The 224843-nt window shown below is 66.7% G+C and carries 211 protein-coding genes, 17 tRNA genes and 1 riboswitch (2 of these 229 running past the window's edge); of the genes, 91 read left to right on the top strand and 137 right to left on the bottom strand.

The features are described 5' to 3' along the window. The 5 genes from panD to pcnB all read right to left on the bottom strand — a co-directional run. A protein-coding gene (panD, locus tag ACM0O9_RS10085) for an aspartate 1-decarboxylase (RefSeq protein ID WP_006432456.1) crosses the window boundary here: on the bottom strand, nucleotides 1–200 show its 5' portion. The gene continues 181 nt to the left of window position 1, outside the view; 200 of the gene's 381 nt are visible here — the first part of the coding sequence; the start codon lies at nucleotides 198–200; its stop codon lies beyond the left edge, outside the window. Between the two features lie 161 nt (nucleotides 201–361). Beyond that, nucleotides 362–1201 (bottom strand): pantoate--beta-alanine ligase, encoded by an 840-nt coding sequence (panC, locus tag ACM0O9_RS10080; protein WP_111201950.1) that lies wholly within the window; start codon nucleotides 1199–1201, stop codon nucleotides 362–364. Next, nucleotides 1198–2013, bottom strand: a complete 816-nt coding sequence (panB, locus tag ACM0O9_RS10075) for a 3-methyl-2-oxobutanoate hydroxymethyltransferase (protein ID WP_005416119.1) — start codon at nucleotides 2011–2013, stop codon at nucleotides 1198–1200. The genes panC and panB overlap by 4 nt, the downstream gene beginning before the upstream one ends. 34 nt (nucleotides 2014–2047) lie before the next feature. Then, nucleotides 2048–2533, bottom strand: a complete 486-nt coding sequence (gene folK, locus ACM0O9_RS10070) for a 2-amino-4-hydroxy-6-hydroxymethyldihydropteridine diphosphokinase (protein WP_005416118.1) — start codon at nucleotides 2531–2533, stop codon at nucleotides 2048–2050. Nucleotides 2534–2536: 3 nt separating this feature from the next. Continuing rightward, nucleotides 2537–3910, bottom strand: coding sequence for a polynucleotide adenylyltransferase PcnB (pcnB, locus tag ACM0O9_RS10065; protein WP_095377484.1), 1374 nt, complete (start codon nucleotides 3908–3910; stop codon nucleotides 2537–2539). A gap of 52 nt (nucleotides 3911–3962) precedes the next feature. Here pcnB and ACM0O9_RS10060 point away from each other — a divergent pair. Continuing rightward, a tRNA-Glu gene (locus tag ACM0O9_RS10060) sits at nucleotides 3963–4037 on the top strand. A 334-nt stretch (nucleotides 4038–4371) separates the two neighbouring features. On the opposite strand, the gene ACM0O9_RS10055 is transcribed toward ACM0O9_RS10060, so the two are convergent. Beyond that, nucleotides 4372–5796, bottom strand: coding sequence for a sugar porter family MFS transporter (locus ACM0O9_RS10055; RefSeq protein ID WP_065179408.1), 1425 nt, complete (start codon nucleotides 5794–5796; stop codon nucleotides 4372–4374). A 194-nt stretch (nucleotides 5797–5990) separates the two neighbouring features. Between ACM0O9_RS10055 and fdxA the strand changes: the two genes are divergently transcribed. After that, nucleotides 5991–6314, top strand: coding sequence for a ferredoxin FdxA (gene fdxA, locus ACM0O9_RS10050; RefSeq protein WP_005409054.1), 324 nt, complete (start codon nucleotides 5991–5993; stop codon nucleotides 6312–6314). 198 nt (nucleotides 6315–6512) lie between these two features. Here the strand turns inward: fdxA and ACM0O9_RS10045 are convergent, their stop codons facing one another. Both ACM0O9_RS10045 and dapA read right to left on the bottom strand, forming a co-directional pair. Next, nucleotides 6513–7028 carry a hypothetical protein gene (locus ACM0O9_RS10045; RefSeq protein ID WP_005416115.1) on the bottom strand — a complete coding sequence of 172 codons (516 nt, stop codon included), beginning with the start codon at nucleotides 7026–7028 and terminating at the stop codon, nucleotides 6513–6515. A 32-nt stretch (nucleotides 7029–7060) separates the two neighbouring features. Continuing rightward, the gene (gene dapA / locus ACM0O9_RS10040; RefSeq protein ID WP_005416114.1) at nucleotides 7061–7954 is read right to left on the bottom strand and encodes a 4-hydroxy-tetrahydrodipicolinate synthase; all 894 of its coding nucleotides are present in this window, start codon (nucleotides 7952–7954) and stop codon (nucleotides 7061–7063) included. A gap of 164 nt (nucleotides 7955–8118) precedes the next feature. On the opposite strand from dapA, the gene ACM0O9_RS10035 reads away from it, so the two are divergent. From ACM0O9_RS10035 to ACM0O9_RS09990, 10 genes are all read left to right on the top strand, one after another. Further along, the gene (locus tag ACM0O9_RS10035; RefSeq protein ID WP_005409051.1) at nucleotides 8119–8679 is read left to right on the top strand and encodes a glycine cleavage system transcriptional repressor; all 561 of its coding nucleotides are present in this window, start codon (nucleotides 8119–8121) and stop codon (nucleotides 8677–8679) included. A 79-nt stretch (nucleotides 8680–8758) separates the two neighbouring features. Next, nucleotides 8759–9238 carry a peroxiredoxin gene (locus ACM0O9_RS10030; protein ID WP_005416113.1) on the top strand — a complete coding sequence of 160 codons (480 nt, stop codon included), beginning with the start codon at nucleotides 8759–8761 and terminating at the stop codon, nucleotides 9236–9238. A gap of 84 nt (nucleotides 9239–9322) precedes the next feature. Next, on the top strand, nucleotides 9323–10723 hold the full coding sequence (locus tag ACM0O9_RS10025; RefSeq protein WP_005416112.1) for a PhoH family protein: 1401 nt from the start codon (nucleotides 9323–9325) through the stop codon (nucleotides 10721–10723). Then, nucleotides 10720–11226: a hypothetical protein gene (locus tag ACM0O9_RS10020; RefSeq protein WP_005416111.1), complete on the top strand. Its 507-nt coding sequence runs from the start codon at nucleotides 10720–10722 to the stop codon at nucleotides 11224–11226. The genes ACM0O9_RS10025 and ACM0O9_RS10020 overlap by 4 nt, the downstream gene beginning before the upstream one ends. 12 nt (nucleotides 11227–11238) lie before the next feature. Further along, the gene (locus ACM0O9_RS10015) at nucleotides 11239–11907 is read left to right on the top strand and encodes a YoaK family protein (RefSeq protein WP_053500054.1); all 669 of its coding nucleotides are present in this window, start codon (nucleotides 11239–11241) and stop codon (nucleotides 11905–11907) included. A gap of 127 nt (nucleotides 11908–12034) precedes the next feature. Beyond that, on the top strand, nucleotides 12035–12844 hold the full coding sequence (gene thiD / locus ACM0O9_RS10010; RefSeq protein WP_065179406.1) for a bifunctional hydroxymethylpyrimidine kinase/phosphomethylpyrimidine kinase: 810 nt from the start codon (nucleotides 12035–12037) through the stop codon (nucleotides 12842–12844). Continuing rightward, nucleotides 12841–13767, top strand: coding sequence for an alpha/beta hydrolase family protein (locus ACM0O9_RS10005; protein WP_139726962.1), 927 nt, complete (start codon nucleotides 12841–12843; stop codon nucleotides 13765–13767). Before thiD ends, ACM0O9_RS10005 begins: the two co-directional genes overlap by 4 nt. Continuing rightward, nucleotides 13758–13834, top strand: a tRNA-Arg gene (locus tag ACM0O9_RS10000). The genes ACM0O9_RS10005 and ACM0O9_RS10000 overlap by 10 nt, the downstream gene beginning before the upstream one ends. A 69-nt stretch (nucleotides 13835–13903) precedes the next feature. Beyond that, nucleotides 13904–13980, top strand: a tRNA-Arg gene (locus ACM0O9_RS09995). A 32-nt stretch (nucleotides 13981–14012) separates the two neighbouring features. Beyond that, nucleotides 14013–14089, top strand: a tRNA-Arg gene (locus ACM0O9_RS09990). Nucleotides 14090–14680: 591 nt separating this feature from the next. Here the strand turns inward: ACM0O9_RS09990 and ACM0O9_RS09985 are convergent. Continuing rightward, on the bottom strand, nucleotides 14681–15601 hold the full coding sequence (locus ACM0O9_RS09985; RefSeq protein ID WP_005416107.1) for a LysR family transcriptional regulator: 921 nt from the start codon (nucleotides 15599–15601) through the stop codon (nucleotides 14681–14683). 140 nt (nucleotides 15602–15741) lie between these two features. On the opposite strand from ACM0O9_RS09985, the gene ACM0O9_RS09980 reads away from it, so the two are divergent. Together ACM0O9_RS09980 and ACM0O9_RS09975 are read left to right on the top strand one after the other, a co-directional pair. Further along, a complete protein-coding gene (locus ACM0O9_RS09980) occupies nucleotides 15742–16443 on the top strand; it encodes a pirin family protein (RefSeq protein WP_065195819.1) in 702 nt (233 codons plus the stop codon). Between the two features lie 169 nt (nucleotides 16444–16612). Beyond that, the gene (locus ACM0O9_RS09975; RefSeq protein ID WP_065195818.1) at nucleotides 16613–17752 is read left to right on the top strand and encodes an MFS transporter; all 1140 of its coding nucleotides are present in this window, start codon (nucleotides 16613–16615) and stop codon (nucleotides 17750–17752) included. Between the two features lie 81 nt (nucleotides 17753–17833). On the opposite strand, the gene ACM0O9_RS09970 is transcribed toward ACM0O9_RS09975, so the two are convergent. Next, a complete protein-coding gene (locus ACM0O9_RS09970; protein ID WP_414604187.1) occupies nucleotides 17834–18952 on the bottom strand; it encodes an alpha/beta hydrolase in 1119 nt (372 codons plus the stop codon). Nucleotides 18953–19134: 182 nt separating this feature from the next. On the opposite strand from ACM0O9_RS09970, the gene ACM0O9_RS09965 reads away from it, so the two are divergent. Then, a complete protein-coding gene (locus ACM0O9_RS09965; RefSeq protein WP_262219744.1) occupies nucleotides 19135–20481 on the top strand; it encodes a c-type cytochrome in 1347 nt (448 codons plus the stop codon). Continuing rightward, complete coding sequence (locus ACM0O9_RS09960; RefSeq protein WP_065179458.1) at nucleotides 20478–21404, top strand: c-type cytochrome; 927 nt, start codon at nucleotides 20478–20480, stop codon at nucleotides 21402–21404. Before ACM0O9_RS09965 ends, ACM0O9_RS09960 begins: the two co-directional genes overlap by 4 nt. 12 nt (nucleotides 21405–21416) lie before the next feature. Here the strand turns inward: ACM0O9_RS09960 and ACM0O9_RS09955 are convergent, their stop codons facing one another. Then, the gene (locus tag ACM0O9_RS09955) at nucleotides 21417–22862 is read right to left on the bottom strand and encodes an OmpA family protein (RefSeq protein WP_262219668.1); all 1446 of its coding nucleotides are present in this window, start codon (nucleotides 22860–22862) and stop codon (nucleotides 21417–21419) included. Between the two features lie 234 nt (nucleotides 22863–23096). On the opposite strand from ACM0O9_RS09955, the gene ACM0O9_RS09950 reads away from it, so the two are divergent. Both ACM0O9_RS09950 and ACM0O9_RS09945 read left to right on the top strand, forming a co-directional pair. After that, nucleotides 23097–25475, top strand: coding sequence for a TonB-dependent receptor domain-containing protein (locus ACM0O9_RS09950; protein WP_414604188.1), 2379 nt, complete (start codon nucleotides 23097–23099; stop codon nucleotides 25473–25475). Between the two features lie 8 nt (nucleotides 25476–25483). Then, on the top strand, nucleotides 25484–27592 hold the full coding sequence (locus ACM0O9_RS09945; protein WP_414604194.1) for a phosphocholine-specific phospholipase C: 2109 nt from the start codon (nucleotides 25484–25486) through the stop codon (nucleotides 27590–27592). A gap of 109 nt (nucleotides 27593–27701) precedes the next feature. On the opposite strand, the gene ACM0O9_RS09940 is transcribed toward ACM0O9_RS09945, so the two are convergent. The 4 genes from ACM0O9_RS09940 to ACM0O9_RS09925 form a co-directional block, all read right to left on the bottom strand. Beyond that, a complete protein-coding gene (locus ACM0O9_RS09940) occupies nucleotides 27702–29297 on the bottom strand; it encodes an alkaline phosphatase D family protein (protein WP_065185221.1) in 1596 nt (531 codons plus the stop codon). Nucleotides 29298–29307: 10 nt separating this feature from the next. Next, nucleotides 29308–32241, bottom strand: a complete 2934-nt coding sequence (locus ACM0O9_RS09935; RefSeq protein ID WP_164230027.1) for a TonB-dependent receptor — start codon at nucleotides 32239–32241, stop codon at nucleotides 29308–29310. Between the two features lie 141 nt (nucleotides 32242–32382). Continuing rightward, on the bottom strand, nucleotides 32383–33405 hold the full coding sequence (locus ACM0O9_RS09930) for a FecR family protein (protein ID WP_065179453.1): 1023 nt from the start codon (nucleotides 33403–33405) through the stop codon (nucleotides 32383–32385). Then, nucleotides 33402–33917 (bottom strand): RNA polymerase sigma factor, encoded by a 516-nt coding sequence (locus ACM0O9_RS09925; protein ID WP_065179452.1) that lies wholly within the window; start codon nucleotides 33915–33917, stop codon nucleotides 33402–33404. Before ACM0O9_RS09925 ends, ACM0O9_RS09930 begins: the two co-directional genes overlap by 4 nt. A 139-nt stretch (nucleotides 33918–34056) precedes the next feature. On the opposite strand from ACM0O9_RS09925, the gene ACM0O9_RS09920 reads away from it, so the two are divergent. Beyond that, nucleotides 34057–34356: a hypothetical protein gene (locus ACM0O9_RS09920; protein ID WP_065179451.1), complete on the top strand. Its 300-nt coding sequence runs from the start codon at nucleotides 34057–34059 to the stop codon at nucleotides 34354–34356. Nucleotides 34357–34600: 244 nt separating this feature from the next. Further along, on the top strand, nucleotides 34601–37273 hold the full coding sequence (gene aceE / locus ACM0O9_RS09915; protein ID WP_414604189.1) for a pyruvate dehydrogenase (acetyl-transferring), homodimeric type: 2673 nt from the start codon (nucleotides 34601–34603) through the stop codon (nucleotides 37271–37273). Between the two features lie 51 nt (nucleotides 37274–37324). Here aceE and ACM0O9_RS09910 read toward each other — a convergent pair whose 3' ends face one another. Continuing rightward, a complete protein-coding gene (locus tag ACM0O9_RS09910; RefSeq protein ID WP_065179449.1) occupies nucleotides 37325–37807 on the bottom strand; it encodes a LuxR family transcriptional regulator in 483 nt (160 codons plus the stop codon). A gap of 223 nt (nucleotides 37808–38030) precedes the next feature. Between ACM0O9_RS09910 and ACM0O9_RS09905 the strand changes: the two genes are divergently transcribed. Beyond that, nucleotides 38031–40361, top strand: coding sequence for a TonB-dependent receptor (locus ACM0O9_RS09905; protein ID WP_414604190.1), 2331 nt, complete (start codon nucleotides 38031–38033; stop codon nucleotides 40359–40361). A gap of 120 nt (nucleotides 40362–40481) precedes the next feature. Here the strand turns inward: ACM0O9_RS09905 and ACM0O9_RS09900 are convergent. The 15 genes from ACM0O9_RS09900 to rlmE all read right to left on the bottom strand — a co-directional run bounded on the left by ACM0O9_RS09900 (nucleotide 40482) and on the right by rlmE (nucleotide 55851). After that, nucleotides 40482–40574: transfer RNA gene (locus ACM0O9_RS09900), tRNA-Ser, on the bottom strand. A 78-nt stretch (nucleotides 40575–40652) separates the two neighbouring features. Beyond that, entirely contained in the window at nucleotides 40653–40856 is a 204-nt protein-coding gene (csrA, locus tag ACM0O9_RS09895; RefSeq protein ID WP_004152909.1) for a carbon storage regulator CsrA, read from the bottom strand. A gap of 147 nt (nucleotides 40857–41003) precedes the next feature. Beyond that, the gene (gene alaS / locus ACM0O9_RS09890) at nucleotides 41004–43652 is read right to left on the bottom strand and encodes an alanine--tRNA ligase (RefSeq protein WP_235645961.1); all 2649 of its coding nucleotides are present in this window, start codon (nucleotides 43650–43652) and stop codon (nucleotides 41004–41006) included. Nucleotides 43653–43761: 109 nt separating this feature from the next. Continuing rightward, the gene (gene recX / locus ACM0O9_RS09885; protein WP_005416047.1) at nucleotides 43762–44253 is read right to left on the bottom strand and encodes a recombination regulator RecX; all 492 of its coding nucleotides are present in this window, start codon (nucleotides 44251–44253) and stop codon (nucleotides 43762–43764) included. Nucleotides 44254–44363: 110 nt separating this feature from the next. After that, nucleotides 44364–45401, bottom strand: coding sequence for a recombinase RecA (recA, locus tag ACM0O9_RS09880; protein WP_005416046.1), 1038 nt, complete (start codon nucleotides 45399–45401; stop codon nucleotides 44364–44366). A gap of 204 nt (nucleotides 45402–45605) precedes the next feature. After that, a complete protein-coding gene (lexA, locus tag ACM0O9_RS09875) occupies nucleotides 45606–46241 on the bottom strand; it encodes a transcriptional repressor LexA (protein ID WP_005416045.1) in 636 nt (211 codons plus the stop codon). A gap of 209 nt (nucleotides 46242–46450) precedes the next feature. Further along, complete coding sequence (ubiB, locus tag ACM0O9_RS09870) at nucleotides 46451–48133, bottom strand: 2-polyprenylphenol 6-hydroxylase (RefSeq protein ID WP_414604195.1); 1683 nt, start codon at nucleotides 48131–48133, stop codon at nucleotides 46451–46453. 34 nt (nucleotides 48134–48167) lie between these two features. Then, the gene (locus tag ACM0O9_RS09865; protein WP_005416043.1) at nucleotides 48168–48662 is read right to left on the bottom strand and encodes a CinA family protein; all 495 of its coding nucleotides are present in this window, start codon (nucleotides 48660–48662) and stop codon (nucleotides 48168–48170) included. A 125-nt stretch (nucleotides 48663–48787) separates the two neighbouring features. Further along, nucleotides 48788–50098, bottom strand: a complete 1311-nt coding sequence (gene hflX / locus ACM0O9_RS09860; RefSeq protein WP_414604191.1) for a ribosome rescue GTPase HflX — start codon at nucleotides 50096–50098, stop codon at nucleotides 48788–48790. A gap of 14 nt (nucleotides 50099–50112) precedes the next feature. Next, nucleotides 50113–50388, bottom strand: a complete 276-nt coding sequence (hfq, locus tag ACM0O9_RS09855; protein WP_004152891.1) for an RNA chaperone Hfq — start codon at nucleotides 50386–50388, stop codon at nucleotides 50113–50115. Nucleotides 50389–50484: 96 nt separating this feature from the next. Beyond that, the gene (gene miaA / locus ACM0O9_RS09850; RefSeq protein ID WP_414604192.1) at nucleotides 50485–51438 is read right to left on the bottom strand and encodes a tRNA (adenosine(37)-N6)-dimethylallyltransferase MiaA; all 954 of its coding nucleotides are present in this window, start codon (nucleotides 51436–51438) and stop codon (nucleotides 50485–50487) included. Beyond that, nucleotides 51438–52334: a dihydropteroate synthase gene (gene folP, locus ACM0O9_RS09845; RefSeq protein ID WP_414604193.1), complete on the bottom strand. Its 897-nt coding sequence runs from the start codon at nucleotides 52332–52334 to the stop codon at nucleotides 51438–51440. Before folP ends, miaA begins: the two co-directional genes overlap by 1 nt. Nucleotides 52335–52926: 592 nt before the next feature. Next, the gene (locus ACM0O9_RS09840; protein ID WP_065179301.1) at nucleotides 52927–53112 is read right to left on the bottom strand and encodes a hypothetical protein; all 186 of its coding nucleotides are present in this window, start codon (nucleotides 53110–53112) and stop codon (nucleotides 52927–52929) included. 102 nt (nucleotides 53113–53214) lie between these two features. Next, a complete protein-coding gene (ftsH, locus tag ACM0O9_RS09835) occupies nucleotides 53215–55149 on the bottom strand; it encodes an ATP-dependent zinc metalloprotease FtsH (protein WP_005416038.1) in 1935 nt (644 codons plus the stop codon). A 69-nt stretch (nucleotides 55150–55218) separates the two neighbouring features. Beyond that, nucleotides 55219–55851, bottom strand: coding sequence for a 23S rRNA (uridine(2552)-2'-O)-methyltransferase RlmE (gene rlmE / locus ACM0O9_RS09830; RefSeq protein WP_005409014.1), 633 nt, complete (start codon nucleotides 55849–55851; stop codon nucleotides 55219–55221). A 65-nt stretch (nucleotides 55852–55916) separates the two neighbouring features. On the opposite strand from rlmE, the gene yhbY reads away from it, so the two are divergent. Beyond that, a complete protein-coding gene (gene yhbY, locus ACM0O9_RS09825; RefSeq protein ID WP_005416037.1) occupies nucleotides 55917–56222 on the top strand; it encodes a ribosome assembly RNA-binding protein YhbY in 306 nt (101 codons plus the stop codon). Nucleotides 56223–56235: 13 nt separating this feature from the next. Continuing rightward, nucleotides 56236–56610, top strand: coding sequence for an Mth938-like domain-containing protein (locus tag ACM0O9_RS09820; protein WP_005416036.1), 375 nt, complete (start codon nucleotides 56236–56238; stop codon nucleotides 56608–56610). A gap of 28 nt (nucleotides 56611–56638) precedes the next feature. On the opposite strand, the gene ACM0O9_RS09815 is transcribed toward ACM0O9_RS09820, so the two are convergent. The 5 genes from ACM0O9_RS09815 to surE form a co-directional block, all read right to left on the bottom strand. Then, on the bottom strand, nucleotides 56639–57052 hold the full coding sequence (locus ACM0O9_RS09815) for a hypothetical protein (RefSeq protein ID WP_414604149.1): 414 nt from the start codon (nucleotides 57050–57052) through the stop codon (nucleotides 56639–56641). 218 nt (nucleotides 57053–57270) lie between these two features. Continuing rightward, a complete protein-coding gene (locus ACM0O9_RS09810) occupies nucleotides 57271–58053 on the bottom strand; it encodes a peptidoglycan DD-metalloendopeptidase family protein (RefSeq protein WP_005416034.1) in 783 nt (260 codons plus the stop codon). Next, nucleotides 58050–58664 carry a YqaA family protein gene (locus ACM0O9_RS09805; RefSeq protein WP_005416033.1) on the bottom strand — a complete coding sequence of 205 codons (615 nt, stop codon included), beginning with the start codon at nucleotides 58662–58664 and terminating at the stop codon, nucleotides 58050–58052. Before ACM0O9_RS09805 ends, ACM0O9_RS09810 begins: the two co-directional genes overlap by 4 nt. 18 nt (nucleotides 58665–58682) lie before the next feature. Continuing rightward, nucleotides 58683–59360: a protein-L-isoaspartate(D-aspartate) O-methyltransferase gene (locus ACM0O9_RS09800; RefSeq protein ID WP_005416032.1), complete on the bottom strand. Its 678-nt coding sequence runs from the start codon at nucleotides 59358–59360 to the stop codon at nucleotides 58683–58685. Beyond that, entirely contained in the window at nucleotides 59357–60136 is a 780-nt protein-coding gene (surE, locus tag ACM0O9_RS09795) for a 5'/3'-nucleotidase SurE (RefSeq protein ID WP_005416031.1), read from the bottom strand. Before surE ends, ACM0O9_RS09800 begins: the two co-directional genes overlap by 4 nt. A gap of 209 nt (nucleotides 60137–60345) precedes the next feature. Between surE and ACM0O9_RS09790 the strand changes: the two genes are divergently transcribed. Continuing rightward, the gene (locus ACM0O9_RS09790) at nucleotides 60346–60885 is read left to right on the top strand and encodes a Smr/MutS family protein (protein ID WP_005409007.1); all 540 of its coding nucleotides are present in this window, start codon (nucleotides 60346–60348) and stop codon (nucleotides 60883–60885) included. A gap of 71 nt (nucleotides 60886–60956) precedes the next feature. Here the strand turns inward: ACM0O9_RS09790 and truD are convergent, their stop codons facing one another. The 10 genes from truD to ACM0O9_RS09740 all read right to left on the bottom strand — a co-directional run bounded on the left by truD (nucleotide 60957) and on the right by ACM0O9_RS09740 (nucleotide 68850). Next, nucleotides 60957–61988 carry a tRNA pseudouridine(13) synthase TruD gene (truD, locus tag ACM0O9_RS09785; RefSeq protein ID WP_065179303.1) on the bottom strand — a complete coding sequence of 344 codons (1032 nt, stop codon included), beginning with the start codon at nucleotides 61986–61988 and terminating at the stop codon, nucleotides 60957–60959. Continuing rightward, nucleotides 61985–62482 (bottom strand): 2-C-methyl-D-erythritol 2,4-cyclodiphosphate synthase, encoded by a 498-nt coding sequence (gene ispF / locus ACM0O9_RS09780; RefSeq protein WP_126927822.1) that lies wholly within the window; start codon nucleotides 62480–62482, stop codon nucleotides 61985–61987. Before ispF ends, truD begins: the two co-directional genes overlap by 4 nt. Nucleotides 62483–62516: 34 nt before the next feature. After that, complete coding sequence (gene ispD / locus ACM0O9_RS09775; RefSeq protein WP_005416029.1) at nucleotides 62517–63215, bottom strand: 2-C-methyl-D-erythritol 4-phosphate cytidylyltransferase; 699 nt, start codon at nucleotides 63213–63215, stop codon at nucleotides 62517–62519. Then, a complete protein-coding gene (ftsB, locus tag ACM0O9_RS09770; protein WP_005416028.1) occupies nucleotides 63212–63565 on the bottom strand; it encodes a cell division protein FtsB in 354 nt (117 codons plus the stop codon). Before ftsB ends, ispD begins: the two co-directional genes overlap by 4 nt. Before the next feature lie 4 nt (nucleotides 63566–63569). Then, a complete protein-coding gene (gene eno, locus ACM0O9_RS09765) occupies nucleotides 63570–64862 on the bottom strand; it encodes a phosphopyruvate hydratase (RefSeq protein WP_353074985.1) in 1293 nt (430 codons plus the stop codon). Between the two features lie 96 nt (nucleotides 64863–64958). After that, nucleotides 64959–65288, bottom strand: coding sequence for a hypothetical protein (locus ACM0O9_RS09760; RefSeq protein ID WP_414604148.1), 330 nt, complete (start codon nucleotides 65286–65288; stop codon nucleotides 64959–64961). Beyond that, nucleotides 65288–65635, bottom strand: coding sequence for a hypothetical protein (locus tag ACM0O9_RS09755; RefSeq protein WP_005416025.1), 348 nt, complete (start codon nucleotides 65633–65635; stop codon nucleotides 65288–65290). Before ACM0O9_RS09755 ends, ACM0O9_RS09760 begins: the two co-directional genes overlap by 1 nt. Next, complete coding sequence (kdsA, locus tag ACM0O9_RS09750; protein WP_010485995.1) at nucleotides 65632–66462, bottom strand: 3-deoxy-8-phosphooctulonate synthase; 831 nt, start codon at nucleotides 66460–66462, stop codon at nucleotides 65632–65634. Before kdsA ends, ACM0O9_RS09755 begins: the two co-directional genes overlap by 4 nt. 89 nt (nucleotides 66463–66551) lie before the next feature. Beyond that, nucleotides 66552–68216, bottom strand: coding sequence for a CTP synthase (gene pyrG, locus ACM0O9_RS09745; RefSeq protein ID WP_005416023.1), 1665 nt, complete (start codon nucleotides 68214–68216; stop codon nucleotides 66552–66554). A 400-nt stretch (nucleotides 68217–68616) separates the two neighbouring features. Beyond that, nucleotides 68617–68850 carry a hypothetical protein gene (locus tag ACM0O9_RS09740; protein ID WP_005416022.1) on the bottom strand — a complete coding sequence of 78 codons (234 nt, stop codon included), beginning with the start codon at nucleotides 68848–68850 and terminating at the stop codon, nucleotides 68617–68619. A 171-nt stretch (nucleotides 68851–69021) separates the two neighbouring features. Here ACM0O9_RS09740 and parE point away from each other — a divergent pair, with 171 nt between their 5' ends. From parE to ACM0O9_RS09725, 3 genes are all read left to right on the top strand, one after another. Next, on the top strand, nucleotides 69022–70911 hold the full coding sequence (gene parE, locus ACM0O9_RS09735; RefSeq protein ID WP_005416021.1) for a DNA topoisomerase IV subunit B: 1890 nt from the start codon (nucleotides 69022–69024) through the stop codon (nucleotides 70909–70911). Nucleotides 70912–71036: 125 nt separating this feature from the next. Next, nucleotides 71037–71645 carry a GNAT family N-acetyltransferase gene (locus ACM0O9_RS09730; protein WP_495495886.1) on the top strand — a complete coding sequence of 203 codons (609 nt, stop codon included), beginning with the start codon at nucleotides 71037–71039 and terminating at the stop codon, nucleotides 71643–71645. A 110-nt stretch (nucleotides 71646–71755) separates the two neighbouring features. Continuing rightward, the gene (locus tag ACM0O9_RS09725; RefSeq protein WP_032954081.1) at nucleotides 71756–73252 is read left to right on the top strand and encodes a S10 family peptidase; all 1497 of its coding nucleotides are present in this window, start codon (nucleotides 71756–71758) and stop codon (nucleotides 73250–73252) included. Nucleotides 73253–73626: 374 nt separating this feature from the next. Here ACM0O9_RS09725 and ACM0O9_RS09720 read toward each other — a convergent pair whose 3' ends face one another. Next, a complete protein-coding gene (locus ACM0O9_RS09720; RefSeq protein WP_005416018.1) occupies nucleotides 73627–74748 on the bottom strand; it encodes an inorganic phosphate transporter in 1122 nt (373 codons plus the stop codon). Nucleotides 74749–74761: 13 nt separating this feature from the next. Beyond that, entirely contained in the window at nucleotides 74762–75388 is a 627-nt protein-coding gene (locus ACM0O9_RS09715; protein ID WP_004152833.1) for a DUF47 domain-containing protein, read from the bottom strand. 292 nt (nucleotides 75389–75680) lie between these two features. Between ACM0O9_RS09715 and ACM0O9_RS09710 the strand changes: the two genes are divergently transcribed. Then, nucleotides 75681–76985, top strand: a complete 1305-nt coding sequence (locus tag ACM0O9_RS09710; protein WP_005416017.1) for a hemolysin family protein — start codon at nucleotides 75681–75683, stop codon at nucleotides 76983–76985. Further along, nucleotides 76969–77628 carry an exopolysaccharide biosynthesis protein gene (locus ACM0O9_RS09705; RefSeq protein ID WP_065185230.1) on the top strand — a complete coding sequence of 220 codons (660 nt, stop codon included), beginning with the start codon at nucleotides 76969–76971 and terminating at the stop codon, nucleotides 77626–77628. Before ACM0O9_RS09710 ends, ACM0O9_RS09705 begins: the two co-directional genes overlap by 17 nt. 112 nt (nucleotides 77629–77740) lie before the next feature. Here the strand turns inward: ACM0O9_RS09705 and ACM0O9_RS09700 are convergent, their stop codons facing one another. The 4 genes from ACM0O9_RS09700 to ACM0O9_RS09685 all read right to left on the bottom strand — a co-directional run bounded on the left by ACM0O9_RS09700 (nucleotide 77741) and on the right by ACM0O9_RS09685 (nucleotide 81065). Beyond that, nucleotides 77741–78238 carry a pyridoxamine 5'-phosphate oxidase family protein gene (locus tag ACM0O9_RS09700; protein ID WP_005416015.1) on the bottom strand — a complete coding sequence of 166 codons (498 nt, stop codon included), beginning with the start codon at nucleotides 78236–78238 and terminating at the stop codon, nucleotides 77741–77743. A 70-nt stretch (nucleotides 78239–78308) separates the two neighbouring features. After that, nucleotides 78309–79304 carry an LLM class flavin-dependent oxidoreductase gene (locus ACM0O9_RS09695; protein ID WP_005416014.1) on the bottom strand — a complete coding sequence of 332 codons (996 nt, stop codon included), beginning with the start codon at nucleotides 79302–79304 and terminating at the stop codon, nucleotides 78309–78311. Nucleotides 79305–79495: 191 nt separating this feature from the next. Beyond that, nucleotides 79496–80263, bottom strand: a complete 768-nt coding sequence (locus tag ACM0O9_RS09690; RefSeq protein ID WP_065179308.1) for a sulfurtransferase — start codon at nucleotides 80261–80263, stop codon at nucleotides 79496–79498. Between the two features lie 436 nt (nucleotides 80264–80699). Continuing rightward, nucleotides 80700–81065 carry a DUF6164 family protein gene (locus ACM0O9_RS09685; RefSeq protein WP_065179309.1) on the bottom strand — a complete coding sequence of 122 codons (366 nt, stop codon included), beginning with the start codon at nucleotides 81063–81065 and terminating at the stop codon, nucleotides 80700–80702. 70 nt (nucleotides 81066–81135) lie between these two features. On the opposite strand from ACM0O9_RS09685, the gene ACM0O9_RS09680 reads away from it, so the two are divergent. Together ACM0O9_RS09680 and ACM0O9_RS09675 are read left to right on the top strand one after the other, a co-directional pair. Then, nucleotides 81136–81570 (top strand): FKBP-type peptidyl-prolyl cis-trans isomerase, encoded by a 435-nt coding sequence (locus ACM0O9_RS09680; protein WP_065179310.1) that lies wholly within the window; start codon nucleotides 81136–81138, stop codon nucleotides 81568–81570. Further along, nucleotides 81557–82804, top strand: a complete 1248-nt coding sequence (locus ACM0O9_RS09675; protein ID WP_111127135.1) for a TIGR03862 family flavoprotein — start codon at nucleotides 81557–81559, stop codon at nucleotides 82802–82804. The genes ACM0O9_RS09680 and ACM0O9_RS09675 overlap by 14 nt, the downstream gene beginning before the upstream one ends. Nucleotides 82805–82843: 39 nt before the next feature. Here the strand turns inward: ACM0O9_RS09675 and ACM0O9_RS09670 are convergent, their stop codons facing one another. From ACM0O9_RS09670 to ACM0O9_RS09655, 4 genes are all read right to left on the bottom strand, one after another. Further along, a complete protein-coding gene (locus ACM0O9_RS09670) occupies nucleotides 82844–83305 on the bottom strand; it encodes a GNAT family N-acetyltransferase (protein WP_414604147.1) in 462 nt (153 codons plus the stop codon). Nucleotides 83306–83442: 137 nt separating this feature from the next. Beyond that, nucleotides 83443–85065, bottom strand: coding sequence for an FMN-binding glutamate synthase family protein (locus tag ACM0O9_RS09665; protein ID WP_005416008.1), 1623 nt, complete (start codon nucleotides 85063–85065; stop codon nucleotides 83443–83445). Between the two features lie 55 nt (nucleotides 85066–85120). Then, on the bottom strand, nucleotides 85121–86407 hold the full coding sequence (locus tag ACM0O9_RS09660) for a nucleotide sugar dehydrogenase (RefSeq protein WP_005416007.1): 1287 nt from the start codon (nucleotides 86405–86407) through the stop codon (nucleotides 85121–85123). Nucleotides 86408–86550: 143 nt separating this feature from the next. Further along, nucleotides 86551–86985: a BLUF domain-containing protein gene (locus tag ACM0O9_RS09655; RefSeq protein WP_005416006.1), complete on the bottom strand. Its 435-nt coding sequence runs from the start codon at nucleotides 86983–86985 to the stop codon at nucleotides 86551–86553. Nucleotides 86986–87115: 130 nt separating this feature from the next. Between ACM0O9_RS09655 and ACM0O9_RS09650 the strand changes: the two genes are divergently transcribed. After that, a tRNA-Leu gene (locus ACM0O9_RS09650) sits at nucleotides 87116–87202 on the top strand. A 21-nt stretch (nucleotides 87203–87223) separates the two neighbouring features. Here the strand turns inward: ACM0O9_RS09650 and hemN are convergent. Both hemN and ACM0O9_RS09640 read right to left on the bottom strand, forming a co-directional pair. Next, the gene (hemN, locus tag ACM0O9_RS09645) at nucleotides 87224–88633 is read right to left on the bottom strand and encodes an oxygen-independent coproporphyrinogen III oxidase (protein WP_053500383.1); all 1410 of its coding nucleotides are present in this window, start codon (nucleotides 88631–88633) and stop codon (nucleotides 87224–87226) included. Nucleotides 88634–88677: 44 nt separating this feature from the next. Continuing rightward, a complete protein-coding gene (locus ACM0O9_RS09640; RefSeq protein ID WP_032954077.1) occupies nucleotides 88678–89118 on the bottom strand; it encodes a group III truncated hemoglobin in 441 nt (146 codons plus the stop codon). A 179-nt stretch (nucleotides 89119–89297) separates the two neighbouring features. Here ACM0O9_RS09640 and ACM0O9_RS09635 point away from each other — a divergent pair, with 179 nt between their 5' ends. Next, a complete protein-coding gene (locus ACM0O9_RS09635; protein WP_014036651.1) occupies nucleotides 89298–89585 on the top strand; it encodes a hypothetical protein in 288 nt (95 codons plus the stop codon). Then, nucleotides 89582–90631, top strand: coding sequence for a 4Fe-4S dicluster domain-containing protein (locus ACM0O9_RS09630; RefSeq protein WP_065179313.1), 1050 nt, complete (start codon nucleotides 89582–89584; stop codon nucleotides 90629–90631). The genes ACM0O9_RS09635 and ACM0O9_RS09630 overlap by 4 nt, the downstream gene beginning before the upstream one ends. A gap of 9 nt (nucleotides 90632–90640) precedes the next feature. On the opposite strand, the gene ACM0O9_RS09625 is transcribed toward ACM0O9_RS09630, so the two are convergent. Both ACM0O9_RS09625 and ACM0O9_RS09620 read right to left on the bottom strand, forming a co-directional pair. Continuing rightward, entirely contained in the window at nucleotides 90641–90877 is a 237-nt protein-coding gene (locus ACM0O9_RS09625) for a hypothetical protein (protein WP_005416001.1), read from the bottom strand. A gap of 359 nt (nucleotides 90878–91236) precedes the next feature. Then, nucleotides 91237–91440 (bottom strand): helix-turn-helix domain-containing protein, encoded by a 204-nt coding sequence (locus ACM0O9_RS09620; RefSeq protein ID WP_005416000.1) that lies wholly within the window; start codon nucleotides 91438–91440, stop codon nucleotides 91237–91239. 111 nt (nucleotides 91441–91551) lie between these two features. Here ACM0O9_RS09620 and ACM0O9_RS09615 point away from each other — a divergent pair, with 111 nt between their 5' ends. Both ACM0O9_RS09615 and crcB read left to right on the top strand, forming a co-directional pair. Then, nucleotides 91552–91953, top strand: coding sequence for a helix-turn-helix domain-containing protein (locus ACM0O9_RS09615; protein WP_061478466.1), 402 nt, complete (start codon nucleotides 91552–91554; stop codon nucleotides 91951–91953). 22 nt (nucleotides 91954–91975) lie between these two features. Next, a riboswitch (Fluoride riboswitch) is annotated at nucleotides 91976–92039 on the top strand. A gap of 81 nt (nucleotides 92040–92120) precedes the next feature. Continuing rightward, nucleotides 92121–92513 carry a fluoride efflux transporter CrcB gene (gene crcB / locus ACM0O9_RS09610; RefSeq protein WP_053500374.1) on the top strand — a complete coding sequence of 131 codons (393 nt, stop codon included), beginning with the start codon at nucleotides 92121–92123 and terminating at the stop codon, nucleotides 92511–92513. A 3-nt stretch (nucleotides 92514–92516) separates the two neighbouring features. Here the strand turns inward: crcB and ACM0O9_RS09605 are convergent, their stop codons facing one another. Continuing rightward, entirely contained in the window at nucleotides 92517–93350 is an 834-nt protein-coding gene (locus tag ACM0O9_RS09605) for an AraC family transcriptional regulator (RefSeq protein WP_414604146.1), read from the bottom strand. Between the two features lie 181 nt (nucleotides 93351–93531). Between ACM0O9_RS09605 and ACM0O9_RS09600 the strand changes: the two genes are divergently transcribed. Next, entirely contained in the window at nucleotides 93532–94614 is a 1083-nt protein-coding gene (locus tag ACM0O9_RS09600) for an alpha/beta hydrolase family protein (RefSeq protein ID WP_414604145.1), read from the top strand. A gap of 22 nt (nucleotides 94615–94636) precedes the next feature. Here the strand turns inward: ACM0O9_RS09600 and ACM0O9_RS09595 are convergent, their stop codons facing one another. The 5 genes from ACM0O9_RS09595 to ACM0O9_RS09575 all read right to left on the bottom strand — a co-directional run bounded on the left by ACM0O9_RS09595 (nucleotide 94637) and on the right by ACM0O9_RS09575 (nucleotide 96591). Beyond that, complete coding sequence (locus ACM0O9_RS09595) at nucleotides 94637–94906, bottom strand: hypothetical protein (RefSeq protein WP_005415995.1); 270 nt, start codon at nucleotides 94904–94906, stop codon at nucleotides 94637–94639. A 219-nt stretch (nucleotides 94907–95125) separates the two neighbouring features. Further along, the gene (locus ACM0O9_RS09590; RefSeq protein ID WP_414604150.1) at nucleotides 95126–96040 is read right to left on the bottom strand and encodes an ADP-ribosylglycohydrolase family protein; all 915 of its coding nucleotides are present in this window, start codon (nucleotides 96038–96040) and stop codon (nucleotides 95126–95128) included. 117 nt (nucleotides 96041–96157) lie between these two features. Next, nucleotides 96158–96231 (bottom strand) — tRNA-Cys (locus ACM0O9_RS09585). A gap of 66 nt (nucleotides 96232–96297) precedes the next feature. Then, a tRNA-Gly gene (locus tag ACM0O9_RS09580) sits at nucleotides 96298–96373 on the bottom strand. Between the two features lie 142 nt (nucleotides 96374–96515). Then, nucleotides 96516–96591: transfer RNA gene (locus ACM0O9_RS09575), tRNA-Gly, on the bottom strand. A gap of 133 nt (nucleotides 96592–96724) precedes the next feature. On the opposite strand from ACM0O9_RS09575, the gene ACM0O9_RS09570 reads away from it, so the two are divergent. Further along, on the top strand, nucleotides 96725–97174 hold the full coding sequence (locus ACM0O9_RS09570; RefSeq protein WP_414604255.1) for a hypothetical protein: 450 nt from the start codon (nucleotides 96725–96727) through the stop codon (nucleotides 97172–97174). Nucleotides 97175–97178: 4 nt separating this feature from the next. Here the strand turns inward: ACM0O9_RS09570 and ACM0O9_RS09565 are convergent, their stop codons facing one another. The 19 genes from ACM0O9_RS09565 to ACM0O9_RS09475 all read right to left on the bottom strand — a co-directional run bounded on the left by ACM0O9_RS09565 (nucleotide 97179) and on the right by ACM0O9_RS09475 (nucleotide 117114). After that, nucleotides 97179–98099 carry an HlyD family secretion protein gene (locus ACM0O9_RS09565; RefSeq protein WP_414604256.1) on the bottom strand — a complete coding sequence of 307 codons (921 nt, stop codon included), beginning with the start codon at nucleotides 98097–98099 and terminating at the stop codon, nucleotides 97179–97181. Next, a complete protein-coding gene (locus tag ACM0O9_RS09560; RefSeq protein WP_414604257.1) occupies nucleotides 98096–98824 on the bottom strand; it encodes an ABC transporter ATP-binding protein in 729 nt (242 codons plus the stop codon). Before ACM0O9_RS09560 ends, ACM0O9_RS09565 begins: the two co-directional genes overlap by 4 nt. Nucleotides 98825–98834: 10 nt before the next feature. Further along, nucleotides 98835–99974, bottom strand: coding sequence for an ABC transporter permease (locus tag ACM0O9_RS09555; RefSeq protein WP_188239114.1), 1140 nt, complete (start codon nucleotides 99972–99974; stop codon nucleotides 98835–98837). Continuing rightward, complete coding sequence (locus ACM0O9_RS09550; protein WP_138952802.1) at nucleotides 99971–101434, bottom strand: TolC family protein; 1464 nt, start codon at nucleotides 101432–101434, stop codon at nucleotides 99971–99973. Before ACM0O9_RS09550 ends, ACM0O9_RS09555 begins: the two co-directional genes overlap by 4 nt. Nucleotides 101435–101803: 369 nt before the next feature. Continuing rightward, nucleotides 101804–101879, bottom strand: a tRNA-Gly gene (locus ACM0O9_RS09545). A gap of 116 nt (nucleotides 101880–101995) precedes the next feature. Further along, nucleotides 101996–103102 (bottom strand): NAD(P)/FAD-dependent oxidoreductase, encoded by a 1107-nt coding sequence (locus tag ACM0O9_RS09540; RefSeq protein WP_414604258.1) that lies wholly within the window; start codon nucleotides 103100–103102, stop codon nucleotides 101996–101998. A 138-nt stretch (nucleotides 103103–103240) separates the two neighbouring features. Next, a tRNA-Gly gene (locus tag ACM0O9_RS09535) sits at nucleotides 103241–103316 on the bottom strand. 237 nt (nucleotides 103317–103553) lie between these two features. Continuing rightward, complete coding sequence (gene pgsA / locus ACM0O9_RS09530; protein WP_005412825.1) at nucleotides 103554–104180, bottom strand: CDP-diacylglycerol--glycerol-3-phosphate 3-phosphatidyltransferase; 627 nt, start codon at nucleotides 104178–104180, stop codon at nucleotides 103554–103556. 18 nt (nucleotides 104181–104198) lie between these two features. After that, nucleotides 104199–106043, bottom strand: a complete 1845-nt coding sequence (gene uvrC / locus ACM0O9_RS09525; protein ID WP_005415984.1) for an excinuclease ABC subunit UvrC — start codon at nucleotides 106041–106043, stop codon at nucleotides 104199–104201. Beyond that, nucleotides 106040–107452, bottom strand: coding sequence for an NHL repeat containing protein (locus ACM0O9_RS09520; RefSeq protein ID WP_005415983.1), 1413 nt, complete (start codon nucleotides 107450–107452; stop codon nucleotides 106040–106042). Before ACM0O9_RS09520 ends, uvrC begins: the two co-directional genes overlap by 4 nt. Continuing rightward, entirely contained in the window at nucleotides 107449–107937 is a 489-nt protein-coding gene (locus tag ACM0O9_RS09515; protein ID WP_065177369.1) for a low molecular weight protein-tyrosine-phosphatase, read from the bottom strand. The genes ACM0O9_RS09520 and ACM0O9_RS09515 overlap by 4 nt, the downstream gene beginning before the upstream one ends. Continuing rightward, nucleotides 107934–108707, bottom strand: a complete 774-nt coding sequence (kdsB, locus tag ACM0O9_RS09510; protein ID WP_053500516.1) for a 3-deoxy-manno-octulosonate cytidylyltransferase — start codon at nucleotides 108705–108707, stop codon at nucleotides 107934–107936. The genes ACM0O9_RS09515 and kdsB overlap by 4 nt, the downstream gene beginning before the upstream one ends. Before the next feature lie 75 nt (nucleotides 108708–108782). Continuing rightward, on the bottom strand, nucleotides 108783–109802 hold the full coding sequence (gene lpxK / locus ACM0O9_RS09505; RefSeq protein ID WP_111127115.1) for a tetraacyldisaccharide 4'-kinase: 1020 nt from the start codon (nucleotides 109800–109802) through the stop codon (nucleotides 108783–108785). Continuing rightward, a complete protein-coding gene (msbA, locus tag ACM0O9_RS09500; RefSeq protein WP_049438204.1) occupies nucleotides 109802–111550 on the bottom strand; it encodes a lipid A export permease/ATP-binding protein MsbA in 1749 nt (582 codons plus the stop codon). The genes lpxK and msbA overlap by 1 nt, the downstream gene beginning before the upstream one ends. Beyond that, on the bottom strand, nucleotides 111547–111969 hold the full coding sequence (locus tag ACM0O9_RS09495; RefSeq protein ID WP_005415977.1) for an ExbD/TolR family protein: 423 nt from the start codon (nucleotides 111967–111969) through the stop codon (nucleotides 111547–111549). The genes msbA and ACM0O9_RS09495 overlap by 4 nt, the downstream gene beginning before the upstream one ends. A 3-nt stretch (nucleotides 111970–111972) precedes the next feature. Continuing rightward, on the bottom strand, nucleotides 111973–112635 hold the full coding sequence (locus ACM0O9_RS09490; RefSeq protein ID WP_005415976.1) for a MotA/TolQ/ExbB proton channel family protein: 663 nt from the start codon (nucleotides 112633–112635) through the stop codon (nucleotides 111973–111975). 3 nt (nucleotides 112636–112638) lie between these two features. Continuing rightward, nucleotides 112639–115038, bottom strand: a complete 2400-nt coding sequence (locus tag ACM0O9_RS09485) for a DNA internalization-related competence protein ComEC/Rec2 (RefSeq protein WP_414604259.1) — start codon at nucleotides 115036–115038, stop codon at nucleotides 112639–112641. Between the two features lie 59 nt (nucleotides 115039–115097). Next, nucleotides 115098–116441, bottom strand: coding sequence for a sensor histidine kinase (locus ACM0O9_RS09480; RefSeq protein WP_262221443.1), 1344 nt, complete (start codon nucleotides 116439–116441; stop codon nucleotides 115098–115100). Nucleotide 116442: 1 nt separating this feature from the next. Next, nucleotides 116443–117114 carry a response regulator transcription factor gene (locus tag ACM0O9_RS09475; protein WP_005415973.1) on the bottom strand — a complete coding sequence of 224 codons (672 nt, stop codon included), beginning with the start codon at nucleotides 117112–117114 and terminating at the stop codon, nucleotides 116443–116445. Nucleotides 117115–117289: 175 nt separating this feature from the next. Between ACM0O9_RS09475 and ACM0O9_RS09470 the strand changes: the two genes are divergently transcribed. Beyond that, nucleotides 117290–117574: a hypothetical protein gene (locus ACM0O9_RS09470; RefSeq protein ID WP_099542556.1), complete on the top strand. Its 285-nt coding sequence runs from the start codon at nucleotides 117290–117292 to the stop codon at nucleotides 117572–117574. A 96-nt stretch (nucleotides 117575–117670) separates the two neighbouring features. On the opposite strand, the gene ACM0O9_RS09465 is transcribed toward ACM0O9_RS09470, so the two are convergent. Beyond that, complete coding sequence (locus tag ACM0O9_RS09465; protein ID WP_005415970.1) at nucleotides 117671–117811, bottom strand: hypothetical protein; 141 nt, start codon at nucleotides 117809–117811, stop codon at nucleotides 117671–117673. Between the two features lie 174 nt (nucleotides 117812–117985). On the opposite strand from ACM0O9_RS09465, the gene ACM0O9_RS09460 reads away from it, so the two are divergent. After that, the gene (locus ACM0O9_RS09460; RefSeq protein WP_164261021.1) at nucleotides 117986–118288 is read left to right on the top strand and encodes a hypothetical protein; all 303 of its coding nucleotides are present in this window, start codon (nucleotides 117986–117988) and stop codon (nucleotides 118286–118288) included. A gap of 126 nt (nucleotides 118289–118414) precedes the next feature. On the opposite strand, the gene ACM0O9_RS09455 is transcribed toward ACM0O9_RS09460, so the two are convergent. From ACM0O9_RS09455 to uvrB, 3 genes are all read right to left on the bottom strand, one after another. Continuing rightward, nucleotides 118415–118489: transfer RNA gene (locus ACM0O9_RS09455), tRNA-Val, on the bottom strand. A 98-nt stretch (nucleotides 118490–118587) separates the two neighbouring features. Further along, a tRNA-Val gene (locus ACM0O9_RS09450) sits at nucleotides 118588–118662 on the bottom strand. A 106-nt stretch (nucleotides 118663–118768) separates the two neighbouring features. Next, entirely contained in the window at nucleotides 118769–120793 is a 2025-nt protein-coding gene (gene uvrB / locus ACM0O9_RS09445; RefSeq protein WP_065177377.1) for an excinuclease ABC subunit UvrB, read from the bottom strand. A gap of 128 nt (nucleotides 120794–120921) precedes the next feature. On the opposite strand from uvrB, the gene ACM0O9_RS09440 reads away from it, so the two are divergent. Next, the gene (locus ACM0O9_RS09440) at nucleotides 120922–121467 is read left to right on the top strand and encodes a GspH/FimT family pseudopilin (RefSeq protein ID WP_005415967.1); all 546 of its coding nucleotides are present in this window, start codon (nucleotides 120922–120924) and stop codon (nucleotides 121465–121467) included. Nucleotides 121468–121519: 52 nt separating this feature from the next. Here the strand turns inward: ACM0O9_RS09440 and ACM0O9_RS09435 are convergent. From ACM0O9_RS09435 to grxD, 11 genes are all read right to left on the bottom strand, one after another. Then, nucleotides 121520–121596, bottom strand: a tRNA-Asn gene (locus tag ACM0O9_RS09435). 47 nt (nucleotides 121597–121643) lie between these two features. Continuing rightward, nucleotides 121644–122051, bottom strand: a complete 408-nt coding sequence (locus ACM0O9_RS09430) for a type IV pilin protein (RefSeq protein WP_005415966.1) — start codon at nucleotides 122049–122051, stop codon at nucleotides 121644–121646. A 23-nt stretch (nucleotides 122052–122074) separates the two neighbouring features. After that, a complete protein-coding gene (locus tag ACM0O9_RS09425; protein WP_164229655.1) occupies nucleotides 122075–125842 on the bottom strand; it encodes a pilus assembly protein in 3768 nt (1255 codons plus the stop codon). A gap of 13 nt (nucleotides 125843–125855) precedes the next feature. Continuing rightward, on the bottom strand, nucleotides 125856–126377 hold the full coding sequence (locus tag ACM0O9_RS09420) for a pilus assembly PilX family protein (RefSeq protein ID WP_032954069.1): 522 nt from the start codon (nucleotides 126375–126377) through the stop codon (nucleotides 125856–125858). 5 nt (nucleotides 126378–126382) lie between these two features. Further along, the gene (locus ACM0O9_RS09415; protein ID WP_005415963.1) at nucleotides 126383–127540 is read right to left on the bottom strand and encodes a PilW family protein; all 1158 of its coding nucleotides are present in this window, start codon (nucleotides 127538–127540) and stop codon (nucleotides 126383–126385) included. A gap of 8 nt (nucleotides 127541–127548) precedes the next feature. After that, nucleotides 127549–128046: a type IV pilus modification protein PilV gene (gene pilV / locus ACM0O9_RS09410; RefSeq protein ID WP_111202162.1), complete on the bottom strand. Its 498-nt coding sequence runs from the start codon at nucleotides 128044–128046 to the stop codon at nucleotides 127549–127551. After that, on the bottom strand, nucleotides 128043–128558 hold the full coding sequence (locus tag ACM0O9_RS09405; RefSeq protein ID WP_005415961.1) for a pilus assembly FimT family protein: 516 nt from the start codon (nucleotides 128556–128558) through the stop codon (nucleotides 128043–128045). Before ACM0O9_RS09405 ends, pilV begins: the two co-directional genes overlap by 4 nt. 161 nt (nucleotides 128559–128719) lie before the next feature. Beyond that, entirely contained in the window at nucleotides 128720–130108 is a 1389-nt protein-coding gene (gene ppnN / locus ACM0O9_RS09400) for a nucleotide 5'-monophosphate nucleosidase PpnN (RefSeq protein WP_019659018.1), read from the bottom strand. A gap of 252 nt (nucleotides 130109–130360) precedes the next feature. Further along, nucleotides 130361–133582 (bottom strand): TonB-dependent receptor, encoded by a 3222-nt coding sequence (locus ACM0O9_RS09395; protein WP_072166746.1) that lies wholly within the window; start codon nucleotides 133580–133582, stop codon nucleotides 130361–130363. 232 nt (nucleotides 133583–133814) lie between these two features. Continuing rightward, nucleotides 133815–134591 (bottom strand): SDR family NAD(P)-dependent oxidoreductase, encoded by a 777-nt coding sequence (locus tag ACM0O9_RS09390; protein ID WP_053500310.1) that lies wholly within the window; start codon nucleotides 134589–134591, stop codon nucleotides 133815–133817. Further along, nucleotides 134588–134908 carry a Grx4 family monothiol glutaredoxin gene (gene grxD, locus ACM0O9_RS09385; protein ID WP_005415957.1) on the bottom strand — a complete coding sequence of 107 codons (321 nt, stop codon included), beginning with the start codon at nucleotides 134906–134908 and terminating at the stop codon, nucleotides 134588–134590. The genes ACM0O9_RS09390 and grxD overlap by 4 nt, the downstream gene beginning before the upstream one ends. A gap of 120 nt (nucleotides 134909–135028) precedes the next feature. Between grxD and ACM0O9_RS09380 the strand changes: the two genes are divergently transcribed. Further along, nucleotides 135029–135607, top strand: a complete 579-nt coding sequence (locus ACM0O9_RS09380) for a superoxide dismutase (RefSeq protein ID WP_032954072.1) — start codon at nucleotides 135029–135031, stop codon at nucleotides 135605–135607. 114 nt (nucleotides 135608–135721) lie between these two features. Here the strand turns inward: ACM0O9_RS09380 and ACM0O9_RS09375 are convergent, their stop codons facing one another. From ACM0O9_RS09375 to purE, 3 genes are all read right to left on the bottom strand, one after another. After that, nucleotides 135722–136063, bottom strand: a complete 342-nt coding sequence (locus ACM0O9_RS09375) for a carboxymuconolactone decarboxylase family protein (protein WP_019659022.1) — start codon at nucleotides 136061–136063, stop codon at nucleotides 135722–135724. Nucleotides 136064–136188: 125 nt separating this feature from the next. Next, a complete protein-coding gene (locus ACM0O9_RS09370) occupies nucleotides 136189–137337 on the bottom strand; it encodes a 5-(carboxyamino)imidazole ribonucleotide synthase (protein WP_069137945.1) in 1149 nt (382 codons plus the stop codon). Further along, nucleotides 137334–137837, bottom strand: a complete 504-nt coding sequence (gene purE / locus ACM0O9_RS09365; protein WP_005412808.1) for a 5-(carboxyamino)imidazole ribonucleotide mutase — start codon at nucleotides 137835–137837, stop codon at nucleotides 137334–137336. The genes ACM0O9_RS09370 and purE overlap by 4 nt, the downstream gene beginning before the upstream one ends. Nucleotides 137838–137895: 58 nt before the next feature. Between purE and ACM0O9_RS09360 the strand changes: the two genes are divergently transcribed. From ACM0O9_RS09360 to ACM0O9_RS09345, 4 genes are all read left to right on the top strand, one after another. After that, entirely contained in the window at nucleotides 137896–138165 is a 270-nt protein-coding gene (locus tag ACM0O9_RS09360; RefSeq protein WP_005415953.1) for a Trm112 family protein, read from the top strand. Further along, entirely contained in the window at nucleotides 138162–139013 is an 852-nt protein-coding gene (nadC, locus tag ACM0O9_RS09355) for a carboxylating nicotinate-nucleotide diphosphorylase (RefSeq protein WP_005415952.1), read from the top strand. Before ACM0O9_RS09360 ends, nadC begins: the two co-directional genes overlap by 4 nt. A 180-nt stretch (nucleotides 139014–139193) precedes the next feature. Next, nucleotides 139194–140183, top strand: coding sequence for a DUF2272 domain-containing protein (locus ACM0O9_RS09350; protein WP_032954068.1), 990 nt, complete (start codon nucleotides 139194–139196; stop codon nucleotides 140181–140183). A gap of 67 nt (nucleotides 140184–140250) precedes the next feature. Further along, nucleotides 140251–140601 carry a DUF3301 domain-containing protein gene (locus tag ACM0O9_RS09345; protein WP_005415950.1) on the top strand — a complete coding sequence of 117 codons (351 nt, stop codon included), beginning with the start codon at nucleotides 140251–140253 and terminating at the stop codon, nucleotides 140599–140601. Between the two features lie 104 nt (nucleotides 140602–140705). On the opposite strand, the gene ACM0O9_RS09340 is transcribed toward ACM0O9_RS09345, so the two are convergent. The 7 genes from ACM0O9_RS09340 to ACM0O9_RS09310 all read right to left on the bottom strand — a co-directional run bounded on the left by ACM0O9_RS09340 (nucleotide 140706) and on the right by ACM0O9_RS09310 (nucleotide 146727). Continuing rightward, nucleotides 140706–141158, bottom strand: a complete 453-nt coding sequence (locus ACM0O9_RS09340) for a ClpXP protease specificity-enhancing factor (protein ID WP_005415949.1) — start codon at nucleotides 141156–141158, stop codon at nucleotides 140706–140708. Nucleotides 141159–141242: 84 nt separating this feature from the next. Then, nucleotides 141243–141878 carry a glutathione S-transferase N-terminal domain-containing protein gene (locus ACM0O9_RS09335; protein ID WP_005415948.1) on the bottom strand — a complete coding sequence of 212 codons (636 nt, stop codon included), beginning with the start codon at nucleotides 141876–141878 and terminating at the stop codon, nucleotides 141243–141245. Between the two features lie 134 nt (nucleotides 141879–142012). Beyond that, the gene (locus tag ACM0O9_RS09330) at nucleotides 142013–142762 is read right to left on the bottom strand and encodes a cytochrome c1 (RefSeq protein WP_049414892.1); all 750 of its coding nucleotides are present in this window, start codon (nucleotides 142760–142762) and stop codon (nucleotides 142013–142015) included. Beyond that, on the bottom strand, nucleotides 142755–144014 hold the full coding sequence (locus ACM0O9_RS09325) for a cytochrome b (RefSeq protein ID WP_049451337.1): 1260 nt from the start codon (nucleotides 144012–144014) through the stop codon (nucleotides 142755–142757). Before ACM0O9_RS09325 ends, ACM0O9_RS09330 begins: the two co-directional genes overlap by 8 nt. Next, entirely contained in the window at nucleotides 144014–144634 is a 621-nt protein-coding gene (petA, locus tag ACM0O9_RS09320; protein WP_004151998.1) for a ubiquinol-cytochrome c reductase iron-sulfur subunit, read from the bottom strand. Before petA ends, ACM0O9_RS09325 begins: the two co-directional genes overlap by 1 nt. Before the next feature lie 158 nt (nucleotides 144635–144792). Continuing rightward, nucleotides 144793–145713: a lytic transglycosylase domain-containing protein gene (locus tag ACM0O9_RS09315; protein ID WP_065177385.1), complete on the bottom strand. Its 921-nt coding sequence runs from the start codon at nucleotides 145711–145713 to the stop codon at nucleotides 144793–144795. Nucleotides 145714–145758: 45 nt separating this feature from the next. After that, complete coding sequence (locus ACM0O9_RS09310; RefSeq protein ID WP_005415943.1) at nucleotides 145759–146727, bottom strand: helix-turn-helix transcriptional regulator; 969 nt, start codon at nucleotides 146725–146727, stop codon at nucleotides 145759–145761. 81 nt (nucleotides 146728–146808) lie between these two features. On the opposite strand from ACM0O9_RS09310, the gene ACM0O9_RS09305 reads away from it, so the two are divergent. Both ACM0O9_RS09305 and miaB read left to right on the top strand, forming a co-directional pair. Beyond that, nucleotides 146809–147429 (top strand): glutathione S-transferase family protein, encoded by a 621-nt coding sequence (locus ACM0O9_RS09305; RefSeq protein ID WP_005415942.1) that lies wholly within the window; start codon nucleotides 146809–146811, stop codon nucleotides 147427–147429. 190 nt (nucleotides 147430–147619) lie between these two features. After that, complete coding sequence (gene miaB / locus ACM0O9_RS09300) at nucleotides 147620–149038, top strand: tRNA (N6-isopentenyl adenosine(37)-C2)-methylthiotransferase MiaB (RefSeq protein WP_049435924.1); 1419 nt, start codon at nucleotides 147620–147622, stop codon at nucleotides 149036–149038. A gap of 79 nt (nucleotides 149039–149117) precedes the next feature. On the opposite strand, the gene ACM0O9_RS09295 is transcribed toward miaB, so the two are convergent. The 3 genes from ACM0O9_RS09295 to ACM0O9_RS09285 are packed head-to-tail and all read right to left on the bottom strand — an operon-like array spanning nucleotide 149118 to nucleotide 152130. Beyond that, entirely contained in the window at nucleotides 149118–150230 is a 1113-nt protein-coding gene (locus tag ACM0O9_RS09295) for an ABC transporter permease (RefSeq protein ID WP_065186104.1), read from the bottom strand. After that, entirely contained in the window at nucleotides 150227–151150 is a 924-nt protein-coding gene (locus ACM0O9_RS09290; RefSeq protein ID WP_414603964.1) for an ABC transporter ATP-binding protein, read from the bottom strand. The genes ACM0O9_RS09295 and ACM0O9_RS09290 overlap by 4 nt, the downstream gene beginning before the upstream one ends. 20 nt (nucleotides 151151–151170) lie before the next feature. Then, nucleotides 151171–152130, bottom strand: coding sequence for an HlyD family secretion protein (locus ACM0O9_RS09285; RefSeq protein ID WP_053498639.1), 960 nt, complete (start codon nucleotides 152128–152130; stop codon nucleotides 151171–151173). Nucleotides 152131–152570: 440 nt separating this feature from the next. Between ACM0O9_RS09285 and ACM0O9_RS09280 the strand changes: the two genes are divergently transcribed. The 7 genes from ACM0O9_RS09280 (at nucleotide 152571) to ACM0O9_RS09250 (ending at nucleotide 158558) form a co-directional block, all read left to right on the top strand. Then, nucleotides 152571–153557 (top strand): PhoH family protein, encoded by a 987-nt coding sequence (locus ACM0O9_RS09280; protein ID WP_005415936.1) that lies wholly within the window; start codon nucleotides 152571–152573, stop codon nucleotides 153555–153557. Then, nucleotides 153554–154039: an rRNA maturation RNase YbeY gene (ybeY, locus tag ACM0O9_RS09275; protein WP_065177391.1), complete on the top strand. Its 486-nt coding sequence runs from the start codon at nucleotides 153554–153556 to the stop codon at nucleotides 154037–154039. The genes ACM0O9_RS09280 and ybeY overlap by 4 nt, the downstream gene beginning before the upstream one ends. 47 nt (nucleotides 154040–154086) lie before the next feature. Then, nucleotides 154087–154692: a hypothetical protein gene (locus ACM0O9_RS09270; RefSeq protein ID WP_065177392.1), complete on the top strand. Its 606-nt coding sequence runs from the start codon at nucleotides 154087–154089 to the stop codon at nucleotides 154690–154692. A gap of 77 nt (nucleotides 154693–154769) precedes the next feature. Beyond that, complete coding sequence (locus ACM0O9_RS09265; RefSeq protein WP_005415933.1) at nucleotides 154770–155336, top strand: hypothetical protein; 567 nt, start codon at nucleotides 154770–154772, stop codon at nucleotides 155334–155336. A 64-nt stretch (nucleotides 155337–155400) separates the two neighbouring features. Then, nucleotides 155401–156282: a CorC family transporter gene (locus ACM0O9_RS09260; RefSeq protein ID WP_005408827.1), complete on the top strand. Its 882-nt coding sequence runs from the start codon at nucleotides 155401–155403 to the stop codon at nucleotides 156280–156282. Then, nucleotides 156279–157529 carry a lipoprotein N-acyltransferase Lnb domain-containing protein gene (locus ACM0O9_RS09255; RefSeq protein ID WP_414603965.1) on the top strand — a complete coding sequence of 417 codons (1251 nt, stop codon included), beginning with the start codon at nucleotides 156279–156281 and terminating at the stop codon, nucleotides 157527–157529. The genes ACM0O9_RS09260 and ACM0O9_RS09255 overlap by 4 nt, the downstream gene beginning before the upstream one ends. Before the next feature lie 6 nt (nucleotides 157530–157535). Further along, entirely contained in the window at nucleotides 157536–158558 is a 1023-nt protein-coding gene (locus ACM0O9_RS09250) for a magnesium and cobalt transport protein CorA (protein ID WP_414603966.1), read from the top strand. A 112-nt stretch (nucleotides 158559–158670) separates the two neighbouring features. Here ACM0O9_RS09250 and ACM0O9_RS09245 read toward each other — a convergent pair whose 3' ends face one another. The 4 genes from ACM0O9_RS09245 to ACM0O9_RS09230 form a co-directional block, all read right to left on the bottom strand. Then, complete coding sequence (locus ACM0O9_RS09245; RefSeq protein WP_414603967.1) at nucleotides 158671–160035, bottom strand: NAD-dependent succinate-semialdehyde dehydrogenase; 1365 nt, start codon at nucleotides 160033–160035, stop codon at nucleotides 158671–158673. A gap of 83 nt (nucleotides 160036–160118) precedes the next feature. Further along, the gene (locus tag ACM0O9_RS09240; RefSeq protein WP_021203562.1) at nucleotides 160119–160961 is read right to left on the bottom strand and encodes an ABC transporter permease subunit; all 843 of its coding nucleotides are present in this window, start codon (nucleotides 160959–160961) and stop codon (nucleotides 160119–160121) included. Next, nucleotides 160958–161890, bottom strand: a complete 933-nt coding sequence (locus tag ACM0O9_RS09235; protein WP_414603968.1) for an ABC transporter permease subunit — start codon at nucleotides 161888–161890, stop codon at nucleotides 160958–160960. The genes ACM0O9_RS09240 and ACM0O9_RS09235 overlap by 4 nt, the downstream gene beginning before the upstream one ends. After that, entirely contained in the window at nucleotides 161887–163023 is a 1137-nt protein-coding gene (locus tag ACM0O9_RS09230) for an ABC transporter ATP-binding protein (RefSeq protein ID WP_005415926.1), read from the bottom strand. The genes ACM0O9_RS09235 and ACM0O9_RS09230 overlap by 4 nt, the downstream gene beginning before the upstream one ends. 291 nt (nucleotides 163024–163314) lie before the next feature. Here ACM0O9_RS09230 and ACM0O9_RS09225 point away from each other — a divergent pair, with 291 nt between their 5' ends. Continuing rightward, a complete protein-coding gene (locus ACM0O9_RS09225; protein ID WP_414603969.1) occupies nucleotides 163315–164742 on the top strand; it encodes a flavin-containing monooxygenase in 1428 nt (475 codons plus the stop codon). On the opposite strand, the gene ACM0O9_RS09220 is transcribed toward ACM0O9_RS09225, so the two are convergent. The 3 genes from ACM0O9_RS09220 to ACM0O9_RS09210 all read right to left on the bottom strand — a co-directional run bounded on the left by ACM0O9_RS09220 (nucleotide 164739) and on the right by ACM0O9_RS09210 (nucleotide 168095). Further along, nucleotides 164739–165848, bottom strand: a complete 1110-nt coding sequence (locus tag ACM0O9_RS09220; protein ID WP_065186097.1) for a polyamine ABC transporter substrate-binding protein — start codon at nucleotides 165846–165848, stop codon at nucleotides 164739–164741. The genes ACM0O9_RS09225 and ACM0O9_RS09220 overlap by 4 nt on opposite strands. Before the next feature lie 91 nt (nucleotides 165849–165939). Further along, nucleotides 165940–167337, bottom strand: a complete 1398-nt coding sequence (locus ACM0O9_RS09215) for a glutamine synthetase family protein (RefSeq protein WP_005415923.1) — start codon at nucleotides 167335–167337, stop codon at nucleotides 165940–165942. After that, nucleotides 167334–168095: a gamma-glutamyl-gamma-aminobutyrate hydrolase family protein gene (locus tag ACM0O9_RS09210; protein ID WP_235649772.1), complete on the bottom strand. Its 762-nt coding sequence runs from the start codon at nucleotides 168093–168095 to the stop codon at nucleotides 167334–167336. Before ACM0O9_RS09210 ends, ACM0O9_RS09215 begins: the two co-directional genes overlap by 4 nt. Nucleotides 168096–168295: 200 nt before the next feature. On the opposite strand from ACM0O9_RS09210, the gene ACM0O9_RS09205 reads away from it, so the two are divergent. Both ACM0O9_RS09205 and ACM0O9_RS09200 read left to right on the top strand, forming a co-directional pair. After that, nucleotides 168296–169534: an NAD(P)/FAD-dependent oxidoreductase gene (locus tag ACM0O9_RS09205; RefSeq protein ID WP_194442127.1), complete on the top strand. Its 1239-nt coding sequence runs from the start codon at nucleotides 168296–168298 to the stop codon at nucleotides 169532–169534. Between the two features lie 225 nt (nucleotides 169535–169759). After that, on the top strand, nucleotides 169760–171352 hold the full coding sequence (locus tag ACM0O9_RS09200) for an MASE1 domain-containing protein (protein WP_065186143.1): 1593 nt from the start codon (nucleotides 169760–169762) through the stop codon (nucleotides 171350–171352). 159 nt (nucleotides 171353–171511) lie between these two features. Here the strand turns inward: ACM0O9_RS09200 and ACM0O9_RS09195 are convergent, their stop codons facing one another. Further along, nucleotides 171512–172000: a hypothetical protein gene (locus ACM0O9_RS09195; protein ID WP_235649771.1), complete on the bottom strand. Its 489-nt coding sequence runs from the start codon at nucleotides 171998–172000 to the stop codon at nucleotides 171512–171514. A 458-nt stretch (nucleotides 172001–172458) separates the two neighbouring features. On the opposite strand from ACM0O9_RS09195, the gene ACM0O9_RS09190 reads away from it, so the two are divergent. From ACM0O9_RS09190 to ACM0O9_RS09180, 3 genes are all read left to right on the top strand, one after another. Beyond that, nucleotides 172459–174021 (top strand): MASE1 domain-containing protein, encoded by a 1563-nt coding sequence (locus ACM0O9_RS09190; protein WP_005415918.1) that lies wholly within the window; start codon nucleotides 172459–172461, stop codon nucleotides 174019–174021. A gap of 94 nt (nucleotides 174022–174115) precedes the next feature. Then, a complete protein-coding gene (locus ACM0O9_RS09185; RefSeq protein WP_049416322.1) occupies nucleotides 174116–175459 on the top strand; it encodes a diguanylate cyclase in 1344 nt (447 codons plus the stop codon). 85 nt (nucleotides 175460–175544) lie between these two features. After that, the gene (locus ACM0O9_RS09180) at nucleotides 175545–176006 is read left to right on the top strand and encodes a bacteriohemerythrin (RefSeq protein ID WP_005415916.1); all 462 of its coding nucleotides are present in this window, start codon (nucleotides 175545–175547) and stop codon (nucleotides 176004–176006) included. Here ACM0O9_RS09180 and ACM0O9_RS09175 read toward each other — a convergent pair. Then, nucleotides 175987–177288 (bottom strand): MFS transporter, encoded by a 1302-nt coding sequence (locus tag ACM0O9_RS09175; protein WP_032954064.1) that lies wholly within the window; start codon nucleotides 177286–177288, stop codon nucleotides 175987–175989. The two genes, ACM0O9_RS09180 and ACM0O9_RS09175, sit on opposite strands and share 20 nt — an antisense overlap. A gap of 239 nt (nucleotides 177289–177527) precedes the next feature. Then, nucleotides 177528–179024: an aldehyde dehydrogenase gene (locus tag ACM0O9_RS09170; RefSeq protein WP_065177402.1), complete on the bottom strand. Its 1497-nt coding sequence runs from the start codon at nucleotides 179022–179024 to the stop codon at nucleotides 177528–177530. 104 nt (nucleotides 179025–179128) lie between these two features. Between ACM0O9_RS09170 and aptA the strand changes: the two genes are divergently transcribed. The 7 genes from aptA (at nucleotide 179129) to ACM0O9_RS09135 (ending at nucleotide 185828) form a co-directional block, all read left to right on the top strand. Continuing rightward, the gene (aptA, locus tag ACM0O9_RS09165; protein WP_065177403.1) at nucleotides 179129–180481 is read left to right on the top strand and encodes an omega-aminotransferase AptA; all 1353 of its coding nucleotides are present in this window, start codon (nucleotides 179129–179131) and stop codon (nucleotides 180479–180481) included. A gap of 63 nt (nucleotides 180482–180544) precedes the next feature. Next, entirely contained in the window at nucleotides 180545–181453 is a 909-nt protein-coding gene (locus tag ACM0O9_RS09160; RefSeq protein ID WP_005415912.1) for a hypothetical protein, read from the top strand. 65 nt (nucleotides 181454–181518) lie between these two features. Then, a complete protein-coding gene (locus ACM0O9_RS09155) occupies nucleotides 181519–182805 on the top strand; it encodes a DUF445 domain-containing protein (protein WP_065177404.1) in 1287 nt (428 codons plus the stop codon). 245 nt (nucleotides 182806–183050) lie between these two features. Further along, complete coding sequence (locus tag ACM0O9_RS09150; RefSeq protein WP_414603970.1) at nucleotides 183051–183365, top strand: DUF3649 domain-containing protein; 315 nt, start codon at nucleotides 183051–183053, stop codon at nucleotides 183363–183365. After that, a complete protein-coding gene (locus tag ACM0O9_RS09145; RefSeq protein WP_139726941.1) occupies nucleotides 183362–184999 on the top strand; it encodes a PepSY-associated TM helix domain-containing protein in 1638 nt (545 codons plus the stop codon). Before ACM0O9_RS09150 ends, ACM0O9_RS09145 begins: the two co-directional genes overlap by 4 nt. Next, nucleotides 184996–185325 carry a DUF3325 domain-containing protein gene (locus ACM0O9_RS09140; RefSeq protein WP_005415908.1) on the top strand — a complete coding sequence of 110 codons (330 nt, stop codon included), beginning with the start codon at nucleotides 184996–184998 and terminating at the stop codon, nucleotides 185323–185325. The genes ACM0O9_RS09145 and ACM0O9_RS09140 overlap by 4 nt, the downstream gene beginning before the upstream one ends. Beyond that, nucleotides 185265–185828, top strand: coding sequence for a hypothetical protein (locus ACM0O9_RS09135; RefSeq protein WP_414603971.1), 564 nt, complete (start codon nucleotides 185265–185267; stop codon nucleotides 185826–185828). The genes ACM0O9_RS09140 and ACM0O9_RS09135 overlap by 61 nt, the downstream gene beginning before the upstream one ends. Before the next feature lie 121 nt (nucleotides 185829–185949). Here the strand turns inward: ACM0O9_RS09135 and rlmKL are convergent, their stop codons facing one another. Then, nucleotides 185950–188088, bottom strand: a complete 2139-nt coding sequence (gene rlmKL / locus ACM0O9_RS09130) for a bifunctional 23S rRNA (guanine(2069)-N(7))-methyltransferase RlmK/23S rRNA (guanine(2445)-N(2))-methyltransferase RlmL (protein WP_061478530.1) — start codon at nucleotides 188086–188088, stop codon at nucleotides 185950–185952. 145 nt (nucleotides 188089–188233) lie between these two features. Beyond that, the gene (locus ACM0O9_RS09125; RefSeq protein ID WP_065195768.1) at nucleotides 188234–188761 is read right to left on the bottom strand and encodes an alpha/beta hydrolase; all 528 of its coding nucleotides are present in this window, start codon (nucleotides 188759–188761) and stop codon (nucleotides 188234–188236) included. A 72-nt stretch (nucleotides 188762–188833) separates the two neighbouring features. Here ACM0O9_RS09125 and ACM0O9_RS09120 point away from each other — a divergent pair, with 72 nt between their 5' ends. Further along, nucleotides 188834–189400: an N-acetylmuramoyl-L-alanine amidase gene (locus ACM0O9_RS09120; protein ID WP_053498686.1), complete on the top strand. Its 567-nt coding sequence runs from the start codon at nucleotides 188834–188836 to the stop codon at nucleotides 189398–189400. A gap of 377 nt (nucleotides 189401–189777) precedes the next feature. Here ACM0O9_RS09120 and ACM0O9_RS09115 read toward each other — a convergent pair whose 3' ends face one another. The 3 genes from ACM0O9_RS09115 to ACM0O9_RS09105 all read right to left on the bottom strand — a co-directional run bounded on the left by ACM0O9_RS09115 (nucleotide 189778) and on the right by ACM0O9_RS09105 (nucleotide 192399). Next, nucleotides 189778–190680, bottom strand: coding sequence for a sulfurtransferase (locus tag ACM0O9_RS09115; protein WP_065195767.1), 903 nt, complete (start codon nucleotides 190678–190680; stop codon nucleotides 189778–189780). Further along, on the bottom strand, nucleotides 190677–191480 hold the full coding sequence (locus ACM0O9_RS09110; protein ID WP_111202184.1) for a CoA pyrophosphatase: 804 nt from the start codon (nucleotides 191478–191480) through the stop codon (nucleotides 190677–190679). The genes ACM0O9_RS09115 and ACM0O9_RS09110 overlap by 4 nt, the downstream gene beginning before the upstream one ends. A 217-nt stretch (nucleotides 191481–191697) precedes the next feature. Further along, on the bottom strand, nucleotides 191698–192399 hold the full coding sequence (locus ACM0O9_RS09105) for an FKBP-type peptidyl-prolyl cis-trans isomerase (RefSeq protein ID WP_005408797.1): 702 nt from the start codon (nucleotides 192397–192399) through the stop codon (nucleotides 191698–191700). Between the two features lie 167 nt (nucleotides 192400–192566). Between ACM0O9_RS09105 and ACM0O9_RS09100 the strand changes: the two genes are divergently transcribed. From ACM0O9_RS09100 to rnt, 15 genes are all read left to right on the top strand, one after another. After that, nucleotides 192567–193349, top strand: a complete 783-nt coding sequence (locus ACM0O9_RS09100) for an enoyl-CoA hydratase-related protein (RefSeq protein ID WP_414603972.1) — start codon at nucleotides 192567–192569, stop codon at nucleotides 193347–193349. Between the two features lie 4 nt (nucleotides 193350–193353). Then, entirely contained in the window at nucleotides 193354–193707 is a 354-nt protein-coding gene (locus ACM0O9_RS09095) for a hypothetical protein (RefSeq protein WP_005415900.1), read from the top strand. Beyond that, on the top strand, nucleotides 193707–194396 hold the full coding sequence (nth, locus tag ACM0O9_RS09090; protein WP_139726940.1) for an endonuclease III: 690 nt from the start codon (nucleotides 193707–193709) through the stop codon (nucleotides 194394–194396). The genes ACM0O9_RS09095 and nth overlap by 1 nt, the downstream gene beginning before the upstream one ends. Before the next feature lie 196 nt (nucleotides 194397–194592). Next, nucleotides 194593–195804, top strand: a complete 1212-nt coding sequence (locus ACM0O9_RS09085; protein ID WP_049411264.1) for an OprO/OprP family phosphate-selective porin — start codon at nucleotides 194593–194595, stop codon at nucleotides 195802–195804. Nucleotides 195805–196026: 222 nt separating this feature from the next. Beyond that, a complete protein-coding gene (gene pstS, locus ACM0O9_RS09080) occupies nucleotides 196027–197043 on the top strand; it encodes a phosphate ABC transporter substrate-binding protein PstS (RefSeq protein ID WP_065177412.1) in 1017 nt (338 codons plus the stop codon). A gap of 408 nt (nucleotides 197044–197451) precedes the next feature. Then, a complete protein-coding gene (gene pstS / locus ACM0O9_RS09075) occupies nucleotides 197452–198546 on the top strand; it encodes a phosphate ABC transporter substrate-binding protein PstS (protein WP_279946526.1) in 1095 nt (364 codons plus the stop codon). Between the two features lie 82 nt (nucleotides 198547–198628). Continuing rightward, nucleotides 198629–199597, top strand: a complete 969-nt coding sequence (pstC, locus tag ACM0O9_RS09070; protein ID WP_012479635.1) for a phosphate ABC transporter permease subunit PstC — start codon at nucleotides 198629–198631, stop codon at nucleotides 199595–199597. Next, nucleotides 199597–200460 (top strand): phosphate ABC transporter permease PstA, encoded by an 864-nt coding sequence (gene pstA, locus ACM0O9_RS09065; RefSeq protein ID WP_069137969.1) that lies wholly within the window; start codon nucleotides 199597–199599, stop codon nucleotides 200458–200460. Before pstC ends, pstA begins: the two co-directional genes overlap by 1 nt. Nucleotides 200461–200479: 19 nt before the next feature. Beyond that, nucleotides 200480–201310, top strand: coding sequence for a phosphate ABC transporter ATP-binding protein PstB (pstB, locus tag ACM0O9_RS09060; protein ID WP_005408788.1), 831 nt, complete (start codon nucleotides 200480–200482; stop codon nucleotides 201308–201310). Nucleotides 201311–201386: 76 nt separating this feature from the next. Continuing rightward, a complete protein-coding gene (gene phoU / locus ACM0O9_RS09055; RefSeq protein WP_005415893.1) occupies nucleotides 201387–202094 on the top strand; it encodes a phosphate signaling complex protein PhoU in 708 nt (235 codons plus the stop codon). A gap of 238 nt (nucleotides 202095–202332) precedes the next feature. Continuing rightward, a complete protein-coding gene (locus ACM0O9_RS09050) occupies nucleotides 202333–202686 on the top strand; it encodes a hypothetical protein (RefSeq protein WP_164260970.1) in 354 nt (117 codons plus the stop codon). After that, nucleotides 202673–203548: an HvfB family MNIO-type RiPP peptide maturase gene (locus ACM0O9_RS09045; RefSeq protein ID WP_012479633.1), complete on the top strand. Its 876-nt coding sequence runs from the start codon at nucleotides 202673–202675 to the stop codon at nucleotides 203546–203548. The genes ACM0O9_RS09050 and ACM0O9_RS09045 overlap by 14 nt, the downstream gene beginning before the upstream one ends. Further along, on the top strand, nucleotides 203541–204296 hold the full coding sequence (locus tag ACM0O9_RS09040; protein ID WP_069137972.1) for an HvfC family RiPP maturation protein: 756 nt from the start codon (nucleotides 203541–203543) through the stop codon (nucleotides 204294–204296). Before ACM0O9_RS09045 ends, ACM0O9_RS09040 begins: the two co-directional genes overlap by 8 nt. A gap of 25 nt (nucleotides 204297–204321) precedes the next feature. Next, nucleotides 204322–204843, top strand: a complete 522-nt coding sequence (locus tag ACM0O9_RS09035; RefSeq protein ID WP_414603973.1) for an HvfX family Cu-binding RiPP maturation protein — start codon at nucleotides 204322–204324, stop codon at nucleotides 204841–204843. A 229-nt stretch (nucleotides 204844–205072) separates the two neighbouring features. Further along, nucleotides 205073–205657: a ribonuclease T gene (rnt, locus tag ACM0O9_RS09030; protein WP_005408782.1), complete on the top strand. Its 585-nt coding sequence runs from the start codon at nucleotides 205073–205075 to the stop codon at nucleotides 205655–205657. A 332-nt stretch (nucleotides 205658–205989) separates the two neighbouring features. Here the strand turns inward: rnt and ACM0O9_RS09025 are convergent, their stop codons facing one another. From ACM0O9_RS09025 to ACM0O9_RS09015, 3 genes are all read right to left on the bottom strand, one after another. After that, nucleotides 205990–209016: a two-component regulator propeller domain-containing protein gene (locus ACM0O9_RS09025; RefSeq protein WP_414603888.1), complete on the bottom strand. Its 3027-nt coding sequence runs from the start codon at nucleotides 209014–209016 to the stop codon at nucleotides 205990–205992. Nucleotides 209017–209192: 176 nt separating this feature from the next. After that, a complete protein-coding gene (locus ACM0O9_RS09020; RefSeq protein WP_005415887.1) occupies nucleotides 209193–210602 on the bottom strand; it encodes an ATP-binding protein in 1410 nt (469 codons plus the stop codon). Nucleotides 210603–210608: 6 nt separating this feature from the next. Continuing rightward, a complete protein-coding gene (locus ACM0O9_RS09015; RefSeq protein WP_005415886.1) occupies nucleotides 210609–211337 on the bottom strand; it encodes a response regulator in 729 nt (242 codons plus the stop codon). A 204-nt stretch (nucleotides 211338–211541) separates the two neighbouring features. Between ACM0O9_RS09015 and ACM0O9_RS09010 the strand changes: the two genes are divergently transcribed. Genes ACM0O9_RS09010 through ACM0O9_RS09000 form a run of 3 tightly spaced genes read left to right on the top strand, consistent with a single transcriptional unit; the run spans nucleotide 211542 to nucleotide 216174 of the window. After that, on the top strand, nucleotides 211542–212783 hold the full coding sequence (locus ACM0O9_RS09010; protein ID WP_414603889.1) for an efflux RND transporter periplasmic adaptor subunit: 1242 nt from the start codon (nucleotides 211542–211544) through the stop codon (nucleotides 212781–212783). Continuing rightward, on the top strand, nucleotides 212780–214738 hold the full coding sequence (locus ACM0O9_RS09005) for a MacB family efflux pump subunit (protein WP_053499927.1): 1959 nt from the start codon (nucleotides 212780–212782) through the stop codon (nucleotides 214736–214738). Before ACM0O9_RS09010 ends, ACM0O9_RS09005 begins: the two co-directional genes overlap by 4 nt. After that, nucleotides 214735–216174, top strand: coding sequence for an efflux transporter outer membrane subunit (locus ACM0O9_RS09000; protein ID WP_414603890.1), 1440 nt, complete (start codon nucleotides 214735–214737; stop codon nucleotides 216172–216174). Before ACM0O9_RS09005 ends, ACM0O9_RS09000 begins: the two co-directional genes overlap by 4 nt. A 132-nt stretch (nucleotides 216175–216306) precedes the next feature. On the opposite strand, the gene rlmB is transcribed toward ACM0O9_RS09000, so the two are convergent. The 3 genes from rlmB to rnr all read right to left on the bottom strand — a co-directional run bounded on the left by rlmB (nucleotide 216307) and on the right by rnr (nucleotide 220248). Further along, complete coding sequence (rlmB, locus tag ACM0O9_RS08995) at nucleotides 216307–217050, bottom strand: 23S rRNA (guanosine(2251)-2'-O)-methyltransferase RlmB (RefSeq protein ID WP_005408775.1); 744 nt, start codon at nucleotides 217048–217050, stop codon at nucleotides 216307–216309. Between the two features lie 155 nt (nucleotides 217051–217205). After that, complete coding sequence (locus ACM0O9_RS08990) at nucleotides 217206–217688, bottom strand: GFA family protein (protein WP_414603891.1); 483 nt, start codon at nucleotides 217686–217688, stop codon at nucleotides 217206–217208. A 94-nt stretch (nucleotides 217689–217782) separates the two neighbouring features. Continuing rightward, the gene (gene rnr, locus ACM0O9_RS08985; RefSeq protein ID WP_414603893.1) at nucleotides 217783–220248 is read right to left on the bottom strand and encodes a ribonuclease R; all 2466 of its coding nucleotides are present in this window, start codon (nucleotides 220246–220248) and stop codon (nucleotides 217783–217785) included. Between the two features lie 128 nt (nucleotides 220249–220376). On the opposite strand from rnr, the gene ACM0O9_RS08980 reads away from it, so the two are divergent. Together ACM0O9_RS08980 and ACM0O9_RS08975 are read left to right on the top strand one after the other, a co-directional pair. Next, a tRNA-Leu gene (locus ACM0O9_RS08980) sits at nucleotides 220377–220461 on the top strand. Between the two features lie 161 nt (nucleotides 220462–220622). Then, nucleotides 220623–220707: transfer RNA gene (locus tag ACM0O9_RS08975), tRNA-Leu, on the top strand. 56 nt (nucleotides 220708–220763) lie between these two features. Here ACM0O9_RS08975 and ACM0O9_RS08970 read toward each other — a convergent pair. Beyond that, complete coding sequence (locus ACM0O9_RS08970; protein ID WP_053501281.1) at nucleotides 220764–221510, bottom strand: sulfite exporter TauE/SafE family protein; 747 nt, start codon at nucleotides 221508–221510, stop codon at nucleotides 220764–220766. A gap of 100 nt (nucleotides 221511–221610) precedes the next feature. On the opposite strand from ACM0O9_RS08970, the gene ACM0O9_RS08965 reads away from it, so the two are divergent. Both ACM0O9_RS08965 and ACM0O9_RS08960 read left to right on the top strand, forming a co-directional pair. Continuing rightward, nucleotides 221611–222510: a LysR family transcriptional regulator gene (locus ACM0O9_RS08965; protein WP_414603894.1), complete on the top strand. Its 900-nt coding sequence runs from the start codon at nucleotides 221611–221613 to the stop codon at nucleotides 222508–222510. Nucleotides 222511–222560: 50 nt separating this feature from the next. Continuing rightward, nucleotides 222561–222645, top strand: a tRNA-Leu gene (locus ACM0O9_RS08960). A gap of 157 nt (nucleotides 222646–222802) precedes the next feature. Here ACM0O9_RS08960 and emrB read toward each other — a convergent pair. Continuing rightward, the gene (gene emrB / locus ACM0O9_RS08955) at nucleotides 222803–224392 is read right to left on the bottom strand and encodes a multidrug efflux MFS transporter permease subunit EmrB (RefSeq protein ID WP_065186080.1); all 1590 of its coding nucleotides are present in this window, start codon (nucleotides 224390–224392) and stop codon (nucleotides 222803–222805) included. A 7-nt stretch (nucleotides 224393–224399) separates the two neighbouring features. Further along, nucleotides 224400–224843, bottom strand: the 3' portion of a protein-coding gene (gene emrA / locus ACM0O9_RS08950) for a multidrug efflux MFS transporter periplasmic adaptor subunit EmrA (RefSeq protein ID WP_021204129.1). It continues 738 nt past the right edge of the window; 444 of the gene's 1182 nt are visible here — the last part of the coding sequence; its start codon lies off the right edge, out of view; its stop codon occupies nucleotides 224400–224402.

Below are 224843 nucleotides of genomic sequence, written 5' to 3'. Positions count from 1 at the left end.
CCGCTGCCGGCTTCGGCGCGGATGGCATAGGTCGAGAAGCGCGCACCGTTGGTCACGTCCCAGATGTGCACCTGTTCGAACTCGCGGATGCCAGTGGCAGCCAGCAGGTTGTCATCGATGGCAATCGAGCCTTCGTAGTTCAGCTCGGAATGGGTGACGGTGGCGCGGTGGATCTTGGTCTTGAGCAGGGACAGGTGCATGGGGGCGCTGCAACGGCAAAGGAAAGAGCGGATTCTAGCACCCGCACAGCGCCGGGCATTACGGCCGGCAACCTGTTCAGGTAGGCGGTGAAACCGGAGGCGGATCCCTTTTCCCCTGGGAAAGGGATCTGACCCCATGCATCGCGCGGCGCCGCCGGAGTTCAGAACTCCAGGTTGTCGATCAGCCGGGTGGTACCCAGCCGTGCGGCGATCAGCGCCACCCGGCCGCCGCCGTCGAAGGTCGGCTCGGCCAGCTCCGGAGTGCGCAGCACCGCGTAGTCAACCTGGAAACCGGCCGCCTGCAATGCGGCAGTGGCCTCGGCCTCGATGCGATCACGTGCCTGCCCGGCCACGTAGCCTTCGCGCATGCCCAGCAGGGTCCGGTGGATGGTGGTCGCGACCGGACGCTGTTCGGCGCTCAGGTACTGGTTGCGCGAGCTCTTGGCCAGGCCATCCTCGTCGCGCACGATCTCCGCACCAACAATCTGGATCGGGAACGACAGCTCGGCCACCATCTGCCTGATCACGGCAAGCTGCTGGTAGTCCTTGCGGCCGAACACGGCCACGTCCGGCTGCACCTGCAGGAACAGGCGCGCCACCACCGTGCACACGCCATCGAAGTGGCCCGGGCGGCTGGCGCCTTCCAGCACTTCACTGACGCCCGGCGCGTGCACGCGCGTGGTCCTGTCCACGCCCAGCGGGTACATCGCCTCGACGCTGGGCAGCCACACCGCATCGCAGCCAGCCTGCTCCAGCCCGGCAACGTCGGCCTCGGGCGTGCGCGGGTAGCGGCTGAAGTCCTCGTTCGGCCCGAACTGGGTCGGGTTGACGAAGATGCTCGCCACCACCTTGTCGGCGTACTGGCGGGCCAGGGTCACCAGCGAATGGTGGCCCCCATGCAGGTTGCCCATGGTCGGCACCAGCGCCACGCGCAGCCCCTCGCGCTTCCACTGGGCGATCTGCTCGCGCAGTGCGCCGAGCTCGTTGAAGGTCTGGATCATTGGGCGTAGGCGTGCTGTTCGTCAGGGAAGCTGCCGTCGCGCACGGCGTCGGCATAGGCGCGGGTGGCACCGGCCACCGAGCCGCCTTCGGCAAGGAAATCCTTGACGAACTTGGGACGGCGATGGCCACTGTCCAGGCCGAGGAAATCGTGCAGCACCAGCACCTGGCCATCGCACTGCGGGCCCGCACCAATGCCGATGGTCGGCACATCCACCGCAGCGGTCACTTCGGCGGCGACGGGGGTCGGCACGCATTCAAGCACCATGATGCTGGCGCCTGCGGCGGCCACGGCCTTGGCATCCTCCACCAGCTGGCGCGCAGCATCGCCGCGGCCCTGGATCTTGAAGCCGCCCAGGCGCAGCACCGATTGCGGGGTCAGGCCCAGGTGCGCGCAGACCGGAATCTCGCGCTCGACCAGGTAGCGGATGATGTCGACCTTGAAGCCGGCACCTTCGATCTTGACCATCTCGGCACCGGCCTGCAGCAGCTGCAGCGAGGCATCCAGCGCGCGTTCCGGGGTGGCATCGGCACCGAACGGCAGGTCGGCCACCAGCAGCGCACGCTGCAGCACGCGGGCCACGGCGCGGGTGTGGTAGACCATGTCGGCCACGGTCACCGGCAGGGTCGAATCATGACCCTGCACGACCATGCCCAGCGAATCGCCGATCAGGATCAGATCGACGCCGTTGGCATCGAAGGTGCGGGCGAAGCCGGCGTCGTAGGCGGTCAACATGACCAGCTTCTGGCCATTGCGCTTGGCCTCGGCCAGGGCGGGAACGGTCCAGGGCTTGCTGTCTGCGTGGGTGCTCATGTGCTGATAACCGGGGGAGATAACCCGGTCATTATCACCCTATCGGCGCAATCCCGCAGGCATCCACCCGCACCACTGCATCCCGCACGCTGCCATGACCGGGAATGGCCAGATCAGGCGCGATTTCGGCCAGTGGCACCAACACGAAGGCACGCTCGTGCAGGTAGGGATGAGGTACCTGCAGGCCGGGCAGGTCGATCACCTGCGTGCCATACAGCAGCAGGTCCAGGTCCAGCGCGCGCGGCCCCCAGTGCACCGCCGGATCGCGCACGCGTCCAAAGCCCCGCTCCAGTGCCAGCATGGCCTGCAGCAACTCATCGGCCGCCAAGGTGGTTTCGACCGCAGCCACGGCATTGACGAACGGCGGCTGGTCTTCATTGCCCCAGGCCGGGGTTGCATAGAGCCGCGAGGCCTGTCGCAGGCGCGTTCCCGGCAGGCCGTCCAGCGCGGCAATCGCCGCGCCCACGGTCGCGGCCGCGTCGCCAAGGTTGGCGCCGAGGCCGATCCAGGCGAGGGTCATCGCTTACTCGCCCGCCGCAGCAGCACCGGGACGTCGACGGCGACGGCGGCGCTTGCGCGGTGCCCCGCTCTCGTCATCGCCGTCTTCACTGTGCATCGCATCCAGCGACGACTCCAGCTCGCGACCGGACTGCGCCTGTGCTTCGCGCCAGAACTCGACATCCACTGCATGCTCGGACGAAGCGACCTGGCGCAGGCTGAGGAAATCGAACGCGGCGCGGAAGCGCGGGTGGGTCAGGGTACGGAATACGCGCTTGCGCTGGCGCGAGCTGAAGCGCGACTGCAGCAGCCAGATCTCCTGCATCGGCAGCGAGAAGCGGCGCGGCAGCGCGATGGTGCTGAGCTGCTGCACGGTGACCCGGTCGGCGGCGCGGCGCTGCGCCTCTTCCGGTGCCACTCCCTGCTTGAGCAGGGTCGCCTGTGCGCGGCAGAACGCCGGCCACAGCAGCAATGCGAACAGGAACGCCGGCGAGACCGGCTCGTCGTTGGCCACGCGAGCATCGGTGTTGGCCAGGCCCTCGACCAGCATGCGGCGCAGCGCGCCGGTGCGGTTGGACTTCAGCGCCCTGGCGCTCTCCGGGAACAGCACGTCGAGCAGGCCGTAACGCTCAAGGCCTTCGAAGCTGGCCACGCCGTGCCCGGACAGGAACAGCTTGAGCACTTCCTCGAACAGGCGCGCCGGCGCGGCTTCGTTGAGCAGGCCGGCCAGGTGCGGGATGGGCGCGGCGGTACCCTCTTCGATCTGGAAGCCGAGCTTGGCCGCCAGGCGCACCGCACGCAGCATGCGCACCGGGTCTTCCCGATAACGCTGCTCGGGATCGCCGATCAGTTTCATCAGGCGCGCCTGGACGTCTTCGAAGCCGCCGGTGTAGTCGCGCACCGAGAAGTCCTCGATGGCGTAGTACAGGGCGTTGCAGGTGAAGTCTCGGCGGACCGCGTCGTCTTCGATGGTGCCGTACACGTTGTCGCGCACGAGCATGCCGTTTTCCATCTCGCGGTCGCCGCTGCCGTCATCGCTGTTGGCACGGAAGGTGGCGACTTCGATGATTTCGCGGCCGAACACAACGTGGGCGAGGCGGAACCGACGACCGATCAGGCGGCAGTTGCGGAACAGCTGCTTGACCTGTTCGGGCGTGGCATCGGTGGCCACGTCGAAATCCTTGGGTTGGCCATTGACCAGCAGGTCGCGCACCGCGCCGCCGACAAGGTAGGCGCCGAAGCCGGCATCGCGCAGGCGATAAAGCACGCGCAGGGCGTTCGGGCTGATGTCCTTGCGGGAGATCGTGTGCTGGTCGCGCGGGATGACGCGCAGGCTGAACGGTGATGTAGCAGGGGAAATGATGTTGGCGCTTCCGGTTGAAGTTTCGGGATTGCCCAATGGCATCGAGGTGCATATACTAGCGCTCCTGCCTCGGCAGCGACACAGTTATGCTCCCTTCGTCTAGTGGTTAGGACGTGGCCCTCTCAAGGCTAAAACAGGGGTTCGAGTCCCCTAGGGAGCGCCAGTCGCCGCAGCAGGAACCGGAAAAAGCCCGCCTTGTGCGGGCTTTTCTGTTTTCCGGGATTTGCATTGGCATTGATCGGTTTGGTCGCAGTAGCGCCTCCCTTTTCCTGCGTTGAGGGGGCGGGCCACCCTGGCCTGGACACGCAAAAGCCCATCCATGGTGCTCGATGGCGCCATCCATGGCGCCAACGGTCCAGGCCAGGGTGGCCCGCCCCCTCCTGACAGTTTCCCGCGAAGGCGGCACGAACAGCTTCGCCCCTCCGCAGCCAATTCAATCCCGACGCGCAGACCTGCGTCCGCCACCCGCAATGTGTCGAGAGGCGGCAGGCCAGCCGTCAGCCTTCCATCTGCTCCAGCTCCTTGCCCTTGGTCTCGCGCACGTGGCGGACCACGAAGACGATCGAGAGGATCGCCGCGACGGCGTAGATGCCATAGGCGCCGGCCAGGCCGATGCCGGCCAGCAGCATCGGGAACGTCACGGTGATCGCGAAGTTCGAGGTCCATTGCGCCGCACCCGCCACCGCCAGCGCCGGGCCGCGGATCTGGTTGGGGAACATCTCGCCCAGCATCACCCACATCACCGGGCCCCAGGACATGTTGAAGAACACCACGTAGACGTTGGCTGCCACCAGCGCCAGCCGCCCCATGCCGTCGGACAGCTGCAGGCGACCGTCGGCCAGGCTGCCACTGGCAAACGCCACCACCATCAGCACCAGCGCCACCGACATGCCGACCGAACCGATCCACAGCAGCGGCCTGCGCCCGATGCGGTCGATCAGCAGTACCGTCAGCAGGCAGGCACCGATGCTCAGCGCGCCGGACAACACGTTGATCAGCAGCGCGTCGCTTTCCGAGAAACCCACCGCCTGCCACAGCACCGCGCCGTAGTAGAACACCACGTTGATGCCGACCAGCTGCTGGAACATGGCCAGGCCGATACCCACCCAGAGGATCGGGCGCAGCTTGCCGGTGGCCTTGTTGCGCAGGTCGCCGAAGCGCGGCTTGTGCTGGTCCTGGGCCAGGCTCGCCTCGATCTCGGCCTGCTTGGCCGTGGCCGCGGCCTCGCCGTACAGCCGCGCCAGCACCGCCCTCGCCTGCCCCTGGCGCCCCTTCAACACCAGGAAACGGGGGCTTTCCGGGATCACCAGCAACAACAGGAGGAACAGCCCCGAGGGCAGCACCTGCATCCAGAACATCCAGCGCCAGGCCTCATGGCCCAGCCACAGGGGCTCGGTCGAGGCGCCGGCGGCACGCGCCAGCAGGTAATTGCTGAGGAAGGCCGCAAACAAGCCGCAGATGATCGCCATCTGCTGCACCGTGGCCAGCCGGCCGCGGTAACGCGCCGAGGCGACTTCGGCGATGTAGGCCGGTGACATCACGCTGGCCGCGCCCACCGCGAAACCGCCCAGCACGCGGGCGGCGATGAACAGCCAGGACGCGTGGGCCGCGCCGGCACCGAGCGCCGAGACAAGGAACATCAGCGCTGACACGATCAGGACACCGCGGCGTCCCAGGCGATCACCCAGCCACCCCGCCAGGAAGGCGCCGATCGCGCAGCCCAGCAGCATCGAGGCGACTTCGAAACCGAGCGCCGCCTCACTGGAGTTGAAGGCCTGGCGGAGGCCATCGACCGTGCCATTGATGACACCACTGTCGAAACCGAACAGGAATCCACCAAGGGTGGCCACGCAGCTGATCAGGACGATGAATGCAGTGTTCTCACCGCCATGGGGCGCGGTGCTGGGCTGGGTTTGGGACATGGACGATCCTGCTGGGAAGGGAGTCCGGCCACGGTGGGCGACCGAGTGCCCCGCAGCGTCGCACAGCCCCCGCCGTGCCGCCAATGACTCCCACGGTCGCGCCTGCCAGACGCCCGTTCTGCGCCCCGCGCCGACACCGGGGGCCAACCTGTTCTAGAATTGGCAGGTTCAGGAATCGATCCACCCCCAAGCCCATGCCCTTTGTCGTCACCGAAAACTGCATCAAGTGCAAACACACCGATTGCGTGGAAGTGTGCCCCGTGGATTGCTTCCACGAAGGCCCGAACTTCCTGGTGATCGACCCGGATGAGTGCATCGACTGCACCCTTTGCGAGCCGGAGTGCCCGGTCAATGCGATCTTCCCGGAGGACGATGTTCCTGCCGGACAGGAAGGCTTCGTTGCCCTCAACGCCGAGCTGGCGAAGGAATGGCCGGTGCTGACCGTGCGCAAGGACCCGCCCGCCGACGCCGGCGAATGGGATGGCAAGCCGGACAAGCTGAAGCTGCTGGAGCGCTGAGAAGCGCCCACGGCGGTAACGAAAAGGGCGCCCATGGGCGCCCTTTTCTGTTCTTCGGCAGACCCCAACCGTGCGCTCCGGCAGGTGCCAACCGCGCAACCTGGTAGGTGCCAACCCTGGTTGGCACAAAAGCGCCGACCAAGGTCGGCCGCTACCAGAGCGGGGGCGGACCAAGGCCCGCAGCCATCCGACCAGCCCTTACTGGGCGAGCTTCGCCTTCAGCGCGGCGATCAGCTTCACCGGCGCTTCGGCGGTGGCCGGCAGGCCACGCGGGTCAACCGCGGAGATGTAGGCGCCGGCATCGACGGCCACTACGCGGACCAGGAAGTTGCTGCCCTCGTAGGCCACGTCGTACGAACCCAGCAACTGCGCGCGGCTGGCGATGGTCACGCCCTCCACGCCTTCCAGTGCGGTACCGACCTTGGCGAAGGCTTCATCCTTGCCACCGGCAATGGTGAAACCGGTGCTGCCGGCTGCCGGAGCCGCAGCAACCGGCGCCGCCGGCTTGGTGGCCGAGGCCAACGTCGGCACCTTGTTGTCGGTGGTGGCATTGGGCAGGTTCAGGTCCGGCGGCACTTCCAGCGGACGCATTTCCGGGGCCAGGGCGTAGTCGCCCTTGGCGCCGCGCTTGAAGCAGCCGGTGGTGCCGGCAGCGACCGCCACGGCAAGCAGGGCATAGGACAGCACGCGGACGGTGGAAACGGATTGACGCATGTGAATCTCCTGGGTCAGACCAAGACGGAAGGTCAGTGGCTGGAAAGGGCTTCGAGGGCGGCGATGTCGCCGGCAAGATGGTCGGCAGCCGGATGATGCGCTGCCGACAACGGCAGCAGTGGCAGGCGCAGGTCGTGACCGATGCCGATGCGGCGCAGCAGCGCCTTGACCGGGATCGGGTTCGGTTCGACGCCGCAGAAATCATGGAAGGGATGCAGGCGCGCATCCCACGACGCGGTGGCTTCGTGGTCGTGTGCGGCGGCCAGCTCGCACATCCGGCGGTAGGCACCGGGAAGCACGTTGGAACCCACTGAGATCAGGCCGTCGATACCGGCCTGGATCGAACGCGCGGCCGTACCGTCGTCACCGCTGAGCACGGCGAACTGTGGGCTGCGCAGGGCGAGCAGCGCCTGCACCCGGCCGGTGTCACCCACCGCCTCCTTGATGCCGACGATGTTGGGGTGGCTGGCCAGCTCGGCCACGGTCTCAGGCTGCATGTCGCAACCGGTACGGCCGGGCACGTTGTACAGCACGACCGGCAGCCCGCCCTGGTCGGCCACCGCACGGTAGTGCGCGATCAGACCGGCCTGGGTGGGGCGCACGTACGGCGGCGTGACCACCAGCGCGTGGCTGGCGCCGAGGGCGGCGGCACGACGGGTCTGTTCGATGGTCTTGGCAGTGCCCGAAAGGCCGGTACCGGCCAGGACCGGAATGCGGCCGCCGATGCGCTCGACCGCGCTGGCCAGCAGCAGGTCGTACTCGGCGTCGGTGAGCGTTGCCGCTTCGCCGGTAGAGCCGGCTACGACAACGCCATGGACGCCACCTTCCAGTTGCAGGTGCAGCAGGCGCTGCCAACCGTCGGGATCGAGGGCGCCGTCGGCCCGGAACGGGGTCGCCAGCGCGGTGATGAGGCCGGAAAGGGACAAGGACGTGCTGCTCTTGGCTGGGAAGGGAAAACGCCCGCCACGAAAGGCCGGGGGCGACTTGAATGTTACTTGCGGCGCGAAAGCACGGGCAAGTATGCTGGACACCGGTGGATCCCCGCCTCTGGCGGGCATTCAGACTAACGCATGCATTACCCGGAATCGCCTTGACCGACACCACCCCGCGCCCCGCGCCGAGCGAAAACCACCTCCTGATCAACGCCTATACGACGCATCCGGAGTCCCCCCTGCTGTCCGTCACCCGCCGCATCGCCGACAGCGGCTGCAATCTGGTGGATGCACGCCTGGCCACGGTCGGCCGCGATGTCTCGGTCACCGCCCTGGCCACCGGCTCCTGGGACTCGGTGGCCAAGCTTGAGGCGATGCTGACCCGGCTGGAGCGCGAGGAAGGCCTAAAGCTGGTCTGGTACCGCACCGCCGCCAAGCAGGCGCAGTCCAACCTGCTGCCGTACATCGTCGAAGTGATCGCCGCCGACAAGCCGGGCATCCTGTTCCAGCTGGCCGACTTCTTCGACCGCCAGGGCATCACCATCGAGAACCTGCAGAGCACGCGCTACCGCGCCATGCAGACCGGCGCGGAAATGTTCAGCGCACAGGTCACCATCGGCGTGCCGGCCAACATGCACATCGCCGCGCTGCGCGACGATTTCCTCGAGTTCTGCGACCACCTGAACCTGGACGCGATCATGGATCCGATGAAGTTCTGATTCTTCGCGCGTCTCTCACGGGCGCGTGGCGTTTCATGTAGCTGTAATGGCAAGAACCCAGGCTCGACAGAAGGACCTCATGAACAACGGCGACACCCTGGACAGCACCACCCTCTCCCTGCCGCTGGCCCTGTCCGGCGGCGACCAGGCCACCCTCGGCGACTATGCCGGCCAATGGCTGGTGCTGTACTTCTATCCCAAGGACAGCACCCCGGGCTGCACCACCGAAGGCATCGACTTCAATGCCCTGCTGCCGAAGTTCAGGAAAGCCGGCGCCGTCGTGCTGGGCGTCTCGCGCGACTCGGTGAAGTCGCACGACAACTTCTGTGCCAAGCAGGGCTTCAACTTCCCGCTGGTCAGCGATGGCGACGAAGCGCTGTGCACCGCCTTCGACGTGATCAGGATGAAGAACATGTACGGCAAGCAGGTACGTGGCATCGAACGCAGTACCTTCCTGATTTCCCCCGACAGCCGCATCGTGCAGTCCTGGCGCAAGGTCAAGGTTGCCGGCCATGCCGATGCCGTTCTCGCCGAACTGAAGGCCTCCCAGTCCAAGTGAGTCCCACTGCCTACTGTGTCTGCCATCACCCTGCCCCGCAGCAGGCCGTGGTGGTTTTTCCCTGTCCGTAACCAGGAATCGACGATGACCCGAGGCAAGCGCATCTACGTGCTGGATACCAACGTGCTGATGCACGATCCCACCGCGCTGTTCAAATTCGAGGAGCACGACGTCTACCTGCCCATGCAGGTGATCGAAGAGCTGGACAACGGCAAGAAGGGCACCTCCGAGGCGAGCCGCAACGCCCGCCAGGTGAGCCGCTTCCTCAACGAGCTGGTGCAGGCCTCCGGGCTGGACAACCTGGCCGACGGCATTCCGCTGCAGCGGCCCAATGGCCTGCAGCTGCGCGGCAAGCAGAGCGCCGGCAAGCTGCGCTTCCAGACCAGTCATTTCGATGCTGGCAAGAGCTTCGGCAAGGTGATCCCGGACAACGCCATCCTCGGCGCGATCCTGGCCCTAAAGGAAGAAACCCCCGACCTGCCGGTGGTGTTCGTCTCCAAGGACATCAACCTGCGGATCAAGGCCGCCATCGCCGGTATCGTGTCCGAGGACTACGAGAACGACCGCGCGCTGGACGATTTCAGCCTGCTCTACACCGGCGCCACCGAGCTGCCGGAAGACTTCTGGAAACGCCACGGCGACGACCTGCGCAGCTGGAGCGACAAGGGCCGCTCGCATTACGAAATCCAGGCACAGGACGGCGAGGAGTGGTATCCGAACCAGTACGTCTACCTGCCAGGCGAGGATGAAGTCGAGCTGCGCGTCAGCCGCGTCGTCGGCGATGGCAAGGTGGTGCTGTCGCTGGTCGATGATTTCCGCCACGGCAGCCACGCCGTGTGGGGCATCAGCGCACGCAACCGCGAGCAGAACTTCGCCCTCAACGCACTGATGGACCCGGAGATCGACTTTGTCACGCTGCTGGGCACCGCCGGCACCGGCAAGACCCTGCTGGCACTGGCCGCCGGCCTGGCGCAGACGATGGACCAGCAGCGCTACCGCGAGATCATCATGACCCGCGCCACGGTCAGCGTGGGCGAGGACATCGGCTTCCTGCCCGGTACCGAGGAAGAGAAGATGACGCCGTGGATGGGCGCGTTGACCGACAACCTGGAAGTGCTCACGCACAACCAGGAAGGCGGCACCTGGGGCCGCCAGGCCACCAACGACCTGCTGGCCAGCCGCATCAAGATCCGCTCGATGAACTTCATGCGCGGCCGCACCTTCCTGTCACGCTACCTGATCCTGGACGAGGCGCAGAACCTCACCCCCAAGCAGATGAAGACGCTGATCACCCGCGCTGGCCCCGGCACCAAGATCGTCTGCCTGGGCAACGTCGAGCAGATCGACACCCCGTACCTGACCGAGACCACTTCGGGCCTGACCTACGCGGTGGACCGCTTCAAGAACTGGCCGCATAGTGCGCACATCACCCTGCGCCGTGGCGAGCGTTCGCGCCTGGCCGATTACGCTTCGGAGGTGTTGTGAACCGCTGCACGCGCCTGTTGCTGCCCACGGCTGCGATCACCCTCGCCGCCGTGCTCGGTGCCTGTACGACCACGCGCGGCCCGGCCAGCGTGCCCACCGCCGAGCGCACCGGCCAGTCCTGGGTGGTCACCCGCCCGATCATCGCCGCGCAGGTGCTCGACACCTGCTCGCGCCCCAGCCCCGGCCGCGAGGCCGGGCGGGTGTCGGGTTACTGGGCGCCCAGCCGGCAGCAGGTCGACCAGCTGGAGGCGAAGCTGTCGTCGCTGGAAGCGCAGGTCCCGAAGGTGCTGGACTTCGACCGCCAGTACGTCGGCATCGAAAGCGCCGGCAAGCGGCTGATTTACATCAACGCCTTCCACCTGCCTGACGACAGCGGCGTCAATCCGGCCCGTGAAGCGATCCGCGTCTGCGATGGCGGCGCACAGTTCTGGGGCGCCGTGTTCGACCCGGCCAGCAACACCTTCAGCGAGCTGCAGTTCAACGGCGGCTTCGGCGGGCCCTGAGGGGCCTCGCCGATGGGAATACGCCTGCCCACCTGGGTCTGGATCGGCGCGGTCGCACTCTCGTGCGTGGCCGGCATGGTCAACGTGGTCGGCTTCCTCGGGTTCGAGCATCAGGCGGTCAGCCACATGACCGGCAGCACCAGCCAGCTCGGCATGGCATTGGCCCAGGGCGACTGGCGCGCGGTCGGCCACCTGTGGGGCCTGCTGATCGCGTTCTCGCTGGGCGCGATGCTCAGCGGCCTGCTGATCCAGGACAGCACCCTGCAGCTGGGCCGGCGCTACGGCGTGGCACTGGCGCTGGAATCGGCTCTTTTGCTGGTGGCCATTCCGCTGTTTGAAGAGCACCAGATCTGGGGCGCACTGGCCGCCGCCATGGCCTGCGGCCTGCAGAATGCAATGGCTACGACCTTCAGCGGCGCGGTGGTACGCACCACCCATCTCAGCGGCATGTTCACCGATCTCGGCATCGGCCTGGGCCACCTGCTGCGCGGGCTGCCGTTGCAGGTACGACGACTGACCCTCAGCGGCCTGATCATCAGTGGTTTCCTTGCCGGCGGCGTGATCGGCGCCTGGCTGTTCGCGCGCTGGCAGTACGACGCCCTGCTTGCTCCCGCCCTGCTTACCGGCCTGACCGGCCTGGGTTATGTGGTGTACCAGCAGTGGGCGCGCTGGCGGCATTGAGGGCCGCACTCTGGGGGTCAGATCCCTTTTCCTGCGGAAAAGGGACCTGACCCCGCCTGACGGATCAAAGGCATCCACGCATGGCGTGGATCTACCTTCCCCTGCCGGACCACGGCACAATCGCTGGATGAGCCCGACCACTCCCGTATCTGCCCTCACCATCGCCGGCTCCGACTCCGGCGGTGGCGCAGGCATCCAGGCCGACCTGAAGGCCTTTGCAGCACATCGCGTGCACGGACTCTCCGCGATCGCCGCACTGACCGCACAGAACACCCGTGGCGTCATCGCCGTGCACGTGCCGCCGATCGATTTCCTGCGTGCACAACTGGATGCCTGCTTCGATGACTTCGACATCCATGCGGTGAAGCTGGGCATGCTGGCCAACACCGAGGTGATCAATGCCGTCGCCGATGCGTTGGAGCGCCATCGCCCGCCGCACGTAGTGCTGGACCCCGTGATGGTCGCCACCAGCGGCGCGCGCCTGCTGGAAGACAGCGCTCTGCAGGCAATGCGTGAGCGGCTGATCCCGCTGGCCACGCTGATCACCCCGAACACGCCGGAAGCGGAGCTGCTGGCCGGATGGAAGATCGGCAACGGCGATGACGCCGAACAGGTAGCCTCCGCCCTGCTCGACCTGGGCGCCGGTGCGGTGCTACTGAAAGGTGGCCACCTGCAGGAAGGCAACCGCGTGATCGACCGCTACTTCGACGGCGTGAGCAGCGAAGAATTCATCCACGCCCGCCTGCCGCTGGATGCGCACGGCACTGGCTGCACGCTGGCCTCGGCCATCGCCGCGCAGCTGTGCAACGGCCTGAGCCTGGCCAACGCCTGCGAAGCCGGCATCGACTACGTTGCGCGCGGCCTGCAGCAGGGCTATGCCCCCGGCCGCAGCGAGGTGCTGGTGCTCGACCACTTCGGCGCTGCACCGCACGCATGAACCTGACGCCGGCCCTCCTTCCAGTGCAGTGCAACGACGGGCATCGCTACGAAGTGATGGCCTGCATGCCCGCACAGGCCATCGCCCGCTTGTTGTGGCTGCCAGCGCTGGGTGTGGCCGCGCGCCACTACCTGCCGCTGGCACAGGCGCTGGCAGCGAAGGGCGTGGCGGTCTACCTGCATGAGTGGCGCGGCAACGGCAGCAGCTCACTACGCCCGTCGCGCGCGCACGACTGGGGCTATCGCGAGGTACTCGAGCAGGATCTGCCGGCCAGCCAAGCGGTCATGGCGGCCGCCGACGAGGAAGCAGGCCCCCTGCCCTGGATCATCGGTGGCCACAGCCTGGGCGGGCAGCTGGCCTGCGTGCATGCCGGCCGCAACCCTCTGCATTTCCACCACTTGTGGTTGGCGGCCAGCGGCTCACCGTTCTGGCGTGGATTCCCGCCACCGCGCGGCTGGCTGCTGCCACTGGTTTACCGTTTCCTGCCGTGGATCGCGCAGCGCCAGGGCGTGCTGCATGGCCGTCGTCTCGGATTCGGTGGCACCGAAGCACGCGGACTGATCGCCGACTGGGCGCGCATCGGCCTGAACAACCACTACGCCGCCGCGGGCATGGGTGAAGACCTCGACGCACAGATGGCGCGCGTGCACGGCAGCGCCCAGGCCGTGCTGATGGAACACGACTGGTTGGCCCCGACCGGGTCGATGCAGGCGTTGCTGGCAAAGCTGCCGAATGTGGACGCGAAGCTGCGCGTGCTGTCCGCGCAGGAACTGGGCACGCGCGCCGATCACTTCGCCTGGCTCAAGGCACCGGATGCCGTGGCGGACAGCTTTTTCATTCAGTTGGATGAAAATTTTCACAAAACTGTTGACGGTGTGCGCCGACATCCGCATAATTCCGCTCCTGTCGCAGGGCGCCCGTAGCTCAGTTGGATAGAGTACCTGGCTACGAACCAGGCGGTCGGGAGTTCGAATCTCTCCGGGCGCACCACTCGACAGGTTTTCAGCATCCGCCGCTGAAAATGCAGTAAAATTAGGCAGTAAGTTGATTGTGTACCGCGCGCCCGTAGCTCAGTTGGATAGAGTACCTGGCTACGAACCAGGCGGTCGGGAGTTCGAATCTCTCCGGGCGCACCATACACAGTCGGCACAACAAGTTTATGTAATTGGCGCCCGTAGCTCAGTTGGATAGAGTACCTGGCTACGAACCAGGCGGTCGGGAGTTCGAATCTCTCCGGGCGCACCATTACACCGAAACAGCAGGCCTCGGCCTGCTGTTTTTTTATGCGTGTTTTTCGGCAGGGCTGCGCCCTGCACCTGCAGAGGCCACAGCCAGAGCCGGAGCACCAGCAACAGCGCGCATTCCGTGGGATGGCGGGGCGGTGTCGGAGTGCGGGGACGCCGCAAGTACGTCCATGTAGGCTTGGCAGCCGCATCCATGCGGCTGACACCCCGCACTCCGACACCGTCCCACCTCTGACAGATTTCCGCGATCTGATGGATCCACGCCATGCGTGGATGAATCTCCATCGAGTTCGAACATTTCGACAATTGATCGAAGAGCATCCACGCATGGCGTGGATCTACCGTGTCGACCAAGGTCGACAGCCACCGACCGCACCAGCACCGACAGATCGCCGGAAACTGTCGAAGGCGGGGTGGGTCCGGTTGCGGGGGCGTGAGCCGCATGGATGCGGCGACCGAGCCTCCATGGACGGATTCACGGCGTCCCCCGCAACCGGACCCACCCCGCCATCCCTCAGGAAACCAGCTTCTGCTGTTGCTGTTGCTGTTGCTCTGGATCGTAGCGGGTGCAGGGCGCAGCCCTGCCAGACCCCTACCCCCTGGCCATTGCCTGCCACCACTGCGACAGCAGCTCCGGCCTGCGCAGGCGCTCGCGCCACCAGCGCAATGCCGCGCCATCCTCACCGGTGCGCCAGGCCAGCCAGAAGGTCTCTTCCGGCTTGTGCTCCTCCACCTCACGGATCACCAGCTGGCCGCGCGCCACTGCAGCGCGCGCGCACGGCTCGGGCAGGAAGCCGAAGCCCACGCCTTCGCACTGCAGCTTCAATTTACTGGCCATGTCCGGCACCGTCAGCATCTCCTGCCCCATCAACAGGCCCACCGTGCGCGGCAGCAGCCTGCGCGCCGAATCGGAAACGGCGATCGCGCAATGCTCGACCAGCTGCTCGCGACCCAGGACGCCCGACACGTTGGCCAACGGATGTTCGGGTGCGACCGCGAACACGAACTCCACCGTGCCCAGCGGCTCGACCACATAGCCGCCACCACTGGGCCCTTCGCCCGGCGCGCCGACCAACAGGTCCGCACGGCGGTCGAGCAGGGCCTCCCAGGTGCCGGACAGGGCCTCGCCGATCAACCGCAACCGGGTCGGTGCCTCGGCCTCACGGAATGCGGCGATATCCGGCCCAAGCAGCCAGGTCGGGAACACCGAATCCACCGCCAGGGTCAGTTCGGTCTCCCAACCCGACGCCACCCGGCGCACCCGCAGCTCCAGCTCGCGGGCCGCGCGCAGCAGATGCCGGCCTTCGTCCAGCAGCGCGCGCCCGGCCTCGGTCAGCTCTGCACGTGGGCCGACCCGGTCGAACAACTGAACGCCCAGGTCCTCCTCCAGCTTGGCCACGGTATAGGAAATCGTCGAGGGCACCTTGTGCAGGGCCTTGCCGGCGCCGGCAAAGGAGCCGCGGCGGTCGATGGCATCCAGGATCTGCAGGGCATCGAGGCTGAGCTTGAGCATTCGAATTTTTCGATGATGGCTTTCAAAACTATCCGTTTTTCAAACCCCGGACGCAAGCGGATACTTCTCTCCAACGGGGAAACACGGCGGATACCTGCCCACCCCGCCCCATCGAAACCATCGAACAAGGAGATTCCATCATGCTGCAGATCCGCAAGAGCGCTACCCGTGGCCTGGCCGAGCATGGCTGGCTGTCCTCGCGCCACACCTTCTCCTTCGCCAACTACTACGACCCCCGTTACGTCAGCTTCGGCCCGTTGCGGGTGATCAACGAAGACAAGGTGATCGGCGGCCAGGGCTTCGGCACCCATGGCCACAGCAACATGGAGATCATCTCCTACGTGCTGGGCGGTGCACTGGAACACAAGGACTCGATGGGCACCGGTTCGGTACTGCGCTACGGCGACGTGCAGCGCATGAGCGCCGGCAGCGGCGTCACCCACAGCGAGTTCAACCACTCCGCCGACGAGACCGTGCATTTCCTGCAGATCTGGATCTTCCCGGACACCGAGAACATCGCGCCGTCCTACGAAGAGACCCACTTCGCGCCGGACAGCAAGCGCGGCCAGCTGCGCCTGATCGCTTCGCCGGACGGTGCCGAGGGTTCGCTGCGCATCCACCAGGATGCCCGCATCTTCGCCACCATTCTCGATGGCGGCCAGAAGCTGCATCACGCCCTCGGCAACGGTCGTGGCGCCTATGTGCAGGTGGCGCGTGGCCAGCTGCAGGTCAACGGCATCACCCTAGAAGCCGGTGATGCGCTGCAGGTCAGTGACGAAGCCCAGCTGACCCTGGAAAACGGCAACGACGCCGAAGTGCTGGTGTTCGACCTGCCGCTGTAAACACGCCCTGTCCTGAAGACGTGGCCCAGCGATGCGGAAAGGCATCGCCGGGCCCGCTGCGCCTGATGGACGGCCCGCAATCGTATTCGGCGTTCGGTGACCCGAATGCCCCTTGCCCGATGCGACTGGAAACGCTTTCATGACAGTGTTTATCCGGACCCGCTCTCGCATGACGCCTTCATCCCCACGTGCCCAACAGCACGCTACCCGTGCCGCCTTCTTCATTCCCGGATTCGCCACCGCCGCGTGGGCGCCGATGGTGCCCTATGCCAAGGCCAAGGCCGGGCTGTCCGACGCCAGCCTCGGCGCCGTGCTGCTGTGTCTTGGGCTGGGTTCGTTGCTGGCGATGCCACTGGCAGGTGCGCTGACCGGGCGGTTGGGTTGCCGCCGGGTGATGGTGATCACCTGCGCGATGATGCTGTGCGCCCTGCCCTTGCTGGTGCTGGCACCCTCGCCGGTGTCGCTGGGCGCGGCACTGTTCGTGTTCGGTGCCGGCGTCGGTGCACTGGATTGTGCGATGAACATGCAGGCGGTGGCGGTCGAGCGCGATGCCGGGCGCGCGATGATGTCCGGCTTCCACGCCTTCTACAGCATCGGTGGATTCGTCGGTGCTGGCTGCATGACCGGGCTGCTGATCCTCGGCACGCCGCTGTGGCTGGCCGCGCTGGTTTCGGTGGTGGCGCTGCTGCTGGTTGCGATGCTGTCGGCGCCGCATTGGCGTCCGCAACGGATCCTGCACGAAGGCCCCTTGCTGGCACTGCCGCATGGCGTGGTGCTGTTCATCGGCGTACTGGCCTTCGTGGTGTTCCTCGCCGAGGGCTCGATGCTGGACTGGAGCGCCGTGTTCCTGGCCGAAGTGCGGCAGGTGCCGCGTGACCAGGCCGGGGCCGGCTTCGCGTTGTTCACCCTGGCGATGACGGCAATGCGCCTGTTCGGTGACGGCATCGTCGAGCACCTCGGCCGCACCCGCACCCTGGTCTTCGGCGGTATCACGGCCGCGGCAGGCTTCACCCTGGCCACGCTTGTGCCCTCGTTTCCGGTGGCGCTGGCCGGCTACGTGCTGGTTGGGCTGGGCTGCGCCAACATCGTGCCGGCGCTGTTCTCGATGGCAGGCCAGCAGCGGGTGATGCCGGAAAGCATCGCCATCACTGCCGTGACCACACTGGGTTACGCCGGCATCCTCGCTGGTCCGGCGGCGATCGGCGCAGTGGCACATGCCACCAGCCTCCGCTTTGCCTTCCTGTGCGTCGCCCTACTGCTGCTGGGCGTAGCCGCCTCCGCCCGCTCACTGGCCCGACGCGTGGCCTGACAGAAAAAGGGGACGGAGGGGATTAAGTCGCATCTGCCCCGAGTGTGCTGCAAACGACTTAATCCCCTCCGTCCCCTTTTTTCAGCCGTGTGCCAGCCATTCGGCCTGGGCCGGCAGCTGTGGGGCTGGGCACGCGCTCTGCGGGTGGTGCTCGTCGCGCGCCATCCAGTCATCCACTACGCCGGCCAGCAGGTCCAGCCGCAGCGGCAGGGTGATGTGGTCCTCTCCACGCATTTCGATGTAGTGCGCGCGCGGGTTGGCCTGCGCAAGCTGCCGGCCCTGGCTGACCGGAATATGCTGGTCACCCTGCCCGTGCAGCAGCAGCACGCAGGCGCGGGTATCGGCCAGCGCACGCGTGACGTCGACACGGTCGAGATCGACATCGATACGGCGGCTGGCGGCGGCGATCACCTGGTTGATGTCCTGGCCCCCATAGCGCCAGCGTGCGTACGACGCCACCGCCTGCGCCTTCAGGCCCTCCGGCTGCAGTCCCATCAGGTGCGGGATCATCGTGCGGATCGCCGCACCGGCATTGGCGAACGATTCCATCGCCACCACGCCGGCCACCTGGTCACCCAGCTTGTCGGCGGTGAACACCGCCGTGGCCGCACCATAGGACACACCGAACAGGTACAGCGGGCCGGTCACTTCGCCGCGCGCGCGCAGCTCGCCGATGACATCGACGACGTCATCCGATTCATAGGTGCCATAGCCGGACGGACCTGCACCGGACTGGCCATGGTTGCGCAGATCGAGCGTGACCACGCGGTAGCCGGACTCGGCCAGCTGCAGCGACCATGGCAGCATCGAATCACCATTCATCATCCACCCATGCAGCAGCACCACGGTGCCGCGTGGCGCCTGCGCGCGGAACGGCTGTGGCACGGCCAGACTCAGGCCGGTATCAAGAGGCAGGCCGTTCTCATGACGCTGCGGAAGGTAGTGGTACCGCGCGCCGTAGTCGCCGGGGTCGAACACGCGCCAGAAGATCGGCACGCCATCGCGACCCGCTGCGAAGCCATGGCGGTTGGGCAGCCCGGCAATGGCCGCGGCGATGCGCGGGCGATCGAGCAGGGTCGACACGCCGCCTGGCGCGATCAGCCGGTCGGCAAGCGAGGTGGACGAGGCGTTGATCGAGGATGAGCATGCAGCCAGCCACAGGCCGGCGCACGCCAGCAGCAACAGCAGCAGGCGCTTCATGGGCAATCGGGAAAGGATGCGACAGCGTGGCAGGTTAACGACGCGGGCGTGGGCCATCTATCGCGCGTGGATGACGGCTTGATGACAATGCGGGATCGATTCAGGTTGTCACAATGGCGCGATCGACCTCGGCATTGATCCGGATCAATGAATACGCCGGCATGCTTGCCCACAGTGCCCCCATGCGCACCTCGTTCAAGCTCGCCATTGCCCTGGCCGCCACGCTGGCCGCCGCCTATGGCATCGCCCGCAGCACGCCCTACTGGTTCGCACCTCGGCAGGCCGCGCAGGTCGACATCCACGACCCGGCGCTGATCGCACAGGGGCAGTACCTGTCGCGCGCCGCCGACTGTGCGGCCTGCCACACCGCGCCGGGCGGCAAGCCGTTCGCCGGTGGCCTCGGCATGCAGACGCCGATGGGGACGATCTACTCGACCAACATCACCCCCGATCCGGAAACCGGCATCGGCGCCTACGACTACGCCGACTTTGAACGCGCGGTGCGCCGTGGCATCCGTCACGATGGCCAGCCGTTGTATCCGGCAATGCCGTACGCCTCGTACGTGATTGCCCGCGACGCCGAGATCAAGGCGCTGTACGCCTATTTCATGGGCTCGGTGCAGCCGGTGAAGCAGGACAACGCCGACAGCACGATTCCATGGCCCGCCAACATGCGCTGGCCTCTGGCATGGTGGCAACTGCTGTTCGCACGCCCACGCAGCTTCAGCCCGGATCCGTCGCTGGACGCCGGCCAGCAGCGTGGTGCCGAACTGGTGGAAGGCCTGGCGCATTGCGGTGCCTGCCACACGCCACGCGGGCTGGCGTTCCAGGAAAAGGCGATGGCCGATGATGGCAGCCGCCAGTTCCTGTCCGGTTCGGTGCTGGAAGGCTGGTACGCGAAGAACCTGCGCAGCGAATCGACCGGTCTGGCCAGCTGGCGCGAGGGTGAGATCGTGGACTTCCTGCGCACCGGGCGCACCGATCGATCGGCGGCCTTCGGTGGCATGGCCGACGTGGTCGAGCACAGCACGCAGTACCTGTCCGACGCGGACCTGCTGGCGATGGCCCGCTACCTGAAGCAGCTGCCCGCCCGCGAAGGACGCAGCGCACAGTGGTCGCCCGGTACTGACACCACCACCGCCGCACTGCGCAGCGGCGACTATCGTGTGGCCGGTTCGCTGGCCTATGCCGAGCACTGCCAGGCCTGCCACCGCGCCGACGGCCGCGGCATGGCCCGCGTCTATCCGGCGCTGGCGGGCAACTCGATCGTGTTCGCCGATGACCCCAGCTCGCTGGTGCAGGTGACCCTGATCGGCGGCCGCACACCACATACCCGGCACGACCGCATGGCCTTCAGCATGCCAGGCTTCGAGCAGCTGCCGAACGCGCAGCTGGCACAGATCCTGACCTTCATCCGCAGCAGCTGGGGCAATCAGGCCAGCGCAGTGAGCGAGGTCGACGTGGCGCGCATGCGTCGGGTGGTGCGCGACAAGCCGGTGCACTACGTTCCGCAGGAGGCCGCACAATGAAGCGTTCGCGCACGCGTCCCCGCCTGCTGATCGGCAGTGCGATCACCCTCATGGTGCTGACCGGCGCCGGTACCCTGGCCTACCGTCATCTGTACCCGGACCTGGATGCCGCCGTCGCCAGCACGATCGATATCCTCGATGCGCAGGGCAAAGTGGTCGGCCACTACCATGCGCCGAGTGCCGAGGAGATCGCCGGTCTCGGCAATGCCGAATCGGTGATGCTCGGCCGCCGCCTCCTCAACGAGACTGCACGGCTGCTGCCGGACAATGTCGGCAACGATCTGAACTGCAATTCGTGCCACATGGCCGAAGGCAAGCGGCCTTTCGGCAATCACTACTTCAACACCGGCGGCGGCGCCTATCCGCGTTACATGCCGCGCCCGGGCAAGGTGATCGGGCTGACCGAGCGCATCAACGGATGCCTGCAGCGTTCGATGAACGGCAAGCCTCTGCCGAAGGACTCGCCGCAGATGCGCGCGATGCTCGATTACATGGCGTGGTTGAGCAGTCCTGTGCCAGAGGGTGCAAAGGTGTCCGCCCCCAGTGAGGGGCCCATCGACAGCACGCTGGCCCCGGACCCGATCCGCGGCCAGGCACTGTACGCCGTGCAGTGCGCCGCGTGCCATGGCGACAACGGCGGAGGACGGCGCGACGCCAGCGGTGACATCGCCTTCCCGCCGCTGTGGGGCGACCACAGTTTCAACATCGGCGCCGGCATGGCGCGCCTGTACAAGGCCGCCGGCTTCGTCAAGCACAACATGCCGCCGGCGGTGACCCGCGAGCCCCCACTGGGGCAGCAGGTGATGCCCGACCAGGATGCGGTGGACATCGCCAGCTACTTCATCAACCAGCCGCGGCCGGACTTCGCCAACAAGAGCAAGGACTGGCCGCGCGACCCGAAACCCAAGGACGCGCGGTACTGAGCACCCCGTGGGTCAGCGCTTGACCAGCTCGACCCGCCGGTTGCGTGCCTTGCCTTCTTCGCTGCCGTTGTCAGTCACCGGCCTGTCGGCGCCGAATCCGGCCGCCTGCAGGCGGTCGGCGGCGATGCCCTTTGCGGTAAGCGCGGCCACCACCGAGGCCGCGCGATCCTCCGACAGGCTGCGGTTACGTGCTGCGGCACCACTGTTGTCGGTGTGGCCTTCGATCGACAGCTTCAACGCCGGATCAGCCCGCAGCAGCTCGAGCACCTGCGCCAGCTGCGGTTCGGAGGCCGGCAGGATCTGCGCCTTGTCCGTGGCGAAGTTGACCTGGATCGCCACGCGGCCGTCGCTGTCCAGCTTCTTCTTCAGCGCATCGGCCGGCAACAGCGCCGCGGTCTGGGTGAAGCCCGTGCGTTCGGCCACCACCCAGCCGGCACTGAGGTATTCCAGGCGGGCGTGTACCCAGACCTGGCGGCCGTCTGCCAGATCGACGCGGTAGACCACGGTGTCATGGTTGTCCCAGCTGTAGCTGGCCGCGTTGCCGTAGGACGACTGCACCTGCTTCGGCACGCTCTCGGCCGCCTCATGCGGGATGCGTCCCTCGAATACCCTGGTGCCGTTGGCCTGGGCCATCATCGCCTCAAGGTTGCGGCGCACTTCGTGCATCGAGTACTCGCGCTCACCCTTGTCGAAATCAGCCGCGAAGGTGCGGCCCTCGACCTGTTCGAACCGATCACCGGTCCAGAACGGGAAGGCATCGAAATCACGCTGCTCGGCCTTGTTGCGGTCACGATAACCGGCGGGCAAGGACAGATGCGGGAAGCTGTCCGACCACTGCGCGGTGGCCTTGAACGGCACTTCATCCACGACCACCAGGCCGGCGCCATTGCTGTCCACCGCCAGTTGCACCCACACGGTGCGGTCGGCCTGGCGCAGCACATAGACCGTGGTGGGCGCGTCCTGTTCACCGTTCACTGCGTCGATGAAGCCACCACCAATCTCGCCTTCCAGCTGCGGGCCGTAGTAGATGTCGCGCAGCAGCTCGCCTTCGAACACCTTGCGGCCACCGGCAGCGGTGATCACGCCATCGAAGTTGCGCTGCACTTCCATTGCGGAGAATGTCTTGTCCGGAGCGTTGTTGCTGTCGGCCACGATGCGCGCCGACCAGCTCGGGCCTTCCACCCAATGCACCCCCTCGCCCATGCGGAACGGGAAGCGGGCCCATGCCCGCGGGTGTGGTGCGTTCTGCGGCGCATAGCCTTGCGGCAGGCTGAAGAACGGTAGTTCGCCCAGCGCGGCGTCGCTCAGCGGCACGCTGGCTGGGTCGAAGGGCACCAGCGGCACAGCCTTGCCCTCACGGTCGGTGAGCGCGACGCCATCGGCGGCGGCTGTTGAACCGGCCGGGGCGGCGGCCGCTGCTGCGGTCTCATCCGCCGTGGCTGGCGCGGGCGGTGCCACCTCTCCATTCGAGGGCGCCCGGTTGCATCCTGCCAGCAACACCAGGGCTGCCCCGCCCAGCCAGATCTTCGATCGCTTCTGCATCGCCACCACCTCAGGTCCATTGAAGCGCCGAGCATACCCGAAGGCCGTGACCGCCCCCACAGTGCCATCGTTCCTGCGCTGACACGTCATGCCGATGTCATTGGCGCTGCCGACACTCCGGGGTTTCCTCCCTCTGAAGGTCCGGTTTCGATGCGAACGATTGCGCGTTTTCCCCGTGTCTCGCTGCTGGCCCTGCTGATCGCCCCCGCACTGGACGCCCTGGCCGAAGCACCGCAGGGCGAGGCGGCCGAAGCGCGCAGCAGCGATGCCCGCACCCTCGATCAGGTGCAGGTGATCGGGCAGGCCACCAGCTACGCCAAGACATCGGTGCGCGCGGAAACGCTGAACCGGCAGACCGTGATGAGCAGCGTCAACGATGCACTCAACGAGGTGCCCGGCGTGGTGGTCAGCGAAGCCGATGCCACCGGCTCATCGGTGTGGGGCACGCAGATCAGCATGCGTGGCTTTGTCACCAACCGCGACACACAGCAGATCGGCACTACCATCGACGGCCTCCCCAACGGCGGTTCGGGTTACGGCGGCGGCTCGCTGGCCAACCGCTACATCGACACCCTCGACCTGGAAACGGTGGAAGTCAGCCAGGGCACTGCCGATATCTCCTCGCGCTCGAACGAGGCCCTGGGCGGCACGCTCAACTTCCTTACCAGCGACCCGCTGCAGGACAGCCGTCTGCGCTTCGTGGTCGGCGCCGGTGACAACGATGCGCGCAAGTACTACGTGCGCTACGACACCGGCCTGCTCGGCGGCCACACCCGCGCCTGGGTCAGTGCCTCGTCGGCGCGCGTGCATGACTGGATCGATGGCAGCGGCAAGACCAGCAACGACCACATCGCCGGCAAGTTCATCACCGAACTGGATCGCTGGACCCTGACCGGCTACCTGTCCTACAACGATGCCGACGAGCCGGAATACACCAGCGTCTCACCGAAGGGCTTCGCGACCAATCCGGATCGCGACAACCTGGTCGGTACCCTCACCGGCATTCCCTACCTGGACCAGAACTACCGTTCCGGCTCGCGTGCGTTGCGCGAGAACACCTTCGGCTACCTGCGCGCGGCCTTCGACGGTGGCAACGGCTTCAAGGCCTCGGTGGCCGCCTACGGGCACCGCATGCAAGGTCGTGGCGACTGGCTGCCTCCCTATCTGGCGCAGGTCAGCGATGACGGTGCGGGCCGCCCCGAGTCGGAGTACATCGGTGGAAAAACCGTGTTCGGCGGCAGCAACCGTGGCCAGATCTTCTTCGTCAATCCCGACGGCAGCGCCGCGCAGCGCCTGGCCAACTGCACGCCGCGGCTGGGCTTCACCGCCGAATACGATCCGAACTGCTACGCCGGCAACGTGCTTGGCGCGCAGTCGTATCGCCACACGCACTACGACAACGACCGCATGGGCGTGACCGCCGACGTCGAGTGGCGGCAGACCTTCGGCACGGTCGACAACACGATCCGTGGCGGTCTGTGGGTGGAGAAGCTGGACCGTTCGGCGCGCCGCGACTGGCATCGCCTGCTCAACGTCGGCCAGGACATCGCCTTCGACCACCAGCCGTACTGGGTACAGTTCGAGGACAAGTACAAGGTTGACGAGCAGATGTACTACATCGAGGACGTGGCGCGCTTCGGGCCGTTCAGCGCACGCCTGGGCGTGAAGCAGTTCTTCGTCGACCAGTCGCGCCGCCGCGTGATCGGTGCCAGCGAACACGTCAAATCCGATTCCAGGTCCGACCCGCTGCTGTCCACCGGCTTGACCTGGGCACCGGGCGTGGAAGGCATGGAGCTGTTCGCCGGCTTCTCGCAGAACTTCGCCGCGATTCCTTCCGGCGTGCTCGGCGAGACCGACCCGCAGCGCTTCCGCAACGTCGAGCCGGAGACCGCCGACAACATTGAAGTGGGCATGCGCATCAGCCGCTGGCCGCTGACCGCCTCGGTGACCCTGTACAACATCAAGTTCGACAATCGCATCGTCTACCTGCCGGCAGGTTTCGTCAGCGGCATCGACTATCTCGGCGAGACCGACGGCGTCTACGAGAACTTCGGCGGCGTGGAGAGCAACGGGCTGGAAGCCGCGTTCGGCTACGGCTGGGACAACGGCTGGCGCCTCAACGCCGCCTATACCTACAACCGCTCCAGGTACCTCGGCAGCGGCGATGCCGCGCGCGATACCCAGCTGGGCATCGTCGATGGCGCCAAGGTGATCGGCCAGCCCGAACAGACCCTCGTCCTGTCGGCGGACTGGCAGGGTGAGAACTGGAACTTCGGCCTGTCCGGCCGTTACCTGGGCACGCGCTATCTCGACGCCGCCAACGTCAACAAGCTGCCGTCGGCGACCGTGCTCAACGCCAACATCGGCTTCGACCTGCAGGGCCTGTCGCCGCGCCTGAAGGGCATGGGCGCCAACCTGGTGGTGAGCAACCTCACCAATAAACGGTATCTTGCAGGGGTGGACGGGCGCGACAACGCCTTCATCGGCGCTCCGCGCACCGTCGGCATCTCTTTCCGCGTGGACCTGTGAGTGAGCCTGTGACCGATATCGGCCGACGCCGGTTGTTGCAGGCCGGCGTTGCCGCCGGCCTCTCTCCACTGCTGCCCAGCATCGCCCGGGCCGCCGCGATCGCCCCCGCCGCGCAGACGCGCAGCCTGGAAGACCTGCAGCACATCGTGGTGTTCATGCAGGAGAACCGTTCGTTCGACCACTACTTCGGCACGCTGCCGGGCGTACGTGGCTTCGGTGATCGGTTCGTCGCCCCGGCCGCCGCGCTGCAAGCAGGTGGCCGCGTCCGCAGCCTGTGGCTGCAGCCCGATGCCAGCGGCGAGCGCGCGATCGCGCCGTTCCCGCTGGATACCGCCGCGCACTTCGGCTACATGCGGGTGGAAGGCACGCCGCATACCTGGCCCGATGCCCATCGGGCGTGGGACCACGGGCGCATGGGGCAATGGCCGAAGGCCAAGCAGAACCACTCGATGGGCTACTTCCAGCGCAGCGACCTGCCGTTCCAGTTCGCCCTGGCCGATGCCTTCACGATCTGCGATGCCTACCACTGCGCAATGCAGGCCGGCACCAACCCGAACCGGGTGTTCCTGTGGACCGGCCACAACGATGGGCATGCGCGTGCCGGCGGCCCGGTGATCGCCAATTCGCACGACAACTTTCCCGAACAGGGCGGGTACCCGGCGTCGTACCGCTGGACCAGCTATGTCGAGCGCCTGCAGAGGGCCGGCGTGTCCTGGCAGATCTACCAGGACATGGCCGACAACTTCACCGACAACCCGCTGGCGGGCTTCGAGGCCTTCCGCCAGGCCCACCGCGCGGCGCCGGTGCATGACCCGCAGCTTCGCGCGCGCGGGGTCAGCACGCGCGGCCTGGCGCAGCTGCGCCAGGACGTCATTGACGGGCGCCTGCCGCAGGTCAGCTTCATCATCGCCGACGCGGCCGGTAGCGAGCATCCTGGTCCTTCCAGTCCCGCCCAGGGCGCGGGCTATACCGCGCGCGTACTGGATGCGCTGACCGCCGATCCGCAGGTGTGGAGCCGCACTGCCCTGCTGCTGATGTTCGACGAGAACGATGGCTTCTTCGACCACATGCCGCCACCTGCCCCGCCTTCGCCGGTGGACGGTGGCTGGGCGGGTGTGTCCTCGGTCAGCACCGAAGGCGAGTACCACCGCCACCCGGCACCGGGTGACGAGAAGTACGATCTCGCCGAACTGCGCGGGCGCCCGTACGGTCTGGGACCGCGCGTGCCGCTGTACGTGATCTCACCGTGGAGTCGCGGTGGTTGGGTCGATTCGCAGGTGTACGACCACACCTCGGTCATACGGCTGATCGAGCGCCGCTTTGGCGTGGCCGCACCGGACATCTCGCTGTGGCGCCGCACGGTCTGCGGCGACCTCAGCAATGCGTTCGACTTTGCCCAGCGCGATACCCGCCCGTTCGTCCGCGGCCTGCCCGACGTGAGCACGGTTGCCGCACGCGCAGCTGCCTTGCCGGGGCGCACCGTGCCCACGCTGCCGGAGGGGCTGAAGCCAGCGAAACAGGAAAGCGGTGTACGTCCCGCGCGCGCCCTACCCTATCGACCGCAGGCATCGATTGCCGCAGTCGATGCCTTGGGTGTGGATCTGACGCTGTCCTGCGAAGGCGCGGCGGCCGTGCTGCATGTCTACGATCGGCTGCGGCTGGATGCGGTACCACGCCGCTACACGCTGCTTCCAGGTACGCCGCTGCGCGAGCGCTGGCCGTTGGACGCCCAGGGCCGCTATGACCTTTGGCTGCTTGGTCCGAACGGTTTCCACCGCCACTTCCAGGGTGCGGCCAAGGCGCCTGCCGTGCAGGCTTCGATCGAGCGCGCGGACGGCCAGCTGCGGCTGCACCTGCGCAATCTGCACAACAGCGCGCAGAATGTGCGGGTGCAGGCCGGTGCCTATGCCGGGCACATGCCTGAGCAGGCGCTGGCGCTGCCGGCGCATGCTGAGGCCACGGTGGCATGGGACGCGGCGCCCACCGCAGGGTGGTACGACCTGCGCATCGGTGCGGGCGACAGTGCACTGCGACTGGCCGGCCGCGCCGAGGATGGGCACCCCGGCACCAGTGACCCGGCAATGGGCAGCGAGCCCTTGCGGTTCGAGCACGATTGAGGAGCCCTCTGTAGAGCCGAGCCCACGCTCGGCTGCTTCTCGCCCTGGTCGCATTGCCCCGACAAAGCAGCCGAGAATGGGCTCGGCTCTACGGGGCAGATCGGCAGATTCAAACCTCCTGCAGCCCCGGCCGGCCGTGCTCCACCGCATAGCGTTTCCAGCTCTGCAGCGCGCCATTCGGCTGCATTACGGTATCCAGCGTCTTCATGTCGCCGATCCACGCATCGCGGGTGACATCGCACAGCACGTAGCCACGCTTGTCGGTGGTCGCCTTCAGGTAGGGACTGTGCGCAAGCTGGTTCCTGGCATACGCGTCCACGCCCTGGCCGTCGGCGCCAGAGGTGATCGACGTGGCGAGGAACTCGCTGGAGATCACGCCCGAGTCACGGTGGTCCTGCACCAGATCGCTGGCATAGTGGCGATGCGCGTCGCCGCAGGCGGTCACCACGTTGCCGAAGCCCACCTTCTGGATGTGCTCAAGCAGGCGCCGGCGGCTGTCCAGGTAGCCCGACCACTGGTCATCGGACGACTGCACTACCCCGTCCTTCTCGCGCATGTAATTGCCCAGCGCCACCTGGTGGGCGATGGTATGCCAGCGCGGTGCAGCATCGGACAGGCCGTCGAACAGCCAGCGTTCCTGCTTCGCCCCCACAATGCTGCGCTCCGGCGATTCCACCTCCTCGCGCAGCGTCATGTTCACCTGCTTGCTGCGGTACTGGCGGGTGTCGAGCAGGTGCAGGTCCATCAGCGTGCCGTAGCGTGCGCGCCGGTACATCTGCATGTGGCCGTCGCGCGGGAACGCCGAACGGCGCAGCGGCATGTTCTCGTAGTAGGCCTGGAACGCCTGCGCGCGCCGCAGCAGGAACACTTCGCTGGGCGTATCGTCCTGGTCTTCGGCGCCGGCCCAGTTGTTGTCCACTTCATGGTCGTCAAAGGTGACAAACCAGGGAGCCGATGCATGAGCGGCCTGCAGGTCGGCATCGCTCTTGTACTGGGCGTAGCGGCGGCGGTAATCATCCAGCGTATAGATCTGCGGGCCGACGTGGTTGCGCAGGTTGGTGAACGGCTGGCCGTTCATCTTCCGCAGGCCCGGCTGGCTTTCGCCTTCGTAGATGTAATCGCCGTAGTGGAAGACGAAGTCGAGCGGTTCCTCGGCGATGCGCCGCCACGCGGTGTAGTGGCCTTCTTCGTAGTGCTGGCAACCTGCCACCGCAAAGCGCACGCGATCCACCGCTGCCGTGGCTGCCGGCAGCGTGCGGGTGCAACCGACCGCACTGGCATGGCCACCCACGGTGAAGCGGTACCAGTAGGGCCTTCCGGGCGCCAACCCGTCCAGCTCCACATGCACGGCGTGACCGAGTTCGGGATGCGCCATCGCCGAACCCTGGCGCACTACCTTGCGCATGCCTTCGTCCGCTGCCAGCTGCCAATCGACCAGCATCGGCCGGGCCGGCATGCCACTGCCGAACACCAGCGGCTCGGTCGCCAGGCGCGTCCACAGCACCATGCCATCGGCCGAGGGATCCCCCGAGGCCACGCCCAGGGTGAAAGGTGTGCTGGCAAAGCGCGGCTTGGCCAGCAGGTTGCGCGGGTTCAGCGCGGTGGCATCGGCCCGCGCGGCCAGCGCATGTGCCGTGCCCATCCAGGCACCGGCAGCGGACAGGCCGGCCAGCGCCAGGAATCGCCTGCGATTGATCGTATCCACGGCTGTGCCCTCAGTTGTAGATGATGTGGAAGTAGAAGAAGCGGCCGTAGTCGTCGATCTCGGTTCGGAAACGCCCGTTCGGACCGGTGCTGTAGGTTGGCTGGGTGTTGAACAGGTTCTTGGCCTCGTACTTCAGCGTCACGTGCTTGCCGACCTTGTGGCTGAAAGCCATGTTGAACGTCAGGTATGGGTCGTAGTACGAATCCAGCCATTCGGTGTCACCGAAGTCGACCAGCATCCGGCTGCGGTAGGTTCCGGACAGGCGCAGCTGGGCGCTCCTCCATGGCATGCGCCAGATCACCGAACCATTGAGCGACCAGTCCGGCTGGTACAGCAGGCGATCCAGGCGACGCTCGGTGCCGTCGCTGATGCGGTAGTTGGTCTGGCCTTCCAGCCGGGTTGCATTGAAGTACATGTCGAAGCGCTGGCGGCCCCACTGCAGATTGCGATTGGCCACCGCGAACTCGACGCCACGCAGCTTCGACTCGTCGGTGTTCATCGGCTGGGTGACCCGGTAGCGGGTGTCCCCCACGTTCTCGAACGTGGTCAGGGTGTAGATATCGTCCTTGATCACCTTGTCGAACAGCGCCACCGAGACCAGGCCGTTGTTGCCGTTGAAATACAGGTCCCACGCCAGGTCGATGTTGGTGGAACGACGCGGCTGCAGGTTGGCGTTGCCCTGCTTGATGCTGCAGAAGCCCCTGCCCTCCTCGTCATCGCCACAGCTGGTGCTGGTGGCCTGGGCGATGTTGCTCGGCGTCGGCCGGCCCAGCGTGCGACTGGCGGAAAAGCGCAGGCGCTGCTCCTCGCTCAGCTTGAACGTCGCATTCAAAGACGGCAGCAGGTTGTTGTAGCCACCGCTCGTGTTGCGGAAGGCGGAGGTGTAAGTGGTGCCACCATCATCGCTGAACGGGCTGTAGGCATCGAAGCGGGTGTGGTCGTAACGCAGGCCGCCGATCAGCAGCAGCCGGTCCCAGGCATAGTGAGCGGACACATAGGCATTGGTGATGTCCTCCACGTACTTGTAGTCGCTGGTGAAGTTGGCATTCGGATACGCCGCATTGTTGTTGCCCAGTTTCGGCAGCAGTTCCTCGTTCCACTCGCGGTTGTCGATCAGAGGGAAGCCCGGCACGCTGCCCAGCAGCGTCGACCCCGGATACAGGTAGTCGTTGAGCGTGGCGCTGCTCCTGAAGTAGTCGAAGTCGATGTCCTGCCAGATCTTCAGGTGGCGGTACTCGGCACCGGTGGCCAGGCCGAAGCCACGCGCATCGGCGTCGATGTTGTAGCTGAAGTCCGCGCGCAGGTTGTCGATGCTCTCCTTGGCATCGCGCGGAGAGACATAGGCCTGCGCCGGATTGAGCTTGAACGCGGAGCTGGTCAGCAGGCTGGAATCGGAAACCGCCACCGCATTGGGGAAACCGTGGCTGTCGTTTTCGTAGTCGACGAACAGATTGCTCGGGTAGGCGCGCACTCCCCAGTAGACCTGGCTGTTATGGAAGGTCTCTTCGGTGTGGCCACCGCGCAGGGTCAGGCGCGAACGGTCGCCGATGTCCCAGTTGAAGCTGGCGATGGCGCCACGGTTGCTGCGGTCCCAGCGGTCGTGGCGGTTCTTGATGTAGATGCTGTTGATCTGCGTGGTGCCGCTGTCCTCGGTCTGGTTGCGGATCGGAAACTTGGCGTTTCCATACAGATCCGTCTTGTTCATCGTCGAGTTCTCGTAGAACCGGTACGAGTACAGCAACAGCGATGCGTAGAACGGATCATCCGAGGGCTTCCACTCAAGCTTGGCGGAGCCACCGAAGTTGGTGATGAAGTTGGTATAGGTGCCGGTGCTGAAGTTGCCAGGCGCACGCAGGCCGTTCCAGCCCTTGGCCTCGTCCGGACCCGTGGTGCCGTCGGTGAGGTATTTTCCAGCGTCGTTGTAGTAGTAGTTCGACTCCACCCAGCGCTTGACGCTGTTGCGTGAACGCTGCTCATAGCGTGCCACCGCAACGATGCCGAACTCCTGGTCGGCGCCGAACTGGTTGGAGAACACCATCTTGGCGCTCTTGCCGAAATGGCCCAGGGTCTCGTGGTTGCCGCCAGCGCTGCGCTCGACGTTGGTCTCGGCTGTGGAATAGATGCCTGCCACGTCGGCAAACACGTACCTGCCCGACCGGTCGAAGGCACTGCGGCTGATGATGTCGATCACACCGCCGATCGCATCCGGTGCCTGCTCCGCGCTGAAGCTCTTGTAGATGTCGGTACGGGTGCCGATGTCGCTGGGAATCAGCTGCAGGTTGTTCATGCGCTCCCCGGAGCCACTGCCACCCACGCTGGCAATCGCGATGCCATCGATGGTGGTGTAGTTGAGGTTGGCCTGCACGCCGCGTACCGTCACGTAACGTGGCTCACCAGCATCCTCCACCGCACTCAGGCCTGGAGCGGCCATCAGGCTCTCGGCCAGGGTCTCGTCGCCGTAGCTGTCCATCTCGTCGTAGACCACCGAATCCTTGATCACCGGCGACGACTTCTTCTGGTCGATCACCTCGTGCGCGGCAATCACCTTCACCGTGTCCAGGGTCGGCGCCACCACCGCTCCGGCCTCGCGCGGCATCGGCGCGGCTGGCTTCGGCGCGTTGCGTGCGGGTGCCGGATCGATGGCGATGACATTGCCATCCACCACGGTGTAGCCCAGGCCGGTACCCGCCAGCAGTGCGTCCAACGCCTGCTTGACGGTGGCGCCACGTGGCACAGCCCCGGCCATGTGCGCTTCACCGCTACCCGAGTACAGGAACTGCACGCCGGAACTGCGCGACAACTGCTCAAGTGCACGGGCCAGCGGTTGCGCCGCGATCGGCGCCGACACGCGGGCTTCAAGGCCATCGGCAGTGGCCGCGGCCGCCATTGGCACGCTGCAGGGAGACAGGGCGAGGATGATCGACAGGTAGAGCGTGTTGCGCATCACGGGTCCTTGGCAGAGAGAAGGCAGCAGGCGCCGCTGCGTGGCTCGGCAGCGGCTTCTTCCAAGTAAGAGCCCGCATCCACCGAAGTGGAGAACGCGGATTCGATGAATTTTTTCTGACAGCCCACCACCGCGCGGGCCTCAGCGACTGCCGACCCGCACTGTGTCGCCTTCGCGCCTCACCACGAAGCGTGGGTCGCGTTCGAGGAAGGCCTGCAGCGCACCGATGCGATGCGCATCGAGGCTGCCGGACAACCGTGCCGATGCCGCGCCTTCGTCCAGCACGCGCACCTGCACCAGGTTGTGCCGGTTGAAGGCAGCTGCTACCTCGTCCAGCCGCTCATCGAGGAAGGACACTTTGCGCTGCTGCCAATCCAGCAGCATCGACAGCGGCATGTCCACTGACTCGACGGCATGGCTTCGCGCATCGACCTGCACCACCCGGCCCTGCTCCAGCTGGGCCAGGCGGCGTGCACCCGCGCCCTGGCTCCAGACCTCGACCTCGCCGGAGACCACGCCGATGCGGGTGCTCTGCAGCCGTCGCGATACATCGAACACCGTGCCGATATCCCGGATCTCCAGGCCGTTCACTTCCACCTCGAACGGACGACGGTCGCGGGCGATGTCGAACGTGGCCTCCCCCTGCAGCAGCTCCACCTTTCGGCTGAACCAGCCCATGCGTACCCGCAGTCGGCTGTCCGCGTTGAGCCGCACCTGGGTCTGGTCGGGCAGCACCAGGTCGCGGAGTTCACCATGCCCGGCACTGTAGAGATGCTGGGTGGGCATCACCTGCGAAACCAGGCCCACGCCGATCAGGGCAACACAGGCCGCGGCAGAGACCATCCACCAGCGCACGCGACCGCGACGCAGCACGGCGCGGGGCGGCGCGTCCGAACGACCGAACAGCGGCACCACCTTGGCGGCGACCTGCCGCGGTGGCACCAGCGCCTCATCAGCCAACGGCGATTGCAGCGCCTCGCCCACCTGCCGGTGCAACGCGAGCGCGCGCATGTAGGCCCGAACATGCTCGGGCGAGCGCTTCATCCAGTCCAGGAACGCGACACGCCCGGCCTTGTCCAGCACCCCCTCGCGATTGCACAGGAACCAGTGCGCCGCCTCACGTGCGACCTCGTCGTCAGGCCTGCGTGATGGATACCGATTCATGTGAGCTCCCTGGCGCCCAGCGCCTTCCTGCAGGCGTCAAGCCCCTTGCCGATATGCTTGCGCACCATGTGCACCGACACCTGCAGCTGCTGGCTGATTCCCGGGCAGTCCAGCCCGTCGCGGTAGTGCAGCACCATCACCCGGCGCGTGGTCGCCGGCAACCGCGCGATGGTGCTGCGGATATCGTTCCAGCGCTGCGCACGCTCGAATTCGCGCTCGATGTCTTCTTCGCTTTTCAGCACTTCGGCCAGCAGATCGATGTCTTCCAGCGGCGGCAGCGACGACCGCACGCGGGCGTGCTCGCGCGCCAGGTTGGCCGCCACGGTGAACAGGTAGGCTTCCGGGTTCTCGACCGCGTCGGCATCCTCGCCGGTGCTGCGCAGCAGCCGCAGATAGACCTCCTGCGCCAGGTCTTCGGCATCTTCGCTGGCCGAACCGCGACGCAGGAAGAAGCCACGCAGCAGCCGGCGCCGCAGTTCGTAGCTCTTCTCCCAGATCCTCACGCTGTTCACGGCCGGCCAACCACCCCGAGGCTGGAAAGCCCAGCAGGGTGACCGCCATCGATGACAGTGGCGTTTCAACGACCGGCAGGCAGCCGCTAGAATGCCGCCCCTGCAATGTCCCGGCAGCCGGCACAAGGAGTGCCCAGCAATGAACGCACGCACCGCCATCCACACCTTCAGCAGCCTGCTGTTCCTGCTGCTGGTCGCCCACACCACCGCCTACCAGCAGCAGATGTGGCCGCCCAGCCGGGTCATCCATGTGCATCCGGTGATCGTCGCCCTCGCCTATGCACTGGGCGTGCTCACGCTGCTGCTGTGGATCGGCGGCGGTCGCGTACCAGAACCGGCCCAGCGTCTGGCGCGCTGGCTGCCCATCGTCGCCTGGTGCCTGCTGTGCGTCGGCGTGGCGGTCATCCCGATGTTCCTGCCTGGACTGTACCCGGCCTGATCAGCGGCGGTACGCAGTGCATCCGCGCATGATGCGGCGCCCGGCACCAACCCTTGCTTGCCTGAGACCCAAGCCGGGCCCGCCTATCGAAGCCGCGGGGCCAGGCCTACGCTTGTCTTCTCGGTGGCCGCCACGGTCGCCCTTCGCGTCACGGCATTGCCGTTGCGACCCCGCTCCAGTGCTGTGCGCCCTGATGGTGTTGTCGCTCAGGCAGACGTCCAAACGGCGCCCTCTGGAGACAGTCATGAACCAAGCCCTGATCCCCTTCGATACCGACCCGCTGGAAACGCGGGAGTGGTGTGAATCGCTGGAGGCGGTGATGCAGGCCGGTGGCCGGCCACGCGCGCACTACCTGATCGACCGGCTGAGCGATCTGGACGCGCAACAGCACGGCGACCTGCATACCCGCGCATGGACGGCCTACGTCAATACTATCCCGCCCGAACGCCAGCCGCCCTATCCCGGTGACCTGGCCATCGAGCGCCGCCTGAACGCGATGATCCGCTGGAACGCGATGGTGATGGTGCTGCGTGCAGGCAAGCACTCCAACGTAGGTGGCCACATCGCCACCTACCAGTCGGCAGCAGTGCTGTACGACGTGGGCTTCGATCATTTCTTCCGTGGCCGCACCGACACCTTCGACGGCGACATGATCTACATCCAGGGCCATTCCGCGCCCGGCATCTATGGTCGCGCCTACGTGGAAGACCGCATTGATGCGGCTCAGATGGACAACTTCCGCCGCGAAGCCGGTCGCGAGGGCCTGTCCTCGTATCCACATCCGCGCCTGATGCCGGAGTTCTGGCAGTTTCCCACTGTGTCGATGGGCCTGGGCCCGCTCACTGCCGCCTATCAGGCGCGCTACATGCGTTACCTCGAGTACCGCGGTCTGAAGCAGCACCAGGGACGGAAGGTCTGGGCCTTCCTCGGCGACGGCGAGATGGACCAGCCCGAATCGCTGGCGGCAATTTCCCTGGCCGGCCGCGAGCGGCTGGACAACATCGTGTTCGTGGTCAACTGCAACCTGCAGCGCCTGGACGGGCCGGTGCGCGGCAACGCCAAGGTTATCCAGGAACTGGAAGGCGCCTTCCGCGTGGCCGGCTGGAACGTGATCAAGCTGATCTGGGGCGGTGGCTGGGACGACCTGCTGGCCCGCGACCACAGCGGCCTGCTGCGCCAGCGCATGATGGAATGCGTGGATGGCGACTACCAGACCTTCAAGTCGCAGAGCGGCGCCTACGTGCGCGAGCATTTCTTCGGCCGCTACCCCGAGCTGCTGGAGCTGGTGGCGCACATGAGCGACGACGACATCTGGGCGCTGGCACGTGGTGGCCACGATCCGCAGAAGGTGTACGCCGCCTACCAGCAGGCGGTGGGCACCCACGGCCGGCCGACGGTGATCCTGGCCAAGACGGTCAAGGGTTTCGGCATGGGCGAAGCCGGTGAAGGCCAGAACATCAACCATCAGCTGAAAAAGATGAGCGCCGACGCGGTGCGCGCCTTCCGCGACCGCTTCAACCTGCCGGTCAGCGACGCCCAGCTGGAGGACATGCCCTACCTGCGTCCGGAACCGGGCAGCGCCGAAGCCATCTACTTCGCCGAGCGCCGCCGCATCCAGGGCGGCCAACTGCCGGCGCGGCTGGCGAAGGTCGATCCGCTGCCGATACCGCCGCTGTCGATCTTCAACGCCCAGCTGCAGGGCAGCGGCGATCGCGGCCAGTCCACCACCATGGGTTTCGTGCGCATCCTCACCCGCTTGCTGAAGGACCCGGAGCTGGGCAAGCTGGTGATTCCGATCGTGCCCGATGAATCGCGCACCTTCGGCATGGAAGGCCTGTTCCGCCAGATCGGCATCCATTCGTACCTGGGTCAGTTGTACACGCCGCAGGATGCGGGCCAGCTGAGCTACTACAAGGAAGCCAAGGACGGCCAGATCCTGCAGGAAGGCATCAACGAATCCGGTGCGATCTGCTCGTGGATCGCCGCCGGCACCGCCTACAGCAACCACGGCCTGGCCACGATTCCGTTCTACATCTTCTACTCGATGTTCGGCCTGCAGCGCGTCGGCGACCTCGCCTGGGCTGCAGCCGATGCGCGTACCCGGGGCTTCCTGCTCGGTGCCACGTCGGGCCGTACCACGCTGATGGGCGAAGGCCTGCAACACGATGATGGCCACAGCCACGTGCTCTCGTCGGTGATCCCGAGCTGCGTGTCCTACGACCCGACCTACAACTACGAGCTGGCGGTGATCATCCACGACGGCCTGCGCCGCATGTATGTCGAGCAGGAAGACATCTACTACTACATCACCGTACTCAACGAGAACTACCCGCAGCCGGCACTGCCCGAGGGCGCCGAGGCCGGCATCCTGAAGGGCATGTACCTGCTGCATCCAGCAGCCGCCGGCAACGCTCGGCAGCCACGCGTGCAGCTGATGGGCAGCGGCGCGATCCTGCGCGAAGTGGAAGCCGCGGCAGACCTGCTGCAGCAGGACTTCGGCATCGCCAGCGATGTGTGGAGCGCGACCAGCCTGACCGAACTGCGCCGCGACGGGCTGGCCGCCGAGCGCTGGAACCTGCTGCATCCGGCCGAGGCCCCGCGCGTGCCCTACGTGCAGCAATGCCTGCAGGGTCATGAAGGCCCGGTAGTGGTGGCCACCGACTACATGAAGATCGTCGGTGACCAGATCCGTCCCTTCATCAACGATCGCCGCTTCATCGCACTCGGCACCGATGGCTTCGGCCGCTCCGACACGCGTGAATCACTGCGCACGTTCTTTGAAGTGGATCGCCACTTCATCGTGCTGGCGGCCCTGAAGTCGCTGGCCGACGAAGGTCGCATCGAACGCTCGCGGATGCAGGAGGCGATCGACAAGTACGGCATCGACGCCGGCAAGCACGATCCGGCCGCGGTGTAAGGCGGCTGCGTTCACCAGGCCCGTTGTGCGAGCCTGGTGAACGCAGCATCGCTACGGCATCCGCTTGAACAGATTGGTCTGCAGGATCGGCGTGCCGTCGTGGCCGTAGAACGCCTTGGTCTCGGTCATCGTCGCCTGGTCATCGGCCACGGTGTAGATACGGGTGGAGGCCGGCGTACCGTGGTCCACCAACTGCATCACCAGCGTATTCGGGGCCGGCAGTTTCAGGTTTGCCTTGTCCGCGCCGTAGGTGCCGGACAAGGCACCCGGCGTGCCATCCAGCGCCAACGTGCCGTCGGACTTCATGGTCTTGCCGTCGTGCAGGACGATATCCACGTGTGAGCTCCAGCGGCCACCGCCGGCGTCCTTGAACTCCAGCACCACCTGCTTCGGACGCTGCGCCTCGGGTAGTGCCGAGGTCGCGGTGTCCAGCGACCAGCGCCCCAGCAGCGGCGACGGGGACGCTTCCACGGCCAGCGCCGACCCGGCCGGCAGCGAACACGCACACAACAACACAGCGGACAACAGCTTCATACGTTGCTCCGTTCCAGTGAAGAAGGTGCTGCGTGACGCGTTGTGGGGCGCAGCGCTTCGGATCGTGCACAGCATCGGGGCCCCGCACAAGGCAGGGCGCTGAACGCGCGGCAACCTCGTTCGCGCCTCCCGCGATTCAGGTCTGGCGGCAAGGCCTCATCACGTCCTTGTCGATACAGATCGTTACGTTATAACGTTGCACGCCTATTTCACGAGTCCTGCTATGCGTCGCCACCTGCTTGCTGCCGCCATCCTGCTCGCTGTCCACACCGCCCACGCTGCGGACGCGCCTACCCTTCCCACCCTCCAGGTCCAGGCCTCCCCGCCCTCGCGCGTCGACAGCCGGGTCACCGTCGACAATCCACAGGCGCAGAACCGTACCCTCGGAAGCCTGCTCGAACATGTCTCCGGCGTGCAGAGCAGCGCCTTCGGGCCGAACGCGGGCGCCCCGGTCATCCGCAGCCTCAGCGGCAACCGCGTGCAGATCCTGCAGGATGGCCAGTCCATTCTCGGCATGAACGCGATCAGCGGCGACATCAACATTCCGTTCGATCCACTGTTCGTGCGCAGCGTCACCGTCAACAAGTCCTCGGACGCCGTGCGCTATGGCGGCAATGCGATCGGCGGCAGCGTGGAGATCGATTCGGGCCTGGTCCCGCGCCGCATGGGAGACAAGGAGCAGTCGATGGAACTGATCCTGCGCAAGGGCTTCAATGCCGCCGACGCTCAGGGCTTCCGCATGAACTTCAACAACCAGCGCAACCTCTCGACCAACCTGCAGGTCTCGCGCCAGCGCATCTCGCACTACGACATCCCGGGCAACAGCAAGGCCGACGTCTGCAACACCCGCCTGTTCCCGCCGACCGGCGGCGTCAACTCGGCGCTGGCCGACAGCTGCCAGAAAGAGGCGCGCGTCCAGCAGATCTACAACAAGGCCTCGCAGCCGTACATCGACCAGTTCATGACCGAGAACCCGGACTGGGCCGATGGTGACTTTTCGTTCTACACCAACAACCCGACCTCGGTCTGGCAGCGCCGCACCTACATCAATCCGGCCAACCCCGCCTACGTGCCCGGCACACCGTCGTACGTGCAGAAGCAGATCAACAACGATGTCACGCCCGACTACCATCACCGGCTGGGCAACAGCTACGCACGCAACTCGCAGGTGGCCTTCGGGTCGACGCTGTTTTTCGACCGTGGCTACGTGGGTGTCAGCATCGATGCCAAGGACAGCGAGTACGGCGTGCCGGGCTTCTCGATGCAGAATCTGTCGTTCGGTTCGAACTATGCTGATGGCCTGCCGGTGGGCGTGGTGATCAAGCAGGAACGCTACGCGCTGGACGCCCTGCTGCGCGATCCGCTGCCGTGGTTCGAGCGCGCGGAGCTGCGAGTTTCCAGGCTGGACAACACGTCGGGCGAGCGCCTCGGTGCATCCAAGGCCAATGACTACGACTTCGAAAGCTCCCAGGCCGAGCTGCTTCTGAGCCATCAGCGCGTCGGTCCGCTCAGCGGCCTGCTCGGCTTCAGCCACCAGTCGCGCCAGGTCACCGGCAGCGGTTCACTGCGCTACCTGCCCGACGTCGACACCCGCAGCAACGCGGTGTTCCTGAAAGAGGCACTGGACGTCGGCTGGGCCACCTTCGATGCAGGTGTGCGCCACGAGCGCGTCGACCACGAGCTGCAGCCCAGCCGCTTCAGGACCGCACGCAACGCCGCCAATACCAAGCTGCAGGACCGTTCCTACCGGCTCAACAGCTACAGCGTGGGCTCCCGTGTCGAGCTCGGTCCTCTGTTCGCCGCCAAGGTGCGCTACGCATCCTCGCAGCGCGCACCGGAGATCAACGAGCTGTATGCCAGCAACGCACACTATTCGGTGATGACCCAGGAAGAAGGCAACCAGAACCTCAAGCCGGAGCGCGCGAAGAACCTGGAGCTGACCGGCCTGTTCCACATCGGCGGCTTCGAACTGTCGGCCACTGCTTACCGGATGAAGTACGAGAACTATCTCTACCTCGGCCATTCCGGCCTGCAGACCGCCAACCGTCTGCCGCTCAAGTACTGGAAGCAGACCGACACCACGGTGAAGGGTTTCGAGATCGACGCATCGCAGGCAATTGACCTGGGCCGCTATGGCACGTTGAACATCTCTGCCTTCGCCGATCTGGTGAAGAACAAGGCCGACCACCCCGATCCGCTGCGCGCCCACAACGATGGCGAGTACCTGCCGAACATGCCGACCAACCGCTACGGCGCCAACCTGCAATGGCAGCGCGAAGGCTGGAAGGCGCAGCTGTCGAGCACCTACTACGACACGCAGGAGTACCTCGGCCGCAACGTCAGCGAGGAGATCCCGCTGGATGCGTTCAACCTGGTTGACCTGCAGGTCAGCCGCGAACTGCCGGTGCGCAGCAGCTACATCGCCGGCATGGAAGTGTTCGTCAACGGCAGCAACCTGCTCAATGAGGAAGCGCGTCCACACAACTCGCCACTGAAATACATCGCGCCACTGCCGGGGCGGGGCTTCCAGGTGGGTGTGACGCTAAAGCTCTGAGGAGAGCCTGATTCGGCCACCATCCAGCGCTCAATGATCACTGGATGGCACGCCGGGACCCTGCATCCGTGCAAAGAAAAACGCCTGCAGATCGATGATCTGCAGGCGCTTCTTTGTATCTGGCGGAGTGAGAGGGATTCGAACCCTCGATAGAGCTTTTGACCCTATACTCCCTTAGCAGGGGAGCCCCTTCGGCCACTCGGGCATCACTCCGGGGTTTTCTCCGCGTCTGGTGCGTTGCACCTCAGCGGGGCGTGAATCATAACGTTAATCGAGTGCGAAGGTAAAGCGTTATTCGGCAGAATTTTCGCTACCGGTGCCACCGGCTTCATCACCACGCTGGATGCGCTGATAGATCTCTTCGCGATGCACAGCGACGTCCTTCGGCGCGGTGATGCCGATACGCACCTGGTTACCCTTGACGCCAAGCACGGTGACGCTCACCGAGTCTCCGATCATCAGGGTTTCGCCGACGCGGCGAGTCAGGATCAACATTTTTGTAAGTCTCCATGGAACCGTGTGGAAGGGTATCCCCCACCGGCTTGACGCTCCGTCAAGAAGCGCTACCACGACAAAGGGAAAAGATTCGCAATGGTACCGTCAGCCGTCCCGCTCCTACAAGGAGGGGGACGGCCAGGTTCATCACAGGCGGGGGCTGACCCATTCGACGACTGCAGCCAGCGCAGTGGCAAGGGCGGGCCCGTCCTCGCCACCACCCTGGGCGAGGTCCGGGCGTCCGCCGCCCTTGCCCCCGATCTGACCGGCGATATGGGACAACAGTTCCCCGGCCTTGACCTTGCCCATTGCGCTGCCGTTCACGCCTGCGACCAGGGCGGCCTTGCCGTCCTGGGCGCCGGCCAGCACGATCACCGCGTCGCCCAGCTGCTGCTTGAGGCGGTCCATGGCGTCACGCAAGGCCTTGGCGTCGAAGCCCTCCAGGCGGGCGGCCAGCACCTTCACGCCAGCAACCTCGACGGCCTGGCCGGACAGGTCGGCCGTGGCACCCGCAGCAACCTTGGCCTTCACGCCTTCCAGTTCGCGCTCCAGCTGCTTCTGGCGCTGGCCGAGGGCACGGATCTTCTCGACCACGTCGGCAGCGCTGCCACCGAGCAGCTCAGCGGCCTCGGCCAGGCGGGCCTCTTCGGCGTCCACGTAGTCCAGCGCGCCCTGGCCGGTGACGGCCTCGATGCGGCGCACGCCCGCGGAGACGCCACCCTCGGAGGTGATCTTGAACAGGCCGATGTCGCCGGTACGGTTGACGTGGGTGCCACCGCACAGCTCGGTGGAGTAGTCACCCATCTTCAGCACGCGCACCTGCTCACCGTACTTCTCACCGAACAGGGCCATCGCGCCGAAGTCCAGCGCTTCCTGCATGGCCATGGTGTGCACTTCGGCGGCGTTGTTGGCACGCACCTGCTGGTTGACCTTGCGCTCGATCACCGCCAGCTCTTCCGCGCTGATCGGCTGGAAGTGCGAGAAGTCGAAACGCAGGCGGTCCGGCGCGACCAGCGAGCCCTTCTGCTGCACGTGGGTGCCCAGCACTTCGCGCAGCGCGGCGTGCAGCAGGTGGGTGGCCGAGTGGTTGAGGATGGTGGCACCACGGCGCTCGCCATCGACCTGGCCGGACAGCACATCGCCGACCTTCAGGCCGCCTTCGGACAGGGTGCCGACATGGCCATGGAACTGGCCGGCGAACTTCTGGGTGTCTTCCACCACCAGGCGCACGCCGTTGCCGGTCAGCACGCCGGTGTCGCCGACCTGGCCGCCGGACTCGGCGTAGAACGGGGTCTGGTTGGTGATGACGATGACTGCGTCACCCGCATCGGCCGACTGCACCGGACGACCGTCCTTGAGCAGGGCCAGCACGCTCAGGCCGTCAGCCTGCAGGCGGTCGTAGCCCAGGAATAGGGTCGGGCTCAGGGTCGCCACCAGCTCGGCCGGCAGGGTCACGCCCCCCCCGAACTTGCCGGCGGCGCGCGCGGTCTCGCGCTGCTGCTCCATCGCGGCATCGAAGCCGGCAATGTCGACGGTCAGGTCGCGCTCGCGGGCGATGTCCTGGGTCAGGTCGAGCGGGAAGCCATAGGTGTCATACAGGCGGAAGGCGTCAACGCCCGGGATCACGCCATTGCTGGCCTTGCCGGCCACGTCCTCGAAGATCTTCATGCCGGCATCGAGGGTTTCGGCGAAACGCTCTTCCTCGGCCTGCAGCGCACGGGTGACAGTGTCCACCGCAGCCGGCAGTTCCGGATAGGCCTCGCCCATCTGCTCGACCAGCGTCGGCACGAGCTTGCTGAAGAACGGCTGGCGCACGCCCAGCATCCAGCCGTGGCGCAGGGCGCGGCGGATGATACGGCGCAGCACGTAACCCCGGCCTTCGTTGGACGGCAGCACGCCGTCGACGATCAGGAACGAGCAGGCGCGGATGTGGTCGGCAATCACGCGCAGCGACTTGTTCTCCAGGTCGGCGGTGCCGGTCAGCTCGGAGGCCTTGCGGATCAGCGCCTGGAACAGGTCGATCTCATAGTTGGTGTGCACGTGCTGCAGGATCGCCGCCAGGCGCTCCAGGCCCATGCCGGTATCCACGCATGGCGCCGGCAGTGGCACCAGGGTGCCGTCGGGCTGGCGGTCGAACTGCATGAACACCAGGTTCCAGATTTCGATGAAGCGGTCGCCGTCTTCATCCGGGGAACCCGGGGGGCCACCGGCGATATGGTCACCGTGGTCGTAGAAGATCTCGGTGCACGGGCCGCACGGGCCGGTGTCGGCCATCTGCCAGAAGTTGTCCGAGGCAAACGGTGCGCCCTTGTTGTCGCCGATGCGCACGATGCGCTCTTCCGGTACGCCGACCATGTCGCGCCACAGCTCGTAGGCTTCGTCATCGGTCTGGTAGACGGTGACCAACAGGCGTTCAGCCGGCAGCTTCCAGACCTGGGTCAGCAGCTCCCAGGCCCAGGCGATCGCGTCCTTCTTGAAGTAGTCGCCGAACGACCAGTTGCCCAGCATTTCGAAGAAGGTGTGGTGGCGTGCGGTGTAGCCGACCTGGTCGAGATCGTTGTGCTTGCCGCCCGCGCGCAGGCAGCGCTGCACGTCGGCCGCGCGCACGTAGCTACGCTTCTCCGCGCCAAGGAACACGTCCTTGAACTGCACCATGCCGGAGTTGGTGAACAGCAGGGTCGGATCATTGCCCGGCACCAGCGGCGCCGAGGGCACGATGGTGTGGCCTTTGCCCTTGAAGAATTCAAGGAAGTCGCTGCGGATCTGGGATGTCGTGAATTTGGCGGATGCGTTCATTGGGGGCTGGCAGTCTGCGGGCCGGCGGACCCGGACCACCGGCCGTGTTGGCCAGGGTCGCGAGGGAGCGCCGAAAACCTAAAGGGTATCAGGCCCGGCGCCGCCAGTCTCAGTCATCCGGGTCGTAGCGGGTCGCACGGCGGATGCTGTCGCCGTCGAAGCCCCGTCGGGCCAGCAGATCGGCGGCCTTGCGCCGCTGCGTCAGGTCCTGCGGACCGGCCTCGCCAAAGCGCCGGCGGACCAGATCACGGGCATTTTCCTGCCAGTCGCCATCGTAACTGTCCATCGCCGCGGCAATCGCGGCACTGTCCAGGCCATGGGTGCCCAGCTCGGCGCGGACATGGATCGGGCCATAACCCGTATTGGCGCGCATCCGCACCAGGTTCTCAGCAAAACGGGTGTCGTCCTGCCAGCCCGCTTCGGTCAGCTTGGCGACAGCGGCCTGCGCGGCTTCGTCTTCGATGCCACGGGCGGTCAGCTTGCGGGTGAGTTCCTTGCGCGAGTGCTCGCGGCGGACCAGCAGGCCCAGCGCCCGTTGTACGGGAGTCTGCTCACGCTGCCGGCGCTTGCGGCCGGTAGGAATGTCTTCGGCGTCGGACATCGATGCTCCAAGGGTGGCGCCGTCCTTGGCGCCCTGCCCATCCCTGGGCGATTCGAACCTGCGGGACAGGGCGACGTCACTGACGGCGCCGCCCTGCCCCACAGCAAGCCTTACTCGTCGTCGCCTTCGTCGTCGCCTTCCTCGCGGGCCGCTTCGGCCGGCTGGAATTTCTCACGCAGCTCGGCCTCGAGCTTGGCGGCGACGGTCGGGTTGTCGCGCAGGTAGCCGCGGGCATTGTCCTTGCCCTGGCCAATGCGCTCTTCACCGTAGCTGTACCAGGCGCCGGCCTTCTCGACCAGCTTGGCATCCACGCCCATGTCGATCAGTTCGCCCTCGCGGCTGATGCCTTCGCCGTACAGGATCTCGGTGATGACCTGCTTGAACGGAGGCGCCAGCTTGTTCTTGACGACCTTGATCTTGGTCTGGTTGCCGATGATCTCATCGCCCTTCTTGATCGCACCGATACGGCGGATGTCCAGGCGGACCGAGGCGTAGAACTTCAGCGCGTTGCCGCCGGTGGTGGTTTCCGGGCTCTGGCCCGGCATCATCACGCCGATCTTCATGCGCAGCTGGTTGATGAAGATCACCAGGGTGTTCGAACGCTTGATGTTGCCGGTCAGCTTGCGCAGCGCCTGGCTCATCAGGCGGGCCTGCAGACCCGGCAGCTGGTCACCCATTTCGCCTTCGATTTCGGCCTTCGGGGTCAGCGCGGCGACCGAGTCGACCACCAGGATGTCGACCGAGCCCGAACGGACCAGCATGTCGGCGATTTCCAGCGCCTGCTCACCGGTGTCCGGCTGCGACAACAGCAGGTCGTCCACGTTCACGCCCAGCTTCGCGGCGTAGATCGGGTCAAGCGCGTGCTCGGCATCGATGAAGGCCGCGGTACCGCCCATCTTCTGGCATTCGGCGATGGCCTGCAGAGTCAGGGTGGTCTTGCCCGAGGATTCCGGCCCGTAGATCTCAACGACACGGCCCTTCGGCAGACCGCCAATGCCCAGTGCGATGTCGAGCATCAGCGAACCGGTCGGGATGGCTTCGACGGGCTCGACCACGCGGTCGCCCATGCGCATCACCGAGCCCTTGCCGAACTGCTTCTCGATCTGGCCCAGAGCAGCAGCCAAGGCGCGCTTCTTGTTCTCGTCCATCGTATTGGTCCTTGCAGAGGTCATGTCGTTGGGGGTGCTGTCTTTGGGGGTCTTCTTTGCCATGGGTTCACTTTAAGTCGGACGTATCGCACAGGCTGAGATTCTGCCCGGCGCTCTGAAAAGAATTATCGGACATCCGTACCAACCTCAGTGGAACCAGAGAATCGCCACAAAAGACCGCGGGGTAATGCACCATGGAGCGGGTCAACGATTGGGCCGAAGCAGGCCGCAATAGAGGCCTTCGATCGCAAAATCCTGGTCCGGCAGCACCTCGATCGGCTTGTAATCGGGATTGCGCGGCAGCAGGCGGATGCGGTCCTTGGCGATCTTCAGCAGCTTGACGGTGATCTCGTCATCGATGCGGGCCACCACGATCTGCCCGGAACGGGCGTCGCGGGTGCGGTGCACGCCGATCAGGTCACCGTCGAAGATGCCCTCATCGATCATCGAGTCGCCCTGCACTTTCAGCAGGTAGTCCGGCGCCGGCGAGAAGAACACCCGGTCCAGCACCACGAAATCGTCGGAGCCGATGTCGGCACCGATCGGCAGGCCGGCAGCGACCCGGCCCAGCACCGGCAAGCGCAGCACGCTGTCCGGAAGGCCCGGCTCGGCCAGCTTTTCGACCGGCGGTGCCTGCACCAGGCGGATGCCGCGAGCCTGGCCCGGGATGCGACGGATCGCACCGGCCTGCTCCAGGGCTTCCAGGTGGTACTGGGCCGCACGCACGCCCTTGAAGCCGAACGCGCGTGCGATTTCAGTCTGCGACGGCGGTGCGCCTTCGCTCTCGATACGCTCGGCGATCAACTGCAGGATCGCCTGCTGGGTGTCGGTCAGGTCCATGGTTAGTAGTATTACTACTAACGCACACAACTGCAAGTGCCGGGTACGACAAACAGGTGATGGGGATCTGTAGTGCCGAGCCATGCTCGGCAGTTGGGCCAATGGCCGGGCGGCAAAGGCAAAAGCGAGAGCAGCCGACCAGCGGTCGGCCCTACAGGAATCGCGCAGCGATTCCACGGTTTCGATGGGGAACCGCTGCGGCAAGCACACTATGTGTGCTTGCCGCTCCTCCATATGGAGAACAGGATCCACACGCCGCAGAAGCCGGCGCCGATGAAACCGCACACGCCCAGTGCCAGCAGCCAGCGACTGGAGACCCCGCCAACGCTGTGCATCACGATCGAGGACCCGATGATCAGCGCGGCGGTGACGATACCCATCACCAGCCGGTTCGCTGCCCGATTCACCTGTTCGCCAAAGCCCTGCAGCGCAGTGGTTTCCACCTTCAGCTGGAGGCGGCCGCGGCGTGCGGCCTGGACCAGCTTGCGCAGGTCGCGCGGCAGTTCCCCGGCGAAGTCGACCAGGCCCAGCAGGCTGCGTCGGCCACGCTTGAGCAGCGCCTTGGGCGCATAGCGCTGCAGCACCACCCGTTCCAGGAACGGGCGCGCGGCACTGGCCATGTCGAAATCCGGGTCCAGCTGGCGACCCATGCCTTCCAGGGTCAGGAAGGCCTTGATCATCAGCGCCAGATCGGCCGGCAGGGTCAGGCTGTAGCTGCGCAGCAGCTGGGTGATATCGCCCAGCATCAGGCCGATGCGCAGATCCTTCAGCGGCACGCCGCGATACTGGTCGACGAACTGGCTGATGTCGTGCTGCAGGCGGTTCTCGTCCACTTCCACGCCGCCGGCCCAGTCCAGCAGCACATCGGCCACGCTCTGCGGGTCCTGCTCGACCAGCCCGTGCAGCAGCTGCGCGACCTGGAAGCGGCGCACTTCGGACAACGCGCCGACCATGCCGAAGTCAATCACGCCGATGCGGCCGTCACGCAGGTAGAAGATGTTGCCGGGGTGCGGGTCGGCGTGGAAGCAGCCGTCCTCCAGCACCATCTTGAGCACGATGCCGGCACCGCGCCGAGCCAGTTCGCGCCGGTCCAGGCCCGCCGCATCGACGCCGGCCAGGTCACGCCCGGGAATGCCGTCGACGAAGTCCTGCACATTCAGGCTTTCACAGGTCCACTGCCAGTGCACGCTGGGGATCAGGATGTCGTCACGACCGTTGAAGTTGCGTGCGATGCGTTCGGCGTTGCGGCATTCGGCGGCGAAATCCAGCTCGCGTCGTAGCGATACGGTGAACTGCTGCACGACCTCGGCCGGACGATAGCGGCGCAGGTCCGGCAGCCGCGCCTCGACGATTTCGGCCAGGCGCGCCAGCAACCGCAGGTCGGCCTCGACCACGTCGCGGATACCCGGGCGCCGTACCTTCAGCACCACCTCGCGGCCGTCATGCAGGCGCGCGCGATGGGCCTGCGCCAGCGAGGCGGCGGCCATCGGGATTTCATCGAGGAAGGCGAACACGTCTGCAGGCGAGGCGCCCAGGTCGGCCTCCAGCTGCTCGCGGATATCGGCGTACGGCAGCGCGGGCACCGCGTTCTGCAGCTCGGACAGTTCAGCGATCCATTCCGGCGGCAGCAGGTCGACGCGCGTCGCCAGCACCTGACCGAGCTTGACGAAGGTCGGGCCGAGATCCTGCATCGCGCTGCGTACGCGCACCGGCGCGGTCATCCGCAGCAGTTCCTGGCGATCGTCGTTCCAGTGCAGCAGGCGCCCAGCGCGCTCCAGCGTGGTGGCCAGGCCGATGCGCCGCACCACGTCACCGAAACCATAACGGATCAGGACAACCGCAATTTCCTGCAGTCGGCCCAGGTCACGGACCGTGCCCAGCGTTTCCCACATCATGCGTGCTCCGGACGATTACCGGAGCAGCATGTCACAGCTGGGCGTCGATGCCGCGCAATGCCGCCGCCACGGTTTGCCGGCGGATGGCTTCGCGGTCGCCCTCGAACTGGAACAGCTCGGCGCGGGCGTAGCCGCCGCGCCGCTTCCAGCCGATCCAGACGCTGCCGACCGGCTTGCCAGGGCTGCCACCGCCGGGACCGGCGATGCCGGTCACTGCCACCGCGATGCCGGCCCCCGAGTTGACCAGCGCACCGGAAACCATTTCCAGCACGGTTTCGCGGCTGACTGCGCCAAACTGCTCCAGCGTCTGTGCGCGCACGCCGAGCAGGCGCTGCTTGGCTTCGTAGCTGTAGACCACCATGCCGCAGTCGAAGAATGCCGACGAACCTGCGATGTCGGTCATGCACTTTGCAATCCAGCCACCACTGCAGCTTTCAGCGGTCACCAGCTGCAGCGAGGCCTGCTCGAGGCGCTGCCCAAGCGCGGCGGACTGGATATTGAGTTCAGCGTCGGTGGGGATGGACATCGGCATGACGGTGGGGTGAAGAACCTGCACGTTGTACCGCAGATGACAGGCAGATGTCGCGCCCATCCGGGACGGTTGCGCTGCCGGCCGGCGGCCGGCACTCGCCGGCCCTGCCAGGTGCTACCTCACCACTCCGGCAGTTTCTCCGGCAGCAGCGCCCGGATCGGTGCGCCGTCGGCACTGGCGGCCAGCTTCTCGGCTTCGGCAATCGGCAAGTCGACATGCAGCAGCCAGCCTTCCTCATCTGCCTGCTCGCTGCGGATCACTTCCAGCTGGTGCAGGCGCGCGCGCAGGCGGCCGGCATCCGGCGGCAGGCGCAGTTCGCCGGTGACATGCTGCAGGCCCAGGCGCTTGCCCAGCACCGCCTGCAGCAGCTCCAGCCCCCGCCCGTCACGCGCGGAAATCCACACCCGCTCACGACGCGACTCATCCGGGATACCGTCCTGGCCATCGTGGCGCACGTCGGCACCGTCGATGCGGTCGATCTTGTTGAACACCAGCAATTGCGGCAGGTCACCGGCACCGACTGCGGTCAGCACCTCGTCGACCTGGGCGATGCGCTCCTCGCGGTGCGGATCGGCAGCGTCGACCACATGCAGCAGGAAGTCGGCCTCGCGCGCCTCGGACAGGGTCGAGCGGAACGCCGCGACCAGATCATGCGGCAGATCGCGGACGAAACCGACGGTATCGGCCAGCACCACGTTGCCCCCCGGCACCGCGATGCGGCGCACGGTCGGATCCAGCGTTGCGAACAGCTGGTCGGCGGCATAGGCCTCAGCGCCGGTCATGGCGTTGAACAGGGTCGACTTGCCGGCGTTGGTGTAGCCCACCAGGGCCACGCGCGGCAGCTCGCTGCGCACACGCGCACGGCGCATCTGGGTGCGCTGCACTTCGACCTTTTCCAGGCGCTTCTGCAGCTGCTCCACCCGCTTCTGCAGCAGACGGCGGTCAGTTTCCAGCTGGGTTTCACCCGGTCCGCGCAGGCCGATCGAACCGCCGCGCTGGCGCTCCAGATGGGTCCAGCCGCGCACCAGCCGCGTAGCCAGGTGGCGCAGCTGTGCCAGTTCGACCTGCAGCTTGCCTTCGTGGCTGTGCGCACGCTGGGCGAAGATGTCCAGGATCAGGCCGGTGCGGTCGATCACCCGGCGCTCGAGGAAACGTTCCAGGTTGCGTTCCTGGCCCGGGCTCAATGCATGATTGACCAGGATCAGGTCGGCCCCGCTGGCGTCGGCCGCAGCCTTGATCTCGTCCAGCTTGCCGCTGCCGATCAGGGTCGACGGATTCGGACGGTCCAGGCGCGCAGTGATCGTCGCGGCGATGCTGGCCCCGGCCGAGCGGGCCAGATCACCGAATTCTCCGAGCACATCGTCTTCCAGCTTGCCGAAATGGGGCTGGATCAACAGGGCGTGTTCACCCTTTTTCGAGCGGTCAAACATTCACCGCTCCGGTGTTACTCGTCTGCTTCATCACCTGCCTGACCGCCTTCACCCGACTGCACGTAACCACCGCCCGGACCGACCTTCACGTTGCGTGCCGGAACGACGGTGGAAATGGCGTGCTTGTAGACCATCTGACTGACCGTGTTGCGCAGCAGGACCACGAACTGGTCGAACGACTCGATCGTGCCCTGCAGCTTGATGCCGTTCACCAGGTACACCGAAACCGGCACGCGTTCGCGCCGCAGTGCGTTCAAGAAAGGATCCTGCAGCGATTGCCCCTTGGACATTGCACACTCCTGATTATTGTTCTTATTGGGTTGCCGACGGTTGCCGCGGCCCCCGAGCCGCCCGCCGACCGATGATGTTACACGGCTGGCGGGGATTCAGCGTGCGACGAAGGTCGACACCGCGCTGGCCAGGCGCTCCCCATCAACATGGGGGTCGAACCAGCGCGCATCAAGCTCGCCGCGCAGCCAGGTCAGCTGGCGCTTGGCCAGTTGCCGGGTGGCGAAGATCGCCTTGTCACGGAAACGGGCGGCATCACCCTCCCCGTCCAGGTACTCCCAGGCCTGCCGATAGCCGACCGCGCGCACTGCCGGCAGGTCCAACGGCGCCTCCACGGCTGCCATTTCCGGCATCGCGCGCAATGCCCGCACCTCGTCGAGGAACCCCTGCCCCAGCATGGCGTCGAAGCGCGCCTCGATGCGCTGGTGCAGAACCGCACGGTCGCGTGGGGCGAGGATCAGCTTGAGGGTGCGCACCGGCAATGGCGCTACGCCCGGCCGGCGCTGCCATTCAGTAATGGGGATACCGGTCAGGCGATAGACCTCCAGCGCCCGCTGGATGCGTTGCGGATCGGTCGCATGGATGCGTGCGGCGGCGGCCGGGTCGACCTTGGCCAGCTCGGCGTGCAGTGCCGCCCAGCCACGCTCGGCCGCCTCGGCGCTGAGCGCTTCGCGCATTGCCGGGTCGGCCTCCGGCATCGGCGACAGGCCCTGCAGCAGCGCCCGGAAGTACAGGCCAGTGCCACCGGCCAGGATCGGCGTCCTGCCACGCGCCACGATGTCGGCCACGACCCGTCCGGCATCGGCGGCGAACTCGGCCGCCGAGTAGGTCTGCCAGGGGGCACGCAGGTCCAGCAGATGGTGCGGCGCCTGCGCGCGCTCCGTCGCATCGGGCTTGGCCGAACCGATGTCCAGGTGGCGGTACACCAGTGCCGAGTCGACGCTGACGATTTCGCCATCCAGCTGCCGTGCCAGGGCGATCGCAGTGGCGGTCTTGCCACTGGCGGTCGGCCCCATCACGGCGATCGCCAGTGGCCGCCGATCGATACCCATCAGTCTTCGTCCGGCCAGCGGATCGTCGGCGCAGCGTCGGCGCGCGGCGTCGGTACGGCTTGCACCGCCTGCCAGATCTTCAGCGCATCAACTGTGGCCGCCACGTCATGCACGCGTACGATGCGCGCGCCACGCTGGACCGCGATCAGGTGCGCGGCCACCGAGGCCGCTACCCGCTCGGACGGCGTATCGCGACCTGTCAGTTCACCGAGACTGCGCTTGCGCGACAGGCCGGCCAGCATCGGCACGCCCAGTTCCAGAAAGCGCTCCGAACGCGCCAGCAGGGTCATGTTGTGGCCGGTGGTCTTGCCGAAGCCGAAACCGAGGTCGATCAGCAGGTTCTTCCTCGCGATGCCTGCCATCTCGGCAGCGAACAGGCGCTGCACCAGGAAGCCGTGCACCTCGCCGACCACATCGTCGTAGTGCGGATCGGCCTGCATGTGGCCCGGTTCGCCTTGCATGTGCATCAGCACCACCGGCACGCCGGTTTCCGCAGCGGCCTCGAGCGCACCCTCCTGGCGCAGGCCGAAGATGTCGTTGATCATGCCGGCGCCAGCGGCCACGGCCGCGCGCATCACTTCCGGCTTGAAGGTGTCGATGCTGATCGGCACGTGGGTCCGGGCCTCCAGCTGCTCGATCACCGGAATCACCCGGCCCAGCTCCTCCTCGACCGATACCGGCGTGGCGCCCGGGCGGGTCGATTCGCCGCCGATATCGAGAAGGTCCGCGCCCTCCTCGACCAGCTTCAGGCCATGAGCGATTGCGGCCTCGGTGGTGTCGTGCGCGCCGCCATCGGAAAACGAGTCCGGGGTGACGTTGACGATGCCCATGACCTGGGCGCGGTCGAGGCGCAGGATGCGGCCGGCGCAATCGAGCTGGGGCGAGGTATCGAACATCGGTAATCCTGCTGGAACAACGGCGGGTAGTTTAGTTCGGCAGGGCGGCGCCCTGCACCCGCCGAGGCAACGGCCACAGCAAAAGCCCAAGCAACAGCAGAAGCTGGTTTCCTGAGGGTAGGCGGGGTGGGTCCGGCTGCGGGAGACGCCGTGAACCCGTCCATGGGGGCTTGGCCGCGGCATCCATGCCGCGGACACTCCCGCAACCGGACCCACCCCGCCTTCGACAGTCTTCCGCGATCTTCAGTAGATCCACGCCATGCGTGGATGCTCTTCGTTCAATTCTCGAGAAATTCGAATTCGATGGAGATTGATCAACGCATGGCGTGGATCTACCGTGTCGACCAAGGTCGACACCCACCAACAGCAGCAGAAATCTGTCAGAGGTGGGGCGGTGTCGGAGGGCGGGGTGTCAGCCGCATGGATGCGGCTGCCAAGCCCCCATGGACGGGTTCACGGCGTCCCCGCCCTCCGACACCGCCCCGCCAAACCACGGAATGTTGCTGTTGCTGTTGCTGTTGCTGTTGCTGCTGAGGTTGCCGGCCAGCGGCCGGCACTACCACGGGTGCAGGGCGCAGCCCTGCCGACACCCTCAACGGCGGCGGCGCTTGCGGTCCACGTACAGGGTCCTGGCGATGCTCAGCACGATGCCGACCGCGATACCCACCACGCAGCCCAACAGCAGATTGTCGGCTCCGAGGCCTACACCCACGCCGACCACGGTGGCGATGACCATTTCGACGGTGTGGGAAATCGGTTCGGGCTTCGGGGCAGACATGCGGGCTCCAGCGTCAGTTCGGTTCTTCGGAATGGGCCGGTAGCCCGGAAACGACGAAGCCGGGTTGCCCCGGCCTCGTCTGGTGTCACGCGCAGCGGGCCGTCAGTGCGATTCGGCCGGGCCCGCGATCGGCGGCAGCGGGCGGGCGTCGCCGCCCTTGTCGTTGCCACCATCCTTGTTCGACTTGCTCCAGCCAGCCGGCGGCGGCGGATCGCGGCCTTCCATGATGGCGTCGATCTGCGGCGCGTCGATCGTCTCGTACTGCAGCAGCAGCTGGGACATCGCGTGCAACTTGTCCAGGTTGGCCGTCATCAGCTCGGTAGTGCGCGCGTAGGCTTCGTCGAGGATCTTGCGCACCTCCTCATCGATGCGACGCGCGGTGTCGTTGGACACGCTCTTGTGCTGGGTGACCGAACGGCCCAGGAACACCTCGTCATCCTCTTCGCCATAGGCGATCGGGCCGAGCTGGTCGGACAGGCCCCACTTGGTGACCATGTTGCGGGCCATCTTGGTGGCGCGTTCGATGTCGTTGGAAGCGCCCGTGGTGACCTTGTCGGCACCGAAGATCAGCTCCTCGGCCACACGACCACCGTACAGCGAGCACAGCTGCGACTTGATCGCCACGCGGTTCATCGAATACTTGTCGCCCTCCGGCAGGTACATGGTCACGCCCAGCGCACGGCCGCGCGGGATGATCGTGACCTTGTAGACCGGGTCGTGCTCGGGCACCAGGCGGCCGACAATGGCGTGGCCGGCTTCGTGGTAGGCGGTCAGGGTCTTCTCTTCTTCGCTCATGGCCATCGAGCGGCGCTCGGCACCCATCAGGATCTTGTCGCGGGCACGGTCGAAGTGGTCCATGCGGACTTCCTTCTCGTTGCCACGCGCGGCGAACAGGGCCGCCTCGTTGCACAGATTGGCCAGATCAGCACCGGAGAAGCCCGGGGTACCCCGCGCGATCACCATCGGCTCGACATCGTCGGCGAGCGGCAGCTTGCGCATGTGGACCTTCAGGATGTGCTCGCGACCCTTCACGTCCGGCAGGCCAACCACGACCTGGCGGTCGAAGCGACCCGGGCGCAGCAGCGCCGGGTCCAGCACGTCCGGACGGTTGGTGGCGGCGATCACGATCACGCCTTCACCGCCCTCGAAACCGTCCATTTCGACCAGCAGCTGGTTCAGGGTCTGCTCGCGCTCGTCATGGCCACCGCCCAGGCCAGCGCCACGGTGGCGACCGACGGCGTCGATTTCGTCGATGAAGATGATGCACGGGGCATGCTTCTTGGCCTGCTCGAACATGTCGCGCACGCGGCTGGCGCCGACGCCGACGAACATTTCCACGAAGTCCGAACCGGAGATCGAGAAGAACGGCACCTTGGCTTCGCCGGCGATGGCCTTGGCCAGCAGCGTCTTGCCGGTACCCGGCGGGCCCACCATCAGCACGCCGCGCGGAATCTTGCCACCCAGCTTGGTGAACTTGGACGGGTCGCGCAGGAAGTCGACCAGCTCGCCCACTTCTTCCTTGGCCTCGTCGCAGCCGGCGACGTCGGCGAAGGTGACCTTGATCTGGTCCTCGCCCTGCAGCTTGGCGCGCGACTTGCCGAAGGACATCGCGCCCTTGGCACCGCCGCCACCGCCCTGCATCTGGCGCATGATGAACAACCAGAAGCCGATGATCAGGATGACCGGCAGGAAATTCATCAGGATCGCGCCGAGGGAGATGCCGCTGGACGGCTCCTCCTGCACGATCTCCACGTTCTTGGTGCGCAGCACGTTGATCAGGTCGCGATCGAACGGTGCGGTGATGGTGGATGTCTGCCCGCCGCGGGTGGTGTAGGTCAGCTGGCTGGTGCCGCCGCGCATGTCGCCGCCAAAGGCGACCTTCTGCACGTTGCCGCTGTCCACCTGGTCCAGGAACTGCGAGTACGACGCACCCTGCGCGCCGGCTCCGGAGGACTTCGGCGAGAAGCTCTGGAAGACCACCATCAGCACGACGGCGACGACCACCCATAGCAGGAGGTTCTTGGTCAAGTCGTTCATCCTCATTGGCTCCGGTGTTCCTCTCAGTGCTGGCGTTGCGTGGGGGTCGAACTTGCGTACATTGCGAGCTTACTTCATGTGGGCGCGTTTTCCCTGACCCAAGGCGTACACCTCGGGAGAGCGCTTGCGCGAGGCTTCCGGCTTGCGGATGGAGACCTTGTCGTACCGGCGGCGCATGTCGCGCACGTAGTCGTCAAAGCCCTCGCCCTGGAACAGCTTGATCAGGAATGCCCCACCGGTCTTCAGGTGGTTGTCGGCAAAATCCAGGGCCAGCTCCGCCAGGTGCATCATCCGCGGCTGGTCGACCGCGCCCACACCACTCTTATTGGGGGCCATGTCCGACAGCACAAGGTCTACCGGCTGATCCCCGAGCATGGCTTCAAACTGCGATAGGACGGCTTCTTCCCTGAAGTCACCATGAAGGAACTCCACGCCGGCCAGCGGCGGCATGTCCAGGATGTCCAGGGCCAGCACGCGGCCGGTGTCGCCGATCTGTCTCCTAACCTGCTGAGACCAGCCACCCGGCGCCGCGCCGAGGTCGACCACCACCATGTGCGGCTTCAGCAGCCGGTCACGTTCAAGCAGCTCTTCGAGCTTGTAGGCGGCGCGCGAGCGCATGCCTTCGGCCTGCGCCTTCTTCACGAAGGGGTCGGAGAAGTGTTCCTTGAGCCAGCGCTGGCTGCTTTTGCTGCGGGTAGCCATTGAAAATAGGGGCTGATGGGGTCCTCATGATACCCTGATCGCCCCATTCAACCGTGTTTTCCTGCATGTCCATCGCCCTGACCGCTTCCCAGACCCGTTTCCTGCGCGGCCAAGCCCACGACCTGAAGGCCCTCCTGCAGACCGGCGGCAAGGGTGTGACCCCGGCCTTCATCGCTGAGCTGAACGAAGTGCTGGAGCGCCACGAGCTGGTCAAGGTGAAGGTCGCTGCCGAGGATCGCGACGCCCGTGACGTGATGATCGGCGAGATCGTCGAAGCCACCGAGAGCGCTCTGGTGCAGCGCATCGGCCACGTCGCCGTGCTGTACCGCCCGAGCAGGGAACAGCGCCAGATCGTGCTGCCGCGCGGCTGATCGCCCTACCGTCATGCAGCTGAACCACGAACCGCCCGACTACGCCTACAGCCTGCGCGCCGCCGATGGCCGCTCGGCCAAGGTCAATGACCAGGTGCTGGACGGGAGCTTCTTCCTGACCCCGGACCAGCTGGTCGCGCATTGGCCGGTGGCGAGCGCCGCTGCGTTGCAGCTGGCGGACCTGGAGCCGATCCTGGCGCTGAACCCGGCGCTGATCGTGCTGGGTACCGGTGACCGCCAGGTGTTCCCATCGGCGGTGGTGATGGCCGCCTGCCTGTCACGCGGCATCGGCCTGGAAGTGATGAACAATCCAGCCGCCGCACGCACCTTCAACATCCTGGCAGGCGAAGGCCGCAAGGTCGCGGCTGCTTTCATTCTGGAAGGCTGAGTTCTCGAGTGACCGGTGCCTCCGGCCCCTAGCGGCCTGAAGGCGCGCAGCGGAATGCCGAGAACTCCTGGAGCCGGCCGATCAGGTGGCCGCCCTGCCCCCAGCGGATATCCATGACCTTCCAGTCCCGGTCCTGTCGCTGCAGCAGGACCCGGTCGGTCCATCGATAGTCGCCCACTGCCATGTCGACGCGGATCCAGGTCGCGTCACCCCTCGATTCGGGCATTCCCACCGCGACCGTGTCCGGTCGGTCCGGCGCCAGCAGATACAGGCTCTGGTCGAGCATGTGCGGCTTCTCGTCGTGCGCGGCCAGCGCGGTGCAGGCCCGCTCGTAAGCATGCTGCGCATCGACCGCCGAGCGCAGGGCATCGCCCAGCGACGGCGGGATGGCCGCTTCATCTGAAGCCGGCGCCTGGACTACGGCGTAAAGACGGGTGACCACGTCGCGCGGACGATCAGCAAGGCGAGAACGGAAGCAGGACGCAGCATGGGGTACCGGGTCGACTGGGACCGCTCAAGAATGCCGGGTATCCGGTCCGCCGTGAAGGTGAGCCTGCGGCACACAGGATCGCAAACGACCGCTCCGCAGTCGCTGAGTCGAGCACGGCTCTACAGGTCAGGAACGCCAGGCATGGCCCGGCACTCCCTGTTCCAACCGCGTCAACGTGCCGGCAGGTACTGCTGCGGATCGACCGGCTTGCCGTTGTAGCGAATCTCGAAGTGGACCATGTCGCGGTTCGCACCGGTGCGGCCCATTTCGGCGATCTGCTCGCCAGCCTTCACGCTCTGCCCTTCATTGACCAGGCGCTTGCGGTTGTGACCATAGGCGGACAGCCACTGGTCGCTGTGCTTGATGATGATCAGTTCGCCGTAGCCGACCAGGCCGGCACCGGAGTACACCACCACACCGTTGGCGGTTGCCTTGACCGGCTGGCCGCTGGTGCCGGCGATGTCGACGCCCTGCTTGGTCGCGTCACCGGCCACGTAGCGGCCGACGATCGCGCCATCGGCTGGCCAGCGCCAGGCGATGTTGCTCTTCACCGGCCCGACCGGCGCCGGGGCCGGCGCGGTGCTGCCGCCACTGCTGCCAGCCGAACGTGGCGGGGTGACCACCGTGGTCGGCGCACGGCCGCTGGTGGCCCCCTGCGGATACAGGCGGATCACCTGGCCGGGGTAGATGGTCGACGGGTTGTCCAGACGATTCCAGGCAATCAGGTCGGCCGGGGTGATGTCATGGATGCGGGCCAGCGCATAGATGGTGTCGCCCTTGCGCACCACCACGGTCTGCCCGGGCTTGGGTACCGAGGTCTTCGGCGTGGTCACGCCGCCAGCGTTGCCGCCGCCCGGGCGGACCACGGTGGCGGTACCGCAGGCGGCCAGTGTGGAAACCAGCAACGCCAGCGCGCCGATGCGCACTCCCTTGCTCAGACGATCAGGATTCATGCGAACTTCGACCTCCATACAAGCCAGGCGATCAGCACCACCACCAGCACGGTGGCGATCCAGCCCAGCGGTTCAATCCAGCGACGCAGCGCCGCTTCGGCACGCGCACCACCGATACGGATGACCGCGGCCAGCACGAACACGCGCTTGCCACGACCGATCAACATGCTCAACAGGTACTGCGGCATCGGTACGCCGACGATACCCGATGCCCACGTGAAGACCTTCATCGGGATCGGCATGAAGCCGCCCAGCACCAGGAAGGTGAACACCGCCCACGGCGATTCGGCCATCTTCGCCTGCACGGTGGTGATGCCCTGCTCGATCGCCGGAAGCATGCCCAGCGCCTCGAACACCGGCTTGATCGCCTCGAAAGCGTAATGACCCAGCGCGTAACCAACCAGCGCGCCGACCATCGAGCCCGCCAGGCTGAGGGTGGCGAACCACCAGCCACGCTTGGGCTGGGCCACGCACATCGGTGCCAGCATCACTTCCGGCATCACCGGGAAGATGATCGCTTCAAAGAAACTCAGTACCGTCAGGTAGGTCGGCGCGCGTTCGTGCGCCGCCCACTTCATCGCCCGCTCGTACAGCGGCCCGAAAATCTTCATGCAACCCTGCTCCGTGGATTAGTCGAGCATGCCAGACAGCAGCGGCACGAACGTGACCGGCGCCAGCACGCGTTGTTCGATGCTGCCATCGGGCTTGCGGTCCAGCTGCACCAGCGACTGTCCGCCCGGGCCACCCACCGGCGCCACCAGGCGCCCCCCTTCAGCCAGCTGCCCGACCAGTTCATCGACCAGTGCAGGCGCGGCGGCGGTGACCACGATGGCATCGAACGGACCGTGCTCGGCCCATCCGGCGCGACCGTCGTCATGCTTGGTGCGGATGTTCATGCCCAGTGCGCGGAAGCGCTTGCGTGCCTGCCGCAACAGGTCACCGATACGCTCCACGGTGTAGACCTCCAGGCCCAGCGCGCCCAGGATGGCGGCCTGGTAGCCCGAGCCGGTGCCGACTTCCAGTACGCGCTTCGGCGCGACCTGGAGCACCGCCTCGGTCATCCGGGCGACCACCCAGGGCTGCGAGATGGTCTGGCCATGGCCGATCGGCAGCGCGGTGTCCTCATAGGCACGCGAGGCCAGTGCTTCATCGATGAACAGATGGCGCGGCACAACCCGGATTGCGTTCAAGGTGGACTCGTCGACGATGCCAGCTTCGCGCAGGCGATCGACCAGACGGTCACGCACGCGCTGCGAGGTCATGCCGATGCCGACAGCTTCCGGCTGCAGTCGCAGGCGTGGACTCATGCCGGCCGGTCCAGCGCGGCGCTGAGGCCACCCACCCAGCTGGCCACTTTCTCCAGCGCCTGGTAGCGGGTCAGGTCCACCTGGATCGGGGTGATCGAGATGTGGCCGGTGCGCACCGCGTGGAAGTCGGTGCCCGGGCCGGAGTCCTGCTCGCGCCCGGCCGGGCCGATCCAGTACACCTCGTTGCCGCGCGGATCCTTCTGCGCGATGCAGCCTTCGGCACGATGGCGGTTGCCAAGGCGGGTGACCTCGAAGCCCTTGACCTCGCTCCAGGGCAGATCCGGCACGTTGACGTTGAGGATGGTGTCGGCCGGCAGCGGATCGGCCTTGAGCCGGGCCACGATCTCCACTGCGGCGCGCGCGGCGGTGTCGAAGTGCTTCGGATCGTGGTTGCGGGTAACCAGCGAGACCGCCACCGCCGGCAGGCCGAGGAAGCGGCCTTCCATCGCCGCCGAGACGGTGCCGGAATAGATCACGTCGTCGCCGAGGTTGGCGGCGTTGTTGATGCCTGACACGACGATGTCCGGCTCGAATTCAAGCAGGCCGGTCAGCGCCAGGTGCACGCAGTCGGTCGGCGTGCCAGCCACCGAGACGGTGTAATGGTCGATGCGCTTGAGCCGGATCGGCAGGTCCAGGGTCAGCGAGTTGCTGGCACCGGAGCGATCGCGGTCGGGCGCGACCACCGTGACTTCGTGTCCGGCCTCGCGCAGGACCGAAGCAAGCATCCGGATGCCTGCGGCGTCGACACCATCGTCATTACTGACCAGGATTCGCATCTTCGATTTAACCGCTTGATTTTCCAAGAATTCGATTCCGTCACCGTGCAGTGTGGGCGGGACCGTCGTACTCCCCTGCGGAAGCCGTCGACCCTGCAAGGGCATCGTCTATTGTGCCGCATGCGAGCCGCCGGTCCTACCCTGCCGGCGGTCACGGCAGACATCGAACCGTCATAGGCAGACCCGTGCCGGCGGTTTACCCTGTGCGCATGTCGCACCCTGAAGACGAAGATCCGGCCGCGCTGTTCCGTGCGGCCATCGGTGAAGTGACGCCGCTGCGCAAGGATGCCGAACCGGCGCCTGCTGCGCCCCGGCCGAAGCCGCGCGCACGCATGGCCGAACGCGACGAGGCCGAAGCCGCGGGCGAGTTTGCGCGGCTGCTGCGCGACAGTACGCCGCTGGAAGCGGGCGACGTGGCCAGCTACCGCCGCGACAACCTGCCACCGCGCCTGTTCCAGCGTCTCAAGCGCGGCCAGTATTCGGTACAGGATGAGCTCGACCTGCACGGCGCCACCGCCGCGCAGGCGGAAACCCTGCTGCGCCAGTTCCTGCTGGAAGCGCATGCACACGAGTATGGCTGCGTGCGCATCATCCACGGCAAGGGCCTGCAGTCCGATGGCGGTGCACCGGTGCTGAAGAACCTGGTCGATCGCCTGCTGCGGCTGCGCAACGACGTGCTGGCGTTTCATTCGGCGCCGACCGGGCAAGGCGGCACCGGCGCGGTGCTGGTGTTGCTGGCGCGGCGTTGACAAAAAGGGGACGGAGGGAATTAAGTCGTTTGTGCCACAAACGACTTAATTCCCTCCGTCCCCTTTTTCTGTCAGGCCTGCGCGGCGTCTTCGACGGGGCCGAGTTCGTGCAGCACGGCGGTGGCGTAGCAGCCCGGCGGCAACGCGAACGAGAGTTCCAGTACATCACTGGCCAACCACTGATGCTGCAGCAACGCCGGGCGCAGGCGCAGCGCGCGGCGCTCCTGCTTCAGCCGTGCGTCTTCCAGGCCAGCGCGCAGCGCCTTCGATTCCTCGTCGTCCAGCGCGGCCAGCTCCAGCTCACGTGCAGCGTCGGCGCTGCGCAGCTCGCCTTCGCCCCACAGCGGCGCGCTGGGATGGATGTCGAAACGGGCCAGGCGCTCGGCCAGCACGTCGGTGTAGGGTTCGGGGCCGAACACGCTGCGGCTGCCATCGAGCATCCACACTTCACCGTCCAGCGGTTGATCCCAGTTGCCCTGCTCCACGCGCGCGGCGAGCACACGATTGAACAGCGCCGAGCGGGCGGCTGACAGCAGCAGCGAACGCTGGTCCTTGCGCATGCGGCGGCCACCGAACATCGCCAATGCGGCAGGCACGTTGCCGCCGTCGCGGCCGAAGCGCTGCTCGCCAAACCAGTTCGGCAGGCCGCGCCCGGCGATCTGCTGCAGGCGCTCGCTGATCGCCGCAGCATCGCCCTGCACCTCGCGCAGCACCAGCCTGAAGCGGTTGCCGGCCAGTGCACCACGCTGCAGCTTGCGGTTGTGCCAGGTCGCTTCGAGCACTTCGATCTCATCACTGGCCAGCTCGGCCAGATCCGGCGCGACGCGCTTGGGCAGGTGCACGCTGAAACGCTGGGTGGTGACCGCATGCCGATCCTTCATGCCGGCGTAGCTCACCGCCATTTCCGGCAGGCCCGCCCACTTGGCCAGCAGCTTGGCCACATGCACGGTGTTGGCGCCGCGCTTGCGGATGTGCAGCAACAGGTGCTCGCCTTCACCGGTGGCCTCGAAGGCCGGCAGTTCATCCACCTGGAAATCGTCCGGCGTGGTGCGGATGCGCGCCGTCAACAGCGGCGCACCAAACGCCAACGGCAGCGGGATCATGCCGCCACCAGCAACACGACCGCCTGCGCGGCGATGCCTTCGCCGCGGCCGGTGAAGCCCAGCTTCTCCGAGGTGGTCGCCTTGACGCTGACCGCGTCCAGCGGCAGCTGCAGCAACCCACCAATGCGCTCACGCATGGCCAGCGCATGCGGGCCAACCTTCGGCCGCTCGCAGATCACGGTGATGTCGGTGTTGCCAACGCGCCAGCCACGCTCGCGCAGCAGGCTGTCGCAATGGCGCACGAAATCGCTGCTGTCGGCGCCCTTCCAGCGATCATCGCTCGGCGGGAAATGCTGGCCGATATCGCCCAGCGCCAGCGCACCGAGCATGGCATCGCACAGGGCGTGCAGGATCACGTCGCCGTCGCTGTGCGCCAGCACGCCGCAGCTGTGCGGCACGTTCACTCCGCCGAGCATGATGTGATCGCCTTCACCGAAGGCATGGACGTCGTAGCCCTGGCCGATACGGACGGGCGGGAACAGTGCGGTGCTCATGGATGCAGCCCTTGCAGCAGGGCCGCGCGGGCAGTCAGCCGGCGCGGCGGGAAAGTACGAATTCGAACCGGTCCAGATCGGCCGGGGTGGTGACCTTGAAGTTGTCCTCGCTGCCTTCCACCAGCAGCGGGCGCTGGCCCTGGCGCTCCATGGCCATGGCCTCGTCGGTGACTTCAACACCGGCAGCGGCGGCGTCGGAAAGCGCGCGGCTGAGCTGGTGGCGGCGGAACAGCTGTGGTGTCAGTGCACGCCACAGCCGCTCGCGCGGTTCAGTGCCATCGATGCCACCGTCGTCGCCCGCACGCTTGAGGGTGTCGCGCACCGGTGCGGCCAGGATCGCCCCGACCGGATCGGCACGCCCGACTTCAAGCAGGCGGCCAAGATCGGCCAGCGACAGGTTGGGTCGCGCGGCGTCGTGGACCAGCACGAATTCGTCGGCGCGCACCGAGTCCGGCAGTGCCTGCAGCCCGGCCAGCACCGAGGCGGCACGGGTCGCGCCGCCGATGCAGGTCAGCACCGGTTTGCCGGCCCATTCGCTCCAGCCCGGCCAGTCGCCGTCGTCCTGGCCGATCACCACCATTGCGCCGGCCACGGCCGGATGCGCCAGCAGCGCGTCCAGGGTATGAGCGAGCAGGATCTGCCCGCCCGCCTGCAGGTACTGCTTGGGCAGCGGCGCACCAAAGCGGGCGCCACGGCCGGCAGCCGGAACCACCACCCAGATCGCCGCGCTCATGGCACGTCCGCCGGGTGATCGCCGGCCTGGACAGTGACGCCTGCAGCGGGCTGCGCCGGACGGACCGGCGCATCCTCGACCACGCGGTAGAACTTCTCACCGGGCTTGATCATGCCCAGCTCGCTGCGTGCGCGTTCCTCGATGGCGGACTGGCCTTCCTTGAGGTCCTTCACTTCGGCGGCCAGCGCGTCGTTGCGCTGCTGCAGACCCTCATTGTCCCGTTCCTGGTTGGCGACCTGGGCTTCGAGCATCATCACTTCACCCGAATTGCCCGGACCGAACCAGAAGCGGTACTGCAGCCAGCCCAGCAACAGGGCCAGCACCAGCAGCATCCAGCGCCAGTCGCGCATCGGCTCAGCGCTTCAGCGAAACGAACGCGTCACGACCGGCGTAACGCGCGCCGGCGCCGAGGGCTTCCTCGATGCGCAGCAGCTGGTTGTACTTGGCCACGCGATCGCTGCGGCACAGCGAGCCGGTCTTGATCTGGGTGGCGGTGGTGGCCACGGCGATGTCGGCGATAGTGGTGTCTTCGGTTTCGCCCGACCGGTGCGAGACCACGGCGGCATAGCCGGCGCGGTCGGCCATGGCGATCGCTTCCAGGGTTTCGCTGAGCGTGCCGATCTGGTTGACCTTGATCAGGATCGCGTTGGCGGTGCCCGAGTCGATGCCTTCCTGGAAGATCTTCGGGTTGGTCACGAACAGGTCGTCACCGACCAGCTGCACCTTCTTGCCGATGCGGTCGGTCAGCAGCTTCCAACCCGCCCAGTCGTTCTCGGCCAGGCCATCTTCAATCGTGATGATCGGGTACTGCGCGGCCCAGTCGGCGAGGAAGTCGACGAACTGCTCGGACGTCAGGCGCTTGTTCTCGCCGACCAGATTGTACTTGCCGTTCTCGAAGAATTCGCTGGAAGCCACGTCCAGGCCCAGCAGCACGTCTTCACCGGCGGTGTAGCCGGCCTTGCCGATTGCTTCGAGGATGGTGTCCAGCGCTTCGACGTTGCTGCGGAAGTCCGGCGCGAAGCCGCCTTCGTCGCCCACCGCCGTGCTCAGGCCGTGGCCCTTCAGCACCGACTTCAGCGAATGGAAGATTTCGGTACCGGCGCGCAATGCTTCGGAGAACGAGGTGAAGCCGACCGGCAGCACCATGAACTCCTGGAAGTCGACGTTGTTGTCGGCATGCGCGCCGCCGTTGATGATGTTCATCATCGGCACCGGCAGCGACGGGGTCACGCCGGTCCGGGCAGCCAGGTACTGCCACAGCGCCTGCTTGCTGGATGTGGCGGCGGCGTGCGCGGCGGCCATCGAAACACCCAGCAGTGCGTTGGCGCCCAGCCGCCCCTTGTTCTCGGTGCCGTCCAGATCGATCAGGCGACGGTCGAGGCCGGCCTGGTCGGTGGCTTCAAACCCCTTCAGCGCGGCGGCAATCGTGGTGTTGACGTTGTCAACGGCCTTGCGCACGCCCTTGCCCAGGTAACGGGTCTTGTCGCCGTCACGCAGCTCGACCGCTTCCTTGGTGCCGGTCGAGGCGCCTGAGGGAACCGCGGCGCGACCGAACGAACCGTCCTCCAGGATGACTTCGGCTTCCAGCGTGGGATTGCCACGGCTGTCGAGGATTTCACGGGCGTGGATGCTGCGGATCGTACTCATGGTCGGGCCGGTTACCTGTCTGGAGAGGGGGCGACAAAACGAATGCCGCGTGATTATCCCCGGCTGCCCGCCACTTGCCAAATGGCGTGGCCTGCATCAGCCCCAGCTCGACCCGATCACGATAAGGACCAGCGAGACCAGCATCACCAGCAATGCACCGGCAATCGCCGCAAGGATGGGGCCACGCCGCCGTCGCCAGGCCAACACCATCGCCACCGGGCTGCCGAGAAAGCACAGCACCATCGTGACCAGCGCGCCCAGCATCCACCACTGCGTGGCCTGCACGCCATTGTTTCCGTCCCCGGGCGGCCGGAAGCCGGCGGTGAAGGCCAGCACGCCCACCACCAGGGCCATCCAGGTCAACACGGACAGCGCCAGCGCGATCAGGCCCCAGGGCCAGCCGCGCGCCGATGGGGGCGTTTTCATCAAAGCCATCCGTAGAACAGGGTGCCGATCCACAGAGAAAGCAGGATGATCGCCAGCCCTGCCGGTACCTTGCCACGGTTCAATCGCCAGGCCAGCACAGCCGAAGCGACGCACCCTGCGCTGGCCAGCAGCTCTCCGACCACAAGCGCAATGAAATACGCCCGAAGATCGAGCGCGCTGCCGCCATCACCCGGTGGGCGCACTGACGCGGCGCCGATCAGCACCAGGCAGAACAAGCCCACGGTGAACACCGCGGACAGCCCCAGCGCGATCAGGCCCCACGGCCACTGTCTCCAGTGCCGGCGGCGGCGCTGGGTTTCCAGCGCCACCCACGGGTCACGACTCACGCGAAGCGCGAAAAGCCGTGCTTCTTGGTCACCGCGTCGAGTTCCATCAGGGTCTCGAGCAGGGCCTCCATCTGGTCCAGCGGCCACGCGTTGGGACCATCGGACAGCGCCTTTGACGGATCCGGATGGGTTTCGGCGAACAGGCCGGAGATGCCCACCGCCACCGCGGCACGGGCCAGCACCGGCACGTGCTCGCGCTGGCCGCCTGAGCTGGTGCCCTGCCCGCCCGGCAACTGCACCGAGTGGGTGGCGTCGAACACCACCGGGCAACCGGTCTCGCGCATCACCGCCAGCGAACGCATGTCGCTGACCAGGTTGTTGTAGCCGAAGCTGGCACCGCGCTCGCAGACCATGATCTGCTCGTTGCCGGTGGCCTTGGCCTTCTCCACGACCGGCTTCATGTCCCACGGCGCCAGGAACTGGCCCTTCTTGATGTTGACCGGCTTGCCGGCCGAGCACACCTTGCGGATGAAGTCGGTCTGGCGGACCAGGAACGCCGGGGTCTGCAGCACGTCCACCACCGAGGCCACTTCGTCCATCGGGGTGTATTCGTGGACGTCGGTCAGCACCGGCACGCCGATCTGCTTCTTCACTTCGGCCAGGACCTTCAGGCCCTCTTCCATGCCCGGGCCGCGGAATGCGGTACCCGAAGTGCGGTTGGCCTTGTCGAAGCTGGACTTGAAGATGAAATTGACGCCGAGCTTGTCGGTGATCTCCTTCAGCTTGCCGGCGGTATCGAGCTGCAGCTGCATCGACTCGATCACGCAGGGGCCGGCGATCAGGAACAGGGGCTGGTCCAGCCCGACCTCGAATCCACACAGTTTCATGGCGTTTCCTTGTTGTCCGCAGCACCGGACGGGCCGGTGCGCTGGGGGTTGAAGCATGCAGGATGGGGGCCGAAGCCCCCATTCACAAGTCAGGCGCGCGCTTCGGAAAGCAGCTTGCCGCCGGCCTTGCGCTCGCGCGCGGCACGGATGAAACCGATGAACAGCGGGTGGCCGTCACGCGGCGTGGACAGGAATTCCGGGTGCGCCTGGCAGGCCAGGAACCACGGGTGGGCATCGCGCGGCAGCTCGACCACTTCCACCAGGGTGTCGTCCATCGACTTGCCGGCGATCACCAGGCCCGCATCTTCCAGCTGGGTGCGGTAACGGTTGTTGAACTCGTAGCGGTGGCGGTGGCGCTCGGCGACCACGTCCTTGCCGTACAGCTCGCGGGCCAGCGTGCCCGGCTTCAGGCGTTGTTCCTGCAGGCCCAGGCGCATGGTGCCGCCGAGGTCGCTCTTGTCGTCACGCTTCTCGACATCGCCGCTGGCGGTGCGCCATTCGGTGATCAGGCCGATCACCGGGTTCGGCGACTGGCGGTCGTTCTCGGTGCTGTTGGCACCTTCCAGGCCGACCACGTTACGCGCGTAGTCGACCACGGCCGCCTGCATGCCGTAGCAGATGCCGAAGTACGGCACCTGCTGCTCGCGGGCGAACTTCGAGGTCAGCACCTTGCCTTCGAAACCACGGTCACCGAAGCCACCCGGCACCAGGATGCCGTCGACATCGGCCAGCGCGGCCATGTCGGTGCCTTCCAGGTCCTGTGCTTCCAGCCACTTCAGGTTGACCTTGGTGCGCTGGCGCAGGCCGCCGTGCTTGAGTGCTTCGCCGACCGACTTGTAGGCGTCCTGGTGGTCGACGTACTTGCCGACCACGGCGATGGTCACTTCATCCAGCGGATGCAGGGTCGCGTCGACCGCGTCCTCCCACATCGACAGGTCGACCGGACCGGCCTTGTCTGCCAGCTTCAGCTGGTTCACCACGATTTCGTCCAGGCCCTGTGCATGCAGGCCAGACGGGATGCGGTACAGCACGTCCACGTCCGGCACGCTGATCACCGCACGCTCGGAAACGTTGGTGAACTGGGCGATCTTGCGGCGCTCCGAATCCGGCACCGCCTGCTCGGAGCGGCACAGCAGGACGTCCGGCTGGATGCCGATCGAGCGCAGTTCCTTCACCGAGTGCTGGGTCGGCTTGGTCTTCAGCTCGCCGGCGGCGCCGATGTACGGCACCAGGGTGAGGTGCATGAACAGCGCCTTCTCCGGGCCACGTTCGGTGCGCACCTGGCGGATCGCCTCCAGGAACGGCAGCGACTCGATGTCGCCAACGGTGCCGCCGATCTCGACCAGTGCCACGTCATAGCCTTCGGTGGCTTCGTCGATGCAGCGACGGATCTCGTCGGTGATGTGCGGAATGACCTGCACGGTCGCGCCCAGGTAGTCGCCGCGGCGCTCCTTGCGGATCACGTTCTCGTAGATGCGGCCGGTGGTGACCGAGTTCTTGCGGCTGAGGCGGGTGCGCACGAAGCGCTCGTAGTGGCCCAGGTCGAGGTCGGTCTCGGCGCCGTCGTCGGTGACATAGACCTCACCGTGCTGGAACGGACTCATGGTGCCCGGGTCGACGTTGATGTACGGGTCGAGCTTCATCATCGTGACCTTCAGGCCACGGGCTTCGAGAATGGCGGCCAGCGACGCGGCGGCAATGCCTTTGCCGAGCGAGGACACCACGCCGCCGGTTACGAAAATCAAGGGAGTCATGGCTGCAAGCATCCTGTCTGGAAATGGAAAACGGCAGCACCACGCGCACCCGGAGGGCGGGCATGGTGCTCAGAGGGGGTTTTCCGGTTCGCTGTGGCAGCGAGGGAGGTGCGGATCCGTGCGGCGGCAGGCGCCGGACGGGAACCATCGTGCGAGGTCGGGGCGACCGTGCCGGTCAAATCGACCGTCACCTGCGACCCGCCATGCTGGAAGCCACGCTTGGCCGCTCCAGCCCATTCGCAAAGGGTGGACACGCACTTACTCCCGGAAAGCCATAGTTTACAGATTGATGGCCGCCAACCCAAGGGGCTTGTGCGGCCGATCCAACAAAAAACGCCCCGCTGGGCGGGGCGTTTCGGTGCGCAACCCTTGTCGCAAGGGCGCCTGGCAGGTTGCGGGATCAGCGCTTCTTGCGCGCTTCCTCTTCCTCTTCCTGCTGCGGGGCCGGCTGGCCCTGCGCCTTCATTTCGGCATTGGCCTGGGCCCGACGCTTGGCCTTGGCATCGGCCTCGGCCTGCGCCTTGTCGGCCTGGTCACCCTGCTGCGGGGCCGGCTGGCCGGCGTTCTGCGCCACCACCAGCGGCACTGCAACGGCGGCAGCGGCCAGGATCGCAATGGTCAGCAACTTCTTCATGAGGTCCTCCTCGCGGTATGGCTTGGACGTTCAGACCCAACGGGGCCGCCGGCGTTCAGATTCCAGCGAGGGCTATTTTACCTCCTCTGCGCCGCCGAGACTGAACCGCAGGCGTGCAAATTCCCGTGCCAGACCCCACACTTGCCCGTCGCTCCAAGCTTTCGAAGACAGATGAACGCCCGCTATAACGCCGCCGATATTGAAGTCCTGTCCGGCCTCGACCCGGTCAAGCGCCGTCCCGGCATGTATACCGACACCGCGCGCCCGAACCACCTGGCGCAGGAAGTGATCGACAACTCGGTGGACGAAGCCCTCGCCGGCCACGCCCGTTCGATCGAGATCACCCTGTACAAGGATGGCAGCGTGGAGGTCAGCGATGACGGCCGCGGCATGCCAGTGGACATTCATCCGGAGGAGAAGATCCCGGGTGTCGAGCTGATCCTCACGCGCCTGCACGCGGGCGGCAAGTTCAGCAACAACAACTACACCTTCTCCGGCGGCCTGCACGGCGTCGGCGTCAGCGTCGTCAATGCGCTGTCGACCCTGGTGGAAGTGCACATCAAGCGCGACGGCGCCGAACACCGCATCACCTTCCGCAACGGCGACCGTGCCACGCCGCTGGAAGTGGTCGGCAGCGTCGGCAAGAAGAACACCGGTACCCGCGTGCGCTTCTGGCCGGACCCGAAGTACTTCGATACGCCGAAGTTCGCGGTGCGCGCGCTCAAGCACCTGCTGCGCGCCAAGGCCGTGCTGTGCCCGGGCCTGACCGTGAAGCTGACCGATGAAGCCACCGGTGAAGTCGATACCTGGTACTACGAAGACGGCCTGCGCGATTACCTGAAGCTGGAGCTGGGCGAGCGCGAATCGCTGCCGGCCGATCTGTTCGTCGGCAACCTGAAGAAGGACACCGAGGTAGTTGACTGGGCCGTGGCCTGGCTGCCGGAAGGCGAGCTGGTGCAGGAAAGCTACGTCAACCTGATTCCCACCGCGCAGCACGGCACCCATGTCAACGGCCTGCGCACCGGCCTGACCGAAGCGCTGCGCGAGTTCTGCGACTTCCGCAACCTGCTGCCGCGTGGCGTCAAGCTGGCCCCGGAAGACGTGTGGGACCGCGTGTCGTTCGTGCTGTCGCTGAAGATGACCGACCCACAGTTCAGCGGCCAGACGAAGGAGCGCCTGTCCTCGCGCCAGGCCGCCGGTTTCGTCGAAGGTGCCGCCCATGATGCGTTCAGCCTGCTACTGAACCAGAACGTGGAACTGGGCGAGAAGATCGCGCAGATCGCCATCGAGCGTGCCAGCGCGCGCCTGAAGACCGAGAAGCTGGTCGTCCGCAAAAAGATCACCCAGGGCCCGGCCCTGCCCGGCAAGTTGGCAGACTGCATCAGCCAGGACCTGTCGCGCACCGAGCTGTTCCTGGTGGAAGGTGACTCGGCAGGCGGCAGCGCCAAGCAGGCTCGCGACAAGGATTTCCAGGCGATCATGCCGCTGCGTGGCAAGATCCTGAACACCTGGGAAGTCTCGTCCAACAGCGTGCTGGCCTCGGAGGAAGTACACAACCTGGCCATCGCCATCGGCTGCGACCCCGGCAAGGACGACATCAGCGGCCTGCGCTACGGCAAGGTGATCATCCTGGCCGACGCGGACTCCGACGGCCTGCACATCGCAACGCTGCTGACCGCGCTGTTCCTGAAGCACTTCCCGGCACTGGTCGATGCCGGCCATGTGTTCGTGGCGATGCCGCCGCTGTTCCGCATCGATGTGGGCAAGCAGGTGTTCTATGCCCTGGACGAGGAAGAAAAGCGCTCGATGCTGGACAAGATCGAGCGCGAGAAGATCAAGGGCGCCATCAACGTCACCCGCTTCAAGGGCCTGGGCGAGATGAACCCGCCACAGCTGCGCGAGTCGACCATCCACCCGGATACGCGCCGCCTGGTCCAGCTGACCGTGGACGATGGCGAGCAGACCCGCTCGCTGATGGACATGCTGCTGGCCAAGAAGCGCGCGTCCGACCGCAAGGGCTGGCTGGAGTCGAAGGGCGACCTGGCTTCGCTGGAAGTCTGATCCCTCGCGGGGTCGGATCCGTTTCCCGCCGGGAAAGGGATCCGACCCATCCGCCCCGGGCATGCCGCCCCCATCGGCAAACCCGGCGGCGCCATAATGCGCGTCCATCCGCGTGGACCACCGTATTGGCCAGCCACTCGCTGCTGTTCCCCGACCTGCCGCTGCACAGCGCACGGCTGGTCCTGAGCCCGATCCGCCGTGACGACGCCGCCGCGCTGTTCGCGCTGCAGTCCAATCCCGACGTGATGCGCTGGTGGAATCATCCGGCCTGGACGCGACAGGCCGAGGCGCGCGAACAGATCGACGATGATCTCGCCGCCCATGCCATCGGTACCCAGCTGAAGCTGGCCGTGCGCGAATCGCTGGAAGGTCCACTGCTGGGCATCTGCGTGGTGTTTGCAGTGGACCGCACTGCAGCCCGCGCCGAGATCGGCTACCTGCTGGCACCCGATCGCCAGGGCCAGGGCTACATGCACGAGGCCCTGCAGCAGGTACTGGCCTACCTGTTCGGCACCCTCCACCTGCATCGCGTGGAAGCCGAGATCGACCCGCGCAACGCACCCTCCGCGCACGTGCTCGAACGCCTGGGCTTCCGCCGCGAGGGAGTGCTGCGCCAGCGCTGGCGCAGCACTCCCTCGCGGCGGAAGCGCTGGCGCATCCAGGGGGAACTGGCCGACTCGGCCGTCTATGGCCTGCTTGCCGATGACAAAGCGGCAACCGCCCTGTCCGCTTGACCCAAGCTGGCCAATAGCGGCCGCAACGCACGGCCATGCCTTTGGACACATACGACATGGGCCGCCACCGGCCTAGCATCGCAATCCCCTTCCGCTGCCCACCCGGTGCCATGAAGTCCCTGTTGCACACTGCCGCGCTCTGCGTCGGCCTGCTCATCGCCCCAGCCAGCGTGCTGGCCGCGCCTGATGCCGACGCCAAGCCCGATCCGAAGGACGACAAGACCGAGGCACCTGCGTTGCCCGCAGACGCCTCGGCCCGCCAGAGCATGCGCCTGGCCGGCCGCACCCTGGACTACACCGCCACCGTCGGCACCCTGCCGGTACGCGATGCCAAGGGCAAGGTGATCGCCGACGTGGTGTTTACCGCCTACACGATGCCGGGCAAGGACCGGCCGGTGACCTTCGCGCTCAATGGCGGCCCCGGGGCATCGTCGGTCTACCTCAACATGGGCGCGATCGGGCCCAAGGTGGTGACCTTCGGCTCCGAGGGTGACAGCGCGTCGGCGCCGGCGACGCTGCACGACAACCCCGGCACCTGGCTGGACTTCACCGATCTGGTGTTCATTGATCCGGTCGGGACCGGCTTCAGCCGCGCGCGCATCGGCGACGACGAAGCGAAGAAGGCGCTGTACAACCCCAGCGCCGACATCGAATACCTGTCACGCTCGATCTACGACTGGCTGCTGCGCAACCAGCGCATGGCGTCGCGCAAGTACCTGACCGGCGAGAGCTACGGCGGCTACCGCGGCCCACGCATCACCCACTATCTGCAGACCCGGCTGGGTGTTGCGATGAACGGCCTGGTATTGGTCTCGCCCTACCTGAGCCCGACCCTGGAAGACAACGCCGATGTCTCGCCGATGGCGTGGATGCAGACGCTGCCGTCGATCGCCGCCGCGCACCTGGAGCGCCAGGGCAAGCTGACCGATGCAGCGATGCGCGAAGTAGTGGAATACACCCGTGGCGACTACGCCACCGCGTTGATGAAGGGCCGCAGCGATCCGCAGGCGACCGAGGCAATGCTGCGCCGGGTGACCGAACTGACCGGGCTGGACCCGCAGTTCGTGCGCCGTGCCGGTGGTCGGCTGGAAACCCAGGCCTACCTGCGTGAAGTGTTCCGCGACAAGGGCACGCTGGGCAGCCGCTACGATTCCAACGTAACCGCGTTCGATCCATTCCCGAACGATCCGGAGCAGCGCGCCAACGATCCGCTGCTGGACAGCATCATCGCGCCGACCACCACGGCGATGGTCGACTTCGTGACGCGCGTGGTCGGCTGGAAGGTGGATGCGCGGTACCAGGCGCTGAACTACGACGTGAACCGGCTGTGGGACCGCAATGGCGAGCTGCGCGATGGCGCGGTGACCCAGCTGCGCCAGGCCGTGGCGATCGACCCGCACCTGCAGGTGCTGATCGTGCATGGCTGGAACGACCTGTCGTGCCCGTTCATGGGTTCGATCCTGACCGTGGACCAGATGCCGACGATGGGCAGCAATCCGGACCGGGTGCAGGTGCGCAGTTATCCGGGCGGGCACATGTTCTACAGCCGGGCCGACAGCCAGGCGGCGTTCCGCAGGGATGTGCAGGCGCTGTTCCAACGCAATTGAGGAGGGTCGGCCGGGACTGCGGCCCGGCACCCGCCGGATCAACGGCAACGGCAAGGTCCACGGCAAGATCAACTGCAAAAGCGGGCTTCCTGAGGGCTGGCGAGGTGGGGTGGATATGCAGGACACGCCGTAAACCCGTCCATGGGGGCTCGATGGCGCCATCCATGGCGCCAACGGTCCTGCATATCCACCCCACCCCGCCGCTGACAGGTTCCTGCTGCTGCTGGTGGGTGCCGACCGTTGGTCGGCACGCTTGGATACAGAGGAATGATCTGCCATGAAAAAAGCCCGCCGGTATCCGGCGGGCTTTTTCGTTTACCGGGATCAGATCCTTTTCCCGCAGGGAAAGGGCTCTGATCCCAAGGCCGTTGGCATCAGGTCCAGCCGAACATCTCGAACAGCTTCAGGATCAGGTACGCACAGCCGCCGGCGGCCGGGATGGTCAGGATCCAGGCCCAGACAATGCGCTCGATCACGCCGAACTTCAGCGAACGCGGGTTCTTGGCGAAACCGACGCCCATGATCGCGGTGGAGATGCTGTGCGTGGTCGAGACCGGCATGCCGAAGTGGGCCGCCAGGGTCAGGATGGTGGCCGAGCTGGTCTCCGCGGCGAAGCCGTGGATCGGGTGCAGCTTGACCATCTTGTGGCCCAGGGTCTTGATGATCTTCCAGCCACCCGAGGCGGTACCGGCAGCCATCACCACTGCACAGGTCAGTACGATCCACATGGCGATGCCGTCACCGGCGTGCGCGTCCGGGTGCATGAACGCCAGCCAGGACGGCAGATCGTTCAGTGCGCCGGTGGCTTCGGCACCAATCAGGGTCATCGCGATGATGCCCATGGTCTTCTGCGCGTCGTTGTGGCCGTGGGCGAAGCCCATGTAGGCCGCCGAGGCGATCTGCGCCTTGCCGAAGAAGGCATTGACGATGCGCGGACGGGCCAGGCGGCCGATGGCGCCACCGACCTTGGCCAGGCCGGCGATCAGCGCCCACAGCAGCACCATCACCACGATGCCGAGCAGGAAGCCGGCGATCGGCGAGGTGATCATCGGCACGAACACCTTCCACAGCAGGCCCTTGTTCTGCGCCCAGCTGCCCAGGCGCTCCGACCAGATCAGCGCGTCCCAGTTGTTGTGGGCCGCGGCCAGACCGGCACCGCAGAGGCCACCGATCAGGGCGTGCGAGGACGAGGACGGCAGGCCCTTCCACCAGGTGATCAGGTTCCAGATGATGCCGCCCAGCAGGGCGCACAGGATCACCTGCGGAGTGACCTCGACCACGTTGGTGTTGAGCAGGCCCGAGGCGATGGTCAGCGCCACCGCCGTACCGGTCAGCGCACCGATGAGGTTCATGAAGGCGGCCAGCATCACCGCCCAGCCGGGCGAGAGCACCTTGGTCGCCACTACGGTGGCAATGGAGTTGGCAGTGTCGTGGAAGCCGTTGATGAACTCGAAGACGAGCGCGGCCAGGATCACCACCAGGACAAGGGTCAACATGCGGCGGCGTCCGTCAGCTGTTCTTCAACACGATCTGGTACGCCACCACGCCGGCCTCGCGGCAACGGTCGATGGCCTTTTCCAGGATCTCGAAGAATTCCTTCAGCAGGAACATCTGCAGGTTGTCCAGGCGACCGGAGTAGATGTCGCGGTACAGCTCGAGCATCAGGCGGTCGGCCTCGTTCTCCAGCGAGCGCAGCTTCTCGTTCAGCGCGGTCATCCGGTCCAGGTTCATGTGGCGCAGGTCAGCCACCATCTCCACCACCACGCCGGCGGCCTGTTCCAGCATCGCCGCGCGCGGCGCGAAGTCGATGTGCTCCAGGTGGGTCGTGGCCAGCGAATAGCGATCGGCGAACTTCTCGATCTGCTTCGGAATCTTGTACAGGGCCGAACCCAGCGCTTCGATGTCTTCGCGCTCGATCGGGGTCATGAAGCTGTCGACCAGCGCCTGGCTGATCTTGTCCGAGGCCGCGCGTTCGCGCAGGCGGGCCAGCTTGAAGGCGTCCAGCGCGGGCTGGCGATCGGCCTCGCGCAGCATCGAATGCAGCGCCTTGGCGGCATCGGAAGCCGCGACGGCAGCCTCATCAAGCAGGGTGTAGAACTGTTTGCCGGAACCGAAAATGGTCTGCAGAGAGAACATTGAGAAACCTGTCAGCCGTCGCGGGAAGGACGGCACCAGAGCGAATTATGACGGCTAGATGACCATCACGGGTATCCCCGCGCCCTTTCCGGGCTCTGGGACCCCCAACCTGAACAGGCGGTTGCCACCCTGCCACGCCCCTTTGCTAAGATGCCAGCGCGCCTCCGGGCGCACCTTATGGACGACGACCCTTATCCCCCTGCGCCGCGCCGGACCCTGTTCCTGAGCGCCAGCCGCCATCGCAAGCACCCGCCCTCCCTGCCACCAACCGGGGACGACGCCCGTGTTTGAAATGATCCTGATTGTCTTCGCGCTGGTTCTACTGAACGGCTTCTTCGCCATGTCCGAGATGTCGGTCATGACCTCGCGCAAGAGCCGCCTGAAGCAGATGGCCGCCACCTCCAAGCGCGCCGCCAAGGCGCTGGAGCTTTCGGAGAAGCCGGAGAGTTTCCTGTCCACCGTGCAGATCGGCATCACCGTGATCGGCGTACTGACCGGCTACCTCGGTGGTGATGCGATCGGCGACGCGATCGCCGGCTGGCTGCAGGGCCTGATGCCCGGCTTTGCGTACGCGCGCGAAGTAGGCACCGCCCTGGCGGTCTCGCTGATCACCTTCATCACGCTGATCTTCGGCGAACTGGTGCCCAAGCGCCTGGCCCTGACCCGCTCCGAGGCCATTGCCGGCCTGGTCGCGATGCCGATGAGCTGGCTTGCCAGGCTCGCCCTGCCCTTCGTCTGGCTCCTGTCCAAGACCACCCAGCTGGTACTGAAGGTGCTGGGCCTGGGCAAGGACGAGGCCGCGCAGGTGACTGAAGAAGAGATCCGGATGCTGGTGGCCGAGAGCCACGAAGCTGGCGTGATCGACGCCCACGAGCGCGACATGATGAACCGCGTCATGCGCCTGGGCGACCGCACCGCCGACAGCCTAATGACCCCGCGCAACCGCATTGCCTGGCTCGACACCCAGGCCGGGCTGGAGCGCAATCTGGACATCATGGCCGAGCACGAGTTCTCGCGGTACCCGGTATACCGCGACAACGACATGGACGTGGTCGGCGTGCTGGAGCTGAAATCGCTGGCCACGCGCATGGCGCGCGGCGACAACGCGCTGTTCCAGACCCTGCGCGAACCGCTGTACGTCTCCGAATCGACCCACGCGATGAAGCTGCTGGAGATCTTCCGCGAGGAGCAGCAATCGATGGCGCTGGTGGTGGACGAGTACGGCGAGATCCAGGGCCTGGTGACCATCAGCGACCTGATGGGCGCCGTGGTTGGCCGCCTGCAGGCGGTGGAGAATGCCGATGAAGACGCACTGGTGGTGACCCGCGAGGACGGCTCGCTGCTGGTCGACGGCTCGCTGCCGATCGAGGACCTGCGCGAGCTGATCGGAAGCAACGACCTGCCCGATGCCGAGGATGGCGACTACTACACGCTGGCCGGCATGTGCATCCATTACTTCGGCCGCATCCCGCACGCAGGCGAGTACTTCGACTGGGCCGGCTGGCGCTTCGAGGTGGTCGACCTGGACGGTGCGCGGGTGGACAAGCTGCTGCTGCGCACGTTATCCGACGAGCAGGCCGATGAGCTCACCGCCTGAGGCCGGCCAGGGCCAGGGCGCGCAGCGCCCGACCTACCGCAACGAGGGCATCCGCACCCTGCTGGAGATGTTCGCCTCCGGCGATCCCGCCGAGCACATGCCGCTCGGCCAGATCCTCAGCAACCTGCAGCAGAGCGCGTTTGGCGTGTTCCTGTTCGTGGCGATCCTGCCCTCGTTCATCCCGATCCCGGGCATGGGGGGTGCGGTCAGCGGCCCACTCGTGGTCCTGATCGGACTGCAGATGCTGTGTTGCCTGCGCCGGCCCTGGCTGCCCGGTTTCATTGCCCGACGCGGGCCGAAGCGCGGCACCATGCACCGCTTCCTGGACCGTATCGATCGCCCGTTGCGGCGACTGGACAGGATGCTGAAGCCTCGCCTGCCGCAGTTGCTGACACCGCTGCCCGCACACGCGTTCACTGGCCTGCTGCTGGTGTTGCTGGGCCTGCTGCTGTCGTTGCCGATTCCGTTCACCAACTTCCTGTTCGGCTTCCAGCTGCTGCTGTTCTCGCTGGCGCTACTGGAGCGCGATGGTGCATTGATGCTGTTCAACTGGATCGCAGCGCTGGTGGCGATCGCGTTCTTCGGCTTCAGTTCCGGGCAGCTGGTGGGCTATACAGTGGAGCTGTTTCAGCGCTGGTTCTGAAGTGGCATCCGGTAGAGCCGGCCGCTGGCCGGCTGCCACGTTTCCAGGGTTGCCGGCCAGCGGCTGGCACTTCCCGCATCCGGTAGATCCACGCCACGCATGGATGCAGCAATCACCGAAGGTCGACGAATCCGTTGTCCGCCAGCGGTGCCGGATCGTCCTGCACCGCCGACAGCACGAAGCTCAACGCCTTGCCCAGCAAGGTGCCCGGGCCATCCCAGTATTCGGCGCTATCGGCGCGCACGTGGATCAGGCGAAGGTTGGGGTCTTCCTTGCCGGCGGGGAAGAACAGCTTCATCGCCGGCGACCACAGCTCTTCGATCTTCGCGCGATCATCGACAACCCGCGCCCGCCCCGCCACAGACACATAGGTGTTCTTCGATGGCGAGGCATAGGCCACATTGACGCGCGGGTCGAGCGCGATCTCGGCCACCTTCGGGCTGTCGGCGGTGATCACGAACCACAGGTCACCGTCGAAGGCGACCTGCTGGGTGGCCAACGGCCGGCTGTAGAGTCGCCCGTCGACGCCGGTGGTGGTGAACATCGCCACCTCCACGTCCTTGATCAGTTCAGCCAGCTGGGCAATGTGTTCGGCGCGGGTCTCGGCCATGGTGGGGACTCCAGAAGTGGGGAGCCCCCATCAGACGCGGATCGGCCGCAACGGGCCGTGACGCGGTTGTTCAGCCCGCGTGGCGGCCATGCCAGGCGTTCATCGCCAGCTCGAAGGAACGCAGGCGCGCACGATGGTCATACAGGTTGGCAGTAAGCATCAGCTCGTCAGGCTTGTGCCGCTCAACGAAAGCGGCGATACCCTCGGCCACCTGCTGCGGATCGCCCAGCACGGTGCAGGCCAGGGCCCGTTCCACGCCGAACTTTTCGTGCGGCTCCCAGAAGGCTTCAATGTCGTCGATCGGCGGCGGGATCTTGCCCGGCCGGCCGCGGCGCAGGTTGACGAAACTCTGCTGCTGGCTGGTGAACAGGCGACGCGACTCGGCCTCGCTGTCGCTGGCAACAACGTTCAGGGCCAGCATCGCGTGCGGCTGCTTCAACGTGGCCGAGGGGCGGAATTCGCGGCGGTACACCGCCAGCGCTTCGTCCATCACGTCCGGCGCGAAATGCGAGGCGAATGCATACGGCAGGCCCATCGAGGCCGCCATGCGTGCGCCAAACAGGCTTGATCCGAGGATCCAGGTCGGCACCCGCAGGCCACCACCCGGAACGGCCTGCACCGCCTGTCCAGGCTGGACCGGCTCGAAGTAGTGCAGCAGCTCGCGCACGTCCTGCGGGAACTGGTCGGCGCTGTCGAAATAGCGGCGCAGTGCACGTGCGGTCGGCTGATCGGTGCCCGGCGCACGGCCCAGGCCAAGGTCGATGCGGTCCGGATACAGCGAGGCCAGCGTTCCGAACTGCTCGGCCACCTGCAGCGGGGCATGATTGGGCAGCATGATGCCGCCCGCGCCGACCCGGATGCGTTGGGTGCCACCGGCAACATGACCGATCAGCACGGCGGTGGCGGCACTGGCGATGCCGGGCATGTTGTGGTGTTCGGCCAACCAGTAGCGGCGGTAGCCCAGCGCATCGGCGTGCTGGGCCAGTTCCAGCATGTTAGCGAAGGCGGCGGTGGTGTCACTGCCCTCGCAGACCGGGGCCAAGTCAAGGATCGACAACGGGATCATCAGGCGCTTTTCCGTCACAGGATCACCTCTGCATGGGGGCGGCCGGGCGCAGCGGCCAGTGACGGTGGCGGGATGCTGATTCCCGTAGGGCGGGTTCAGCGCCCACCGCGCTTGGTCCGGTAGAGCCGGCCGCTGGCCGGCGGGCAACGTGCCCTGGCAGCCGGCCAGCGGCCGGCTCTACAGGGCAAGCGTCAGAACGCGCTGGGGCGCGGCTCGGGCAGTGGCTGGTCGACCATCGGCTTCAGCTCGGCATCCAGCGCCACGCGCTCATCGAACACGAAGCAGCGGCCTTCGTAGCCTTCGCCGCCCACCTCCTCGAAGTAGCCGAGGATGCCGCCATCGAGCTGCAGCACATTGTCCATGCCGTCATTGACCATCCACAGCGCGGCCTTCTCGCAGCGGATGCCGCCGGTGCAGAAACTGACCACGGTGCTGTCCCGCAGCGCATCGCGATGCGGCGCCAGCGCCTCGGGCAGGTCGGTGAACTTGCGGATGGGCAACACCAGCGCATCCTTGAAGGTGCCGTACTCCACTTCCTGCAGGTTGCGGGTATCGAGCATCACCACCGGCTTGCCGGCGTCATCATGCCCCTGCCGCAACCAACGCTGCACGGTGGCCGGATCAACCGCTGGTGCGCGCGGATAGTCCAGCGGCTGGCCGTCATCGCGGCGGAAGCTGATGATCTCGTCCTTCACCTTGGCCTTCAGCCGCGCGAACGGCTGATGCTTGCTCAGGCTGGTCTTGACCCGCATGTCGGCGAAACGCGCATCGGCATGCAGCGCTGCATAGAAGCCCTCAACCGCCTCCGGCGCCCCCGCCAGAAACAGGTTCAGTCCCTCGCCCGCCACCAGGATCGTGCCGCGCAGCTGCGCCGTCTCGGCAAGGGCCAGCAGCTGGTCGCACAGGGCCTGGGGGGCGTCGATGACGGCGAAATGATAGGCAGCGGTATTGGCGATCATCCCGCAATTTTAGCGCCTCCCGCCCGCACAGACAGATTCAGGGGTCAGAGCCCTCTGCGCGGCAGAGGGATCCGACCCCGGCAGGTACCCAGAACTTGTCAGAGGCGGGGCGGTGTGGGCAGGCGGGACCGTTGGCGCCATGGGCCCGAGGCATGCCTCGGGCGGGTTGGGCAGGACGCCCAACCCCGGTCTTGCCGTGTGCGTAGGACAGCGCACACGAGCAAGGCGCCATCGAGCCCCCAGGGGTGAGGCGCTTTGCTTGCGAAGCACTGCTTCGCAAGCGCCCGAACGCACAGCCGCCAGCGGCTGGGCCGGACCGCGAAGCGGGGTCTACGGCGTGTCCCGCCTGCCCACACCGCCGCGCCATCCCACGGAAACCAGCTTTTGACGTTGCCGTTGCCTCTGCGGGTGCCGGGTGCAACCCGGCCGCGCCCCCTTACCCCCGCAACAGCACGAACGGCAGCAACACCAGTGCCGCCGCACCGGCCATCGCCAGCAGCACCAGCACCACATAGGCCGGCCGGCGCCGGAACAGGCTGCCGAATGTCTCCGCCGTCCCCTCGCGCAATGCCTGCTCGCGTTCAGCCCGCACGCGCACGCCGCGCGCCGCCTGGTACTCCGCCATCAGCGCCTTCGCACGCGGATGATCAGCGTCGTCGCGCAGCCACAGGCCACCATTGGAAATGCCCCACGGGCTGGGTTCGGTGCGATACCAGGCGATGCCGTGCTGATCGAGCAGCGTGCAGACATCGGCATATTCGTCGTCGCCGACATTGCGCAGATTGAGCAGGAGTTTTGCCATGGCCCCATGATACCCGGCGCCGATGCGCTACCCTTGCCGCCCTCGCCCCGCGCCCTTCTGGAGACGCCCGATGCGCCGCCTGCTGCTTCCCCTGCTGCTGTCCCTCGCCGCCGCTGGCTGCTCGACCGAACCATCCGGCCCGCCGCCCGGCGGCACGCTGACGACCTTCGAGCGGATCGATACCGTGCCCGGCACCGGCGCCGAAGCCATCGCCGGCAACAAGGTCACGGTGCACTACACCGGCTGGATCTACGACAACCGTACCGAGACCAAGCACGGCAAGACCTTTGACAGCTCCTTCAAGCACGGCGAGCCGTTCACCTTCGCGCTCGGCGCCGGCCAGGTCATCCGCGGCTGGGACGAGGGCGTGGCCGGCATGAAGGTCGGCGGCAAGCGCACGCTGATGATTCCGCCGGACTACGGTTACGGGGACCGCAAGGTCGGCCCGATTCCGGCGGGCTCGTCGCTGGTGTTCGACGTCGAGCTGCTCGATGTCAAACCGTAATGCCGCCATGCCCCATCGGGTGGTCGTCATTGGCGGCGGCCCGGCGGGCCTGTTCGCCGCCGAACGCCTGCGTGCCGCTGGGCTGGAGGTCGACCTGTACGAGGCCAAGGGGTCGCCTGGCCGCAAGTTCCTGATCGCCGGCAAGGGCGGCCTCAACCTCACCCATTCCGATCCGCGGCCGTTGTTCGACAGCCGCTACCGCGAGCAGGCCGCTGTGGTCGGCAGCTGGCTGGACGGCTTCGACGCACAGGCACTGCGTGACTGGGCCAACGGCCTGGGCGTGGAAACCTATGTGGGCAGCTCCGGCCGCGTGTTCCCGGTCGACCGCAAGGCGGCGCCGCTGCTGCGCGGCTGGGTGCGCCGGTTGAAGGAACAGGGCGTGCGCCTGCACGCCAACCACCGTTGGATCGGCTGGAGCGACGACGGCGCCCTGCGCTTTGCCACCGATGCGGGCGAAGTCGATGTCCGCGCCAATGCCACCGTGCTGGCGATGGGCGGGGGCAGCTGGCCGCAGCTGGGCAGTGATGGCGCCTGGGTCGTGCCACTGCAGGCGCGTGGCGTGGACATCGCGCCGCTGCAGTCAGCCAACTGTGGCTTCGACGTGGACTGGACGCCGTTCTTTGCCCAGCGCAATGCCGGCGCACCATTGAAGCCGGTGATCGCGCACTGGATCGACCTGGCTGGACAACCGCGGTCGCTGCAGGGCGAGTGCGTGGCCAGCGAATATGGCATTGAAGGCAGTCTGGTCTACGCGTTGGCCGCCGACCTGCGCGAGACCATCAACCGCGATGGCCACGCAATGCTGTGGCTGGACCTGGTGCCCGGTCGCGACGAGGCGCGCCTGCTGGCCGACCTGTCACGTCCCCGCAAGGGCCGAAGCTTCGGCGAGCACCTGCGCCGCCAGGCGGGTCTGGATGCGGTGAAGGCCGCACTCGTGTTCGAGATTCTTGGCAGGGAGGCCGGCAACGACCTGCCGGCTGTGGCTGCCACGCTCAAGCGCCTGCCGCTGCGCCTGCTGCGCCCAAGGCCGATGGCCGAGGTGATCAGCACCGCCGGTGGCGTGCGCCTGGATGCGCTGGATGACGGCCTGATGCTGCGGGCCGTTCCCGGCGTGTTCTGCGCCGGTGAAATGCTGGACTGGGAAGCCCCCACCGGCGGCTACCTGCTGACCGCGTGCTACGCCAGTGGCCGGCGTGCCGCCGAGGGCGTGATCGGTTGGTTGGCGGAGCGGTGACGCCTGCGGGGTAGCGTCGAGCCCATGCTCGACGCCACATCACCACGGCCTGCGCATGCTCACCGAGGCCAACGCCACACCGCTGGGATGCGCATAGGCTTCCTCACGCACGCTGACAAAGCCCTGCCGTTGATAGAACGGCACGGCATTGAGCGACGCCGACAGCACCACCTCGCGCTCACGATCGGCCATTGCCAACAGGCGCTGCATCAGCGCCTGGCCGATCCCCTCGCCGCCACGATCGGGATTGACAAACAACGCGTCGACTTCATTGGCATCGACATCAAAGACGCCGAAGCCGAGCAGGCCACCCTGCCCGTCCTCGGCCACCACGCATCCGCCCTGCGACAACAGCCGCGCGTACTGCGACGGTGGCGGCGAGGCCGACCACGGTGCAATGACCTCGGGAGGGTAATGGCTGATGCAGGTTTCGCGCACACAGCGCGTGCGCAGCGCCCACAGCGTGGCGACATCGTCGATGCTACCGGTCCTGAACTGCATGGCGCCTCCTTGTAGCGCCGAGCCCATGCTCGGCTGCCTTTCTGTAGAGTCAAGCCATGCTTGACTGCTTTTCAATCAGTCATCGCGAGGTCGGAACGAAGAACAGCCGAGCATGGGCTTGGCTCTACAACATCACGCTACCGCGACTTGCTGGCGCGCAGAGCCTGGATCTTCGGCGGCGGCTGGAACGAGTCGCTGCGCGCATCGGCCCAGAATGCATGGAACACCGCATGGTCGGGCACCTTGTGCAGCAGCTCGCCCGGTTCCAGGTAACGGTAAAGCGACGCCAGCGAACGGATTTCCACCGGCGACACGCGACGCAGGATGTGCTCCGGCCCCAGCTCGGCCGGATCGTTCAGGCCCGCCGCGCACAACAGTTCCTTCAAGGCATGCAGCGTGTGCTCGTGATAGCTGTATACACGGGTGGCCTTGTCCGGTGCATCCAGATGCTTCCAGCGCGCGGGGTCCTGGGTCGCGATGCCGGTCGGGCACTTGTCGGTGTGGCAGCTCAACGACTGGATGCAGCCCAGCGCGAACATGAAGCCTCGGCCGGCATTGCACCAGTCGGCACCCAGCGCGATGGTGCGCGCGATGTCGAACGCACTGGTGATCTTGCCAGCGGCACCGATGCGGATGCGCTCGCGCAGGTCCAGGCCGACCAGGGTGTTGTGCACCAGCAGCAGTGCTTCATGCATCGGCACGCCGACATGGTCGACGAATTCAGCCGGTGCCGCGCCGGTGCCTCCCTCGGCGCCATCGACCACGATGAAGTCCGGCAGCAGCCCGGTTTCCTGCATCGCCTTGGCGATGCCGAACCATTCCCAGGGGTGGCCGATGGCCAGCTTGAAACCGACCGGCTTGCCACCGGACAACTCGCGCAGCCGGGCCACGAACTGCAACAGTTCGACCGGCGTCGAGAATGCCGAGTGACGCGACGGCGATACGCAGTCCACCCCCATCGGAACACCACGGGTCACCGATATTTCGGCGGTCACCTTTGGTGCCGGCAGCACGCCGCCGTGGCCCGGCTTGGCACCCTGCGACAGCTTGATCTCGATCATCTTGACCTGGTCATCGGTAGCGTTGGCGACGAAGCGCTCTTCGCTGAAACCACCCTTCTCGTCACGGCAGCCGAAGTAGCCCGAGCCGATTTCCCAGACCAGATCGCCGCCCATCTCGCGGTGGTAGGGCGAAATCGAACCTTCGCCGGTGTCGTGGTAGAAGCCGCCGCGCCGCGCACCTTCGTTCAATGCGCGGATCGCGTTGGCCGAGAGCGAACCGAAGCTCATCGCCGAGATGTTGAACACGCTGGCCGAATAAGGCTTGGCGCAGTTCGGCCCAATCAGCACGCGGAAATCATGCTTGGCAATGGAGGTGGGAGCCAGCGAATGGTTGATCCACTCGTAATCCACCGCGTAGGTACTGCGCAGGGTACCGAAGGGCACCGTGTCCATTTCGTTCTTTGCGCGCTGGTAGATCAGCGCACGCTGCTGGCGCGAGAACGGCACGTCCTCCAGGTCGCTCTGCACGAAGTACTGGCGGATTTCCGGGCCGATTGATTCCAGGCCATAGCGGAAATGCGCCATCACCGGATAGTTGCGGCGCAGCGTGCTGCGCTTCTGCAGCAGATCCCAGGTCCCCAGCGCCACCATCGCGGCAGTCAGGCCGACGCCCCAGTACCAGGCCGGCCAGATCGTGGCCAACCACAGGCAGATGGGAAACATCAGGATGGCGAGCAGGTAGACGATATACCGGTGCATGGCGTTCCTTGGTTGCAACTGCCTGCGAGTCTACCGCGCCGGCCGTCACCGGCGTTTACAGGCGACCGTCAACCACATTGCGCGGCCAGGCCGATTTCACGTCGTAGACGATGCCGCCGGGTGCCAGCAGCGCCTGGATTGCGGCGTCATCCATGGCTTTGAATCGGGCATGGGCCACTGCCAGGACTACGGCGTCGTAACTCCCCGCCACCGGCTCGGCCAGCCAGTGCACGCCCGCGTCGGCCAATGCCGCCGGGCCGACCCACGGGTCGCTGACCTCCACCTGTGCGCCGGCATCACGCAGGCGCTGCGCCAGTTCCAGCGCGCGGCTGTTGCGCAGGTCCGGGCAATCCTCCTTGAAGGTCACGCCCAGCACCAGGATACGCGACTGCGCAGGTACGCGGCCACGTTCGGCCAGCATTGCCAGCACACGCGACGCCACATGCTCGCCGACGCGGTTGTTGACCTGCCGCGCGGTGTGGATCAGGTCCGGGTGGTAGCCCACGCTCTCGGACTTGTGCAGCAGGTAGTACGGGTCCACGCCGATGCAGTGGCCGCCGACCAGGCCCGGCCGGAATGGCAGGAAGTTCCACTTGCTGCCGGCGGCGTCGAGCACATCCTGGGTGTCGATGCCGAGCCGGTCGAAGATCAGCGCCAGCTCATTGACCAGCGCGATGTTGACGTCACGCTGGATGTTCTCCACCACCTTGGCCGCTTCGGCCACACGCATTGACGGCGCCGGGAAGGTGCCGGCGGCGATGATGCGCTGGTAGAGGCCATCAATCACCGCAGCCACTTCCGGTGTCGACCCCGAGGTGATCTTGCGGATATCGGCCAGGCGGCGCTGGCGGTCGCCGGGGCTGACCCGCTCCGGGCTGTAACCACAGTAGAAGTCTTCGTTGAAGCGCAGCCCGGAAAGCTGCTCCAGCAACGGCACGCAGACCTCTTCGGTGGTGCCGGGGTAGACCGTGGATTCGTAGATCACCAGGTCACCCGCACGCAGGTGGCTGGCGATCAGCCGCGTTGCCGAACGCAGCGGCTCCAGATCGGGCTGCTCATAGGCGTCGATCGGGGTCGGCACGGTAACGATGTAGACATTGCAGGCATCGAGCAATGCCGGATCGCTGCCGTACTGCAACTGCTGTGCACTGGCCAGCTCATCGGCCTCCATTTCCAGCGTATGGTCCTGGCCGTCGCGGAGCTCGGCGATGCGATCAGCATCGATGTCGAAGCCCAGCGTGGGCCAGTGCCGGCCGAAGGCCACCGCCAGCGGCAGGCCCACGTAGCCCAGCCCGATCACCGCGAAGCGCGGCGCCGCTGCTGCCGCAAGCGGCGCGCTCAACGCCGCATCCCATGCAACGGCTGAAATCGCATGCGTACTGCCATGGGCATGGCCGACCTACTCATTCGCTTTGCCACTCCGGGAAGATCCATGCCAGAAAGGCTACAGCCTAACGGCCCGGGTGCCCGGCCGCCAAGGTGGGGTCAGGAGCCCAGTGCGACCGCGGCCGGCTCCAGTTCACCATCGGCGCCGGTCCAGGCCTGCAGCAGGCGCTCGAAGCCACCGCAGCCAAGCACGAAGCCCGGCCATGAGGCGTCGACGATCTGTACCAGCAGTTCTGCCTCAATGCGCCGGGTCCCCATCGACCAGCGCGGGAATGCCCGCTGCGCCACCGGCGCGCGGCACAGCACCTTCAGTTGTCCATGGCTGCGCGCATTGGCGATGCGCTGGTACACCGAATCGATGCCATCCTCCGGGCCTTCCAGGTACTGCAGGAAACGGCTGCCATCGAACATCAGCACACCCGTGACACCGGCTACTCGGTTGAATGCGGTGGCATCGGCCAGCAGGCGGTCAAGATCGGTTGTCTGCAGGTCGGCGCGGGCCTCGCTGGCATAGGCAATCGCGTGCAGCGACATCGGGTGGCTCCCCCCTGGGAACGATGCTTTGGACTATGACATGAATGGGAGCGACAGTTAAGCACACCGCCGCTCCACTGCAATCCGGTCGGGATTCCGCAGCTGGGCTACAATCGGCGCCGCGCTGCAGGCCCGGATGGCGAAACTGGTAGACGCATCGGACTTAAAATCCGCCGGGGGCAACCCCATGCCGGTTCGATTCCGGCTCCGGGCACCATCGCACTTTTCACGACGAACGTCAGATCGCACGCGAGTAGCGCGGCTGCTCGCAGGCCGCACGCAGGTACGGGTCGAAGCACATCGCCAGCAGCCGCAGCAACGGCCGTCCAGGCTCGCTGGCGCGCACTACACCGTCACGGTACTCGGCCAGACCGTCCTCCTGCAGCCGCTGCACCGAACGCAGGTCTTCGGCGAAGTACTGCTCGAAATCCACGCCATGGCGCTGGCCCAGCACCGCACCGTCCACTTCGCCCTGGCACATCAGCTGCTGGATCAGTTCTGCGCGCAGCTGGTCGTCGGCGCTGAGCGCCACGCCGCGCCACACCGGCAACTGCCCCTGGTCCACGGCATCCTCCCATGACGGCAGGTCGCGCGGATTCTGGCTGTAGGTGGCACCGATGTGGCTGATCGCACTCACGCCCAGGCCGAGCAGATCGGTATCGGCGTGGGTGGTATAGCCCATGAAATTGCGATGCAGCTGCCCGGCGCGCTGCGCGCGTGACAGATCTTCTTCCGGCAGTGCGAAGTGATCCATGCCGATGTACTGGTAGCCCGCAGTGGAGAGCCTCTCCACCGCCAGGCCCAGCAGCGCCAGCTTGTCTTCCGGCGAAGGCAAGCGGCGTTCGTCGATCTGCTTCTGTGCGCGGAACAGATGCGGCAGGTGTGCGTAGCCGTACACCGCCAGGCGATCCGGGCGCAATGCCAGCACCCGTTCCAGGGTGCGGCCAAACCCTTCCAGGCTCTGTCCCGGCAGCCCATAGATCAGGTCGACGTTGACCGAACGCATGCCGCTGTCGCGGCAGGCCTGCAGGATGTCCAGCGTCTGCTGCACGCCCTGCACGCGGTTGATCGCTTCCTGTACCTGTGGGTCGAAATCCTGCACGCCCAGGCTGGCGCGGTTGAAGCCCAGCCGCGCCAGCATGGCGACATCGCGGGTATCGATGAAGCGCGGATCGAGTTCGATCGAGAAATCGCGCTGCGGTGAATCGCTGAAATCGAAGCGCCGGCGCAGCCCTTCCACCAGCGTGGTCATCGCCTCGGCCTCGAGGAAATTCGGCGTGCCACCGCCCAGGTGCAGCTGGATGACTTCACGGCCGTCCTCGAACTGCGGCGCCAGCAGGTCGGCCTCGGCCAGCACGCGCGCGACGTAGCTGTGGCCACGGCCGCGGTCGCGGGTGATCACCCGGTTGCAGCCGCAGTAGAAGCAGGGACTGGAGCAGAACGGTACATGCACGTACAGCGACAGCGCGCGGGCCAGCTGGTTGCTGTCGGCGATTGCCTGGCGCAGCGCCGGCGCATCGAAGCCATCGTGGAAGTGAGGCGCGGTCGGATACGAGGTGTAGCGCGGCCCCGGCCGGTCATGCCGGCGCAGCAGGTCGGGGTCGAAGGTCCAGGCAAGACCGCCGGCGGCGGGTGAGAACGTGTCCATGCCGCCAGCATCGCGCCGGGCGGACGCCACCGCCTTGACCCAGATCAATCGCGGGTGGGGATTTCCAGCACCGGCAGGCCGACCTGCGGCCAGCGCAGCATCTGGTAGCGCTTCCAGAAGGTGTCACCGATGCGCGCGGCCACGTCGTTGGCCAGCGCCTGCATGGGCGGGTTGCCGCACTCGGCGGTGGTGATCCGGAACAGCACCAGCCAGCGGTCGAACAGGTCCTTGTCCAGCTCGATGGCCATGTGCTTGGACATCGGCGAGCCCTTGAAGCGGCGCGTGCCGCGCAGCATTGCCGACCAGAAATCGACCAGCTGCGCCAGATGTTCCGGCCAGTCGTGGACGTGTGCCTCGAACACAGGCCCCAACCGCTCCTCCTCGCGCACGCGTGCATAGAAGTCGTGGACCAGGCGGGTCACTTCCTGCTCAGTGCACAGCCCGGGCGAGGCGACGGGCAGGACAGGCGGCGATATTGCGTTCATCGGGGTATCCAAAGCTTGCCGGCAGTGTGCCGTAGCCGGCCGGCACCGCCGTTGATCCAGATCAATGTCGGCGCAGTCCGCTGCACCTAGTCTGGCATTCCTGCAGGAAGCATGCCCTGCGGATGCTGCGCCAGCCTCGGCGGAGTATACGCGCCGCCCTCATTCCGACCCGGGACAGCATGAACAGACCCTCTCCCAGCCGCCGCCAGCAGCTGATCCAGCACTGGGGCGCCATCCTCTGGCCCAGCTTCATCGCTGCAGGCCTGGCCAGCGTGGTGTTCTTCGCCTTTGTCGACCCGCTGCGTCTGCAGGCGATCAGCTTTCCGGGTACGGCGATCAGCCGCGAACTGGGCTATACGGCAGGATTCTTCATGTTCTGGTCGGTGACCGCACTGTCCAGCGCGGTCACTTGGTACCTGCAGCGACCGATGCCAAGCGACGACGACGACGAGCTGCCGCTGGGATGAGTACGGCCTGCACCGGAATCCCACGCCGCTGGCATTGGCGCGCCGCACTCAGCATGCTCTTGCTGGCCTTGTTCTATGCCCTGCCATGGCTGCGCTGGAATGGGCGGCAGGCCCTGCTGCTGGACATCAACGCACGGCGCTTTGACCTGTTTGGCTGGACATTGTGGCCCGGCGATGTTGGCGTGCTGATAGGGTTGCTGGCGGTGCTGGCGGTGGGCCTCGCGCTGCTCACCCACCTCGTCGGCCGCATCTGGTGCGGCCACGCCTGCCCACAGACGCTATGGCGCCGCGCCTTCGACTGGATTGCGCGCGCCATGGCCCGGGCCTTGCCAGCGCCCGCCGTGCGCCCTGCCACCCAGGTGGCATGGGGGCTGCTGTCGCTGTGGACCGGCATCACGTTCGTCGGTCTGTTCAGCCCGATCGAAGAACTGGTGGCCGCCGCGCCGCATGCCGGCTGGAGCGGCTGGGAAACGTTCTGGGTGCTGTTCTATGCCGCCGCCACCTGGGGCAATGCCGGCTTCCTGCGCGAGCAGGTGTGCCGTTCGCTGTGCCCGTTCGCGCGCCTGCAGCCGCTGCTGACCGATCCGCATACACCCCGCATGTTGTACGACGCGCGCCGCGGCGAACCGCGCGGCATGCGTCCGTCGGGGCTGGGGGGCGTGCTCGGACGCGGCCGTGGCCTGCTCGACCCGACCACCGCACAGGACTACGTGTTCCGCGCTGCACATCCGCTGCTGGCCGGACCGATGCCCACCTTCAGCGCCGACCGCCTGGGCGACTGCACCGATTGCGCTGCCTGTGTCAGCGCCTGCCCGATGCAACTGGATATCCGCCAGGGACCTCAGGCCGATTGCCTGGCCTGCGGCGCCTGCCTGGAGGCCTGCTCGCGGCAGCAGCACCAGGCCGGTTTCGGCCCGGGGCTGGTGCGCTACTGCAGTCCGCAGGCCATGGCCGGGCAACCGCGGCAATGGTGGCGACCGCGGACCCTGGCACTGCTGTCGATACTGCTGGCGCTGTTGGCCTGCGGCGCCTGGCGCCTGCTTTGAATCAACGGATCAACGCGGCCCGTTGGCGTGCGGCGGCACCAGCTGCGCACGTCGGACGATGCCCAGCTGCTCGATGATCAGCGCCATTTCATTGGTGACTTCGGTACGCTCGGTCCCCTGCGGGACCAGGCGGTCCAGCACCTGCTGGTAGGTATCCCAGAACGCCGGACCGCATCCGTGTTTGTGATAACTGGCTTCCAGTTCGCGGCGTACCCGTTCAGCCAAGCCATGCATGCCGTATTCCATACGACCTCCGTTGGACTTGTTCTGCATCGTTGACGGTCTACCGACTCACTTGCGAGCTACTGAAAGACTCCCGGGCTTCACGTCCGGTTGATCCCAATTAGTCATAGATTTCACGACAGGTCAATTACATACCGCGACTTTCGTGATCGAAATTATTAATCGTTCACGAAACCACATACGGGGAGACGGGGTGCCCGGATGGGCCGGACCCGACACACTGCCCCGATTTCCCCGGCCCCGCCCTGGTAGGCGCCATTGATGGGCCAGCCCCGTTTCATCGAAGTTTCCAATATTGCTAAGCATACTTAGCAAATGCCGCTTAGGGTGCTATATGCGACAAAAGGCGGCGCAGTTTAGGCTTACTCGCCCTGCGTATCCTCAGTCGCGGGGAACAGGTTGGGATAGCGCTGATGCAGGATGTATTGGCGTAGCGCAGGAATCGGGAAGTTCTTGGGCCATTGCGACACGGCAGATCGGCTTATGCCAAAAAAGCGCGCCAGTTCGGCATCGGTCCGGAAACCCAGCCGGGCGCGTACCTGCCCCTTGCTCCAGAATTCGGTCACGGTCGGTCCTTCTGTTAACCAGACTTATTCTTGGAACAAGGGAACTTTGCGATCCACGCGTTAAGCTGGCTTGCATAGATGAATACTCTCGGCCAACGACTCGCCATTGCCATGAAGAAAGCCGGGCACCCTCGCCCGGCCGATCTGGCCCGCGCCGCCGATTCGACGACGGCAACCATCAGCAACTGGCTCAACGACCATGTCAGCCCCGCCCATGTGAAGGCCGAACAGCTGTTCCGCATCGCCGATGCGGCCAAACTGGACGCGCGTGAACTGCTGTACGGCGTGAGCGGGCTTGGCGTCGGTGAGCGGGGCAATACCTATATCCCCAGCCAGGCCCACCTGGATGTCTGGCAGGACGCCTACGAACTGGTCAGCCATCTGGTGGAGGAGAAGGGATTGCAGATCGACCATCGCCGCCACGCGGCCCTGGACCTGCTGGCCTTCGAACTGCTGATGGACGGCTTCAGCCGCAGCAAGGTCATCCGGGTGCTGACGACCTCGATGACGTGAATGCACTACCACTGGTAGCATGGTCGCGGATGGGGATGGGGCTCCCCCGATAACCGCCCGAAAGGGCTGATGGCTCCTGCCAGGACGAACCGGTCTTCGTCGATGGCGGGCCGTGCCTGCCGTCGGCGTTCGCCATCAAATCAGCGAACCCGCAACCGAGGCATGTGATGCACGCATTGAACAATTATCTGCTGGTCTTCGTCGGCGGCGGGCTCGGCGCCTGCCTTCGCCATGCCTGCAACCTGATCGGTACGCGGGTAGCGGTCGGCAGCCCGTGGCCGTGGTCGACCTTCCTGATCAACATCAGCGGTGCACTGCTGATGGGCGCGCTGGTCGAAGCCTTCGCCCTGCGCAATGGCGCGTCGCCGCAGCTGCGCCTTCTGCTGGCCACCGGCGTCCTCGGCGGCTACACCACATTTTCTACCTACGCACTGGAAATCGGACTGCTGCTGCAGCGCGGCCAGCATGGCCTGGCAGCGTTGTACGCCGGCGGTTCGGTGGCACTGGGCCTGGTTGGCCTGTTCGGTGGCATGAAACTGGCCCGGCTGGTGCTGGGCTGAGGCTCAGCCCGCGCCGGCGCGGGCCTGTCCGCGCCACTCCCGCGGCGACTGTCCGGTATGTGCCTTGAATGCACGCGACAGTGCGGCTTCGCTGCCATAGCCGACGTCGTCAGCGATCCGCTTCAATGGGCGCCCCTGGCGCAGCGCCTGCTGTGCCAGGCCCACCCGCCAACCCTGCAGGTACTGGCCCGGGGTAGTGCCCATCGCCTCACGGAAACTGGCAGCAAAGACGCTGCGTGACATGCCGGCCACCTCGGCCAGGTCTTCCAGGGTCCAGGACTGTGCGGGCGCCTCATGCATCGCCACCAGCGCCAGCCGCAGCCGCGGATGCCCCAGCCCGGCAAACAGGCCACCACGCATCTCGCCCCCTTCCATCAGCTGCCGCAGCACCTGGATCATCACCACCTCGAACAGCCGGTTGACCATCGCCGCACGCCCGCAGCGCTGCTCGAAGGCTTCTTCGAACAGCAGCTCCAGCGCTGCGTTGCCGCCGTACAGATCGGCCAGCGGCAGGCAGATGAAATCGGGCAACGCCGCGCTGATCGGGTTGAGCCGCCCGCCCTCGAAATGCAGATTGGCGCAGGCCATGTCGGCGCCGTGCTGCGGATCGGTGCTGAACCGATGCGGCATCGGCCGTGGGTACAGCAGCAGGCTCGGCACCTCGACCTGGACGGTCTGCTGGCCATGGCTGACCTGCAGCGGGCCACGTCGCACCAGGTGCAGCTGCCCGGCGTCATCCTCGCCCGCCAGCGAGTTGATGCCGCACAGCGCGCCAGCATGGAACACTGTGGCAGTGACCGCAAAGCGGTCAAGCAGAATGGCGAGCCGGTCGACCATAACGGGACCCTGGGTAAAGTAGAAAGAAATCAAGGCGACACATCGTATCGGAATCCTCCCGTAGCGGACGTGATCGACTCGGGGAGCGGGCGCCCCCAGCCCGCCCTTCCTGCGGCAGTGCAGCGCGCGCAGGCTGCTGGCGGCGTCTAAGCTGACGCGATTCCCGGATGGAATGCCCGTGATGTGTCGATGGCTACGATGTGCCCTCAACCTCACCCTCGCCCTGCTATTCCCCGCGACACAGGTGATGGCCGCACCCGCTGCATCACCGCGCACGTTCAGTGGCGAGCTGCAGGGCGCCCCGTGGCGACTGGATGTGCCGCCTGACTGGAACGGTGACCTGGTGATGCTGGCGCATGGCTACGAGTCGGTAGGCATGCCACGTGCTACGCCAATGGCTGCCAATGACGGCACCACGCCACTGCTGGCTGCAGGCTACGCCGTCGCGCAGAGCGCCTATGCCAGCCAGGGCTGGGCGGTGGCCGATGCGATCACCGACATGGAACGCCTGCGCCGGCATGCAGTGGCTGAACTCAAGCATGTGCGCCATATCTGGATGCTGGGATTTTCGATGGGCGGCGCCGTGACCCTCGCCAGCCTCGAACGGTTCCCGCAACACTACGCCGGTGGGGTGTCGCTATGCGGCGCCAATCTCAGTGGCGAACAGATCGCGAATGATCTGCTGACCACGCTGGTCGCTTTCGATTATTTCTTTGCCAAGGCCGAAGGCCTGCCGACTGCGGGACTGGTCTCACGCGACGCGGCTGCGCTGCCGCAGGGCGAACTGTACCAGGGCATCTCCAATGCGCTGCAACGCAGCCCCTCGCATGCCGCGTTGCTGGCACAGCGGCTGCAGGTGTCCGCTGATGCACTGGCCGGCACGATCAGCCTGCATGCACTGGTCCTGCACGAACTGGCCACGCGCAGTGGCGGCATGCCGGTGGGCAACAGAGGGGTGGCTTACAGCGGCTTCGGTGACGACAGGGCGTTCAATGCCGGCGTGCAACGTGTCGATGCCGTGCCTGCCGCGCGGGCCGCTGTCCGCAGGGAGCTGGCATTGAGCGGTGCGTTGAGGCGACCGCTGGTGATCCAGTTCAACAACAACGACCCGACGATCGTGCCGCGCATGCAGACGGTGTATCCGCGGACGGCCGCTCGGGCCGGCGCCCGTCCGCTGCCACAGGTGCTGCCGCCCGTTGGCGAAGGCCATTGTGGCTTCTCCGGCGCGCAGATCATCGAGGCGTTGAAGGCCGCGCAGCGTTGAGCAATCGCGGCCCGCGCGCAGCTCAGCCGCCCAGCGTGCCCATGGTGAAGGTGTAGCCCGAGCTCATCAGGAATTCGCGCATGCGCATTTCCGCGCGCCGTGGCGAGGCCAGGTTGGCCGGCGCGTACAGGGCATACACCAGGCCCGACCCTTCAATATGCTCGCGGCGCACCCCGCAGCGGGCGGTTTCCGAGGCGATGACCCATCCGTCCTTCAGCCGATCAGGGCCAATGGATTGCCCGTTCTTCAAGCGGAAGGTCAACCAGCGCACATCTGCCGTGACTTTGCTCATTTCCGTTTCGCTCCGTGGCTGGAACGACGCGTGATGTCCTTGCTCGCCATTGCGGCTCCCTGAGACGTGGAACTCGACCATAGCGCCTTTCCATGTCGTGGCCGACTGAGACTGGCGACCCGGGCGTGGCGGACTGCTGCAGGTGATGCAGCGCGGCGTCGGAAAATGGCGGCGGCAGGGAGCGTCCTGCCGGCGCAGTTCACAGGCAGGGAACCCGACTCACGCAGCGCGGTCGCTGCCCTGGTTCAAGGCGTGCAGCGCATCGGCCAGCGCCTGGATTTCGGCACGCAGGGCCAGCCGCTGCAACCACCGCCCGGGGATTCCGCGCGAACCATGGAATGCGCCCGCCAGCTGCCCCGCAATGGCGGCCGTGGTGTCGGCGTCCTCGCCAAGATTGGCCGCCTCGAGTACGACGGCTTCAAAGGTGTCGTGGCGATCAAAGCACCAGAGTGCAGCTTCCAGACTGTCGACAACATAGCCATTGCCACGGATCTGCTCACGCGCGGCACCGCGGTAGCCGCCCGCCGCGATCTGCCGCAGCCGCGCGCTCTCGACAGGGACATTGCTGAGATCCAGCACCGCGTCACGGGTGCCACCTGCCAACGCCCGCTCCAGCGCGACCGCCAGCAGGCGGCACGCCTCCAGGCACTCCTGCGCAGCGTGCGTCGTTCGCGAACTCAGCTCGGCCATTGCCTGCAGGTCGGGAGTCCCGGCGTAGCGCAATGCCACCGGCGCCAAACGCATGATCGAGCCATTGCCAGCGCTGCGTGGGTCGTCACTACCCGCCAGCGGTTGGCCGTCCTGCAGGAACCGGTCGATGGCAGCCCGCGTTGCCATACCGATATCGAAGCACTCGCCGGTCGCACTCCAGTACCCATGCTGGTACCAGTTGGCGTAGCGGTTCATCTGATCGTGCACATCGAAGGTGTCACAACGCACCAGGCTCTCGGCCAGGCACATCGCCATGGAGGTATCGTCGGTCCATTGCCCCGGCTGCAGCTGGAACGGCCCACCACCCACCATGTCGGTGATCGGGATGAAGCTGCCACGAGGCTTGAACTCCAGCGTGGTACCGACGGCATCGCCGCACGCGAGGCCGAGCAAGGCGCCGCGGAAGTGATCAATCTGGTTCATCACACGAGTGTAGCGCCACCGCATCTGCCATGACTGACTGCCGAGCGGTGATCGCGCGAGCGGGGAATCGATCGCAGCCAAACAAAAAAACCCTGACCGGAGTCAGGGCTTTTCAATTGGAGGCCTCAAGCGGAATCGAACCGCTGTAAACGGATTTGCAATCCGGTGCATAGCCACTCTGCCATGAGGCCAACGTACTGCGCGCCAGGAACGTAGCCCTGACAAGACAAAACCCCAAGATGGGGCCTGTCGGAACATGGAGCGGGAAACGAGACTCGAACTCGCGACCTCAACCTTGGCAAGGTTGCGCTCTACCAACTGAGCTATTCCCGCGTAAGCCGACATGCTACCGGAAATCCGGAAAACACACCAGCGATTTCACTTTTCTGACTGCGCGTAAAGCCTTGTGGCCCAACGTGCCCCGCCTTGCCGTGGCGGGAGAAAAACAAGGCCCCTACCGGGGCCCTGTAGAATCTGGAGCGGGAAACGAGACTCGAACTCGCGACCTCAACCTTGGCAAGGTTGCGCTCTACCAACTGAGCTATTCCCGCAGATTCCATTCGACCTGCGTCGAAGGAGCGCTATTGTGTCCAAATTCCTTCACGCCGTCAACAGTCTTCACATCATGCGGTCACGGGCGTCCGCACTGGGTTACGCTGCCCCGCCCAAGCACGGACACCCCCGATGCCGAGACGCTACGTCCGTCTGTTCTGGTTGCTGGTCGCGCTGACCTGGTTGGCGCTGATCGCCGCACTTGTCAATGCTGGCTTCACTCCGGACTACTGGCTGCTGCATCGCCTGGAAGGCGCCCAGCTGCCCTATCCGACCAGCACCGTCATCGTGTTCGCGTTGCTGGGCACGGTTGAACTGGTGGTGGCGGCACTGATCGTGCGCCCGTGGAAACTCAAACGCCTGTGGCTGCGCCTGCTTATCGCCTTCGCCCTGCTGCTGGTGTGGTCGATACCGTGGATGCTGTCGGCGATGCACCAGCCGCCGGTACAAGGCATGCACCTGCTGTGGTTGCTGCTGCTGGACGTGGGATTGCTGCTGGCGCTGTGCGTGGTGTCGGCGGTGAGCGCGTGGCGGGCGCTCTGGCGGCGCAGGTCACCACAGACTCCCCCGCCGCAGCGCTAGAGGCCTACTTCCGGAACTCCACCCGCACATGCTGGCCGAAGCGCGCCTTGGCTTGCCCGTCGAACTCCAACACGCACTCCACCACCTTGGCCACGCCACGCCCTGCATCTTCAGGCAGGCGTGCCTGCGCGAACACAGGGCTGATGCGTACCACGCGTGCGGTCGGCAGCGTGCCGGTGTTCTCGGCACCATCACTGTCCGGTACCACCGCCGCTTTCATGCCTACCTGCACCGCATCGGCGTAGGCGGCGCTCAGTTCGGCGCGCACCTGCAGCGGGCGCGCCGGCAGCAACGAGATCGCCGGCTTGCCCGCCTGCACGAAGGCACCGACGCCCGGCACCTGGCCGACCACGGTGCCGGCTTCCGGCGCGCTCAACGACATCTGCTGCAGTTTCAGCTTCGCGTGCTCCAGCTTGTGCTGCGCCATGTCGACCTGCGCACCGGCCACGTCGACATCGGCGCGCACGCCGGCCAGCTGCTGTTTGGCTGCATCAGCCTGCTGGTTCGAGGACACGCCTTCGCTGGCGCCCGTGGACAGGCGAGTGGCATTGCGCTCCAGTTCGCGCAGCTGCGCCTGGCTGCCCTTCAGGCGGTCATTGGCCAAGGCCAGATCGGCGCTGGCCATCGCCACCTCCTGCTGCAGCAGGGCACCATCCAGAGACAACAACAGCTGCCCCTTCTTCACCGTGGCGCCTTCCTTCACCGGTGCGGCGATGATCGAGCCATCCACCGGCGGTGCCAGCGCGATCAGGCCACCTTCGACGTCAATGATGCCCCGCGCCACGGCGACCTTGCCGGCGGCGGCAGTACCCTCCTTGCCTGGGGGAGCCGATGCAGCGGTGGGCGCTTCCCTGGAACAGGCGCCGAGCAGCAGTGCCGCGGACAGGGCCAGGCTGAGGGGAAGCAGATGCGACGTCTTGGTCATGGGGCGGACTCTACGGTTTCGTTCTGGCGGCGGTCATCACGGACCATGCCGTCTTCCATGGCGATCACCCGATCGGCATGCCGGATCAGGCGCGGATCGTGGCTCACGCACAGCACGGTGGCGCCATGCGCACGTGCGTAGCGATGCAGGATGTCGATCACGCGCTGGCCGTTCTCGGCATCCAGCGCGCTGGTGGGTTCGTCTGCGAAGATCAGGGTCGGCGACTTGGCAAACGCGCGGGCAACCGCCACGCGCTGTTTCTCGCCACCGGACAGCTGCGCCGGGCGCATGTGGCTTCGATGGCCGAGGCCGACTTCTTCCAGCGCCTTGCGGGCCAGCGGCTCGCTTTCGCGATTCCGCATGCCGCGGTATCCCAGTGGCAGCTGCACCTGCTCCAGCGCGGTCAGTGCCGGGAACAGGTTGAAGCCCTGGAACACGAAGCCGACATGGTGCAGGCGGAAACGCTCCACTTCACTGCGGGTCATGTGGCCCACGTCCTGGCCCAGCGCGTGCACGTGACCGCCATCGGGCGCGGACAGGCCGGACAGCAGCGACAGCAGCGTGCTCTTGCCGCAGCCGGACGGGCCGGATACCAGGGTCAGCTCGCCGGGATAGATGTCCAGCGACAGGCCACGCAGCACCGGCACCTGCACATCACCGGACATGAAGCCTTTTTCCAATGCGTCGGCCTGCAGGGTCGGGGCGACGGTGCGTGCGGAAGTCATCGGCCGGTCCTCAACGCAGCAGCAACGATGGATCGGAGCGGACGACACTGCGCACCGCCATGATGCTGGAGAGCATGGCCATCACCGCCACCAGCGCCACGCAGCCGAGGATCACCATCGGCGTCAGCTGCACCGGTACGCGCTGGGTCTGCGCGATCAGCAGCACCACGGTACTGAACGCCGCCGCCAGCAGCATGCCCACGCCACCGATCAGCAATGCCTGCTCGAACACCACCCGTGCCAGCGCATAGCGGCCTGCACCGAGTGCATTGAGCGTGGCGTACTCGCGTACCGAGCCGGCCACCACCGAGGCGAACGACTGGTTGGTGATCACCGCACCGACGAAGCAGACGATGACGGCCATGAACAACACGGCGATACCTGCGCCGGTATCGAACAGCCAATACTGCTGCGAACGGCTGGCGAACGCTGGCGCGGTCCAGAACTCGACCGGTGTGGCCTGGCCCATCGACGCGGCCAGGCGGTCACGCACGCGGTCGGCCAGTTCCGGCGAGCGCAGGCCCGCCACGAAATAGGTGCTTCCCTCGTGTGGGTCGGTGCCGGCGATGGCGCGCGCGGTGTCCAGCGAGGCCAGTACATTGACACCGCCAAGGCCCCGCAGGCCCGGTTGTGCAGCGACCACGCGCACCGCCTTGCCATTGATCCAGGCACGGTTGTTCTGCAGGTCCACGCCCAGCGTATCCAGATCGGCGCTGTCGACGATCACCGCACCCGGCTCGCGCAGCTGCGCGCGCAGGTTGGCAGGGAGGATGCGCGCGAACATCATCGCATCGTCCCGGGTGGAGATACCGGACAGGTACACCGACACATTGCCGGTGCCCTGCGCGCCGGATCGCCATTCGCCATCGACCCACTCGTAGGGCTCGACGCGGGTGACATCCGGGTCCATGCGCAGATGGCTTTCCACATCCGCGCTGATTGCATGGCCGTAATTCACACTCTGGGTGCCGGGGAAACCGGCCCAGATATCAGCCGAGGACGCTTTCACATAGATCGCAGCGGTACCGAAGATGCCCAGCACCAGTGCGGCCTGCACGATCAACAGCACACCGGCGAAACACATCGCCAGCACCACCGGCAGGAACCGGCGCCACTCATAGGCCAGGGTCTTGCGGGCGAGTGCGATCATTGGGGTTCGCCCTCACCCTCGGCAGGCAGCGGGGCGCCGCCGAGGGCGCGGTACAGCGATGCAAAGGCCAGCACGCGCGCACCCTGCGCAGCGATCAGATCAGCCTGCGAGGCGAGTGCGGCGCGTTGCGTGTCGAGTCCATCGAACTCGCTGGACAGACCCAGCTGCACCTGCCGCGCCTGGCGCTTGACCTGCTGCCCGGCGGCGTCGTTGGCCGCGCGCAACGACTGGATGCTGCTGTCCTGCCGCGCCAGGCTGCCCAGCGCGCCTTCCACTTCGCTCACGCCTTCCAGCACCGCCTTGCGGTATCCCAGCAAGGCGGCATCCAGCTGCTTTTCATTGGCATGGAAGCGCGCGCGACGCTGGCCCCAGTCCCATAGCGGAATATCGATGTACGGGCCGATCGACGGGCTCGAATCGGAATTGGAGCGGGCGTTCTGGGTGAGGTTGTACGCGTACAGGATGGAGCCGCCAAGGCTGACCCGTGGATACATCGCTGCGCGCGCCGAACCCTTGCTGGCCGCTGCCTGCATCACCTCTGATTCGGCCAGCAGGATCTGCGGGCGGTGGCGCAGCAGATCCGCAGGGACCTGCTGCAGCGAGAATGCACCGAGCTTCGGCGGCGCGCGGTACGCGCGCCAGGCGGGATCCGGCCCGTCACGCCCCAGCAGCAGCGCCAGCGCGCGGGCCGCGTTGTCCGCATTTTCGCGGGCCTGCGCCGTCGCTGCCCGGGTCGCCGCCTGGCGCGCGCGCAGGCGTTCCAGCTCGCCCGGCTCATCCAGGCGCAGGCGCAGGCGAACCCGTGCCAGTTGTTCGCCGCGATCATCCACGGCCTGCTGTCTGACCAGCAGATCCTGCTGGGCCTGCGCTACGGTCAGGTCCAGATAGCTGCGCACCACGTCGGCAATCACCGCCACTTGTGCGGCATTGCGCAACGCCTCGGCATTACCGGCCGAGGCCTGCGCGCTGAGATGGGCACTCTCGGCGGCGCCGAACAGGCCCAGGTCCCAGATCGCTTCGATGCCCGCGTGGAAATAGGTGTCGACCGCGGCGGCGTCCTGTACCTGCTTGGCGCTGGCCGAGATCTCCGGCAGGAAGCGCGAATCCGAGGTGCCGGCGACGATCCGCACTGCCTGCAGGCGCAACGTGGCCTGCTGCAGATCAAGGTTGCCGGCGATGGCTTGATCGACCAGGCCGTCCAGCGCCGGGTCGGCCAGCACCTTCCACCACTGCCTGGCCTCCACCGCCACGCCCTGGCCCTGCGGCACCTGGGTCCAGGTGCTGGGGGTGCGATCAGGCAGGTCCGGAGCCGGCACCGACATGCAACCTGCCAGCGCCAGGCTGGTCAGCAGTGCGCCCGGGCGCAGCAATGCCTGCAGGGAGAGTCCGCGCCCGGTCCTGGGCACTGCCACTGGAGTGATACGCCTGACCACCAGCCCGCCAACGTGTAGAAGGAGCATGAAGGCTACCGTGCGATTGTGGAGCGAACATGGAGAATTGGTCCGAAAACGGTCACAACACGCGTGCGGTTCAGGCAACGATGGTGTTGGCCTTTCGCCAGCCTTTCAGTGCATGCGACGCGCGGAACGCTGGTGCAACATCCAGGCCATTGCGTCTTGTTGACGCGCTCTCCGCTTCCCTCGCCTGCGGTCGTCCCCACGACCGATGCGTCCCGCCATTCCGATTGCGACACTGACCTCGGATTCGTCACGCCGGGCGAGTGATATCACGCCCGCTATGAAGATGCTGTGGCGCGACTGTAGCGGCCCCTGCCGCCAACATCATGACAAATGAAAAACGCCCCCTTTCGGGAGCGTTCTTCATGAATCTGGAGCGGGAAACGAGACTCGAACTCGCGACCTCAACCTTGGCAAGGTTGCGCTCTACCAACTGAGCTATTCCCGCAGATTTCGTTCGACCTGCGTCGAAGGAGCGCTATTGTGTCGATATTGCTGCACGGCGTCAACAGGAATTTTTACGGGAAGCGAGGAACGGCGCCCAGGCACGCCTGCCGGCACCCTTCACGCGCGCACGCCACGACGATGGAAATAGATCTGCTCGGCGATGCGCCGCGTGGCGGACGTATGCAGCAGCGCGTTGAGCGGCCAGTCGGCCTGCAGATGATCCATCGCCCAGCGCAGCAGACGCTTGCCGTGGAATGCCGGCGCCACCTGCCGCGCCACCCGTTCCGCTTCCGGCCCTTGCCCACGCAGATGGCGGGCAATCGCCTCGCCGACCGCCCAGCCGTGCCGCCACGAGGAGTGAATGCCCCCGGCGGACAGCGGCGAGACGATGCCCGCCGCGTCGCCGGTCAGGATCAGGCGCTGGCCGGTGATCGGCCCGTCCGGCCGGCCGCAGGGCACCAGGCCGGCGCGGGTGGCCGAGGGGCGCGCCGAAGGCGGAATGTTGACCACACCGCGCACGTGGTCGAGGAAACCCTCAATGTCCGGCGGCCGCACCCGTTGCGGATCGTGACGCAGCGCCAACCCGACCTGCAGACCGCTCGGATTCTGGGCGACCCAGCCGATGTAGCCCGGGGCGTAGCGCTTGCTGACGAAGCAATGCAGCGCATCGCCCTGCACCACCTGCTGACCGGCGAACTCACGTTCTACGCCGTAGAGGTTGTCACGTACCTGGCCGAGGCCAGTGCGCCGGGCCACGCGTGAGCGCGCGCCATCGGCGCCAACCAGATAGGCGCAGCTCCCTGCCCCTTCCACCTGCCAGCCGTCACCGCGGCGACGGGCGTCGGTGAAGGACTGCTGCAGGCGCAGGTCGACGCCGTTCGCGTGCAGTTCGCTGGCCAGCCAGCGCATCAGGTTCGGCGTATCGGTGGTGAGTAAGTAGTAACCCGGTGCGGCCAGCAATACGCTGCGCAGGTTCGGCGCATAGAGGCGCACGTTGGCGACCCGTTGCACCAGATGTTCGGGCATGCGCCCCAGCCAGGTCTGCTCCATCGCTTCCTTCACCACGATGCCGGTGGTGTGCAGCCGCCCGCCGGGGTCGGCCTTGCGTTCCACCACGCAGACGCGCAGCCCGTACTGGACAGCGGCCAATGCGCAGGCGGCACCGGCGAAACTGGCGCCGACGATGACCACATCATGGTCGTAGGCGGAAGGAGTTTGGGGCATGGCTGCATCGCTCTGGAGGAACACAGATGCAGCTTCGAACTGGCGCGTGGCGAGGCGAAGGAGTGGCGGTGAAGTGGGGATGAAGCAGGCGCCAGGCAAACGAAAAACGCCCCCTGTCGGGAGCGTTCTTCTTGAATCTGGAGCGGGAAACGAGACTCGAACTCGCGACCTCAACCTTGGCAAGGTTGCGCTCTACCAACTGAGCTATTCCCGCTTGGGAGGCGAAATTCTACCTGTTCCAAGGATGGCGTCAAGCGCTTTTTCTCAGGGTCTGCGAGGCACCTTGCATTGCGTATCCACGCATGGCGTGGATCTACTACAGGATTCCCACAAACCGATGGATCCGCACCATCGGTGGACGCAGCATTTCCAGTAGATCCACGCCATGCGTGGATGGGCGCATCAATGGGGTCAGAGCCCTTTCCTTCGGAAAGGGATCCGACCCCGGGGCTCAGTTGCCCAGCTTCTTCTGCCGTGCACGCTCGCGCGCGGCGCGCTCGTCATCGCGCAGGCTCGGCCAAGCGGCGTGCAGGTACTGCAGGCCCGACCACAGGGTCAGCACCGCGGCAATCGCCAGGGTCCAGTCGCCGATGTGGAACACCGGCCAGCCCATCCAGATGTCTTCCACCGGCACGTTCGGCGCCACCGAATACAGCAGGCACAGCAGCGCGACCATCTGCGCGGTGGTCTTGATCTTGCCGATCATCGCCACGCGCACCTTGGCGCGCTGGCCCAGCTCGGCCATCCACTCTCGCAGCGCCGATACCGCGATCTCGCGGCCGACGATCACCGCCGCCCAGAATGCCATCCACGGCGTCGGATGGCCCTGCACGATCAGGAACAGCGCTACTGCCACCATCAGCTTGTCCGCGACCGGGTCGAGGAACGCGCCGAAGGCCGACTCCAGCTGGTAACGGCGTGCGATCCAGCCGTCGAGCCAGTCGGTGATCGCGGCCAGGCCGAAGATCGCCGCCGAAGCGAAGTTGGTCCAGGTGTAGGGCAGGTAGAACACCAGCACCAGCACCGGGATCATTACGATCCGCAACAACGTCAGCCAGGTGGGCAGGGTCAACTTCATGCTTGCGTGCTTCTCTCTCTACTCGGCCGCATCAGGCGTGGCCAACCCGTGCAGGTTAGCGTAGATACGTGCCGCGAGGGCGTCATTGATGCCTTCCACCTTGGCGATTTCCGCTTCGCCAGCGGCTTTCAGGCCCACAAGACCGCCGAAATGCTTGAGCAGGCTGGCGCGGCGGCGCGGCCCGATGCCGGGGATATCCTCCAGCTTGCTGGTCATCCGCGCCTTCTGCCGGCGGCCGCGGTGGCCGGTGATGGCGAAGCGGTGCGCCTCGTCGCGCACCTGCTGGATGAACTGCAGCGCCGGGTTGGCCGCGCCGGGGCGCAGCTCGCGGCCGTCGGGCATCACCAGCGCTTCATGGCCAGCGCGCCGCTCCACGCCCTTGGCCACACCCACCAGCAGCACGCCTTCCACGCCCAGGTCGGCCAGCGCGGCCTGGGCCTGTGCCAGCTGGCCGGCGCCGCCGTCGATCAGCAGCACATCCGGCAGCACGCCCTGCTCTTCCACCGCGCGGCGGAAACGGCGGTCGATGGCCTGGCGCATGGCGGCATAGTCGTCGCCCGGCTCGATGCCGCTGATGTTGAAACGGCGGTACTGCGCGCGCACCGGACCGGCGGCGTCGAACACCACGCACGAGGCCACAGTGGCCTCGCCCAGCGTATGGCTGATATCGAAGCACTCGACCCGCTTGACCGGCTCGGCCAGGCCCAGCATCTCGCGCAGTGCATCGCTGCGCGCATGCTGCGCATTGCGGCTGTTGAGTTCAGTGGCCAGGGTCAGCTGCGCGTTGCGGCTGGCCAGCTCCACATAGCCGGCGCGCTCGCCGCGCACGTTCCACTTCAGCTGCACCTTGCGCTCGGCCGAGGCCGACAGCGCCGCAACCAGCAGGTCGGCATCGGGAATCTCGCGATCCAGCAGGATCTCGCGCGGCGGCTCGAATTCGATGTAGTACTGCGAGACGAACGCGGCCAGCACTTCCTCCGGACTCTCCTCGCCGTTGGTGCGCGGGAAGAACGGGCGGGTGCCGAGGTTACGGCCATCGCGGAAAGCCAGCAGCAGCACGCAGGCCTGCGAACCCTGCATGGCCACCGCCAGCACGTCCAGGTCGGCGGCGCGGCCGTCCACGTACTGGCGCGTCTGCATGCTGCGCAGCGAGGAAATCAGGTCGCGCAGGCGCGCGGCCTGCTCGAACTCCAGGGCCTCGCTGGCGGCCTGCATCTGCTCGCCCAGCTCGCGGGTCAGCTCGTCGCTCTTGCCTTCCAGGAACAGCGCAGCACGGCGCACCGATTCGGCGTAGTCCGCGGCCGGCACCAGCTCCACGCAGGGCGCGCTGCAGCGGCCGATCTGGTATTGCAGGCACGGCCGCGAGCGGTTGCGGAACACGCTGTCCTCGCAACTGCGCAGCTTGAACAGCTTGTGCATCAGGTTCAGCGTTTCGCGCACTGCGGTCACGCCCGGATACGGCCCGAAATAGCGGCCGGGAATGGCGCGCGGGCCCCGATGCAGGGCGATGCGCGGCCAGTCCTCGCGGGTCAGCAGCACATGCGGGTAGGTCTTGTCGTCGCGCAGCGAGACGTTGTAGCGCGGCGACAGCGACTTGATCAGCTGATTCTCCAGCAGCAACGCCTCGGCTTCCGAGCGCGTCACGGTCACGTCCATGCGCGTGATCTGCGAGATCATCGACATGATCCGCGCGTTCTTCGGGCTGCCGTTGAAATAGCTGCCGACGCGGTTGCGCAGCGCGCGCGCCTTGCCCACGTACAGCAGGGTGTCGTCGGCCGCGTACATGCGGTACACGCCGGGGGCGGTGCTGAGCTGGGCCGCGAAGGCCTTGCCGTTGAAGGCCGGGGCGGGAACGTCGGTCATTCGCTGATCGGGACTTCGCTGAGCACGCCGCTGTCGGGGTCGAATCGCAGCACGGCATGGGCGTCGGTCTCGGCGATCCACACCGCACCTGCGCCCACGGCCAGGCCAGCCGGGCCGTGCAGGCGGCGCGGCAGCGGCTGGGTGGTCAGTTCACCGCCGCCCAGGCGCAGCGTGCGCAGGCGACCGTTGCCGGTGTCGGCGATCCACAGCAGCGGGGCGTCCGCGCCCAGTGCGATCGCCTGCGGGAACTGCAGGCTGGCCTGCGCGCGCGGGCCGTCTTCACTGCCGAAGCGCCACGGCCCCTGCCCGACCAGTGTCTGCACCAGGTCACCACGCAGTTGCAGTGCACGGATCGAGGATCCCAACGCATCGGCGACGTACAGCACCTGCTGCACCACGGCCAGCGCGGTCGGTTGCGCGAAGGCAGCCAGATGGCCACTGCCATCACGCTCGTCGATGGAACCACTGCCGGCGCGCCATTGCAGGCTGCGCTGGCCCAGGTGGTAGCTCCAGATGCGGTTGTCGCCGGCCATTGCGATGTGCAGCTGGTTGTCGGCGATGGCCAGGCCAACCGGATGGTCCAGCGAGACCTGCCGCGCCTGCGCCACCGGGCCCTCCACCGGCGCGCCGGGTCGCCCGTTGCCGCACAGCGTGTCGACGATGCCGGTCAGCAGATTGATGCGGCGCACGGCATGGTTGCCGGTATCGGCGACGTACAGCGAATCGCGCTCCAGCACCAGCGCCTGCGGGCGGTGGAACGCCGCTTCGGCGAGATTGCCATCCATGAAATCGGCGGTGCCGAGGCCGAACTGACGCAGGATGCGGCCGCCATGGCTGCATTCGAGAATGCGGTGATGACCGCTGTCGGCGATGTACAGACGTTCGGTGCTGACCGCCAGCCCCTGCGGGAAGCGCAGGGCCTGGCGCGGTTCCGGATGCAGTTCGCTGCCGCCACGCGGCGGCGCCGAAGGTGCGCCCTGGCACAGCGCGTTCAAGGCGCGCTCCAGTTCACCGGGCGCGCCCTGCCCGACCAGCCGTTGCTGTTCACGGCCCTGCGCGTCCAGCAGCACCATGGTCGGCCAGGCGGTGACGCCGAAGCGGCGCCAGCCATCCCAGTCGGCATCGAGCAGCACGGGCATGGTCAGGCCCTGACGGCGCAGCAGCTTCAGTGCGGCCGTGGCATCGCGTTCGAAATCAAAACGCGGCACCTGCAGCACCAGCGGCTGCAGCTTGCCCGGGTGGCGCGACAGCCATTGGCCGAACTCGGCCAGGCGTTGCGCACTCCAGGCGGAGGCCGCATTGACGAACAGCAGCGCGACCGGCCGGCCGCGCAGTTCGGTCAGGGTGCAGGGGGTGGCATTGAGCCAGGTGGCGAATTCGGGCAGGTCCGGGACGGGCTGGACGTTCATGACCTGATTATGCCGGAGTCGGCGTCATGCAACAGTCGTGCCACCGCACGTTTTGCAGCATCGTCGACCAGCGACCAGACCTGTTCGAAATGATCGCTGCCGCCGGTGTAGGGATCAGGGATGGCTACCCGCCCCTGCCCGCCGGACCAGGGCAGATACAACGCCAGCCGTTCACGCTGGGCCGCCGTCGCCAGGCGCCCGGCATCACGCAGGTTGGCCTCGTCGGCACACAGGATCCAGTCGAAACGTTCGAAATCCACGGCCTGCAGCTGGCGTGCGCGCAGGCCGCCGATGTCCACGCCGTGCCCGGCCGCGCAGGCGATCGCGCGGCGGTCCGGCGGCTCGCCCACGTGCCAGTCGCCCGTGCCGGCCGAATCGACCTGCACCCGCCCGGCCAGCGGCGAGGCATCCAGGCGTGCGCGCAGCGCGCCTTCGGCCATCGGCGAACGGCAGATGTTGCCGAGGCAGACGACCAGCAGCCTCATCGCGCGGCCATCGCCTGCAGCAGCCCCTCGGCGCGCTCCAGGTCCTCGGGCGTATCGATGCCCGGTGGGAACGGCTCGGGCGAGATCGCCACGCTGATCGGGTAGCCCGCTTCCAGCACGCGCAGCTGCTCCAGCGATTCGACCTGCTCCAGCTGGCCCGGCGGCATCGCCGCGAACTGCTGCAGGAAGCCGGCGCGATAGCCATAGATGCCGATGTGGCGCAGCCAGTGATGGCCGTCCGGCAGCGTGTCGCGGCTGCGTGCGAAGCCGTCGCGGTGCCAGGCGATCGGCGCGCGGCTGAAGTACATCGCCTCGTTGCGCACGTTGCGCACCAGCTTCACGACGTTCGGGTCGAACAGGGTGTGCGCGTCCTCGACGGTCGTGGCGAGAGTCGACATCGGCGCAGTGCCAGCGACCAGCGCATCGGCCACCGCGCGGATGCCGGTCGCCGGCGCGAACGGTTCGTCGCCCTGCAGGTTGACCACCACCGTGTCATCGGCCCAGCCGGCAATGCGTGCGCACTCGGCCAGGCGATCGGTGCCCGAGGCATGCGTGGTCGCGGTCATCGCCACCTTCACCTCGGCCAACCCGGACAGCGCATCGGAAATGCGTTGGTCGTCGGTCGCCACCCAGACCTCGCGGGCACCGGCCTGCAGCGCGCGGCGCGCCACATGCAGCACCAGCGGCTCACCGCCCAGCGGGCGCAGCGGCTTGCCCGGCAGCCGCGAGGCGGCAAAGCGGGCCGGAATGGCGACGACGAATTCGGTCATGCGGGCGGTTCTCGGCAGGCTCGTTACAACGGGAATGCGGCCAGCGGCGCGTGAATGCAAGCGCCGCCGCGCCACTCAGTTCGGTCGCAGCTTGTCCAGGCGATCGGTCAACGCCACCCAGAACGCGGCGGGCAACTCGGCGCGCAGCGGAACCGCGTAGTGCCAGTCGTTGCCGAACGCCCGGCATTTCACCGCATCCTTTTCGGTCATCAGTACCGGCAACTGGCTGCCGAAGGACAGGTCCTGCGGCTGGTAGGCCTGGTGGTCGGCGAACGCATGCGGCACCACGCCGATCCCGCGCGCGCGCAGCATGTCGAAGAAGCGCTGTGGATGGGCGATGCCGGCCACCGCGTGCACCCGCTGGCCCTTGAAGTACGCCAGCGGGCGCGCGCGGCCACCGGCCAGCGGCTGCGCACTGTCGATGTGCAGGGACATTGGCCACTGGCCGAAGCCACAGGCCTGTGCCGCGGTCTGCTCATCGGCCTGGCCGAGGTTGACCACGCGGAAATCGCACTCGCTCGCGCGGCTGACCGGCTCGCGCAACGGCCCGGCCGGGATCATCCGGCCATTGCCATAGCGACGCTGGGCATCGACCAGTTCGATCTCGATGTCGCGCGCCAGCCGGTAGTGCTGCAAACCGTCGTCGCAGACGATTACATCGCAGCCGGCCTCGATCAGCGCCTTGCCGGCGGCGACACGGTCACGGTCCACGCGCACCGGCACGCCGGTCTTCCAGGCGATCAGCACCGGTTCGTCACCGCCCTTCGCGGTTGGCGTATCGGCCTGCACCCACAGCGGCTTGTCGGCGTCTTCGCGACCATAGCCGCGGCTGGCCACGCCCGGCTTCCAGCCGGCCGCGCGCAGGCGCTCGACCAGGGCAATCGTCAGCGGCGTCTTGCCGGTACCACCGGCGGTGATGTTGCCGACCACGATGACCGGCACCGGCAGCGAGTGGCGCTTGCGCCAGCCACGCCGATAGGCGCGCCGGCGCAGTGCGGTGACACCTGCGTACAGCGGCGCCAGCAGGCGCATCGCCCACGGAACCGGGGTGCCGTCATACCAGTACGGCGGGGTCTGGGTGCCCTTGCCGGCCATCAGTCCTGCCTTTCGCGGAACTGCATGCTGTGCAGATGCTGGTACAGGCCGCCCAGTTCGAGCAGCTCCTTGTGCGTGCCGCGTTCAACGATGCGGCCATGATCCATGACCAGTACCTGGTCGGCATGCTCGATGGTCGACAGCCGGTGCGCAATGACCAGCGTGGTGCGTTCGGGCATCAGGCGCTGCAGCGCGTCCTGCACCAGGCGCTCGGATTCGTTGTCCAGCGCCGCAGTGGCTTCGTCGAGGATCAGGATCGGGGCGTCGCGCAGGATCGCGCGGGCAATGGCCAGGCGCTGGCGCTGGCCACCGGACAGCAGCGCGCCGTTCTCGCCCACCGGGGTCTGCAGCTGCTGCGGCATGCGTGCGATGAACTCCCACGCGTTGGCGGCTTCGGCCGCCGCGCGGATCTGCTCGTCGGTCGCTTCCATGCCATAGGCGATGTTGGCAGCGATGGTGTCATCGAACAGCATGACCTTCTGCCCGACCATTGCCACCTGCCGGCGCAGGTCGGCCAGCGGGTAGTCGTCCAGTGCCACGCCGTCGAGGGTGATGACACCGCCGCTGGGCTCGTAGAAGCGTGGCACCAGCCGGATCAGGCTGGTCTTGCCACTGCCGGAACGGCCGACAATGGCCGTCACCGTGCCTGGCCTGGCAACGAAGCTGATGTCGTCCAGGGCGATGCCGCTGTCCTCGCGGTAACGCAGCATGACGTGGTCGAACGCCAGTTCGCCCCGCACGCGCTGCACGCGTCGCTGCCCCTGGTCGCGCTCCACTGGCATGTCGAGGATGCCGAACAGGCGCTCGGCAGCGGACACACCGCGCGAAATCGAGGTCTGTACGCTGGTCAGGCGGCGCAGCGATGGAATGATGGCCATCATCGATGTCATCAGGCCCATGAACTGGCCGGCATTGAGCCGGCCGGCCAGGGCTTCGCGGGTCGACACCCAGACGATCACCGCCAGCGCCAGTGCGGCCAGGAACTGCACCACGCTGGAGGCGGCGGCGCGGGTGACCTCGACCTTCATGTTCAGCGCCAGCATGCGGTTGGCCAGGCGCGAGTAGCGCGAGATCTCATGCTGCTGGGTGCCGTGCACCTTCACTTCCTGCTGCGCGGCCAGCGACTGCTCGGCAGTCTGCGCCATGGTGCCCATGCCGTCCTGGATGCCACGGCTGATGCGCCGGTAGCGCTTGCCCACGTAGGACACGATGCCACCGATCAGCGGCACCACCAGCAGCATCGCCAGCGTGACCTTGACACTCATCTGCAGCATCACCGCCAGCATCGCGACGATGGTGAGGGTATCGGCCACCACGGTCTTCAGCGCGTCGGCGCTGGCCTGGGTGACCTGCTCGGTATCGAAGTTCAGGCGGCTGACCATCACCGGCGTCGCTTCGGTATCGAAGTGCGACGACGGCAGGTGCAGGTACTTCTGCAGCACCTGCTCGCGCAGGTCGCGGACCACGCTGCGACCGGTCTTGGCCAGCGTGTAGTCACTGACCCAGGTGGCCACGCTGCGCATCAGGAACAGGCCGAGGATGGTGAGCGGCAGCACCACGGCCGCGCGCGGCTGCGGGTCGACGAAACCTTCGTTGACCAGCGGCTCCATCAGCTTGGTGAAGTGGTAGCCGGCCAGGGCCTCGACCACCATGGCGATGACCGCGCCCACCATGAACACCCAGTAGGTGCGGGTGTAGCCCAGCAGACGTTTGTAGATCGGCCACACCGGCGCGTGATGGGAACTCATGGACGCACCTCTGGCGCAGTTGCAATGGCGATACGACGGAAACCGAGTTGACCGAGCGCGTCCTGCGCGGTCACCACGGCCTGGTAGGGAGTGCGTGCGTCGGCGCGCAGCAGCACGGGCTGGCTGCGGTCACTGCCGGCCACGGACGCGATGGTCTGCTTGACCGACTCGACGTCGCTGCGCAGCACTTCCTGGTCATTGATGAAATAGCGGCCTTCGGCGTTGATCAGCACGCTGAGCGAACGCGGCGGCTCGTTGTTGGGCTGCTGGCTGGCGGTAGGCAGCTGCACCTGCAGCGTCGAGCGCGCATCGAAGGTGGTGGTGACCACGAAGAAGATGATCAGCACCAGGATGACGTCGATCAGCGGAACCAGATCGATATGCGGCTCATCCTGGGAGCGGTCATTGCCGATACGCATCGATCAGGCCTTCGCCGTCGCGGCGTTGGCCGGTCGCGCCGGCGCGGCCGGGTTCATCACCCCGGGGCGACCGTCGAGCGTGTCCAGCAGGGCACTGGCTTCCTGCTCCATTTCCACCACGTAGCCGTGGATGCGGCCCTTGAAGTAGCGATGGAACATCAGTGCCGGAATGGCCACGATCATGCCCGTGGCGGTGCACACCAGCGCCTTGCCGATACCGCCGGCCAGCTGGTTCACGTCGCCCACCCCATGGTCGAGGATGCCCAGGAACATCTGGATCATGCCGATCACCGTGCCCAGCAGGCCCAGCAGCGGGCCGGCCGAGGCAATGGTGCCCAGCGCGTTGAGGAAACGTTCCATGCGGTGCACCAGGTGGCGGCCGGTGTCCTCGATGCGCTCGCGGATCTGGTCGCGCGGACGATTGCGGGCTTCCAGCGCGGCCGCCAGCAATGCGCCCAGCGGCGAGTTGGCACGCAGGGTCTGCAGGTGCGCCGGGTCAAGCTTGCCGCGTGCGGCCCAGTTGCGCACTTCCTGGCCGAGGCCGGGCGGCAGCACTTCAGTCCGCCGCAGGGACCAGAAACGCTCCAGGATGATCGCCAAAGCCAGTACGCCCAACAGCAGCAGCGGCACCATCGGCCAGCCACCGGCCTTGACCAGTTCCCACACGTTTCAACCCTCCGGCCCAACGGCCGCTTGTTTGATCGGCGATAGGATAACAGCCGACCGCGCCCGCCCAGCGGCATCCCACCACCTGGATGCATGGATACGCTGTTCACGCAGCTGCAGCCCTTGTGCGCCAAGCCATACGCGGATCGCCCCGGACTCCGCAGTGGACACCACCTCGGCTCCCTGCGCCTGCCAGCGCCGGACCACGTCCCGGCGCGGGTGGCCGAAGCGGTTCTGGTGCCCGGCCGAAACCAGCGCCAGCCGGGCTGACACCGCCGCCACCCAGGGCGCGCTGGAGCTGCCGCCGCTGCCATGGTGCGGCACCAGCACCACATCCGCCTTCAGCGCCGCCGGAGACGCCCGCAGCAGCGCCTGTTCGGCCGGGCGGCCGATGTCCCCAGGCAACAGGACCCCACCATGCGCGCTGGCCACGCGCAGCACGCAGCTGTCCTCGTTTTCAGCCCGCTGGCTGCCGGCATCCGGGTGCAGCACCTGGAAGTCGACGCCGTCCCAGCGCCAGCGCAGGCCGCGTTGGCAGCGCCCGGCTCCGGCGATCGTGCTGCCCGGCGGCGCCAACAGGGGCAGCTCCGGCAACTGAAGGCGCAGGCTCGGCAGGTTGCCGGCATGATCGAGATCGTCGTGACTGATCAGCACGCGGTCGGGCCGTGCCTGCCCCAGCGCCCGCAATGACGGAACCAGGACCCGCTCGCTGCCCTCACCCCCGATCGGCGGCCCCACGTCGTACCAGAGCGCATGCCGCGCGGTACGCAGCAATACCGCCGTGCCCTGCCCGACGTCGTGCACCAGCAGCTCCAGCTCTCCCTCGGCCGGCCGCTCGCGCAACGGCCACAGCAGCGGCAGGCACAGCAGGAGGCCAGCCAGCCCGCCCCCGGCACCGCGTGGCAGCAGCCACCAGAACACGCCCAGCAGCGCCGCCGGCACTGCCCAGGCCGGTGCCTCGGCCAACCACCACATCGCCTGTGGATGCGCCGCCAGTGGCTGCAGGGCCTGCCAGCTGGTTTCGAACAACCACGCCGCTGCGCGCCACGCCCAGCGCCCGGCGCCGTCATGCAGCACCTGCAGGGCGGTGCCGAGCAGCGACAAGGGCACCACCAGAAATGTCCACCACGGGATGACCGGCAGGTTCACCAGCGGCCCCAGCCAGGCGGTGCCACCGAACAAGGCGATGCCCAGCGGCAACAGGCCGACGCTGGCCACCCCTTGTGCGGCCAGGAACCCGCGCAGGTTGGCGACCACCCCACGCGGACGTCCCTGCGGCAGGCACCAGACCAGCCACAGGACGCCGCCGAAGCTGAGCCAGAAGCCTGCGGACAGCACTGACAGGGGCGCCGGCAGCAGCAGCGCCAGCGCCGCCAGTGCAAGCCCCTGCACGAGACCCAGTGGGCGCCGCCCGCTACGCGCCAGCGCCACCAGCCCGATCATCAGTGCAGTGCGCACGGTCGGCAATTCACCGCCGGCCAGCACCGCATAGCCCGCTGCGGACAGGGCCGCGGCGCAGGCCGCCGCCTGGGGGCGTGGCCAATGCCGGGCCAGCAGCGGGCACAGCCACCACAGCCCTCGACACAGCAACGCCCCCAGCCCGGCCACCACCCCGACATGGAATCCGGAAATGGCCACCAGATGGGTCAGGCCCAGCGCCCGCAGCTGATCCCAATCGGCGTCGGACAGGCCACGCGTATCGCCCAGGGCAAGTGCCTGCACGAAGCGCGCGGCTGGATGGGCCACCTGCGCGGCGATGGCGGCGCTGGTGCGTTCACGCCATGCCGGCAGGCCATGCGCGGCCTGAAGCTCGCGCGCGCTGGCCGGCGCCCGCACCGTGCCGTTGCCGGACACGCCGCGCAGCAGCGCGTGGCGTTCACCGTCGAAACCACCGGGATTGATCCGCGAACGCGGCGCCCGCACGCGCAAGGCCAGATGCCACTGCGCGCCGGCCAGGACCTGATGGCGCCCACGCCCGGCGTCGGTGGCGTCAGCGGCACGCCAGGCATCGTTCCAGGTGACCTGCAGGCGCTTGCCGCGCAGCGATGGCAGTTCGCTGCTCTCGCTGACCTGCAGCAGGAAGCGGGTGTGCGCGGCTCCATGGTCCGGCAGATCGATGACCCGTCCGCTGACCACCACATCCCGTGCTGGCTGGCCTGGCGGCAGCTGTTCCTGCATTGCCCAGTGCCCATGCATCGCCGTCCATCCGGCGCCCAGCAGCACGACCGCGGGCAGGCGCCCCCGCCAACGCAGGCCCCACCCCGCCATGCCAAGCACGATCATCACCGTGCTGACCCACAGCGGCGGCAGCCGCGGCAGCTGCACGCAGGCCAGCGCCCCCAGTGTCAGCGCCGCAGCGGCGCCACTGCCCAGCAAGGGAGACGGGGAAAGCTGGACGGCCATGGGTCCAGCCTGCCGCTACCGGCGGCAGCTTGCCTATCGGGACTTGCCCCGCAAACGCGTCAGCGCCGGACGCTACCGCGATGGAAATTGACCCGGAAGCTTGCGCCGCCTCCCGCAGCCTCACCGACACTGACCGAGCCACCGTGGTGCTGCACGATCTCCTTCACCAGGTGCAGGCCCAGGCCACTGCCGCTGCCCGCCGCGCGCAGGCGATGGAACGGCTCGAAGATCGCCTCGCGGTCGCCCACTGGAATGCCCGCACCCTGATCGCTGACCTCCAGCAAGCCGCGCGCATCCAACCGCACGCAGATGGTGCCACGGCCACCACCATGCACGATCGCGTTGTGCACCAGGTTGGCAATCACCCGCCCCAGCGCCAGACTGTCGCCGTGGATCCACACCGAAGATTCCGGCGCGTCCACTTCGAACCCATAGCCGGCGCCCACCACCAACGGCGCCAGGTCCGCGGCTGCCTCACGCACCAGCAGGGCCAGGTCCAGCCGCTGCAGTGCGCCGACATTGCGGTCAAGGCGCTGCAGATCGAGCAGATGCTCGGCAACATTGCCCAGCCGCGCCACGTCGGTCAGCAACTGCGACTTCAGCTCGCCCTGCGGCAGCTGAGACAGTCTCGCCTGCACCACGGCGATCGGCACGCGCAATTCGTGCGCCGCGTCGGCGAGGAACTTGTCGCGCGCTGCATAGCCCTGCTGCACCTTGTCGATGGCATCGTTGAAGGCTTCCACCAGCGGCGCCACTTCCGTGGAGACCAGCCGCGCATCCAGCCGCGCACCGGGCTGGCCGATATCCAGTTCCTTGGCCTGCTGCGCAGAACGGCGCACGCCGCGCATGGCACGGTGGATCACGGTCGGCATCACAAGCAGGGTGACCACGATCAGAGGCAGGAAGAACCACAGGCCGATCAGGCGCAGCACCATCAGCGCGCCATCCAGCAGCCCGCCCTTGGGCGCGCCACCGACCATCACGGTGATGCGGCGCCCGTCCTCGTTGCGGATCATCACCCGCGCCACGTCCAGGTAGGGGGGCACCAGCGAGCCCAGTTCCGTGGCGCCCACGGTCGGCAGCCGCGCGAGCATCGGCGCGTGGATGGCTGGGATGGTGCCGCGCTCGAGCCACATGCCCTTGTCATCCACCGCGGCGAACCAGAGATTGCCCCCGGCGTTGGCATCGAGCTTGTCCCAGCGCGCCTGGTCCAGCACCAGGCGCCCGCCTTCGCTGTGCACCGCCTTGGCCACCGCCTCGGCAACGAACATGTCCATACCCCAGGAGTCCTTGTCACCCCAGGTCAGGATCAATGCGACCACCGCGAACAGTACGGTGAAGGCCTGCGCCAGGAAGAGGCGCCAAGCCAGGCCAAGGGTGATCGAACGGATCGGACGGGCCATCTCAGGCCTCCGCCAGCAGGTAGCCGACGCCGCGGATCACGTGGATCTCCACCCCCGCCCCGGCCTGCTGCAGCGCTTTGCGCAGCTTGGAGATATGCGCATCGAGCGCATTGGATTGGATCTCATCATCGAACCCGTACACTGCAGCCTCCAGGGCACTGCGGGTAACCGTGCGGCCCTGCCGCATCGCCAACGCCTGCAGCACCAGCACCTGCCGACGTGGCAATGCCAGGGGCTGGCCCTCCACCTGTGCCTGCAGCGATTCGAAATCGAACTCGAGCCGCCCCAGCCGCAGGCTCGGCGTCACCATCGCCGAAGGCCTGCGCGATACCGCGCGGATGCGTGCCATCAGTTCCTCGATCGCCACCGGCTTGACCAGATAGTCATCGGCACCGACGTCCAGGCCTTCGACCTTGTCCGACAGCGTCCCCTTGGCGGTGAGCATGATCACCGCCAGGTTCGGCCGCAGCGCACGCGCCGTCGCGACGAATCCGGCGCCATCGCCATCGGGCAGCTGGCGATCGAGCAGCAGCAGCTGGTGCACCGGTTCGCGCAACGCGAGCGCGGCCTCGGCCAGGCTGCCGACCACATCGGCGACCACGCCCTGGCGCTCCAGGCCCGATTGCAGGGCGCGGGACAGATCAGGATCGTCTTCGACCAGGAGGATGCGCATCAGGGACTCGTCAACCGGAAACGCTGCCGATCATAGTGCCTGGCGCCGTGATTTTGCGCCCATGCATGCCGAACGCGCGGGCGCAATGTTCTGACAATGTTGCCCCTTCAGCATGCGCAGCCATCACCCGCAACGTGGCCGAACGATGCTGTCGCTGCCCCTGACAAGGACCCCCATGGCCTCCGTCTCCCACACTGCCGACGCCCACGCGATCCTGCGAGCGCCTGACCTGGACAGCGCCGAGCGCGCCTATCTAGGGCTGATGCCCGACCTTGAACATGTAAATGCACTGGCCCGCCGTGCAGTGGGCCTGTCACGCGTTGCCGACGCGGCACGCGGCTATGCGTTGTCGATGACTCTGGTCGGACTGCGCCTGCAGGAGCTGGAGATGGGCGAGCCAACGGCCAGGGAACATCGCCAGGCCACCCTGCGCAGCCTGCGCCAGGCCTTCAGCGCCTGACAGCACCCGCACAGGCACTGCCGCCGCACCAGCGGCAGCGGGAGTCATCGGGTCAGCAGGTCCCGCCACCCGGCAGGCCCGGCGCGGCAGCGTCGTTCAGCGCAGCGTGGTCCACGCCAGCAGCGCGCTCAGGATTGCGACCCAGATCACTGCCTTGAACGTGCCTTCCAGCATGTTGCCGCCGAACAGGCGTTCCAGGAGCGGATTGGGCCTGGACACCGGGACGTGATCACTCATGCGGCAGTTCCTTGCAGTAATTGCGCAGTTGCGCCGAGTCTACGCCTGCGCGGCCCGGATTCATCGCCATCTGCCTGCCTTTGGCGGCCCAATCCCCGCCTTCGTCGCAGGCCGGCTGCGGTGCCCGGCCGACCATGCCAGCCTGCACGCACTTTCCCGCTGGAGCACCGTGCCATGCCGATGCTTGCCCTGATCCTGCTGTTCTCCAGCCTGTTCGGCGACGGCTGCGGGCCCACCGAGGATGCCCTGCGCAGCCAGATCCTGCGCACCGAGGATCGGCAGGCCATGCATGAAGCGCAGCCCCTTCAGCTCTATCACCTGCGCCAGGACCGCGTGCTGCGGCTGGGCAGCCAGCAATCGACAGACGACACTGGCGCCAGCCCTCATCCTGCGCTGGCCCGGGTAGGTGTGGCGCAGCTGTGGGAACGCGTCGACGGCCACTGGCGCATCCAGCGTTCGATCAGCATTACCCACTGATTTCATGCCACTGAACCGGCACGGATGCAGCTTCGCTGGAACGCCAGGCTCCCCGGAACGAAAAAAGCCGGCCCCGGGGCCGGCTTTCATCGTTTCCACCACTTCACCGGCAACGCCGGGAGCAGGTGGTGGGCGGTACAGGGTTCGAACCTGTGACCCCTACCATGTCAAGGTAGTGCTCTACCGCTGAGCTAACCGCCCATCTTGTTCTTGCCGCCCGAAGGCTGGCCTTGTTACGTAAAAACCCGGCGCCAGGGCCGGGCTTTGCAGTTCACGACAGCCCTCTTCCGAGGACTTCGTGGTGGGCGGTACAGGGTTCGAACCTGTGACCCCTACCATGTCAAGGTAGTGCTCTACCGCTGAGCTAACCGCCCGTTTTGCTTCTGCATTTCCGCGATTGCGTCGGTGCAGGCCGCGTATATTACGGATGCGGGCCGTGAAGCGCAACACTTTTGTGAAGATGATGCTGCACTGCCACGTTCAGCCCAGGCTGGCTTCCTTCAGCTGCCGGATCTGGTCACGCACCCGTGCGGCATCTTCGAATTCCAGGTCCTTGGCGTGCTGGTACATCTGTTGTTCCAGCGCCTTGAGACGGGTCGCCAGCTGCGCCGGAGACAGCGAACGATAGTCGGCCGCTTCTTCGGCCACACTCGCCCGGCCCTTGCCCTTACCCTTCTTGGCTTCCTTCTCGGCGGCATCCGAACGCGCGCCTTCGAGGACATCGACGATCGGGCGCGCCACCGAGCGCGGCACGATGCCATGTTCTTCGTTGTACTCGACCTGCTTGGCACGGCGCCGGTCGGTCTCATCGATCGCCGCCTGCATCGAGCGGGTGATCTTGTCGGCGTACAGGATCGCCTTGCCGCGCACGTTGCGTGCGGCGCGGCCGATGGTCTGGATCAGCGAGCCGGTGGAGCGCAGGAAGCCTTCCTTGTCGGCATCGAGGATCGCCACCAGCGATACCTCGGGCATGTCCAGGCCTTCGCGCAGCAGGTTGATGCCGACCAGCACGTCGAACTTGCCCAGGCGCAGGTCGCGGATGATCTCCACGCGCTCGACCGTATCCACGTCCGAGTGCAGGTAGCGCACGCGGATACCGTGTTCGGTGAGGTACTCGGTGAGGTTTTCAGCCATGCGCTTGGTCAGCGTGGTGACCAGCACGCGGTCGCCCGCCTTGATGCGCGCGTTGGCCTCGCTCATCAGGTCGTCGACCTGGGTACCGACCGGCCGGATCTCCACCACCGGGTCGATCAGGCCGGTTGGGCGCACCACCAGTTCGGTGATCTCGTCACCGGCTTCACGCAGTTCATAGGGCCCGGGCGTGGCCGACACGTAGATGCTGCGCGGGCAGCGCTCCTCCCATTCCTCGAAGCGCAGCGGGCGGTTGTCCAGCGCCGACGGCAGGCGGAAACCGAACTCAACCAGGGTTTCCTTGCGCGAGCGGTCACCCTTGAACATGGCGCCGATCTGCGGAATGGTCACATGCGATTCGTCGATCACCAGCAGCGCATCCGGCGGCAGGTAGTCGAACAGGGTCGGTGGCGGCTCGCCGGCATTCTTGCCGGTCAGGTGCCGCGAGTAGTTCTCGATGCCGTTGCAGTAACCGACCTCGGCCATCATTTCCAGGTCGAACTGCGTGCGCTGCGCCAGGCGCTGCGCCTCCACCAGCTTGTTCTGCGCGTAGAGCTGCTCCAGCCGCTCCTTCAGCTCTACCTTGATCGTCTCGATCGCCGCCAGCACGCGCTCGCGCGTGGTCGCATAGTGGGTCTTCGGGTAGACCGTGAAGCGCTGCATGTTGCGCAGCGTCTCGCCGGTGAGCGGATCGAACACGGTGATCTTCTCGACCTCGCCATCGAACAGTTCGAGGCGCAGTGCTTCGCTGTCCGACTCGGCCGGGAACACGTCGATCACTTCGCCGCGCACGCGGAAGGTACCGCGCTGCAGCTCGTACTCATTGCGCGTGTACTGCAGCTGGGTCAGGTGGTTGATCAGGTCGCGCTGGTCGATGCGCTCGCCCTTGGACAGGATCAGGCGCAGTGAAAGGTAGTCTTCCGGCGCACCCAGGCCATAGATCGCGGACACCGTGGCCACCACGATCGCGTCCGGGCGCGACAGCAGGGTCTTGGTCGCGGCCAGCCGCATCTGCTCGATGTGTTCGTTGATCGAACTGTCCTTCTCGATGAAGGTGTCCGACGACGGCACGTAGGCTTCGGGCTGGTAGTAGTCGTAATAACTGACGAAGTACTCCACCGCGTTGTGCGGGAAGAACGCCTTGAACTCGCCATACAGCTGCGCCGCCAGCGTCTTGTTCGGTGCCATGATCAGCGTCGGCTTCTGAACGTTCTGGATGACGTTGGCGATGGTGTAAGTCTTGCCCGAGCCGGTCACGCCCAGCAGGGTCTGCTTGGCGATGCCGGCCTCGAAGTTGCTGGTCAGCTTCGCGATGGCGTTGGGCTGGTCGCCCGCCGGCGAATACGGCGAGACAAGTTCAAAACTGTCGCTCATGGTGTTGCCAGTTCCCGGGAAGGGTCAGTATACGGGGCGAGGGGTGACGGCCGGCTGAGGGGTCTCCGGGCAGACCGCTACGGGGATTCCCGATGGCGGCCGCACAGCCGGGCGCGGAGGCTGGATGCATGCGCACTGCCCAAGCCCCATGCCCGCTCGGCCCCCGCTCTGCGCGGGGCGTGCACCTGACCGAACTGCTGGTGGTCATCACTGTGCTGGCGGTGCTGCTGGCCGCGTCCTGGCCGGCGCTGCAGCCCCTGCTGCTGCGGCAACGCGCCGATGCACTGCAACTGACCCTGCATGCCAGCCTGTCCGGCGCACGCAGCGAGGCCGTGCGCAGACGGGAGCTGATCGGCCTCTGCGCCAGTGTCGACGGCCGGCACTGCAGTGACGACTGGAGCGCCGGCTGGATCATCTACCGCAGCGGCGACCAGCGCGGGGAGCCTGCCTCGCCGGAGGCGATCCTGAGCCACCACACCGGGCGCTCGGACGTCTCGATCCTTGCCCAGGCCAGCAGCGGGCGTCCGCTGCTGTTCTTCCAGGCAGATGGACGCAGCCCGGGGGCCAACCTGACCCTGCGCATCTGCGCGGGCAACCAGCTGCATGGCGCATTGATCGTCAACAATGGCGGCCGCGTCCGGAGTGAGCGCGTGAACCGCGATACACCCTGCTGAATGCCTGCGCAGAAAAGCAGAAGCCGCGATTTCTCGCGGCTTCTGTAGTATCTGGCGCCCGAAGTTGGACTCGAACCAACGACCCCCTGATTAACAGTCAAGTGCTCTAACCGGCTGAGCTATTCGGGCGGGGAGGCGCATTGTACTGGTCGATTACAGGAAGATCAACACCTGTTTCACCAGCAGCTGGCAACGCCACCGTCGGCCGTCTTGCGGTTGGCCTGGTCCACGCTCAACTTGCCACAGCTGTCCTTCGCCTGCGTGCCCTGCGGGGTGGCGGTGATGGTGAAGCTGGTGCCGTCTCCCTTGTAATCCAGGTTGTAGCGCGCAGTCCCTCCATCACGCGGCGACACCTTGGTCGGCAGTGCGTAGCCGGTGTAGGAGTTGTTGCTGGTGTGGTAGCGCTCCGCACGCTGCGCATACTCGGCCAGGTCCGCCTTCACCACGGCGCGATGCGATCGGCGCACGTACTCCTGGTAAGACGGAATGGCGATCGCCGCCAGGATGCCGATGACGATCACCACGATCATCAATTCAATGAGCGTGAAGCCAGCCGCGCGGCGAGGCATGGGAGTGTGCAACATGGGCGTGGATCCTCGCACTTGGGTTACTGGAGCTGGCGCCAGGACTGGCGACCGCACGGGTAGGGCAGATACAGCGACTGGCTGCCCGCAGCACCCACCGCCATCCAGCAGGAGCTGCCACCGGGCGGTGCCTTGTTGTCCGTCGGACGTGGCAACACCGACAGCGAAACGTCACGCACCGGCGCGGTTCCTCCTGTCTTCAATGCAATGGCCGCGGTGCCGGAGGCGGGTCGGCTGCCGGTCGGCGAGCCATAACGGACGTTCTCCAGCATCGGCAGGCCGCTGATCGACGACAACCCGAACAGCCAGTTCGAACCACTGGTCGAACAACCAACCGTTTCCATGTTGGGTACATAGGTCGGCATGAAGACAATGCCACTGACCAGGATCGGGTTACCTACTGCGCGTTCACCGTTGCCGGCAGGCAGCTGGATCATCCAGCCGCGGGCGTTGGCCGGCGCCGCACCCGCGGTGATCTTGCGCTCATCAACGCCTGCAGCGGCGGCCGCGGCCGTGTACGGAACCAGGTTGGCAGCGGTCACCGTCGAGGTCACCGTCTTGCCCGACAGATCGTTCACGGCGTACAGCGCCTGCTGCGACTTGTCATCCTTGTCGCTGGTGAAGGAGAAGCTGCCGGTGCCGAAGTAAAGCATCACGCCGCCCGAAGGACCGGTCGCGGCGGTCATGCCTCCGGTGATCGGCTGACGGTAGGTCCTGTTGGAGGAGTCCCGGGCAACCTGGCTGGTGAACATCGGCACGGTCAACGTGGTATTCGCACTGCTGGTCAGGTCGAACTTCCACACGGCGCCACGCTGATCGGCGGCATAGACGGTGTCGGCCAGGCCATCACGGCCGCGCGCATCCTGGTTGGTACCGGTCCAACGATCGACAACGACCACATTGCCCAATCCGTTGTCACCGGAGATGCCAGCGCCCGAGGTACCCTCGACGGCTTCGATCATCCGGATGTCGCCACTGGCCATATCGACCACGAACAGCACCGCCTTGCCGTTGGCGCTGCCGTAGCCATTACCGAAGATCGCCTTCCAGGCCACGCCGGTGCCACTCTTCACCGGCACGATCACCGGCTTGCCCAGCACGAAACCGATGTTGTTGCGCACCTCATCCCGCAGCGACGAATTGATGTCACTGATTTCCCACAGCACGTTGCCGGTGCCGAAGCTGCCCGGCGTGGTGACGTCCAGTGCGAACACCGAACGGCCACCCGCACCCGTGGTGCCTACCAGGCTGGTCTGCCAGGCGGTGCCGTTGAACGTATCGGACACCGTCACCGGACCATCGACGTAGTAACGATGACGGAAGGTCTGGTCGGCCGTGTCGGACTTGTAGGGGAACAGCAGGTTGGCCATGTGACCCAGCGCGGTGGCCGGGATGTAGGCAAAGCTCTCCGTGCCACCGGTGCCGTCCTGCTTGGCATCGGCCTTCATGCCGCCGTCGAAGGCGTGCAGCATGCCGTCATTGGCGCCGACATAGACCATGTACCGTTGCAACTTGGCCTTGGTGGCCAGGTAGTCCGTATAGCTCTTTGCGTAGGTGCCACCCAACTGGCGGTAACCGTAGTCGTCCAGCGGCGAGCTCACCACCGGCGCCGAATTGACGATGTCACCCAGCGGCGTGGTGCGGTCACGATACTTGCCACCGTTGCGGACTTCGGTCGAGCTGTCGGCACTGAGATAGTTGATCGCGCTGGCCAGATCAGCCTTGATCGCCGTCAGCTTGTCGGTGGAGCACACCAGCATCGTCGCGTACTTGCCGTCAGGCTTGCTGCACAGGTCCTGCAGGCTGATGCGGGCGCTGTTGAAATCCACCGGCGAACCCAGCTTGTTGGCGACGATCCGGCGGCCGGACGATGTCAGGCGGCTGGAGGCTTCCCACACCTCGGTGAGCTCGGCCACCTGGTTGGCGTTGACCTTGACGCTGGACGCGGTCAGCTTGCTCGACCAATCAGTGCCGCTGTTGGTGATGTCATAACGCGGGGTGACCGCCAGCGAACCGGTACCGATGCGTGCACCACTGATACCGATCGTGCCTGAAGGCGACGCACCACCGGTGATCGAGGACAGTACCCGGCGCATGGCCTCGGTGACGTCGGCCGGCGTCTGCGCATTGATGAACTCGCCACGGCTGTTGACGGCCGCGTGCCACAGTTCATCGATGACCGTACCGTCGTCGACATTCAGCGGGTTGCCGTTGCCAGCCCAGTTCGGCGGGTTCTTGTAGGGATCGTCGGTCGCTGCCTGGTTGACGCCGTAGATCTTGCCCTGCGCGCCCAGGGTCACGCCGTAGAAGTTCATGTGCAGGTCGGTCTGGCAGTCCAGGCGCTTCCAGTCCGGGCTGCTCTTGTCCAGCGAACTGCACTTGTCACTGACCGGCACCTGGCCGGCCGGGAAGCTGGTACCGGTGCGCAGGGGTGTGCGGGCGCCGGCATAGGCCGCCGCCGCGATGTCGGCGATGGTATTGCTGTAGCCATCGGCGAACGGAATGGACGGCAGGTGCGTGGAATTCACCGAGTCCGCATCACCGAACGATCCGTTGGGTGCATTGCCGGAGTTGGTGTAGCCGTCGGTGAACAGCATGCCGCCATTGCGCTGGCAGGCCAGCTGCACGGGGGCGTCGGCATCGGTACGACGGAACTGGTCGACCAGATATTCAACCGCGCGGCGGTTGGGCGTGCCGCCATTGCCAGTGAGCGTGTAGATCTGCTTGTAGAGATCGGCACGATTGGTGACCATGTCATACATGGTCGCGTTGCTGAGCTTGTTGATGGTGAAGTAGCCCACGCGCATCGTATCGACGCTCACCAGCGCCGCAGTCGACGAACCGACGATCGCCAGCACGCGGTTGCGGTGGTACTGGAACCAGTTGGCAAAATTCTGGATCGCGGCGTTGTAGGCGGCCGGGCTCGAGTAGTTGCCCGGCTTGATCTGGTAGCGGCGCATGTCGCAGCCCGGACCACAGGCACCCTTGATCACCGGGCGACTGGCGTCGTCGGTCTTGTATCCGTCCGGTGCAGGCGCTGCGGCCGGCAGGTAGAAGGTGGCCGGGAAGTAGCTGATCGCGTATGTGGTATTGCCGGTGTTGCTGATCGCAGCGGTCTTCCACCCGCCATCCCACCAGCTGTCGACATAGTATTCATTGCCGGTGCCGGACAGGTCGGGAATCCGCATGCCGCTGACGAACTGGAACTTCTCCGACGTCTCGGCGCGATTGACGGTCATGTTGTACACGGCATTGTAGCCGCGCTGCCCGGACCGGGGATCGGCGCGGGTCTGGGTGATCGAGGCATTCGGCCACAGCGTGCCGTCGGCATTGGTCCACGGCCGGTAGGTCACTGCCGGATTGAAGTAACTGGCGTTGTAGACATGCGAACGCGCGAAACCGTAGATGTCCAACGGCGGAATGGCCCGGCCCGGTGAATATTCCTTGTTGAATTCCGCGTGCGGGTAAAGGTAGAGGTAACAGTCCACCGAGTTGTTGGCACACGCCGAGCCCACGCTGAAGAAGCTTCCGTCGTTGTTGAAGAAGCTGTTGGTGTTGCTGTTCCAGCGCATGCGGCCGTCACCACCGGGGAACATGCGCTCGAAGTTCATCGAACCCGAATCGTCCACCGCCATGATGAACGCCGGTGTCGCGCGGGTCTGCACGTTCATCGGCTCCTGTGCCAGCACGCCCTGCGCCTGTGCGGCAAACAAGGTATGCGCCAGATAGCCGCCAGCGGCCAACACGGCAAGGCCAACGCCTGCCAGGATCCTGCGGTTGCGAGTGTTCATGGGCTCCCCACCCTCACAGCTTGAATACGGTATCGATCGCCGCACGCGACGTCGCATCACTGGTGGTATCACCGGCATAGGTCGTGATCTGGTAGACCGGCGTTGGCTTCTCCACCGACTTGCCCATGTCCAGCGCACCCTCCCCCTGGATGCAACCCTGGATCTCACGGACATAGATGGCCGGCTTGCTGCCCAGCTTGGTTTTCGCGACCCAGGCCGACGGATCGAAGCCGTCATCGCACTGCTGGCTGATGTCGGCGGACGCTACGGCCGGATTGGCACCGGCATCCTTGCGATTGGCGATGTTCTCCACCGCGTTCTCGGCGCTGCGTGCCGCGCCTTCGGCGTTCTGGAACGCCATGTTGGTCGCCCGGTAGCCGGCCGCCATGCGCTCCTGCATGCCGGCCACCTGCATGCCGATGACGCCCAGCAGGGCCAGCAGCACCAGCATGATCAGCGCGACGTAGAGAACGGCACCCTGCTGTCGTGCCTGGGCAACGAAGGGACGGCGTCGGGAGGAAGGATGAGTGCGCATGGTCGTCAGTTCCCGAACAAGCGGTTGCGCAGCGCAACGGACGCTTCATAGGCGCCCCGATGGCGCTGGTCGTAAGGATCGGCCGGGGCAAAGCCCACCCCGAGGATGGCCGGATAGGTGGCCGCGCTGCCCGGCGCCTCGGCCGACGCACGCTGCGGGCTGCGCGCCAGCAGGCCGACCTGCACCATGCCGACGCGGCGCCACTGCCCTGCGGCGGTGGCATCGGTACCGGTGCTGACCGCACTGGCCACGCGCTGGTCGACGATGCGACCGGTCGGCGGCGTGGGCAGGGCGATATCCGGGGTGGCATCCAGTCCGTACAGGAACTGCATGTTCTCGATGCCTTCCACCAGCTCCTCGCCATCGGCGTAGCCGCCGGCGCCATTCGCGCGTGCCCGGTAAAGCGCCGGCTCGCCATTGGGATTGGTCGCGATGTAGTACGCCATGCCATCGGCGCGATACAGCATGGTCATCGCGTTGTTGATCGAATAGTTGCTCAGGTCGACCTTGTCCACCTTCACCGTCGAACCGCTGATGGTGGCCGGGAACACGTCGGCACGGGTGCAGTCGGCTATGCCAAAGACCGTCGGCGCACCTGCGGCGTTGGCCTTCAGCCGGGCCATGCCATCACTGGAGACGGTCAGCGTGGTCGCGCCCGCGGCCACGGAGATGCCGGTCACCACGGCCCCTTCCGGACTCATCAGGCGCAGCACCAGGATGTCGCTGCCCGGCAGTGGCGCCGGCTTGAGGTTGGCGATGCTCTTCGGCACCGACTGCGCCGCGCTCCACGCGCGGCCCAGGGTCAGGGTGGCGCCCGGCGCCGTACCTGCCGCCTCATACCCCTGCACCGGAACCGAGAAATCCTGCGGGTCGCCACTGCCCGAGCTGATGCCCAGGTGATAACCCACATCGCCGGTGTTCTTGACCACATGGGCCTGGTCGTTGACGCAGCCGAAGTGGCCGGCCATGCGCAGGTCACGCTGCAGGAAGTCCAGCGCGAAGCGCGCGTTCTCCTGGGTACGGGCCGCACCTTCGGACAGGCGCGATGCCGCACGCGAGGCGATGAAGATCTGGGTGACGCCCAGCATCAGGACCAGGCCGATGACCATGGCGATCATCAGTTCGATCAGCGACAGGCCTCGGGTGCGCGAAATTGGACTCATGGGCATGTTCACAGGAAGGTCGTCAGGCCGAAGGTGGTAAGGCTGTCGGGGTCCTTCGGATCCCAGCGCTGGTCACCCCAGCTGATGGCCACGGTGACCTCGCCGGTGCTCTGCACGAAGGTCACCTGTGCGCTGGCCTTCTCGCCCAGCGTGCGTGCGACCTCGCACTGCCAGCGCGCGACGTTCGCCTGCGGCGTCACGGCGGCGCCGGTCGGCCAGGCGCAGGCGCCGCTGGGCTTCACCGAGCCGGCCGAGAACGAGGCCGAGGAATAGGCGCCACCGGCCAGGGTGTCGGTGCGCTGCGCGCGCATCAGTTCGATCAGGTCGTTGGCCAGGTTGGTCGCCTGGGTGCGGTAGTTCGCGCTCTGCACGAAGCGGACGTTGGTGGTCTGCAGCAGGGCGAAGCCCAGCAGCCCGAATGCCAGGATCAGCACCGCCACCATCACTTCGATCAGGCTGAAGCCCCCCTGCGACGAACGCGGGTGGGCCAGGTTGCGGCGGCTCATGAGCAGGTTCCCTTGGTCACCCGGACCTGGCCGGATTGGTTGATCGTCAACGTGCTTTTCGATTCGCCGGCCTTGCACGCATCCGGCGACAGCACCAGCGTCTGATCGGCGACCGCCCTGCGCCGGCCGCGCCCGTCGAAGGCGATGACCGCGCCCGGCGGGCCAACTACGCTCAGCTGCGGATTGCCCTGTGAAAAGCGCAGCGCGACGTCATTGCTGCCCATCTGGCCGTCGCCATCCAGGTCCGACCAGGCCAGCACCCCCTTGGACCAGTCGCCATCACAGGCTTTGCCATCGGCGCTGCCACAGACGCCGCCACCGTTGCTGTTGCGGATGCCTTCGCTGCGGGCCAGGTTGGCCAGCGCGATCAGCTCGTTGTTGGCGGTCGCCAGCCGGTTCGAGCGGATCATGCCGCGGAAGCTCGGATAGGCGATCGACGCCAGGACCACGAAGACGGCCAGCGTGACCATCAGTTCAACCAGCGTGAAGCCGTTTTGCCGGCGCAAAGACATTGGACGCTCCCCAGCGTGTTGGTGGCCACGATGGGCCATCGCCCCGCCACCGGCAAGCGGCGGCAGGATGAACGGTCAATCCGGGGCGACGGGCGTCAAAGGCTTGACGACCCGCCCTTCCCTGCCAGTGCCGGCGCGATCCCCATCGCGCCGGCCCGGGTTCAGGCCAGCACCTGGTAGCAGGGCTGGTACTCGCCGGAGATCTTCATCCGGCGCTGTTCGACGAAGGCGCGCAGCAGCGCATCCAGCGCCTGCATCATGTCCGGGTCGCCGTGGATCTGGAACGGCCCGAACTGCTCGATGCGGCGCATGCCGTCTTCCTTCACGTTGCCGGCGACGATGCCCGAGAACGCGCGGCGCAGGTCGGCCGCCAGCGCGTGCGGGGCACGCCCGTGGTGCAGGTCCAACGCCGCCATCGCTTCGTGGGTGGGTACGAACGGCTGCTGGTACTCCCACGGAATCTCGATCGACCAGTTGAAGAAGAACGAGTCCTTCTGCGCCAGGCGGTGCTCGCGCACGCGCTTGATGCCAGTGGCCATCTTCTTCGCAACCGCCACCGGGTCGCCGATGATGATCTCGTAGCGCTCGGCAGCCGCATCGCCCAGGGTCAGGCGGATGAAGCGATCAATCTGCTCGAAGTACGGCGCCGCTACCGTCGGGCCGGTCAGGATCAGCGGGAACGGCAGGTCCTTGTTCTCCTCGCGCAGCAGGATGCCGAGCAGGTACAGGATCTCTTCGGCGGTGCCGACGCCACCGGCGAACACGATGATGCCGTGCCCGATGCGGACGAAGGCCTCAAGGCGCTTCTCGATGTCCGGCATGATCACCAGGTGGTTGACGATCGGGTTCGGCGACTCGGCGGCGATGATGCCCGGCTCGGTCAGGCCGATGTAACGCGTCACGGTGCGGCGCTGCTTGGCGTGGGCGATGGTGGCACCCTTCATCGGGCCCTTCATCGCGCCCGGGCCACAGCCGGTGCAGATGTCCAGGCCGCGCAGGCCCAGTTCATAGCCCACCTGCTTGGTGTACAGGTATTCGTCGCGCGAGATCGAGTGTCCGCCCCAGCACACCACCAGGTTCGGATCACCCGGATTGAGGATGCGCGCGTTGCGCAGCAGGCCGAACACCGCGTTGGTGATGCCCTCGGATGACTCCAGCTCGGCCGCGTAGGCCGGGCCCATTTCGATGGCCATGTAGGCCAGGTCGCGCACGACGGCGAACAGCAGTTCGGCGACGCCGCGGATGATCTCGCCGTCGACGAAGGCCATCGCCGGCGCGTTGACCAGATCGATGCGCACGCCACGATCCTGCTGCGCCACCTGGATGTCGAAATCAGGGTAGAGATCGCGCGCAGCGCGCGGATCGTCCGAGGCGCTGCCGCTGGTCAGCACGGCCAGCGCGCAGCGGCGCAGCAGCTCATGCATGCCGCCGGCGGAGGCATCGCGCAGGCGGGCCACCTCGGCCCGCGACAGCACATCCAGCCCACCGCGCGGGTAGATCCGGGCATCCTGCACCGGCAGTGCACGGGCCGATTTTTCGTTCGTGGTCATATCCAATTTTTCGCTTCCTTCAAGGTTTCCGACTGTACTGCCGCCCCCTTAAAAAGCAAAACGGCCGGGAAACCCGACCGTTGGATGTGTGCCACCCGCGTCCGCCATTCCGGGACCGCATCGGCGGCGTTGGCACCGCGCACATTTCTGGATGCTACGCCGTTGCCCCACGCCCTGCAAGGACTTTCGCCTGAACGGGAAACGGCCGGGTTTCCCCGGCCGTTTCCACTTACCGCTTCAAGCGCTGATGGATCAGAACTTGTACTTCAGGGTCAGCTGCATCGACCAACGCGACACGGCGGTGTTGCCCTTGTCGTTGTTGTTTTCCTGCACCGACGGGTTGTCGGTCGAACCAGTGAAGGAGTACACGTACTTGCCGGTGGCCGGATCGATACCTGCGTAGTTGGCAACGCGACGGGTCGAGTAGAAGCCGTAGTCGTCGATCAGGCCCCACTTCTTGTTCAGCAGGTTGCCGACATTCATGATGTCCAGGGCGACTTCACCCTTGTGCCCCTTCATGAAGCCCGGGAATTCCTGGCTGACGCGGACGTCGAAGCTGTTGACCCACGAGGCGCGGTGGCGGTTGGCCGGGACCACGCTGCCACGGTAGGCATCGAGTTCCGGGTTCTGCGCCAGCCAGTCGAAGAACTGCTTCTCCATCGCGGCACCGCCGGTGAACAGCACGTCGCCCGGACCCTTCGGCACGTAGAACAGGTCGTTGGTGGCAGCACCGTCGCCGTTGGCATCGTTGTAGAAGATGTAGCTGTACGGACGGCCCGAACGGCCTTCGTAGAACAGGCCGACGCGGGTAGCGTTGTCACCGAAGAAGTTGTGCTTCCACTCCAGGGTGCCGGTGACGCGGTCCTTCATCGCATAACGCGAGTTGTAGGCCACGTTCTCGTTGGCATTGAAGATCAGCGTGTTGTTCCAGTTCGAGGTGTTCTGCGAGCTGGACAGCGGGCTGACTTCGGTGGACTTGGTGTAGGTGTAACCCAGCGACCAGCCCCAGTTCTCGGTCAGCGGCTTGGCCAGCGAGAAGGTGGCCTGGGTGCCGCGGCCCTTGTCGGTGTTGCGCAGGACCAGCACGTCGCCGATGTCGGACGGACGGTTGGCGCGGTCAACCGCACCCTTGGTACCGGTCGACATGCCGTAGTCGACACCCTTGTCGATACGGGTATTGGCCTGGTTGCGGCCAGCGGCGTTCCAGTAGATCGCGCGGCCATCCTGACCGAAGGCGGTCGGCGCCGACACGTCCAGACGGTCGAAGTAGATGCCGTCCTTGACCTTGGTGAACAGCACTTCGGCCGACGCGACGATGCCGTACCACGGCAGCTCATGGTCGAACGCCAGGTTGGCCTTCCACACCGACGGCAGGCGGGTGCCCGGCGCGATGATGTCGACGTTCTGACGGGCCGAAGCCGGGCCACCGGCCGGGATGTACGGGTTGTTGCCGTCCGGAGTGAAGGCACCGGCCGGGATGCTGCGCTCGTCGTACTCGATGTAGTTCAGGCCGGTGTTCTGGTAGGCACCTGCCAGCCACACGTTCGGGGCGGCGCCGCCGAACAGGCCCACGCCACCGCGCAGCTGGGTCGGGCGATCGCTGTCGAAGGTGTAGTTGAAGCCGACGCGCGGCTGCACCAGGTTCTTGTCGACCAGCTTGGTGTTGTTGAAGCCGTACAGCTGCTCGATGCGCGGGTTGTACAGGCGCTGGGTGCTGAAGTCAGGCATGTCGATGCGCACGCCGAACATCAGGTTCAGGTTGTAGTTGATCGCCCAGGTGTCCTGCACGAACACGCCAGTGTTCTTCAGGGTGAAGTCGGCCGGGATGTCGCTGCGGCTGCCATCGGCGCGCGGAGCACGCAGCTGGTAGCGCGAAGCCTTGCCCGCCAGGAAATCGTTGACGCTGTTGAATTCGTACACGCCGTTGAGGTTGCGGCCGTAGAAGTTCATCAGGTCATTCTTCGAGTAATCGAAGCCGAACTTGACGGTGTGGTCACCGATGTACCAGGTACCGGCACCAAAGGCGCTCAGTTCCTTCGACTCGACGATGTTGACGTGGGTGTTCTGTTCGGTACCGACGTACAGCGAATCGTTGCCCGACTTGATGCGGATCTGCGGCATGTCCACCAGCGGGACGCGGTTGGCCGAGTAATCCTTGTGCGAGACCTTGAACTCGGTCGAGAAGTTCTCGGACCAGTCACTGAACAGTTCGCCCATCCAGGTTTCGTACTGGGTCGGCTGCTGGTACCAGAAGTTGCTCAGCGAGATGGCGCTGCTGCTGACCTGCGGGAAGCGAACGACGTTCTGCTCCATCTTGTTGTAGCGCAGGGCCGCACGGTGGTTCTCGTTGATGTTCCAGTCCAGCTTGACCGCATACTCTTCGATCTCGGTCTTGCTGTTCGGCGCCGCCAGGCTGCCCGGGTCGTAGCCCAGCTTGCCCAGGAAGTTCTGGACGTCGGTGATCTGCTGCTGGGTGATGGTGCCACGGCCGATCGGCGTGTCGCTCAGGGCGACGCCGGCAGCCGAGCGCTCGTACTTTTCATAGTTGGTGAAGAAGAACAGCTTGTCCTTGACGATCGGACCGCCGAAGGTCATGCCGTAGGTCTTCTCGTCCTCGAAGCCGTTGAAGTCCTGCTTGTCACCTTCCAGGCGCGAGCGGACCATGTCCTTGTCGCGGTACGAACCGTACACGGTGCCGTGGAATTCATTGGTACCCGACTTGGTCACGGCGTTGATCACCGCGCCGGTGCCACCGGCGATGGTGGTGTCGTAGTTGGCCAGGTCGATGTTGATTTCCTGGATGGCGTCCATCGACACCGGCTGACGCTCGGTCGGCAGGTTGTTGGAACCCAGGCCGAACGGATCGGAGGCGCTGATGCCGTCGATGCGGATGGCGTTGTAACGGGTGTTCTGGCCGCCGGCCGAGATCGCGCCGTCCGCCTTGCTGACCTGCGAGATGCGCGGGTCGAGACGCACGTAGTCCTGGATGTTGCGGCTGGCCGACGGCAGCGCATCCATCGTTTCGCGGGTCACGTTGGTGCCGGTGCCCATCTTGTTGGCACTGAACAGGTCCAGGCCGCCGGCGGTGGCAACAACGTTCACCGCGTCCAGGTTGGTTGCAGCCAGGTCACCACCCAGGTTGGCGTTGACGGTGTTGACCTGGTTCAGGTTCAGGTAGACACCTTCCTCGGTCTTGGTGCCTTCACCGGACTTGGTGATGGTGATGGTGTACGGACCACCCACGCGCAGGCCGCGCGCGTTGTATCGGCCCGACGCATCGGTGGTGGCACGCGAAACAGTGCCCGACTCGGTGTGCGTGATGGTGACTTCAGCGCCGGCGACAGGCTGGCCTGCAGCGGACATCACCTGGCCGCCGACACCGGCGGAGGTGCTGCTCTGGGCGAAGGCGGGAGCGGCAGCAAGTGCAGCCACGAGACCAAGGGTAAGCTTGGACATCCGGAGTGGGTGGGTCATTTTTCGGTAGCCTCGATGCGAGTTGGCGATGGCGGAAAAAAAGCGCATCCAAGCAGCCCTGCGGGTGGCTGATCGGAGAGTTATCTGGGGTTCCCTACCGCTCGGCTGAAGGCAGCCCTAACGGTTAACACTAGATTAACACGCTACGCCATCAATGTGACGGTTGTGCGACAAACGGCACCGGTTCGCAACGCAATCGTGACGGGTTCTTCACTCCGTCTTTCCACAGGGCTCACCTTTCCCGGGGCGTCTCACTGGCATCGAGAATCTGCCCGCGCCAGGTGCTCCCGGCGGCGGACAGCAGGGTCACCGCAGCGGCCGCCGCGGCTTCCGGGCCTTGCGCAGCCGGGTCCTGGTCCACGGAATAGGCGCGGGCCCGAAGCGCCGTGCGCAGGGGGCCGGGGTACAGGCCGCTGACCCGGACGGGACTGCGGCCCAGTTCATCGTGCAGGCTGGCGATCAGGCCACGCAGGCCGTGCTGGGCTACGCCATACCCCCCCCAATAGGCCTGCCCCACCCGGTCGGGGGCATCGACCGCGAACACCATGGCGGCATCCTCGCGTTGCCGCAGCAGCGGCAGGCAGGCCTGGGCCAGCCAGGCCGGTGCGGTCAGGGTGACATGGACCGCACGGGCGAAACTGGCCGGGTCAGCCAGTTCAAACGGAGTCAGCCCGGGGAAATGCGCGGCGCAGACCAGCAGTCCATCCAGTCGCCCCAGCTCGCGCTGCAGGGCCTGGGCCAGTTCGGCATAGTCATCGGGGCTGGCGCCTTCCAGGTCCAGCGGGTACAGAAGCGGTTCCGGACCGACCGCCTGGACCTGGGCATAGACCCGGTCCAGCCGGCGCGGCTTGCGTCCCAGCAGGACCACGGTGGCACCGGCTGCGGCTGCGGCGACCGCCGCGGCACTGCCCAGCCCTCCCCCGGCGCCGGCGACCAGTACGACGCGATCCTGCAACGGGCGGCCATCGATCGCCCCGTCAGTCGGTGACGTCGACGGCCAGGCACTCATCCCTGGGTCGCCTCTTCGACGATGCGCTTGAGCTCGCCGGATTCAAACAGTTCCATGACGATGTCGCAGCCGCCGATCAACTCACCGTTGATGAACAGCTGCGGGAAGGTCGGCAGATTGGAAAAGCGCGGCAGGTTGGCGCGGATCTCCGGCTCTTCGAGCACGTTGACAGTGCGCAGGGTGACGGCGCCGGCTGCCATCAATGCCTGCACGGCGCGGCTGGAAAAGCCGCACATCGGGTATTGCGGGGTGCCCTTCATGAACAGCACGAGCGGGTAACGATCGACCTCGGCCTGGATTTGCTGCATTACCGCCACAACCACACTCCTTGCTTCGCCGGACAAACCGACCGTGATGGTCGGCTAGACTGCCCACGGTAGCCGCCATTGTAAGCGGATGGAACAGGCTACCGCCGTCCCCTGGCCACGAACCTGTCCATGCCCGTCGAATTGCCTGCCCTGCCCTACCTCCCCGGCTCCCTGCAGCCCCACCTGTCCGCGCAGACCGTTGAGTTGCATCACGGCCGCCACCACCGCGCCTACGTTGACGCGGTCAACGCCGGCACTCTCGGCACCGAGTGGGAGGAGGCGTCACTGGAAGAGATCGTGCGCCATGCCCAGGGCACGCTGTTCGATGCGGCCGCCCAGGCCTGGAACCACGGCTTCTATTGGCAGTGCCTGCGCCCGCGCGGCGGCGGCGAGCCGCAGGGCCGGCTGGGCGAGCTGGTCAAGCGCCAGTTCGGTGATGCGCAGCGCCTGCGCGAGGAATTCAACCGCACCGCGCTGGGCCTGTTCGGCTCGGGCTGGGTGTGGCTGGTGCAGCACCCCGGTGGCCAGCTCGGCATCCAGGCCACCCGCAACGCCGGCACGCCACTGACCGGCGAAAGCACCCCGCTGCTGTGCTGCGATGTCTGGGAGCACGCCTATTACACCGATTACCAGAATGATCGCGCGCGTTACCTGGATGCCTTCTGGCAGATGGTCAACTGGGAATTCGCCGAGAGCCAGCTGCGCTGAGGCAGCGGCTCGGTCACAGGGTAGTGCCGGCCGCTGGCCGGCAACCCACTGGACGTACAAGGATGCCGGGGTTGCCGGCCAGCGACCGGCACTACCGAAATGCAGAGCGGAGCTTCACGCGTTCTCGTGCGCAGCCACCGCGTCCATCACCCGCGCCGAGTACACCAGCGCCGCGCCGGCGTTGAGCGACACCGCCACGCCCAGTGCTTCGGCGATTTCCTCGCGGCTGGCGCCATGCTTCAGCGCAGCGTCCACGTGCACGGTGATGCAGCCGTCGCAGCGGGTGGTCACCGCCACCGCCAATGCGATCAGCTCACGGGTCTTGGCATCCAGATGGTTGGTCTGGGCACCGGCATTGGCCAGGGTGGCGTAGCCCTTGACCGTGTCCGGCGAGAGCTTGCCGATCTCGCCGATGCGGCCCTTCAGTTCCTTGCGGTAGGCATTCCAGTCGAGCATGGTCGTGACTCCTGTGAAAGGAGCTCCACGCTACCACCGGCAATGGTACGCCGATGCCTGCACCGGCGCGCCACACCGTTGCAGGCATACAAGGTTGTGCCGGCCATTGGCCGGCACGCCCGGGCTCAGCGGTTGCGCAGCGCGTGCACTGCCGGCGCCACCTGGGCCTGGCGGTCCAGCTCCAGGCCGACCTGGTCCAGCGCATCGGCCAATGCAGCGGCATCATCGTCGCGCAACGTGGCGTGGCCGACCTTGCGACCTTCGCGCGGCTCCTTGCCGTAATCGTGCCAATGGCCACTGGCCTGACCCAGCACCGGCGCCGGATCGGGCATCGCGCCCAGCCAGTTCAGCATGCAGGCATGGCCGAGCATGCGGGTGCTGCCCAGCGGCAGGCCCAGCACGGCACGCAGGTGGTTCTCGAACTGCGAGGTCTCGCTGCCTTCGATGGTCCAGTGGCCGGAGTTGTGCACGCGCGGTGCCATCTCGTTGGCCAGCAGTTCGCCATCACGGCAGAACAGCTCCAGCGCGAACACGCCCACATACTGCAGGTGCTCGGCGACGCGGCGGGCATAGCCGATCGCTGCCTGCTGCTCGGCGTCGGACAGCACCGCCGGTGCCACGCTGGCCGACAGCACGCCGTCGACATGCCAGTTGCCGGTGACCGGCCAGGCTTCGAAGCTGCCATCGCGGCCACGCACGGCCACCACGCTGACCTCGCGCTGGAAGGCCACGAAGCCTTCCAGGATCAGTCCGGTGCGCTCCACCTGGGCACCGAGCGCATCCCATGCGGCGTCGATGTCGGCTTCGCTGCGCAGGCGGAACTGACCCTTGCCGTCGTAGCCGAGTCGGCGGGTCTTGAGGATGCACGGCAGGCCGAACTCAGCCACCTTCGCCGCCAGCTCGTCGCGGCTGCGGATGTCGGCGAAGGCCGGCAGCGGAATACCCAGCTGCTGGAACAGGGTCTTCTCGCTCAACCGGTCCTGGGCCACCGCCAGCGCGGCCGGCGGCGGATAGACCGGCACGCGGTCGGCCAGGAACTGTGCACTGTCGGCAGGCACGTTCTCGAAATCGAAGGTGACCACATCGACCTTGGCGGCGAAGTCCGCCAAGGCCTGGCGGTCGTCGAAGGCGCCCACGGTGAGCGGCGCCAGCGGGCCGCTGCAGGCGTCGGCGGCCGGGTCGTACAGTTCGAAGCGCAGCCCCAGCGGCGCACCGGCCAGGACCATCATGCGGGCGAGCTGGCCGCCGCCCAGGATGCCGACAGTCAGGCTCATTGGCGCGGATCGTCGTGGGCCATCACGTCTTCGGTCTGGCGTGCACGGAAGGCATCGAGCGCCTGGCCGATCGCCGGCTGGTCGCTGGCCAGCATCGCCGCCGCGAACAGCGCGGCGTTGGAGGCGCCGGCGTTGCCGATGGCGAAGGTGGCGACCGGGATGCCGGCCGGCATCTGCACGATCGACAGCAGGGAATCCATTCCGTTGAGGGCCTTGGACTGCACCGGCACGCCCAGCACCGGCACGGCGGTCTTGGCCGCGATCATGCCCGGCAGGTGCGCGGCCCCGCCGGCACCGGCGATGATCGCGCGCAGGCCACGCGGGCCCGCCTGCTCGGCGTAACTGAACAACACATCCGGCGTCCGATGCGCGGACACCACCTTCACTTCGAACGGAACACCCAGGGCTTCAAGCTTCTGGGCGGCGTGCTGCATGGTTTCCCAGTCGGAACGGGAACCCATGACGATGCCGACAAGCGGCGCGATCGGGTTGGGGGTCATTGGCCGTCACCTGCCTTAAAGACGTATTCTAGCCGTCTTCCACGCAAGACGAAGAACCATGGATCGCAAGCTGCTCGACCTGCTGGTGTCCCCGGACACCCGCCAGCCCCTGTCCCTGCTGGATGGCAAGGGCCTGGAAGCCCTCAACAAGGCCATTTCCGCCGGCACGGTGACCAAGGCCGATGGCAACCCGCTGGCGCAGCCGCTGCGCGAGGCGCTGGTCACCCGTGACCGCAAGCAGGTGTTCCGCGTCGACGACGGCATCCCGGTGCTGCTGGCCGAGGAAGCCATTCCGACCGCCCAGATCGCCGACTTCCCGGCCGCATGAGCACGCTGCCGACGCCGGATGCGGCCGTTGTCGCCGCCGATGTCGCGCGCGCGCTGGCCGAGGACCTGGGCAGCGGTGATGTCACCGCCGCCCTGCTCCCCGACCAGGCCGACAGCGCCTACCTGCTGTGCAAGCAGGATGCGGTGATCGCCGGGCGCCCCTGGTTCGACGCTACCCATCGCGCGCTCGACCCTGACGTGCGCATTGAATGGCACATCGCCGAAGGCGATGCCGTCACCGCCGGCACCGTGCTGGCCCTGCTGCATGGGCGCAGCCGCAGCCTGGTCAGTGCCGAGCGCACTTCGCTGAACTTCCTGCAGACGCTGTCCGGCACCGCGACCACCACTGCCCGCTACGTGGCTGCGGTGGCCGGTACCGGTACCCGCATCCTCGACACCCGCAAGACCCTGCCCGGCCTGCGCCTGGCGCAGAAGTACGCGGTGCGCTGCGGCGGCGGCGAGAACCACCGCTTCGGCCTGTACGACACGGTGATGCTGAAGGAGAACCACATCCGCGCCGCCGGTTCGCTGGCCGCGGCGGTGGCCGCCGCACGCCGGCAGTGGCCTGCGCTGCCACTGGTGGTCGAGGTCGAAGACCTGGCACAGCTGCGCCAGGCGCTCGAAGCCGGTTGCGAACGCATCCTGCTGGATGACTTCAGTCCCGACCTGCGCCGCGAGGCGGTGCGCATCACCGCCGGACGCATTCCGCTGGAAGTCTCCGGCAGCGTCGGCCTGGGCGGCCTGCGCTCGATCGCTGAGGATGGCGTCGATTGCATCTCCATCGGCGGACTGACCAAGCATGTGCAGGCCATCGATCTGTCGTTGAAGCTGGGCCCGCCGCCGGCTTGAGGCCTACGGGACCTTGTGGAGCCGAGCCCACGCTCGGCTGCTTCTCGATCTGCGGCGCGCCCGGCACCCGCTTTGCGCGATGAGCCGAGCGTAGGCTCGGCTCTACACGACCCGGGCGCCTTCACGGCTCGGCTACGCCAGCCTCTGCGACGCTGCGGGCATCCCCCACAGGAGCCGCGCATGCGCCGGATGCTCTTGCCTGCCTGTCTGCTGCTCGCGGCAGCCCCCTTGTCCGCCGCAGCCGCTGAAGCCTGCGATGTCCCTCCCCGCTTCGGCCTGAGCCCATTGGCGGTGGCCATCCGCAATACCGCCTGCAACGAGCACCGGTTGTGGTTCCGGCCCTTCATCGATCGCGATGGCCGCGCCGCCAGCCTCAGCGTCACCGAAGCCGAAAGCGATCACCTGGCCGACAACGGCCTGATCGCCTGGCAGCGCGTGGCCGGCTACTGGCGCAACAGCGGCACGCTCAACGCGATGGGCAGCATCGCCGGCGCCAGCAGCTGTCTGGCACCACTGGGCACGCGCTACACCGACAGCGACTGCCGCGCGTTCCTGATCGACAACCCGTGGTCGGCCGCTTTCATTTCCTGGGTGATGGTGCAGGCCGGCGTTCCCGGCTTCAACACGTCGCCGCGCCACATCGACTACATCCGTGCCGCGTACCAGGGCGGCCCCTCGGGCGTGCCGTACCGGCTGGTCGATCCCGCGACCGCAAAGCCCGCACCGGGCGACCTGTTGTGCTTCCTGCGCGACCGCAGCACGACGCTCAGCTACAGCGGGCTGGTGCAGGCGCTGGGCAACGGTTCGGTGGGCCACTGGAAATCGCATTGCGAAGTGGTGGTGGCTGCCAACCTGGGAGGCGACCAGACCCTGTACCTGGTCGGTGGCAACGTGATGAACACCGTGGCGATGCGGTTGCTGCCGCTGGACCGCACCGGGCTGATCAAGCTGCCCCCGGCACGCGAACGCAACAGCACCGGCATCGACCCCAGCTGCACGCCGGGCCGCGAGGACGAATGCAGCTTCAACCGCCAGGACTGGGCAGCGCTGCTGCAGCTGACCGCGACTGCGCCATTGGTGATGCCGTCACCCTCCGCAGCGCCGATGCAGGCCGTACCGGCCAACGCGCCCGCAGCGCCGACGACGGGCCAGCCACCGCCGAGGCGGTGATACCCGTGCTTGATCCAGCGCACGTTCGCCGCCATCTTTGCCGGATCGACCTCTGACGGCTGACGCCATGCCTACCCTGCTGCTGTTGTTGATTGCCGGCGGAATCATCTACTTCTTCTGGAACGCCGCACGCTCGGCCGCCGAGCGCGCGGTCGAGCTGGGACGCAATGCCTGCCGCGCCGCCGACGTGCAGTGGCTGGACCAGGCGGTGCACGCCACCGGCCTGCGACTGTCGCGTGGCGAGGATGGCCGGCTCGGTTTCGAGCGCACCTTCAAGTTCGAGTATTCCTACGATGGCATCGATCGCCACGTGGGCCGCATGGTGCTGCGTGGCGACCAGCTGATCTCGTTTACCGGCCCCGGTGCCGCGCGGATCAGCCAGATCCGGCCGGATGTGGAGGACGCCGAGGATGTGTAAGAACTGAAGGTGTGCCGACCAACGGTCGGCACCCACACAATTCCGGCACCCACCGGTAAAACCTGCAAAGGAAGACGCCGCCCATCGGGGCGGCGTCGGAAGGGTTACTTGACCACGCGCAGGTTCGGGCGGCCCTTCGGCGGCGGACTGGCCGGCGGCGTGTCGTCCGGCGGCGTGCCTTCCTCGTGCAGCAGCTCATCGCGGGTCGGTGCGGTTTCGTTGCCCGGAATGTCATCCGGCAATGCCATGCCCTGCCCGGTCTCGCGGGCGTAGACCGCCAGCACGGCGCTGATCGGCACCTGCACCGGGTAGCTGGTTCCGGAGAAGCGGGCCGAGAAGCTCACCATTTCGTTGTCGATCATCAGCCGCACCACGGCACGTTCGGCGATGTTGAGCACGACCCGGCCATCCTTGACCGCCGAAGGCGGGACCTGCACGCCGGGGACGCCGGCGTCGACCAGGATGTGCGGGGTCAGCTGGTTGTCGTTGATCCATTCCACCAGCGCCCGCAGCAGGTACGGGCGGTGGCTGGTCATGTGGAAGAAGTCTTCGGTCATGCGTGAAGTGTACGCGCCCGGCGCCCCGCCGGGGCGGATCGTCTGCACGCCGGTCGGCGTGCAGACGGGTAACGCGGGGCCGGATCAGACCGGCAGGTCGCGCAGTTTCTTTTCCTGCTCGGTCAGGCTGCGGACAAATCCCGGATGGCGGAAGATGCGGTTGCCGTAGTCCTCGATCGCCTTGCCGTCCTTCGGCAGCGGCACATCCAGCGACTGCAGGCGCCAGATGATCGGCGCCATCGCGCAGTCGGCCAGGCTCATTTCCGGGTTGAGGAAGAACTTGCTGGCCTTGAACAGCGGCAGCGAGGCGGTCAGCAGTTCCTTCAGGCGCTTGCGTCCGGCCTCGGCCTGGGTCTTGTTGCCCAGCTGGATGGCCTGCACCTGCGGCACCCAGTCGTGCTCGATGCGGAGCATGGCCAGGCGGATGCGTGCACGCGACAACGGGTCGACCGGCATCAGTGGCGGATGCGGGTAGCGCTCATCCAGGTACTCGCTGACCACCGATGCGGCGTACAGCACCAGCTCGCGTTCGACCAGGGTCGGCACCGAGTGGTACGGATTGAGGTCGATCAGGTCTTCAGGCGGGTTCTGCGGATCGACCGGAACGAAGTCGAAGGTGACGCCCTTGGCCGCCAGGACCAGGCGTACACGGTGGCACAGTACGTCGTCGTTCGAGGAAAACAGCGTCAGTGTATTGCGCATGCGTACGCTCGCCGCCATCAAAGGCTCTCCCACGACAGGAGACCGCCTGCCGCATCGGCGCCGCCGGCACCGTGCCAGCGGTCGACTCCTCCCCGAGTGTGCAACCGACCATCACAAAAGCCAATAGGCCCATGCGATGGCCGGTGGCAGAATCAGTGAACGTCCTTCCAGTATTCCTTCTTCAGCAGGTACAGCAGGAAGGTCAGCAGGGCCAGGAACAGGATCACCCACACGCCCAGCTGCTGGCGCTTGAGTGCGGCCGGTTCGCCGGCGTATTCGAGGAAGTTGGTGATGTCCCGCACGGCCTGGTCGTACTGCCCGGCGTCCACCGATCCCGGCGTTTCAATCTTCAGGCCGGTCACTGGCGGGTCCATACCGGGCGCTTCCGCCTTGCCGTGCACCGCATGCTGCAGCCCCTGCATCTCCCACAGCGGGTTGGGCATGGAGGCGTTGGCGAACAGCGCGTTGTTCCAGCCCAGCGGGCGGCTGCTGTCCAGATAGAACGACTTGAGATAGGTATAGACCCAGTCGCTGCCACGCACACGCGCGATCAGGCTGAGATCGGGCGGCATCTTGCCGAACCACTTCTCCGCGTTTTCCTTGGGCATCGCCACCGGGATCGGGTCGCCGATCGCCGAGCCGGTGAAGTTGAGGTTGTTCATCACCTCTTCTTCGGTCAGGCCCAGGTCCTGCGCCATCCGCGAGTAGCGCAGGTACTTCAGCGCGTGGCAGCCGGAGCAGTAGTTCATGTACAGCTGCGCACCCCGCTGCAGCGAGGCGCGGTCACCGAGGTCGTTGCCGGCCTGCAGCAGCTTGGTGCCGCCCTCGGCGGCGGAGGCCAGGAAACTGCCCAGCATCAGGGTGGCCGTCAGGGCCAGCCGGACCATCCAGCGCTCAGTCATGCGTGGTCACCCTCTCCGGTACCGGCTTGGTCTTGTCCAACCTTGTCCATAGCGGCATGGTGATGAAGAACGCGAAGTACAGGAAGGTCAGCACCCGCCCGATGTAGGTTTCATGCACGTCGGTGCCCGGGCCGGAGCCGATCACGCCCAGCCACACGAAGCACACCGCCAGCACGCCCAGCATCACCTTCGAGATCCAGCCGCGGTAGCGCACCGACTTCACCCTGGCCTTGTCCAGCCACGGCACCAGGAACAGGATCGCAATGGCCGAGAACATCACCAGCACGCCACCGAGCTTGTTCGGTACCACGCGCAACATCGCGTAGTAAGGCGTGTAGTACCAGACCGGCTTGATGTGTTCGGGGGTCACCAGGCGGTTGGCCTCGGTGAAGTTGTCGTGTTCCAGGAACAGGCCGCCGAAGCCCGGTGCGAAGAAGATGATGAAGGCGGCGATGATCAGCAGGAAGCCGGCGCCGACACCATCCTTGAGCGTGTAGTACGGATGGAACGGAATACCGTCGGCCGGAGCATTCGGCGACCAGCGGTTGCCCTTCGGCCCCTTCTTGATCTCCACGCCATCGGGGTTGTTCGACCCCACTTCGTGCAGCGCGCCCAGATGCAGCACCACCAGCAACAGCAGCACCAGCGGCAGTGCGATGACGTGCAGCGCGAAGAAGCGGTTGAGCGTGGCGTCACTGGGCAGGTAGTCGCCCATGATCCATTCGGTCAGGCCGTTGCCGATAACCGGTATCGCGCCGAACAGCGAGATGATCACTTTGGCGCCCCAGAACGACATCTGGCCCCACGGCAGCACATAGCCCATGAAGGCCTCGGCCATCAGCACCAGGTAGATCAGCATGCCCAGGATCCACACCAGCTCGCGCGGCTTCTGGTAGCTGCCGTACAGCAGGCCGCGGAACATGTGCAGGTAGACCACGATGAAGAACAGCGAGGCGCCGGTGGAGTGCATGTAGCGGATCAGCCAGCCCCACTCCACATCACGCATGATGTATTCGATGGAGCCGAACGCCTCGGCGGCGCTGGTCTTGTAGTGCATCGTCAGGAAGATGCCGGTGACGATCTGGTTGACCAGCACCAGCAGTGCCAGCGAACCGAAGTAGTACCAGATGTTGAAGTTCTTCGGCGCGTAATACTCGGTAACGTGCTTGCGGTAGACCGGCATCAGGCCCGGCGCGCGGGCATTGACCCAGTCGGCGACGCCGCTGGCGGTACGGGCGAGGATATTGGCCATCAGGCTGCCCCCTGCGGATCGACACCGATGATGATGGTGTTGTCGTCCTGGTAATGGTGCGCGGGCACCTTCAGGTTGATCGGTGCCGGCACATCCTTGAAGACGCGGCCGGACATGTCGAAGCGCGACTTGTGGCAGGGGCAGAAGTAGCCCCCCTTCCACTGCGGGTCGTAGGGCTCAGGCCGGATCTCGGCGACCATTTCCGGCGAGCAGCCCAGGTGCGTGCACAGGCCGACCAGCACGGAGATGTCCGGCTTGATCGAGCGCAGCTCGGGGTTCTGCTTCAGCACGTAGTCCGGCTGCTGGTCCTTCTCGCCGGACTCGGGGTCCTTGAGGCGGCCATCCAGCCCGTGCAGTGCATCCAGGATCGCCTTGGACCGCTTGACGATCCAGATCGGCTGGCCACGCCACTCCACGATCAGGCGTTGGCCTTCCTGCAGGGCGCTGATGTCGGCCACCACCGGTGCACCGGCAAGCTTGGCACGGGCACTGGGGTTCCAGGATTTGATGAAAGGAACAGCGGTGAATCCGACGCCGACGGCGCCAACCACAGCAGTGGTGGCAGAAAGAAAACGCCGACGTCCGGTGTTGACTGGATCGTGTACCCCATCGTTGGCCATCCGGCACTCCGATATTGATTAGGTAGCTTTAAGGCTGCCAGCGGATCCGGTGGGGGCCAGAGCCGCATTGAATCATGGGCGAGTGTAGCGGAACCGTCGCGCGCCACACAACGCATTGCAACAACATTGATTACGGGGTTGCCGGCCAGCGGCCGGCACTACTGGTGTGTCAATGCGGTGCGGTAACGCTCGGCCAGCTGTCCGACCCGGCGCACGTAGTACTGGGTCTCGCTGTAGGGCGGCACGCCACCGTGGCGGTCGACCGCGCCTTCGCCGGCGTTGTAGCCGGCCGCAGCCAGGGTCAGGTCGCCATTGAAGCGCTTCAGCAACCACGCAAGATACTGCACGCCACCACGGATGTTCTGCGCGGCATCGTAGGAATCGCTGACCCCGAAGCGGGCCGCGGTCGGCGGCATCAGCTGCATCAGGCCCTGCGCGCCGGCGCGGCTGAGCGCGGTCGGGTTGTAGGCCGACTCGGCGTGGATGATGGCGCGCACCACGGCTTCTTCGACGCCGAACTCGCGTGCGGCCGAGGTGATCTCGGTCTGGAACGCGGTGGTGTTCAAGCGCACCGAACCGAAGTCCACGCGTGGGTTGACGCCACAGGCATAACAGCGCTCCATGAAACTGTAGCGGATGGTACGCACCGGGCCGAGGTTGGCGACCTGGGTCGGCCGCGCACTGGTGTAGTGGCGCACCCCATCCTTCATGAAGGAATAGACCTGGCCGCTGACCATCCGGCCGGCCCGCGAGGCCGTCGGTACCGCGGCAGGCGCGGGTGCAGCAGGCGTCGGCGCGACTGCAGCGGGCGCAGCGGCGCTGGCCGCCACGGCGACCGGATTGCGTTCGATGCTGGCCACCGAGGTCGGCGCAGGCTTCGATGCGGCCACCACGGGGCGCGGTGCCGGGCGGGTATCGCGGCTGTAGCTGATGCTGCTGCAGCGCGCGCCGGCCACTCGCTTGCTCACGTAGCTGGTGACCCCGTCGGCGCCCTGGCACTTGTACAGGGTGCCAGCGCTGGCCGGCGCAGCGGTCAGCGCAGCGATGATGATCGCCGTTGTCCCCAGTATCCCCTTCATGCCGCGAGTGTCCCAGCTTCGCCGGGGCTTGCCAAGCGATGTGGCTCAGCCTGTGACCGGCGGCACAGCCAGCACCTGGCCCAATCCGGTCAAACGCTGTGCCAGCTCATCGCGCAGGCCCGGCGGTGTGGTCCACAACGCCACCGGCACCCGGTCCAGGCTGAGGATCTGCGCCAGCATCATGCCGCGGCTCTCGGCGCCCATGCGCAACAGGCAATGGTCGGCACCATCAGCCTCCAGCACACCACACCACGGCGGGATGCGCCCTTCCAGCTCGGTGCGGCTGCCGGCCAGGCGGACAATGGCCTGCAGCGCGAAGGGCGCCTGGCTGACCGCCTGCCGCACCATCACGTCCGGGGGCGCGGGCGGGCGCCGATGCATGCCCGGCCCGGAGCATTCGCGCACCGCGCCCATCCGGTCCACGCGCAGGGTGCGCCAGTCCTGGCGGCCCAGGTCCCAGGCCAGCAGGTACCAGCGCCGCCCATAGTTGACCAGGTGCTGCGCCTCGACCTCGCGCTGGGTCACCTCCTCCTGCGCACTGCGGTACTCGAAGGCCAGCCGTGACGCCTGCCGGCAGTGCTGGGCCAGCCGTCCCAGCAGGCGTGCGTCGGTGGAGGGAAGGTCGGACAGGGTGGCCGTCGCCGCATGCACCTCGCCGGCCTGCCGCCGGCGACGGGTGGGGACCAGCGGATCGAGCTTGGACAGCAGGCCCCGCGCGGTGTCGTCGATGCCAGCGACGGTCGCTGACGCGGCACGCAGGGCGATCGCCAGGGTCGTCGCCTCGTCCTCGTCCAGCAGCATCGGCAGCACCGGTGCCCCTGCCCCGAGCTGATAGCCGCCGCCGACCCCCGATGAGGCCCGCACCGGATAGCCCAGTTCGCGCAGGCGTTCGATATCACGGCGGATGCTGCGCCGGTCCACGCCCATGCGCTCGGCCAGCTCAGCCCCGGACCACTGGCGGCGGGCCTGCAGCAGGGCGATCAGGCGCAGCAGTCGATGGGCGGTATGGCGCATGAAGAATCGAGGACAGAAGTCGTCCGCAATAGTGCCTCAGGATGGCTTCCAGTTCACCCACCCACCGCAAGGAGCAATGCCATGAACTCACGCCAGATCACCCTGTACCACGCCGCCAGATCCCGTTCGAGCGGCGCCGTGGCCCTGCTCGAAGCGCTGGGTGCCGACTACCGCATGCAGGTGCTGGACCTGAAGGCCGGTGCCAACCTGGCCCCGGCCTATCTGGCCATCAACCCGATGGGCAAGGTGCCGGCCATCGTCCACAACGGCGCACTGGTGACTGAGCAGGTCGCCATTTATCTGTACCTGGCCGATCTGTATCCGGAGGCGGGGCTGGCCCCGCCGATCGGCGACGCCCTGCGCGGCCCCTACCTGCGCTGGATGGCCTTCTACGGTGCCTGTTTCGAGCCGGCGATGATCGACAAGGCGATGCACCGCGAGCCGCCGCCGCGCCTGATGTCGCCGTACAACGACGCCGAGACTGTGCTGCAGGTGGTCGAGGCCCAGCTGGCGCAGGGCCCGTACCTGCTCGGCGAGACGATGAGTGCCGCCGACGTGCTGTGGGGCAATGCGCTGGCCTGGACCACGGCCTTCGGCCTGGTGCAGCCTGCGCCGGCCACGGCTGATTACATCGCACGGATGAGCGCGATGACCGCCTTCGACCGTTCGCGGCAGATCGATGCGGAGCTGGCGGCCGCGTAAGCAGCCCCCCGCTTGTAGAGCCGAGCCCGCGCTCGGCGGCTCCTCCGCCTTGCACGAGGCAGCCGGGCATGGACTCCGGCTCTACAGTGATGACCACGCCGGGCATGGGCTCGCTTGCACAGGCGCGGCGGCTGGCGCGGGATGCGGGTAGAATTGCCCGCTTTCCCGCCACCCGAATGGATTAAGCGCCATGACCGGGACGCCAGACGTCTTTCCGCCCGCCACGCCGGGCGGTACCCCGCTCGTTGCCCTGCCCGCTGGTCCGCGCAAGCCTGACCAGGTCAAGGGCAAGCTGTACATCAAGACCCACGGTTGCCAGATGAACGAGTACGACTCGGCCAAGATGGCCGACGTGCTTGCCGCCAGCGATGGCCTGGAACTGACCGACAGCCCGGACGACGCCGACGTCATCCTGGTCAACACCTGCTCCATCCGCGAGAAGGCGCAGGAGAAGGTGTTCAGCCAACTCGGCGTGTGGAAGGGCCTGAAGAACAAGGGCCGCGAGGTCATCATCGGCGTGGGCGGCTGCGTTGCCTCGCAGGAAGGCGAAGCGATCATCAAGCGCGCCCCGTTCGTGGACCTTGTGTTCGGTCCGCAGACCCTGCATCGCCTGCCGGAACTGATCCGCGCACGCCGCGAGCAGAAGCGCCCGCAGGTGGACATCAGCTTCCCCGAGATCGAGAAGTTCGACCGCCTGCCCGAGCCACGCGCCGAAGGTGCCTCGGCGTTCGTGTCGATCATGGAAGGCTGTTCCAAGTACTGCTCGTTCTGCGTGGTGCCTTACACCCGCGGCACCGAAGTCAGCCGCCCGTTCGAGGACGTGGTGGTGGAAGTGGCGCAGCTCGCCGCGCAGGGCGTGCGCGAGATCAACCTGCTCGGCCAGAACGTCAACGCCTATCGCGGCCCGTATGGAGACGGTGAGTTTGCCGACCTCGGCCTGCTGATCCGCACCATCGCCGAGATCGATGGGGTCGGCCGCATCCGCTTCACCACCTCGCACCCGCTCGAGTTCAGCGATTCGCTGATCGATGCGTTCCGCGACGTTCCGCAGCTGGCCAACTTCCTGCACCTGCCGGTGCAGGCCGGCAGCGACCGCGTGCTGTCGGCGATGAAGCGCGGCTACACCGCGCTGGAATTCAAGTCGAAGATCCGCAAGCTGCGCGCGGTGCGCCCGGACATTTCAATCAGCTCGGACTTCATCGTCGGCTTCCCCGGCGAGACCGATGCCGACTTCGAGAAGACCATGAAGCTGATCGAGGACATCGGCTTCGACCACAGTTTCTCCTTCATCTATTCGCGTCGACCGGGTACGCCGGCGGCCGATCTGGAGGACACGATCAGCGATGCCGAGAAGCATGCGCGCCTGTCGCGCCTGCAGGAACGCATCAATGCGCACGCCGCCAGCATCTCGGAGAAGATGGTCGGTACCGTGCAGACCGTGCTGGTGGAAGGGCCGTCGCGCAAGAACCCGAACGAGCTGACCGGCAAGACCGAGAACATGCGGTCGGTGAATTTCCCGGCGCCTGCGCGCCTGATCGGGCAGTTCGTGGATGTGGTGATCACCGAAGCGCTGACCAATTCGCTGCGCGCACGGGTGGTGGCGGAGTAAGGTCCGGGTGTGCCGACCAACGGTCGGCGCCCACCGGAAATGATGCCGGCCAGCGGCCGGCACTACCGAATGACAGGCCTCAATCCAGGCGCTTGCGGAAACGCAGGATCGCCAGGGTCATCATCACCACGATGAAGGCCAGCAGCGCCAGTGCGTCGTGCCACAGCTCCCACAGCGAGGCGCCGCGCAGCATGATGCCGCGCACCAGGCGCAGGAAGTGGGTCAGCGGCAGCACTTCGGCCAGCCACTGCACCGTCCGCGGCATGCCGGCGAACGGGAACATGAAGCCCGACAGCAGGATCGACGGCAGGAACAGGAACAGGGTCATCTGCATCGCCTGGAACTGCGAACGCGCGCGCGTGGAGATCAGCAGGCCCAGCGCCAGGTTGGCCAGCACCAGCAGCACCGCGGCCAGGTAGATGTCGAGCAGGCTGCCGCGAATCGGCACCTGGAACAGCCAGGTGCCCAGCACCAGCACCAGCGTGGTCTGCAGCAGACCGATCGCTGCATAGGGCAGCACCTTGCCGACCATCAGTTCGCTGCGCGATACCGGCGTGGCGATCAGCAGTTCCATGTTGCCGCGCTCGCGTTCGCGCACCACCGCCACCGCCGTGAACATCACCAGGGTCATGGTCAGGATCACCCCGATCAGGCCGGGCACGATGTTCACCGCCGAGCGCCGTTGCGGGTTGTAGAAACTGGTCACGCTGACCTGGCCACCGGCAATGCTGCCTTCGCGCAGCGGCCGCGTATTGCTGGTCGGGCGCGTATCCAGTGGCACCTGCGCCAGCTGGATCGCCGCACTCTGCACCACGGTGTCGCTGCCATCGACCAGCACCTGTACCGCTTCGCGTCCATCGAAGCGGCGACGCTCGAAGTCGGCCGGCACCACGATGCCGACGCTGATCTCGCCGCGGCGCAGCGCCTGCATCAGCTGGTCCGGCGTGTAGGCCTCGCTGCGTGGCGTGATCACGCCGGTGGCGACCATGACCTGCACCAGCGCGCGTGAGGCGGCGCTGTTGGCCTGGTCGGCGATACCCGCATCGAGGTGGCGCAGGTTGAGGTTGATCGCATACCCGAACAGCAGCAGCTGCATCACCGGAATGCCGACGATCATCGCCAGCGTGATGCGGTCGCGGCGCAGCTGCCGCAGCTCCTTGAGCATGATCGCCCACAGCCTGCGCAGGTTCATGCCGCTGGCTCCCTGCCACGGCCACGGGTGGCGGCCACGAACACGTCTTCCAGGTTCGGCGCCACCTTCTCGATGCTGGCCTGCGGGTCAGCACTAGCCAGCGCACGGCCCAGCACTGCGATGTCCGCCGCTCCCTCATTGCACAGCACGCGCAGATGGGTGCCGATCTGCGCCACGCTCAGCACGCCGGGCAGCTCGGCCAGCACGCGGCTGGCCTGGCGTGGCTGCGATGACGTGACCTGCAGCGTGCGTCCTTGCAGCCGAGAGCAAAGCTCGGCCGGCGTGCCGTCGGCCACCAGTGCGCCGCGATCAAGGATCGCCAGGCGATGGCAGCGCTCGGCTTCGTCCATGTAATGGGTCGACACCAGCACCGTGGTTCCCGCGTCGGCCAGTTCGAACAGGGCCTCCCAGAAATCGCGGCGCGACTCGGGATCGACCGCGCTGGTCGGCTCGTCCAGGAACAGCAGTTCGGGCGAATGCACCACGGCGCCGGCCAGGGCCAGGCGCTGCTTCTGTCCACCACTGAGCGTGCCGGCCAGCTGCGGCTGCCGGTCCTGCAACCTGTACTGCTGCAGCAGCGCATCGACCCGTTGCCGGGCCTGGTTGCGCGGCAGGTCCTGGATGGCGGCGAGGAATTCCAGGTTCTCGCGTACCGACAGGTCTTCGTACAGCGAGAAGCGCTGGGTCATGTAGCCGATGCGCCGGCGCAGTGCTTCGGCCTGCTCGGGAACCGCCAGGCCCAGCACCTCGATCTGCCCCGCACTGGGTTCCAGCAGGCCGCACAGCATGCGGATGGTGGTCGACTTGCCTGACCCGTTCGGGCCCAGGAAGCCGTACACCTGCCCGCGCGGGACGGTCAGGTCGACCTTGTCCACGGCCAGCAGTTCACCGAAGCGGCGAGTCAGGCCCTGCGCATGCACCGCGATGTCCGCACCGGTGTTCAGAAGCGCACCTGCACCGGCAGTCCGGCCGGAAGCTTCTGCATGTCGCTGGCTGCATCCACTTCGATCTCGGCGAGGTAGCTCAGGCGCTCGACGTCATCGCCGGTCAGTGCGTAGTACGGGGTGAAAGAAGGCTCGCTGCGGATCGCGCGCACATGGCCCTTCAGTACGGTGGTGCCCCCTCCCTCCAGCTGTATCTGTGCCGGCTGACCGACCTTGACCTGCAGGCGCAGCGGCTGCGGCAGGTAGACGCGCGCATAGGGGCGCTCGCCGACCAGCATCACCGCCAGCGGCGCCCCGATCGGTGCCTGGTCACCCTGTCGGTAGGGCAAGGCATCGATCACGCCATCGCGCGGTGCGCGCAGCTGCAGCTTCTGCAGGTTGACGCCCTGCACCACCTGCTGCGCCTGTGCGGCGTCGGCGGCCGCCTGGCCCTGAGCGATGTCCTGCGCGCGACTGCCGTGCACCCGTTCCAGCCAGGCCTGCTCGGCGGCACGCACGCTGGCCGCGGCATTGCCGGCGGCTGCCCGTGCACGGTCCAGCTCGGCGGCGGCGATCAGGCGCTGGCGTGCCAATGGCTGCACCCGACGATAGTAGGCAGTGGCTTCAGCAGACTGCGCGCGCAACGCGGCCAGTTGTGCCTGGGCCTGTGCGATCTGTTCCTGCCGCGGGCCGAGCTTCAGCTCTTCCAGCTGGGCCTGCGCGCGCGCCGTGTCGGCCTGCGCCGCCGCGAACTGCGCGTCGCCGCGGGCGGGGTCGAGCTGCATCAGCACGGCCCCGGCCTTGACCCGCTGGCCCTCGCGCACCTCCACCGTGGCGATCACCTCGGCCGCCGGCGCCGGCACCGTGATCCGGTCCCACTCCAGTGTGCCCAGCGCCGTTGGCGTTGACTGCCCACAGCCCGCCAGCAGGCCGATGCCCGCCAGCCCGAGTCCACGCATCCCGTTGCCGATGCCCATGCCATCCCCTCCTGCGACGTCGACACGGTGCCACCTGCCCCGTGCACCCTCAATGATTCCGATCAGCCCTGACGGTTTTTTCGCCACGTACGGGCGAGCCTTTTGCTGCAAGGTTCCTCGCCACCTATCCACAGCTTGATTCAGCATCATTCCACAGCCGGTGTGGAGAACCGGACGGGGGCGGCCGTACTGGCTGCCTGGCAGCGGAAGATGCGCTGCCGTCACGGGAGCGGCCGACCGTGACGGTTTTTTCACCACCACCTCATACGCCTTGTGGCACAAGCACTGCGAAGGCCTATCCACAGGTTTTCGCGCCCCCCGTCCACACCGGGTGTGGAAAACCGCGTATCGGCCCGCCGCTGGCCGCATGCCCGGTACGCGCGTAACCTTGTCACCCCGAGTCCATCGCGGTGGACGGCGCCCCCGCCCCACCCCAAGCAATGAAAAGCATCGATCATCGAGACTTCACCCTGTCACCGGAAGACAACGAGCGACTGGCCAACCTGTGCGGCCCCTTCGACGGGCACCTGCGCCAGATCGAGCTGAAGCTCGGCGTGGAGATCGCCAATCGTGGCTTCGTGTTCCGCATCAGCGGGCCCAACGAAGCCATCGTCGAGGCGCAGAAGCTGGTTGAAGCGCTGTACGCCGAAGCCGGCGAAACCACCTTCGACAATCACGCCATCCACCTGCGCCTGGCGCAGGCCAACGTCGAGCAGATCGCCGAACGCTCCTACGAAGCGCAGGACGTGGCAATCAAGGTCAAGCGTGGCACGGTACGTGGCCGCGGCGCCAACCAGGGCCGCTACCTGCACCAGATCGCCACGCATGACATCAACTTCGGCATCGGCCCGGCCGGAACCGGCAAGACCTTCCTGGCCGTGGCCAGCGCGGTCGAAGCACTGAACGAGTCACGGGTGCAGCGCCTGATCCTGGTGCGCCCGGCGGTGGAAGCCGGCGAGAAGCTGGGCTTCCTGCCCGGCGACCTGAGCCAGAAGGTCGACCCGTACCTGCGACCGCTGTACGACGCCCTGTACGAGATGATGGGCGTGGAGAAGGTGGTCAAGCTGCTGGAGAAGAACGTCATCGAGATCGCGCCGCTGGCCTACATGCGCGGCCGCACGCTCAACGATGCGTTCGTGATCCTGGACGAGGCGCAGAACACCACCATCGAACAGATGAAGATGTTCCTGACCCGCCTGGGCTACGGCTCCACGGCGGTGGTCACCGGTGACCTGACCCAGACCGACCTGCCCAAGCACGTGAAGTCCGGCCTGCGCGACGCGATCGATGTGCTGCGCGAGGTCGAGGGCGTCAGCTTCACCTTCTTCGAATCCCGCGACGTGGTCCGGCATCCGCTGGTGGCGCGCATCGTCAGCGCCTACGACCGCCGCGACCTGCATCAGATCCAGCCTGGAGCAACGCCATGACCCGTGGTCCCGTGCGACTGGACGTCGCCGTCAGTTATGCCCTGCCGCGTACCGGGCTGCCGGCCGCAGTGAGCTTCCGCAAGTGGGTGGCCGCTGCGTTGAAGGGCCGCATCCGTGAGGCCGACCTGGCCATCCGCGTGGTCGATGCCAAGGAGGGGCAGTCGCTGAACCGCCATTACCGTGGCAAGGACTACGCCACCAACGTGCTCAGCTTCCCGGCCGACGTGCCCGAAGGCCTGCCCAAGGGCGTCAAGTTTCCATTGCTCGGCGACCTGGTGATCTGCGCACCGGTGGTGGCCCGCGAAGCCGACGAACAGGGCAAGGCGCTCAACGCACATTACGCGCACCTGACCGTGCACGGCGTGCTGCACCTGCTTGGCTGGGACCACGAGGACGACAAGGAAGCCGACGCAATGGAACAGCTGGAGCGCGAGATCCTGGCCGAGCTCGGCATCGCCGATCCCTACGCCGGCGAGCGCTGACGGCCACGCATACCGGGTTCATCACAGAGGACACCCCCATCGCGCTGTTGCCCGCACTCATTGCCGCTCTTCTGCAGGTAACCACTGCCCCGGGCATCGACCCCGACCGGGAACGACCGTCGCCGTTCCCGGCCAGCGACAGCGCCGCCGACATTGCCGCCAAAGTCGCCGAGGTGCAGGCCTTCTTTGACGTCAGCCAGCAGACGGCCCGCCAGGCGGTCGCCGAGGCGCAGCAGCACGCGTTGATGGAACGCTTGAGGGCGCGCCACGCGGCACGCCTGGCCGGTATGTGGGTGGACAATGCGACGGGGTGGAACGTCGTCGTGCGACTGACTGGGCCGGCACCTGCGGCCGATGAGACCCATCCAGGGGCGGACGGCCCGCAACGCGTGCGCTACATCATCGGCGCTTCAATGACCGAAGCGGAGATGCAGCGCCGTCTTCAGGCGCAGCAGGGCTGGTTCATCCCGCAGCTGCCCGGCCTGACCGGCTATGGCCTGGACGTCATGACCGGTGAACTGGAGCTGGAACTCCGGGATACCGCTGGCGCGCGCGCAACGGCGGCGACCGTGCGCGACCACCTGCAGGCGCTGCTGGGCTACCCGGTCAGGCTGCGCTGGTACCCAGCGGCATCGCACCTGCAATCTCCCTGACTGCGTAGAGACGCTCGCGATAGCCGACCGGGACCGGTACGATCACCGGCCTGCCTTCCGTTGCGGATCCAGTGCCCGTGCTGCGTATTGTCCTGCCCCTGCTGCTCGTCGCGTCCGCCCCGGCCGCTGCCTTGGACCTGCCGGCGCTGATCGAATGCCGCCAGGGCGTAGCCGATCACGCTGCACTGGCACCGCTGCTGGCTGATCCGCTGAAGGCCGTCGCCCACGGCCTGCAGCCGCTGCCCCAGGGCAACCAGTTCATGAGCGAGTACCGACTGGCCCAGCCGATCAGCGTGTTCGGCGACCGCACCGAACGGGTCGCCGTGGCCGGCTCCAGCATCATGGCGATCCTCGACCAGGCTGACCCGCGGCCGTTGGCCAAACGCCTGGCGCTGGAGACCGGCTACGACCAGGACGGCAAGTTCATGGCCGGCCGCGAGCTGGTCAGCCGCGACGTGACCGACCCGAAGAGCGGCGAGGCCCAGATCGAGTCGATCATCCTCAGCGTCTCCACCGTGGCCTCCCATCCGGGCAAGACCCTGGCCGGCTGTACCTACAGCCTGGACCTGCCTGAAGAAGAAGCCCCTGCCCGGCCTGAACTGGCCCCGCCGCCGATCACCGGACCGGGCAGCGACGGTCACTGACAGGCCGCCACATCCTGCTAGACTTGGGCCAACGCCCGGCCTGCCGGGTGCCTTTTTTCCAGAGATGTCAGAAGACGACAGTAGTAGCTCCCCTGCGGAGCACAGTGAAAAGAAGCGCGGTTGGCTTGAACGCCTGACCTCGGCCTTCTCCGGCGAACCCCACACCCGCGACGAGCTGGTCGCTGTCCTGCACACCGCGCAGGAAGAGGGTCTGATCGCCGCCGATACCCTGAAGATGATGGAAGGCGCCATTTCGGTGGCCGAGCTGACCGTGGGCGACGTGATGATCTCGCGCTCGCAGATGGTCTCGCTGCCGGTCGAAGCGCCCTTCCTGGAACTGATGAAGCAGGTGGTCGAATCGGGCCATTCGCGCTTCCCGGTGCACGGCGAGAACAAGGACGACATCCTTGGCATCCTGCTGGCCAAGGACCTGCTGCGCGGCGTGGTTGCCGACAATGGTCCGGCCAATGTACGTGAACTGCTGCGCCCGGCAGTGCTGATTCCGGAGGCGAAGAAGCTCAACGTGCTGCTGAAGGAGTTCCGCCTGTCGCGCAACCACATGGCCATCGTGGTCGACGAGTACGGCGGTGTTGCCGGTCTGGTCACCATCGAGGACGTGCTGGAGCAGATCGTCGGCGAGATCGACGACGAGCACGACGAGGCCGAGGATCCGTCCGCGCAGATCGCCATCCAGTCCGACGGCCAGTACGTGGTCGACGCGCTGACCCCGATCGGCGACTTCAACGAGCGCTTCGGCGCGACGTTCTCCGACGAGGACTACGACACCATCGGTGGCCTGGTCACCGAGGCCGTGGGCCACCTTCCGGAAGTCGGCGATGAGCTGGCACTGGACCGCTTCATGTTCCGCGTGGCCCGCGCCGATGCTCGCCGGGTTCAGGCCTTCCACGTGACCGTGCTGCCGCCGGACGCGCAGGACGACGCTTGAAGCGCCGCGGCCTGATCCTCATGGTGTGGCTGGCACTGTGGGTGCTGGCCATGGCCCTGCCGCTGGCGGCCTTCGCGCAGCCGGCGGCAGCCGTGCCCGCACCGGCCACCGCCAACGCGGAGGCCCCGGCCCCGCGCATCGGCGTGGTGACCATGCAGCCGGGCACGGTTTTCTTCGAACGCTTCGGCCATGACGCCATCGTCGTGGTCGATCCGGCCAGTGGCGAAGCGACCTCATACAACTTCGGCTACTTCGATCCGTCCGAGGACGACTTCATCAGCCGCTTCGTGCACGGCGACATGATGTATTACCTGGTGGCGCTGCCGCTGCAGCAGGACCTGTCGTACTACGACGAGACCGGCCGCGGTGCCAGCGTGCAGTGGCTGGACCTGCGCCCCGAACAGGCGCGTTCCCTGGCCGCTGACCTGGCCGAGCGGGCCAAGCCGGAAAACGCGCGCTACCACTACGATTACTACACCGCCAACTGCGCCACGATGGTACGCGACACGGTGGATAAGGCACTGGGCGGTGGCCTGCAGTCGCAGTTGTCGGGGCGTTCGCGCGGCAACACCTACCGCAGCGAGTCGGTGCGCCTGGCCTCGCCCGCCCCGTGGATGTGGCTGGGCTTCGATGTCGGCCTGGGGCCGTTCGCCGACCAGCCGCTGTCGCGCTGGCAGGAAGCGTTCGTGCCGATGCGCCTGGCCGATGCGCTGCGCCAGGCACGCAACAGTGATGGCCGGCCGCTGGTGCAGTCCGAACAGGAACTGCTGCCGCACCGCATTGATCCGGAGCCGAAGGAGTTCGCGCGTCGTTGGTGGCCGTGGCTGCTGCTTGGCCTGGTCGTGGCCGGCGGCGTGCTGGCGCTGCGCAACCGGCCGCGCCTGCTGGCTGGGCTGGCCCTGCCGTTCTGGCTGTTGTGCGCCGTCGCCGGCAGCCTGCTGGTGTTCCTGTGGGGCTTCAGCACCCACTACGCCGCCTGGGCCAACCGCAACCTGCTGCTGCTTTCGCCGCTGGCCGTGCTGCTGCTGCCGGGAGCAGTCAGCCTGCTGCGCCGGCGCGTGCCGGGGCGCATGTTCAGGATCGTGCTGTGGCTACTGGCGGTACAGGCCGTGGCCGCGCTGGTGCTGCACTGGCTGAGCCTGCAGGCCCAGTACAACGTGCAGTGGATCGTACTGCTGTTGCCCGTGCACGCGGCACTGGCCTGGGTGTTGGGGCGCCGTCCTCACTTGTCCGAAACACGGCGCTGACGCACGATGGCGGGCATGTCATTGCCCGCCTCCGCTGCCGCCCCTGCTTCAGCCAACCCCGCCTGCGTCATCAACTGCGTCCACTATGATGACGAGGGCATACGCCACGACATCAGCCTGGACGCCATCAGCGATGTCATCGCCAGTGGCAATGGCTTCGTGTGGGTCGGCCTGTACGATCCCAACGACGATGTGCTGCTGAAACTGCAGGAAGAATTCTGCCTGCACGACCTGGCCATCGAGGATGCGCGCAACGCGCACCAGCGGCCCAAGGTCGAGACCTACGGCAATTCGATGTTCGTGGTGGTCACCACCGCGCAGATGGTCGACGAGCGCATCCAGTATGGCGAAACCCATGCCTTCCTCGGCCCGCGCTTCCTGGTGACGGTGCGCCACGGCGCCTCGCTGTCCTACGCGCCGGTACGTGCTCGGGTCGAGCGTGAGCCGCAGCTGCTGAAGATGGGCCCGTCGTACTGCCTGTACGCGGTGACCGACTTCGTGGTCGACAATTACCTGCCGATCGTGCACCGCTTCCGCGACACCCTGGACCTGCTGGAAAAGGACATCTTCGCCGAGAACTACAAGCGCAGCACCGTGGTGCGCCTGTACGAGCTCAAGCGCGAACTGAACAAGATGCGGATGGCGGTGGCGCCGCTGCAGGATGTGCTGGCCCAGCTGCGCCGTTACCAGGGCGAGCTGGTTCCGGACGAAGTGAAGCTGTACATCCGTGACGTGCACGACCACGCGGTACGCATCAGCGATGTGATCGACACCCTGCGCGAGATGCTGGGCACCGCGCTCAGCGTGAACCTGTCGCTGGTGACGCTGGCGCAGGGCGAGACGGTCAAGCGCCTCGGTGCGTGGGCCGCGCTGCTGGCGGCACCGACGCTGATCACCAGCTGGTACGGGATGAACTTCAGCCACATGCCGGAGCTGAGCCAACCGTGGGCCTACCCACTGATGATCGTTGGTGTGGGCGGCGTCTGCGTGGGCCTGTACCGGTTGTTCAAGCGTTCGGGCTGGCTGTAGAGCGTATCGACCCGCGGTCGATACCCACAAAACCGGGGACATATCGACCAACGGTCGATACCCACCAGACTGGTAGGCCACGACCGTTGGTCGTGGCGCATTGCATGATCCATCAAGCCACGTAAACGGTCTTGATGTTCATGAACTCATGGATGCCGTGGTCGGCCAGTTCCCGGCCAAAGCCAGACTGCTTGCTGCCGCCGAACGGCAGCCGCGCATCGCTTTTGACGATGGCATTGACGAAGGCCGCACCGCATTCCATGCGTTGCGCGAAGGCTTCGCCGCGCACCGGATCGCGCGTCCACACACTGCCGCCCAGGCCGAAGCGCGTGTCGTTGGCCACGCGCAGTGCCTCGCTCTCATCAGCGACCCGGATCACCGCAGCCACCGGACCGAACAGTTCCTCGTCGTAGGCCGGCATGCCCGGGCCGACCTGGTCGAGCACCGTGGCCGGATAGCCGGCATGGGTGCCGGCAATCGGCTCGCCGCCTATCAGCACCCGCGCACCCTTGGTCACGCTGGCCTGTACCTGCTTGTGCAGTTCATCGCGCAGATCGGCACGGGCCATCGGCGCCAGCGTGGTGCCCCGCTCATCGGGGTCGCCGTACTGGCGCTCGGCCGCAGCTTCAACGAAGCGACGGGTGAATTCATCGGCTACCGCCTCGACCACGATGAACCGCTTGGCAGCGATGCAGGTCTGCCCGCTGTTGTCGAAGCGCGACTTCACCGCTGCCGCAACCGTCTTGTCGAGGTCGGCATCGTCGAGCACCACGAAGGCATCGCTGCCACCCAGCTCCATCACCGACTTCTTCAATTGGCTGCCGGCGTTGGAGGCGATCGAGCGCCCTGCCCGCTCGCTGCCGGTCAGCGTCACCGCCTTCACCCGTGCGTCGCGCAGCACGTCGGCGGCCTGGTCGTTGTCGATGTGCAGCACGTCGAACACGCCGTCCGGCAGGCCGCCATCACGGCACACCGCCAGGATCAGGTCGGCACACTGCGGCACGTTGCTGGCGTGCTTGAGCAGGGCCACGTTGCCGGCCATGAACGCCGGTGCGAGGAAGCGGAACACCTGCCAGATCGGGAAATTCCACGGCATCACCGCGAATACACAGCCGATCGGCTCGTAGCGCACGTAGCTGCGCTGGGCTTCGGTGTCGATCAACTGCGGCTTGAGGTAGTCGGCCGCGTGGTCGGCGTAGTACTCGCAGGCGGCAGCGCACTTGTCGACCTCGGCCAGCGCTTCGGCCTTGAGCTTGCCCATCTCGTGGGTCATCGCCTGCTGCAGGTCGTCGCGGCGCGTGCGCAGCTGCGCCGCGATCTGGCGCAGGATCACGCCGCGTTCCTGCAGCGAACGCTCGGCCCAGCCGGGGAACGCATCGGCGGCGGCCTGCAGGCGCTGCTCGATGTCGGCAGCGCCCATCAGTTCATGGCGGTAGGTCACCTGGCCGGTGGCCGGGTCGACGATCTCGACGGTCATGGGGGATCTCCATCTGGAAGACCCCCATTGTGCGCCGCCGGCCGTGAGACGGGTGTTGCCGGCGCTGTCGACGGATCGTGTACTCAGCCGTTGTCCTGCCGCGCCAGCTGCAGGTCGCGCTGGCGCCGCTTCTCGGCGCGGGCATTGATGTACCAGCCGATCACCGCGGCGATCGACACCGCCGACACCAGCAGCGTGGCCAACGCGTTGATCTTCGGACTGATGCCCATGCGCACCGAGGCGAACACCTTCATCGGCAGCGTGGTCGAGCCCGGCGTGGCGACGAAGCTGGCCACCACCACGTCATCCAGCGACAGGGTGAAGGCGAGCAGCCAGCCCGCCACCAGCGCCGGCGCGATGATCGGCAGGGTGATGCGGGTGAACACGGTCAGCCGGCTGGCCCCGAGGTCCATCGCCGCTTCTTCCAGCGACAGGTCCATTTCCTGCAGCCGCGAGGACACCACCACGGTGACGAAGCACAGGGTGAAGGTGACGTGGGCGATCCAGATGGTGGCCAGGCCGCGCGCCGGGAAGCCCGGAATCGCGCCCATCGAGGCCAGCAGCGCCATCAGCGAGAAGCCCAGGATCACATCCGGCATCACCAGCGGCGCGGTGACCAGCGCACCGAACAGCGGCTTGCCACGGAAGCGCTTGAAGCGGGTCATCACCATCGCCGCCAGCGTGCCCAGCACGGTGGCGGTACAGGCGGTCCAGAACGCCACCACCAGGCTGGTCCACATCGCCTCCATCAGCGCGCGGTCGGCGAACAGGTCACTGTAGGCGCGGGTGGAAAACCCGGCCCAGACCATCGCCAGCCGCGAGCTGTTGAACGAATAGAACATCAACAGCAGGATCGGCAGGTACAGGAAGGCGAAGCCCAGCAGCAGCACGCCCAGCCCCAGGCCCTTGGCGGTACGCGGGCTCATGCCTGCTTCCCTTCCAGCAGGCGCTGCTGGGAACGGTTGAACAGCAGGATCGGCACCAGCAGCAACAGGATCATCGCCACCGCCATCGCCGACGCGCCCGGCCAGTTGCGGTTGTTGAAGAACTCGTTCCACAGCTGGCGGCCGACCATCAGCGTCTCCGAGCCCCCCAGCATTTCCGGAATCACGAATTCACCCACTGCCGGGATCATCACCAGCATGCAGCCGGCGATGATGCCGGCCTTCGACAGCGGCAGGGTGATGCGGAGGAAGGCCTGCCATGGCTTGGCGCCCAGGTCGTAGGCCGCTTCCAGCAGGCGGTGGTCATGCTTGACCAGGTTGGCGTACAACGGCAGCACCATGAACGGCAGGTAGCAGTAAACGATGCCGATGTAGGCCGCTGTGGGCGTATCGATCAGTTGCAGTTTGGGCAGGCCCATGCTGGTCATCAGCGATTGCAGGCCGGTGAACTGCAGGAACTGGTCGAGCAGGCCGTTGCGGTCCAGGATCGCCTTCCAGGCATACACGCGGATCAGGAACGAGGTCCACGACGGCAGCACCACCAGCATCATCGCCACGTTGCGCGCGGCCGGCGACAGGCGGGCGATGGCATAGGCCATCGGATAGCCGATCAGCAGGGTGAGGAAGGTGGAGATGGCCGCGATCCTGATCGAGCTCAGGAAGGCCTGCGCATAGATCGAATCGCGGAACAGCGCCAGGTAATTCTCCAGGTTCAGCTTCAGCGAGAACCCGCCGTCCACGTACTGCAACAGCCAGGTATACGGCGGCGAGCCGACCCGGCTTAGCGAGAAACTGATCATCAGCACGATCAGGAACGGCACTGCGAAGAACAGCAGCAGCCACAGGTACGGAATGCCGATCACCGTGGCACGCAGCCCCGGCAGCCAGCGCTTCAGGCCGGCGACGCTCATGAGGTGAGCACCACGCCGTCGTTGTCGCGCCAGTGCACCCACACCTCGTCGCCCCAGGTGAAGCCATCACTGGCCCAGCGCTGCGAGTTGGCGAAGTTGGCCAGCACCTTGGCGCCGCTGGGCAGGCGCACGTGATAGACCGAGTGGCTGCCGAAGTAGGCGATGTCCTCGATCACGCCCTGCGCCTTGTTGGTGTGCCCTTCCGGCTCGTCCTTGCCGATCATCACCTTCTCCGGGCGCAGCGCGAACGCGACCGGCTGCCCTTCATAGCAGGTGATGCCATGGGCAATGTAGATCGGCGCCGGGAACAGCGGCGAGCGCACGGTCACGTACTCGGGCAGGTCCTCGTCGATCACCCCGTCAAACAGGTTGACCGAACCAATGAACTCGGCGACGAAGCGGTTGGCCGGCTGCTCGTAGACCTCGTCCGGCTTGCCGACCTGCTGGATCCAGCCGGCATCCATCACCGCGATGCGGGTGGCCATGGTCATCGCTTCTTCCTGGTCGTGGGTGACCATCACGCAGGTCACGCCCGACGATTCGATGATGCTGACCAGTTCCAGCTGCATCTGCGAGCGCAGCTTCTTGTCCAGCGCGCCCATCGGTTCGTCCAGCAGCAGCAGCTTCGGCCCCTTGGCCAGCGACCGTGCCAGCGCCACGCGCTGCTGCTGGCCACCGGACAGCTGGTGCGGCTTGCGCTTGCCCAGGTGGCCCATCTGCACCAGGTCGAGCATCTCGCCGACGCGCTTGCTGATCGCGTCCTTGCCCAGGCCATCCTGCTTCAGGCCGAAGGCGATGTTCTGCTCGACCGTCATGTGCGGGAACAGGGCATAGGACTGGAACATCATGTTGACCGGCCGCTGGTACGGCGGCAGCGCGTCCAGGCGCTGGCCATCGACGGTGATGCTGCCCTTGGTGGGCGTCTCGAAGCCGCCCAGGCAGCGCAGCAGGGTCGATTTACCACTGCCGGAGCCACCGAGCAGGGCAAAGATCTCGCCCTTGCGCACGTCCAGGTTGACGTCGTCGACGGCGACGAATCCGTCGAATTCCTTGCGCAGATCACGAATGGAGAGATAGCCGGGCGCACCGGTCGTGTCGACGACGGCGGCTACCGGCTGGGCTTCAACGGGCATGGGGGCTCCGGGAGCGGGCGGTGGACAGCGGCGGCCATTCTAACGGCCGGGGGCCGAAGGGGATATGACGGCAGTGGGTGGAAGCGGCCGCTGGCGCGCCCAGGCCTCCCGAGGTGTGTCGGTTTTCCCCCGCCATGGTGGCCTGTGCGCCGGAAGGCCCGGGCTCTCCTCGACGCCCGGACGGCCGTCCCGGCCAGACACCACGGGCGGCGGCCCGATCTGCAACATTTTTCAGAGCGGGATCCATTGAATGCCCGGGACATTCCCCGCGCAATGCCCCGGATCTAGGCCTTGCATGGACCGACCCTGGTGATTTCCCCGGACAGCCCCTCCCCTTTCCCGCCCCGCCTGCCAGGCTGCCTGCCTGCACGGCTGCCGCTGGTCATCATCGGCGCCGGCCAGGCCGGGTTGTCGCTCAGCGCGCTCCTGCAGGAGGCCGGCGTCGAGCATCGCGTGCTGGAGGCCGAAACCGTGGGTGCCAGCTGGCGGCGGCGCTGGGATTCGTTCCAGACCAACACCGCCAACGCGACCATGGCCCTGCATGGCCATGCCTATGCCGGGGATGACCCGGAAGGGTTCATGGGGGCCCCGGAAGTGATCCGGAGGCTCCGCGACTATGCCGACGAGCGCTCGTTGCCGATCAGCGAAGGGTGCGTGGTCCATCGGGTCGGGCCCGAGTCCGGTGGCTATGCCATCGACAGCAGCCGGGGGCTGATCCATGCCCAGGCGGTGGTGGTTGCGACCGGTGAATACCGCCGGGCGCGGTTGCCCCGAGCCCCGTTCGCGCCCGCACCAGGCCTCACCGTGCTGCACTCCAGCGACTACCGCGGTCCCGGCCAGCTACCCGAGGGCGCGGTGCTGGTCATCGGCGGCGGCCAGTCCGGCGCGCAGATCGCCCAGGACCTGCGCGACGGTGGTCGCAGCGTGTACTGGTCATTGGCCGATCGTCATTCGCACACCCGTCGGCTGCGCGGCAAGGACTCGATGACCTGGTGGGACATGGCCGGGCGCATCCATCAACACGTAAGCCAATCGGCGGCCGTACTGGCAGGCGAGCCGGACGCGCTGCGCAAGGCCCGCACCGCGGAGTTCCCCCTGATTTCCGGCAAGGGAGGCGCCGGCCTGGGCAGTTCGATCAGCCTGCTGGCGATGCACCGTGCAGGCATCAGGTTGCTGGGCCGGTTGCAGGAATTCAATGGGAACACCGCCCGCTTCGCCGATGTCCGCCCGCAACTTCGCGCCGCGATCAAAGCGACGCGGGCCGAGTATGCCTATCTCGATTCGCTGGCCAGCGCGTACTACGCCACGCGGCCCGAACCGCGCACCGACGATGCCCGCTACATTCCCGAAGAGGTCTACCTGCACTGGGAGCCGGAACCGTCCCCGTGCGAGCTGGATCTGCCGTCCACAGACATCCGCTCGGTGGTGCTGGCCACCGGTTTCGTCGCCGAGTGGCCCTGGCTCGATGTGCAGGGCGCGCTGGATGCCCACGGCTATCCGCTGGGCGAGTTTGGCGTTTCCCCGCAACCGGGCCTGTTCTTCATCGGCATGCACAACCTGCAGCGGATGAGTTCGTCGTTCCTGTGCAACGGCGGCCGCGATGCACGCGACCTGCTGCCGGCCATCCTGAGGCACCTTGGCGAGGGCGGCGGTACCGATTCCGGCACGGTGAAGCAAGGCGGCCGCCGGGCAACGCCCGGCGGCGCCAGACCCGCTTAACGGCCGGTCTTCACCTCGGTCCACAGCCGGGTGTAGAGCTTGTCGGTCTCCGGCGTGTTGATCGAGTAGGTGAACATCTTCTCGGCCACGTCAGCCGGCGGATAGATCGTCGGGTCGGTGCGGATCGCCTCGTCCACCAGCGGTGTCGCGGCCGGGATCGGGTTGGCGTAGTGGATGAAGTTGGTGTTGGCCGCGGCGACCTTCGGTTCCAGCAGATAGTTGATGAACCTGTAAGCCGCTTCCGGGTGCTTGGCGTCCTTCGGGATCGCCAGCATGTCGAACCACTGCGGCGCACCTTCCTTCGGGATCGAATAAGCCACGTGCACGCCATTGCTGGCTTCCTCGGCGCGGTCGCGGGCCTGGATGATGTCACCGGACCAGCCGACCACCAGGCAGGTGCCGCCGTTGGCCAGCGAGCCGACGTACTGCGAGGAGTGGAAATTCTGCACGTACGGGCGGATCGACTTCAGCAGGTCGGCCGCCTTCTGCAGTTCGGCCGGGTCGCCGCTGTGCGGATCCAGGCCCAGGTAATGCAGCGCGATCGGGATCATGTCGGCCGGCGTGTCCAGGATGGTCACGCCGCAGTCCTTCATCTTGCTGATGTTCTCCGGCTTGAACACCAGGTCCCAGCTGTTGGCGATATCGGTGCTGCCGCCGAAGCGCTGCTTCAGCATGTCCACGTTGTAGCCGATGCCGGTGGTGCCGATCATGTACGGCACGCCGTACTGGTTGCCCGGGTCCTGGGTGGCGATGCGCTTCATCACCGCCGGATCGAGGTTGGCCAGGTTCGGGATCTTGCTCTTGTCCAGCGGCAGGAACACGCCGGCCTGGATCTGGCGGCCGAAGAAGTTCAGGGTCGGCACCACCACGTCGTAGCCGCTGTTGCCGGCCAGCAGCTTGGTCTCGACCATCTCATCGCTGTCGAACACATCGTAGGTCACCCTGATGCCGCTCTCCTTCTCGAAGGTCGGAATGGTGTCCTCGGCGATGTAATCGCTGTAGTTGTAGACGTTCAGGACCTGGCTGTCCTGCGCGCCGCCGTTGCCACCGCCACAGGCGGCAAGCATGGCGGAGGCCAGGCCGAGCGTGAGGATACGCAGCTTCATCGGGTGCTCCAGAATGCGGGAAGGGGGGCCGGCGGGGCCGGCGACGGGTGCCAGCCTACCCCCCGGCGGCGGATTTTTCTATTCCAGATGCTCAGACGTTCAGCAGCAGGAACTCGCGCTCCCACGAGCTGATGACGCGGAAAAAGGTCTCGTATTCCTTGCGCTTGACCGAGATGTAGGCGCGGCAGAAACGCTCGCCCAGCAGGGCCTGGAGCTCGCTGCACTGCTCCAGCCCGTCCAGCGCCTCGCCCAGCGAGCGCGGCAGGTTGTAGCCCAGTTCCTTCGCGCTGCCGGTCACCGGCGCGTCCGGCGCCAGCCGCTCGCGGATGCCGAGCAGGCCGCAGGCCAGGGTGGCCGCCATTGCCAGGTACGGATTGGCGTCGGAACCAGCGAACCGGCTCTCCACGCGCATGTTTTCCGGTGTATCCAGCGGCACGCGCAGGCCGCAGGTACGGTTGTCGAAACCCCAGTGCACGTTGCTCGGCGAGACCTCGCCGAACACCAGGCGCCGGTAGGAATTCACGTTCGGCGCGAAGAACGCCATCGCCTGCGGCGCGTACTTCTGCAGACCGCCCAGGTAGTGGCCGAACACCGGGCTGAACTCACCCTCAGCATCGGTCTCGCCAGCGAACACATTGCTGCCATCGCTCACCCGCACCAGGCTCTGGTGGATGTGCATGGCACTACCGGGCTCGTTCTCCATGGGCTTGGCCAGGAACGTGGCGTACACCCCGTGGCGCATCGCCGCCTCGCGCATGGTGCGCTTGAACAGGAACACCTGGTCGGCCAGGTCCATCGCATCGGCATGGGTGAAGTTCACCTCCAGCTGTGCTGCGCCGGATTCGTGGATCAGCGTGTCCACGTCCAGCTTCATCGCATCGGCGTAGTCGTACATCAGGTCGAGGATCGGGTCGAACTCGTTGACCGCGTCGATCGAGTACGACTGCCGCGCGGTCTCCGGGCGCCCCGAGCGACCGGCCGGTGGCAGCAGCGGGAAGTCCGGGTCGGTGTTCTTCTGCACCAGGAAGAACTCCAGCTCCGGCGCCACCACCGGGCGCAGGCCCAGTTCCGCATAAGCCGCCAGTACGCGGCGCAGCACGTTGCGCGGCGCAAGCTCGTGCGGTTCGCCGCTCTTGGTGTAGCAATCGTGGATGACCTGCGCGGTGGCATCGGCTGCCCACGGCACCATGCGCACCGTATCCGGATCGGGCCGCAGCATCATGTCCGAGTCCGACGGCGAGGTCAGGTCGTAGTAATCGTCAGGGAACTCGCCGGTGACGGTGGTGGCGAAGATGCCTTCCGGCAGGCGCGTGCCGTAATCGTGCGAGAACTTGTCGGCAGGAATGATCTTGCCGCGGGCGTTGCCGGTGATGTCCGGCACCAGGCATTCCACCTCGGTGATGCGCCGCTCCTTCAGCCAGCGCAGCAGGCTGCTTTCCTGCGGTGCGGGGGGCGTGGCCGTCTTGCGCGGGCGCGTTCGGGAACTCATCGGGAATCCAGTCGGTTCTGTTGGTGCTGCCGGCAAGCTTGGCCGAACGCACGGAAAATAGCGTGATAGAACGGCGTCTGCGTGACACGCCACTCCGGATGCCACTGTACGCCGAGCACAAATCCATGGTGCAGGCTGCGCGCTGCCTCGACCAGTCCGTCATCGGCCATGGCCTCGACCTGCAGGCCCTGCGCGAGGCGGGCGATGCCCTGTCCGTGCACCGAATTGACCTGCGCGCGGCTACTGCCGTGCCACTGCGCCAGCCAGCCATCGGTGACCAGGGTCACCGCATGGGCCGGCCCATACTGCACTTCCACCGGCGCCTGCGGGTCTTCGCGATGGTCGGCCAGGCCGGGCACCGCATGCACCTGCGGATGCAGGCTGCCACCCAGCGCGACGTTCAATTCCTGGAAACCGCGACAGATCGCCAGCACCGGCAGGTCCAGCGCCAGCGCTTCGTGCAGCAACGCAAAGGCGTTGGCATCCCGGGCCGGATCATGCGGATTGCCTGGCCAACTGCGGCCACCCTCGTAGTGCTGCGGTTCGATATTGCTGACCGCGCCGGTCAACAGCAGGCCATCGAGCCCAAGCAGCCAGTCGCTGGCCGGCAACGGTGGCTGCAGGCTCGGCAACACCACCGGGGTCACCTCGGCCGCCTCGGCCAGCGCGCGCACGTACTTCTCGCCGGCCACCGCGAAACGGTGGTGGCCGAGCACGGTGCTGTCGGTGGGCAGGCCCACCCAGGGCAGGCGGCGCATGGGGACACTCCTTGGCGTGCCGACACGTTACCCGTCGCCTGGCAACGGCGGCAAGTCGCTGCCGTCACACCGCAGCTGCCGCGCATCGGCGAAACTACCGGGGTGAACGCTGATCGACCTGCCCCGCTTCGCCTTCCCGCACTGCGCCCGCGAGGCCTGCAGTGAGCGCCGCGTTTCCGTCCAGCTGGTATGCCTCCAGCCTGCCCGAACCGCCCGCACTGCCCTCGTTGCAGGGGCAGGTGCAGGCCGACGTTGCGGTGCTGGGCGCCGGCTATACCGGCCTGACCGCCGCACTGGAACTGGCCGCGCGTGGCCAGCGCGTGGTAGTGCTGGACGCACAGCGGGTCGGCTGGGGCGCGTCCGGCCGCAATGGTGGCCAGGCGCTGGCCGGCTATGGCTGCGAGGTGGACGAACTGGAGCGTCAGCTCGGCCGTGACGATGCGCGCCACCTGTTCGACTGGTCGCGCGAAGCGGTACAGGCGATGCGCAGGCGCATCGATCGCCATGGTATCGACTGCCATTGGGTGGAGGGCCACGCCAGCGTCGCCATCCGCGAACGCCACGAGCGCGACCTGCACGCCAACTGCGAGCACCTTCAGCGCCACTACGACTACCCGATGCAGTGGTGGGACCGTGATGCCCTGCGCGCGCAGCTGGACAGCCCGCGCTACCGCGCCGCGATGTTCGATCCGCACAGCGCGCACTTGCACCCGCTGGCCTATGCGCGTGGCCTGGCCGATGCGGCGCGCGCGGCCGGCGTGGTGATCCACGAGAACTCCGCAGTGACCCGCGTGCAGCGCGGACCGCAGCCCACCCTGCATACCGCGCGGGGCAGCGTGCGCGCTGCGCACCTGGTGGTTGCCGGCAATGCCTGGCTGCAGGGCCTGCTGCCCGAGCTGGAACGCCGGATCATGCCGGTCGGCACCTATATCGGCGCCAGCGCGCCGCTCGGTGCCGAGCGCGCCCGCGCCCTGATCGGCAACAACATGGCCGTGGCCGACACCGCGTGGGCACTGGACTATTTCCGCCTCAGCCACGATCACCGGCTGCTGTTCGGCGGTCGCGCCAGTTACTCGGCGTTGCCCCCACCCGGCCTGCACGGGGTGATGCAGCGGCGCATGCACCAGGTGTTTCCACAACTGGCCGACGTGCCGCTGGAGCAGGTCTGGGGCGGTTACGTGGACATCACCCGCAACCGCGCCCCGCATTGGGGCCGGCTGGACGGCAACCTGTACTTCGCGCAGGGGTTCTCCGGCCATGGGGTGGCCGCCGCCGGGCTGGCCGGCGAAGTCATCGCCGCCGCGATTGCCGGCCAGAGCGAGCGCCTGGACGTGTTCCAGCGGCTGCGGCATGCGCCTTTCCCTGGCGGCCGGCTGCTGCGCACGCCGCTGCTGGTGGCGGCGATGTCGTGGTACAAGCTGCGGGATGCGTTGTGGTGAAGATTCTGCATCTCCACCTGTATTGAACGTTCTGACAAGCGCACCGCAGCGCTGATCGTGCTGCACACGTCACAGATTTTCACGCAACATGTGTGATGGATGGTTGGTCAATTACCTAAATGCGCAGCTGTGCAATTGCATAATCGTTCGCAGACCGATAACGTCCTGAGAAACCGGGCCCCGCGGCGAATGGAAGCTGACAGGGGACACGTAGGAGAGGGGGACGTGCGATTGGACTGGTGGAAAGAAGGATTGTTGCTGAAGGTGCGCATTCGTCCGGCTGGCCTGATGCTTGCCTTGCTTTATGCAGTTGCCTATTGGGCAACCCGACAGCTGTCGCTGGATCAGTTCTATTTGCCAGCCGGCATCCGGGTGGCGGCCGTACTGTTGTGCCCGCCGCGCCTGTGGCCTTATCTGCTGCTGGGCGAATATGCGTACTTTGCACAGTCCCGCGTGCCAATGATCGAGAAGTACGGCCTGACATGGGTCATTGTTGCCTCCGCGTTCCTCATGCCCGCAGTGATGTTGATTGTGAAGCTGCAACGGCGACTGATGGCGGAGTCGCAGACGATCGGCCTCTTGTTGATTGCCGCCGCTTCCAGCGTCGTTATTACTCTGCTGAACCTCAGCTTTTCCCATCTGCTCTGGCCAACACCCCCTTCCACGCCCTTCCTGACCAATGCGGCGCGTTACAGCGTGGGCGACTTCATCGGCATTCTGACGGTGGCCCCCATCGCCATGCTGTGGGCGCGACAGGACGTGGGGCAGGAGTGGAACGCTGGACGAAAGACCCCGATGCTGGCGGCACTTTCGTTGATGCTGCTGATCGGGATAGCAGCAACTCAACTGCCCGCAGACTGGGTTGCGCTGAAGGCAACGCTCCTGCTGCTGTTGGCACTCCCCGCGGCCGCACTTACCTGCCTGTATGGCTGGAAGGGTGCCGCCCTTGCAGTGCCGGTGCTCAACATGGTCATCGGCCTGACCACGCCCAACACACATCCAACCGCATTCGATCCAGCGGCCTTCATCACCCAGCAGATCATGGCGATCAGCGGCATCGTATTGCTGTTGCTCGGATCACGCATCACCCACTTCTACCATCGTTACAGGCTGCGCGAGATGGGGGAAAGGGACGCCATCCATCTTGCGAGGAGCTCGCAATTGGCCAGCGAGATGGAGCTGCGTGAGCGTGCCCTGCACCTTCGCAAGCTCGGCGACGGCATTGATACGTCGCTGGTTGAGCTGGCCGACTGGCTCAAGGCCCAGGGACATCACGCAGTGGCCAGCAGCCTTCTGCATACCTCAAATGTGCATTCGCGGCTCTTTCGCGAACAGACAAGCATGGTCTATCCCTCGGGCCTGGAGCATCTTGGGCTTTACGTGGCTTTGCAGGCTGGCGGCATCCGTGAGTCATGGAAGCTGACGGAGCGCGTTCTCCGCCCGGATCTGAAGGGCGACCCCTGCAACCTGAGCGTGGAACTGCAGTTGGCCGCTTACCGAACACTCATTGATGCGGTCTCCATTCTTCTCAAGCATGAAGGTGGCCAGATTCGCATTCGTGCAAGGTGCGGCGGAATGGGTTCCAGGCGCGGAATCCTCATGGTCGTGTCGCTGCTGGAGTCGCGTCGGCGCCTTTCCCAGCAGACAACCATGGCAGCGTTCGAGCGGCTGTCCGGGCGAACCCTGCCCTATGACGGGACCGTTGACTGCTATGGCAACCGGGTCAGGATTCTGTTCCTCGACCGTGAATCAAAACTTGAGGCAGTGCCCAGCGCTCCATCGCAGTACAACTGCCCCGCACCCTCTGCGCTGCAGTAGTGCATTTCACAGTCAAGCGGCCGGAGCGAACCAAAGCAGCGGAATCGCATAAGCGTCCCGCTCATCCCCTGGCCAAGGGCGTCATGGGCACCCGGCGAACATCCGGGTGCCCATGCAGCCCGACACTCAAGCTCGCCGATATCCCGGCAACAGGCAGTATCAGGGTGCCTCTACCGCCCACAACACATCAGCTCCGCCAGCATATCTGACCAGCGTGAATGCGGAAGACCGATAGACAACCGTTCTGGTGGCTTTTGCGGGAACAGGCAGGCGCTGCTCCGGCAACGACACCCTCGCAGATGGGTCACCTGCCGGCAGCACCCAGAACGTGCCCGCAGCATTGCCGATCACGATGTGCACGTGCCCTGCGAGATCGTTTACCTGGAAATAGTCCATGCCATCGCGCTCGAACCCATAGACCAACCAGCCGGGATCCACGCTCAGGTCTTGTGCCTGCGGAATCGACTGGCCGAGTCCTTGGTCGGCCATCTTGATTCCATGGTCGTCACCCGGGGCAAAAGCAAAAACGGATACCGGCACCAACATCAATGCACCAGCAAATGCATGAATTCGGAAACTTCTCACACTAACCTCCAGGTTGGATGCAATACGGATCAAGAAGGATGCTACCGCCAATCGCATCAGCATATACCGGGCGGACTCCGTAGTGCCCATGGGACATAATCCACTGGATCGATGCAAACCCATGCCACGCCGATGCTGCGTCCGAAATCGCCAATACCTGCATCGAAACCCGCCACGGTGCAGGTCAGTGGCATCTGAGACAAGGACCTGGACAAGCGCGTGTAACTGCAGGACATCGTCGATTGTGTGATGGGGAACACAGCGGACAGCATCAACTGCCCAATGTGCCTGGTGCAACGGCTAAAACGTGATCGAACCGTGGGCGCGCTGATTGTGGAAGATTAACCGTCCGTTGGTGGCTATGCCGCCGCACTGCCGGGCGTGTAGGGCCACGAAGCACAGGAAGCCGCCAATTGCAGCGCAAAGGGAGGCCACGCACCTCGATTGCGCCCTTCTCCAACTGTCGATAATGTCTTCGGAAGTGGCCAGTCATCATTGGCCGGGAGACGGGAGACGCGGGCTTGGAGCGATTCAAAGAATCGATTGAACTGAGCTTCCGGATCCGACCCGTCGGAATCGCACTCGCGGCCGTCTACGCCCTGAGCTGCCTTGCCTCCCGTCAGTTCTCGCTGGATCAGTTCTTCCTGCCTGCGGGCATCCGGGCAGCGGCACTACTGATCGTCCCGACCCGCCTGTGGCCCTACCTGCTGCTTGGGGAGTACGCGTACTTCGCAACCCTGCGCATCCCCATGATCGATAGCTACGGCCTGGTCTGGGTCATCCTGGCCTCGACTCTGCTGATGCCGCTGGCGATGCTGGTGGTCTACTTGCATCGCATGAGAATGCCATCAGAGTCCGCCACCGGCCTCTGGCTGCTGTCGCTGACCTTCTGCACGGCATTGTTCGTCCCGGCTCTCAATATGGGCATTTCATTTGCTCTGTGGTCGAACCCGCCGCCCAGCAACCTGCTTAGCGCAGTTGATCGCACGATCTTTGGCCACTTCGCCGCCATCATCACCCTCGTGCCGTTGGCATTCCTCTGGTCGCGACGACACGCGGATCCCAATTGGACGCGCCGCTTTGCTGCGCCTACGGTCACGGCCATCCTGGTGATGCTGGTCCTGGGCCTGTGCATGCAGCTGACGGCCATCAGCGCCCACACCACACGCACCCACCTGGTGCTGCTGTCCTCCCTCCCAGCGATCGCCCTGACCTTCATGCATGGGTGGCGTGGCGCTGCCATCGCGATTCCGCTGTTGAACCTTCCACTCCATTTCGCCACACCCAGCACCGGCCTACCGTCCTCGTTCGACCTGGGCACCTTCGCCACCCAGCAGAACATGGCCGTGATGAGTGTCGCACTGCTCGCACTGGGATCCAGCATCAGCTATCACCATGAGCGTGCACGGTCCCGTGGACTGGCTGAGGAAACCACATTGCGCTTGGCACGCAGTTCGCATCAGACCCGTGAGCGTGAGCTTCGCGAGCGCGCCTCCCATCTCAAGCAACTCGGCGAAGGCATGGACAGCTCGCTCGGCGAGATGGTCAGCTGGCTGAAGGCGCAGGGGCATCATGCCGTGGCCAACAGCCTGCAGCACGCCTCATCCGTGCACTCGCGGCTGTTCCGTGAACAGGCCAGTCTGGTCTACCCCACGGGGCTGGAGCAGGTTGGGCTGTATATCGCGCTTCGGGTTGGCGGCGCATGCGAGACCTGGAACAACTCCCATCGCGTGATTCCGCCCCGGCTGGAGGGCAACCCCTGCTTGCTGACGGTGGACCTGCAACTCGCCATCTATCGCTCGCTGATCGAGGCGGTGTCGCTGCTGCTGGAGCTGGAATCGGGACAGGTCAGCGTGCGCGCCCGGAGCGGCCAGGCTGGCGAACGCCGCGGCATCGTGGTGGTTGTGGGCCTGCTTGACCGTGGTTGCACGCTGTCGAACCGGACCGTTCAGCAAGCCACCGAGCGTCTGGCCGGCCGGATAATGGCCTACGGCGGCACGGTGCATTGCCGTAGCAACCGGCTCCGGCTCGTCCTGCACGAATCGATTGCGGGTACAGCGGCGGCATTCGCATCGCCTGCCTGACCGGGAACGACGCGCAGGGCACGCTGCTCCGCTAAAGTTGCGCCCGAAACCGCCGCTATCCGTGCCGAGCCCCTCCCTCGTGAGCCACCGCATCATGCCCGTGCTGCCGCAGGCCGCCGTCGATGGCGACCTGGCCGATCCGCTGCCGCAGCGGATCCTGCTGGTCGAAAACTCCCGTGCGTTCACCGGCATGCTGCGCGAAGCCATCGAGCAGCGCCTGGAACTGCCGGTGGTGATCGCCTCCACCCTGGCCGAGGCCGACCGGCTGCTCAGCGAAGGCGGGGGCTGGTTCCTGGTGCTGACCGGACTGGTGCTGGCCGACGGCGACCGCGATGCGGTGGTCGAGTTCTTCCTCAAGCGCGACCTGCCGACGGTGGTGGTCAGCGGCGTTTACGACGAGGACCTGCGCAAGCGCGTACTACAGCAGCAGATCATCGACTACGTGCTGAAGAACACCCCGGGCAGCATCGACTACCTGGTGTGGCTGGTGCAGCGGCTGGAACGCAACCGACGCATCGCCGCGCTGGTGGTGGACGATTCGCCGTCCGCGCGTGGCTATGCCGCCGCCCTGCTGCGGATGTATGGGCATGAGGTGCACGAAGCCGCCGACGGCAACGAGGGCCTGGCTGCTATCGAGGCGCATCCGGCGATCCGCCTGGCGGTGGTCGACCAGGAAATGCCCGGCATGCAAGGCGTGGAATTCACCCGTCGCCTGCGCACCCTGCGCTCGCGCGACAAGGTGGCGGTGATCGGCATCTCCGGCAATACCGACGCCTCATTGATCCCGCGCTTCCTGAAGAACGGCGCCAACGATTTCCTGCGCAAGCCGTTCTCGCGCGAGGAGTTCTTCTGCCGCGTCTCGCAGAACGTGGACCAGCTGGAGCTGATCGGCACCCTGCAGGACCTGGCCACCCGCGATTTCCTCACCGGCCTGCCCAACCGACGCTTCTTCCTGGAGCAGAGCCAGCGTCAGCTGCCGCAGCTGCAGCTGCACGGCCAATGCGTGGCGGTGGCGATGATCGACATCGACCACTTCAAGCACATCAACGACACCCATGGCCACGAAGCGGGCGACGACGCGCTGCGCGCGGTGGCCGGCGCGGTGACCGCGCATGCACGCAGCCACGACCTGATCGCGCGCTTCGGCGGCGAGGAGTTCTGCCTGCTGGTGCCAGACATGGAACAGGACGAGGCGCTGCTGTACTTCGAGGAGCTGCGCCAGCGCATCGCCGCACTGGAGGTGGACATCGGCACCGCTACCCTGCGCATGACGGTCAGCATCGGCCTGTGCTGCCTGCGCCCGCAGCGCGATGCGCTGCACCGGCTGATCTCCGAGGCCGACCGCCAGCTGTACCTGGCCAAGGCCGGTGGCCGCAATCGGGTCAGCTGCACCACGGTGGCCAGCCCGCTGCGTCCACGCGAGCCTGCGCTGACCTGACCGGCTCGCTTTGATCCAGATCAACGCCGTTCCCGCACGACAGCTCTACAGTCGGCCCCGACATACGCATGAAGGGGAGCCGGGGATGGCACTACTGGTCTGGCAGGACGATCTGAACATCGGCATCGATGTGATCGACCAACAACACCGCCGCATCATCGAGATGCTCAACCACCTGCACGTGGCCCAGTCCAGCCTGCAGCGCGCGGCAGTGGGTGAAGTGATCGACGAGGTGGTCGACTACACCATGTCGCACTTCGCGTTCGAGGAAGAGCTGATGGAGGAAGCGGGCTACCCGTTCTGTGCCGCGCACAAGCGCGTGCATGAGATCTTCATCAAGCGTGTGGCCGAGTACCGGCTGCGCTTCCAGGCCGGCGAGGACATCAGCGATGAACTGCGCACGATGCTCTCGCGCTGGTTGTTCAACCACATCCGCGGCGATGATCAGGCCTATGCCGAACAGGTCAAGGCACACCTGAACCAGTTCACCCGCGAGCACCAGGGCGGTGGCTGGCTGGGACGCACGCTCAAGCGCTTCTTTGGCTGAACCGCAGCGCGCGCCGGTGCAGTGCCACCAGCGCGCACAGCGTCGCTGCCGCAGTCAGGCACAGGTAGTAGCCGACCGCGACCAGACCGAAGCGTTCGGCCAGCCAGGTGGCCAGGTACGGCGCCGGTGCCGCACCCAGAATGCCGGCCAGGTTGAATGACAGCGATGCGCCGGTGTAGCGCACCTCCACCGGGTAGATCTCGGCCAGGAAGGTACCGCAGGGACCATAGGTCAGGCCCATCAGGAACAGGCCCAGGCACAGGAAGGCGGTGACCATCCACGGGCTGTGCGGCTGGAACAGCGGCGCGAACAGCACGCCGAAACCGATGATCAGCACGCTGGCCACGATCATCGTGCGGCGCGTCCCCCAACGGTCGCCATAGCGCGCCGACAGCGGGATGCCCAGCGCGAAGAACAGCATGCCGGCCATCTGCATCAGCAGGAACTGCTCGCGGCTGTAACCCAGCACGGCCGTGCCGTGGCCGAGGCTGAACACGGTCATCAGGTAGAACAGCACGAAGGTGGCGAACGCGCCCAGGGTACCCAGCAGCATCGGCACCGGGTGGTCACGCAGCACCGTCCACATCGGCAGCCGCACCGGCGCCTTGCGCTCCAGCGCCTGCTTGAAGTCGGGGGTCTCGTGGATGTTCAGCCGCACCCACAGGCCGAGGCCGACCAGCAGCGCGCTGGCCACGAACGGAATGCGCCAGCCCCACTGCAGGAAGTCGGCCTGGCTCAGGCAACGGCCGAGCACCAGGAAGATGCCGGCCGACAGCAGGAAGCCGAGCGGTGCACCCAGCTGCGGGAACATGCCGTACCAGGCACGCTTGCCCGGCGGTGCGTTCTCGGTGGCCAGCAGCACTGCCCCGCCCCACTCGCCGCCCAGACCCAGGCCCTGGCCGAAACGGCACAGCGCCAGAAGCGCCGGCGCCCACAGACCGATCTGCGCGTGCGTCGGCAGCAGGCCGATCAGCACCGTGGACAGCCCCATGGTCAGCAGCGCAGCCACCAGGGTGGCCTTGCGGCCGATGCGATCGCCAAAATGGCCGAACACTGCCGAGCCAACCGGGCGTGCGATGAAGGCCACCGCGAAGGTTGCCAGCGACTGCAGCAGGGCTGCCTGTTCGCTGCTGTCCGGGAAGAACAGGTGCGGGAACACCAGCACCGCGGCCGTGGCGTAGATGTAGAAGTCGAAGAACTCGATCGTGGTACCGATCAGGCTGGCCAGCAGAACACGACGGGGGGAATTCACGGGCGGCGCGGCAGCGGTGATCGAGGACATCGGCAACACGGGAAATGGCAGATCGACCGATTCTGCCACGGGCTGGCGGCGGTACGGCACGATGGTTTCAGCCGACACCGATGCCGACGAGGGGGCAGGCGCCTCCTGTAACGTCGAGACATGCTCGATGGTTCTTCGCGAGATGCAGCCGAGCATGGCTCGGCTCTACAGAAGAACGAACGGCAGTCGAGCATCGCTCGACTCTACAGAGAGCGAACAGCCGTCCAGCAATCGCGTCGTTACAGCTGCATCCAGGTGGCCTTGATCTCGCTGTACTTGTCGAACGCATGCAGCGATTTGTCGCGCCCGTTGCCGGACTGCTTGTAGCCCCCGAACGGAGCGGTCATGTCGCCGCCATCCCAGCCGTTCACCCAGATGCTGCCAGCACGCAGCTGGCGCGCGACGCGGTGGGCTCGCCCCAGGTCCCGTGTCCACAGGCCCGCGGCCAGGCCGTAGCGGCTGTCATTGGCCACGCGCACCGCTTCGGCCTCGTCTTCGAAACCAAGCACAGCCAGCACCGGCCCGAACACTTCCTCGCGCGCCAGTGCCTGCTCCGGGCGCACCTGGTCGAACACGGTGGGCTGGACGTAGCTGCCGCCGGCTTCCACTTCGGCGCGCCGCCCACCCAGCAGCAACCGGGCACCCTCGCCTTCGGCGCGCGCGATATCGTCCATCACCTTGTCCAGGTGCGCGGCATCCACCAGCGCGCCCATCGGCGCATCGGGGTCCAATGGATGGCGGGGGTGCATGTGCTGGCCATAGGCAACCACCTGATGCACGAAATCCTCGCGGATCGAACGCTGTACCAGGAGCCGCGAACCTGCGGTACAGACCTCGCCCTGGTTGAAGAAGATACCCTGTGCCACCGCCTTCGCGGCGGCGTCCAGATCAGGGGCGTCGGCAAACACCACATGCGGGCTCTTGCCGCCACATTCCAGCCAGACCCGCTTGAGGTTGGATCGCCCTGAACACTGCAGCAGCTTCGCGCCCGTGGCCGTGGAGCCGGTGAAGGCGAGCACGTCCACATCCATGTGCAGGGCCAACGGCTCACCGACGCGCGCACCGTGCCCCGGCAGCACGTTCAGCACGCCCTCTGGCAGGCCCGCTTCGGCGGCCAGCGCCGCCAGCCGCAACGCACTCAAGGGCGAGCGCTCGGACGGCTTGAGCACCACCGAGTTGCCCATGGCCAATGCAGGCGCGATCTTCCAGCAGGCCATCAGCAGCGGAAAGTTCCACGGAACGATCGCGGCCACGACCCCGGCGGCCTCGCGCGTGACCAGTCCCAGTTCGTGCGGGCCGGTCGGCGCGATCTCGCCGTACAGCTTGTCCACGGCCTCGGCGGTCCAGCGCAGGCAGCGCACCGCGCCTGGCAGGTCGATGCGGCGCGCATCACGCACCGGCTTGCCCATGTCCAGGGTTTCCAGCAGGGCCAGCTCGTCGGCATGCGTTTCGACCAATGCCGCCAGCGCCAACAGTACGCGCTTTCGCTGGGCCGGGCTGGCCTGCGACCAGTGGCCGGCCTCGAAGCTGCGCCGCGCGGCCAGTACCGCGCGCTCCACGTCCTGTGCGTCGCAGTCGGCGACCGCCCCCAGTACGCGACCGTCGATCGGGCTGACGCAGTCGAAACGGGCGCCGCTGGCTGCATCGACATAGCGGCCATCGATGAAGGCCTGGCCTGGCATCGACAGCTGGAGGGCCAGTGCCTGCCAATGGCTGCGGTCGGGAAAATCGGCCATGGGAAGCTCCAGCATTCTACGAGCCTTGGTTATACCGGGGTCACCGCGACTCCGCCGTGACGTGGCTGCGCTACATTCGTCGCATCGGACCCGACGGAGCTGGCATGAAGCGTCCCGGAAGCGACCTGCACGACCTGACCACACAGCGCCCCGAGTCACTGGACGCTTACTGGATGCCATTCACCGCCAACCGCCAGTACAAGGCGGCACCACGCATGCTGGTCCGCGCCGAAGGCATGCACTACGAAGACATCGATGGCCGACAGATCCTCGACGGCACCGCCGGCCTGTGGTGCTGCAACGCCGGCCACGCGCGACCGCGCATCGTCGAGGCCATCGCCGGGCAGGCACGCACGCTCGACTACTCGCCCGCTTTCCAGGTGGGCTCGCCGCCGGCCTTCGCGCTGGCACAGCGGCTGGCCGCACTGGCTCCGGCCCCGCTCAACCATGTGTTCTTCACCAGCTCCGGCTCGGAGGCGGTGGATACCGCGATGAAGATCGTGCTGGCTTACCACCGCCAGCGTGGCGAGGGCCAGCGCACGCGCTTCATCAGCCGCGAGAAGGCCTATCACGGCGTCGGTTTCGGTGGCATGGCGCTGGGCGGTCTGCCCAACAACCGCAGGGCGTTCGGCCTGCAACTGGGGGGCGTGGACTATCTGCGCCACACCCTGGACCTGCAGCGCAACGCGTTCAGCAAGGGCCTGCCGCGCCAGGGCGCGGAGCTGGCCGACGACCTGGAACGGCTGATCGCGCTGCATGACGCCTCGACGATTGCCGCCGTCTTCGTCGAGCCCATCGCCGGCTCCGCCGGGGTGATCCTGCCCGCGCCCGGATACCTGCAGCGCCTGCGCGAATTGTGCGACCACCACGGCATCCTGCTGGTGTTCGATGAGGTCATCACCGGTTTCGGCCGGGTCGGCATGCCCTTCGCCGCGCAGCGCTTCGGGGTCACACCGGACCTGCTGACCTTCGCCAAGGCGGTCAGCAACGGCGCGGTGCCGCTGGGCGGCGTGCTGGCCAGCGACGCCGTGCATGCCACGCTGATGCAGGCCCCGCCGCAGGCCATCGAGCTGTTCCACGGCTATACCTACTCGGGTCACCCGCTGGCCTGCGCCGCAGCGCTGGCAACACTGGACGTCTACGCCGAGGAGCGCCTGTTCGAGCGCGCCATCGAACTGGGCGAGTACTGGCAGGAACGGCTGCACGCGCTGCAGGGCCTGCCCAACGTGATCGACATCCGCAACTTCGGGCTGGTCGGCGCGGTCGAGCTGGCACCGCGCCGCGATGCCCCTGGCAGCCGCGGCTACGAGGTGTTCCGGCGCTGCTTCCACGATGGCCGGCTGCTGGTGCGCTGCACCGGTGACATCATCGCGCTGTCGCCGCCGCTGATCGTGGACAAGGCGCAGATCGACCAGATCACCGGCACCCTGGGCGAGATGATCCGGGTCACCGCCTGAGCCCGGGCCGGCGGCGGCGAGCGGGTACAATGGGCGGTTCCGCTCCTGCTCGTTGCCGTGCCCATGGATATCGTCGTCAAAGAAGAACTCAAGGCCTACATCGACCCGCTGACCGCGGACGAACATGACGCGCTGGAGCGCAGCATCCTGGCCGAAGGCTGCCGCGATGCGCTGGTGCTGTGGGGTAATGTGCTGGTCGATGGTCACAACCGTTTCGGCATCTGCCAGAAGCATGGCCTGCCCTTCAACACCGTGCAGAACACGCGCTTCCAGAGCATGGAAGACGTTCACCTGTGGATGATCGAGCAGCATCTGGGCCGTCGCAGCGTGTCCGATTTCCAGCGCGGCGTGCTGGCGCTGCGCAAGCGCGACATCCTGGCCGCCCGCAAGCAGGTCGAGCAGGCGCAGCTGCAGCGCGAGAGCGACGGTACCGCCGAGATTGCCGATGAGGCGGGCGAGGACAGCCCGCCGTGGGAGCCGGCACCGAAGCTCAGCCGCGCCGAACTGGCCCGCGAAGCCAAGCTGAGTACCAGCCAGGTCGGCATGATCGAGCGCATCCATGCCCAGGCTGCACCCGAAGTGGTGGAGGCAGTGAAGGCCGGCGTGATCTCGATCAGCGCCGCCGCAGCCGTGGCCGATCTGCCCGAAGAGGAGCAACGCGCCGCCGCCGCCGGCGGCAAGGATGAGCTGAAGCAGGCGGCCAAGCGCGTGCGCGAATCCAAGCGCAAGCCGCGCGCGCCGAAGCCGGACGCGGCCGAGATGGACTTCGAGGAGCCCAGCGAGGACGAGATCGCCAGCCGCGACGCCGAGGTACTGTTGGCACTGGAACAGCTGGGCGAGGATGCCCCGGCCCTGCGCCGCCGCGTGGTCGCGTTGACCCGCGAGAACGACACCCTGCGCGCGCAGCTGGCCGCGCTGCGCAAGCAGGTAGTGCCGGCCGCTGGCCGGCAACCCCATGAAGGTATCGGGTGAACTGAAGATGCCGGCCAGCGGCCGGCACTACCAGATGCTCATGCCGTGCCGGTTAGACTTCCGGCATGACGCCTGCCCACGATCCGCGCCGCGCCCAGCTGCGGCGCCTGAAAGCCCTCGCACTGGGCCTGCTGCTGTTGATGCTGGCCGGATTCGCGGTCAGCCATTGGCACGGCGAACGCGGCATCTGGGCCTGGGTTTCGGCCTTCTGCGAGGCTGCTGCGGTCGGCGCGCTGGCCGACTGGTTCGCAGTCGTTGCGCTGTTCCGGCGGCCAATGGGCCTGCCGATTCCGCACACCGCGATCATCCCGCGCAGCAAGGAACGCATCGGCGACAGCCTGGCGCTGTTCGTGCGCGACCAGTTCCTGGAACCGGGTGTGCTGCTGGCCAAGCTGCAGGTGTTCGATCCGGCCAGTCGTCTCGGTAGCTGGCTGGCCGACCCGGCACGCTCGCGGATGCTGGCCGACATGGCCCGCGGCTGGGCGCTGCAGGCACTGGATTTCTTCGACGAAACCGCGGTGCGGCGGCAACTGCATGCCTTCGTGGTGCAGCAGCTGCGGCAGTGGAACGCTGCTGCCACCGCCGGTGAACTGCTGGCCCTGCTGACCGCCGATGGCCGCCACCAGCGCGTGCTGGACGAGGGCCTGCAGCGCCTGGGACGCTGGCTGGAGCAGCCGGAGGTGAAGGAGCGCGCCTCGCAGCTGATCGTGCGCTACATCCAGCGCGAATGGCCGACGCTGTCGAGCACGGTGAACTGGGTCAAGCCAATCGACGAGATCGGCGACAGCCTGGCCGAACGCCTGGCGCGGGCGGTACTGGAAGAACTGCAACAGGTGCTGGCCGAGCCGCAGCATCCGCTGCGCCAGGACTACGAGACCTGGCTGCAGAACTACGTGCAGCGCCTGCGCGAAGACCCGGCGCTGGCTGAGCGCATCGAACAGCTCAAGCAGGACATGATCGACCACCCCGCCCTGCAGGACTACGTGCAGGGGCTGTGGGCGCGTATCCATGCCAGCCTGCGCGCCGACCTGCAACGCGAAGACTCTGCGCTGGTCGGACACCTGCGGCGCAGCCTGGCGTCGCTGGGCAGCAGCCTGCAGGCCGACCCGGCCCTGCGCGAGGCCCTCAACCAGCACCTGCTGGAAGGTGCGCAGCGCCTGACCGGCCGCCTGCGCGAGGGCGTGACCACGCATATCGCGCAGACCGTGAAGGGCTGGGACGAGCGGCATCTGGTCGAGCAACTGGAACTGAGTGTGGGTCGCGACCTGCAGTTCATCCGCTTCAACGGCACCCTGGTGGGCGGGTTGATCGGCCTGCTGCTGCATGCGGCAACCGTGGTGTTCAGGTTCTAGCCCCGGCCAACGCCCAGGATCAGCACGCTTGATTCATGAAATGCGAATACATATCATTTACTGATCGGTTGTACGCTTAGCCAAACGGGCACGAAAAACGTGCCCATCGCCCGTGTACTGCCCCGACTTCTGGGCTGCCCGTCTGCGCGGGCAGTGCTTCGTCGATGGGACACGCTGGGCGACATGCGCAGGGCGCAAGGGGGCCGCGGACGCGTTCCATCCCTTCTCCTACCTTCAGGAACGCCGTGGACCGCTCGCCCACACCCGCCAGCCCCCGCACCTTGTTCTCCAGCCCGCGCTGGGGCGTGCTGTCACGTTCGTTGGCCGCGATCTTCGGCGGCTATGCGCTGGCCTCGGTGACCAGCGTGTTCTGCGCGGTGGCGTTGCCCGGCGCGCGCGGCCAGACCGTGCTGACCGGCATGCTGCTGGCCATTGTGGTGGCTGCCTGCGCGGCGCTGTGGGCCTTTGCCACCCGCAGTGCACTGCGGGCCTGGGTCGGCATCCTCGCCCCCGCCCTGCTGATGGCGGCGGTCGCACGCCTGTTGGGCGCCTGGGCATGAAGAACGGATTCCGCCAGTCGATGGCCTGGCTGCATACCTGGACGGGCCTGCTGGTCGGCTGGTTGCTGCTGCTGATCTTCATGGCCGGCACGGCCAGCTACTACCGCGAGGAAATCAGTCGCTGGATGCGCCCGGAGCTGCCGTCCAGCAACGTCAGCATCGACGTGGCCGCGCAGCGCGCGGTGGCCTACCTGCAGGCCAATGCGAGCCACGCCGAGAACTGGTTCGTCACCCTGCCGCAGCCGCGCAACCCGGCCATGCAGCTGTTCTGGCGGCTGCCACCGGAACTGGCTGACCCCAGTCGTGGCCGTCGCGGTGGCTTCGGCGACGCCACGCTCGACCCGAACACCGGCCAGGCATTGAAGGCGCGCGAGACCCGTGGCGGCGACTTCTTCTACCGCCTGCACTTCGACCTGCACTACATCCCGGTGTACTGGGCGCGCTACCTGGTCGGTTTCTGCGCGATGTTCATGCTGGTGGCGATCATCACCGGCGTCATCACCCACAAGAAAATCTTCAAGGACTTCTTCACCTTCCGCAAGGACAAGGGCCTGCGGTCCTGGCTGGATTTCCACAACGTCAGCGCGGTGATGGCCCTGCCGTACCACGCGATGATCACCTACACCGGCATCGTCACTCTGATGATCATGTACCTGCCGTGGGGGGTGAAAGTTGCCTACCCGCAGGACGAGGACAAGTTCTTCAGCGAAGCCTTCGGCGGCATGCCAGAGGTGACCGCGCCGGCACAGGGCCGCGCCACGCCGCTGCCGATCGCACAGCTGCTGGACAGCGCGCGTGCACACTGGCACGGCGTGGAAGTGGCCGGCTTCACCGTGTCCAACCCGGGCGCTGCCAATGCGGTGATCGACATCCGCCAACGCGACGGCAGGCGTTTGTCCACCGACACCCCGGCGCTGCGCTACAACATGGTCAACGGTGCGCTGCTGGAAGAGACGCCGCCGTCCGGCGGCGCCACCGCCACCCGTGGCGTGCTGTATGGCCTGCACCTGGCGCGCTTCGCCGACTGGGGCCTGCGCGCACTGTTCTTCCTGTCCGGCCTGGTCGGCTGCCTGATGGTCGCCAGCGGCGTGGTGCTGTGGGCGGTGAAGGAGCGTCCCAGGCATGCCAAGAACGGGCGTACCGGATTCGGCCTGCGCCTGGTCGATGCGCTGAACATCGGCACCGTGGCCGGCCTGCCGATCGCCTTCGCGGCGTACTTCTGGGGCAACCGCCTGCTGCCGCTGCAGATCGCCGAGCGCTCCAGTGCCGAGGCCAACGTGTTCTTCTACGCCTGGGGCGGCGCGCTGCTGGCCGCCTTCATCTGGCCGAAGCGGATGATGTGGGCGTGGCAGCTCTATCTGGGTGCGGCCGCGTTCGCACTGGTGCCGGTGGTCAATGCAGTGACCACCCATGCCCACCTCGGGGTCACACTGCGCAGCGGCGACTGGGTACTGGCCGGCGTCGATCTTTCGATGATCGCGTTCGGCGCGATGCTGGCGCTGTGCGGCTGGCGCATGCAGCGCTGGACGCCACCGCTGAGTGCGGCCGAGAAGAAGAAACGTGCGGCCGCTGCGGCTGCACCGAAGGCATCGGTGAACACTGCGGAAGCGGCCGAAGCGGAGGCCAGCGCATGATGCTGCTGGCACTGGCGCTGTCGTTCTCTGCGTTCACCGCGCTGTCGCTGTCGATGGAAAAGCACCAGCACGACCTGCATGGCAAGGCCGCGGCCGCACCCGCACGGCGGATGCAGTGGCGGGTGCTGGGCTGGGCGCTGCTGGCGGCGGCGTTCGCACTGTGCGTGGCCGACCACGGCTGGGCGATGGGCCCGGTGCTATGGCTGGGGGCAATGACCCTGGCCGGCGTGACGCTGTCGTTCGGGTTGTACCCGTATCGTCCAACATGGATTGCGCCGCTGGCGATCGCGCTGCCGGTGCTGGGGTTGGTGCTGGAATTGCTGTAGCCGCAGGACGGGGACAGCGGCATCCTCGCATGGCGTGGATCTACAATGCCCGTATGGATAGCATGCTGCAGCGGATGTCTGGAATCGGCTTTTTTTCCCGGTTGGGTGAAACACTGCCCATAGCGGCCGGCGTCGTCGCCGTTCGGTCGCTGGCCGAAGCACTGCGGACCATCGATACCGATGGTTTCGAATGGATGCCCACGACACTGGGCGATTCGGATCCGTTTCACGGCGCCCTGCCCCATCCAGCCGAACTCGCCGACGCCCGACGCGAACTCAACCGCACGTTGATGCGCGCGCTTTCGGCACTGGATCTGCCGGCACTGCGCTGTGGTGCACATGACCTGCAGCTGGTGGCGCGCGATGGGGCGATGTTCGCCTTCCGGCAACGCCTGCTGGAGATGCATCTCGGCCTGCCGGCACACTGGGAGCCTGTGCTTGCGCTGTACGAACAGGGCCATTGGCCCCTGGCCCATGCGCCGGGGCGATTGTTGGTGCTTTAGGCCGATCCACGCATGGCGTGGATCTACGGACCAGACGCGGTAATGCCTGCCGCTGGCCGGCATCCCGCGGACCTTCCACGGTTCTGACGCAGTTGCCGGCCAGCGGCCGGCACTACCGGGCTTACCCCAACCGCTTCAGTTCCCACGCGCGGTGGATGCGCGCGTTGCGCTCGAAATCCGGACCAATCGTGCGTGCGGTGATCTCGCGGCACTGGGCGAACTCGGCGATGGCGTTCTCTTCCAGCTTGAAGCGGCGGAAGTTGTTGGAGAAGTACAGCACGCCACCCGGTGCCAGCCGCGCCACCGCCGCACGCAGCAGCTTCAGTTGTTCGCGCTGCACGTCGAAGTCATCGGCGCGTGCGGAGTTGGAGAAAGTCGGCGGGTCACAGAAGATCACGTCGTACTGGCCACGGTCGCCTTCCAGCCACGCCATCGCGTCGGCCTGGACCAGCAGGTGCTGGTTGCCCCCCTGTCCGTTCAACGCCAGGTTGTCGTAGCACCATTGCAGGTAGGTAGCCGACAGGTCGACACTGGTCGTGCTGGCGGCACCCGCCACGGCGGCCTGCACGCTGGCCACGCCGGTGTAGCAGAACAGGTTCAGGAAACGCTTGCCACGCACCTGCTCGGCCATCATCCGGCGCAGCGGGCGGTGGTCAAGGAACAGGCCGGTATCGAGGTAGTCGAACAGGTTCACCTGCAGCAGCGCGTTGTTCTCTCGCACCACGATGAACTCGTCGCGCTGCTCGAAGCGGCCGTACTTGCTGCCGCCCTTGCCGCGCTCGCGCGATTTCATCGACACCTGCTCCGGCGGCACGCCGAATACTTCGCGCGCGGCGGCCAGCAGCTCATTGCGGCGGCGGCGCACGTCGTTCTCAGGAATCGCCGCCGGTGCCGCATATTCCTGCACATGCAGGAAGGTACGCCGCCTGCCCCCCTCTTCCTCGTAGACGTCGATGGCCGCCGCGTACTCCGGCAGGTCGGCGTCGTAGGCGCGGAAGCAGGTGATGTCCTCGCGGGCACGCCAGCTCTTGAACTTCTTCAGGTTCTTGCGCAGGCGGTTGGCCACCATCTGCGCGCCTTCGCTCAGCTCGCGGGGCTGTGCCGGATCACGGCCCGGAACAGCGATCGGATCGCAGACGATCAGCGCGCATTCCAGCGCACCGTTGAACATCTGGTACTTCTTGCTGGCGCGCAGGCCGGTGGCAAAGGCCAGTTCGTCATTGCCACACAGCAGGCTGGCGCGCCACTGCGGCACCGCCTTCTGCAAGGCATTGCCCAGTGCACGATACAACGCTGGATCGGCGGCCAGGCGCTCGTCGTACGGCGGGTTGCAGACCACCGCACCGATCTCCTGTTCCGGCGCGGCCAGGTCGGCGACATCGGCGCGGGTGAAACGGATCGCGTGGGCGACGCCGGCGACCTCGGCATTCTCGCGGGCCGCCTGGATCGCAGCCGGGTCGATGTCGCTGCCGTGGATGACCGGCTTCAGCGCGGCCAGACCGGCCGCTTCGCGCTCACGTGCTTCGCTCTGGATGGACTTCCAGGCCGCCTTGTCGAAGCCCAGCCAACGGCTCGGCGGCAGGCTGCCATGCCGCATCAGGCCTGGGGCAACGTCGGCGGCCATCAGTGCGCCTTCGATCAGCAGCGTGCCGCTGCCACACATCGGGTCCAGCAGGCCACCGCCGGCGGCATGCAGGCGCGGCCATTGCGCGCGCAGCAGCAGCGCGGCGGCCAGGTTTTCCTTCAGCGGCGCCTCGTGGGCGGCACCGCGCCAGCCACGGCGATGCAGCGGGCCACCGCCGAGGTCGATCGACAGCGAGGCGCGGCCCTTGCGCAGCGAGAGGTTGACGCGCACGTCGGGCAGATCGGTATTGACCGAAGGCCGCTCCAGGCCTTCGTCGCGCATGCGGTCGACGATCGCATCCTTGATCCGCTGCGCGGCAAAGCGTGCATGGGTGATCTTGTCGCCGGACACGTGCGCATCCACCGCCAGGGTCATCTCCGGCGAGATGTGCTCGTGCCACGGCAGTGCACGCACGCCGTCATACAGGGCCTGCTCGTCCGGGCAGTCGAACTCGTCGATCGGCCACAGCACCCGGCTGGCCAGGCGCGACCACATCACGATCCGCAGCGCCTGCGCCAGTTCGCCGTCGGCGTTGACGCCGGCAATGGTGGCGGTGGCCTTGCCAAGGCCCAGGGCCGACAGTTCATCGGCAAGCAGGTATTCCAGGCCCTTGGCACAGGAGACGAAGAATTTCACGGGATCGGTTCGCAGGTGGTCGGGCGCGGCACAGGGGCCGGGCCGGTCGGAAAGGAGGGCCGTAGGCACGGCCGGCAGGCCCGCGCCGGGGGCGGCGGGGCTGCCATTGTAGTCAATGCGGGCGGGCGCGCCGTGCGCCCTGGCTTCACAGTTGCCGCAGCAGGCGCTCGAAGGCCTGCGCGGAGGCCTCCACGTGGCGCTCCAGGCGGTGGCCATCGTCAACCAGCAGCAACTGCGCCGAACGCACCTGCGCCCAGGCAATCACGCCGGCAGCCGGTACCACATCGTCATGCCAGGCCTGCACCACCGTGGTCGGCACCGCAGCGGCGTCCAGCGCCGGCATCGGGCCCATGGTGGTCGGCGGCACCATCAGGAACAGGCCGGCTACCGGCACCTGCAGCGAGGCGATGGCGGAGATGTAGGCGCCCAGGCTGGAGCCGGCCAGCACCACCGGCCCCTGGCCGGCAGCGATGGCGGCGCGTTCAACCAGACGGCGCAGGCGGGTCGGCACGTCGCCCACCCGGCTGACCTCGCTCATCGCGTCCAGGTCGGTGTAGTCGGGGCGCTCGTGGGTCCAGCCCAGGCGTTGCGCCACCTCGGCCAGCGCGGTGACCTTGGTCGCCTCCGGGCCGCTCTCGAAGCCATGGGAGAGGATGCAGTGGCCGCGGCTCATGCGCGTGCTCCGTGGGCGCGGGCCGACGAGGAAAGGGAAGGCAGGTTCATGCCGCAATGCTAGCATCGCCGGATGCCCAACCCGCTCCTGCCCGGCCTGCAGCTGCAGCCCCTGCCCTATCACGACCGACTGCCGCTGCGGGATCCCGCCTCGCTGGAAATGGTGGTGATCCACTGCACCGAGCTGCCCGATCTGGCGATGGCCCGCGAGTACGGCGAGCGCGTGCTGTACGACAGCGGCGCCGGCAACAGCGGGCACTTCTACATCGACCGCGATGGCAGCGTGGTGCAGTACGTGGCGCCGGAACGCGTGGCCCATCACGTGCGCGGCATGAACGCGCATACGCTGGGCATCGAGCTGGTCAACCGCGGGCGCTATCCGGACTGGTTCGACAGCCGCCACCAGGCGATGGACGAGCCCTACACCGAGGCACAGCTGCAGGCGCTGGAAGGCCTGCTGCAAGCGCTGGTGGCGCACTATCCGTCGCTGCGGCGGATTGCCGGGCATGACCAGCTGGACCTGGAGCAGGTGCCGGCCAGCGACGATGCGGCGCTGACGGTGGCGCGCAAGCGCGATCCGGGGCCGCTGTTCCCGTGGGCGCGGATCCTGGCCAAGGTGCCACTGCAGCCGGTTGGGTAAGCGGCAGGGCTGCGCCCTGCACCCGCAGAGGCAACGTCAACGTCAAGAGCTGGCATTCCGGGGGATGGCGGGGTGGATCCGATTGCGGGGGACGCCGTAAAGCCCCGGGCCGGCCCAGCCGCTGGCGGCTGTGCGTTCGGGCGCTTGCGAAGCAGTGCTTCGCAAGCAAAGCGCCCTCACCCATGGCGGCTTGGCCGCGGCATCCATGCCGCGGACACCCCCGCAACCGGACCCACCCCGCCTTCGACAGTTCTCCGCGATCCTTCGAATCGACACGGGGTCGGATCCCGTTGCTGCGCAACGGGCTCTGACCCCGATTTTCGGTTGATGGGGTCAGAGCCGCTTTCCGTTGGAAAACGGATCCGACCCCGCGCGGCTCAGGCGCCGGTCGCCACCGGGCGGCTGCTGTCGCTCACCCAGCCGCTCCAGGAATCGGCGTAGATGCGCGCGCCGCTCAGGCCCGCGCTTTCCATCGCCAGCAGCAGATGGCAGGCGGTCACGCCGGAACCGCACATCAGCACCACCTGCTGCGGATCGCGGGTGCCGATCACGCCCTGCAGTTCGGCGCGCAGCTCCTGTGCGTCGCGCAGGCGGCCGTCGAGTACGTTCAATGCGAACGGGCGGTTGACCGCGCCCGGCACATGCCCGGCCACCGGGTCCAGCGGCTCCACTTCACCACGGAAACGCTCACCCGCCCGCGCGTCGACCAGCCAGCCCGGCGCATGCTTCAGCCGCGCGGTGATTTCATCGGCGTTGGCGATCTGGATGGTGTCGAAGCGGCCCGGGTAGGCAGGCAGCGCTGTCACTTCAGCCTGGCCGCTTTCCAACGTGTGACCGGCGGCCTGCCAGGCGGCGATGCCGCCGTCGAGTACGGCCACCCTGCTGTGACCGATCAGGCGCAGCAGCCACCACAGGCGCGAGGCGGCCATGCTGCCGTCGCTGCCATCGTAGACCACCACCTGGGTGTCGGGGCCGATGCCCCACTGCCCCAGCTTCGCAGCAAAGGCATCGCTGTCCGGCAGTGGATGGCGACCATGGCCGACACGCGACAGATCAGACAGGTCACGATTCAGATCGGCATACACCGCACCCGGGATATGACCTGCCAGATACTGGCTGCTTCCCGCCTGCGGGTCGGCCAGCGAGGAGCGCGCATCGACCACCCGCACCGCAGTGCTGGCAGTGGCGCGTGCGTCGACCACGCGGATGCCTTCGCCCAACGCGGCAGCCAGGGTGGCGACATCGACCAGGGTGGTCCACGGCGGATCGATCAGCTTCATTGCACTTGCTCCAGGCGGCGACGCAGGTTGTAGAGAATGGCGGCGGTCGCCCCCCAGATGCGCTGGCCCGGCCAGCCATACTCAAGCACGTGGCGTACCCGGCCGCGATGGTTGATTTCGACCTGGCGCAGGCTGTCAGGCGCCATCAGGTAATCCAGTGGCACCTCGAATACCTCGGCTACTTCACTGGGCTGCGGCACAGGCACGAACTCCGGATCGACCACCGCCACCACCGGCGTGACGCGGTAGCCGGTGATGGTGACGAAGGGATCGAGATACCCCAGCGCCTGCACCTGGCCGGGCGCCAATGCGATTTCTTCCTGGCTCTCGCGCAGCGCGGCCGCCAGCGCGTCGCGGTCATCGGGTTCGGTGCGGCCACCGGGGAATCCGACCTGGCCACCATGGGTGCGCAGTGTTTCGGTGCGACGGGTGAGGATCACCTGTGCGCCGTTGGCGCGCGGCACGATGCCGGCCAGCACCGCAGCCTCCACTGGAGGCCCGGGCGGCAGCAGGTCGACCAGCTCACTGCGGTTCCAGCCGTCGCCCGCAGGTGGTTGGGCCAATGGGTGCAGCGCGCGCATCAGTCGTTCGTGGTCGGTCAGCGAACCGCGCAGGGACTGCTGCAGTTGTTGCCGCAGGGGCTGCACGCGATGCAGGATGCGGCTGCGTTCCTCGTTGCTCATCGACGACCACCGCGCGATCTCATCGATATGCCGCCCGCAGCCGGCGCATCGCCGGTGCGGATCCAGCGTGCACACTCCGATGCAGGGACTTGCGACAACACGCGCCGTTTCTTCCATTGTTTGCACCCGCCAACAGTAGCGCGATCGGGCTGAATTTGCGCGGGTGGCCCAGCCGGACGGTAGAGTCGACTGTCAGTCGACTCGCGCGCGCAGCGCGGGCGTTTCCCCGATGTGACCCAAAAACAGTCGACTGACAGTCGACTCTACCGTCAGGGACTGCGCAAACAAAAACGCGCCGGTGGAATCACCGGCGCGTTTCGTTTGCTGCTTCGATTTACTTGACGCTGACCAGCTTGATCTCGAACTGCACAGCCACGTTCGGCGGGAACGGGGTGCGCGGATCGGCACCGTAGGCCTGGTCCGGCGGCAGGGTGACTTCCCACTTCGAGCCTGCCGGCATCTGCAGCAGGGTCTCGCGCATGGCCTTCATTTCGACTTCGCTGACCTTGATCGACGGGATCTGCTGGGCCGGGCGGGCTTCGGTCGGGCGCTGGCCGTACGGGAACGGACCGGCCACTTCCAGCTGCACAGTGCTGGCCTGGGTCGGCTTGGCACCCTTGCCGGCCTCGATCACGCGGTACTGGACGCCGCTCGGCAGGGACTGCACACCGGCCTTGGCCTTGTTCGCCGCGATGAACTGGTCGCTCTTGGTCTTGTTTTCGGCAGCCGCCTTTTCGTACTCGGCCTTGGCGGCCTGGGCACGGCCCTGCTCGCGCTTCTGGAACGCTTCAACGGCCGGCTTCAGCTGCTCGGCGGTGATCGCCGGCTGCTTCTTGGCGTAGGCATCCTGCAGGCCCTTCACCACCGAGTTGATGTCCAGCTGCTCACCACGACCGGTCAGCTCCGCCAGGTTGTTGCCGTAGTCGTAACCGAAGTAGTAGCTCAGCTTGCCCTTTTCGGACGAGACGTCCTGGGCGAAGGCATTGCCCGTCAGGGCCAGGGCCGCGACGGCGACCGCGATAGAACGCAACTTCATCAAACAGTTCTCCAGGGGTGGTAACTCAGGGACGTTCTGCGCCGCCCTGAGGCGACGGGTTAGGATAACGGGCGCAACGTGTAACCGCTACTCACGATGCAGGCTATGACCCGTCTGCGTTTCCAGAGTTCAATATCACTTTTTTTTAACGTTCCAGGAGTTTCCCCGTGGCCGATGCCCTGATCGCTGTCGCTGACGACGGCGCCATCCGCACCGTGACCGTCCAGCGCCCGGACAAGCTCAATGCCCTCAACGCCGCGACCCTGCAGGCCCTGGCCGATGCCTTCAGCGACGCCGCCGCCGATCCGGAGGTGCGCGTCATGATATTGACCGGGGCGGGCCCCAAGGCGTTCGTGGCCGGTGCCGACATCGCGGAAATGAACACTCTCAGCGCCGTTCAGGGACGTGATTTCTCGCTGCTGGGCCAGGCCCTGATGCGCCAGATCGAACGCATGCCCAAACCGGTCATCGCACGCGTGAATGGTTTCGCACTGGGCGGTGGCCTGGAACTGGCGATGGCCTGCCACCTGCGCATCGCCGCAGATACCGCCAAGCTCGGCCAACCGGAAATCAACCTCGGCCTGATCCCCGGCTTCGGCGGCAGCCAGCGCCTGCTGCGCCTGTGCGGCCGCGCCACCACCCTGGAGCTGTGCCTGCTGGGGGCGCCGATCAACGCCGCGCGTGCGCTGGAACTGGGCATCGTCAACGAAGTCGTGCCGGCCGACGCGCTGGACAACCGGGTGCAGGACGTCGCCCGCCAGCTGGCACGCTCGGCCCCGCTGGCCCTGCGTGGCCTGCTCGACGCGGTGCACGTGGGCGGCGAATGCAGCCTGGAGGCCGGGCTGGAATACGAAAGTGCGCAGTTCGGCCTGCTGTTCGCCACCGAGGACATGCGCGAAGGCACCAGCGCCTTCCTGCAACGCCGCGCGCCGGCCTTCCAGAACCGCTGACGCCATGGCATCCCGACCCAACCCCGCGCAGTTGTTCGCCCGGGTCCAGGCAGACGATCTCGATGGTGCCCTGCAGGCCGGGCTGATGGACTACATCGTCCGTGCCGGCGACGACCGGTTGCTGCCTGACCACCCCGACCTTCCGCAACGCCTGTGCCAGGCCCAGCAGCAACTGCGCGCGGCCTGGGCTGCACGCGAACGCTACCGTGCCCGTGCGGTGCGCCTGGCCCGCCGCGAGGCCGAGCGCGATGCACGTCGCACTCCGGCACCAGCCCCGGACGTGAAGCCCGCCCTGCCCGCTGCGGCAGCCGCGATTCTGGCCCGGGCCAAGGCCCGCGCCAGTGGCAAGGAACAGTAATGGCCACCACGAAAAAGACCGCACGCGCCCCGGCGCGGCGTGGCGGCACGATGCCACGCGCCGACGTGGTGGAGATGTTCACCCGCCTGCGCGAACTCAACCCGCACCCGAAGACCGAACTGGAGTACAGCTCGCCGTTCGAGCTCCTGGTGGCGGTGGCGTTGTCGGCGCAGGCCACCGACGTCGGCGTCAACAAGGCCACGCGCCGCCTGTTCCCGGTCGCCAACACGCCGGCGAAGATCCTTGCGCTCGGCGAGGATGGCTTGAAGCAGTACATCGCCACCATCGGGCTGTTCAACGCCAAGGCAAAGAACGTGATCGCCACCTGCTCGATCCTGCTGGAGAAGCATGGCGGTGAAGTGCCGCGCGATCGCGAAGCGCTGGAAGCGCTGCCGGGTGTCGGGCGCAAGACCGCCAACGTGGTGCTCAACACCGCGTTCGGCGAGCCGGTGATGGCGGTGGACACGCATATCTTCCGCGTCGCCAACCGCACAGGACTGGCGCCGGGCAGGAACGTGCGCGAAGTGGAAGACAAGCTGGTGAAGGTGATCCCGGCCGAGTTCCTGCTCGACGCGCATCACTGGCTGATCCTGCACGGACGTTATGTGTGCAAGGCGCGCAAGCCGGATTGCCCGGGCTGCGTGATCGCCGACCTGTGCCGGTTCAAGGAAAAGACCACGGCCGAGTGACGGCAGCATCCACGCAGGGCGTGGCTCTACTGCAACCGGGTCGCAATCCGGGCGTCATACGCAAGCGGTTTCAATGGCAGGCCCTGCCGTGACGGGGCCTGCGGCGGATGTCTGCCGCGCGTGAACTGTCACATTTACGCAATCTTTACCTTCTAGCCTGCGCGCATCTTCCCACCTGCCTGCAAGGCTCCTCTCCATGAAACTGCATCACCAACTCCTGACGGTGGCCGTGGCTGCTGCGCTGTATGTGCCGGCTGCACACGCCGAAGTTGCCATCGACGTGATCGGCGGTTCGGAAATCACCTTCGAAGGCCTGGTCCAGGCCGACGGCAACTGGTTCCACAACGATGTGGTCGACCTCAACGGTGGCGACGCCGGCAACGGCAAGAACAGCGAATTCGAACTGCGTCGCGCCGAGCTGGTGCTGAAGGGCAAGGGCCCGGGCAACGTGGAGTGGGTGGTCGGCTATGACGCCAAGGCCGACAAGTTCCTCGACACCAACGTGAAGTACAAGCTGCTGGGCAACGCCAACCACTTCCTGCAGCTGGGCCAGTTCAAGCAGCCCAACAGCCTGGAAGAACTGTCCAGCACCAAGAACAACGATTTCATTTCCAAGGCAGCGGTCACCAATACCTATGCCATCGCCCGCCGCCTGGGCGGCGCGTACAGCTACGGCCAGGACAACTGGTCGGTGACCGCCAGCGCCTTCGGCCGCGAGCTGACCCGCAACCTGGCCCACGGCAGCGGCTACGGCGCGCGTGGCACCTGGGCCCCGATCAATGAAAAGGGCCAGGTCCTGCACTTCGGTCTGAGCTACGTCAACTACGACGCCGACGCCGACACCCTGCGCGTGCGTGCGCGTCCGAATGCCGACCTCGCCACTGCCCGCCTGGTTGACAGCGGCAACCTGACCGACACCGACCGCGTCAGCACCATCGGTGCCGAAGCGATGTACTTCCAGGGTCCCTTCAAGGCCCAGGCCGAGTACTACACCAGCAAGGCCAAGCGCTACGACCACGACAACTACACCAGCGACGGCTACTACATCAGCGGCGTGTGGAACGTCACCGGCGAGACCTGGAGCTACAAGGGCGGCACTCCGGGCACCGGCCTGCCGAACAACCCGGCCGGCGGCCAGTGGCAGCTGGGCGTGCGCTACGACCACATGGACCTCAATGACGGCAACCTCGCCGCCAATCCGGTCGCCGGTCGCCCGCCGATCGTCGATGGCGTGCTGGGCGGCAAGATGGACATCTGGACCGTGGGCGCCAACTGGTACCTGCGTTCCAACTTCAAGCTGATGCTCAACTACGTGATGGTCGACAGCAAGAAGTACAGCTCCACGGCGCGCGGTTTCGTCAACGACGATCCCAACATCCTGGAAGCCCGCGCGCAGTTCTTCTGGTAAGCCCAGCCACCTGCGTTGAACCGCGAAGGCACGGCCCCGGCCGTGCCTTCGTCGTTGCAGCGATACCCGTGCCGTGCTGCCGGCACAGCGGACGCGACATCCCTCATGACGCGTGTCACGCCCGCGTCATATGACAGACGCGGACGTGTCACGCAACCGTTATGGAATGTGCACCGAAACGTCGGGCAACCGCCCTTCGACCACCACCCCAGGAGTCTCCCCGTGATCCACGCCTTCAAATCGCGCGCCGCTGTCGCCATCCTGGCTGCATCGTCCGTGTTCGCCGCCAACGCCGCCGACATCACCGGCGCGGGCGCATCGTTCATCTACCCGGTCATGTCCAAGTGGTCGGCCGACTACAGCGCCGCAACCGGCAACAAGGTCAACTACCAGTCCATCGGTTCCGGCGGCGGCATTGCCCAGATCAAGGCCAAGACCGTTGATTTCGGCTCTTCCGATGCGCCGCTGAAGCCGGAAGACCTGGCTGCTGCAGGCCTGGCGCAGTTCCCGTCGGTGATCGGTGGCGTGGTGCCGGTGGTCAACGTGGCCGGCATCGCCCCGGGCGCCCTGAAGCTGGACGGCGCCGTGCTGGCCAACATCTTCCTGGGCAAGATCAAGACCTGGAACGACCCGGCCATCGCCGCATTGAACCCGGGCGTAGCCCTGCCGAACGCCAAGGTCACCGTCGTGCATCGTTCGGACGGCTCGGGTACCACCTTCAACTTCGTCAACTACCTGTCCAAGGTCAGCCCGGAGTGGAAGAGCTCGGTCGGTGAAGGCACCTCGGTGCAGTGGCCGGCCGGCATCGGCGGCAAGGGCAACGAAGGTGTTGCCGCCTACGTGAAGCAGATCAAGGGCGGCATCGGCTATGTCGAACTGTCCTACGCGCTGCAGAACAAGCTCTCCTACACCGCGATGAAGAATGCCGCCGGCAAGTTCGTGCAGCCGAGCGACACCTCGTTCGCTGCCGCCGCTGCCAGCGCCGACTGGGCCAACGCCCGCGACTTCTACCTGGTGATGACCAATGCGCCGGGCGCCGAGTCCTGGCCGATCACCGCCACCAACTTCATCCTGGTGCAGAAGACGCCGAAGAATGCTGCCAATGGCAAGGCGACCCAGGAGTTCTTCCGCTGGGTCTACAAGAACGGCGACGCCCAGGCCCGCCAGCTGGACTACGTGCCGCTGCCGGACAGCCTGGTGCGCCAGATCGAGACCTACTGGTCGCAGAACCTGAAGTAAGCGCGTTCCCCCGCAGGAACGGGGGCGGCGGGTCCTCTCTCCCCCGCCGCTCCCACCCGGGCGCGAGATCCTCGAGATCTCGCGCTCTTCTTGTTTTCGGGGATGCACCTGCCTCTGTAGAGCCGAGCCGACGCTCGGCTGCGCTCTGGAGCATGCGGACCAACGGTCCGCACCTACCGTGGGCAGGGAGCTGTCGCGCATTGACGCTGCAAGGACCAACCCGCCGTCATATCAGTGCGCAGATCCGGGGTTTCCGGGCCCCGGCCGGATCGGCGCCAACCCTGTGAAACCCTTGTCAGAACGTGATCCAGGACACCTCTGTCATGGTCGTAATACGGCTGTAACAAAAACATCATTTCATAGCCGCATCCGCCGACCACGTCGGCTCTTCCCCGCTATGGAGTGACCATGAAACTGCACTCGGCCGGCCTTGCCGCCCTTTCCCTGGCCATCGCCCTGGGCCTGTCGGCCTGCGGTGGCGACAAGCAGGCCGCGCAGCAGCCGGCTGCCGGCGCTGCCGCTGCCCCCGCCGCTGCCGGTGCCGGTGCCAAGGTGACCGCCGAAGTGTCCGGCGCGGGCGCGTCCTTCATCTTCCCGCTGGTCTCCAAGTGGTCGGCTGACTACAACGCCAGCACCGGCGCCAAGATCAACTACCAGTCGATCGGCTCCGGCGGCGGCATCGCCCAGATCAAGGCCGGCACCGTCGATTTCGGTTCGTCCGACAAGCCGCTGAGCAGCGAGGAGCTGGCCCAGGCCGGCCTGGCGCAGTTCCCGTCGGCCATCGGAGGCGTGGTGCCGGTGGTCAACATCGAAGGCCTGGAAGCCGGCAAGCTGCGCCTGAGCGGCGCCCTGCTGGCCGACATCTTCCTGGGCAAGGTCAAGACCTGGAACGACCCGGCGATCGTCGCCGCCAACCCGGGCGTGAAGCTGCCGGACGGCAAGATCACCCTGGTCCACCGTTCGGATGGTTCGGGCACCACCTTCAACTTCTCCAACTACCTGTCCAAGGTCAGCCCGGAGTGGAAGAGCAAGGTCGGTGAAGGCACCTCGGTGCAGTGGCCGGACGGCGTCGGTGGCAAGGGCAATGAAGGCGTTGCGTCCTACGTGAAGCAGATCAAGGGCTCGATCGGCTACGTCGAACTGGCTTATGCCCTGCAGAACGGCATGCCGTATACCGCCATGCAGAACGCCGCCGGCAACTGGGTCGAGCCGAGCGCGGAAACCTTCGCCGCTGCGGCCGCCAGCGCCGACTGGGCCAGCGCCAAGGACTTCAACCTGGTCATCACCAACGCCCCGGGCGAGCAGGCGTGGCCGATCACCGCAACCAACTTCATGCTGATGCAGAAGCAGCCGAAGGACGCCAAGCGCAACCAGGACACCCTGGCCTTCTTCAAGTGGGCCTTCGAGAACGGCCAGGCCCAGGCCAACGAGCTGCACTACGTGCCGCTGCCGGCTGAACTGGTCAAGCAGATCGAGGCCTACTGGGCGACCGACCTGAAGTGATGGACCCGACGGTGCCCGCCCCGCGCGGGCACCGCTTGTTCCACGCCGTGCCGCCCCGCCCCTTCCTGGCCCAGCCGTCCCCATGAATGCCATCGCCCAGCCTGTAGCCGCCCCGTCCACGCGTGATGCGCGTGATGCCCGCAACGACAAACTGTTCCGATGGGTGCTGGTCGGCACCGTCATCTTCGTACTGATCGCCCTGGCCTGCGCCGCGCTGTCGATGCTGTGGGGCGGTCGCCATGCCCTGCAGATGCAGGGACTGAGCTTCTTCTTCTCCGCCGACTGGAATCCGGTCGAAAACAAGTTCGGCGCCCTGGCTCCGATCTACGGCACCCTGGTCACCGCTGTCATCGCGATGGTCATCGCCGTGCCGGTCAGCTTCGGCATCGCCTTCTTCCTCACCGAGGTCGCGCCGCGCTGGCTGCGTGGCCCGGTCGGTACCGCCATCGAACTGCTGGCCGGCATTCCCTCGATCATCTACGGCATGTGGGGCCTGTTCGTGCTGGTGCCGGTGATGACCGAGTACGTCACCCCGTTCCTCAACGAGACCCTGGGCGAATGGCCGGTCATCGGCCCGATGTTCCAGGGCCCGCCGCTGGGCATCGGCATGCTCACCGCCGGTTTCGTGCTGGCCATCATGGTCATTCCGTTCATTTCCTCGGTGATGCGCGAGGTGTTCCTGACCGTGCCCACCCGCCTGAAGGAATCGGCCTACGCGTTGGGCTCCACCAAGTGGGAAGTGAGCTGGGACATCGTCCTGCCCTACACCCGTTCGGCGGTCATCGGCGGCATCTTCCTCGGCCTGGGCCGCGCGCTGGGCGAAACGATGGCGGTGGCCTTCGTGATCGGCAACAGCGTGCGCCTGTCGCCGTCGCTGCTGGAACCGGGCACCACCATCGCCGCGCTGATCGCCAATGATTTCGGCGAAGCCACTGAAACCTACCGTTCGGCCCTGCTGCTGCTCGGCTTCGTCCTCTTCATCGTCACCTTCGTGGTGCTGGCCATCGCCCGCCTGATGCTGATGCGCCTGTCCCGCAAGGAGGGCAACTGATGTCCACCACCGCTGATTCGCTGTACCTGCGCCGCCGCATCGGCAACGTCGTTGCGATCACCGCGTCCTGCGCCACCGCCCTGTTCGGCCTGTTCTTCCTGGGCTGGATCCTGTTCACCCTGGCTGCCAAGGGCCTGGCCGGCATCAACTGGGATCTGTTCACCAAGATGACCCCGCCGCCGATGCAGGACGGCGGCCTCGCCAACGCCTTCTTCGGCAGTGCCGTGATGTGTGCACTGGCCATCGGCATCGGCACCCCGCTGGGCGTGCTGGCCGGTACCTGGCTGGCCGAGTATGGCAACGCCCGCAAGGTCGGCACCGTGGTCCGCTTCGTCAACGACATCCTGCTGTCGGCGCCGTCCATCGTGCTGGGCCTGTTCGTGTACACGCTGTACGTGATGCAGACCGGCGGCAACTTCTCGGCGTTCGCCGGTGCGCTGTCGCTGGCCTTCATCGTGCTGCCGGTGGTGGTGCGCACCACCGACGAAATGCTGCGCCTGGTGCCCTCGCAGATGCGCGAAGCGGCCCTGTCGCTGGGCATCCCGCAGTGGAAGGTGATCGTGCAGGTGCTGTACCGCAGTGCGTCGGCCGGCATCATCACCGGCATCCTGCTGGCGCTGGCCCGCATCTCCGGCGAGACCGCTCCGCTGCTGTTCACCGCCTTCGGCAACCAGTACTGGAACAACAACATCTTCCAGCCGATGGCTTCGGTGCCGGTGGTGATGAACCAGTTCGCCGGCAGCCCGTATGAATCCTGGCAGGTACTGGCCTGGGCCGGTGCCCTGGTGCTGACTGTCTTCGTGCTGCTGGTCAGCCTTGCCGCCCGCGGCATCCTGCTGCGCAACCGTATCTCCCATGACTGACCTTTCCATGGATAACGCCATGAACGACCTTTCCAACGCCGTGCCGATGCAGCGCATCGCCGTGCCGTCCTCGCACGAGAGCCTGCACACGCCGTCGCCGGTGAAGCTGGCTGCGCGTGGACTGGACTTCTACTACGACAAGTTCCACGCCCTGAAGGGCATCAACCTGGAAATCCCGGAAAAGCGCGTGACCGCGCTGATCGGTCCCTCCGGTTGCGGCAAGTCCACGCTGCTGCGCATCTTCAACCGCATCTATGCGCTGTACCCGAAGCTGGAGGCGCGCGGTGAAGTGCTGCTGGACGGCGAGAACATCCTGTCGCCGAAGTACCCGATGAACCGCCTGCGCAGCAAGGTCGGCATGGTGTTCCAGAAGCCGGTGCCGTTCCCGATGACCATCTTCGAGAACGTGGCCTACGGCATCCGCCACCACGAGAAGCTGAGCAAGGCCGATATGGCCGACCGCGTCGAGCAGGCGCTGCGCCAGGGCGCGCTGTGGGACGAAGTGAAGGACAAGCTGGGGCAGAGCGCACTGGGTCTGTCCGGTGGCCAGCAGCAGCGCCTGTGCATCGCCCGTGCCGTCGCCCTGCGCCCGTCGGTGCTGCTGCTGGACGAGCCGACCTCGGCGCTGGACCCGATCTCGACCAGCCGCATCGAGCAGCTGGTGGAAGAACTCAAGCACGAGTACACGATCGTGATCGTCACCCACAACATGCAGCAGGCTGCGCGCGTGTCCGACTACACCGCCTTCATGTACCTGGGCGACCTGATCGAGCACGACCGCACCGAAGTGATCTTCTCGCAGCCGTCGCAGCGGCAGACCGAGGACTACATCACCGGTCGCTTCGGCTGAAACGTCAGTCGAGCGTGGCTCGACTCTCCAGACAACGTCAGTCGAGCATGGCTCGACTCAACAGAGCGGAACAACCATGAACCTTCCCAACGACCACATCGTCAAGAGCTACGACGAGGAGCAGCAGCGCCTGGTGGCCGAAATCGTGCGCATGGGCGAGATGGCCGTCGCCCAGCTCGAAGCGGCGATGGACGTGATCGAGAAGCGCGACGAGAACGCCGCCCATCGCATCATCGCCAACGACGAAGCGATCGACGCGCTTGAGCAGCAGATCAGCCACGACGTGATGCGCCTGGCGCTGCGTGGGCCGATGGCGCGCGACCTGCGCGAGATCCTGGCTGGCCTGCGCATCCCGGCCGACATCGAGCGCATCGGCGACTATGCAGCGAACGTGGCCAAGCGCTCGATCGCGCTGGGCAAGGTGCCGCCGCTGCCGCAGATCCAGGGCCTGCGCGCGCTGGGCCGCCTGGCCGCGCAGCAGGTGCGCCGTGCCATCGCCGCCTACCGCGACAACGATGCCGAGGCCGCGCTGGCACTGCGCGAGGACGACGCCCGCCTGGACGCCCAGTACACCGCGCTGTTCCGCGAGCTGCTCACCTACATGATGGAAGACCCGCGCAACATCACCCCGTGCACCCACCTGCTGTTCATGGCCAAGAACCTGGAGCGCGTGGGCGATCACGCCACCAACATCGCCGAGAACGTGTGGTTCCTGGTGCACGGCGAGCAGCCGCTGCCACCGCGTGAAAAGCGCGACGAGACCTCCAGCACCGGCCAGCCCTGACGCTGCACTGCAACACCGGAGTCGACTCCAAGGTGGCCGCTGTCCTGTGACAGCGGCCTTTCTTTTTTTGCGGTGTTCCACCCGCGTTGTGGGCGCCGTGCTTGCCCGGCGCAGACCTTCCGGATGCTTCTGTAACAAATCTCACGAAAATTTGAGTTCTTGGCGAGGATTCGTTGAGTAGGATCGCTGCACCATCGATTCACCCCGGGCACCTGCCCACCACCCAGGAGTAAGACCGATGAGCAGTTCCAACAAGACCCTGTCCCTGCTGACCGCTACCGCCCTGGCCGCCGGCCTGGGCATGACCGCCAGTGCCTCGGCCCTGAGCATGAGCGACCTCGCCCAGGGCTACCTGGTGGCCGGCCAGGCGGCCAAGGCCAGCACCGATGCCAAAGCCGCCGATAACAAGATGGCCGCTGACGCGACCAAGCACACCGAAGGCAAGTGCGGCGCCGACGGCAAGAGCGGCGAAGGCAAGTGCGGTGCCGACAAGGGCAAGGCTGCCGGCGCAGCGGGCGCCAAGGCCAAGGCCGGCGACACGAAGTCGGCTGAAGGCAAGTGCGGCGAAGGCAAGTGCGGTGGCAAGCACTGACGCCCGCGCCAGCCTCGTCCACCCGCGGTCGCCGCTTCGTGCGGCGGCCGCCGGGTTGGGCCTGCGCCGGGCGCTGCTGCAGGACCTCCGTGACGCCCCGGAAGGCGACTTCGACTTCCTCGAATGCGCACCGGAGAACTGGATCCATGTCGGCGGCCCGGCCGGTGATGCCCTGGCCGAACTGGCGCAGCGCCATCCGCTGAGCTGCCACGGCCTGTCGCTGTCGCTGGGCGGCAGTGCACCGCTGGATACCCAGCTGCTGGAACAGGTCGGCCGGTTCCTCGAAAAGCACCGCGTGCCGCTGTACAGCGAGCACCTCAGCTACTGCAGCGACGACGGCCACCTGTACGACCTGCTGCCGATTCCCTTTACCGACGAAGCCGTGCGCCATACCGCGCAGCGCATCAGCCGCGTGCAGGACCTGCTGGGCCGTCGCATCGCAGTGGAGAACGTGTCCTACTACCTGGCACCCGCGCCGGCGATGGACGAACTGGCCTTCACCAATGCCGTGCTTGCCGAAGCCGACTGCGACCTGCTGCTGGACGTCAACAATGTCTACGTCAACGCCTGCAACCACGGCTACGATGCCGATGCCTTCATCGCCGGCCTGCCTGCACGGCGCATCGTCTGCCTGCACGTGGCCGGGCACCTGGACGAGGCACCCGACCTGAAGATCGATACCCACGGCAGCGCGGTGATCGATCCGGTCTGGGCGCTGCTGGCGCGTACCTATGCACGCATCGGCCCGCGCCCCACCCTGCTCGAACGCGATTTCAATTTCCCGCCCTATGCAGAACTGCAGGGCGAACTGCAGACCATCCGCCGCCTGCAGGCCACACATGCCGGGGCGGCACATGGCTGATTCCGCCGACACCCTGCGCGCGCAGCAGCACGCGTTCACCGCGCACCTGCGCAACCCGCAGGCGGTACCCGCACCGGCCGGACTGGAGCCACGCCGGGTCGCGGTATATCGGCACCTGCTGTTCAACAACCTGCTCGGCCTGTTGAGCAACGGTTTCCCGGTCTGCGTGCGCCTGCTTGGCGAACCGGCCTGGAGCGCCCTGGTGCGCCACTACTTCGCCACCCATCGCTGCCAGACACCGCTGTTCACCGAACTGGCCGCCGAGTTCGTGCAGTGGCTGCAGGCGCAGCCGCAGCTGCCGCACCCGGCGCTGGCCGAACTGGCCCACTACGAGTGGGTGGAAACCGCGCTGTACCAGCTGCAGGCCGAACCGCTTCCTGCGCCTGGCGATACTGATCCACTTCGGGTGCCGCTGCGGCGTTCGCCGCTGGCGTGGCCGCTGCTGTACCAATGGCCGGTGCACCGTCTCGGTGCAGAGGATGCGCCGACCCAGCCCCTTCCAGAACCCACCGGCCTGCTGGTCCGCCGCGAAGCCGACGGTGAAGTGCGATTCGCCGCGCTCAGCCCGCTGGCGGTACACCTGCTGGCGAGCATCGGCGAACGGCCCGGCCTGGAAGGACAGACGTACCTGCAGCAGCTGGCCACCTCGCACGGGCTGGCCGAGGACGCACTGGCCGAGCCCGGTGCCGCACTGCTGCTGCAGTTCCTGCAGGCCGGCGTGATCGGCCCGCTCGCCCCCCCGCCCTGACGACTCTTCCACTGGAGATCCAACGATGAACCTGCCGCTCCTGGCCGCCGCGCGCGGCCGGCTGGACCGTCTCGCCCCCTGGTTGGCGCCGCTGGGCCTGCGCGTGCTGCTGGCCTGGGAATACTTCGAATCCGGCCGTGAGAAGCTGCACGGCCAGAACTGGTTCGCCGACCTGCAGGGCGCCTTCCCGTTCCCGTTCAACCAACTGCCTGCTGCCCTGAACTGGCAGCTGGCCACCTGGTTCGAACTGGTCGGCGCGGCCTGCCTGCTGTTTGGTTTCGGTACCCGTTTCGCCGCCGCCAGCCTGCTGGTGCTGACCATGGTGGCGACCTATGCGGTGCATTGGCCGATGCAATGGAATTCGCTGGGTGACCTCGCGATGGGGTATGCCATCAGCGACCAGGGCTACGGCAACTTCAAGCTGCCGGTGCTGTTCATGGCCATGCTGCTGCCGTTGATCCTCACTGGCGCCGGCAAGCTGAGCGTGGACGCCTGGTTGGCCCGGTGGCAGCCATCGGTCACGACGGCACGGCCTGCGGTGCGCTAGATGCCGGCCATGGTCGGTGCGCCGTGTGCCAGCCAAGGTTGGCACCGGAATCCTGAGCGTGCGGTGCCCGGTAGGTGTCGACCTTGGTCGACACACGCCCACGCAGGGACCCATGCGCAGAAGGCTGGCCAGGCGCTCAGGGTCGCTCTGCTAGAATTCACGCATGACTGACTCCCCCTCCGCACCTGCCGCCGCTCCCGATTCCGCAGGACCCCAGGCGCAGCGCGCGATGTCACAACGCTTCCGCGGCTTCCTGCCGGTGGTGGTGGATGTGGAAACCGGCGGCTTCGACAGCCAGCGCAATGCGCTGCTGGAAATCGCTGCGGTGCCGATCGAGATGGACGAGAACGGCCTGCTCTACCCCGGCCAGACCGCCAGTGCCCACGTGGTCCCGGCCGAGGGCCTGGAGATCGACCCGAAGTCGCTGGAAGTGACCGGCATCATCCTCGACCACCCGTTCCGGCTGGCCAAGGAAGAAAAAGCGGCGTTGGACCACATCTTCACTCCGGTGCGTGCGGCGATGAAGAAGTACGGCTGCCAGCGCGCGATCCTGGTGGGCCACAACGCCCATTTCGACCTCGGCTTCGTCAACGCGGCCGTGGCCCGCACCGGCCACAAGCGCAACCCATTCCACCCGTTCAGCGTGTTCGACACGGTCACCCTGGCCGGTATCGCCTACGGCCAGACCGTGCTGGCGCGTGCGGCCACCGCCGCCGGGCTGGGTTGGGATGCCAACGAGGCACACAGCGCGGTGTATGACACCGAGCAGACCGCGCGGCTGTTCTGCACCATCGCCAACGCCTGGCCGCGCTAACGCAGCCAACGGCGGAGCCCCTCGTGGCGGGCTGACAGCGATTCCTGGTAGGGCCGGGCGGGTGGACTGCGCAGGGGACGCTGCAAGTACGTCCCTGTAAGCTCGGTCGCCGCATCCATGCGGCTCACGCCCCTGCGCAGCCCACCCGCCCGGCCACGGACAGTTTCCAGCGAGCGCCACGGAAAGATCAGAAAAAGCGGGAGCAACAGCGGGTCGCTGCGCTCGTTGGGGGCTGCCGCTCACTGGGTCACTTCTCTGGTGGGTGCCGACCATTGGTCGGCACCGCCGGTTGGTGCGGCACTCCAGTAGATCCACGCCATGCGTGGATGCGATCAACCGATGCTCGTGCGATCGCGGCCGTCGCTCTTGGCGCGGTACAGCGCGCGGTCGGCGCGCTGGTACAGCAGCGCCGGGGTGCGGTCGTCGGCATCCAGCTCTACCAGGCCCGCGCTGAAGGTGACACGCAGGCCCGCCACGCCGCCCCAATCGGGATGATCATGGAACAGGCCACGCAGGCGCGCGCACAGCTGTGCGGCTTCCTCCAGGCGGGTGTCGTTGAGCAGCAGCGCGAACTCTTCGCCGCCGGTGCGCGCCGGCAGGTCGGAGTCGCGGCAGGCCGCTGCGATCAATGACGCCACCTGCACCAGCACGGCGTCGCCGATGCTGTGGCTGTGGCGGTCGTTGACCTCCTTGAAGTGATCGATGTCGAGTACCACCAGGCACAGCGGATGACCACTGCGCTGGGACCGGGCGAAGTCACGTGCCAGCGTTTCGTCGAAGGCGCGGCGATTGGCCAGGCCGGTCAGGGCATCCTCGCGGGCCTGCCGCTCGAAGGCTTCGGCCTGGCGCGCCAGGCGCTCGGCCAGTTCGGTCTTTTCCTGGTTCAGCGCCTGCAGGTGCACCGTCTTGGCCTGCAGGTCGAAGGTCGCTTCGTCCACCCGCCGTGCCAGGCGCAGGTTGCTGGCCTTCAGCTGCTGCAGCAGCAGCCGGTACAACGCCACCAGTCCAGTCAGCAGCAGCATCCCCGCCAGCACCTGCACGCTGCGGCGCTGCCACCAGAACGGTTCCACGGTGAAGCTCCACACCGCCTCCTGTTGGCCCCAGCTGCCGCCGGGATGGGCAGCCGCCACATGCAGGGTGTAGTCGCCCGGCGGCAGGCCGACGAACTCAACGCTGCGCTGTGGGCCGCGCTCGACCCAGCCGGCATCCAGCCCGTCCAGCCGCGTGCGGTAGCGGATCCGGTCAGACATCAGGTAGCTCAGGCCGACATAACTCACCGCCAACCGGCGCCCCCCTGGAATATGGTTGCGATCCGGCCCTTCCCAATGCACCGGCGCGCCATCCACCTGCACGCTCTCGATCGCGGCCGGCGGCGATGGCCGCTCGCGGAAACGCTGCAGGCGCTGCGGGTCGACCGTGCTCAGGCCGCCGGCGGTGACCACCCAGAACGTGCCGTCCTGGCGCAGGATCGCCAATGGGCTGGAGCTGCCGTTGGCCTGTGCATTGGCCATGCCGTCGATCTCGTTGTAACGCTCCACCCCCACCCGCGGCGTGCGGCCATCGGCCACGGCGTTGAGGGTGGCCATATCGGTGCGCAACACGCCGCGATTGCTGCTGATCCACACATTGCCAAGGCGATCCGGCACCAGCTGGAACACCGCATCCACCGGCATGCCCTGCTCAAGGCCGACCCGCGCCAGCGCACCGTTGCGCCAACGGTACAGGCCACGATCACTGCTGATCCACATCGCGTCGCCCAGCTGGTGGAAGCCGAACACGCTGCGGCCACCGCCCAGCGGCGCCAGGTCGATCGACTGCACGTGGTCGCCGCGCAGCACGCGGATGCCTTCGATGGTGCCGATCCACAGGTTGCCCTGATGGTCATGCTCAAGCGCGGTGATCAGGCCGCCGGGCATGCCCGGCACGTTCGAGACCTGCACTTGGTCGCCGTCGATGCGCACCACGCCCTTCTGCGTGCCGGCCCAGACCACGCCCTGCGAATCAACGCTGATCGCACGGATGTTGCCACCCGGCATGCCGTCGGCTGCCGCGTAGTTGTGGCGCAGGTGGCCGTCGCGGCCGAGCCGGTAGACCCCGTCGCCGAAGGTGCCCACCCACAGGTCACCGTCCGGCCCCTGCGCCAGGCTCAGGACGGACGGTGCCTTGCCACCGCGGTTGTGCAGCGGCACGGCACGGAACCGGCCGTCCGGCGTCTGCAGGTCCAAGCCACTGGCGCTGCCGACCCACAGCTGGCGATCGCGATCCTCGAATACCGTGCGCACGTAATCGCCACTGAGCCCATCGCGCTCGGTGTAGCTGCTGAACAGTGTTTCGCGCAGGCGATAGAGCCCGCCGTTGGCGCCCACCCAGATGCTGCCTTCGGCATCCTCGCGCAGGCTGACCACGCGTCCGCCCGGCAGGTTCAGACCGGCCGGCAGTCGCTCCAGGCCATGTGCGGAGATGCGCAGCAGGCCCTGGTTCTCGGTGCCCAGCCACAGGTCACCGTGCCGGTCCTGCAGCATCGAGGTCATGTGCAGCTGGCCCGGCAGGCGGTGCACCAGCACCAGCTGGTCGTCCTCCACCCGGTACAGGCGCTCACCGGCGACGATCCACAACGCGCCATCCGGCGCACGGTAGGGCCACGACAGGCCACTGCCGGCACCCAGCCCCCATGCGGCGGGGGCGCGCTTGAGCACGCCATCGTTGTCGCGCAGCACCAGCCCGTCCAGCGTACCGACCCAGACCCGGTCCTGCGCATCGACCACCAGTCTGGTGAAGCTCATCGCCATCGGCAGGTCCGCCGCCGGCGCCTGGTAGACAATGCCGCTGTCCGGCGTCAGGTAGCCGATGCCCTTGCCTTCGTACAGCAGCCACAGCCGCCCCTGGCTGTCCATCTGCATGGACTGGATCAGCACCTGCGGCGTATCGGCCTGGTGCTCCCACACCCGCCATTGGCCATCACTGCCACGGTGGCTGACGTTGCCGCGCGAATCACTGATCCACAGTCCGCCCTGGCGGTCGACGAACAGGGCGCCGATGCCGTTGTCGCGCAGGCCCGGGCGCGTGCTGCGGTCGAACACGGTGAAATCCAGGCCGTTGTAGCGCACCAGCCCTTCCCAGGTGGCGAACCAGAGATGGCCTTCCGGCGTCTGCGCGATGTCGCGCAGCGAGTTGTGCGGCAGGCCGTTGCGCGAGGTCCATACATCGATGGCGTAGTCGCGCAGCGGGGGCGCGCCCTCCTGCGCAGCCAACGGCAGCGCAAGGGCCAGCAGCAGCCACAACAGGCCCTGCCGCAGTGCCCGCCTGAATCCTGATGCGCGGCGCTCCACCCAGCGCCTCTTGTCCCCCTGCCCGCCCATCACCGCAGCGGCGGCGGCCAGGTGCGGCTGCAGGACGCGGCAGCGTGCGGGAACAGCCGGGCAGCGTGCAATGGCATGCCGGCAGGAACGGGCTGGCTCATCGTGGGGAGACTGGGGAGATGCGCAGATGATAGGCCAAACCCCGGCCCCGGCGTCACCGTTCGCAGCGCGCCGACTCAGCCGGCGCGGCCGGGCGCCACCACCTGGGCACTGGCAGGCCACTGCACCACCGCCTCCAGGCCACCTTCGGCCCGGTTGCGCAGCCACAGCCGGGCGCCGTCCTTCTCGGCCAGGGCGCGCGCGATGGTCAGGCCCAGGCCGGCCCCGCCGGTTTCGCGCGAACGCGAGGTCTCCACCCGCACGAACGGATCGAACACCGCCTCCAGCTGCTCTTCGGCCAGGCCCGGGCCGTCATCGGCCACCACCACGGTAATCGCACCGCCGCTGCGCTCAACCCGCACCCGTGCCCGCTGCGCGTACATCACCGCGTTGTCCACCAGGTTGGAGAACAGCCGGTGCATGGCCAACGGACGCAACATCAGCACCGAACCACTGCCCCCTTCGAAGACCACATCACCGCCGCCTTCGGCGGCGTCCTCGACAATGCTCTCCAGCAGCGAATCCAGGTCCAGTGCGGCGCGCTGCTCGGCACTCTCGGCGCTGCGCGCCAGTTCCAGGCCCTCGCGCACCAGCGCCTGCATCGCCGCCAGGTCGCCGATCAGGCGCTCACGCAGGGCCTCGTCGCTGACATTCTCCAGGCGCAGGCGCAGCCGTGTCAGCGGCGTCTGCAGGTCGTGGGTGATCGCCGCCAGCATCTGCGTGCGTTCGGCCAGGTGCCGCTGCAGACGGTGCTGCATGGCGTTGAAGGCTTCGGCGGCACGCTGCACTTCGCGCGGCCCGCGCAGTGGCAACGGGTCGCGCTGCAGGTCATCGCCAAGGTCTTCTGCGGCTGCGGCCAGTTCCTGCAGCGGCGCGCTGGCCATGCGCGCGACGATATAGGCCAGCACGGCAATCGCCAGCACCAGCAGGGTCAGGAACCATGGGTCCACGGCGAGGATGCCGTTGTGCGCCACCGCCGGCGAGTCCAGCGCCAGCTTCAGCAGCGTGCCGTCGTTGAGGGTCACGTCCACCGCGCGGCATTTGGGCGGGATGAACGCGGGGTCGCGTTCGCGCGGCGGCCGCCGGTGGCCCGGCGGCGGCGGCGGCAGCAGCTCCTGCAGTTTGGGAATGCAGGAGCGGAACGAAGCGAAGTGCACGTGCGCGCGCGACACCGGCCCGGGGCGGTCTTCCAGCACTTCCATCAGCGCCGTGTCGGCACGCCCCAGGCGTGCGCCCGGCTGCAGCGCGCGCACGCTCGGCCCGCCGATCGCCAGCAGGCGCTCGCGCAGCTCCGGATTGCCGTCCAGCAGGTTGACGTAGCCCTGCAGGCGGTCGGCGATGCGGTTCAGGTTCTGCCGCTCGAACTCCTGCTGGCGCTTGGAGGTGGCCAGCATGGTCGCGCCGATCGCAGCCACCGCCATGCCCAGCAGCAGGATCACGAACAACCGCCCGACCATCGAGGACAGGAAATGGCGCAGGCGCGTCATCGCGGTTTATTCCAGGTTGACCGACGAGGCCAGCACGTAGCCTTCGTTGCGAACGGTCTTGATCAGTCCATCCGGGCCACCATCGTCGCCCAGCTTGTTGCGCAGGCGGCTGACCTGCAGGTCGATCGCGCGGTCCTGAGCCTCGTAGTTGCGGCCACTGCTGAGCGCGACCAGCTGCTCGCGCGACAGCACCTTGTTGGCGTGGGCGATGAATACCCGCAGCAGGCGGAACTCGGCGCCGGACAGCACCACCACGCGGCCATCCGGATCGACCAGGTGGCGATGCTCGAGGTCGAATACCCAGCGCGAGAAACGCGCGCGGCGTACCGCCAGTGGTTCCAGGTTGGCCGGCAGCGCCTCGGTCCGGCGCAGCACGTTGCGGATGCGCGCCAGCAGCTCGCGCGGCTCGAACGGCTTGGCCAGGTAGTCGTCGGCGCCCATTTCCAGGCCCAGCACGCGGTCGATCGGCTCGGCGCGCGCGGTCAGCATGATCACCGGCGTGTTCGAACGCGCACGCAGGTCACGGCACAGGGTCAGACCATCCTCGCGCGGCAGGTTGAGGTCCAGCACGATCAGGTCCACATGCTCGCGGTCCAGCAGTTGGCGCATGGCGGTGCCATCGGCCGCAGTGCTCACCTGGTAGCCGGCGCGGCCGAGCTGCTCGGCCAGCAGCGTGCGGATGTCGTTGTCGTCGTCGACGATCAGCAGTCGATGCATCGGGTTTTCAGTCTCCATGTCGCGATCATCCCGTGTCGGCAGCTGAACCGCATCCGGGGCAATGCGTACCAGTGTATCCACCCGCGGGCGGGATACCTGTGGTTACGCCTGTTCACCGACAGTGTTACATACAGACATACCCCGAGGATTGAGCCGTCCATCGCCCGGTCTTCACAATGCCCACCAACGCCGCCCTCGCGGCCTCGAGAGTGAAGCCACGACGTGACGTTCCGCCTGCTGCCAGCGACCCGCCGGAGTCGCCTGATGCTGATCGCCCTGCTCGCCCTGATCGTCGCCGCGACCGTCTGGTGGCTGCTGCGCAAGCCCGCCGCCCCGGCGGTGGCAACCTCGCCGGTCAGCCGCGGTGACATCGAACAAACGGTGGATGCCACCGGCGTGATCGACGCCTACAAGCTGGTCAGCGTCGGCGCGCAGGCCTCGGGCCAGATCAAATCGCTGAAGGTACAGCTGGGCGACACCGTGAAGGAAGGCGACCTGATCGCCGAGATCGATGCCACCACCCAGCAGAACCAGGTGCTCAACGCGCAGGCCTCGCTGGACCAGGTCACCGCCCAGCGCGCGGTGCAGCAAGCCACCCTGCGCCAGGCCGAACTGGAGTTCGCGCGCCAGCAGCAGATGCTGGCCGCCGAGGCCACCTCGCGCCAGGAATACGATGCCGCCGAAGCACAGCTGAAGACTGCCCGCGCCCAGCTGCAGTCCTACGAGGCGCAGATCAAGGGCCGCGAAACCGAGCTGGGCACCGCCCGCGCCAACCTGGCCTACACCCGCATCACCGCGCCGATGGACGGCACCGTGGTCGCGGTGGTGGCCGAGGAAGGCCGTACCGTGAACGCCAACCAGACCGCACCGACCATCGTCATGCTGGCGCGGCTGGACGTGGTCACCGTCAATGCCGAGATCTCCGAGGCCGACGTGGTCAAGATCAAGCCCGGCATGCCGGTGTACTTCACCACCCTGGGCGACCCGGACCGCAAGTATCACGCCACGCTGCGCCAGATCAATCCGGCGCCTGCCTCGATCGCCAACGAGAATTCGTCCAGCTCCAGCAGCTCCTCCAGCTCCAGCTCCAGCAGCGCGGTCTACTACAACGCGCTGTTTGATGTGGAAAACCCGGACGGCACGCTGCGCATCGACATGACCGCGCAGGTCTCGGTACTGCTCAAGCAGGCCAAGGGCGTGCTGATGGTGCCGGCGGTGGCACTGGGACCGAAGCGCCGTGGCGATGAGCGGATGGTGCGGGTGCTGGACGAGAAGGGCCAGCCGCAGCCGCGCAAGGTCACCGTCGGCATCAACAACGGCGCCTCGGCCGAGATCCTGTCCGGCTTGAAGGAAGGCGAGCGCGTGGTGGTCGGCGAAGCCGGTGCGGCCGGTGCCAGCGCCGGCGGCGGCAACCGCGGCGGCATGCAGATGCGGGTCGGCGGCCCGGGCATGGGGCGCCGATGAGCACGACGGCGCCGCTGCTGCGGCTGCGCGACCTGCGACGTGAATTCCCGGCCGGCGACGATGTGATCGCCGTGCTGCGCGACGTCCATCTCGACATCCACGCCGGCGAGATGGTCGCCATCGTCGGCCAGTCCGGCTCGGGCAAGTCGACGCTGATGAACATCCTCGGCTGCCTCGACCGTCCCACCCGCGGCAGCTACCAGGTGGCCGGCCGCGAAACCGGAAAGATGGAGCCGGACGAACTGGCCGAACTGCGCCGCGAGCATTTTGGTTTCATCTTCCAGCGCTACCACCTGCTCGGCGACCTCGACGCGCGCGGCAACGTGGAAGTGCCGGCGGTGTATGCCGGCAGTCCCGGCCCGGTGCGCAACGCGCGTGCCGAGCAACTGCTGCAGCGGCTGGGCCTGGGCGACCGCATGCATCACAAGCCAGGCCAGCTTTCCGGTGGCCAGCAGCAGCGCGTGTCGATCGCACGCGCCCTGATGAACGGCGGCGAGGTGATCCTGGCCGACGAACCCACCGGCGCGCTCGATACGAAATCCGGTGAGGAAGTGATGGCGATCCTCGGCGAACTGCATGCCGAAGGCCACACCATCATCATCGTCACCCACGACATGAGCGTGGCCCAGCACGCACAGCGCATCATCGAGATCCGCGATGGCGAGATCATTGCCGACCGCGCCAATCCGGATGCGCCGAGTTACCGCGCCCAGCGCGAAGCCAGTACCGGCGTCGCCCACGGCAACAGCTGGCGGGCGGCCCGCGACCGCTTCACCGAAGCGTTCCGGATGGCGCTGCTGGCGATGAACGCCCATCGCCTGCGCACCTTCCTGACCATGCTCGGCATCATCATCGGCATCGCCTCGGTGGTCTCGGTGGTGGCGCTGGGCAATGGCTCGCAGCAGCAGATCCTGCAGAACATCAGCGCGCTCGGCACCAACACCATCGACGTCTATCCCGGCCGTGGTTTCGGCGACATGCGCTCGGCCCGGGTGCAGACGCTCAAGGCCAGCGATGCCGATGCACTGGCAAAGCAGAGCTATGTGGACAGCGCCACCCCCAGCGTATCGACCTCGGTCACCGCGCGTTATCGCAACCAGTCGTCGACCGCCCAGGTCAGCGGCGTCGGCGAGCAGTTCTTCCGGGTCAAGGGGGTAACCCTGCTCAGCGGCAGCTTCTTCGATGCCGATGCCGTGAGGGGCCTCGGCCAGGTAGCGGTGATCGACGAAAACACCCAGACCCAGTTCTTCCCCGATGTCGACCCGGTCGGCCAGGTGATCCTGCTCGGCAACGTGCCGGCACGCGTGGTCGGCGTGGCCAAGCGCCAGAGTTTCGGCTTCGGTGGCAGCACCAGCCTCAGCGTCTGGGTGCCCTACACCACGGTGATGTCGCGCATGCTCGGCCAGAGCCATGTCTCCAGCATCACCGTGCGCGTGGACGACAACACACCGATGGATGCCGCTCAGGAAGCGATCACCCGCCTGCTGACGATGCGCCACGGCACCGAGGATTTCTTCCTCAGCAACAGCGCGGAGATCCGCGACACCATCGAGCAGACCACGCGCACGATGACCCTGCTGATCGGTGCCATCGCCGCCATCGCGCTGCTGGTCGGCGGCATCGGCGTGATGAACATCATGCTGGTGTCGGTGACCGAGCGCACCCGAGAGATCGGGGTGCGCATGGCCGTTGGTGCACGACAAAGTGATATCCGCCAGCAGTTTCTGATCGAAGCGGTGCTGGTGTGCCTGCTCGGTGGCGTGCTCGGCATCGGCCTGGCCCTGCTGCTGGGCTCGATGATCGGCCGCTTCGCCAGCGACTTCCAGGTGCTGTTCTCCACCGCCTCGATCATTGCCGCCTTCGCCTGCTCGACCCTGATCGGCGTGGCGTTCGGCTTCCTGCCCGCGCGCAATGCCGCGCAGCTTGACCCGGTGGAGGCCCTGGCACGCGAATGAAGATGATGACCCGACTGCCCTTCTCTGCCCCTTCGCGCCGGCTGCTGGCGGGTGCCGTTCTGCTCGCCCTGTCTGGCTGCGCCTCTGTCGGCCGCTATCCGGTGGCCGATCCCGATGTGGCGGCCCAGTATGGGCGTGGCGATGCCACCCTCAACGCACCGGCCGACGACCCGCGCAGCAGCCTGGACACACCGGGCCACGACATCCGCCAGGACACCTGGTGGACCGGCTTCGGCGATGAACGCCTGGACCGCCTGGTGGCGCAGGCGCTGGCCGCCAACAGCGACCTGGCCGCCGCCGGCCTGGCCGTGCAGCGTTCGCGCCTGCAGGCCGGCCTGGCCAGCAACGCGCTGTGGCCGCAGCCTTCATCATCGGGCGTCAGCGGCAATGCCAGCCGCGCCACCGACCAGGCCGACGACTGGCGCCGCAGCTACTCCACCGGCATTTCGCTCGGCTGGGAGGTCGATCTGTGGGGACGCCTGCGGACCCAGCGCGACATCGCCCGCTGGGAAGCCGAAGCCAGCGAGGAAGACCGGCAGAATACCGCCCTGCTGGTGATCACCGACACCATCACCCAGTACTGGAACCTGGCCTACCTGAACCAGTCGATCGCCACCGGCCAGGCCAATCTGGAGCGGCTGGAGCGCACCCGCGAACTGGTGCAGGCCCGCTTCGACGCCGGTGCGGTATCGCGCCTGGAAGTGCGCCAGGCGCTGCAGAACCTGCAATCGCAGCGCGCCTCGCAGAGCGCGCTGGAACAGCAGCGGGTGGAGGTGCGCAACGCACTGACCGTGCTGCTGGACGGCACGCCCTGGCCCCAGCAGGACGAACCTCAGGACCTGCTGGGCGCACGCAGCCCGCGCATTGTCGAGGGGCTGCCGGCCGACCTGCTCGGCCGCCGCCCCGACCTGCGTGCGGCAGAACTCCGCCTGCGCAACAGCCTGAAGACCATCAAGGTCACCGCCACCCAGTACTACCCGGCGCTGAGCCTGACCGGCAGCCTCGGTTCCAGTGCGACCTCGCTGGGCGATGTACTGCGCAATCCGGTGGCCACGCTGGGTGCCGGCCTTTCGCTGCCATTCCTCAACCTGCAGCGCGCGCAGCTGGATACCGATATCGCCGGCACCAGCTATCAGATCGCGGCGACCAATTTCCGCAAGACGCTGTACACCGCGCTCTCCGAAGTGGACAACGCACTGTCCGCGCGCGAGCAGCTGGCGCGCCAGGTCGCTGCCTCGCAGGCTTCGTACGAGGAAGCGGTGGAAGTGGAGCGCGCGCAGGAAGTGCGTTATCGCGTGGGTGCTACCGATCTGCGCACCTGGCTGGAAGCGCAGCAGACCCGGCGCGATGCAGAGCTGTCGCTGGCGCGCGTGCGCCAGGGCCAGCTGAACAACGACGTGACCCTGTTCAAGGCACTGGGTGGCAGCGCGGGCTGAGGCGGCAAGAGCGCCAACCAAGGTTGGCGACTACCGGTAGGTGCCGACCTTGGTCGACACGGCACATGGAAAAGGGGTCGGATCCCTCGCCTGCGGAGAGGGATCTGACCCCGATCACGTCGCGCCGGCGGATCAACCGCGCTGGCGCACGGCCTCGAACAGGCTGACGCCGGCGGCGACGGAGACATTCAGGCTCTCGATCTCGCCCGGCATCGGGATCTTGACCAGGCCATCGCAGTTCTCGCGGGTCAGGCGGCGCAGGCCGTCGGCTTCGCCGCCCAGCACCAGCGCGATGTTGCCCTTCAGGTCCAGCTGGTACAGCGAGGCGGTGGCTTCACCGGCCAGGCCGTAGATCCACACGCCCTGCTTCTGCAGGTCCTTCAGGCAACGCGACAGGTTGGTTACCGCCACCACCGGGATGAGGTCGGCGGCGCCGGCCGAGGTCTTGCGCACGGTGGCGTTGACCGTGGCCGACTTGTCCTTGGGGATGATCACTGCAGTCGCACCGGCCGCAGCCGCCGAGCGCAGGCAGGCACCCAGGTTGTGCGGGTCCTGCACCTCATCCAGCACCAGCAGCAGCGCCTTGCCCTCGGCCGCAGTGACCAGGCCTTCCAGCTCGTTCTCGCTGTAGGTGCGGGCGGCGGCATAGCGCGCGGCCACGCCCTGGTGGCGCACCGAGCCCCCCACACCGTCCAGCGCCTGGCTGTTCACCTTGCGCACGTCGATGCCCTTGCGGCGGGCGTTTTCCTCGATCTCGGTCAGGCGCGGGTTCTTCGCACCGGCCTCGACCAGCACTTCGCGGACGTTCTCGGCGTCGTTCTCGATGGAGGAGGCGACGGCGTTGACGCCGACGATCCACTGGCTGTTCTTGCTCATGCGGGCGGGGACCGGAAAGGGGGTGGCTATGGTAGAGCATCGGCGGTCCGGGCGCTGCGGCGGGCCCGCCTGTAGAGCCGAGCCTGCACCCGGCGGCCTTGGGTTCAGGCTGCGGCGACCCGCCAGCCGAGCGTGGGCTCGGCTCTACAGGTGCGTTACCGGCTGCGCGGCGGCCAGTGTGGGGTGTCGTGGTCGGGATGCTGGTGGGACACGATCGTGGCCAGGAAGTCCAGGGCCACGATGTCCTCCTCGGTACGCCGTACGGGCAGGCTGGCCAGGCCGTCGACGAAGGGCAGCTTGCGCTCGACCCCGTACTGGATCGTCGGAGGCAGGCGTTCGGCTTCGTCGAACGCGCCGGCAGCCACCGCCACGCCATCGGGCGCTTCGTAGGTCAATGGCGTGCCGCAGTCGGCGCAGAAGCCACGCCGCACCACGTTGGACGACTGGAAATAGCGCGGCTGGCCGCGGGTCCAGCTGAACTGCACGCCGCGCACCGACACCAAGGGCGCGTAGAAGGCACCAAAGGCCTTCTGGCACATCCGGCAATGGCAGATCGAGCTGTCGGTCAGCGCACCACGCACGTGGAAGCGGATCGCGCCGCACTGGCAGCCGCCGCTGTATTCGGGTTGGCCTTGCATGCGATGTCTCCTGGTGGTGCCGGCCGCTGGCCGGCAACCCGTCGGTGCCGAGGGTGCCATGGATGCCGGCCAGCGGCCGGCACTACCACGGTCATCAATATTTCTCTTTCTTCCGCTTGGCCGGCTTGCCCCGCTCAGGCAGCGGCGGCAGGTCATCGCCCTCGTCCTCACCCTTGTGTTCGACCAGCCGGAAGTCGATCTTGCGCTCTTCCATGCTGGCCTTCAGCACCAGGATGCGCACGCGGTCGCCCAGCCGGTAGCTGCCGCCGCGGCGCTCGCCGGTCAGCGTCTTGCGGGTCGCGTCGAACTTGTAATAGTCCTGCGGCAGCTGGGTCACGTGGACCAGGCCCTGCACCTTCGACTCGTCCAGCTCCACGAACAGGCCGAAGCTGGTCACGCCGCTGATCACGCCGTCGAACTGGCCGCCCACGTGCTTTTCCATCCACGCCGCGCGGTAACGCTCGTCGACCTCGCGCTCGGCCTCGTCGGCACGGCGCTCACGCTCGGAACACTGCAGTGCCAGCGCGGCCATCTCGCGGGCGTTGTAGGTGAACTTGTCCAGCGGCTTGCCGGACAGCGCGTGCTTGATCGCGCGGTGTACCAGCAGGTCGGGATAGCGACGGATCGGCGAGGTGAAGTGCGCGTAGGCCTCCAGCGCCAGGCCGAAGTGGCCGTGGTTCTCCGGGCTGTAGATCGCCAGGCTCTGGCTGCGCAGCAGCACCGACTCCAGCAGCGTCGCATCAGGGCGGTCGCGGATCTTCTTCAGCAGTTTGGTGTAGTCACCCGGGCGCACCTTCGACCACGGCGGCAGGCTCAGCTTGAACTCCTTGAGGAATTCCAGCAGGTCGGCGTACTTGGTTTCCGGCGGCTTCTCGTGGATGCGGTACGGCGCCGGCACGTGGCGCGACAGCAGGTACCTGGCCGCCTCGACGTTGGCCGCGATCATGCATTCCTCGATCAGCTTGTGCGCGTCGTTGCGCACCAGCATGCCGGCCTGGGTGACTTCACCACGGTTGTCCAGCACGAAGCGCACCTCGCTGCTTTCGAACTCGATGGCGCCGCGCTTGGCACGTGCCTTGGACAGCACCTTGTACAGCTGGTGCAGGCGCTGCACCTGCGGCAACAGGTCGCCCATCCAGGCCTTGGTATCGGCATCGTCCTCGCCGACCGCCTTCCACACCTGGGTGTAGGTCAGGCGCGCGTGCGAATTCATCACCGCCTCGTAGAAGCGCGAATGCGTGACCAGGCCATCGCGGTCGATCTGCATGTCGCAGACGAAGCACATGCGGTCGACTTTCGGCATCAGCGAGCAGATGCCGTTGGACAGCGTCTCCGGCAGCATCGGCACCACGAAGCCCGGGAAGTACACCGAGGTGGCGCGCTTCTGCGCTTCCTCATCCAGCGGCGTACCGGGGCGCACGTAGTTGGAGACATCGGCAATGGCCACCACCAGGCGGAAGCCATCGGCATTTGGCTCGCAGTACACCGCGTCGTCGAAGTCCTTGGCATCCTCACCGTCGATGGTGACCAGTGGCGTGCTGCGCAGGTCGACACGGTCGCCGATCATCGCCGGCTCAACCACCAGCGGCACCGATGCGGCTTCGTCCAGCACCTCCTGCGGGAACTCGAACGGCAGCTCGTGACCGTGGATGGCGGTCTCCACCACCAGCGACGCGGTCAGCTTGTCGCCCAGCACGGCGATGATGCGGCCGATCGGCGGGCGGCGGCTGTCCGGGGCCTGGGTCAGTTCGCAGACCACCAGCTGGCCGTCGCGCGCGCCACCGGTCTGGTCCGGCGGCACCTGCACGTTGCGCTGCACGCGCTTGTCATCGGGCACCACGTAGTTGATGCCCATCTCGATGCTGAAGCGGCCGATCAGGCGGGTCATGCCGCGTTCGAGCACGCGCGCAATGCTGCCCTCGCGACGGCCCCGGTGATCGATGCCGGTCACGCGGGCGAGCACCTTGTCGCCGTGCATCACCTTGCGCATTTCATACGGCGGCAGGAACAGGTCGTCGCCGCCCTCGACCGGACGCAGGAAACCGAACCCTTCCGGGTTGGCGATCACCACGCCGGTGACCAGGTTCAACGTCTGGATCGGGGCGAAACCGCCGCGGCGGTTCTGCACCAGCTGGCCATCACGGACCATGGCACCGAGCCGGCGCGACAGCGCCTCGGCCCGATCCGGTGCGGTCAGGCCCAGGCGTGCACCAAGTTCCTCGGCGGTCTGCGGCCCTTCGCAACGCTCCAGCAGGGCCAGGATGGCCTCGCGGCTGGCGATGGGCTGTTCGTATTTCTCGGCTTCGCGGGCGGCGTAGGGATCGTCGATCACCTTGCCGGTCGGCGGCAGCTTGCGGCCCGGGGCCGGGCCGGGCGCTGCCGCATCAGCGGTGCGGACCTTGCGGCCGCGCGGCGGCGTACCGCCTTCATTCAATTCGGGGAACCAGCCTGGCAGCGGCTTGCCCGGCTTGGGGGTGCGGGCTGCGCCCGCCTTCGGGCCCTTCTTCGGGGCTTGGCTGCGGGACTTGCTCCCGCCCTTGCTTGGTTTTTTGGTAGTCATCGCCCTACATGGTAGCCGTTGATGGCGTGCAGAACGGGTCAGCGCCCGCCCTGGAGGCGTTGGATGAAATAATTTCAGGAAGTCGTTGACAGCTCCCGGATTCATCTTCACAATTGCGCCTCTGGAACGCCCAGGTGGCGGAATTGGTAGACGCACTAGTTTCAGGTACTAGCGGGTAAAACCGTGGAGGTTCGAGTCCTCTCCTGGGCACCAACGAAAAAACTCCTCGCTTCGGCGGGGATTTTTTTTGCCTGCAATCCGGCGCTCTGGCCCTGGGGTCAGAGCCCCTTTCGCAAGCGAAACGGGATCCGACTCCGGGCAAGCAAAAAGTGTTGACACCCCCGTAACAACACCCCATAATCTCGCTCCTCGACGCCCAGGTGGCGGAATTGGTAGACGCACTAGTTTCAGGTACTAGCGGGTAAAACCGTGGAGGTTCGAGTCCTCTCCTGGGCACCACGTCGAGAATGAGAAAGACCCGCGAAAGCGGGTTTTTTCATGCCCGGAATTTGGCATCAGAACAATGGCCGCAGCACCAGCTCCAGGCCGAGCAGCAGCAGGAAGCCAAGGAAGCACGCCCGAAACACCCGTGCGCTGATGCGCTGCCGGATCACCTGCCCCAGCCACATGCCCAGCAGTGCCGGCACCACCGCCAGTGCACTCAAGCCCAGCTGCTGGATGCCGAACGCACCGTGCAGCACCAGGCCCGTGGTCAGTGCAATCGTCGATACGGTGAACGCCAGCCCGAGCGCCTGCACCAGTTCTTCGCGCTGCAACCCCAGTGATTGCAGGTACGGCACCGCCGGCATCACGAACACGCCGGTGGCGCCGGTCACTACGCCGGACAGCGCGCCCACCAGCGGCCCCAGCCAGCGCTCGCGCCGCTGCGGCACGCGGAACACCGGCGCAAGCAACGCATAGGCGGCATAGACCATCAGGGCCACGCCCAGCGCAACGCGCGACCCGCTGCGATCGACCCGTACCAGCAGCGCTGCCGAACCCAGCGTCACCACCACCACGGCCAGCATCATCGGCCACAGGCGCCGCACGATGGGGCCCAGCGCTGGCCCGGACAACAGCTGCCACACATTGGTGACGAAGGTCGGAATGAACAGCATCGACGCTGCCGCCACCGGCGACAGCGTACTGCCCAGCACCCCCATCGCCACCGTCGGCAACCCCATGCCGGTCACCCCCTTGACCACGCCGGCCAATACGAACACCAGCACCAGCAGCACGTAGAAGTACATCGATTCATCCATGCCTTCATTGGATCGGGCGGAGCAACGGCGCACAATGCGGTCTTTCCGGCCCTGCCTTCGGCTGATCCGAAGGCGGTGGCCCTGCGATGAGGGCACCCACATGCGGATGGACATCGCCGACCTGCGCCTGTTCCTGGCAATCGCCGAGGCCGGGAGCATCACTGCCGGCGCAACGCAGGCGAACCTGGCCCTGGGTTCGGCCAGCGAGCGCCTGCGCACGATCGAAGCCGATGCCGGCACCCTGCTGTTGAACCGGCATCCACGTGGCGTCAGCCTGACTGAAGCCGGCGCCGCCCTCGCCCACCATGCACGCCTGATCCTGCAACAGCAGGCGCAGCTGCGCGGCGAACTGCAGGCATTCGCGCAGGGGGCGCGCGGCACCCTGCACCTGTATGCCAACACCGCAGCACTGACCAACTACCTGCCCTCGCGGCTCGCACCGTGGCTGGCCGAACGACCCCGCCTGCACGTCGAACTGCTGGAACGCACCAGCCCCGAAGTCGTGCGTGCAATCAGCGCTGGCCAGGCCGAGGCCGGCATCATCAGTGATGCGGTCGACGCCACCGGCCTGCAGCAGCATGTGGTGGCCGAAGATCCGCTGGTGATGCTGCTGCCGGCCGACCACCGCTTCGCCACACGGCGCACGCTGGCCTTCGCCGATATTGCCGGCGAGACCTTCGTTGCCCTGGCCGATGGCAATGCACTGCAGACCTACATCGAAGACCAGGCGCGCGACATCGGTCGCCGACTGGACGTGCGCATCCGCATGAAGACCTTCGAGGGCGTCTGCATCATGGTGGGCCACGGCATCGGTGTCGGTATCGTGCCGCGGAGCATCGCGCGCCAGCATCGACGCAGCACGCATACCGTTGCGGTGCCGCTTGCAGATGCGTGGGCACAGCGCCGCCTGTGCGCCTGTTTCGCCGAGTGGGCGCAGCTGTCACCGGCGATGCGCAGCCTGCTGCACCACCTGGGCGTGCAAGCGCAGAAAATAGTGTGAAATGTTGTTGACACACTCTCTGCCGTGCCGCACAATTCATCTCCTGAGTCGCCCAGGTGGCGGAATTGGTAGACGCACTAGTTTCAGGTACTAGCGGGTAAAACCGTGGAGGTTCGAGTCCTCTCCTGGGCACCACGACTCAAGATGATCAAACCCGCGAAAGCGGGTTTTTTCGTTTCCGGGATTCGGGAACCCGCACGACCCCGGGATCCATCCACGCATGGCGTGGATCTACCAAAAGAAAAACCCCGCCTTGCGGCGGGGTTTTGTGCGTTTCAACGCCAATGGTCGATCAATGCCCACCGCCCGCGGACGCCGCACCTGCGCCTGCGCCGAACGGCGGCTTGGCCAGCCACAGGAAGGTGATGATCGCCAGGAAGATCCAGCCCAGCAGGAAGAAGATGTCGTTGAAACCCATCTGCGATGCCTGGTGGTTGATCATGTTGTTCAGTACCGCCGCGCCATGTTGCAGGTCGCCCTGCCCCATCGCAGTGACCTGCTCCTGCATGCCCGGCTGATAGGCCGAGATGTGCTCGGTCAGATCGGCATGGTGCACCTGGGTACGCCGCGCCCACAGCCACGTCGTCAGCGAGGCCGCGAAGCTGCCGCCCAGCGTGCGCAGGAACGTCGCCAGGCCGGAGCCCGCCGCGATCTCGCGCCCATCCAGGTCCGACAGCAGGATCTGCAGCACCGGCATGAAGAACAGCGCCACGCCAATGCCCATGATCAGCTGCACGCCGGCCACGTGCATGTAGTCCACCTGCAGGTTGAAGTTCGAGCGCAGGAAGCTGGTCATCGACAGCACGATGAACGCCACGGTGGCCAGCATGCGCATATCGAAGCGCGACGCATACTTGCCCACGAACGGCGTCATGATCACCGGCAGGATGCCGATCGGTGCGGTCGCCAGGCCTGCCCAGATCGCGGTATAGCCCATGTCACGCTGCAGCCACTGCGGAATCAGCAGGGCCACGCTGAAGAACGCCGCGTACGCCACCACCATCGCCAGCGTACCGGCGCGGAAGTTGCGGTGCCGGAACAGCTTCAGGTCGACGATCGGATCCTTGTCGGTCAGTTCCCAGATCAGGAACACCGTCAGCGTCACCACCGCCACGCAGGCCAGCACCACGATCTTCATCGACGAGAACCAGTCCTCGTCGTTGCCCAGGTCGAGCACCAGCTGCAGCGCGCCGACACCGATCACCAGCGTGATCAGGCCGACGTAGTCCATCTTCGGCTTCTCGATCTGCTCCGGGCGTCCCTTCAGCTGGTTGCCCACCACCAGCGCGGCGAAGATGCCCAGTGGCACGTTGATCAGGAAGATCCATTCCCAGCTGTAGTTGTCGGTGATCCAGCCACCGAGGATCGGGCCGCAGATCGGCGCCACCACCGTGATCATCGCCAGCAGCGCCAATGCCTGTCCGCGTTTCTCGCGCGGGTAGATCGAGACCAGCAGCGACTGCGTGATCGGGTACATCGGACCGGCCACGAAACCCTGCAGCGCACGCGACACCACCAGCATGCCCATGCTCTGCGCAAGGCCGCACAACAGCGAGGTGATGACGAAGGCCAGCGTGGCCCAGACGAACAGTTTGCGTTCGCCGAAACGGCGGCTGAGCCAGCCGGTCAGCGGCAGCGCGATGGCCGTGCTGACCGCGAACGAGGTGATGACCCAGGTCGCCTGCTGCGAACTGGCACCGAGGTTGCCGGCGATGGTCGGCAGCGAGACGTTGGCGATGGTGGTGTCGAGCACCTGCATGAACGACGCCATCGCCAGGCCGACGGTGCACAGGGCGACGCTGGGCGGCAGGAACCCGGAGGCTGCAGCCGGCGCCGCCGGTGCGCCCGGAGCGCCGGGCGCGGCTGGAGCTTGTGCGGACATGGCGACCTCAGCCCACCTTCGCCTGTTGCTGCGGCAGGTTGCCCTGGATGATCGTGTGGATCACCTCGTCGGCATCATGCAGCTGCTTGGCATACACGTCGGTGTCGAACACCGTGCCCTTGGCCGGGGTGCTCGGCAGCACTTCGCCCTTCTGGTCGCGCAGGCTCACTTCGGCCTTCATCGACAGGCCGATGCGCAGCGGGTGCTCGGCCAGCTGCTTGGCATCGATGGCGATGCGCACCGGTACGCGCTGCACGATCTTGATCCAGTTGCCGCTGGCGTTCTGCGCCGGCAGCAGCGAGAACGCCGAGCCGGTGCCCAGGCCCAGGCTCTGGATGCGCCCCTTGTACTTCACGTCGCCGGCGTACAGGTCCGACTTCAGCTCCACTTCCTGGCCCAGGCGCATGTGGCGCAGCTGGGTTTCCTTGAAGTTGGCCTCGACCCACATCTG

The sequence above is a fragment of the Stenotrophomonas sp. FR012 genome, from assembly GCF_047520565.2.
GTDB classification, from domain to species: domain Bacteria; phylum Pseudomonadota; class Gammaproteobacteria; order Xanthomonadales; family Xanthomonadaceae; genus Stenotrophomonas; species Stenotrophomonas sepilia.
Note: the sequence above shows the minus strand (reverse complement) of the source record. Positions and strands in the feature narration are given on the sequence as shown.

Bases quoted from the DNA above. Each gene is read 5' to 3' on its own strand.
- panC (WP_111201950.1), bottom strand. From the start codon at position 1,201: ATGATCCAGACCTTCAACGAGCTCGGCGCACTGCGCGAGCAGATCGCC.
- panB (WP_005416119.1), bottom strand. From the start codon at position 2,013: ATGAGCACCCACGCAGACAGCAAGCCCTGGACCGTTCCCGCCCTGGCC.
- folK (WP_005416118.1), bottom strand. From the start codon at position 2,533: ATGACCCTCGCCTGGATCGGCCTCGGCGCCAACCTTGGCGACGCGGCC.
- ACM0O9_RS10055 (WP_065179408.1), bottom strand. From the start codon at position 5,796: ATGTCCCAAACCCAGCCCAGCACCGCGCCCCATGGCGGTGAGAACACT.
- fdxA (WP_005409054.1), top strand. From the start codon at position 5,991: ATGCCCTTTGTCGTCACCGAAAACTGCATCAAGTGCAAACACACCGAT.
- ACM0O9_RS10045 (WP_005416115.1), bottom strand. From the start codon at position 7,028: ATGCGTCAATCCGTTTCCACCGTCCGCGTGCTGTCCTATGCCCTGCTT.
- ACM0O9_RS10030 (WP_005416113.1), top strand. From the start codon at position 8,759: ATGAACAACGGCGACACCCTGGACAGCACCACCCTCTCCCTGCCGCTG.
- ACM0O9_RS10025 (WP_005416112.1), top strand. From the start codon at position 9,323: ATGACCCGAGGCAAGCGCATCTACGTGCTGGATACCAACGTGCTGATG.
- ACM0O9_RS10015 (WP_053500054.1), top strand. From the start codon at position 11,239: ATGGGAATACGCCTGCCCACCTGGGTCTGGATCGGCGCGGTCGCACTC.
- thiD (WP_065179406.1), top strand. From the start codon at position 12,035: ATGAGCCCGACCACTCCCGTATCTGCCCTCACCATCGCCGGCTCCGAC.
- ACM0O9_RS10005 (WP_139726962.1), top strand. From the start codon at position 12,841: ATGAACCTGACGCCGGCCCTCCTTCCAGTGCAGTGCAACGACGGGCAT.
- ACM0O9_RS09985 (WP_005416107.1), bottom strand. From the start codon at position 15,601: ATGCTCAAGCTCAGCCTCGATGCCCTGCAGATCCTGGATGCCATCGAC.
- ACM0O9_RS09980 (WP_065195819.1), top strand. From the start codon at position 15,742: ATGCTGCAGATCCGCAAGAGCGCTACCCGTGGCCTGGCCGAGCATGGC.
- ACM0O9_RS09975 (WP_065195818.1), top strand. From the start codon at position 16,613: ATGACGCCTTCATCCCCACGTGCCCAACAGCACGCTACCCGTGCCGCC.
- ACM0O9_RS09970 (WP_414604187.1), bottom strand. From the start codon at position 18,952: ATGAAGCGCCTGCTGCTGTTGCTGCTGGCGTGCGCCGGCCTGTGGCTG.
- ACM0O9_RS09965 (WP_262219744.1), top strand. From the start codon at position 19,135: ATGCGCACCTCGTTCAAGCTCGCCATTGCCCTGGCCGCCACGCTGGCC.
- ACM0O9_RS09960 (WP_065179458.1), top strand. From the start codon at position 20,478: ATGAAGCGTTCGCGCACGCGTCCCCGCCTGCTGATCGGCAGTGCGATC.
- ACM0O9_RS09950 (WP_414604188.1), top strand. From the start codon at position 23,097: ATGCGAACGATTGCGCGTTTTCCCCGTGTCTCGCTGCTGGCCCTGCTG.
- ACM0O9_RS09935 (WP_164230027.1), bottom strand. From the start codon at position 32,241: ATGCGCAACACGCTCTACCTGTCGATCATCCTCGCCCTGTCTCCCTGC.
- ACM0O9_RS09930 (WP_065179453.1), bottom strand. From the start codon at position 33,405: ATGAATCGGTATCCATCACGCAGGCCTGACGACGAGGTCGCACGTGAG.
- ACM0O9_RS09920 (WP_065179451.1), top strand. From the start codon at position 34,057: ATGAACGCACGCACCGCCATCCACACCTTCAGCAGCCTGCTGTTCCTG.
- aceE (WP_414604189.1), top strand. From the start codon at position 34,601: ATGAACCAAGCCCTGATCCCCTTCGATACCGACCCGCTGGAAACGCGG.
- ACM0O9_RS09910 (WP_065179449.1), bottom strand. From the start codon at position 37,807: ATGAAGCTGTTGTCCGCTGTGTTGTTGTGTGCGTGTTCGCTGCCGGCC.
- ACM0O9_RS09905 (WP_414604190.1), top strand. From the start codon at position 38,031: ATGCGTCGCCACCTGCTTGCTGCCGCCATCCTGCTCGCTGTCCACACC.
- csrA (WP_004152909.1), bottom strand. From the start codon at position 40,856: ATGTTGATCCTGACTCGCCGCGTCGGCGAAACCCTGATGATCGGAGAC.
- alaS (WP_235645961.1), bottom strand. From the start codon at position 43,652: ATGAACGCATCCGCCAAATTCACGACATCCCAGATCCGCAGCGACTTC.
- recX (WP_005416047.1), bottom strand. From the start codon at position 44,253: ATGTCCGACGCCGAAGACATTCCTACCGGCCGCAAGCGCCGGCAGCGT.
- recA (WP_005416046.1), bottom strand. From the start codon at position 45,401: ATGGACGAGAACAAGAAGCGCGCCTTGGCTGCTGCTCTGGGCCAGATC.
- lexA (WP_005416045.1), bottom strand. From the start codon at position 46,241: ATGGACCTGACCGACACCCAGCAGGCGATCCTGCAGTTGATCGCCGAG.
- ubiB (WP_414604195.1), bottom strand. From the start codon at position 48,133: ATGTGGGAAACGCTGGGCACGGTCCGTGACCTGGGCCGACTGCAGGAA.
- ACM0O9_RS09865 (WP_005416043.1), bottom strand. From the start codon at position 48,662: ATGTCCATCCCCACCGACGCTGAACTCAATATCCAGTCCGCCGCGCTT.
- hflX (WP_414604191.1), bottom strand. From the start codon at position 50,098: ATGTTTGACCGCTCGAAAAAGGGTGAACACGCCCTGTTGATCCAGCCC.
- hfq (WP_004152891.1), bottom strand. From the start codon at position 50,388: ATGTCCAAGGGGCAATCGCTGCAGGATCCTTTCTTGAACGCACTGCGG.
- miaA (WP_414604192.1), bottom strand. From the start codon at position 51,438: ATGGGTATCGATCGGCGGCCACTGGCGATCGCCGTGATGGGGCCGACC.
- folP (WP_414604193.1), bottom strand. From the start codon at position 52,334: ATGTTCGATACCTCGCCCCAGCTCGATTGCGCCGGCCGCATCCTGCGC.
- ACM0O9_RS09840 (WP_065179301.1), bottom strand. From the start codon at position 53,112: ATGTCTGCCCCGAAGCCCGAACCGATTTCCCACACCGTCGAAATGGTC.
- ftsH (WP_005416038.1), bottom strand. From the start codon at position 55,149: ATGAACGACTTGACCAAGAACCTCCTGCTATGGGTGGTCGTCGCCGTC.
- rlmE (WP_005409014.1), bottom strand. From the start codon at position 55,851: ATGGCTACCCGCAGCAAAAGCAGCCAGCGCTGGCTCAAGGAACACTTC.
- yhbY (WP_005416037.1), top strand. From the start codon at position 55,917: ATGTCCATCGCCCTGACCGCTTCCCAGACCCGTTTCCTGCGCGGCCAA.
- ACM0O9_RS09820 (WP_005416036.1), top strand. From the start codon at position 56,236: ATGCAGCTGAACCACGAACCGCCCGACTACGCCTACAGCCTGCGCGCC.
- ACM0O9_RS09810 (WP_005416034.1), bottom strand. From the start codon at position 58,053: ATGAATCCTGATCGTCTGAGCAAGGGAGTGCGCATCGGCGCGCTGGCG.
- ACM0O9_RS09805 (WP_005416033.1), bottom strand. From the start codon at position 58,664: ATGAAGATTTTCGGGCCGCTGTACGAGCGGGCGATGAAGTGGGCGGCG.
- ACM0O9_RS09800 (WP_005416032.1), bottom strand. From the start codon at position 59,360: ATGAGTCCACGCCTGCGACTGCAGCCGGAAGCTGTCGGCATCGGCATG.
- surE (WP_005416031.1), bottom strand. From the start codon at position 60,136: ATGCGAATCCTGGTCAGTAATGACGATGGTGTCGACGCCGCAGGCATC.
- ACM0O9_RS09790 (WP_005409007.1), top strand. From the start codon at position 60,346: ATGTCGCACCCTGAAGACGAAGATCCGGCCGCGCTGTTCCGTGCGGCC.
- truD (WP_065179303.1), bottom strand. From the start codon at position 61,988: ATGATCCCGCTGCCGTTGGCGTTTGGTGCGCCGCTGTTGACGGCGCGC.
- ispF (WP_126927822.1), bottom strand. From the start codon at position 62,482: ATGAGCACCGCACTGTTCCCGCCCGTCCGTATCGGCCAGGGCTACGAC.
- ispD (WP_005416029.1), bottom strand. From the start codon at position 63,215: ATGAGCGCGGCGATCTGGGTGGTGGTTCCGGCTGCCGGCCGTGGCGCC.
- ftsB (WP_005416028.1), bottom strand. From the start codon at position 63,565: ATGCGCGACTGGCGCTGGATGCTGCTGGTGCTGGCCCTGTTGCTGGGC.
- eno (WP_353074985.1), bottom strand. From the start codon at position 64,862: ATGAGTACGATCCGCAGCATCCACGCCCGTGAAATCCTCGACAGCCGT.
- ACM0O9_RS09760 (WP_414604148.1), bottom strand. From the start codon at position 65,288: ATGAAAACGCCCCCATCGGCGCGCGGCTGGCCCTGGGGCCTGATCGCG.
- kdsA (WP_010485995.1), bottom strand. From the start codon at position 66,462: ATGAAACTGTGTGGATTCGAGGTCGGGCTGGACCAGCCCCTGTTCCTG.
- pyrG (WP_005416023.1), bottom strand. From the start codon at position 68,216: ATGACTCCCTTGATTTTCGTAACCGGCGGCGTGGTGTCCTCGCTCGGC.
- ACM0O9_RS09740 (WP_005416022.1), bottom strand. From the start codon at position 68,850: ATGAAGAAGTTGCTGACCATTGCGATCCTGGCCGCTGCCGCCGTTGCA.
- parE (WP_005416021.1), top strand. From the start codon at position 69,022: ATGAACGCCCGCTATAACGCCGCCGATATTGAAGTCCTGTCCGGCCTC.
- ACM0O9_RS09725 (WP_032954081.1), top strand. From the start codon at position 71,756: ATGAAGTCCCTGTTGCACACTGCCGCGCTCTGCGTCGGCCTGCTCATC.
- ACM0O9_RS09720 (WP_005416018.1), bottom strand. From the start codon at position 74,748: ATGTTGACCCTTGTCCTGGTGGTGATCCTGGCCGCGCTCGTCTTCGAG.
- ACM0O9_RS09715 (WP_004152833.1), bottom strand. From the start codon at position 75,388: ATGTTCTCTCTGCAGACCATTTTCGGTTCCGGCAAACAGTTCTACACC.
- ACM0O9_RS09710 (WP_005416017.1), top strand. From the start codon at position 75,681: ATGATCCTGATTGTCTTCGCGCTGGTTCTACTGAACGGCTTCTTCGCC.
- ACM0O9_RS09705 (WP_065185230.1), top strand. From the start codon at position 76,969: ATGAGCTCACCGCCTGAGGCCGGCCAGGGCCAGGGCGCGCAGCGCCCG.
- ACM0O9_RS09700 (WP_005416015.1), bottom strand. From the start codon at position 78,238: ATGGCCGAGACCCGCGCCGAACACATTGCCCAGCTGGCTGAACTGATC.
- ACM0O9_RS09695 (WP_005416014.1), bottom strand. From the start codon at position 79,304: ATGATCCCGTTGTCGATCCTTGACTTGGCCCCGGTCTGCGAGGGCAGT.
- ACM0O9_RS09690 (WP_065179308.1), bottom strand. From the start codon at position 80,263: ATGATCGCCAATACCGCTGCCTATCATTTCGCCGTCATCGACGCCCCC.
- ACM0O9_RS09685 (WP_065179309.1), bottom strand. From the start codon at position 81,065: ATGGCAAAACTCCTGCTCAATCTGCGCAATGTCGGCGACGACGAATAT.
- ACM0O9_RS09680 (WP_065179310.1), top strand. From the start codon at position 81,136: ATGCGCCGCCTGCTGCTTCCCCTGCTGCTGTCCCTCGCCGCCGCTGGC.
- ACM0O9_RS09675 (WP_111127135.1), top strand. From the start codon at position 81,557: ATGTCAAACCGTAATGCCGCCATGCCCCATCGGGTGGTCGTCATTGGC.
- ACM0O9_RS09670 (WP_414604147.1), bottom strand. From the start codon at position 83,305: ATGCAGTTCAGGACCGGTAGCATCGACGATGTCGCCACGCTGTGGGCG.
- ACM0O9_RS09665 (WP_005416008.1), bottom strand. From the start codon at position 85,065: ATGCACCGGTATATCGTCTACCTGCTCGCCATCCTGATGTTTCCCATC.
- ACM0O9_RS09655 (WP_005416006.1), bottom strand. From the start codon at position 86,985: ATGTCGCTGCACGCGATTGCCTATGCCAGCGAGGCCCGCGCCGACCTG.
- hemN (WP_053500383.1), bottom strand. From the start codon at position 88,633: ATGGACACGTTCTCACCCGCCGCCGGCGGTCTTGCCTGGACCTTCGAC.
- ACM0O9_RS09640 (WP_032954077.1), bottom strand. From the start codon at position 89,118: ATGAACGCAATATCGCCGCCTGTCCTGCCCGTCGCCTCGCCCGGGCTG.
- ACM0O9_RS09635 (WP_014036651.1), top strand. From the start codon at position 89,298: ATGAACAGACCCTCTCCCAGCCGCCGCCAGCAGCTGATCCAGCACTGG.
- ACM0O9_RS09630 (WP_065179313.1), top strand. From the start codon at position 89,582: ATGAGTACGGCCTGCACCGGAATCCCACGCCGCTGGCATTGGCGCGCC.
- ACM0O9_RS09625 (WP_005416001.1), bottom strand. From the start codon at position 90,877: ATGGAATACGGCATGCATGGCTTGGCTGAACGGGTACGCCGCGAACTG.
- ACM0O9_RS09615 (WP_061478466.1), top strand. From the start codon at position 91,552: ATGAAGAAAGCCGGGCACCCTCGCCCGGCCGATCTGGCCCGCGCCGCC.
- crcB (WP_053500374.1), top strand. From the start codon at position 92,121: ATGCACGCATTGAACAATTATCTGCTGGTCTTCGTCGGCGGCGGGCTC.
- ACM0O9_RS09605 (WP_414604146.1), bottom strand. From the start codon at position 93,350: ATGGTCGACCGGCTCGCCATTCTGCTTGACCGCTTTGCGGTCACTGCC.
- ACM0O9_RS09600 (WP_414604145.1), top strand. From the start codon at position 93,532: ATGTGTCGATGGCTACGATGTGCCCTCAACCTCACCCTCGCCCTGCTA.
- ACM0O9_RS09595 (WP_005415995.1), bottom strand. From the start codon at position 94,906: ATGAGCAAAGTCACGGCAGATGTGCGCTGGTTGACCTTCCGCTTGAAG.
- ACM0O9_RS09590 (WP_414604150.1), bottom strand. From the start codon at position 96,040: ATGAACCAGATTGATCACTTCCGCGGCGCCTTGCTCGGCCTCGCGTGC.
- ACM0O9_RS09570 (WP_414604255.1), top strand. From the start codon at position 96,725: ATGCCGAGACGCTACGTCCGTCTGTTCTGGTTGCTGGTCGCGCTGACC.
- ACM0O9_RS09565 (WP_414604256.1), bottom strand. From the start codon at position 98,099: ATGACCAAGACGTCGCATCTGCTTCCCCTCAGCCTGGCCCTGTCCGCG.
- ACM0O9_RS09560 (WP_414604257.1), bottom strand. From the start codon at position 98,824: ATGACTTCCGCACGCACCGTCGCCCCGACCCTGCAGGCCGACGCATTG.
- ACM0O9_RS09555 (WP_188239114.1), bottom strand. From the start codon at position 99,974: ATGATCGCACTCGCCCGCAAGACCCTGGCCTATGAGTGGCGCCGGTTC.
- ACM0O9_RS09550 (WP_138952802.1), bottom strand. From the start codon at position 101,434: ATGCTCCTTCTACACGTTGGCGGGCTGGTGGTCAGGCGTATCACTCCA.
- ACM0O9_RS09540 (WP_414604258.1), bottom strand. From the start codon at position 103,102: ATGCCCCAAACTCCTTCCGCCTACGACCATGATGTGGTCATCGTCGGC.
- pgsA (WP_005412825.1), bottom strand. From the start codon at position 104,180: ATGAAGTTGACCCTGCCCACCTGGCTGACGTTGTTGCGGATCGTAATG.
- uvrC (WP_005415984.1), bottom strand. From the start codon at position 106,043: ATGACCGACGTTCCCGCCCCGGCCTTCAACGGCAAGGCCTTCGCGGCC.
- ACM0O9_RS09520 (WP_005415983.1), bottom strand. From the start codon at position 107,452: ATGAACGTCCAGCCCGTCCCGGACCTGCCCGAATTCGCCACCTGGCTC.
- ACM0O9_RS09515 (WP_065177369.1), bottom strand. From the start codon at position 107,937: ATGAGGCTGCTGGTCGTCTGCCTCGGCAACATCTGCCGTTCGCCGATG.
- kdsB (WP_053500516.1), bottom strand. From the start codon at position 108,707: ATGACCGAATTCGTCGTCGCCATTCCGGCCCGCTTTGCCGCCTCGCGG.
- lpxK (WP_111127115.1), bottom strand. From the start codon at position 109,802: ATGGCCGGCAAGGGCACCCAGACCCCGCCGTACTGGTATGACGGCACC.
- msbA (WP_049438204.1), bottom strand. From the start codon at position 111,550: ATGAGTTCCCATCACGCGCCGGTGTGGCCGATCTACAAACGTCTGCTG.
- ACM0O9_RS09495 (WP_005415977.1), bottom strand. From the start codon at position 111,969: ATGCGTATCGGCAATGACCGCTCCCAGGATGAGCCGCATATCGATCTG.
- ACM0O9_RS09485 (WP_414604259.1), bottom strand. From the start codon at position 115,038: ATGGCCGTCCAGCTTTCCCCGTCTCCCTTGCTGGGCAGTGGCGCCGCT.
- ACM0O9_RS09480 (WP_262221443.1), bottom strand. From the start codon at position 116,441: ATGGCCCGTCCGATCCGTTCGATCACCCTTGGCCTGGCTTGGCGCCTC.
- ACM0O9_RS09475 (WP_005415973.1), bottom strand. From the start codon at position 117,114: ATGCGCATCCTCCTGGTCGAAGACGATCCTGATCTGTCCCGCGCCCTG.
- ACM0O9_RS09470 (WP_099542556.1), top strand. From the start codon at position 117,290: ATGGCCTCCGTCTCCCACACTGCCGACGCCCACGCGATCCTGCGAGCG.
- ACM0O9_RS09465 (WP_005415970.1), bottom strand. From the start codon at position 117,811: ATGAGTGATCACGTCCCGGTGTCCAGGCCCAATCCGCTCCTGGAACGC.
- ACM0O9_RS09460 (WP_164261021.1), top strand. From the start codon at position 117,986: ATGCCGATGCTTGCCCTGATCCTGCTGTTCTCCAGCCTGTTCGGCGAC.
- uvrB (WP_065177377.1), bottom strand. From the start codon at position 120,793: ATGAGCGACAGTTTTGAACTTGTCTCGCCGTATTCGCCGGCGGGCGAC.
- ACM0O9_RS09440 (WP_005415967.1), top strand. From the start codon at position 120,922: ATGCGCACTGCCCAAGCCCCATGCCCGCTCGGCCCCCGCTCTGCGCGG.
- ACM0O9_RS09430 (WP_005415966.1), bottom strand. From the start codon at position 122,051: ATGTTGCACACTCCCATGCCTCGCCGCGCGGCTGGCTTCACGCTCATT.
- ACM0O9_RS09425 (WP_164229655.1), bottom strand. From the start codon at position 125,842: ATGAACACTCGCAACCGCAGGATCCTGGCAGGCGTTGGCCTTGCCGTG.
- ACM0O9_RS09420 (WP_032954069.1), bottom strand. From the start codon at position 126,377: ATGCGCACTCATCCTTCCTCCCGACGCCGTCCCTTCGTTGCCCAGGCA.
- ACM0O9_RS09415 (WP_005415963.1), bottom strand. From the start codon at position 127,540: ATGAGTCCAATTTCGCGCACCCGAGGCCTGTCGCTGATCGAACTGATG.
- pilV (WP_111202162.1), bottom strand. From the start codon at position 128,046: ATGAGCCGCCGCAACCTGGCCCACCCGCGTTCGTCGCAGGGGGGCTTC.
- ACM0O9_RS09405 (WP_005415961.1), bottom strand. From the start codon at position 128,558: ATGTCTTTGCGCCGGCAAAACGGCTTCACGCTGGTTGAACTGATGGTC.
- ppnN (WP_019659018.1), bottom strand. From the start codon at position 130,108: ATGACCACGAACGAAAAATCGGCCCGTGCACTGCCGGTGCAGGATGCC.
- ACM0O9_RS09395 (WP_072166746.1), bottom strand. From the start codon at position 133,582: ATGACCCACCCACTCCGGATGTCCAAGCTTACCCTTGGTCTCGTGGCT.
- ACM0O9_RS09390 (WP_053500310.1), bottom strand. From the start codon at position 134,591: ATGAGTGCCTGGCCGTCGACGTCACCGACTGACGGGGCGATCGATGGC.
- ACM0O9_RS09380 (WP_032954072.1), top strand. From the start codon at position 135,029: ATGCCCGTCGAATTGCCTGCCCTGCCCTACCTCCCCGGCTCCCTGCAG.
- ACM0O9_RS09375 (WP_019659022.1), bottom strand. From the start codon at position 136,063: ATGCTCGACTGGAATGCCTACCGCAAGGAACTGAAGGGCCGCATCGGC.
- ACM0O9_RS09370 (WP_069137945.1), bottom strand. From the start codon at position 137,337: ATGAGCCTGACTGTCGGCATCCTGGGCGGCGGCCAGCTCGCCCGCATG.
- purE (WP_005412808.1), bottom strand. From the start codon at position 137,837: ATGACCCCCAACCCGATCGCGCCGCTTGTCGGCATCGTCATGGGTTCC.
- ACM0O9_RS09360 (WP_005415953.1), top strand. From the start codon at position 137,896: ATGGATCGCAAGCTGCTCGACCTGCTGGTGTCCCCGGACACCCGCCAG.
- nadC (WP_005415952.1), top strand. From the start codon at position 138,162: ATGAGCACGCTGCCGACGCCGGATGCGGCCGTTGTCGCCGCCGATGTC.
- ACM0O9_RS09350 (WP_032954068.1), top strand. From the start codon at position 139,194: ATGCGCCGGATGCTCTTGCCTGCCTGTCTGCTGCTCGCGGCAGCCCCC.
- ACM0O9_RS09345 (WP_005415950.1), top strand. From the start codon at position 140,251: ATGCCTACCCTGCTGCTGTTGTTGATTGCCGGCGGAATCATCTACTTC.
- ACM0O9_RS09340 (WP_005415949.1), bottom strand. From the start codon at position 141,158: ATGACCGAAGACTTCTTCCACATGACCAGCCACCGCCCGTACCTGCTG.
- ACM0O9_RS09335 (WP_005415948.1), bottom strand. From the start codon at position 141,878: ATGGCGGCGAGCGTACGCATGCGCAATACACTGACGCTGTTTTCCTCG.
- ACM0O9_RS09330 (WP_049414892.1), bottom strand. From the start codon at position 142,762: ATGACTGAGCGCTGGATGGTCCGGCTGGCCCTGACGGCCACCCTGATG.
- ACM0O9_RS09325 (WP_049451337.1), bottom strand. From the start codon at position 144,014: ATGGCCAATATCCTCGCCCGTACCGCCAGCGGCGTCGCCGACTGGGTC.
- petA (WP_004151998.1), bottom strand. From the start codon at position 144,634: ATGGCCAACGATGGGGTACACGATCCAGTCAACACCGGACGTCGGCGT.
- ACM0O9_RS09315 (WP_065177385.1), bottom strand. From the start codon at position 145,713: ATGAAGGGGATACTGGGGACAACGGCGATCATCATCGCTGCGCTGACC.
- ACM0O9_RS09310 (WP_005415943.1), bottom strand. From the start codon at position 146,727: ATGCGCCATACCGCCCATCGACTGCTGCGCCTGATCGCCCTGCTGCAG.
- ACM0O9_RS09305 (WP_005415942.1), top strand. From the start codon at position 146,809: ATGAACTCACGCCAGATCACCCTGTACCACGCCGCCAGATCCCGTTCG.
- miaB (WP_049435924.1), top strand. From the start codon at position 147,620: ATGACCGGGACGCCAGACGTCTTTCCGCCCGCCACGCCGGGCGGTACC.
- ACM0O9_RS09295 (WP_065186104.1), bottom strand. From the start codon at position 150,230: ATGAACCTGCGCAGGCTGTGGGCGATCATGCTCAAGGAGCTGCGGCAG.
- ACM0O9_RS09285 (WP_053498639.1), bottom strand. From the start codon at position 152,130: ATGGGCATCGGCAACGGGATGCGTGGACTCGGGCTGGCGGGCATCGGC.
- ACM0O9_RS09280 (WP_005415936.1), top strand. From the start codon at position 152,571: ATGAAAAGCATCGATCATCGAGACTTCACCCTGTCACCGGAAGACAAC.
- ybeY (WP_065177391.1), top strand. From the start codon at position 153,554: ATGACCCGTGGTCCCGTGCGACTGGACGTCGCCGTCAGTTATGCCCTG.
- ACM0O9_RS09260 (WP_005408827.1), top strand. From the start codon at position 155,401: ATGTCAGAAGACGACAGTAGTAGCTCCCCTGCGGAGCACAGTGAAAAG.
- ACM0O9_RS09250 (WP_414603966.1), top strand. From the start codon at position 157,536: ATGGCGGGCATGTCATTGCCCGCCTCCGCTGCCGCCCCTGCTTCAGCC.
- ACM0O9_RS09245 (WP_414603967.1), bottom strand. From the start codon at position 160,035: ATGACCGTCGAGATCGTCGACCCGGCCACCGGCCAGGTGACCTACCGC.
- ACM0O9_RS09240 (WP_021203562.1), bottom strand. From the start codon at position 160,961: ATGAGCCCGCGTACCGCCAAGGGCCTGGGGCTGGGCGTGCTGCTGCTG.
- ACM0O9_RS09235 (WP_414603968.1), bottom strand. From the start codon at position 161,890: ATGAGCGTCGCCGGCCTGAAGCGCTGGCTGCCGGGGCTGCGTGCCACG.
- ACM0O9_RS09230 (WP_005415926.1), bottom strand. From the start codon at position 163,023: ATGCCCGTTGAAGCCCAGCCGGTAGCCGCCGTCGTCGACACGACCGGT.
- ACM0O9_RS09220 (WP_065186097.1), bottom strand. From the start codon at position 165,848: ATGAAGCTGCGTATCCTCACGCTCGGCCTGGCCTCCGCCATGCTTGCC.
- ACM0O9_RS09215 (WP_005415923.1), bottom strand. From the start codon at position 167,337: ATGAGTTCCCGAACGCGCCCGCGCAAGACGGCCACGCCCCCCGCACCG.
- ACM0O9_RS09210 (WP_235649772.1), bottom strand. From the start codon at position 168,095: ATGCGCCGCCTGCCCTGGGTGGGCCTGCCCACCGACAGCACCGTGCTC.
- ACM0O9_RS09195 (WP_235649771.1), bottom strand. From the start codon at position 172,000: ATGCTGATGCGATTGGCGGTAGCATCCTTCTTGATCCGTATTGCATCC.
- ACM0O9_RS09185 (WP_049416322.1), top strand. From the start codon at position 174,116: ATGCCCGTGCTGCCGCAGGCCGCCGTCGATGGCGACCTGGCCGATCCG.
- ACM0O9_RS09180 (WP_005415916.1), top strand. From the start codon at position 175,545: ATGGCACTACTGGTCTGGCAGGACGATCTGAACATCGGCATCGATGTG.
- ACM0O9_RS09175 (WP_032954064.1), bottom strand. From the start codon at position 177,288: ATGTCCTCGATCACCGCTGCCGCGCCGCCCGTGAATTCCCCCCGTCGT.
- ACM0O9_RS09170 (WP_065177402.1), bottom strand. From the start codon at position 179,024: ATGGCCGATTTTCCCGACCGCAGCCATTGGCAGGCACTGGCCCTCCAG.
- aptA (WP_065177403.1), top strand. From the start codon at position 179,129: ATGAAGCGTCCCGGAAGCGACCTGCACGACCTGACCACACAGCGCCCC.
- ACM0O9_RS09160 (WP_005415912.1), top strand. From the start codon at position 180,545: ATGGATATCGTCGTCAAAGAAGAACTCAAGGCCTACATCGACCCGCTG.
- ACM0O9_RS09155 (WP_065177404.1), top strand. From the start codon at position 181,519: ATGACGCCTGCCCACGATCCGCGCCGCGCCCAGCTGCGGCGCCTGAAA.
- ACM0O9_RS09145 (WP_139726941.1), top strand. From the start codon at position 183,362: ATGAAGAACGGATTCCGCCAGTCGATGGCCTGGCTGCATACCTGGACG.
- ACM0O9_RS09140 (WP_005415908.1), top strand. From the start codon at position 184,996: ATGATGCTGCTGGCACTGGCGCTGTCGTTCTCTGCGTTCACCGCGCTG.
- ACM0O9_RS09135 (WP_414603971.1), top strand. From the start codon at position 185,265: ATGGATTGCGCCGCTGGCGATCGCGCTGCCGGTGCTGGGGTTGGTGCT.
- ACM0O9_RS09125 (WP_065195768.1), bottom strand. From the start codon at position 188,761: ATGAGCCGCGGCCACTGCATCCTCTCCCATGGCTTCGAGAGCGGCCCG.
- ACM0O9_RS09120 (WP_053498686.1), top strand. From the start codon at position 188,834: ATGCCCAACCCGCTCCTGCCCGGCCTGCAGCTGCAGCCCCTGCCCTAT.
- ACM0O9_RS09115 (WP_065195767.1), bottom strand. From the start codon at position 190,680: ATGAAGCTGATCGATCCGCCGTGGACCACCCTGGTCGATGTCGCCACC.
- ACM0O9_RS09110 (WP_111202184.1), bottom strand. From the start codon at position 191,480: ATGGAAGAAACGGCGCGTGTTGTCGCAAGTCCCTGCATCGGAGTGTGC.
- ACM0O9_RS09105 (WP_005408797.1), bottom strand. From the start codon at position 192,399: ATGAAGTTGCGTTCTATCGCGGTCGCCGTCGCGGCCCTGGCCCTGACG.
- ACM0O9_RS09095 (WP_005415900.1), top strand. From the start codon at position 193,354: ATGGCATCCCGACCCAACCCCGCGCAGTTGTTCGCCCGGGTCCAGGCA.
- nth (WP_139726940.1), top strand. From the start codon at position 193,707: ATGGCCACCACGAAAAAGACCGCACGCGCCCCGGCGCGGCGTGGCGGC.
- ACM0O9_RS09085 (WP_049411264.1), top strand. From the start codon at position 194,593: ATGAAACTGCATCACCAACTCCTGACGGTGGCCGTGGCTGCTGCGCTG.
- pstS (WP_279946526.1), top strand. From the start codon at position 197,452: ATGAAACTGCACTCGGCCGGCCTTGCCGCCCTTTCCCTGGCCATCGCC.
- pstC (WP_012479635.1), top strand. From the start codon at position 198,629: ATGAATGCCATCGCCCAGCCTGTAGCCGCCCCGTCCACGCGTGATGCG.
- pstA (WP_069137969.1), top strand. From the start codon at position 199,597: ATGTCCACCACCGCTGATTCGCTGTACCTGCGCCGCCGCATCGGCAAC.
- pstB (WP_005408788.1), top strand. From the start codon at position 200,480: ATGAACGACCTTTCCAACGCCGTGCCGATGCAGCGCATCGCCGTGCCG.
- phoU (WP_005415893.1), top strand. From the start codon at position 201,387: ATGAACCTTCCCAACGACCACATCGTCAAGAGCTACGACGAGGAGCAG.
- ACM0O9_RS09050 (WP_164260970.1), top strand. From the start codon at position 202,333: ATGAGCAGTTCCAACAAGACCCTGTCCCTGCTGACCGCTACCGCCCTG.
- ACM0O9_RS09040 (WP_069137972.1), top strand. From the start codon at position 203,541: ATGGCTGATTCCGCCGACACCCTGCGCGCGCAGCAGCACGCGTTCACC.
- ACM0O9_RS09035 (WP_414603973.1), top strand. From the start codon at position 204,322: ATGAACCTGCCGCTCCTGGCCGCCGCGCGCGGCCGGCTGGACCGTCTC.
- rnt (WP_005408782.1), top strand. From the start codon at position 205,073: ATGTCACAACGCTTCCGCGGCTTCCTGCCGGTGGTGGTGGATGTGGAA.
- ACM0O9_RS09025 (WP_414603888.1), bottom strand. From the start codon at position 209,016: ATGGGCGGGCAGGGGGACAAGAGGCGCTGGGTGGAGCGCCGCGCATCA.
- ACM0O9_RS09020 (WP_005415887.1), bottom strand. From the start codon at position 210,602: ATGACGCGCCTGCGCCATTTCCTGTCCTCGATGGTCGGGCGGTTGTTC.
- ACM0O9_RS09015 (WP_005415886.1), bottom strand. From the start codon at position 211,337: ATGGAGACTGAAAACCCGATGCATCGACTGCTGATCGTCGACGACGAC.
- ACM0O9_RS09005 (WP_053499927.1), top strand. From the start codon at position 212,780: ATGAGCACGACGGCGCCGCTGCTGCGGCTGCGCGACCTGCGACGTGAA.
- ACM0O9_RS09000 (WP_414603890.1), top strand. From the start codon at position 214,735: ATGAAGATGATGACCCGACTGCCCTTCTCTGCCCCTTCGCGCCGGCTG.
- rlmB (WP_005408775.1), bottom strand. From the start codon at position 217,050: ATGAGCAAGAACAGCCAGTGGATCGTCGGCGTCAACGCCGTCGCCTCC.
- ACM0O9_RS08990 (WP_414603891.1), bottom strand. From the start codon at position 217,688: ATGCAAGGCCAACCCGAATACAGCGGCGGCTGCCAGTGCGGCGCGATC.
- rnr (WP_414603893.1), bottom strand. From the start codon at position 220,248: ATGACTACCAAAAAACCAAGCAAGGGCGGGAGCAAGTCCCGCAGCCAA.
- ACM0O9_RS08970 (WP_053501281.1), bottom strand. From the start codon at position 221,510: ATGGATGAATCGATGTACTTCTACGTGCTGCTGGTGCTGGTGTTCGTA.
- ACM0O9_RS08965 (WP_414603894.1), top strand. From the start codon at position 221,611: ATGCGGATGGACATCGCCGACCTGCGCCTGTTCCTGGCAATCGCCGAG.
- emrB (WP_065186080.1), bottom strand. From the start codon at position 224,392: ATGTCCGCACAAGCTCCAGCCGCGCCCGGCGCTCCGGGCGCACCGGCG.